The organism is Microbulbifer aggregans, from assembly GCF_001750105.1.
Lineage (GTDB): Bacteria > Pseudomonadota > Gammaproteobacteria > Pseudomonadales > Cellvibrionaceae > Microbulbifer > Microbulbifer aggregans.
On record NZ_CP014143.1, the window covers coordinates 2,125,736 to 2,356,421 of the forward strand.

The following is a 230,686-nucleotide window of genomic DNA, read 5'->3' on the forward strand; positions in this document are numbered from 1 at the left end:
TGCTGCTGGCCAAGCTGCAACCTGAGGGTTCCGTGGTTGTGCTGGAGGGGCAGCCGCCGTTCAGCCTGATGCTGGGCAATGCAGCGGCTACCGAAGTCCGCTTCCGTGGCCAAGTCATTCCCAGTGACCCCATCGGCGGCCGCCGTACCCGTCGCATGACAGTGGGCGAGTAAACCCCTCGCGGACGGTGTCATGCCGGCCGCTTTGTCATCCCCGGAACCCCAAGCTGCCTGTTCACTAGCTAGGATGGGCAGTCACGCGTGCGCTGATGCTGATTTGTGCGCTCGGCACCTTTATAATTCCCCCTCGATTTTTCACTCTGCGAAACCGTCAGGTCAGACCTATGCAATTTGAGTCACCCATCGTTCGCCGCGTATCCCGCCAGATTATGGTGGGCAATGTGCCTGTTGGTGGCGGGGCGCCCATTTCGGTGCAGAGCATGACCAACACCGAGACCTGTGATGTCGAGGCCACCGTTGGCCAGATTCGGCGTTTGCAGGATGCCGGGGCCGATATCGTGCGGGTCTCCGTACCCACCATGGAGGCGGCCGAAGCATTTGGTGAGATCAAGAAGCAGGTAGAGGTACCGCTGGTTGCGGATATCCACTTCGATTACCGCATCGCCCTGCGGGTGGCGGATCTGGGAGTGGACTGCCTGCGTATCAACCCGGGTAATATCGGCCGTGAGCACCGTATTCGCGCCGTGGTGGACAAGGCCCGGGACCTGAATATCCCGATCCGGATCGGCGTCAACGCGGGTTCACTGGAAAAAGACCTGCAGAAGAAATACGGCGAGCCGACCCCGGATGCCCTGGTGGAGTCCGCTCTGCGTCACGTCGAAATTCTGGATGGCCTGGACTTTCACAACTTCAAAGTCAGCGTAAAGGCCTCTGATATCTTCATGGCCACCGCGGCTTACCGGAAGCTGGCCCAGTTGATTGAGCAGCCCCTGCACTTGGGTATCACCGAGGCCGGGGGCCTGCGTTCGGGCACCGTGAAGTCCGCAATCGGCCTCGGTGCGCTACTGCTGGATGGCATCGGCGATACTCTGCGGGTCTCCCTCGCCGCCGATCCGGTGGAAGAGGTGAAGGTGGGCTGGGATCTACTCAAGAGCCTGCGCCTGCGCACCAAGGGGATCAACTTTATCGCTTGTCCCAGCTGCTCGCGTCAGAACTTCGACGTGGTGAAGACCATGAACGAGCTGGAGACGCGCCTCGAAGATGTGACCACGCCGCTGGATGTGGCGGTCATCGGTTGCATCGTCAATGGCCCGGGTGAGGCCAAAGAGGCGGATGTCGGTCTCGCCGGTGGCACACCCAGCCATGCGATTTATGTGGACGGTAAGCCCAGCCATAAGCTGAAAAATGACAACCTGGTGGATGACCTGGAGCGCCTGATTCGCGAAAAGGCTGCCGCCAAGGCGGAGCAAGAGGCGGATATCATCGCCAAGGCCTGACCATCCTCAGGAGGGGCGTTGGGTGCTGACGGGGCTTTTGCGGGACATGCCGTGAATCCGTCCCTGGAGGCTTGTCGACCGGGTCCCTCCGGCCGACAGTCCCGCAAAAACCCCAACAGCACCCATCAGAGTCTTGTCGGTGTCGACGCCCTTCAACCCGGAAACTGATTGAGTTAAGTAAGGACAAACCTTGAAACAGCTTCGCGCAATTCGCGGCATGAACGACCTGCTGCCGGGCCAGTCCCCGGTGTGGCAGTACGTGGAGAGTACGGTCAGTGAGCTTTTCGCCCGCTACGGCTACAGCGAGATCCGTATGCCCCTGCTGGAGGTCACCCAGCTTTTCAGCCGCGCCGTCGGTGAGGCCACCGACATCGTCGAGAAGGAGATGTACACCTTCGAGGACAAGAGTGGTGACAGCGTCACCCTGCGCCCCGAGGGCACTGCCGGTGCGGTGCGCGCAGTGATGCAGAACGGGCTGCTGGCGACCCCGCAGCGGCTCTGGTACTTCGGCCCCATGTTCCGCTACGAGCGCCCCCAAAAGGGCCGTCTGCGCCAGTTCCACCAGTTTGGTGTCGAGGTGTTCGGTATCGAGGGACCGGATGTCGATGCCGAGATCCTCATTATGACCGCGCGCCTGTGGAAGCAGCTGGGGATCGCCGAGCACGTCACCCTGCAGCTCAACTCGCTTGGCAACAGCGCCAGCCGTGCCGCTTACCGCGATGCGCTGGTGAGCTACCTGAGCGAGCGCAAGGATCAGCTTGACGAGGACAGCCAGCGCCGCCTGGAGCGTAACCCGCTGCGGATTCTCGACAGCAAAAACGCCCAGACCCAGGAACTGCTGGTCGATGCGCCCTGTCTACTGGATTTCCTGGACGAAGAGTCTGCAGCGCATTTCGCCAGCCTGCGTGAGATGCTGGACGCCGCCGGAGTCCAGTACACGATCAATCCGCGGCTGGTGCGTGGTCTGGATTACTACGGCAAGACCGTGTTCGAGTGGGTGACCGACAGTCTCGGAGCCCAAGGCACTGTCTGCGCCGGTGGCCGCTACGACGGCCTCGTCGAGCAGCTGGGTGGCAAGCCCACTCCGGCAGTGGGCTTCGGGCTCGGGGTCGAGCGCCTGGTACTGATGCTGGAAACCCTCGAAGCTCTGCCGGAAGGACTGGATCAACCGGTGGATGCGTACCTGGTGGCCGTCGGTGATGTACAATCGGCGGCTTTGGCTGCGGCGGAGAAAATCCGCGATGAGCTGCCCTGGTTGCGGTTACAGACCCATTGTGGCGGTGGCAGTTTCAAGAGCCAGATGAAAAAGGCCGACAAGAGCAACGCGGACTTTGCCCTCATCATTGGTGAGGACGAGGCGGCGGCAGGGCAGGTGACCGTAAAATTCCTGCGTGCCGAGCAGCCGCAGCAGACCGTTGCCGTGGCCGAATTGCCCGCGCTGCTGCAAGGCTAGCCGCGGAGCGACAGAAGACAGAAGTAAGTATCGGGAGTGGCCCAGGGCCGCTCCACGGGAAGTATCAAGAATTGACAGGAAAGGCGAATTGACCAATGGCTGATCATTTGACCGAAGAAGAACAATTAGAATCGTTGAAGCGCTGGTGGGCGGAAAACGGCCGTGGCATCGTCACCGGCGTGGTCCTGGCACTGGCCGGTTACTTTGGTTTCCAGTGGTGGCAGGGCGCCGAGCGCGACCAGGTCGAGGCTTCCTCTGACCTGTACCAGGGCTTTGTCGAAGCGGTAAGCGCGAACGAGGGCCAGCCGGACAACAAGCAGTTGACCACGGCGAAGAGCCTCGCCCAGCAGTTGAAAGAGGAGTACGCGAGCCGTATCTACGCCAGCCAGGCGGCACTGCGCCTTGCGGCTCTGGCGGCCGGCGATAACGATCTGGAGTCTGCCGAGAAGGAGCTGCAGTGGGTACTGGATAACAGCAAAGAGGAATCCCTCAAGCTGCTTGCCACTCGCCGCCTGGCCTCTGTACTCGCCGCGCGCGGCAAGCCCGATGAGGCTCTGAAGCTTCTGGAAGGCGATGTACCCGCAGCTTTTGCGGCCCTGTTCGCTGAGACCCGTGGCGATATCCTGCTGCAGAAAGGCGACGAAAGCGCGGCCCACGAGGCCTACCAGCAGGCCCTGGCCAAGCTGACGGCGGAGCAGGCGGGCGGTGCCCAGTTGCTGCGCCTGAAGGCCGAGGGTGTAGCGCCAGCAAAGACTGAGGCAAGTGCAGCGGAAGAGCCTGCACAGGAAGAGCCGGCACAGGAGAGTGACGAGCAATGAAAGCCATTTCACGCACCCTGACCAGAGCGGTCGTGGTGGCACTGGCGGCAGCGATCGCCGCCTGCGCTTCCAACGATGAGAAAAAAGAAGACACGGACCCCGTCGAGCTTGTGGATATCAATGCCACTGTGGAGCTGCGTGAAGTCTGGTCGGAAAACATCGGCGATATCGACACCAAACGTTACGCCATGCTGCAGCCCGCTATCGGTGCAGGCAGGATTGTTGCTGCCAGCAGTGACGGCGAGGTACAGGCACTGGACCGTGCCACCGGTCGCCGGCAGTGGAAAGTGGACCTCGACGTGCCCATCAGTGGCGGCGTCGGCGTTGGGCTCAACCTTGCTGTCGTATCCGATTACCGCGGCCGTGTAGTGGCTCTCGATCTGAACGATGGCAGTGAACTCTGGAGCCACCAGCTCACCAGTGAAGTGGTGGCGGCGCCGGCCGTCGGTGCCGGTGTGGTTGTTGTGCAGTCGGTGGACGGCAAGCTGGTTGGGCTCGATGCAACCGATGGCACCGAACGCTGGAGCCACAGCACGACGCTTCCGGTACTGACCCTGCGTGGCACGGCAGCGCCGGTGATCACCGCCGGCCTGGTATTCGCCGGTCTGGATAACGGCAAACTGATCGCCCTCGACGCCCGCGATGGTATTCCTCGCTGGGAGCAGCGGGTGGCCATTCCGCAGGGCTCCGCCGAACTGGAGCGCGTTGTGGATATCGACGGCTCCCCGGTGGTACGCGGCGACCTGGTGTTCGCCGCCAGCTATCAAGGGCGCGTCGTGGCCCTGTCCCGTGAGGACGGCCGGGGCCTGTGGGCCCGGGATGCCTCCACCCACCACAGCGTGGCCGTGGGTGCGGGCAATGTATACTTGAGCGATGCCGGTGGCAGCGTATATGCCTACAATGTGGGCAGTGGCCAGATCGTCTGGAGCAACAATGATCTGCTGCGCCGGGAGCTGAGCGGCCCTGCCTACTTCGGTGATGTGCTGGTCGTGGGCGATCTGGAAGGCTACCTACACGCCATCGACCCGACGACCGGCCAGATCATCGGCCGTGAGCAGATTGACGGCGATCCGGTACGGATTCCGATGGTTGTAGATGGCGACCTGCTCTTTGCCCTGTCTGATGACGGAGAGCTCGTTGCCCTGCGCCTCGAGCGTCGCCAATAAAATCGAAACGGGCGGAGCTGGCCTCCGCCCGCCGCGCCACTCATGCGCGGAGACGTTGTACCGCCCGCGCTTCGCGGGCGTTCGTGTTTATGGCAAATCCATTTTGCCCAGAGAAGACTGAGTTATGCTGCCAGTAATTGCCCTGGTCGGGCGTCCCAATGTGGGTAAATCCACCCTGTTCAACCGGCTCACCAAGAGCCGTGATGCCCTGGTGGCAAACTACGCCGGTCTTACCCGCGATCGCAAATACGGTGAAGCGGAGATCGACGGTAAGAAGATGATTCTCGTCGACACCGGTGGTATCACCGGCGGCGAGGAGGGCATCGACGCAGCCATGGCGCAGCAGTCCATGCAGGCGATCGAGGAAGCCGACTTCGTCCTGTTCCTGGTCGATTGCCGGGATGGCCTGACTCCGGCGGACGAGATGATTGCCGAGCAGCTGCGCAGTCGCTCCAAGCCGACCCTGCTGGTGGCCAACAAGGTGGATGGGGTGAATCCCGATATCGCCCTGGCACCGTTTTACGAGTTGGGTATCGGCGAGCTTTTCCCCACTACCGCTACTCATGGGCGCGGCGTTCGCTCCCTGATGCAACGCGTTGCAGACGGCCTGCCGGAGCAGGCTGCCGCAGAAGAAGAGGAGGACGAAGCCACCGGCATCAAGATCGCCATTGTCGGCCGTCCCAACGTGGGCAAGTCCACCCTGGTCAACCGTCTGCTGGGTGAAGAGCGAGTGGTGGTTTACGACCAGCCCGGTACGACCCGTGACAGTGTCTACATCAATTACGAACGCGACGACAAACCCTACACGCTGATCGATACCGCGGGTATCCGCCGGCGCAAGAACATCAAGGAATCGGTGGAGAAGTTTTCCATCGTGAAAACGCTGCAGGCGGTCGAGGACGCCAATGTGGTGGTGCTGGTGATTGATGCCAAAGAGGGCCTCGTCGACCAGGATATGCACCTGATGGGCAGTGTCATTCAGGCGGGCCGTGCACTCGTGGTGGCGCTGAACAAGTGGGATGGCCTTGACTCCGACCATCGCGATTTCGTGAAGACCGAGCTGGAGCGGCGCCTGCGCTTCGTCGACTTCGCGGATATCCACTTTATTTCCGCTTTGCACGGTACCGGTGTCGGTCACCTCTACGAGTCCATCGAAGCGGCTTACCAGTCTGCCACCGACAAGCTCTCCACCAACCACCTGACCCGTATCTTGCAGTGGGCGGTGAGTGAGCACCAACCGCCACTGGTGCACGGGCACCGCATCAAGTTACGCTATGCCCACGCCGGCGGCCAGAATCCACCGGTGATCGTGATTCACGGTAACCAGACTGAAAAAGTGCCGGCTCACTATGTGCGCTATCTGGAAAAGACATTCCGCAAGGCGCTGGAGCTGCACGGTACGCCGGTAAAAATCGAATTCCGCACTGGTGACAATCCCTACGCCGGGCGCAAGAACAAGCTGTCCGACCGGCAGAAGGCCAAGAAGCGCCGGTTGATGAAGTTCGTGAAGAAGAAAAAATAACGGTTGCAGCCCCTTCCCGGGGCCAACCAGCAGGCAAAAGGAGAACGCAATGCTGGACCTGAAAAACCCCTCGCTGCTGCGCACCCAGTCCTATGTGGACGGTCAGTGGATCGATGCCGATTCCGGAGCCACCCTCGACGTTACCAACCCGGCCACCGGCGAAGTGGTGGCCAGCATTGCCAGCCTCGGTGCGGCGGAGACCCGTCGCGCGATCGAAGCTGCCAACCGCGCCTGGCCGGCCTGGCGGGATGCCACCGTAAAGGAGCGGGCCAAGATCCTGCGCCGCTGGTATGACCTGATCATCGAAAATGCCGATGACCTGGCGAAGATCCTCACCGCCGAGCAGGGTAAGCCACTCGCGGAAGCGAAGACCGAGGTGGTTTACGGGGCCAACTACGTCGAGTGGTTTTCCGAGGAAGCCAAGCGGGTCTACGGTGATGTCATCGCGCCGCCGTCGAAGGACAAGCGAATCATTGTCATCAAGCAGTCCGTGGGTGTGACCTGCTCGGTAACCCCATGGAATTTCCCCAGCGCCATGATTGCCCGCAAGATGGCCCCGGCCCTCGCCGCCGGTTGTCCCTTTGTCAGCAAGCCCGCCTCCGAAACGCCGCTGTCGGCGCTGGCGCTGGCGGTACTGGCGGAAGAAGCGGGTATCCCGGCCGGTGTTTTCAACGTGGTGGTGGGTAAAAGCTCCCGCGAGATCGGCGCCGAGATGACGTCCAACCCGCTGGTACGCAAGTTCACCTTCACCGGTTCCACCGGGGTGGGCAAGCAGCTGCAGGCCCAGTGCGCGGAAACCATCAAGAAAACCTCCATGGAGCTCGGTGGCAACGCACCGTTTATCGTCTTCGATGACGCCGACCTCGATGAGGCGGTGAAGGGTGCCATCGTCTGTAAATACCGTAACGCTGGTCAGACCTGTGTGTGCGCCAACCGTATCTTTGTACAGGAGGGCGTCTACGATGCCTTCGCGAAGAAATTCGCCCAGGCGGTGCAGGGCATGAAAATGGGCAACGGCGCCGAAGAGGGCGTCGAGGTCGGCCCGATGATCAACACCAAGGCCGTGAAGGATGTGCACGCGCTGGTGGAGGATGCAGTTTCCAAGGGCGCCAAGGCACCGGTCGAGGGCGGTCCCAGTGAAATGGGAGCCTGCTTCTACGCGCCGACCATACTGACGGGCGTGACCGACGAGATGAAGATTTTCCGAGAGGAGATTTTTGGCCCGGTGGCGCCGCTGTACAAATTCTCCACCGAGGAGGAGGTGATCAAACTGGCCAACGACACCGAGTACGGTCTCGCTTCCTATTTCTATTCCCGCGATATCGGCCGTATCTGGCGCGTCAGCGAGGGTCTGGAATACGGCATGGTCGGCGTCAACGAGGGTATTATCTCCAATGAGATGGCGCCTTTCGGTGGTGTAAAGGAATCCGGTGTTGGCCGCGAGGGCTCCAAGTACGGTATCGACGATTACATCGAGATCAAGTACCTCTGCCTCGGTGGTATCGACAAGTAAAATTCTCAATTGATTCTCGATGAACATCGAGCCCATCGCGCGCGTGCACTCCTGCTTCGGCGAGAAGTTCGGGGTGCCGCGCCAGCCGCTGCTTGCCGATGCGAGCCGCGCCTCCATTGAACTGCTGCCGCCGCTGAACGTGGCGGAGGCCGTGGCCGGGCTGGAGGAAAACACCCATATCTGGGTGATCTTCCAGTTCCACCAGGCGGCCGGCCAGTGGTCTGCCAAGGTGCGCCCGCCGCGCCTCGGCGGCAACAAGAAACTCGGTGTGCTCGCCACCCGTTCCCCATTCCGCCCCAATAATATCGGCCTCTCCGTGGTGCGCCTGCTGGAAGTGCGCACTTCGCCAAAGGTAGAGTTGATTGTCGGTGGTGCAGATCTCGTCGACGGCACGCCGGTGCTGGATATCAAACCCTATGTGCCTTATGCGGATGCGCTCGGAGACGCACACAGTGCTTTTGCCGATAGGGCACCGGCAGCAGTTACGGTGGAGATCCCAGCGGTCGTGCGGGAAAAGGCTGCAGCCTATCAAGACGACTGGGGCACGGATCTGCCGCGCCTGATTGAGCAGGTGTTAGGGCAAGATCCCAAACCCGCCTACCAGAAGCCGGACCCGGACAGGGTTTATGGTATGAAACTCTGTGGCTTCGACCTGCGCTGGCGCTATATCAGTCAAGGACAGCTGAACGTAGTCTCACTCGATTAGCACTGACGTGGGGCGGCGTTTGCGATAAGGAAATATTGCAATGCGATACATGGCCCTGTTTTGGTTGGTTTTTGCTCCCGTAGCACTCTCTTCAGATGAAGAGGATCCGTCACAGTTTATTGCCGCATTTGCCGCTGATTTTAAGGGACACAAAGAAGCTGCAGCTTTCGATCAATATTTTGTGGGGGCCCCTGTTTTCTTTCTGGGGGAGCAACCGGGAATCTCCTCGGCGCCAGATTTCGCGCCAGGAATGGTTGAGCTTTTGCGTGAGACGTTGCACCTGGACCAATATCCGTTCGGAAAAGTCAAAGTGGAAAGCCAGAATATTGCGGATGATGGCACGGCGACATTGCTGGTAGTTTTTGAGCGTGAACGGTCGCGCGAACCATACGCGAAAGCCATCTGTAATATTTTCGCGTTAACAAAGACTCAGGGTGGGTGGAAAATCAGTTTCTGGCATCTCGTCACCACTTACCATCCGACACGATGTACATGGGCCTAGCCCGGTGCTGGAGTGCCTTTACCGGTTTTGATGGCGATCCAGGCCCGTAACGGGAACGTACTATCAATAGATAAAGACCGCCTGTCAGCAGTCTGTCCAGAGGGGGACAGTCCTTGGTGTTGTTGCAGAAAAATATTGTAAAAGCCATTTTGGCTCTTGTGTTGCTTTCAGCAACAACGTTCCTGGTAGCGCAGGAGTCCGCCAGTGGTGACCACGTGCGCGTCCGCTGGCTGGCACCGGAAACCTTTGCTGCGGGAGAACCCGCCACTATCGGTTTTTATTTCGAGGTGGATCCGGAATGGCATGTCTACTGGCGCAATGCCGGTGATTCCGGCGCGGCGCCGCGTTTCGATCTCTCCGTTACGGGTGCCCACGCTGGCGATATCCTCTGGCCTGTCCCCAAACGCCTGCCCATCGAACATCTCACCAACCTCGGTTACGAGGGCAATGTTGCCTACCTGTTGCCACTGACGCCTGAGCAAGACGCCGGACAGGTGGTTCTGGAAGCCAATCTGGAATGGCTGGTCTGTAAAATTGACTGCATTCCCGGCTTCGGCACCATGCGCCTCGAGCGCCCGGTGATGGCAAGCCAGGCCTGGGATGCTTCCGATCGGGACCTGGTGGCAGGATTTTTGGCCCGGGTCCCAAAACGACAGGCAGACAGCCCCTGGCGGGCAACGGCGCTATTGGAGGAAGGCGAGGAGGTTGTCCTTACCCTGCAGGGCGCGGGTGAAACACCGGAGGTTTTTCCGTTAGATGGCGCATTGCTGACGGCCGCCGAACCGGAAGTTCAACGTCGGGACGACAGTATCGTTTTCCGTTTTCAGCGCGTGCCCGGTGCAGCGCCGGCGCAAAGTGCCGGTTTTGTGGTGAGTGACGGAGCACAGGCCTGGTCTCTCGAGCAGGTGCCGTTTGGGCTGCGAGGGGAGTCCCCGGCGCAATCCCTCTGGCTGCTGGTGCTGGCGGCCTTTGCCGGCGGCGTGATTCTCAATCTGATGCCCTGTGTCTTTCCGGTACTGTCGATCAAGGTGTTCGGGCTGATCAATAGCGGCGCCGGTCACCGGATGCGCGAGGCGTTGTTATACGGCGCCGGTGTACTCGCGACTTTTGCCGCACTCGGCGCACTGTTACTGGCGCTGCGTGCCGGCGGAGCTGCAGTAGGCTGGGGTTTCCAGTTACAGTCGGCACCGGTAGTGCTGGCCCTGATCGCGCTGTTTTGGCTGATGGCGCTGTCCTTCAGTGGTCTGTTTGAATTCGGTCACCGATTGATGAATCTGGCCGGTAGCAGTCGTGGCGGCAGTTTCGCTACCGGTGTGCTGGCGGTGTTTGTCGCTGCACCCTGTACGGGCCCGTTTATGGGTGCGGCCCTGGGGGCGGCAGCGGTGCTGCCGGCACTTTCCGCGATGGCCATTTTCCTTGCGCTTGGGGTAGGGCTGGCCGCGCCGTTCCTGCTGCTCTGTGCCAGCCCACCGCTGCTGCGGCGGCTGCCGCAGCCGGGCCCCTGGATGGACAAACTGCGCCAGTTCCTGGCCTTCCCGCTCTATCTCACTGTGATCTGGCTGTTGTGGGTACTGGGGCGTCTGCTGGGCGAAGATGGATGGCTGATCGGCTCATTGCTGCTGGTGGCGCTGGTGTTTGCCATCTGGCTCGGCGGCACGATCAAAAGAGGAGGGCGTGCCGTCGGGTACCTATTTTCGGCGATCGCTCTGGTAATGGCTTTTTCCGCCCTGCAATTGCGCGAGGGCAAAGTGTCGGTGGCGGGAGAGGGTGCATGGCAGCCTTTCGAACCGGCTGCCATCGCCGCGGCGCGCGAGGAGGGGCGGGGAGTATTTATCGACTACACTGCCGCCTGGTGTATTACTTGCCAGGTGAATAAGAAACTGGTGCTGGACCTGCCCGAGATCCAGGAAATCTTCCAGCGCAATAATGTCTATCTGGTCAGGGCCGACTGGACTGATCACAATCCGGAAATCACCCGCGCGCTGGCGGCTCTGGGACGCAACTCCGTGCCGGTTTACGCCTGGTATGCCCCGGGTACCAGTCGCCCGGAACTGCTCCCTCAGATTCTGCAGGAGAGCATGATTACCGGACTTTTCGAGGATTCACCAAGTCAATCAAAAGAGGACGACACACAATGAAGATCTCCCACAATCTGAGTCGTTGGATGTTTTCGCTGTTGCTTGCAGTTCCGGCCATGGCCATGGCTGCTGCCGTACCGGGTGAAAAGGCGCCTGCTTTTTCCGAGGTGGATGCCGCAGGTAAGACGCATACGCTCGATGATTATGCCGGCAAGTGGCTGGTGATTGAGTGGTTCAACAAGGACTGCCCCTACGTCAAAAAGCATTACGGCAGCGGCAATATGCAGGCCCTGCAGGAAAAATATACCGGTGAGGGCATCCAGTGGCTGACGGTGATCTCCTCGGCCAAGGGCAAGCAGGGCTATCTGGAGCCGGCTGCGGCGCTGGAAGTTGCCAAGGGGCACAACCTGAATGCCAGCGCACCATTCCTGCTGGATACCGATGGAGATATGGGCCGCGCTTTCGGTGCCAAGACCACGCCGCACATGTTTATCATCAACCCAGAAGGCAAAGTGGTCTATGCCGGGGCTATCGATGATAACGATTCTGCCAACCCGGCGGTGATTCCGAAGTCCAACAACTATGTGGCAGCCGCTCTGGATGCGTCCATGAGTGGAGAGGCTATCCAGGTGGCTTCCTCCCGTGCCTACGGTTGTTCGGTGAAGTACTGATTAAAGGGTACGGGGAAGACATAGCGATGTCCCGCAAATGGCTGGGGGCCCTGCGTCAGACCGTGGTGTTTCTGGTGCTGGCGGCACTGATTGCCACCGGCGTCGGCCTCTACCAGCAGCGGGATATACCCCGGGACCGGCTGCCACCATTAGCGGGCAAAACCATTAGTGGTGATGCTGTCGATCTCGCTGCGCTCACTGAACAGGGACCGGTATTGGTGTATTTCTGGGCCACCTGGTGTGGATACTGTCGCATCGTATCGCCGATGGTGGATGAGCTCGCCGCAGATCATCAGGTGCTGAGCGTGGCACTGCAGTCTGGCGCTGATGCCGAGGTGGAGCAGTATCTGGCCGGCAAAGGCTGGTCCTTTGCGACGCTGAACGACCCCATGGGTACCCGGAGCGCTAACTGGGGTGTTCGGGTGACCCCGACGCTTGTGATTCTGAACAGCGCCGGTGAGGTCGCGTGGGTGACTTCTGGCACTACCTCCAAATGGGGGTTGCAGCTGCGCCTGGCATTGACGAACTGAGCGCAGTACGGCTCTGCCACCCATGCCGCGAACGGTTTGATCAACTTGAAACAGGCATATGGCTCTTCAGCAGTCAATCATCTCGGATGACAATGGGCGTCGTCAGCCCCCCGCACTGGAATCTGGCGGCGAGGCATTTCTCGTACCAAAGCGCTCGGAGCCCCATGTCTGTTCTCTCCCACTACCGCCATCATGATCTCGAGGGTATACGCGTAGGCCGTTTCAATCTGGGCGTAAATACCACCTTCATCGTCTACAGGCTTGGTGACACTGTGATTGATACGGGGCCGAGTAATCAGTGGCGATACGTGAAACCTTTCATCGAAGTGACACCGCTTCAGCAGCTGCTGCTCACACACCACCACGAAGACCACAGCGGTAATGCGGGCGCTATATACCAGGCTACAGGAATCCAGCCCCAGGCACCGGCGCTCACCATTGAGATCCTCAAACGGGGTTTCCGTATTCCTCCTATCCAGAGACTATTCTGGGGCGCCGCCGGGCGGGCCGAAGCCAAGCCCCTGCCGGAACAACTGACGATTGGTACTGACAAGGCGGAGGCCCTTTTTACCCCCGGGCATGCCAAAGATATGTGTTGCTACCTGTTGCCAGAGCGAGGCTGGCTGTTCAGTGCGGACCTGTATATCGCCAATTACCTCAAACTATTGCGCAGCGATGAAGATGTGGGAACGCTGATGGAAAGTATCCGCAGTGTATTGGCGCGGGATTTCGACACCATTCTCTGCCCCCATCGCGGGGTTGTGGAAAATGGTAAGAGCAGGTTGAGAGAGAAATATGATTACCTGCGCAACCTTGCTACAGAAGCACAGGAACTACAGCAACAGGGTATCAGCCTCGATGAGATGACGCGCCGCTTACTGGGTAAGGAAAGCCTGGTCGGCGTGCTGAGCCGCTACAACTTCAGTAAACGGAATCTGATTATCTCTTGTCTCGACGTGAACCTCGATGCAGTGGCGCTCCCACCTGGGACCTGAATGGCACTGACCAGCGCCCGGGGCTGCCCAGTTGTCGCAATGGTACTGTTCGCAGTCTGCCAATAAAGCCCTCCCGCTTCATGTTCCCCTTACTAGCCTATCTTTTAGGTCAATGGAAAGGTGCGCTAGGGAAGTGAATGTGCGATGGAATATGCGTTAGGCCCTCGACAGACCCTCATCATCGCCATATTGGTATTGTTTCTGGGCAAGTATTTGACGGCCAGAGCGGGAGTGCTGCGCCACTACAATATACCGGAGCCTGTCACAGGTGGTGTATTGGCATCCCTCTTCTTTTGCGTGGTTTATTTCGCCGCTGATCGTGTCTTCGTCTTCGATTTGAGGGAGCGGGATATCTTTCTTGTCGTTTTCTTTACTTGTATCGGGCTTTCATCCCGTATCAGTAGTCTGCTGGCTGGGGGACGCGCGTTATTGATACTGCTTTTTCTCGCCGTAGGGCTCCTGTTCCTGCAGAACCTGATGGGAGTGGCAGTGGTTTCATTGGCCGGGCTGGATCCGGTCGTGGGTGTTCTCGGCGGCAGTATCTCGCTCAGCGGTGGGCATGGGACGGCGATTGCATGGGCTTCTTTGCTGGAGGAATCCTATGGCATCGACGATGCCATGGAAATCGGTATCGCCTGCGCAACTTTCGGACTGATTCTCGGCGGAATCGTCGGAGGACCGATCGCCAACTTTCTGGTAACCCGGTACCAGCTGAAGTCCACGAGTCACGAGCACATCACTGTCGGTATTCCGCAGGGGAAGAAAGACGAAAAGATCAGCGTTGACTCGGTGCTGAATGCAATTCTGATGATCAGTATTGCGGTCGGGATCGGATTGCACCTGGACATGTTGTTGGAGCATTGGGGCATTAATATGCCCCTCTTTGTCAGCTGCCTCTTCGCCGGTATTCTGATGACGAACACGATTCCGCAGATATTCAAGCAGCTGCCGTGGCCCACGGGTACGCCCATTCTGGCTCTTATATCAGACCTGAGTCTGGGGCTGTTTCTGGCAATGTCGCTGATGAGCCTGCAACTGTGGACTCTTCTTGGGCTCGCTGGGCCGATAGTTTTTCTGCTCGCGGGACAGGTTCTCGCGATCACGCTTTACGTACTGTTTATCCTCTTTCCCATAATGGGTCGAAATTACGATGCTGCGGTCATGTCGGCGGGATTTGCCGGCCTTGGCCTGGGGGCAACTCCTACAGCATTGGCTAACATGACGGCCGTTACCGAGCGCCATGGGCCCTCGCCGCAGGCTTTTCTGGTAATACCTCTCATCGGGGCATTTTTTATCGATATTGCCAATGCCGTGGTGGTGAATGTCATGCTCAACCTTGTCTCATAGTACAGGAGCGTAGTACGGGGCAATCGACAGCAATCCATAGAAGTCCTTCAAACCTCTCTCTTCAGGAGCCGGACGGGGTGTCGCGGATCTGGAGATTCAGCGGCATATTCCCGTTCCCGCAGAGCCACATGAAGGCAGGAGGAATCAACCAAGAGCTTGAACCTCGGCCTCATCAAGCGCGAGTAGTTTGTTTATTTTCTTCCCCCCGAATGGATATTTTTTAACGTCACGAGTGATGGCTTTCACGAAGCAGTTCGTCACTTGCGCCGGACGCCTTTATGACACCGCTGTCAGTTTGATGTCATGAGATTCCCGCGTATCGATAGCGACGTAATTTCCCAGCACAAATGGAGAATCCTCCGCCACAGAGTCGTTTGCGTGATTCATTTCACGGTCTGTCATCCGCATCGCGAGAATATGACCGGTGTTAGTGCGTCCGTTCACTTTTGTGCTCTCCGCTAGTGCGTTGCTTTCCGGTTGGTGACGAGGCAATCGGGCGTGTTCTGTGGGTCCGTGTTGCGGGCATAGTGTTGTCACGTTTTTTGCAAGATAGAGAATTTGTGACGTTTCGTAACTTTCACCATCGCTTCAATAACATCCAATAAATTGGGAAAGTCTGTATGAAGACCATTACTCGAGTGCATACTCCGGCGCTACTTGCCCTGGCGATTGCTGCCGTTTCAAGCCCTGTATCGGCTCAGGACGAGATCATTGAGGAAGTCATTACGATTGGTACCCGTGTAGAGGGCCGCTCTGCCGCGGACTCCGCGGTACCCATCGACATCATTACCGGTGAGGACTTTGTTAACCAGGGCGATTCCGATCTGAACTCCCTGCTGCGTAATGTGGTTCCCTCGTACAATGTGAATACCCAACCGATCAGTGATGCGGCCAGTCTGGTACGGCCGGCTAATCTTCGCGGACTGGCGCCCGACCACACATTGGTGCTGGTCAATGGTAAGCGCCGCCACCGTGCCGCGGTGATCGCATGGTTGGGTAACGGGGTTTCCGATGGAGCGCAGGGGCCCGACATTTCCCAGATCCCGGCCATCGCCCTGCAGCAAGTGGAAGTGCTCCGCGATGGCGCTGCTGCGCAGTACGGTTCTGATGCCATTGCCGGGGTCATCAACTTCAAACTGAAAGATGCGCCTGATGGCGGCGCGCTGGAAGTGAAAGCGGGACAGTTCTACGAGGGAGATGGCACTCAATATACCGTGTCGGCCAATTACGGCATGCCATTCACTTCCCAAGGCTTTGCCAACGTCAGCTTCGAAGCCGGAGCCCAACAAGATACCGACCGCAGCATTCAGCGGAATGATGCCGCTGCGCTGGTCGCAGCAGGTAATACCGATGTGGCCAATCCTGCCCAGGTCTGGGGCCGCCCGGAAATCAAGGATGACTTCAAGAGTGTGGTGAATCTCGGTCTCGAACTTGGCGGTGGTAGAGAGTTTTATGCGTTCGGCAACTACGGCTCAAAACAGGTTGATGGCGGCTTCTATTTCCGTAACCCAGAAACCCGCAGTGCAGTATTTGCCGACGGTGACGGTAATCCGCTGATCGGTGATCTCGACCCCAGCAACGGTCTTGATAGTTGTGCCGGCTTCAGTCATGCCGATGCGCTGTCCAGCGCCGAGTGTTTCTCTTTCCAGGAAATTTTCCCGGGTGGCTTCACGCCGCGCTTCGGTGGTGAAGTGACAGACCTTGCCGGGGTAACCGGTGTACGGGGTGAGCTGGAGAATGGCTGGGCCTACGATGTGAGTGCGTCCCTCGGCTACAACGATGTAGACTTTTTCATCTACAACACCGTCAACGCTTCACTGGGTCCGCAGACGCCCACTGCGTTTAATCCCGGTGCGTACACCCAGTTGGAGAAAAACTTCAACATCGATATGGTCAAGGGCTATGAAGTGGGCCTCGCCTCTGAGCTCAGTGTCGCGACCGGTCTGGAATGGCGCGACGAAACCTTTGAAATCACCACGGGCGATCAGGCCTCCTACGAAATCGGCCCCCTGGCCGGCCAGGGCTTCAGTGCCGCTTCGAACGGCTTCCCGGGTTTTGGTCCCCTCGCGGGTGGCCAGTGGAGCCGCACCAACCGGGCTGCTTATGTTGATCTGGAGGCAGACGTAGTAGAAGGTTGGCTTCTGGGCCTGGCACTACGTTTCGAAGACTTTGATGATTTTGGTTCCACCACCAACGGCAAGTTGGCAACCAATATTGATGTCACGGACAACCTCGCTGTGCGCGGCTCCTGGAGCACGGGCTTCCGGGCTCCGACACCGGGTCAATCAAACGCGTTTAACGTTTCTACCGAATTCGACCTGGCGCTCAACGACCTGGTCAATAACGGCACGATTCCCTCCACAAACGCGGTGGCGAAACTGCGTGGGGGAGAACCCCTGGATCCGGAAGAGTCCACCAACTGGACCATCGGTGCCGTCTTCACTGTCGGTCCCATTGATGTGACCGTGGACTACTTCAATATCGAGGTAGAGGGCCGTATCGCGCCGTCGCAGCTGTACTCACTGACACAAGCAGAGGTGGATAGCCTCGTGGCTTCTGGCGTAACCAGTGCGGCTAACCTGCAAAACTTCCGCTTCTTCACCAATGACTTTGATACCACCACGACCGGTGTCGATATCGTGGCGACCTACAGCACGGATCTGATCGGTGACAATACCGACATCAGTCTTGCCTTCAACCAGACTGATACCTCTGTCGACAGCTTCACGCCCGAGACCATTGATGCGACCCGGATTCGGGAGCTGGAAGAGGGCCTGCCGGAAACCCGCTGGAACCTGTCGAGCAATACCACTATCGGTGATTGGCGGATGATGGCCAGAGTGAGCTCCTATGATGACTGGTTCGACTCGGAGGACGGCCAGGTCTATGGCGGTGAAATGATTGTGGATGCCGAGGTGGGTTATGCCTTTACGGAGAAAGCGTCCGTAATCCTGGGGGCCCAGAACCTGTTGGATCAGTTCCCGGAAGAGAATCCGGGCGCTGCCGATGGTGTGGGTAACCGCTACAGCCAGTTCTCGCCGTTCGGTTTCGAGGGCGGTTTCTACTACCTGCGGACCCGCTACGAGTTCTGATTACGGCCGGAAAACAAGAAACCCGCTGCTTGCAGCGGGTTTTTTTGTTGCACAATCAGAAATAGTTCACATATCCCAGAGCGAGTTGGTAGCCATCGACAGGGTGATGCGCTCCTTGTCCTGTATCTGCTTGAGGTCCTCGAATACCTCTTTCACCTCGGCAGATTCGATAGCGCCGTACACGGCCTGGTAGAGATCGGAGAAGTAGCGGTCCACTGCCCGTTGCATGGCATTGATTTCTTTGATCGTGGGTGGGTCGCTCAGCTCGAGACCATGAATAAAGTCCTTCACAGACTCCTCATGGGTGTACTGCAGCCAGGTTTTCATCACCTTGTGTTGGGCGACCTCACCATAATTGGCGAGGTTTTTTGCCATCCTTTCCTCATGCTCGATCATGTGCGTGAGGAGTAGTTGAGTGCGGTTATCGTCGGATTTTTCCATTAAATGACGGTAAAAATCGGCGATATCACGGTGAAATTTCTCGGCGTCCTTGAGTACTTCATACGCCTGTTTAAACGTCTTCATCGGCAGGCCTTTGAATAGTTGTGGTTTTTACGGCGCGAAAGCGGGTGATTTTTGTCCTGAAAATCATCATGCCCCTGTTATGTATATAGTGCATGTAGCCAATTGATCAAGGGCTGGGGGAAGACACCTAGCGCCAACAGGGTCACAGATAGCACCACCAGTAGCAGTTGTCCGGTCACCGGAACCTGCAGCCCGGTGCTGCCCGGCAGCGGAAGGCGGCTATCCCGCTGAAACAGTGTGAGCATGAGGCGCAGATAGTAAAAAAGCCCCAGAGCACTACCGACAATCACTGCGCTGAGGACGAGCCACAGTTCGCCCTCCACGCCCGCTGTAAATATATAAAATTTACCGATAAAGCCGATGGTCAGCGGGATGCCCGCCAGTGATAGCAGCATGGCGGCAAGGCAGGTTCCCAGCAGTGGTGAGCGCCAGAACATCCCGGTAAAACTCTCTCTCTGGAACAGATCTGCTTCAGCACCAGCTGGCGTCTCGGAACTGGCAACAGACTGGTCGCCCACCAGGCTAACGGCGGCGAAGGCGCCGAGAGTTGTAACGATATAGGCCACCAGGTAGTAGAGAGCGGCCTCGCCACCGAGTCCCTGTTCGCTAATCAGCAAGGCCACCATCAGGTAGCCGATATGGGCGATCGAAGAGTAAGCCAGCAATCGCTTCACATCTCCCTGCAGCAGCGCCAGCAGGTTGCCGCCGATGATGCTGGCTAACGCCAGTACCGTGAGCAGGGGGCCGGTAATTGGTGCCTCGTTCCAACCCGAGAGCGTCAGTAGTCGCAGTAACAGCGCCACGGCTGCCGCTTTACTCACGGTGGCGATCAGTGCCGTGACGGGTGTTGGTGCCCCCTGATAGACATCCGGAGTCCAGATGTGGAAGGGGACGAGGGAGAGTTTGAAGGCCGTGGACACCAGCACCAGTGTTATACCCGTCTGCACCAGCGCGGAACCGGCCCCATTCTCAGCCATCTTCGCCGCCACGGCGACAAACTCCATTGCGCCGGTGGCTCCGTAAACCAGTGCAATACCGAAAAGCCCCAGGGCACTGGCAAGCGCCGAGAGCATCAGGTACTTGATCGCGGATTCTATCCCCTGACGTTTTAGCTCGGGAGCGAAGGCACTGCCGGTGAGGGGAAAGCCGAGCAGTGGATAGAGCGACAGACTGATCAACTCCAGTGCCAGAAAGAGCATGGCGAAGTGGCTGGCGCAGACCAGTGTACAGGCGCCTAGCAGGCAGAGTAGCAGCAGGAGATAGAAGGCCTCGGGATGATTCCTGTCGGAAGGGCGCACCGCTCTGGCACAGAGGTAGCTGCGCCCCAGAACGGCGACAGCCACTGCGGCAAGCAGCAGTAACAAGCAAAGGAAAATAGCCTGCCGATCCACCAGCAACAGGGCGGTGGCCTGGATAGAGGTAATTCCGCTTTGCAGCTGACTGGCGACCAGCAGGCAGGCAGCGCCAGCCAGGAACAGTACGGTGAGAGTGGTGATCAGGGCTGCTGTGTGACTGCGAAAAAATGCCACCTGCAGCATGAGAAAGACAATGCCCCCGGTCAGGACCAGAAGCGGCAGAATTGCATAGAGTTCCGAGGCTGTCATGGCTTACCTCCCGCAATCGATGATCTCTGCGCGACGGTGGCTTCCCATCTGTCTGGTGGCAAGTGAGCCAGTGCTTTTTCAATAGAGGGGGAGACACTATCCATCAGCGGCTGTGGGCGCAGGCCGATGAAGAGCAGGGCGAGCGCCAGAGCCAGCAGCGTCAGCGCCTCGGGAGTGGAGATGTCTGTCGACCGCGCAGCGGTGCCTGTTACAGCCGGCGCAGCCACGCTGGAGCCATCGGCCTCTTCCGGTGAGGGTGGGCCGAACAGTGACCGCTGTACCATCACGAGTGCGTAGATGGCGGCGCCGATCATCCCAAGCGCAGCGATGATGGTCAGTACGGTATTGCGCGCAAAACTACCCAGCAGGACGAGGAACTCCGCCACGAAATTTCCGAGTCCCGGCAGACCGAGGGAAGCCACGGCAAAAAAGAGCACAAATCCCGACAAACGTGGAAAGGTTGTCCAGAGCCCGCCCATGCGATTCATGTCACGGGTATGCAGGCGATGCTGGAGGGCGCCGACCAACGCAAACAGGGCAGCGGTGCTCAAGCCATGGGCGAAGAGTTGCACCAGTGCGCCCTGCAAGGCGACGGTATTGAAGGCATAGATCCCCAGTAGCACGAAGCCCATATGGCTGACACTGGAATAGGCCACCAATCGCTTCATATCGCTCTGGGCAAAGGCGAGGGCAGCACCGTAGACGATACTGACGGCGCCCAGCGTCATCGCCACGGGGGCAAATGCCTGGGAGGCCTCGGGAAATAACGGCAGGGTAAAACGGATCAGCCCGTAGGCACCGGTCTTGAGCAGAACGGCGGCCAGCAGGATACTGGCGGCAGTGGGCGCCTGAGTGTGCGCGTCTGGCAGCCAGGTGTGGAAAGGAAGCGATGGCAGTTTTACCGCAAATGCGATAAAGAAACCGAGCATCAACCAATAAGCTTTTTCCGGTGCTATTGGGGTAGAGAGCAGTGCCTCATAATCAAAAGTGACATCACCGGTTGCCCGATAGTGGATAAAAGCGAGGGTGACAATCGACACCAGCATCAGCAGACTGCTGGCCTGGGTGAATATGAAAAATTTGATTGCCGCCGCGGTACGTCTCTCGTGGCCCCAAACTGCGATCAGCAGCAGCATGGGGATCAGCATGACTTCCCAGAAAAAGAAAAACAGGAACAGATCGACCGCGGTAAAAACGCCAACAATCCCTGCCAGTACCCAGAGGTAGTTCGCGTAGAAGAATCCACGACGATAATCCACCTGGTTCCAGGTCGAAAGAAGACCGAACAGGCCCATTGCCAGAGTCAGTGACACGAGCGCAAAGCTCAGCCCGTCCAGCGCCAGGCGGAAATGAATACCGAAACGGGGAATCCATGGCAAGGATACTTCATGCCACCAGCCGGCGGTATTACCGATGTCTTTCCCGCTGCCGGTGTAGGCGATCACCTCTCCCAATAAAAGTACGCCTGCGGCCAGCAACACCGCGAGTGTGAGCCAGCGTGCGCTGCCGGCATGCACGCGATCCGCTGCGAGAGTGAGCAGGCCACCCACAGCAAGCAGTGCAATCAGCAGAACGAGGATCACAGGATCACCACCAGGGCCAGAAACAGGGCGAGTCCGCCTGCAAGGGTGGCCAGGTACCAGCGCAACTGTCCGTTCTGGGACAGGCTGAGCAGGCCGTGCAACTGACGGCTGATAGCCCCGGTCAGGTTCCAGAGGCCGTCAATGATGTCATTGCGGTTCAGTTGTGCCAGCCAGCGAAACGGGCGAACCAGCAGCCACGAGTACAAAGTATCGAAGCCCCAGCCGTTGCGCCAGAAAGTGGCAGGTGCTGAATCGGACAACCATGCCCAGGGGTGACGGAACAGCATCCATGCCAGCAGGGCGCCGATGATCGGCGCCGCGATAGCGACAATGATTGTCCATAGAGGGGGGTGTGGAGGTTCACCGTTTTCGAATACGGCCTGAAGTTGTGGAACGAGCAGGCCGCCCACAAGAGCCAGCAGTGAGAGTGTCAGCAGCGGCAGTCGCATCACCCCGCGATTGGCGTCGTCACAATGTGCACTGGCGGTTCCGCAGGGACCAAAGAATACTTTCAGCAACAGGCGGGCTGTGTATGCCCCTGTAATTACCGCACCCAGTATTCCCGCCATCCAGAACAGGTTGAGGCCATGGCCGTTTTCCCACGCCCCGGCGAGGATAGCCTCCTTGCTGGAAAAGCCGGAGGTGAGTGGCAGCGCGGCGAGACAGGCGCAGCCCACGGCGAAAGTAAAGAATGTGAACGGCAGTTTGCGGTAGAGTCCACCCATCTTGTCCAGTGCCTGCTCATGGTGGAGGCTCAGGATGATCGAGCCGGCAGCGAGGAACAGCAACGCCTTGAAAAAAGCGTGGGTCATCAGATGGAAAATCGCAGCGGGCCAGGCCCCGACCCCAAGGGCGAGAAACATATAGCCCAGCTGACTGATGGTGGAGTAGGCGAGTACCCGCTTGATGTCGGCCTGCATCAGGGCGCTGCAGCCAGCCATTAGCAGTGTCAGTGCGCCCACGCTCGCCACGGCGGTCATCGCCAGGTCGGAAAGGGCAAACAGCGGGTGCAGCCGCGCAATCAGGTAAACCCCGGCGGTGACCATGGTCGCGGCATGGATCAGCGCACTCACCGGTGTGGGGCCGGCCATGGCGTCAGGCAGCCAGGTCTGTAGCGGCAGCTGGGCAGATTTTCCCACAGCGCCACCGAGCAACAGCAGTGCGGCGATGCTGACGACTGGTTCGCGCGGGGCCGCGGTGACCGCATCCAGCAATGGCCGGATCTGCAGGGTGCCGTACTCGCGGAACAGGAGAAAGAGACCGATGGCGAGCGCGGTGTCGCCGATACGGGTCACCAGGAAAGCCTTGATTGCTGCACGACCATTTTCCCTGTTGCGATACCAGAAGCCGATTAACAGGTAACTACACAGGCCCACGCCTTCCCAGCCCAGATAGAGCAACACCAGGTTATCGGCCAACACCAGTATCAGCATGGCTGCCACGAACAGGTTCAGATAGGCGAAGTAACGGCGGAAATCACCGTCACCGCGCATATAGCCAACGGAGTAGAGGTGGATCAGGAAACCGACCCCGGAAATCACGAGTAGCATGACCATGGTCAGCCAGTCAGCGTACAGGTCAAAACCCAGCTGCAGTGCGGCCACCTTTATCCAGGGGCCGGCAGCGAACACTTGTTCGCTCTCCGGGTGTCCCAGGAACTGATTGAAGAACAGCGTGGCACTGGCGACAGCGGCCAGCGCCACTGCGCCGACAGCGACCCACGCCACCGCTGTCTCTCGCGGCTGGCGGTGCAACAGCAACGCACTGCAGACCAGCAGCAGGAAACCCGACAATGGAAGCAGCGGTATCAGTGCCAGCAGACTTTGCATATCAGCCCCGCATCCCGCTCAGCTGATCGATATCCACCGTCTTGTGATGGCGATAGAAATGCAGGCTCAGGGCCAGGGCAATGGCGATCTCTGCCGCCGCCAGCGTAATGGCAAAGACGAACATCACCTGGCCGTCGGCATTGCCCCAGTGTGCACCTGCGACGACAAAGGCCAGGGCAGCGGCATTCGTGCAGACCTCCACACTCATCAGCATAAACAGGATGTTACGCCGCACCAGCAAGCCGAGCAGGCCGAGGCAAAACAGTGCCGATGCCAGCAGCAGTCCGTGTTGCAGCGCGATATCGGTGGTGCCGGTTGCGAATTCAATCGACATGCTTACCTCCGTCACGGTCCTCGCCCCTGTCAGAATGACGAGCCAGGTGAAAGGCGCCGACGAGGCCGGCGAGCAGCACCATCGACGCGAGTTCAACTGCGAGCAGGTAGTGGCCGAACAGCGCTGCTCCCACCTGTTTTGCGCCCACATAGTGCACGGCCCCGACCCGGCTGCCGTTTCCGCCAAGCAGTAGCAGAAGCAGTAAAAGCAGGATGGCGGAGAGCAGCGCGGGGCCAATCCAAACTGATGGCGCCAGCCACTCACGCTCCTGTTCTACCGTGGAGCTGCCCTGATTGAGCATCATGATCACGAACAGCATCAGCACCATGATCGCGCCTGCGTACACAATCACCTCCAGTGCCGCGGCAAACGGGGCACCATAAAGAACAAAGATCACGGCAATCGCCAACAGGGAGACGATCAGATGCAGCAGCGCATGTACTGCATTACGTGCGGTGATGACAAACCCGGTGGCGATAACCGCAATCGCCGCACTGAGATAAAAAAATATGGACATATGTTCGTCCCTGTCGCTTTCAGGTGTCGCTAGAGGTTAAGTCCGCGGATATTCACCGGTCTCTCCTCATTTTCGGCCTCACCTTTCCCCTTGCCACCCACTGCCTTACCGGCGACGCCATAAAAACTGTAGTCGTGATACTTGCCTGTACCGCTGATCAGAAGGTCTTCCTTTTCGTAAACCATGTTCTGGCGATCGTACTCACACATCTCAAAGTCTGGTGTCAGCTGGATGGCATAGGTGGGGCAGGCCTCTTCGCAGAGGCCGCACATGATGCAGCGGGAAAAGTTGATGCGGAAATACTCAGGATACCAGCGCCCCGTGTCGTCCTCGGCTTTCTGCAGGGAAATACAGTCCGGGGGGCAGGCCACCGCGCAGAGGTTGCAGGCCACACAGCGCTCTTTGCCATCCGGCTCGCGGGTGAGCACGATACGCCCGCGATAGCGCGGTGCCAGATAGGGCTTTTCATCCGGATACTCCACCGTGACGCGGGGTGTGAACAGGTGGCGAAATACCAGATACATACTGCGCAGTTGGCTGATCACTCTATCGTTACCTCCGTTACTGGAGCCACATTAGTATCCCCCCGGTTGCGAGTAGGTTGGCGAGAGCAAGCGGCAGCATGATTTTCCAGCCGAACTGCATCAGTTGGTCATAGCGGGGGCGTGGCAAGGCAGCCCGCAGCAACACAAATACACAGACGAGCAGGGCGGTTTTCAGACTGAACCAGAGCAAGGGCGGTAGCCAGGGGCCAAGCCAGCCGCCGAGAAACAGTGTCGTCATCAGCGCGGATATGAGGATGATCGACAGGTATTCGCCGACGAAGAACATGCCGAACTTCATGCTCGAGTACTCGGTGTGAAAGCCGGCAGTGAGCTCATGTTCTGCCTCCGGCAGGTCGAATGGCAAGCGGTGGCTCTCGGCGATACCGGCGATAAAGAAAATTACAAAACCGAGAAACTGCGGCAGGATAAACCAGCCATCGCTCTGTGCGATCACGATATCGCGCAGGTTGAAACTGCCCGCCAGCATAACCACGCCCATCAGGCTGAGTCCCATGAAAACCTCGTAGGAGACAGTCTGTGCCGCAGCCCGCAGACCACCGAGCAGGGCATATTTATTGTTAGAGGCATAGGCGCCCAGCACCACGCTGTAGACGGCGAGGGATGACATGGCGAGGACAAACAGTAGCCCCACGTGCAGATCCACAATGCCGATACCGGGCGCGAACGGCACAACCGCAAAGCCTAGTAGCATGGTGGCCATCACCAGGGTGGGTGCCAGAACGAACACCGGTCGGTCGGCAAAATGCGGGATAAAGTCTTCCTTGAAAAAAAGCTTGATCATGTCCGCTACCACCTGCAGTAGGCCAAAGGGCCCAACCCGATTGGGTCCGGGTCTGTCCTGCCAGAAACCCAGCAAGCGGCGCTCCACCCAGGTGAGCAGCGCCGCCATCAGCACCACCACGGTGAGAATGCCGAAGATGTTGGCCAGCTGTAACAGCACAGAGGAGTTCAAGCTTCATCGCCCTCCGTTTGCTGACTGCTGGCAGTCACCTTCCGGATTTCCACTTCGGCGGGTAACAGGGCCCCGACATCACCGTGCTTCGGAAAACCACAGGGGAGGCCAATGACCCCGGGAGAGATCTCAAAGTCTACCTGCGCGGTCAGCTGTAGTAGGTGGCCGTTCAGGCTGAGCTGCAGCAAATCACCATGGGAGATTCCGCGCGTTGCGGCTTCTGCCGGATGCAGCTTGGCGAAGGCAGGCGTCAATACACTGGCAATGCCTGCGGCAGAGTTACTCAGCTCACCACTGCCGAGCAGGCGGTACAGTGGGACAGCCAGTAGAGGTGTCATTTTCGCTTTGTCGACTAACAGGGTTCTGCTGGCATGCAGCTCCACCGATTGCCAGTGGGGCAGGGCGGCTGTTGTTCTTTGTAGCAACACCGCTGGGCCGCGACCGATACGTTGACCGTTGAGGCCGCGGAGAAATTTGTGAATCGACTGGTTGGAGCTCCACCCCGGAGCCCGGATTACCGCCTGCAGAGTTGTGGCGGCCGGGTTGTGCACACCCTCCATGGTAAAGCTGAGCGGCGCATCGATGTCCTCCGGTGGCGGCATCTCAGCGACATGCTCCCTGGCATTGATGGCTGTGCGCCCACTGGCGCGGTGGCTCTGGCGCGCTACCTTAAATTCGTCCAGTGCCGTGGCGGATAATTTCGGCAGGTCCGCAAACACCGGCAGGGTTGCGGCCAGTGCCCTGGTGACATCGTCGCAGTGCTGCCAGCTGCGTATTTGATCCGCGGCTTCACTGTGCAGGTTGCTGGCACTGACGGCATCGGCAAGCCACCGCCAGCTCTCCTGAATAAAGCCGACTCCCTCATAGACACAGTAGTGGCGCTGCGCGCTGCCACCACTATTGATCACGGTTCCCTGGCACTCGGCGGTTGCGGATGCCGGGAACACCAGGTGTGCGCGTCTCGTCGTGTCATTGAGGAGGTGGTCCAGGGCTATCACATTATCGGCAGCGGCCAGCAGTTCCTGTGCCTGATGTTGTCCGAGTCGGCGGAACAGATCGTTTTCCAGGATTACCAGCGTGACCGGTATGCCCCGCTGCCTGGTTTCCGTCACCGTCGAATGCAGCCGTTGCAGGTGCTGTTCGCCGGAATTCAACAAATTGAGTAGCCCCAGGCTGTTCATTTCCGGGCAGGCCAGGTAGGTATTGATCGCTCTCTCTTTTTTCTGCGCGAGTGCTGCAGCGATCAGGCCGGCAGTACGCAGGACTCCGGCATGCCTGGCACCACAACCGGCGATGATCAGCGGCCGTTTAGCCCCGATTAGCGCCCGTGCGGTTTCGACGGCTAGCTGAATAATGTCGCTGGTGAGTGGTGCGTTGCCTTTAGCGGACGGAGTTTCGTCCTGGATCCCGTTCGTGCGTATAGCGGTGAGCAGGACTTCCCCAAAGCTGACCAGTTCATCGGGAGTGCCGATTACCTGGTCGGAACAGCAGTCCGCCAGCGCGGGGATTTCTGAACCGGCGAAAACTATCGGCACTGCCGGAGCTGGCAGCTGGCGCAGGGCGGCATCCTGCCATTGTGGGATCTTCAATTCTGTCGCGCGAAGGCGACGGTGATTCAGGGCCGCCTGCCGGACTGCGAGGGCGATCCGCGGTGCGGTATTGTCGATATCCTCACCGAGGATCAGGATCGCATCCGCTTGCTCAATCTCGGGTGTCGTTGCACTGACAATGCGCTCGTCACACTGGATCGTGTCTACCAGCCGCAGCAATTGCAGATCAGTTATGTCGACCCCTGCGTAGAAGTGCTCGGCGCCGGTCAGGGTTCGCAGGACGAAATTGTTTTCCAGCGAGCTTCGCGGTGAGCCGATCCCGAGCAATAGGTGTTTGCCGGGCCCCTGATTCTCCAGGAATCGGGCGAAGGCCTCGACTCCATCAGCGGGGTGTATCTCGCGGTGGGACAGGACCCCATCACCGGCAGTGGAGCCGATCACGTCCACATTGTCCCGCTCCAGTACCCGGCTCAGGCGTGCGGGACTGTTGGCATACTCGTATCCGAAACGCCCCCGATCGCAGAGGAAGTAGCCGTTGATATCGCGGTTGTAGAGGTTGGTGACTCGACGCAGCCAGGGGTCGCCGGGCGCTGCGGGCTCACGTGCAGCGGGTGCGGTATTGCACCCGACGCCACAGTGCTCGCAGACCGACGGTGCCATCTGCTGATCCCACTTGCGCACATAGTGGCGGCTGAAGGTTTTGTCGGTGAATACCCCGGTGGGGCAGATCTCCACCAGATTGCCACTGAAGCCATTTAACAGGCGGCCATCTTCATGGCGGCCGAAATAGATCTGATTGTTACGCCCCAGTGCTTCCAGGTCGGTGCCGCCGGCGTAATCGCGGTAGTAACGGGTACAGCGGTAACAGGCAATGCAGCGGTTCATCTCATGATTGATAAACGGGCCCAGGTACTGGTTGTGATGGGTGCGCTTGGGTCCCCGGTAACGCCGCACGGTGTGGCCGGTCATTTCGGTCATGTCCTGCAGGTGGCACTCGCCGCCCTCTTCACAAACCGGGCAGTCGTGGGGGTGGTTGGTCATCAGGTTCTCGATAATGCCGCCGCGAAATTCCCGCGCCGCTTGTGCACTTACGCTGTAGCGGCCGCCGTCGCGAACCTCCGTCATGCAACTCATTACCAGCCGACCCTGCTGATCCTCCACGTCTTTGTACTCGATCACCGCGCACTGGCGACAGGCACCCACAGAGCCCATGGCCGGGTGCCAGCAGAAGTAGGGCAGGTCAATGCCCCGGGCGAGACAGAGGCCGAGCAGGTTCTGCCCGGCTTCTACCTCATAGTCTTCGCCGTCGACGGTAATAATTGGCATGTCGCTTTTATTCTTCCCTGATCGATTGCCCCGTTACATGTTTCAAGCACTCAGTGGAAAGGGCAGCTTCCACCCCGGATATGGTCGATGAAATCCTGTTCGAACAGTTTCAGCGCGCTCTGGATGGGCTCCGCCGCGCCTGGGGCCAGGGCACAGAAAGTATTGCCGGGGCCCATACGCGAGGTGTGTTGCCGCAGCAATTCAAGGTCATCGATTTCTCCCGCGCCGCTTTCTATCCGCTGCAGTATCTCCACCACCCAGGGCAAACCATCCCGACACGGTGTACACCAGCCGCAGGACTCACGGGCAAAAAAACGGGTCAGATTGAGTACCAGACCTACCGGGCAGGTGGCCTCGTCGAGTACGGTGATGGTGCCGGTGCCGAGCCGGCTTCCCGCCTTACCGATCGCGTCGTAGTCCATTGGCAGGTCGAGATGTTCGGGACCGAGGAAGTCGGTGGAACCACCGCCGGGCAGGAATCCCCGCAGGGTGAGCCCGGCTTTCAGGCCGCCCGCATGTTGTTCGATGATTTCACGCACTGTGGTGCCCATGGGCAGCTCCCACAGGCCGGGATTGTTCACTTTGCCACTGGCGCCGAAAAGTTTGGTGCCGGCGTCCTCGCCGTGCCCCAGCTTTCGATACCAGTCGGCGCCGTGAAGAAGTAGGTGCGGCAGATTGCATAAGGTCTCGACGTTGTTGACCACTGTGGGCCTGCCCCAAAGCCCACTGACCTGTGGGTAGGGCGGTTTGGCCCGCGGGATCGCGCGCTTGCCTTCCAGTGCGTTCAGCAGCGCAGTTTCTTCGCCACAGATATAGTTGCCACTGCTGCGATGCAGGTAAATCCTGAGGGTCTGATCCGCACCAGTGGTTTCTGGGGCAAGCAGGCCGGCGTCATTGAGTTCGGCAATGGCTGTTTCCAGACGCTGCGTGGCGAGGTGGTATTCACCGCGGATGAAGATATAGGCGCTGGTGGCACCGATGGCATGAGCCGCGATGGCCATACCCTCTAGCAGCAGGTGCGGATCCCGCTCCATGAGCAGGCGATCCTTGAAAGTACCCGGTTCCATCTCGTCGGCGTTGCAGACCAGATAGCGGATCGGGTGGGCCTGGCGATCCTTGGGGACGAAGCTCCACTTGAGGCCGGTATTGAAACCGGCACCGCCACGACCCCTGAGACCCGCCTTCTGTACCAGATCGATAAGATCTTCGGGAGGCATTTTCAGTGCGCGCAGCCAGCCGCGGTAGCCGTCGTTGTTGCGGTAGGCCTCGAGATCCGGTGCTGCGTCTTCTGCGCCGATGTTCTTAGTCAGTGGATTGGTCAGCATGCCGCCGTCTTTTTTCTGCCAATAAGGCGCGGAGTTTTTCCCCGCTCAGGTGCGTATGAAGCTCTCCGTTCATCAACAGTACCGGCGCGCGATCACAGGCGCCGAGACAGGGGTTTTCGAGCAGGGTGAAAATACCGTCAGTGCTGGTCTCGCCGGGCCCAATACCAAGCTCCTCGATGATGTCTGCTTGCAACTGCTCGCAACCGAGAATCCAGCAGCTGGAACTCTTGCACAGCTGGATCACCTCGGTTCCAGGCGGACTGCGGAACAGCAGTTGGTAATACGTGGCCAGGCCCTCCAGTTCTGCCTCTGCGATACCCAGGTAGGCGGATACCGCTCGCAGGCTTTCATCGGAGATCCAGCCACGTTTGCGCTGCACGATGCGCAGGGCTTCTAGCCCAGCCGCGCCGTCGCACTCGTAATGACTGCGCTCCTCGTCGATCTCGTTTATTTCCTCTGCAGACAACTGTGGGGCCTCCCCCTCCTGCCGTACGGGAATGCGGTGAAATTCTGGTAGCTGTTGTTCTTCCATTGTCTGCCCTTAGCGATCCACATCCGCCATCACGAAATCGATGCTGGCAATGATCGCGATCAGGTCTGCCACCATCAGTCCCCGGGATATTAACGGAATCATCTGCAAGTGGGGGAAGGAGGGGGTACGGATGCGGGCCCGGTAGGCACGGGTATCGCCATCACTGATCAGCTGGTAACTGTTGATGCCTTTGGTCGCTTCCACGGGTACACAGACTTCACCGGCTGGCATGACTGGCCCCCAGCTGGCATTGAGGAAGTGCTGGATCAGCGTTTCGATATCATGCATGGTGCGCGGACGGTCCGGGGGGGTTGTCAACGGATGCTCGGCCTTAACCGGCCCGCCGGGCATGTTATCCAGGCACTGCCGGATAATGCGCAGACTCTGGTGCATCTCCTCGACCCTCACCCAGCAGCGGTCGAAGCTGTCACCGCACGCCGCTGTGGGGATATCGAAATCAAACTGGTCATAGCCGCTGTAGGGCCGGCGCTTGCGCAGGTCCCACTCGAGACCGGTGGCGCGCAGACCGGGTCCAGTGACACCCCACTCGATCGCTTCTTCGGTGTTATAGACGCCGATACCCCGTGTACGCCGCTTTACTGTGCCGTTTTTCAGTACCATGCCCTCGTATTCACGCAGGCGCTTGGGCAAGTAATCGATAAACTCCCGGACTTTTTCTTCCCATCCCCGTGGCAGGTCCATGGCCACGCCGCCAATACGGAACCAGGAAGGGTGCATGCGTGCACCGGTAATGGCCTCGACGATACCGAACAGGCGCTCCCGATCCTCGAACATGTAAAACACCGGGGACATCTGTCCCACGTCCTGGGCGAAAGTGCCGTAAAAGACCAGGTGGCTCGACAAGCGAAAAAACTCGCACAGCATGACGCGGATGACCTGTGCCCGCGGCGGCACAGCAATACCTGCCAGCTGTTCCAGTGCCAGCACGTAGGGAAGGTTGTTCATGACCCCGCCCAGATAGTCCACTCGATCGGTGTAGGGGATGTAACTGTGCCATGATTGTCGCTCGGCCATTTTTTCGGCACCGCGGTGGTGATAGCCGATATCGGGCACCGCATCGACAAGGCGTTCGCCGTCCAATTGCAGGGCAACACGGAAAACCCCGTGCACGCTGGGGTGGTTGGGCCCGAGGTTCAGGAACATGTAATCGCTGGACTCACCGGTGCGGGCCATGCCCCATTCTTCCGGCTTGAACAGCAGTGCCTGTTGCTCGCGCTGTTCTTTTTCTTGGTCGAGGCTGAAGGGGGCTTTTTCCGTGGCTCGCGCGTGATGATCCTTGCGCAGCGGGTGTCCCTGCCAGGTCTCCGGCATCATGATACGGCGCAGATTCGGGTGCCCACTGAAGATGATCCCGAACAGGTCCCAGACTTCCCGCTCATACCAGTTGGCGCTGGGCCAGATGCCGGTAATGGAAGGAATGCGAAGGTCGGACTCTGCCAGTGGCACTTTGATGCGAATAAACAAGTCCCGTTCGAGAGAGAGCAGGTGGTAGACGAGGGTAAAGTCGCTCTCCGGTTGCCGGTCCTGGTTTTCACCGCGGTGGACTCGTAGCCGCTCATCGACCGCGCTCAGGTCGTAGAGCATGCGAAAGGGCAGGGTGATCTCCTGTTTCAGGGTAATCAGGATGGGTAGCAGCCCCGCGGACTCCACCCACAGTGTGGGTAGGTCGAGGCAGTCCGGTTGCAGCCAGTAACTCGGTGCGGTCTCCAGGCGGCGGAGATCGGCCAGGAACTGCTCAGCTGCCGCCCGGTAGGGTGACTGGAGTGACGTAGATTCGGCAATCACCTCTCTCATCACGCCCTCTCCGTTTATACCGAGTCCGGTGTGCGCAGCTGCTCGGCGCGCATGCGCTCATCCCGGTGGAGATCCCGCTGGCTTGCTCGAGGCACTTCCCGGATGCGCTGATCCTCTACGATCCAACTCAGTGCGCGGCGTTCTTCCGCCACGGACTTCTGCAACAGGGTCAGGCCCTGCATCAATGCTTCAGGCCGTGGCGGACAGCCGGGTACATAGACGTCCACTGGCAGAAAGCGGTCGACGCCCTGCACTACGCTGTAGATATCGTACATGCCACCGGAATTGGCACAGGAGCCCATGGAGATCACCCAGCGGGGCTCCATCATCTGTTCGTAGAGGCGCTGAATGACCGGCGCCATCTTCAGGAACACGGTGCCAGAGATCACAATCAGGTCGGCCTGACGCGGGGTCGCGCGGATCACCTCCGAGCCAAAGCGGGCCAGGTCATGGCGGCTGGTGAAGGCAGTGGCCATCTCCACATAACAGCAGGACAGGCCAAAGTTGAACGGCCACAGGGAATTCGCACGCCCCCAGGCCACCAGGTCCTCCAGCTTGGTCAGCAGAATATTGCGACGCACGTCGGATTCTGGCGTGTTCTCTTGTGTAGTCTCTCTCGCAATCAGTTCTGATTCGGGCGGTTGAGCCCGGGTCAGTGTCCAGCGCATGGTTGCTCCTCAGGGCGGCCGATGGCTTCGCGAATTTTTCAGGCTCAACTGTCGGCCACCCCAGTCGAGTGCTCCGAGGCGCCACAGGTAGATGAGTCCCACCAGCAGAATGCCAACGAATACGGTAGCCTCCACAAAGCCTGCCAATCCCGCCTCCCGGAACGCCACAGCCCAGGCAAACAGAAACACTGCCTCGAGATCGAAGATGATGAACAGGATTGCCACCACGTAGTAATTCACGGCAAACCGCAGGCGTGCGCTGCCCTGGGAGACGATGCCAGATTCATAAGGCTCATGGGTGGCAGGGTCTGAGCGGCGCTGACCGAGCAGGTGTGATAAACCCAGCATCAATCCGATCAACCCGGTGATCGCCAGTGCATAGACGATTAGCGGCCAGATTTCGCCGGAAGTCGCTGTTTCTGCCACTGTTTGCTCCAATGCCTGTGTTTTATCGGTGTCGGCTGATCTGGTTCTGACGTGATTGAAAGGTCAGGTTGAAGATTCTTTATTCAGAGGATGCCTGCGCACTTTTCATTCTTCTGGCATCGTAAGTGTTCAAGCTTTGCCGGGGTTGGATGGCAATGAAAAATTTCTAAGACAAAGCACTGCAGGGTATATAGAAGGGAAAAAGCGCAGCTGCCAGTGAACGGCGGTAGACTCCTTGTCGTGCGTGATATTGAGGTGGGTTGTCGGCGCGAGAACTTACGGGCGGCACATGAAACGTCGCTGCGAAGTGCCATTTCGGGTGATCTCAGGCATGACCGCGTTAGCCTATCTACTCGCTACTGAAAAGGTTTCGGGCTCAGAAAGAAACGGCATCAGCGCCGATTTTCATTCGCCGTCAACATAAAAGTATGCTTTGGTCGATAATTCGTCTGTGCAAGAGATAGAGGGAGTCTGTGATGCGAAGATTGATGACTGTTCTTCTCGCCATCGGGGCGTGTTTTTCATTGGCTGCAGACAATACCCTGAAAACGGATGCAGATACCATGTCCATGGTCCCGCCAGAGCTCATCGTGGGACCTTACCGGCATGTTCGGCCACAAGATGTCGGTGTGAGTATTGGGCCAGGCGTCATCGCGGCATTCCCAACGGCTACTTACCGCGGGTCCATGAAGGTTCGCTCCCCAACCACGATTGAAAATGTCGTTATCGAAGGGTGCTTGCGTATCGAAAGCGATAATGTGATTTTACGCAACGTGGTCATTCGATGTGATTCGTTCTATCCGGTCAAAGCTAGCGATCATTCGAATGCTCGCATCGAGTACAGTCTGGTGGAATGCTCCACGCCCACTAAAGTATTCCGCCTCTCCAATTATCGAAATTTCGTGGTCCATCGCACGGAAACCCGTGGCTGCGAGGACCTGTTCTTCCTCGGCGGTAACAACGATGGGCTTGAGGTTACCTACAACTACATGCATTCACTGACTCTGACCCCGAAATCTCACGCGGATGGGTTCCAGTTCGGCAAGGTACCGATGTCAGGCTCGGCTATCATCCGTGGCAACTATTTCTGGGCCAACGCCGAAGGCCCCAAGACCGATATCATATTTGCGGAGGGCGCTTCGCAGGTTCAGTTTCTCATCGAAGACAATTTCTTTCACGTTTGGGGCCTACGCACGATTCGTTGTGGTGGTGAGGGGGTCAGCTGCACCATACGCAACAATGTCTACGAACAGGCTTTCGAGAACATGAACTTGCTCCGTTACGGCAAGCTGCTCTTTAGTTATCTCAGGGGAGGCGGTGCCCATGCCGCATCCTGTAATCGCCTTGAAGACGGGTCCTTCGCGAGGGAGTATCAGAGCGGTACCGATCGTTTCTACGGCGTCCGTCACCAGGTCTCCGATTGTCCGGAGTGGCCATATTGATGTGATTTACTATCTAACCATATTTATGGTTGTGCAGCATTCTGGTCGAGTGTGATCCTGTTGCTTTAAGTTGGGGCTGAGAGAGAGCTTGCAGGATTCGATTGCGGTGCTTTAAACGCACTGGAGTCTATTGGATTATTTTTGGCTATGTATCTTTCTGCCTCATTCTGCAGTTTTCCTGTTTGCTGAAGAGGCTTGAATGGTTGATGATTGACGATTCAATTTTTCCCTTTCCTAATTTTTTATCTGTGTGGTTGCCAGGGGGTTGTCTGTTAATCAGGCTGGTTTTTCTGTTGGGGAAGTGATTACCTGGCAATGGTGTGACGTCTGTTAACAATGACTGATAGTCACTGGGATGCGTATAGCCGAGTCTTGGTTAGAAATGGTTGAGTAGGGGGCAAGATGGATGAGCGTGTAGATTTGAGACGGTATGGTCGGAGTGGACGTGTAAAGGGTTACCTGTGGCTGCTCCTTTCTGTTGCCGTTATTCTGTTGATACCGTTTATTGCGATGCAGGTGACCGAGGAAGTCCAGTGGGGCCCTGGTGATTTCCTGGTAATGGGGACTCTTTTGTTGGTGCTTGGCAGTCTGTGTATCTTTGTGCTGGGCAAGGTTGCATCCCGATGGCGTTTACCTGTTATTGGATTGTTTATTCTGACCTTTTTGTGGGTGTGGGCCGAGCTGGCTGTAGGGGTATTCACAGATCTGGGGCAGTGATTGCCGCTTTAGCCATCGCTGGATGGCCGCCGGCATTGCCGGCGTCAATCGTTATTAACTCCTTCAGAATAGCGGCAAAAGAAAAGGGGCTTGCGCCCCTTTTACTATCATTGAATCGACTGCAGTCAGCAGCGCTTACAGCTTGGAAATCTCCTCCAGCTGCTGTTGCAGGCGATCCTGCGCGCTTTGCATGTCCACCAGCTTGCCGCGCTCCTTCTCGACCACCGCCTCGGGGGCCTTGTCGACGAATTTCGGGTTTTTCAGTTTACCCTCTACCCGTGCCAGCTCCTTGGCCAGTTTGTCGATTTCTTTTTGCAGGCGTGCAGATTCGGCAGCGACGTCGATCAGCCCGGCCATGGGTACCAGCAGCTCCACGTCGCCGGCCAGCGCGGTGGCGGAGGCGGGGGCGGCCTCACCGGCGTTGAGCCAGGACACGGACTCGAGGCTCGCCAGCTTGATCATCAGCGCACGGGCGTTGTCCAAGTTCTGGCGGTCTTCGGCGCTGCCACCGCGCAGGATCAGAGGGATCTTGGTAGCCGGGGAGATTTTCATCTCACCGCGGATATTGCGCACGCCCTCAATCACCTGTTTGAGCGCCGCGATGGCGGCCTCGGCTTCAGTGTCGATGCGGTTCTCATCGGCTTCCGGGTAGGGCTGCAACATGATGGTATCGCCGCTCTGGCCCGCCAGATCTTTCACCCGTTGCCAGATCTCCTCGGTGATAAACGGCATCATCGGATGTGCTAGGCGCAGCACGGTCTCGAGAACGCGAATGAGGGTGCGACGGGTCCCTTTTTTCACTGCCTCGGAAGCGGATTCGTCCCACAGTACCGGCTTGGAAAGCTCCAGGTACCAGCTGCAGTATTCCGCCCAGACGAAATCGTACAGGGCCTGGGAGGCGAGGTCGAAGCGATAGCTGTCCATGGCTTCGCGCACGGCTTTCTCAGTGCGCTGCAACTGGGAGATGATCCAGCGGTCTGCCAGTGACAGTTCGAAGTCGCCGCTGCCGTCCTGGCCACAGTCGTGACCGTCGCAGTTCTGCAGTACGTAGCGGGAGGCGTTCCAGATTTTGTTGCAGAAATTGCGGAAGCCCTCGATGCGGCCCACATCGAATTTGATGTCGCGGCCGGTGGAGGCCAGCGAGTAATAGGTGTAGCGCAGGGCATCGGTACCGTAGGCAGCCAGGCCCTCGGGGAATTCCTTGCGGGTCTGCTTCTCGATCTTCTCGCGCAGGTGCGGCTGCATCATGCCGGAGGTGCGCTTCTGTACCAGACTCTCCAGGTCGATGCCGTCGATCAGGTCGATGGGGTCGAGCACGTTACCCTTGGACTTGGACATCTTCTGCCCGTGGCTGTCCCGCACCAGACCGTGTACGTATACGGTATGGAAGGGTACCTCCTTCTTGAAATAAAGGGTCAGCATCATCATGCGCGCGACCCAGAAGAAGATGATGTCGAAGCCGGTGACCAGCACCGAAGTCGGATGGAAAGTCTTCAGTTCTTCGGTGTCCTCGGGCCAGCCCAGGGTGCCGAAAGTCCAAAGGCCAGAAGAGAACCAGGTGTCGAGCACGTCCTCGTCCTGGCGCAGGGCGATATCGCCCAGGCTGTGCTTCTGGCGCACCTCTTCTTCGCTGCGACCGACGTAGACATTGCCGTTGTCGTCATACCAGGCCGGAATGCGGTGGCCCCACCACAGCTGGCGGGAAATACACCAGTCCTGGATATCGCGCATCCAGGAGAAGTACATGTTCTCGTAGTTCTTCGGCACGAAATTGACGCTGCCGTCTTCGACTGCCTTGATCGCCTCTTCGGCCAGCGGCTGGGTTTTTACGTACCACTGGTCGGTGAGCCACGGCTCGATGACGACACCGGAGCGGTCGCCGCGCGGAACCTTCAGAGTGTGCGGCTCCACTTTTTCCAACAGGCCGAGGGCATCCAGGTCGTCGACGATCTGCTGGCGTGCAGCAAAGCGTTCCATGCCACGGTACTTTTCCGGCACGTCGTTGTTCAGGTTCGCGTCCGCATCGAGGATGTTGATCATCTCGAGGTTGTGGCGCTGGCCCATCTCATAGTCGTTGAAGTCGTGGGCCGGGGTGATCTTCACGCAGCCGGTACCGAACTCGCGGTCGACGTAATCATCACCGATGATGGGGATCTCACGGTCGGCCAGCGGCAGCTTGATGGTCTTGCCGATCAGGTGCTGGTAGCGCTCATCTTCCGGATGTACGGCTACGGCGGTATCGCCCAGCATGGTTTCCGGGCGGGTGGTAGCGACGACCAGATGGCCGGAGCCATCCGCCAGCGGATAGCGGAAGTGCCACAGGTGACCCTGCTCTTCCTCGTTCAGTACTTCGAGATCAGAAATGGCCGTGTGCAGTTTCGGATCCCAGTTCACCAGACGCTTGCCGCGGTAGATCAGGTCGTCTTCGTACAGGCGGATAAAGACTTCCTGTACGGCCTTGTAGAAGCCGTCGTCCATGGTGAAGCGTTCACGGGACCAGTCGGGGCTGGCGCCCAGGCGGCGCAGCTGGCGGGTGATATTGCCACCGGACTGTTCCTTCCACTCCCACACCTTCTCGATGAACTTGTCGCGGCCCAGCTCGTGGCGATCGGTACCCTCGGCAGCCAGCAGGCGTTCCACCACCATCTGGGTGGCAATACCGGCGTGGTCGGTGCCCACCTGCCACAGGGTGTTGTCGCCCTGCATGCGGTGATAGCGGATCAGAGCATCCATGATGGATTCCTGGAAGCCGTGGCCCATGTGCAGGCTGCCGGTGACATTCGGCGGCGGAATCATGATGCAGTAGGGATCGGCCTGGGTATCGCCGCTGGGCTTGAAGTAGCCGCTCTCTTCCCAGGTTTTGTACCACTGCTGTTCAATGGCGTTGGGCTGGTATGTCTTGTCCATGCGGGTGGGGAAACCTTGTGTTGACTGACTGCGGGCGCCTGCATTGCGGCACGAAAGCGTGCGGGCAAGGCTGTCACTGCGCCGAAAAAGGCGGGAATTATACCGCCGCGGCAGGGGGCGGCAAAAGGGAGGTATTGGTTCGGGGGCGCCAATATTCTGACCTTGGCGACTGTGGACGGCGGGAACGTTGGGCGCGGCTGGAGTTAGCGCTTGGCCTCCAGCTCGTCCAGCATCAGTTCAATCCGCGCCCGTAGCTGGCGCTCGAGCTCCGGAAGCTGGCTTGCCACCAGTCGATCGATGAGTTTCTGGCGCCGCTGGGCGCTCTCCAGCTCGGCCGGGGAAGCCTGAGTGGGTTGGCCGGGTTGGGGGGACTGGGGTTCATCGTCCAGGTGGGAATCGATGGCCGCTCCACCCGCTACTTCCTGCTCCAGCTCTCGCAGGGCCTCGGCGACCGCAGCTTCCTCTTCCTGCTCACTCTCCGTGGTAGGGCTCGGGGAAAGCGCCGGTTCCGGCTGCAGGTCTTCCGCCTCTGCCGGTTGCTGAGTCGGCTCTGGATCCCGGGGTACCTTGCCGCCGGTCAGGCGGGCACGGATATGGGCCGGCAAAAACGGGTTTTCCGCTGACTTGGGCGCCGGGGGATCGAACAGATCCGTCTGCTGTTCCGCAGGCTTATGCTTGGCCGAGTTATCCACGGTGACCGCTTTCTCGGCAGCCGGAGAAGAGGGCAGGTCCTCCAGCGGGCGCAGCAGGGCGCGATCCGCCTCGTTTAGCTCAGGGCTGATATCTTCCGGTAACTCCTCGTCCACCGGAGAAAAGAGGACGGGAAGATCACTCTCGTCGAGCGGTTCCTGCACCGGCTGGTACGCGGGAGGGGCCTGGCGCGGGGAATAGGCCGGCGCTGGTTCTGCCACCTGGTCGAGGAGCGGGATATCTCCCAGATCATCGGTGCCCAGCAGATCGCGCAGGGAGCTGAGTTCGCTCAGCAGTTCATTGGAATTGCCCTGCTGTTGTCGGCGCTGTTTGTGCTTGTGCTTCTTGCCGGCCATCTGCTGCGTTCCGAGGGGGCGGAGTTAGTGATTACTGATGCGATGGGATTGTAACGGATATCCGCGGTCGCGAAAGTAGCCGTAACGCTGTCGTGAACGGGCAAGGGCGTCGGGCTGCTGGATGACGATCTCGGCGAGCCGTTCAAAGCGGCTGAACCAACCGGGTACTTCGCTGCAGAGGTTGATCAGGAGGCCATGATGGGGTCCTGGATCCTCGCCGCAGTTGATTTCCACTGCGGCCTGCTTGTCCGCCTGTTGTCGGTCGTGGGGGAGAAAAGTGTCCTCGCGAAAGGTCCACAGGAGCCTGTCCAGAGCCTCGGCCCGCTCCGCGTTATCCACGGCGACGAGAACCCGCAGTCCGGCCCGGTAGGCCTTCTCTGCCAGCCGGCAGGCAAAGTGGTCGCCGGATTCCGGGGTGTCGGAGGAGAGGATGTAGAAATCGATGCGGGTCATGGTGCTCTGTTTTGATGTGGACTGGCGGCAACGGACTGGATACCCGGGGCCTGGTGGTGGATTGCGGGACCGTTGCAGATGAAGGTGTCGACACTGCTGTGCCACCTTCAGAGCTGTAACGACAGCCTGTCCCGCAAACCGCCACCGGCGCCGTCAAAAGTCGGTGCCGGCGAAGGGCTTGCTTATTTATTGAGCAGGTATTGCATCAGCAGCGGTACCGGACGACCCGTAGCGCCTTTGTTGCCTCCGGAGTTCCACGCGCTGCCGGCGATATCCAGGTGGGCCCAGGTGTAATCCTCGGCAAACCGTGACAGGAAGCACGCCGCGGTAACCGAGCCGGCCTCGCGACCGCCGATATTCTGCATGTCGGCGAAATTGGAGTCGAGAGAGGACTGGTACTCGTCCCACAGGGGCATATGCCAGGCGCGGTCGCCGGTGCGCTCGCCGGCACTGAGCAGTGCCTGGGCCAGTTCATCCTTGTTGGCGTAGAGGCCGGTGGCGTGATTACCCAGTGCGATGACACAGGCGCCGGTGAGGGTGGCGACATCGATCACCACCTCTGGCTTGAACTTGGCTGCATAAGTGAGGGCGTCACAGAGCACCAAACGCCCTTCGGCATCGGTGTTGAGGATCTCGATGGTCTTGCCGGACATGGAGGTGACGATATCGCCGGGCTTGCTGGCGCGGCCGCTGGGCATATTCTCGGCGGCGGCCACCAGACAGACCACATTGATGGCCGGCTGTAGTTCTGCCAGTGCCGCCATCACGCCGAACACACTGGCGGCGCCGCACATATCGAACTTCATTTCGTCCATGGCCTGGCCAGGCTTGAGGCTGATACCGCCAGTATCAAAAGTGATGCCTTTGCCCACCAGCACGACCGGCTTCTCGCTGGCCTTGCCGCCCTTGTACTGCATGGCGATCAGTGCCGGCGGCTCGTCACTGCCCTTGGCCACACTCATGAAGGCACCCATACCGAGGGACTGCATTTTCTTGGCGTCGACGACCGAGGTGGTGATCTTTGCGTGTTTTTTCGCCAGCTCCTTGGCCTGATTGGCGAGATAGGTGGGGGTGCAGATATTGCCCGGCAGGTTGCCCAGTTCGCGTGCGACATTGCTGCCGGTGGCCTGGGCCGCACCCATGGCCACGCCGTCTTTGACTGCCTTCAGCTGCTTGCGGTCCGGAGCGTGCACCTGGAACTTGGCCAGTGGGTGGGGTTTCGCGTCACTGAGGCAGCGGGTGAATTTATAGGTGGCCAGGCCGGCCGCGAGAGCGAGCTGCTGCGCCTGCCAGGCGGTGTCTGCCTCGGTGACTTCGAGTTCTGTCAGATAGCTGAAGGCGTCCTTGAAGCCTTTTACAGCTTCTGCACTGGCCTTGGCCAGCTTGCGGAAGTCGGCCTGGCTGAGTATTCCTTCGCCGCTGCGCACCAGCAGGACGCGCTCCGCCGGGCCTTCGATCATGGACAGGAGTTGAGTGGCGCCGAGTCGGCTGCCCAGGTCATTGCGCTTCAGCAGCTTGCTGATGACACCGCCACAGGCCTCGTCCAGAGCGGTGCCGCTCGCGGTGAGGCGATTTTTTGCATCCACGGGAATGATGGTGCAGGCGGTGCGCTGTTTGCCAGCTTCGGAGACCTTGGCGGAGAACTGCATGATTCCTTTTCCTTCTCTGTTAACCCACTCTGAATCCGCGGGGATGTCTCGCGACCGAGACATCGGAAATAATTTTGGCGATAATGCGCGCACAAGTTTAACCCCTGGCGGCCGGGATTGCTGCAGGGGCCGGAAACTTGATCAAATTTGATCCAGACTCCCAGTCTCCGCTGTCACCAAGGAACGCATTTATCCTGTGATTATCTTCCGCTATCTCTGCCGCGAGCTGCTTTTCGCCACGCTGGCAGTCAGCGCTGTTTTGCTGCTGATGGTGATGAGCGGCCGTTTCGTGAAGTACCTGGCCGAAGCGGCGGCCGGGGACCTGTCCGCGGGTATCCTCTTTTCCCTGATGGGCTACCGCCTGCCGGGCTTTCTCGAGCTGGTGCTGCCGCTGGGCTTCTTCGTCGGCATCCTGCTCGCCTACGGGCGCCTCTATATCGAAAGCGAAATGACGGTCCTGCACGCCTGTGGCTTCAGTGAGCGGCGGCTGCTGACCTATACACTGGCCCCGGCACTGCTGGTGGCGCTGGTGGTGGCTGCCATGAGTCTGTATTTCACGCCCACCGGCGCGGAACGTTCCTCGGGCCTGCTGACCGCAGACAAGTCCCGCAATGAATTCGATCACCTGATACCGAAGAAATTTGTCTCGACCGAGGGTGACAGGGCCGTCTACTACGCCGATGCCCTGAGCGAGGACAAGTCGACGATGTACGACGTGTTTCTCGCCGAGCTGGGTTCCTCTCGTGCAGATACCGAGACGGATTACCAGATCGTGCATTTTGCCCGCGAGGGGGTGCAACAGATCGATGCAGAAACGGGGCTGCGGTACCTGGTGCTCAATGATGGCTACCGCTATGAGGGCGTACCGGGGCAGCGGGATTACCGGGTGATGAAATTCGACAGCTACGAGATCCTGCTGGATATTCCGCGCCTGCGCCAGAGCGCGAGCGATCGCATTGAGGCGGCTTCGACACTGGACTTGTTGCGCAGTGACGGGCGCGAGGAGCGGGCCTATCTGCATTGGCGATTCAGCCTGCCTGTACTGGTTCTGGTCGTGGCGGTGTTGGCGGTGCCACTCAGCCGCACCAATCCCCGCCAGGGGCGCTACGCCAAAATGATTCCCGCCATTCTCCTGTATATGGTGTACCTGGTCGTGCTGCAGGGGGTGCGTGGGGCCGTTGAGGACGGTGATATCGAAAACCCGGCCGCTATCTGGCTGGTCCATCCGCCATTCCTGATCCTGGGCCTGTTCCTGCTGGGTGGCCGCAACTGGGGGCGCCGACCCAAGAGCGCCCCTGCCGACAGCGGCCCGCCGGCAGATGGGGAGGTGAAGGATGCATAAGCTCGATATGTACATCGGCCGCACAGTGGCGCTCTCGGTGGGTGCGGTGCTGATGGTGATCCTGGGTCTCGACATCATCTTTGCCATCGTCGATGAGCTGGGCGAGATGGATGCGGGCTACCAGACGGCCCAGGCGATTCAGTACGTGATCTGGACCATCCCCGGGCGGATCTACGAACAGCTGGGCTTTTCCGCCCTGGTGGGCTGCATGGTGGGGCTGGGTACCCTGGCTGGCACCAGTGAGCTGACGGTCATGCGCGCTGCCGGTGTCTCCATCGGCCGGATTGCCTGGGCAGTGATGAAACCGGTGATCCTGTTGATTGCCATCGGCCTGGCGCTGGCGGAATTTGTGGTGCCACTCACCAACCAGACGGCGGAGAGCCGCAAGGCGATCGCCCTCGGTGACCTGGAGGATGCCGGCCTGGAGAGTGGCATGTGGATGCGCGATGGCGATGAGTTTATCCACTTCAATGCCGCGATATCAGGCGGCCGGCTGTACGGCATTACCCGTTATCACTTCGGGGGTGAACGTGAGCTGGAGTGGGTGGAGTTCGCTGAGCGGGCACAGTTTGCCGAAGACAAATGGATGCTGAACAACAGCCGCGCCACGCGCTTCTCCGAGGAGTTTGTGGAGAGCGATGCCCGCGAGCGTGGTATCTGGCAGACGGACATTTCGCCACAGCTGTTCTCGCTGGTGGTGCCGCTGCCGTCCGACCTTTCGCCCAGTAGCCTCTGGTCCTATGGCCGTTTCCTCGATCGCAAGGGCGAGGATGCCAGCCGCTACTGGCTGCAGTTCTGGAAGAAGTTGTTGCAGCCGCTCACCATTGCCAGCCTGGTCATGGTGGCAATCTCGTTCATCTTCGGTCCATTGCGCGAGGTGACTACCGGCCTACGGGTGTTTACCGGGGTGATCGTGGGCATTGTTTTCCAGACCCTGCAGGACATGCTCGGGCCTTCTTCACTGGTATTCGGCTTTCCGCCCTTCGTGGCGGTGTTGGTGCCCATTGCGCTGTGCTTTGCGGTGGGCTGGATGCTGTTACGGCGGGCGCGCTAGCCCGCCGATCGGTTGTTTTGTATCCGTTATTTCTTGCTGGGTTTGGGCAGCAGGCGAACCTGGGAGTTGGATGCCAGGTCGTGCCAGCTGGCGCGATCCTGACGTGTCCAGGCCCAGAAGTACCCTGCACCGAAGAGTACGAGTGAAATCGGCGCGACCAGTGCGCGGATCGTGCACTGCGTCCAGCTCAGCTGGACCCCCTCCGGGTTCGCCACCATCAGTCGCCAGGCGCGCATACCGATCGTCTGGCCGGCTCCCCGCCAGGACCAGAAATAATAGCCGGCGATCACCGCCAGCATACCCAGCTGTAACAGCGGCCCTCCGACACAGGGGGTGTAATCCAGCTCCCCTGGCTTGCACTCCAGTCCACCCACCGTCGAAGCGACCATCATTGCCAGGAATCCATAGACCATCAGCAGGCCGAGGACGATGAGTGCGTCGTAGACGAGGGCCGCCAGGCGTTTGCCGACACCGGCGTAAGGCAGTTCGGTAAAACTGGTGGGGTTCTGCTGTTGGGTCACGGTTTACTCCGCCTGAACTGATGCTATGGCGGCGGATTCTATCAGAGGCAGTGGGGCAGGGGGCGGTAGTGGGTTGTGAGTGGCTTGTGAGCGCAGAGGTTAGTCGTGCAGAGGTCGGACTTCCGTGTCCGCGGTTCGAATATCAGAATTCGTATTCGAAGGAGAACTTGAACTTGTCGTCGGAGAGGCGCACGTCGTAATCGAAGGCCTGGCCGATCTTGCCGTGGCCATCGGTATAGCGCAGCAGGCCGTTACTGCTGCTGCGGCGATTCTGTTCCCGCCAGGTACGCCATCCCATCTTGAGGATCTCGTTGACAGCTTTGCCACCGGTAGTGGGCTCGAACTCATCTGGGTTGGTATACATTTGCAGCCACTGGTAATTCAGCTGGCGCTGCACGTTGCCCATGGAGTTGTTGCGCAGGTTTTCAGCCGCCTCGAACAGGGCGGTATTGTCCATGCCGAAGGCGCTGTCGACGAAGAAGGCATTGTCTGCCTGCAGGTTCAAGGCGGTGTTGGAATCGGGAATGAACAGTTCGTCGGAAAGGCAGTGGGTGGAGACTGGCGACAAAAACAGGGCGAACACGTACGGGAGGTGTCGACTGGCACGAGGACGATGTCTGCAGAGTTCCATTGGATCTACCCCGGGGTGTTTACTTCTTCCTGCACGGCGGATTAACCGCCGCTGAATTTATTATGGTTCACCCGTTACGAACTGTTGTATCTCACATCCACCACGAACCGCGCAAGCCCGGAGTGTGGATTTCATATGAATTTTGGTCATTGCGTCACAGGCCGCGTGAGCGCTGGCCCCGTTTATTGTTGCCGAAAATTCGGGGGCTGCGACAAGCCCCGCGCCATTGTTTTTTATCACCCTCAGCCCGGCGCAAAAAACGTTGATATGCAAATTTAATCTAGGAGGCGCCAGTCGATGACTTTAGCGACTGGCGTGCCGTTCTACCCGGTGAATGAATGATGACAGCGTTGTCTTTTTTACTTGGGTGGCGCAGAATGGGGCAAACGTAGCGCTCATAACCAATAACAGTCAGAAGCTCCTATGAATCGTCTGCTCCCCGCTGTCGCCCTGTCCGTCCTGCTTGCCGCCTGTGGCAAGCCTGAGAATGTCCACACCCCGGTCACTCAGCGCATCGCCGACCACTTTTCCGTGAGCCAGGAGGTTCTGACCAACTTCCAGGGCGTCGATAAGGCGCTGCGGTCCGACTGCAAGCTGGCCGGCGGCAGTGGGGCCATCTGCTCCACCTATCGCATCTCACTGACCAACAACGGTGACGGGATCGGGGCGGGTGAGCGAGATTGGACGCTGTACTTTCACAGCATCCGGCGCACCTTCCGCCTGTTGAATCGGGACGACTTCACTCTCGAGCATGTGAAAGGGGATCTGCACCGGCTGAAGCCTAATGGACAATTTGCTGGAATCGCTGCCGGTGAAACGGTCGAGCTGGATTTCCTGGCCGAGAACTGGATGCAGTTCGAGTCCGACTTTATGCCGCGGCTGTTCGTGGTTGATGCGGACGGCGGGGCGCTGGTGATCGCCTCTACTGACAGCGACGGCATTGACGGGCTGGTGGAGCCGATCGGCAAGAACGATCCGGACAACTGGAAGCGCACCGCAGCAGACGCCAACATCCTGGCGAACGCCAGCAATCGCTATGCGGACTTTACCGCGGAAGAGAGCATGGCCGTTGAGTCCTGGCGGGAGCGGATCATTCCCAGCCCGCTCAAGACGGAGGTGCTTGGCGGGACGGTACAGATTGGGGCTGGAATTGCCGTGGACCCGGGCCCACTGAGCCCGGATAGCATCGCGGCGGTTCAGACACGCCTGCAAACACTAGGACTTTCCGCTGCGACTCGCGAGGGGGCCTATCTCGTTTCTGTCACCATCGAGCCGACGGCTTTTGCTGACCAGGTGAGCGGTGCCTACCGTCTCGAGACAACTGAAACGGGTGCCAGCGTGACGGGCTTCGACCAGGCGGGCGCTTTCTATGGCCTGCAGTCTCTGCTGGCTCTGGTCGACATCCGTGAACAGACCCTGGCCCAGGTCGCAGTTGACGATGCGCCGCGCTTCCAACATCGCGGTATGTTCCTGGACGTTGGGCGCAATTTCCATACCAAGGCCGTGGTACTGCGACTGTTGGATCAGATGGCGGCCTACAAGCTCAATCGCTTCCACTTCCATCTGTCTGATGACGAGGGCTGGCGGCTGGAGATCCCCGGTCTGCCCGAGCTGACTGAGGTGGGCGGGCGCCGCTGTTTCGACCTCAATGAAGATCGTTGCCTGCTGCCCCAACTGGGTTCCGGTCCCAAGGACGATAACAACGGCAGTGGCTACTTCTCCGTTGATGACTATGTCGAGATCCTGCGTTATGCCGCTGCCCGCCACATCGAAGTGGTGCCCGAGTTCGATATGCCGGCCCACGCCCGCGCCGCAGTGGTGGCGATGGAGGCCCGCTATCGCCGCCTGGCTGAAAGCGCGCCGGAGCAGGCCAGTGAGTTCCGGCTGATCGACTCTGAGGATGATACCGAGTACTTGTCGGTGCAGTTCTACAACGACAGCTACATCAACCCCTGTATCGACTCCACTTACCGCTTCGTGGGCAAGTTGATACGGGAAGTGCAGGCCATGCATGTCGCCGCTGGCGTACCGCTTGAGACCTGGCACTTTGGTGGTGACGAGGCAGTGAATATCCTCGCAAGCGGCAGCTTCGAGGATGCGCCCGGCAGTGATCCGGAAAAGGGCGATGTAGCGGCCTCCGCCCGCAAGCAACCCTGGAGCGGCTCGCCGCAATGCCAGAAGCTGGTGGCAGATGGCGATGTGGAATCCATGGATAAACTCGGTGAGCACTACGCCAAGCAGGTGAGTGCGCTGCTGGTCGACGCCGGCATTCCGACCATGGCGGCCTGGAATGACGGGGTCAAGCGGATCGACGAGGCCGCTGCGGAACTCGCCACCGCCGACAACTATGCCAATTCCTGGGGGCCGCTGTTCTGGGGTGGCGGCGATGAGAGCGTGCACCTGACCGAGTCCGGATTCGATGTGGTGCAGTCCCATTCCGACTTCCTCTACTTCGATATGCCTTACGAAGTGGATCCGAAGGAGAGCGGTTACTACTGGGCATCCCGCTATATCGATACCGAGAAGACCTTCAGCTACGCGCCACTCAATACCGCGCAGCTGGCCGAGGTCTCCACCGATCGCGATGGCAACGGTTGGTCTGCCACCTCACCGTCGATGGAATTCGCTGAACGGGTGCGGGGAATCCAGGGGCAGCTCTGGAGCGAGGTGGTACGCACCGATGCCCAGGTGGAGTACATGGTTTACCCCCGCCTGCTGGCCCTGGCTGAACGTGCCTGGCACCGGGCCTCCTGGGAACTGTCACCACAGGAAGGGCAGAAATTCTCGGCAGAGACGGATCTGGTAGACAAAGCCGCGCTGGCGCGTGACTGGGCCGAGTTTGCCGCCACTCTGGGCCGCAAGGAACTGCTGAAGCTGGATCGTGCCGGAGTGGGTTACCGCGTGCCGGTGCCGGGAGCAGTGCAACTGAATGGCGACCTGCATGCTGCCGTGCCTTTCCCGGGACTACCGGTAGAAGTATTTGATGGCGAGCGCTGGCAGTCTGTAGATAAGGCGGCAAGCTCCGCTCAGGTGCTGGCGGTGCGGGCCCGTAGCAGTGACGGCCAGCGAGCCGGCCGTGCGGTGGAGTTGCCGCCGATCACGCAGACGGCAGAGCGCTGAGTCATCGTCCCCGCATCGGCAGTCGGAGTGCAGGCCTGGCCACGGGAATGCGCCGGATCATGCGGGTCCGGCATGGAAAATGATGGAGGCGGGGGTTCCCGTCTCCGGATCCACAGGCTCGTCCAAACGGGACAGTGGCAGTCCCTTTTCCCCCAGCAGGGCGATCCAGTCGCCGAGGGTGCGAAAGTACCAGGGCGGGGCATCGCTGAATTCGTCGTTGAATCCCTTCCAGGTTCCACTCCTCCAGCCACTCCGGTAGTCGCCGTCGGCGCCCCAGCAAGGGTGCAATGTCTGTATCAGCAGATAGCCACCGGGCTCTAGCAGGTCGATGGCCGCGGCCAACACCCGTTCGACCGATGCCTCGCCGATCAGCGAGAAGTTGCACACCAGCAAGTCAAAACGCAGCGGGAAGCGGGCGCTCTCCATCTCTTCGTAGCGCATTTCCATAAACCGCTGCCCCAGGTCGCCTGACTTGTCCCGCGCAGCCGCCACCAGTTCCGGAACTCCATCTACGCCCCACGTTTCAATTCCCTCTGACGCCAGGGCGCGACAGAGCCAGCCCTCGCCACAGCCCACGTCGAGAGCCGTACGCGGTCGGTGCGTGAGGGCGGCGGCTACAATTGCTGCATCGGTTACTCGGATCCGGCTGCCGATCTCGGCGTTCTCGATGGCTCGCTGCCAGGGGGCGGCATTGCGCCGCCAGCTGTGTAGTACCTTTTCGTCGCTGAATTCGGAATCGGTCATGATTGGCGCTGCGCTCCGGTAGGAAATTTCATGGGGCGGGTGTAGTGTCCCAGTGTAACGAGGGAGAGGGAATAAAAGAGATAACGCTATGCCCCGTGAAATGATCTTTGATTACATCATTGTCGGTGGAGGCTCCGCCGGCTGTGTATTGGCCAATCGTTTGAGTGCCGACGAGAAGCACCGGGTATGCCTGCTGGAGGCAGGGCGAAGCGACCGCAGCCTGTTGATTCAGATGCCGGCCGGGATCAGCTACCTGGTACCGGGCAAGCGCTATAACCTCCACCATTACACTGACCCCCAGCCGGAGCTGAATGACCGCCGTCTATTCTGGCCCCGGGGGCGCACTCTGGGCGGCAGCAGCGCCATCAACGCGATGATCTATATCCGTGGCAACGGTGCTGACTACGATGCCTGGGAAGCCGCCGGCAGCCCAGGTTGGGGCTGGCGGGATCTGCTGCCATATTTCCTGCTGGCTGAGGGGAATGAGCGGGGTAGCGATGCCTACCACAGTGGCTTCGGACCGCTGGCGGTGTCAGACCTGAAGTGGCGCTCTGAGGCCGGCAACGCCTTTGTCCGCGCTGCGCAGGCGGCGGGTCATCGTCTGAATAGTGATTTCAACGGCAGCCAGCAGAGCGGCGTGGGCTTTTATCAGGTCACCCAGAAGCACGGCCGGCGATGCTCCTCGGCGCGGGCCTACCTCTACCCGGTGAAGAACCGCCCCAACCTCAGTGTTTTTACCAAAAGCCAGGTCGCGCGCCTGTTGTTTCGCGGCGACCGGGTTGTCGGCGTGGAAATGTTGAACGGCCACAGGGTGCTGGCCAACAAGGAAGTGATTCTCTGCGCAGGGGCTATCCAGTCGCCGCAACTGCTGATGCTCTCTGGAGTTGGTGATGAGAGTGCCCTGAAAAAACTCGGGATTGTGCCCCAGGCACACCTGCCGGGTGTCGGCCGCAATTTGCAGGATCATCTGGACATCACCCAGGTGGTGGAGGCGTCGGCTCCGGTGACCTTTTCCACATCCTTCGGGGCGATGCTGAAAAATGCGGCGCACCTGCCGGAATTCCTTTTCGCCAACCGTGGGCCGCTCACCAATAATGTGGCCGAGGCGGGCGGCTTTGCCAGCTCCAGCCTCGCCGGCGCTCACCCGGATATCCAGTTCCATTTCACTTCCGCACCGCTTTTCGAGCATGGACTGAAAAAAGAGCGGGGCTACGGCTACTCGTTGCACGCCTGTGCCTTGCGCCCGAAAAGCCGGGGGGAAATTACCCTGGTGAGCCGCAATCCAAAAGATCTCCCGAGGATTCAGCCCAATTATCTGGCCGAGTCGGAAGACCTGCAGGTTCTGGTAGAGGGGTTCGAGATGGCTCGCGAGATCCTCGAGCAGGAGGACCTCAAGCGTTACCAGAAACGGCTCTGGAGCCCGGGTAAGTCGTTGAGCAAGCGCAAGGCCATCGAGTCTTTTGTCCGCCAGCATGCGGAGACCATCTATCATCCGGTGGGGACCTGCAAAATGGGCCGTGATGACAACGCTGTGGTCGATGCGGAATTGCGGGTTCGCGGCGTGGATGGACTGCGGGTAGTGGACGCCTCCATAATGCCGACCCTCATTAGCGGCAACACCAATGCTCCGGTGATTGCCATCGCCGAAAAGGCGGCGGATCTGATCCTGAACAAGGAGAAGTCCGCGGCCGTCGATCTGGAAGCACTGGAACTGCAATGATCTGGCTATGCCCTATCTGTCATTCGCCCCTGGAATGCCGTGACGTCGATTGGCACTGTGGAAACGGCCATCTGTTCGATCGGGCCCGCGAGGGCTATGTGAACCTGTTGCCGGTACAGCACAAGCACTCCAGGGAGCCGGGTGATTCGGCTGACATGTTGCGCGCTCGCCGACGCTTCCTCGAGGCAGGACACTATCGCTCGCTGGCAGAGGCCATCACTGCATTGCTGCCATTTGAGTCCGGACGCCAACTGCTGGATGTCGGTTGTGGCGAAGGCTATTACACGCGCCAATTGCACGAGGCTGGCTGGCCTGCCGACGCTCTGGCGGGGGTGGATATCGCCAAGGCCGGTGTGCGCATGGCGGCCAAGAGCCAGCCGGGCAGTCAGTATGTCGTGGCGGGAAATTTTGATCTGCCCGTAGCGGAAGACAGTGTCGACCATATCCTGCGGGTATTTGCCCCCGGTGACGCGGCGGAGCTCAGTCGCGTGGTCAACCCCGGAGGTTCGATCGTCGATGTGGCGCCGGGGCCGGAGCACCTGTGGTCCCTCAAACAGGCCCTGTACCGGGAGCCTCGTGAACACGCACCGCCAAAACCGCTGGAGGGTTTTGTGCCCGAGGTGGAGCTGCGCTGCTGTTTCCTTTTCACTCTGGAGAGTACTGAGGAGATCGCCGATTTCCTGTCCATGACGCCCTTTGCCTGGAAAGGGGATGCCGAGGCGAGGGCAGAACTGGAGCAGCGGAAGCGGCTCAGGCTGGAAGCGGACTTTGTCGTGCGGCGCATGGTGAGCCGCAAGTAAGCCCCAACAAGAACAAATCAATAGACTGAGCTGGAATTACCCTGCCGATGGCCACGCCGAAAGATTACGGATTTATGCAGCGCGCCCTCGAATTGGCGGAGATCGCCGCCGAGCGGGGAGAAGTCCCGGTGGGTGCTGTGGTGGTACAGAATGGGGAGATTATCGGTGAGGGCAGCAATCGCCCCATCGGCAATTGCGACCCCAGTGCCCATGCCGAGATTGTCGCCCTGCGCCGGGCCGCCGACCATGCCGGCAATTATCGCCTGCCCGATGCCACCCTGTACGTGACCATTGAACCCTGTACCATGTGTTTCGGAGCAATGATTCACGCGCGAATCTCACGGCTGGTGTATGGTGCCACCGAGCCCCGTGCCGGCGTGGTGGAGAGTCAGCTGCAGTTGGGGCAGGCCGGATTCTTCAATCATCGCATTGCCGTCGAGGGCGGTGTCATGGCCGAAGAGGGAGGAGATCTTGTCAGAGACTTTTTCCAACGAAAGCGTTGAGATGGCGCTGGCATTCCTGATCAATTCGCTGCTGGTCGCCACAGTGGTGGTGATTCACCACGAAGCCCTGAATGGCTTGTTCCGAATCGGCCAGAAACTGACGGTGCACCGTAACCTGGCACTGCTGATCGGTGTTTTCGGGGCGCTCATCGCCCACATCACCGAGATCTGGCTTTTTGCCCTGGGTTACTTCTACATGGTGCATTCAGATGCCTTCGAGACATTGAAGGGTAATTTTGACGGCTCCCTGATTGATTGTGCCTATTTCTCCTTCACCACATACACCTCGCTGGGTTTCGGTGATATCGAGCCGCTGGGGCACCTGCGTTTCACCGCAGGGCTGGAGGCGCTGACCGGGCTGGTGATGATCACGTGGACAGCCTCGTTCATGTTCCTGAAGATGCAGAGATACTGGGTGCATCGGCAAGACGGTAATGGTTACTGAAGCGGGTCGCACCCGTGTCCCCCCTACCCAGTAAGTGATCAAAATAAATGCCCCGTCGCTGACGAACGGGGCTGATAAGGTTTGTAGTTGTAATGAACCCCGGTTTTATCAAGATGGCCCTGATCCTCGGGCTGCTCAGCTGTGTTGGCCCCTTTGCCATCGATATGTATCTGCCCGCGCTGCCGCAGATTGCGGCAAGCCTGGATGCCCCGGTGGAGCTGACCCAGTACACGCTGATGTCTTTTTTCATCGCCTTTGGTGTCAGTCAGCTTTTTTATGGTCCGGCGGCAGATATGTTCGGGCGCAAGCCCCCGCTCTATTTCGGTCTGGGATTATTTGCTGCGGCTTCAATCGGGTGCGCCCTGGCCACTTCCATCGAATGGCTGATCGCACTGCGATTCCTGCAGGGCGTTGGTGCTGCAGCGGGCATGTCCATCCCCCGTGCCGTCATCCGCGACTGCTATACCGGCACCCGGGCCACGCGTCTCATGACCACGGTGATGCTGGTGATTTCCATTTCCCCGATGCTGGCGCCGCTGGTGGGGAGCCTGGTGATCGCGCCGTTCGGCTGGCCGGCAGTGTTTATCTCGGTTGGCCTGGCGGCGCTGCTCGGGCTGGCCCTGGCGTTCTGGAGTCTTCCTGAAACACTACCGGAAAAGCACCGGGTGCCCTTCCGGTTTTCGGCGATGGTGCGCGCCTTTTACACCCTGTTTCGCGATCGCGGCTATATGGGCCTGACCGCGATTGGCGGGCTGGGCATGGCAAGCTTTTTTATCTTCCTCTCCACCTCGTCCTTTATCTATACCGGCCATTACGGGCTGACGCCGACCCAGTTCAGTCTGGCGTTCTCCCTCAATGCGGTCGGCTTCTTTATCGCCAGCCAGTTTGCCGCCACCCTGGGCGAGCGTTTCGGTCAGGTGATTGTGGTGCGGTGGGCAGTGGCCGGCTTTGCCGTCAGTGCTACTGCCATGTTCGTATTGTTTTCCCTTGGTGCGGACAGCTTCCCCTTGTTGATCTCCATGCTGATGCTGAGCAATGCGTTTCTTGGCTTAGTGGTTCCCACTACGATGGTGCTGTCACTGGAGGCCCACGGCCCTATCGCCGGTACCGCGGCGGCTCTTGGTGGTGCACTGCAGATGCTGCTCGGGGCCGTGGGAATTGTAATCGTCAGCCTGTTCTTCGAGGGGCAACCTGTCTCGCTGGTAGCGGGAATTGCGGTCTGCGCACTGCTGGCGCAGGGCCTGTCTATGATGACGTTGCGCTTTGAATCTCCCTTGGCGAGCGAAGGCTGAACCTGTCAGGCGGGCTCGAAAGGAATGGTCTGCTGCCCTCTGCAACGAACGATAAGGCGATGAGCCAATAGTCCGGAAGGTGTCATGACAACATTGCGGCGTGCCTGGCGCACTCAAAAGGCCGGCTCTATCAGTGATCTCAAACTGGTTGAAGAACCATTAGGTGCACTGGACCCAGAAAAAATCCGTATTGAGGTCAGATCTGTCGGCCTCAACTTTGCCGATATCTTTGCGCTAACCGGCCTCTATTCCGCCACGCCAAAAGGCAGTTTTGTTCCCGGTCTTGAGTTTTCCGGAGTGATCGTCGAGCTGGGTGCGTCGGTGGATACCGACCTGGCAGTGGGTGACTCTGTCTATGGCTGCACCCGCTTCGGTGGCTATGCGGATTGCGTGGATGTACCGCCGCAGCACTGCCGGAAAATGCCATCGGGCTGGCGGTTTGCCGAAGGGGCTGCATTCCCCGTGCAGAGCCTCACCGCTTATTACGCATTGAACGATCTAGGCGCTGTGAAGCCCGGTCAAAATGTTCTGGTCCACAGTGCCGCTGGTGGAGTTGGCCTTCAAGCCATGCGCATGTTGCGCCAGATGGGCGCAATCCCGATCGGCACTGTCGGTTCTGCTGGCAAGCGTCAATTTTTGCAGGAGCAGGGCTTCGACGAGGTTATCGTGCGCGGACCGGACTTTGCCTTGCAGTTAAAAACCACTCTCGCTGGCCGCCCCCTGCAAGCGGTGCTCGATGGCATTGGTGGCAAGGTACAGAAGCAGTCATTCGATGCGTTGGCGCCCACAGGCAGGTTGGTGGTGTTTGGGGCTGCCGAGTTTACCCCGGGCGACAAACCCAACTTGCTCAAGGCCGCCTGGCTCTATCTGAACCGGCCCCGATACGACGTGATGGATATGATCAGCAGTAACCGCTCGGTGCTGGCTTTCAATCTGATCTGGTTGTGGCAGGAGCAGGCTTTATTCGATGCGTTGTTGGATGGGTGTGCCGGACTCGGTCTCCCCGCGCCGCATGTGGGGCATGAGTTTGGGTTTGAGCAGGCGCATGAGGCGATTGAGTGTTTGCGCAGTGGTGGATCGGTGGGGAAGGTGGTTTTGAATGTTGGGGGAAGGTGACTCTAGCTTTGCAGCCTAGTGGATGCTCGTTGTTGATGCGCAGGGGCGCAATCGTTCGCACCATAGGAGCGGATCTCGCTGGCCTTCGTTCAATGAAGAATAATTGGAAGCCACCCATTAGCTGGCCCCTGTCAAATGGTAGCTTCCAATTATTAAGCGATTGCCGATCTATCAATCATCGCGGATATCAATAGCGCTCGTATCAAGCGATAAGAATGAAATATGTTTAGAGGAAACCTCCTAAATCGCGATGCCTGATGCGTTTTTCCCCCACTAGTGCACGATGCGCGCGGGTAATTGTTCGAGGATTTCTTCTACGGTGAGGTCGCAACCGCCGGGTTGCTGGCACTCAAACAAAAGCGTTTTGGTTTCCGTGTCAGTCGTAACAGACTCGGTAAACTTCATTTTGGCGAGCTGATGGCCCTGTTCTGACGCCTCAAGGAACAAGGCTTTGGCGCGCGCGGTGTCTGCTGCGACGCCGAGACCCTGCTCGTACATCCGGCCAAGCTGGAATAGGCCCTCGGCAGAATTTTGTTTGGCCGATTGCTCAAACCAGTGCAGTGCCTTGCCATAGTCGTGAACGGGTGAGCTGGTTTTCAGATGCAGAGATCCCAGCGTGTTCATGGACTCAACCCATCCACCTTCCGCCGCAGTCGTATATAACTCAATGGCCCGTGTGAGGTCTTTATCCACCCCTAACCCGCGTTCGTACAGTTGCCCCAGATTGTTTGCGGCTTGGCGATCTCCCCGTTCTGATGCGAGGCGGTATAGTTCAGCAGCGCGCACGTAATCTCTTGGCACACCGCGTCCGTTCGCATTGGCATAGCCGAGGTTGTTGATGCAGCCCAGGTGTCCGGCTTCGGCGCAGAGTGAGAACCAGCCGTAGGCGATGAAGCGATCGACCTCCACCGCCTTGCCCTTGTCATTGAAATGGCCAAGTGCAAACTGGGCCTCCGCGTGCCAGCGCAGTCCCGCTGCCTGATAGTCGAAAAACGCTTTTATGGCGCTTTTCGGCTGACTGTATCGCCCCCATTCAGCAATCGTGCCTCGCTCGTAGAGTGCGGCGGGGTAGCCCGCGGTCGCGGCCTTGTCCAGCTCTGCCAGCCCGGCCTCTATCTCTTCTTCCCCTTCGAGCAGGTAGCGCGCATAGACGAACTGCGCGGGCGCGTAACCCGCACGCGCGGCTTTCTTGATGCGCCGGATAAACTGCTCCTGATTTTCTTTATTGTTACTGTCTTTCCGGATAGCTTCGAGGGCAGCCATGGCGTGGAGGTACAGGGCTTTAGGGTGCTTCGAGGTTACTGCGCTCTGGAGATATGTTTTTGCCAGATCTGGGCGTGGCTCGGCAAAGCGGTTGGATGACAGGAGGATGGCCAGCTTGTATTCCGGCTCGCCGGGGGGGAGAGACGCGGCGGCGCTATCGAGCAACTGCTGCGCCAGGCCGGGATCTGCCTCTATGCCCAGCCCCAAGAGACTGATGTAGGCGAGAGTGACCTTGGCATCCTCGATACCGAGCTCCGAGGCCGTCACAAAAAGCTGTGCGCATTCGCTGCGGGTGAATTTGCTTGAGTGACTCTCTAGACAGATGTTGCCGAGGTCGATGTTGGCGCTGACGGAACCCATGGCGATGGCATCGAGGTATGCGATTTCGGCCTCGCCATAATTACCGCTAGCCTGGTGGACAATACCTTCAGCGTGGCGCGCGGCAAAGTCGGTTTCCGCCAGAGGCTGAATGATTGAGGTGAAATAGGCATCGCTCAGTCCGGCGAAAGGATACTGGCCGTTCAGAACCCGGTGAAGAAAGCGGCTGTTGTCGAAGTAAATCCGGGAAAACTGCCCGGAGTCACGGGCCCGAACGTTGTATACGCGATAGAGTCCGTTGCGAGAGGCCTGGAACTCGAACTTGCTGTCAATGATCTCGTAACCCGAAAGATTCAACAGCTCTTCAGCGTCTGCCCAGCTGGCAATTTCGTAAGCGTTGTAGAAGGCCTCACCGGAACTCTGGGAGAGAATGCCCGATACCACGAAGTTGAAAAGGTTTTGGTGGTGGGCAGCTTCCTGGCTACGCCCGGCAGATTCGAGGCACTCTACGGCAGCGACTCGTGGCATGAGCGCGACCAAGTTGTCGCCAGTCAAACGATCCCAATCCAGGTCTGTGCAAGCGATCTGACCCGACTCAACTTCCGACATCGTCTGTGCATAACGCTGTTGCGCGGCCACGGTCTCGAGTACCTGTGCAGAGTCCAAGTAGGCGTTCCAGAACTGTGCGAAAGTCACGCTGTCGGGGGCCGCGGCCACCTGTTCCGCCAGCGCACGAACTTTATTGTCATTAGGCGGCTGTGGCGCAGACGTTGCACAGGCTATAGCCAGTGAGGATAGGAACGGAAGAACGGCTCTTTTCATCGGCTGAGGTATCGGCATGGGCTTACTTACGGATGAGTGACTTGATCAGATTTTTCATTTCGCGGCTGCTACGCTGTTCACCGGAATCGCTGCCCTTGGCCCAGAAACGGTACTGCAGGGCCTCGTCCAGCTTATCGAGTTGTGCGAGATACTCGGGCAGATCGCGATGGTTGACGAACTCTGCCTTGGACTCAAACTCAAAGGCCACCGCCAGTGCGGAGTCCTCCAAAGATGCTTCCCGCGATAATCGGAACCAGGGGTTCTCAATGACGGTCGCTTTGGCAGGGTCCTGCCATAGCACTTCGCCCTGGATCTCTGCAAATATTTGGTGAGTCAGTCGCAATGGGTGGGGTAGCGCCAGGGGAGAATGGCGAATTCGCTCTTCAGGTTTGAACAGGTAGGAGGCGATACTGGAACCGTAGAGGGTAAAAATTCTTCTCGCCGAGATCAGCGGTGCGACCCGGTCAATCTGATATGCCTCCGTGACCACCATGCGATTTTGTTCCAGGTCGTCGGTGAAAGTTACATCGCCAGTCGATTGAACGCCGGGGTAGTATTGGGCAAGGAAGTTGGCATGGTTGCTGTTGACTTGCCGCTGATCCAGGCTGCGAAAATACTGCCGTGCCTGCTCGGCCTTGAGGCGGTTGAAAGTGGACTGGATGGTGAGGTTGGCTGTATTAGCGCCAGCGTCGATGGCAAAGCGTTCCTCAGTGGCTGCTGTCAGCGTGCTGCGATCGTCACTGGGGGTGGCTATGGTAACAAGGGTGCGACTGCCAGGACGCACCACCAGCGCCCGTTCATAATCAAAATGCCCCTTGTTACGGATGTCCGCCCCCTGAGCCGAGGCAGTGCCGTCAACCCAGTACTCGTGCCCATCAATCCGTATCAAGTTGATCACATGGTCGAAAGCGTTGGGCGAAGGCAGATCGTCATCAATTGCCTCGCGACGGGAAGCCGAGACCAGGGCCGGGTAGGATTCCACGCCCAGGTGGTCGAGCATGGCGGTCATCAGCAGGGCCTTGTCCTTACAGTCGCCATAGCGTTTGTTGAGAGTCTCCTGCGGGGTTCGTGGCAGGTGGGAATTGATTCCTAGCTCGATACCAAAGTACCGAATATCTTCCTGCACAAGGCGGACAGCGCGATTGACGGCACCCAGGACGCCCAGATCGGCTCGCCACTGGTCAAGCGAAGCTTTCATCGCGTCGGGTAAGGCGCGATCGATGTCGTACAGGCCCAGTGCCCAGTCACTTACTTCGCGCCAGTTGCTATAGCCGGTGTATTGGAAATAGTTCTGTGGCTCATGCCAATGGGGAAATTGGCTTTCCGCCGGGATCGCGGGTACGCGGTGGAGGTCGATCAAGTACTCGAAGCCGTGTTCGGTGTTTGCAGTTGCCACCGGTACCTCTGCGTTATTGAACCGATAGCGAATGGGCTTGTCGCTGATTACCCGCACGTGTCGTTGCCCGACTGCAGCTCCCCAATTCAGGGGCAGTGAACCGAAGTCGCTACGCTCGAAAATTGGATTGCTGCCGTCAACGGTATAGGCGTAAGTGATGATGTCACCGGGGCGGATATCCTCAAGGATATAGAGGGCGCGCCAACGTTCACTGTAGAGCTTGCTGTCAAGCTCTTCTTCGGTTTGGAATAGTTTGAAGGCTTCGACCTGCAGCCGGTTTGTCTTGACACCGTCCCGATAGATGCTGATCTCGTGCACGACAAGCTGCTCGTACGAGGGGTAAAACTCGAAGTTAAGCTCCGAGACTTCCTGAACGCCCTGCTGGTTGAGGGGCTCCATCACTAACTGTTGGTAGTACTGTTTCTGTGTGCCCCGGTGGAATACCTGGGAATTGGAAAGCTGGTAGCGCACTGCACCGCTGTGCACTTCATCGATGGGCGCTGCCGGTGGTGGTACCACCCAGGCGGGTGCGGGTCCAACGGTGACTTCTGGTGCCTTGGCCACTGCAATTGCGGGCAGAAGTAACGTTAAGGCCAAGAGCCGAGCCAGAGTCAGCATGGAGGTGAGAGCAATGTGGGACAAGGACAACCTCGTTTCTTTTTATTTTGTTATGGTTTGCGGCGTTTTGGTTGATTGAATGGATTCTTTTAATATACCCCAAGAGCTGGCTGGTGAATATGCGGCCATTTTCGCATGACGTTCAGCTTCATTCTTCCCGGTGTGTATCCTGCGACTCAAAACTCAAGATTGAACTAGTGGCCCACTCGCTTTCACTTTGTATTGCTTCCGTGATTAGTGCGTAACGAGTGAGCGAGCCGCGAATCAATTGGCTAATGTGTATTTATTTTGATCATGCTGCCGTTGCCTGCCTGTAGTAATTGGTTCTTGGCTCGCGGCAGGGTAGACTTTTCTGGCGCCACCACGAGAAAAAATCCCGTTTTGGCGGGCTTTTTTTCGGGTTTTACCTGGTAACAGCGGCCGAACTAATCGGACTGGCTGTGCCCATCTCTGTAGTGAGAGGTGTTGGTTAATGGCTTCGCCGGAAGTTTGAAGTCAAATTTAAATTGCTCGTTATATCAAGGTTCCTGGCTCCTTAACCAGGCCGGACTGATCAAGCCGACTGGGCCGGTTTGTCCCTGCAGTTGCCTGCAGCATCCCAGCCGTTTGCGGAGTTGTTCGAATCGAGTATTTGTTTTTGTAGGCACTCCGATATCAAATGGGGAGGCCTGCATGAGGTGGGCTGTTTCGAGCGTCGTATCCTGCCTGATTAACCCAAAAACTTTGGTTTTTCTGCCTGCGGGCCTCGCAGCTGCTCGCTGTTGTTTGCGCCATAGACGCAAATGGTCGGCAGCTTTGGTGGCTAAAGGAAAGGGAGTCGGAGAAGCAGGAGGTTCTGTGTTCTTCTATCGGCCGGACTAACCAAAAAAGCTTTGGCTTTTTTGGCCCTGCGGGCTTCGCAACCTGTGGTTGCTCGTTGTTGATTGCGCCTCTTCAGGAGAAGAGTCGCAATCGGTCGAACCGTGGTGCCGGTTCTCGCAGGCTGTCGTCCCTTAATTAAAAGGATCTGGATGGGGGAGGTTCCTGGGACTCTCTACCGGCCGGACTAACCAAAAAAGCTTTGGCTTTTTTGGCCCTGCGGGCTTCGCAACCTGCCGGTTGCTCGTTGTTGATTGCGCCGTGGGCGCAATCGGTCGAACCGGGGTGCCGATCTCACCGGCCTCTGGTACCAAACGAAAAAGGCCCGCAGTTGCGGGCCTTTCTGTTTGGTACCAGAGGCCGGACTCGAACCGGCACGGGTTTTACCCCGGGGGATTTTGAATCCCCTGTGTCTACCAATTTCACCACTCTGGCAGCGGCTCGAGGCGTGGTTTTGGGTGCCTCGGATAGGGGGGTGATTATAGCCATGGACCGGAGCCGGTCAACCGGATTTGGCGGTGGGCGGGGATTCCGTTAATCTTCGCGGCCTTCCCAACTGCCTAAACTGAAGCCATGCGTCGCCAGGATTTTCATTTCGACTTGCCCGATGAGCTGATAGCCCGCGCGCCCGCGAGTGAGCGCCGCGGCAGCCGCCTGTTGTGCCTGGATGGCCCCACCGGGGCTGTCGACCACCGGAAGTTCGCGGAATTGCCGGAGCTGGTGCAGTCCGGCGACCTGCTGGTGTTCAACGACACCCGGGTGATTCCGGCGCGGCTGTTCGGTCGCAAAGAGAGCGGCGGCAAGCTGGAGATTCTGGTGGAGCGGGTTCTGGACGAGGGCAGGGTGCTGGCCCATATCCGCTCCAGCAAGTCGCCGAAGCCCGGTACGCGCATTTTGCTGGAAGACGACAGCGAGCTGGAGATGGTGGCGCGCCACGATGCGCTGTTCGAGCTGGCTTTCCCTTCAGAGGGTGTCCTGCCAGTGCTGGAGCGCCTCGGCCATATGCCGCTGCCACCCTATATTGATCGCCCCGATGACGAGGCGGACCGCGAGCGTTACCAGACCGTGTACAGTCGCGAGGCCGGCGCGGTTGCTGCGCCGACTGCCGGCCTGCATTTCGACGATGAAATGCTCGATACCCTGCGCAATATGGGCGTGGAGACTGCTTTCGTGACGCTGCATGTGGGCGCGGGAACCTTCCAGCCAGTGCGGGTGGATGATATCCATGAGCACCAGATGCACAGTGAGGTGCTGAACGTACCGGAGTCTGTCTGTAAGGCGGTGGCGGACTGCCGCGCCCGCGGTGGCAAGGTGATTGCCGTGGGCACCACCAGTGTGCGGGCGCTGGAGAGCGCCGCAGCCAGTGGTGAACTGAAACCGACTGTTGGTGAGACAGATATCTTTATTTATCCGGGCTATCAGTTCCGGGTCGTGGATCGGCTGATCACCAATTTCCACCTGCCCGAGTCGACCCTGATGATGCTGGTAAGTGCCTTTGCCGGCTACGAGCAGACCATGAATGCCTACCGCGAGGCGGTGCGTGAGCGCTACCGCTTCTTCAGCTACGGCGATGCGATGCTGATCAGCCGCAATCCCAATGTCAGCGCCTGGTAATCGAGCGCCGATCCCCAACAGACCGAGGAGAGACCCTTGAGCCGCGAATGTTTCATGCAGTTTGAACTGGACACCAGCGACGGCAAGGCACGCCGCGGGCGGCTGCGTTTCCCCCGTGGGGTGGTGGAGACCCCGGCCTTTATGCCGGTGGGTACCTACGGCACCGTCAAAGGTATGTTGCCGCGGGATGTGGAGGCCATCGGTGCCCACATCATCCTCGGCAATACCTTCCACCTGATGCTACGCCCCGGCACCGAAGTGATCGAAGAGCATGGTGACCTTCACGATTTCATGCAGTGGCAGGGGCCCATCCTGACGGACTCCGGCGGTTTTCAGGTGTTCAGCCTGGGCAAGATGCGCAAGATCACCGAGGAAGGGGTCTCCTTCAAGTCGCCGGTGGACGGCAGCCCTGTATTTATGGATCCGGAAGAGTCGATGCGCGTTCAGCGTTCACTGGGCTCTGATATCGTGATGATCTTCGACGAGTGCACGCCTTATCCCGCTACTCCGGAGGAGGCCCGCAAGTCCATGGAGCTGTCCCTGCGCTGGGCCGACCGCTCGAAGAAGGCTCATGGCGACAGTCCGTCGGCGCTGTTCGGTATCGTGCAGGGGGGGATGTACCCGGAGCTGCGGGATGTCTCCCTGCGGGGGCTGACCGAGATCGGCTTTGACGGCTATGCCATCGGCGGCCTGTCGGTGGGGGAGCCCAAGGACGAGATGATCAAGGTGCTGGACCACCTGGCCCACAAGATGCCGGCGGACAAGCCCCGCTACCTGATGGGGGTGGGCAAGCCGGAGGATATCGTCGAGGCCGTGCGCCGCGGCGTGGACATGTTCGACTGCGTGATGCCGACCCGCAACGCCCGCAACGGCCACCTGTTCACCTTCGAGGGTGTGGTAAAGATCCGCAATGCCAAGCACCGCCACGATACGCGACCGCTGGAGGAGGACTGCGACTGCTACACGTGCGAACACTTCTCCCGCAGCTACCTGCATCACCTGGACCGCTGTGGCGAGATTCTCGGCTCGCAGCTCAATACCATCCACAACCTGCGCCACTACCAGCGCCTGATGCAGAACCTGCGGGATGCGATTGCTGCCGGTGAGCTGGAGACCTATGTAGCCGCCTTCTACGAGCGACTGGGCCGCGAGGTGCCGCCGCTGGACTGATGGAGCGGTGGTTTCCATTTGGCGACTCGGTCCCGGTCGGGCTGCGGGCTGTGGTGCCCCTGTCCCGGACCGTCCATTTGTACCCTCAGGCGATCCCCGTATAATCGGCCCCCACTTGGGGACGGCCGCGCCTTGCATTCTGCCTGAGGCGCCCGCATATCCTCCGACATTGCCAAGATTTACCGGCTCACAGGGCCGCATTACAACAATGAGAGCAGCATGAATCGCTACCCCTTCTGGAAATATCTCCTGATTCTCGCGGTGGTGGGCCTGGGCTTCCTCTACGCCGCCCCCAACCTCTACAAACCCGATCCGGCCGTACAGATCTCCGGTCAGTCCAGCGCCATGGTGGTGGGCGAGAATGTCCTCAACAAGGCACAGGAGGCCCTGGATGAGGCAGGCATCGAGTATTTCGGTGGTGAAGTGGGGGAAAAAGCCATTCTGCTGCGCCTCAGCTCCATCGAAGAGCAGCTGCCGGCCAAGCGCGCCATTCAGCAGGCCCTCGGCCACAGTGACTATGTTGTAGCCCTGAACCTGGCGTCCACCACGCCGGAATGGTTGGCCAATCTCGGCGCCAGCCCGATGAAGCTCGGCCTCGATCTGGCCGGTGGTGTGCACTTCCTGATGGAGGTGGATACCAACACCATCGTGCGCACCAACATGGACGGCTACCTCCAGGATGTGAAGGCCAAGCTGCGCGCAGCCAAGGCCCGCTACCGCAGTGTCGACCTGGTGGATGACCGCGAGATCGTGGCCCGCTTCCGAGATGAGGAACTGCGCAACCTGGGCATGTCCACCATGCGCAAGGAGTTTCCGCAGCTCCAGCTGACGGAATCAGGCAGTGGCAATAATCTGGAGATTCGCGCCACCCTCGCCGAGCAGGAAATCAAGCAGCTCGAGGATTACGCGGTTACCCAGAACCTCACCACCCTGCGCAACCGGGTGAACGAACTGGGCGTGGCTGAGCCCATCGTCCAGCGTCAGGGCCGCAACCGTATCGTGGTAGAGCTGCCGGGTGTACAGGACACCGCCGAAGCGAAACGCATCATCGGTAAGACTGCCAACCTGGAATACCGGATGGAGGCCAAGCCCGATGCGCTGGTTACCAACAAGGAATTCTTCGAGTACCGCAACGAGCAGCAGCGCCAGGCCTATGGTGGCGCCTGGCTCGAGCGCAAGGTGATCATCAAGGGCGATCGGGTGACCGATGCCCGTGTCGGTTACGACGAGAGCGGCTTCCCGCAGGTGAATATCACCCTGGATGCCCGCGGCGGCGAGCTGATGCACCGCGCGACCTGGAAGAACGTGGGTCGCCGCATGGGCACCCTGTTCATCGAGAGCCGCTTTGTTCCGGAAACCACCACCGATGACGAAGGTAACGAGGTGGTGGTGCAGCGCCGTACCGACGACAAGAAGATCATCAGTCTGGCAACGGTACAGAGCGCCCTGGGCCGCCAGTTCCGTATCACCGGCCTGGACAGCCCGGCCGAGGCTCAGGAACTGGCCCTGCTGCTCCGCGCCGGTGCCCTGGCTGCGCCAATGTATTTCGTGGAAGAGCGTGTAATCGGCCCATCTCTGGGCGCCGACAACATCAAGGTGGGTGTGACCTCCGTGCAGATCGGTCTGCTGGCGGTACTGGTCTGTATGCTGCTGTTCTACCGCGTATTTGGTCTGGCGGCGAATATTGCCCTGGCGGTGAACCTGATTCTGCTGGTGGCGGTAATGTCGATCCTCGGCGCCACCCTGACCCTGCCGGGTATCGCCGGTATCGTACTGACCGTCGGTATGGCGGTGGACGCCAACGTGCTGATCTTCTCGCGAATAAGGGAAGAGCTGCGTAACGGCATGCCACCTCAGTCGGCGATCAATGCCGGTTTCGACAATGCCTACAGCACCATTGTGGATGCGAATATCACCACGCTGATCGTGGCGGTGATCCTCTATGCCATCGGTTCCGGCCCGGTACAGGGATTCGCGGTCACCCTGTCCATCGGTATCCTGACCTCCATGTTCAGCGCCATCATGGGCACCCGGGCACTGATTAACCTGTTCTACGGCGGTCGCCGTGTGCAAAAACTCTGGATTTAAGGGCGTTGGCAATGAGTGAGACCAAAGTAGAAAACGGCAAGATCACCGAGTACATGGGCAAGCGCGTGTATGACTTCATGCGCTGGCGCAAGCCCGCGGCGGCAATCTCAATTATCCTGCTGCTCGCTTCTATCGCTGCGCTGACGATGAACGGCCTGAAGTTCGGCCTCGACTTCACCGGCGGCACCCAGATCGAAGTGGGTTACGAGCAGGCGCCGCGGATTGAGGACGTGCGCCAGCAGCTGGTAGACGCCGGCTACGAAGGTGCCTCCGTGGTGCGTTTCGGTTCTGACAGTGAGATCCTGATCAAGCTGCCGCCGGCGGTGGCAGAAGCACAGACGCAGATCAGTGCCCGAGACGAGAAAGCGACTCAGTCGATTGGCGACAAGCTGGTGGCAGAGCTGGATCAGGCTTCGCCGGGTGACGTGACCCTGCGCCGGGTGGAGATGGTCGGCCCACAGATCGGCGAAGAACTCCGTGACGATGGTGGCCTGGGCATGCTGTTTGCACTGGTGGTGGTGATGGCCTACGTGGCCCTGCGCTTCCAGTACAAGTTTTCCTTCGGCGCGGTGGCAGCACTGGCACACGATGTGATCATCGTGCTGGGCTTCTTCGCCCTGTTGAAGCTGGACTTCGACCTGACCGTACTGGCTGCGGTGCTGGCGGTAATCGGTTACTCCCTGAACGACACCATCGTGGTCGCCGACCGCATTCGCGAGAACTTCCGCAAGGTACGCAAGGCTGACCCTGAAGAGATCATCAATATCTCCATCAGTCAGACCCTCGGCCGTACTTTCATGACCTCATTCACCACCTTGCTGGTGCTGTGGGCTTTGCAGTTCTTCGGTGGTGAGCTGATCCACAACTTCTCGCTGGCACTGATCGTCGGTGTCGTGGTGGGTACTTACTCGTCGGTGTACGTGGCTGCCAACGTACTGATGGCAATGAATATCACCAAGGAAGACCTGATGCCGCCAGTGAAAGAGGGGGCAGAGTTGGAGGAGATGCCTTAAGGCATCTTCTTCGGAGAGAGGGGAGGTGGAGCGCGGTCCGGAACGACTGAATCCGGCTCGCGCAACTGACCTGAATCAGCTCCGGGGCTTTTTGCCCAGAGTGATGTGCTTCGGTCCGGAGGTGTTGGTCTGGCCGCTGACGCCTTTCGGAACCTGCTGGATTTCACCGCCGGAGGATAGGAAAGCCTGCACTTGTTCTTCGATACTTTCGCGGGTTTCTAAGGCGGTAGGTTGCTTGCGTTTGGATGCGCTGGAAGCTTTTTTGGCCACAATAATTATCCGGTTTTCTGCGTGAACTGGACATTCTACACCAAGTTGGATAAAAAATCACCTGCTTGCGTGCTGGCTACTCAGCCACACTGACTGCCCTCGATACTTACCCCCAATTACGTGCAGTTACGGTTAAGCGGAAATGGCCGTTAGAGCCGGCTCACATGCTGGACTGGATTGGTGCTGTTCCGGTCAAGGGCATCAATCGGCGATGCCCAAATGATTTCCCGCCCCTATCTCACCAAAAACTACCTCACCAAACACTACTGAAGATCCCATCCTGTCGCCCGGTCGAGTTGTCAGGAACGAGCTTCAAGTAGCCCGCTTCGACAGGCGCCACAGCCAGATGGAAAGGACCAGCAGAAGGATAAAGGCGAGGGCACTGGGCCACACCGGCACGGGAACACCCGACATTAATACTTCCGGTTGGGCCACCAGGCGCCACAGTTGTCCCAGCGCCATCAGGCCGAAGAGGATACTGGAGAGTTTCAGTCCGCCGCTTGGGGTGTTCATGGTTACCTCCTGTTGCAGACAGAATTCCCGGTTGCTAAAGGACTCTAGTGTGAGAGGGGCGTGGTTACCCACTCTCTTGCAACCAGGTTGCGCGACCCGACCTTTGCGGCAGGGCCACGCCCGAGCGGAAACCTTATGGGCAGGAGCCCAGCTGCCAGGTCACTCCGTCGTTGCTGTAGAGAGTGCTCAACCCCCAGGTTGATCCGGGCATCGGATCGTCACTGCCGTTGGCGAAATAGTCCGGAGAGAAGTAGTTGCCGGTGCTGTACGCGCGGCCTGCGGTCTTGTGATAGTAGTTGTAGGTGCTCTGTTCCTCACACCCGCTGGGCTGGCCGCTGTCGCCGCCACCTGTTCCATCGTCACTACCGTCACCGCTTCCGTCACCGCCGCTGCCCGAGCAGGCCTGGTTGGGGCCATAGCAGCTGCCGTCGTCGTCTTCCCAGCGGCACTGGCCCGTGCCCGTCGTCACCTCATCCAGGCGGAAAGGCTCTGTGCCGTATTCCAGGTAGCAGTTGGAATAGCCCACGGCATAGTCCAGGCGGCTGGCGGCGATATGGGTGTCCAGATCGGCGGTGACGCCTGCGTCGACAGTGAAGCTGACTGTGGCAGTGCTGCTGAGACCGGCGAGGTCGCGGGCCGTAACCGTGGCGGAGCCGGGCCCGCCGGGAAGGTTGCACTGCTCTGCTTCGAATGCCGTACCCATGACTGCAGCAGTGATGGTGCCGTTGCTGAATGCCACCGTTACCGCATCCAGGTTCTGGTTTTCATCCACCACGGTGCCGCTCACGGTCACACACTGGCCGCTGGTTGCAGCGCTGATACCGCTCAAAACCGGCGCGGTCTCCGGAGGTTCGGGGCCGACACGGGTCGTGCGGGCGAATGCCTGGCTCACCGCGCCCTGGTCATCCGTTGCAGTGACGATGACCTCGTACAGGTCATCTGCCAGGGCCGGGCTGGTCAGATTAAAAAAACCGCTCGAGTCGACGCCTCCCGAGGTCGAGGTCGTACCGGAATCGCCAGTGAAGGTGGCCTCTACTGAGGAGACGCTGCCCTCGGCATCCTCGGCGTTGCCGCTGACGAGGATGCGGTCACCACTCGCACTGATCTGCACGTTGCTGACCACTGGCGGCTGGTTGCGGTCGACCCTCTGATTGTTGTCGCGGAAGAAGCGGCCCAGGTAGCGCGCGTAGTTGATGCCATTGCCATTGATATAGCCGCCACTGGCGCCTTCGCCACCGGACCAGGCGTGGTCAACATTGTTGAACCACAGCATGGAGACGCGGCCGTCATCCCAGAGTGTTTCATCGGCGCTGCGGCTGCCCTCACTGACGGTGTTGGTGCCAGGTAGCTGGCTGACGCCATAGACGCCCGCCATGCCGTTGGCATTCTGCTCGTTGTAGCAGAGGTTGACCGTCGTATCGTCGTAGCCGTGTGCGATAGAGGCAATCTGGGTTTCGAACTGGCTCTTGTAACTCCCCGCGTAGGTATTACAGCGGCTGGTGACGTCTGCCTGTTCGCAGGGGCCCAGAGCACCGTTGGAGCTGGTGCCGATGCTGGGTCCGGCACTGATGCCCATGCCGGCGAAAACGTCAGGCGCCAGGCAGGCGGTGGTGTTGGCGAAAGCCGCCCCGGAAGAGAGTCCGGCGATATAAACCTGGTCCGGGTCGATATCACGACTGGCATCGCCGGAAAGGGTGTTGGCCAGGTTGATCAGGTTTTTGTAGTCACCGGCAGTGCGGGAGCGGATCCCCTCCCAGTACGACCAGCAGCTGAAGCCAGCTTTGTTCATGGCGTCTGGTACTGCCACCACCATGCCAAATTCTTCCGCCGCGTCTTCGAGGTTAGCGGTCAGGTAGTTGTTGATCGGTTGTGCACAGCCGTGCAACACGATCATCAGGGCCTTGCCGTCACCGATGTCAGAGCGGGTATCGGGGGTATAAATATTGACGTTGCTGAAGCCGCCGACGGCGACATTCTCCTGCCAGCTTCCGGCCTGGACGCCGGCGGCGCAAGTGAGTGCTACGGCAGTGGCAACACCGCGGAGCAGGCCGCGGCGGGGTTTCGGGATCATCATCGCATTCACCGTTATTGTTATCGGAATTGTGTTCGGTCTGTTGCCGAATGACTGCACCGATCAGCCTAGGAGGGGCCGGGGTGGGCGGGAATGCGACTTTGGTTGTACCCGACGGGTAAAGTTGGAGAAACCTGCGCCAGCTTGTGAAGTGCTTCACGCAGGTTTTGAGGAAGAAGCGTTAATCGTCAGTTTCGGTGCCGGTCTCAGCGGTAGTCGGCTGAGCCAGATTTGGCAGTGGCCAGCCGCCCAGCGCCTGCCAGCGGTTGACGATCAGGCAGAAGAGCTCGGCGGTTTTTTCTGCATCGTACTCGGCGGCGTGGGCGCTGCTGTTGTCGAATTCAATGCCTGCCACCTGACAGGCCTTCGCCAGCACGGTCTGGCCGTAGGCGAGCCCGGCGAGAGTGGCAGTGTCGAAACAGGAAAACGGATGAAAGGGGTTGCGCTTGATACCGCAACGCTCCACCGCCGCATTGACGAAACCGAGATCAAAGTGGGCGTTGTGAGCCACCAGCACGGCGCGGGTGCAGCTGTGCTTTTTCACTGCGGTGCGGATCTTGCGGAACAGTTCCGGCAGGGCGATTTCCTCGGGCCAGGCTTCGCGGTCCGGGGACTCCAGGTCAATACCGATGAAGTCGAGTGCAGATTGCTCGACATTGGCGCCCTCAAAAGGCTCGATGTGAAAGCTGTGGGTCTCAGACGGGAAGATCACCCCGTCTTCATCCATATCGAGAATGACGGCCGAGATCTCCAGCAGGGCATCCGTGCGCGCATTGAAGCCACCGCTCTCAAGGTCCACCACTACAGGCAGGAATCCTCGAAATCGCTGGGCCAGAAGGCTCTTGGGTCCGGTGGGTTCTTCGGCGGGGGTCACTTGGGGTCCTTGGTCGTCTGGATCTGCAGGAGTGTTTGGTGGCGCCCCGGTCAGTGCGGGCTCTCCCGTGACACGCCGTGAATACATCCCTGTAGGCTTTTCGGCGAGGTCCCTCTCGCCGAAAGTCACGCGAGTGCCCACACTGGCCGGGGCTTCGCATTTCGGTACGTCAATCTTAACGGATCATACCAGTCGCCAGTTCAGGGTTTCACCCGCGGCCAGCGGAATCAGTCGGTCTTCGCCCATGGCGAGGCTTTCCGGCAGGCGCCAGGGGTCGCGCGCCAGGGTAATGGTGTCCTCGTTGCGGGGCAGGCCGTAAAAGTCGGGGCCGAATTCGCTGGCGAACGCTTCCAGGCGATCCAGCTTGCCCGCCTGATCGAAGACTTCGGCGTACAGTTCGATGGCGCTGTAGGCGGTGTAACAGCCGGCACAGCCGCAGGCGTTCTCCTTCTTGTTCTGAGCATGGGGCGCAGAGTCTGTGCCGAGGAAGAACTTCGGGTTGCCGCTGGTGGCCGCCTCGATCAGGGCGGACTGGTGGTAGCCGCGCTTTAGGATCGGCAGGCAGTAGTAGTGCGGGCGGATGCCGCCGACCAGCATATGGTTGCGGTTGTACAGCAGGTGGTGCGCGGTAATGGTGGCGCCGACACCGTCGCGGGCCTTCTGCACGAACTCCGCAGCATGGGCGGTGGTAATGTGCTCGAGCACAATCTTCAGGGTTGGGAAGTCATCCACCACCCGGGACAGGATCTTCTCAATGAACACCTGTTCGCGGTCAAAGATGTCGATATCCGCAGTTGTCACCTCTCCGTGGAGCAACAGCTTCATGCCACACGCCTGCATGGCCTCCAGTGCGGGATAGATATTGGCGATATCAGTCACGCCGGAGTCGGAGTTGGTGGTCGCGCCGGCGGGATACAGCTTGGCGGCCACGACGCCGGCCTTGTGGGCCAGGCGCACGGTCTCTGCGTCGGTGCGATCGGTCAGGTAGATCACCATCAGCGGCTCGAACGGGTTGCCCTCAGGAATTTGCTCGCGAATGCGCAATTGATAGAAGAGGGCATCTTCGGCATCCACCACCGGCGGCACCAGGTTGGGCATCACGATGGCGCGGCGGAACTGCCGGGCCGCGTCGCCAACGGTGCGCTCCAGTGCGGCGCCGTCGCGCAGGTGGATGTGCCAGTCGTCAGGGGCGCGAAGGGTGATTTGCTCCATGGTCGAATCCGCAAATATCAGAGTGGGGGGGTGATTGGGGCGCAGATGCTAACCGAACACCGCGCAAATTGCGACGCGATACTTGTATGAAAAGTAGTCGCATCTGGCAGGAGACCAAGAGGCGCTAGTCGTTCGCCATCTGAAGCGCTACAATCGCGCCCCGAAAAAGGCAGCGCAACTGTCATAACTGGGCACATCTCCAACAATAATCTCCCCAGCAAAACCTTTCTATCACGGTTACCGGTGGTTGTCCGCCGGGGCTTTGCGATGGCGGTACATCCCGGCAGAGGATAACTATGAGCGATATCAAGAAGGTGGTACTGGCGTATTCCGGGGGGCTCGATACCTCCGTCATCGTGCGCTGGCTGCAGGATACCTACGGCTGCGAGGTGGTGACGTTCACCGCCGACATCGGCCAGGGGGAAGAAGTCGAGCCGGCTCGGGCCAAGGCCGAGGCGCTCGGGGTCAAGGAAATCTACATTGACGACCTTCGCGAGGAGTTCGTGCGCGACTTCGTCTTCCCGATGTTCCGTGCCAACACTATCTATGAGGGCGAGTACCTGCTGGGTACCTCCATCGCACGCCCGTTGATCGCCAAACGCCTGATCGAGATCGCCAACGAGACCGGCGCTGACGCCATTTCCCACGGTGCCACCGGCAAGGGCAACGACCAGGTTCGTTTCGAACTGGGCGCTTATGCGCTGATGCCGGGTATCCAGGTGATCGCACCCTGGCGCGAGTGGGACCTGAATTCCCGCGAGAAGCTGATGAAGTACTGCGAGGAGCACAGCATCCCCGTCGACTTCTCCTCCAGCAAGAAAAAATCCCCGTATTCCATGGATGCCAACCTGCTGCATATCTCCTATGAAGGCGGCATCCTGGAGGAGCCCTGGGCAGAAGCAGAAGAAGATATGTGGCGCTGGAGCGTCAGCCCGGAAGCCGCCCCCGATCAGCCGACCTACATCACCCTGCAGTTTGAAAAGGGCGACCCGGTGGCGATCGACGGTGAGCGTATGTCGCCGGCGACCCTGTTGGAGAAACTCAACAAGCTGGGCGGTGCCAATGGCATCGGCCGCCTGGATATCGTGGAAAACCGCTATGTGGGTATGAAGTCCCGCGGCTGCTACGAGACCCCCGGTGGCACCATCCTGCTGAAAGCCCACCGCGCTATCGAGTCCATTACTCTGGACCGTGAAGTGGCTCACCTGAAAGACGAGCTGATGCCCCGTTACGCGCAGCTGATTTATAACGGCTACTGGTGGTCCCCGGAGCGTCGCATGCTGCAGGCGGCAATCGACGATTCACAGTCAGTGGTCAACGGCGAGGTGCGCCTGAAGCTGTACAAGGGCAGCGTGACGGCCGTAGGCCGTCGCTCCGCCGATAGCCTGTTCGACGAGCGCATTGCGACGTTCGAGGATGATGCCGGCGCCTACGATCAAAAAGACGCCGAAGGGTTCATCAAACTGAACGCTCTGCGCCTGCGGATTGCTGCGGGCAAGGGCAGGGAATTGACCTAGATCAGTTTTGGCGGGCGAATGATGCGTTTAAATCATCGCCTGCCGTTCGGCCGCGTCTACTTTGAAGGGATGTAGCCGAAAAAAGGATGGCGGGCCCCCGCTCGTTTGCTGGAAACGAATCTCAAAAAAAGCAACGGAAGTAACACAATGACGACAACCGTGGCAAAGACCGGCCCCGTGCCGGACTATGACTACAAAATCGTGCGCCAGTTCACCATCATGTCGGTGGTCTGGGGTGTTTTCGGTATGGCAATGGGGGTGTTGATTGCCGCCCAGCTGGCGTGGCCGCAGCTGAACGACTTCTTCCAGCCGTTCAGCCATTTTGGCCGCCTGCGCCCGCTGCACACCAACGCAGTGATTTTTGCATTCGGTGGTAGCGTGCTGTTTGCTACCTCTTACTACGTGGTGCAGCGCACCTGTCAGACCCGCCTGTGGGGTGGCTGGTTGGTGCCGTTCACCTTCTGGGGCTGGCAGCTGGTGATCGTGCTTGCCGCCATTACGCTGCCGATGGGCCTGACTTCTGCCAAGGAATACGCCGAGCTGGAATGGCCGATCGATATCCTGATCGCGCTGATCTGGGTGGCATACGCCATGGTGTTCTTCGGTACCATTGCCAAACGCCGCACCTCCCACATCTACGTGGCGAACTGGTTTTTCGGCGCCTACATCATCACTATCGCCTGCTTGCACATCGTCAATAACCTGGCGGTACCGGCAGCTGCGTGGAAATCCTATTCCTACTTCGCCGGTACGGCGGACGCGATGATCCAGTGGTGGTACGGCCACAACGCGGTGGGCTTCTTCCTGACCGCGGCCTTCCTCGGCATCATGTACTACTTCGTGCCGAAGCAGGCGGGGCGTCCGGTTTATTCCTACCAGCTGTCCATCGTGCACTTCTGGGCGCTGATCTCCATCTATGTATGGGCCGGTGGTCACCACCTGCACTACTCCGCACTGCCTGACTGGACCCAGAGCCTGGCGATGATCATGTCCGTGATCCTGCTGGCACCGTCCTGGGGTGGCATGATCAACGGCATCATGACTCTCTCCGGTGCCTGGCACAAACTGCGCACCGACCCGACCCTGCGCTTCCTGGTGGTCTCCCTGTCCTTCTACGGTATGTCCACCTTTGAAGGTCCGATGATGTCCATCAAGACAGTAAACGCCCTGTCTCACAACACCGACTGGACTGTGGGCCATGTGCACTCCGGTGCCCTGGGCTGGGTAGCAATGATCTCCATCGGTGCTCTTTATCACCTGGTTCCGATCCTGTTCCACCGCAAGGAAATGTACAGCGTCAAACTGATCAACGCGCACTTCTGGCTGGCGACCGTTGGTACCGTCCTGTACATCGCCGCCATGTGGGTGAACGGTATTACCCAGGGCCTGATGTGGCGCGCGTTTAACGCCGACGGCACCCTGACTTACAGCTTTGTTGAGAGTGTGGTGGCGAGCTATCCGGGCTATGTGGTGCGCTTCATCGGTGGTGCCTTCTTCGTGCTGGGTATGCTGCTGATGGCGTACAACGTCTTCCGCACCATTACCGATAAGGAAAACGCCAAGCAGCAGGACAACACTGTTCCGCTGGCGCAGACGGCATAGGAGTTCAGATCGTGAAGAACCATGACATCGTAGAAAAAAATATCGGTCTGATGATCGTCTTGATCTGTGTCGCCATCAGTTTCGGCGCGCTGGTAGAGATCGTTCCCCAATTCTTCATCAAGGCTAACAAAGAGCCCATTGAGGGTCTGAAGCCCTGGCCGGCGGTAGTGCTGGAAGGTCGCGATATCTACATTCGCGAGGGTTGCCACGTGTGCCACACGCAGATGGTGCGTCCGCTGCGCGCGGAAGTGGAACGCTACGGCCACTACTCCATGTCCCAGGAGTATGTGTACGAGCATCCGTTCCTGTGGGGCTCCAAGCGTACCGGTCCGGACCTGGCCCGTGTTGGTGGTCGCTACTCCGACGAATGGCATCGCGCACACCTGTACAACCCGCGCAACGTGGTACCGGAATCCAACATGCCGGCTTTCCCGTGGCTGTTCGATAACGTCGTGACCGGTGAGCACACTGCCGACAAGATGCGGGCTCTGCGCCTTGCCGGTGTTCCGTACACCGACGAGGATATCGCCAAGGCCAGCCAGCCTTTCGTGGGTGGCAACGTAAAAGAGATCGATGCGCTGGTCGCCTATCTGCAGCAGCTGGGCGTGCTGGTTCAGCAGAAGCGCTAAGGGGTAATCGCTCTTGGATATCGACATTTTGCGTCAGATTGCGGTGGTCCTCGGCTCGGTCGCGTTTCTCGCGGTCTGCTGGTGGGCCTTCTCTCCGAAGCGCAAGAAGCGCTTCGAGGAGGATGCCAAGCTGCCGTTCGCGGACGAAGAGCAATCCATTCGCTCGGCCTACAGTGCCGACAAGAAAAAAACTGATGAAGACTCGGTGGAGAAAAATGGGCGAGGCGATCGTCCCGTAGATATTTCCACAGAGCACAAGAAGGGGCAGGACGAAAAATGACAACTTTCTGGAGTCTGTGGGTAATCGTTCTCACACTCGCCAACCTGGCGCTGGTGTGCTGGGTTCTGTTCGCCAACCGCAAGGTGGCGGTGGACGATCAGCAGGAGCCGGGCAACCAGACCACGGGTCACGTCTACGACGGTATCGAGGAGTATGACAACCCGCTGCCGCGCTGGTGGTTCCTGATGTTCGTTGGCTCACTGGTGTTCAGTGCCATCTACCTGGTGATTTACCCGGGCATGGGTAACTTCAAGGGCGTCAGTGGCTGGACCTCTGTTGGGGAGCTGAATCGCGACCAAGAGAAGGCGATGGAGAAGTTCGATGAGACTTTTGGCAAGTTTGCCGAGATGCCCATCGAGGAAATTGCCCAGAATCGTGATGCCCTGAAAATGGGTGCCCGTATCTTTGCCAACAACTGCTCGGTCTGTCATGGCGCTGACGGTGGCGGCAACTACGGTTTCCCGAACCTGACTGACAGTGACTGGCTGTACGGCGGCAGCCCGGAGAAGATTCTGGAAACCTTGTACAAGGGTCGCCAGGGCCTGATGCCGCCACAGGGGCCGATTATCGGTGAGGAAGGTGTGCGCAACACCGCCGAGTATGTTCTCTCCCTGAACGGCCTGGAGCACAACGCCGAAATGGCGGCCGCGGGCAAGAAGGTATTCGGTCAGGTGTGCATGGCCTGTCACGGTATGGACGCCAAGGGCAACCAGGCCCTGGGCGCACCAAACCTGACTGACAACATCTGGCTCTATGGCAGCAGCCGCGAGCAGATCCAGCACACGATCCGCGGTGGCCGCAGCAACCAGATGCCGGCTCAGGATGACAAGCTTCGCGATGACAAAATTCGACTGGTAGCTGCCTACGTTTACAGTCTGTCACGCCAGGAAGAAGTGGAGCAGTGATCCCTCACTGAGCCATGTAAAGTGGCCCCGCTCTAGCGGGGCCTGACAAGGAAGCGGGCGCGCAGGGACGAAAAACAAAAGCCTCATTGTTGCCAGACGAAGAGTGCTCCCCTGCACCCAGGGCCCGGAGCATAAGTGAGGTTTCTCGTGAGCGATCTGATTCCCACCCGCGAAGAGCAGGAAGGTGATGGCGAAGTGCGCTATCGCATGCTCTACGAATCCGAAGACAAGATTTACACCCGTCACATTCGCGGTCTTTACACGCGCATTCGCAAATATACGGGCCTGCCACTGCTGGCCGCCTTCTTCTTCATTCCCTGGATCAACATCGACGGCCACCAGGCTGTGCACTTCGATCTTCCGGAGCGCAAGTTCCACATTCTCTGGGCTACTTTCGGTCCTCAGGACGGCTTTCTGCTGGCCTGGATCCTGATCATGTCCGCTTTTGCCCTGTTTGCGGTGACGACCTGGCTGGGGCGTGTCTGGTGCGGATTCACCTGCCCGCAGACGGTGTGGACCATGATGTTTATGTGGGCCGAGCGGGTCTGTCAGGGGGACAGGGCCAAGCGGATGAAACTGGATGCGGCACCGATGAGTGCCGAGAAGGCTCTGCGCAAATCTGCGACTTATGCCATCTGGATCTTTATTGCCCTTGCCACCGCGCTGGCTTTTGTTGGCTATTTCTACGGTATCCGCGACCTGGTGGTGGATCTAGCCACCTTCGATGCCCATCCACAGGGGGTGTTCTGGGTCGGCTTCTTTACGCTCGCCACTTTCTTTAACGCCGGATTTATGCGCGAACAGGTGTGCAAGTACATGTGCCCGTACGCCCGTTTCCAGTCGGTGATGTACGACCGCGATACCCTCGCAGTCTACTACGATGCCCGTCGCGGTGAGACCCGCGGCCCGCGCAAGAAGGGGATCGACTACAAGTCCGAAGGCATGGGCGACTGTATCGACTGCTACTGGTGTGTCCAGGTCTGCCCGGTGGACATCGACATCCGTGACGGCATGCAGTACGAGTGCATCAACTGTGGTCTGTGTGTGGATGCCTGTAATAGCGTCATGGACAAGATGGCTTACCCGCGGGGCCTGATTCGCTTCACTTCCGAAGATGAGCTGGAGACCGGCAAGACCAATTACCTGCGGCCACGCCTGTTCGGGTACGCGTTTGTGCTCGTGGCCATGCTGGCGCTCTTCACCCATCAGGTGGCCACCCGGAGTCCGATCGAGGCGGAAGTCCTTCGCGATCGCGGGGCGCGCCTGTATCGCGAATATCGCGGCGATATCCAGAATGTCTATACCGTGAAGATCAACAACATGGATCAGGCCGCCCACGAGTTCAGAATCCGGGTGGAGGGCAAGCCAGGACACGAATATTCCCTTAGAATGCCCCGTCAGATCTATCTCGAGGCCGGGGAGATCTATGCAGTGCCGATCCGGGTCAGCGTGCCCAAGGAGCAGCTGCAGGACACCAAGCACGATATTGATATCATCGTCGAGGCGGTGGATAAGCCGGAGTTGACCGACCGGCACCAGACAGTATTCATCGGCCCCAAACAGTAATAACCCGCCGGCACAAGGGCGCAGCAGCGCGGTTGCCGGCGCTGGATTCCGCAGAGCGGGCGCGGGGCGCAGGGCTGCCAGCCGCCCGCCGTTTCACTGTGAGTAAACTCGTGAACGAACAATCACCAAAACCCTGGTATCGGGAAACCTGGCTGTGGCTGGTGCTCGCACCGCTGATTCTTGTCGTGCTGGTCTCCATGACCATGGTGTCCATCGCCTTCCGCCATGCAGACGACACGGTCAGCGACACCTATTACAAAGACAGCCGCATGTACCACTATACCGCCGGTCAGGATGAGCGGGCGCGGGAGCTGGGGCTCGCCGGTATCTTGCAGTTCAATCCTGATGAGCACCTCATCAGCCTGGACCTGACCGGTGCCATCGAGTACCCCGAGGCCCTGCTGCTGTCCCTCAGCCACCCGGTGGAGGAGGATCTTGATCACCACGTTCGCCTGACCCAGGTATCTGCGGGCCGCTACCAGGGTACCTTCGAGGGTGAACTGCATCACCGCTGGTATCTGCGCCTGATGCCGCAACTCGATCCCAAGCAGCATCTCGAGGCAGATTGGCGGCTCAAGGGCGAGATCAACTTCGAACTGGGGCAGGCCGCGCCGCTGAACCCAGCTGTGCAATGAACGAAACCAGCTGTTTCCACTGCGGCCTGCCGGTACCGGCGGGTAGTCAGCACTCGGTCGTGATCGACGGCGCCGAGCGTCCCATGTGTTGCCCGGGCTGCGAAGCTGTGGCGGGTGCCATCGTCGCCGGTGGCCTCGACAACTTTTACCGTTTCCGCGATACCCCGAATCAGCGCCCGGAAGGGGATGATCCCCGTGATACCCGCTGGGATGCCTTTGATCTGCCGGAACTGCAGCAACAGTTTGTCCGGGACTGGCAGGGCGGAGGTGACAGCGGGCTCAGAATGGCGAGTCTGCTGGTGGGCGGTATTACCTGTGCCGCCTGTGTCTGGCTGATCGAAAAGCATCTCGGCGCCCTGGACGGAGTGGACAGGGTCTCGGTCAATGCCAGTACTCAGCGGGCGCAGATTGTTTTCGACCCGGAAGTGGTGCAGCCCAGCCAGCTGTTTGCGGAACTGGCCCGTGTCGGGTACCGGCCGGCTGCTGCGACGGCGGCCAACAGCGAGGAGTTGATCCAGCAGGAGCGCCGCGCCGCGCTGCGCCGGCTGGGCGTCGCCGGTCTCGGCACCATGCAGGTGATGATGTTTGCCATCGCCCTCTACTTCGGTGAGGCCACCGGCATCGACGCGCAGCTTGAACGCTATTTCCGCTGGGTCTCCCTGTTGGTGGCGACCCCTGTGGTGCTCTACGCCGCGCGACCCTTCTTTTCCGCCGCCTGGCGCAGCCTGCGCAGCCGACATCTCAGCATGGATGTACCGGTCTCCCTGGCCATCGGTCTCGCCTACGCAGCAAGCTTTTATGCGACGGTTTTTGAAACCGGAGATGTGTACTTCGAGTCCATCTCCATGTTCACCTTTTTCCTGTTGCTTGGCCGTACGGTGGAAATGCGCGCGCGACACCGGGCGGGTCTCGCCAGTGGTGGGCTGGCACAGTTATTGCCCCTGACTGCGACCCGGCTCGAAGGGGGTGAAGCCCGCCCCGTACCTGTGGCAGCGCTGGCCGCGGGTGATTGCATCGTATTGCGGCCGGGCGATACGGTACCGGCGGACGGTGAGGTGATCGAAGGTTCCAGCGGTGTGGACGAGTCACTGCTGAATGGTGAATCCGCCCTGCAGCAGAAAACGGTCGGCAGCCGCGTCTACGCGGGCAGCGTCAACGGTGATTCGACCCTGGAGGTACGTGTCACCGCGGCTGGCCAGTCCACCCGTTTGTCCGCGATCGAGCGCCTGGTCGAGCAGGCGCAGCTGGAAAAACCCCAGCAGGTAGCCCTCGCCGACCGTATTGCCGGCGGGTTCGTGGCGGTGGTGTTGCTGGCCGCTGCAGCCGCTTTTGCGTTCTGGTGGCAAGTGGCACCGGAGCGGGCCTTCTGGATTGCGCTGTCTGTGCTGGTGGTGACCTGCCCCTGCGCACTATCCCTGGCGACACCTGCCGCCCTCGCCGCGGCGACCTTGCGGTTGCAGCAGCTGGGTCTGCTGGTGGCTGGCGGTCACCTGCTAGAGACGCTACCGCGGCTGACCCGGGTCGTGTTCGACAAGACCGGGACCCTGACCCGCGGCGAACCGCGAATCCTTGAGATCCAGCTCCTGCGAGATGGCTGGACGGAGCAGCGGGTCAGGGATGTCGCCGCGGCGCTGGAGTCCCGCAGCAACCACCCGCTCGCTCGCGCGTTCCGACCGTGGTTCAACAAGCTTCAGGCGCGGCATCTGGTGATTCACACCGGGTGTGGCATCGAGGGGCAAGTAGACGGTGTTGGCTATCGAATCGGGCGCCCGGATTTCGCCGTGACGGAGCCGGCGGAGCAGCCTGTAGGCGAGGGCCAGTGGCTGTTGCTGGGCGATGATAGTGGTGCCGTGGCCTGGATCGGCCTGGGGGACCAGTTGCGAGCTTCGGCCAGCGCGGCGATTTCCAGGCTCAGAACATCGGGATTGGCACTGGAGTTACTCAGTGGCGATCAGTCTGCGGAAGTGGCGCGCCTGGCGAAACTGGTCGGAGTGGATGAATATCGAGCCGGGGTTTCGCCGGAAGAAAAACTCGAGCGCCTGCGGTCGTTGCAGGCTGGCGGTGATCGTGTGCTGATGGTGGGGGACGGGCTCAATGACGTGCCGGTGCTCTCGGGCGCCGATGCGTCGGTTGCGATGCTCTCCGCCGCCGATCTGGCCCAGTCGCGGGCAGATGCGATTTTGCTGAATGGCGACCTGCGGGTGCTTCCTGACGCGCTGGAACTGGCCGCCAGATCACGGCGGATCATCCGCCAGAATCTGACCTGGGCTCTGGGATACAATGCGCTGGCTTTGCCGCTGGCAGTATGCGGGCTGGTGCCGCCCTGGGTGGCGGCGCTGGGGATGTCAGCCAGCTCCCTGATCGTGGTGCTCAATGCCCTGCGCCTCTCCCGCTGGACGTCGCGGCACCATGTTGCCGGCGACATTATCCCGATGGCGGCGCAAACAGCGAGGTAATCTGTGGACAGCCTGTATTTCCTGATACCCATTGCCATTATTTTCGTGACCATTGCCGTGAAGGTGTTCTTCTGGGCGGTTAACAATGGGCAGTATGACGATCTGGATACGGAGGGCCGGCGCATCCTGTTTGATGACGACGACCCGCGTCCATCTGCCGGCACTGCAAAGCCAGCCGTGAGCGAAAAGGTGGAGGATCGCCAGACTCCAGAGAATAAGAACCCGGAGACGGGGGAGGAGGACCGGTGAGCGATTGGGGTTTTGTCGCCGCGGCGTTGGCCATCGGGTTTTTCGGTAGCAGCCACTGTATCGGAATGTGTGGCGGTATCTCTTCGGCCCTGGGAATGGCTGTACCCGGTCAGAAGCCGGCCTGGGGGCAGCTGGTTTCCTACTCCGCCGGGCGCCTCGGCAGTTATGCCTTGATGGGGGCCATTGCCGGTGCACTGGGTGCGGCGGTACTGCCCACCCTGACCCCCTTGCGCATCGTCGCAGGGCTGATGCTGGTGGCCATGGCTCTCTACATCGCGGGGTGGTGGCGCGGGCTGGTGTGGCTGGAGCGCGGTGGATCGTACCTGTGGCGCTACATTCAGCCACTCAGCCGGCAACTGCTCCCGGTGCACTCCGCCCCGCGGGCGCTGGCGCTCGGGTCCATCTGGGGCTGGCTGCCATGCGGTCTCGTATACAGTGCCCTTACCTACGCCCTGGCACAGGGCGGCAGCGGCGAGGCGGCCCTGGCCATGTTTGCCTTCGGTCTGGGGACAGTGCCGGCTATGTTCGCCACCGGAGCCGCCGGTGCACGGGTGCGGGATCTGGTTCAGCGTCCGCGGGTGCGCCTGCTGATGGCCTTATTGATCCTGCTGTTTGGGCTCTGGACCCTCTGGGGTGCCCTTGGGCACGGCGGCCACTCCGGACACGCTGGGCACAATGCCCCGGCAGCGGAAGCTGTGGAAGAGGGCGGCCACCACCATCATCACTGATTGTTAGTGGTGGCGCTCGCGGTCAGGCTCACACCCGATCGATCATTTCGTCATGTCCCTCCGCCGATGCGCAGTGGGCACAGCAGTAAAATTTTCCCTCGGCCTCAGTGCCGTGCCCCAATATTCGGCAGCTGCAGTGGGAGCACCTGGGCGCCAGAGCCTGTATCGCGCACTCGAAGCTATCGAAGAAGTGTTCCTGATTGTCGATGGTAATCTGCATCGGCTTGTCGTACGCATTCCCGCACGTCTCACATTGTTGCATTGGTCCTTTCCTCGGAGTGTCTGTCCATGGTGCGATCGCACTTCCGCAAGCATAGGTGAAGACACCAAGCCGCCGGGCGCCTTGCTTGGCGGAAAGACAGGCGGCGCGGGTCCGCTCGCCAGGTGGAACTGGGCGCTACAATGTTGGAGTCAGTCACAAAGACAGAGGTCCGGCAATGAGCAGCGAATCCGACCGTTCTGCCTATGAGCAGAAAGCACGCGCCAAATTGAAAGAGTGGAACGCAGAAATCGACAAGCTGTCCGCAAAGGCGGAACAAGCCAGTGCAGACACAAAAATGAAATACCGGGACGAAATCGACAAGCTACAAACCAAGCGCGAGTCGATGAAGAAAAAGCTTGAGCAGCTGCACGGCAAGAGCGGCGATGCCTGGGATGAATTCAAGGACGGCGTCGAGGACGCCTGGACGGATATGAAGCGCTCGATCGAGCGGGCCAGGGACCGACTGAGATAAGTTTTACTGCAACCGGGCCCGAGAGGGGCCCGGATTCTCGGCCTCAGAGATCGATACGCAGAGACAGGTCAATGGCGCGCAGGTGCTTGGTGAGGCTGCCTGAAGAGATGTAATCCGCATCCAGTGCCGCAAGCTGCTGCAATCGATCGGCGTCGACGCTGCCGGAGATTTCGATTTTCGCTTTGCCTTTCGCCAGTGCCAGAGCCTCGCGGGTGTCGGCATCGCTGAACTCGTCCAGCATGATGACGTCCGCACCAGCGGCCAGGGCCTCGCGCAGTTCCTGCAGGTTTTCCACTTCGACTTCCACCAGTGCTTCTGGAGCAATGCCGCGCGCCTGCCGAATGGCTGTGTTGATGCCGCCGGCGGCCGCAATATGGTTCTCTTTGATCAGGAAGGCGTCATAGAGACCGATGCGGTGGTTGAAGCATCCACCGCACAGAACGGCATATTTCTGCGCAGTACGCAGCCCGGGAATGGTCTTGCGTGTATCGAGGATTTTCACTCCGGTACCGGCGGCAAGGGCCGCGAAGCGGGCTGCAGTGGTGGCGGTTCCCGACAGCGTCTGCAGGAGGTTGAGCGCGGTGCGCTCACCGGTCAGGATGGCCCGGGCATTGCCTTCCAGTTCGAAAAGCACACTCTCTGCGGTTACGGAATCGCCGTCCTCACAGTGCCAGCGCAGTTTCAGTTCCGGGTCCAGCTGCCGAAAGACCTCCTCAACCCATGCCCGGCCACAGACGGTGCAGTCCTCGCGGGTGATGACCCGCGCTCGGGCCTCGCGATCGGCTGGAATCAGCTGTGCGGTGATGTCGCCGCTGCCCACATCCTCGTCCAGCGCCTGGCGAACAGTGCGCTTCAGATCCTCGAGCAGGTTGGGGATATCTGTATGTTCCGGTTGCATCGATCGACCTCTTCTTGGAAGAGCGGCATCTTAGCAGAAATCGACCTGGCGAACGTGCTCATAGCGGCAACCGTGCTTTAGCCTCTCCTCTCGCACAGGGCTGTGAGCTGGGTCTCAAATACACTCTTAAGTCGTTGTCGTGCAGTGTCAAAATGGCGTTAGAATGCCGCTGACGCTCGAGCAGCCCACAAGCGAGAAAAGAGGCGGCCAAAAGCGAAGATCGCGGATATACCCAGCTATCGCGGTTAACACTACCAGGACAACGGAATGCCGTCGGGGGCATTCGGGGGACAAGGTGGAGAGTAAGGAGACGACCAATGTGATCTCCCTTTCGGGGAGATCTGGCGATCGCGCAGATGAAAAGGAGCAATGGCTCACTCGGGGCTCGTTGAGCCTGCCCGATACTGTTATCACCCTCAGGGGGAAGGCGAAAGACCTCCTGCTGGAGCGACTCAAACACCTGTTCAGCAAAGTCGATGACTCGCTGTTTTCAATGGCGGAGCGAGCCCATGGTCAGGAAGAGCAGGACGGACTCTTCCAGGCGCTCAGGCTGTTAAGGGTCGAACGGCGCAGTCTTGCCGCCCGCTTTGCGGCAAACATCGAGAATGACTTCCAGCTTCAGGAAACCACTGAAGAGGCTGAAGATCGCTTACTGTCTGAAAATCTTTCCCTGGTCCACAACGATGACCTGGAGCAGATGGTTGCTGTTGAGACCATGGTCACCAACGCCGAGAGAGACTTTGCCGAGCCCCTGGCCGAACTCACACTGCGACTCGACTCCCTCTATCCACTCAAAGTCTTCGAGAAAAATAATCCCCTGCGCCCGGAATCGGTCTGCGATGCGTTCGTAGAGGCTCTGCGTCCGCTGGAAATCCATATTCGCGCACGACTGACCGTGCTGAAGAAATTCGAGCAGGAAGTCATGGTGCGCCTGGGAGAGTTCTACGATGGCTGTAACCAGCTGCTTGTCGATCAGGGGGTTCTGCCGGACCTGAGTCAGCACCGGAGAGCGGCCCGCCGGGAGCAGGCGCGAGCAGGCCAGCCGGAGCCACAAGAAACCACGCCTTCGACAGCGGGCAACTCAGCGGGCCCTGTTGCACAGTCCGGTCAGGGCGGGGCTGGTGTATATGGCCAGGGCACACCCGTGGCTGCGGGCGCGGCAATGCAGCCACCCTCGGCCGGACAGTTTGCCCCCGGGCTACTGCCGCCCACCGCAGGTCTTGCGCCCATGCCGCCATCTGACCTTCTCGGTCATCTCGGCGAGTTGCAGAACTCGGCAACCATCGCCCACGGCTCGGGCGTTCAGTTACTGGATGTCAGTCAGCTTCTGCAACAGCGCCTGGTGGAGGCCAACCAGTCTGCGTCCCTTGCCAAAGTGGACAGTGACATTATCAAGCTGGTCGAGATGCTGTTTTCGTTCATCCTTGAAGACCGGAATCTGGCCGAGCCAATCAAGTCGCAGCTGGGGCGGCTACAGCTGCCTCTTCTCAAAGTGGGCATTGCCGACAAATCGCTGTTCTCCAAAGGCGGGCACCCCGCGCGTAAATTGCTCAATGCCCTTGCCGATGCCGCAACCGGTTGGCAGGCGGGAGAAAGCTACGAGCGAGATCCCCTCTACCGGGAGACCTCGGGGATTGTCGACCGGGTTCTGAATGAGTTCGATCAAGACGTCGGTCTCTTTTCCGAATTGCTGGCTTCATTTCAGGAGTTCATCGCGCGCGAGCGCAAGCGTGCTGAAATGCTCGAACGTCGTGTTGTCGACGAGGCGGACGGCAGGGCAAGAACTCAGGCTGCCAAAGCCCGTGTCGCGGCGGTTGTCGATGCTCTCGTTGCCGAGAGAGATCTGCCGCAGGTGGTACACGACTGGTTGAAAAAGGTGTGGAGTAATGTGCTATTCCTGACTTCGGTAAAAGAGGGAACCGAGTCAGAGGCCTGGAGCCGGGAGGTCCGCACCGCACGTGATCTGGTCTGGAGTGTCCATGCCCCCATGCCGGACAATCGGCAACAGCTTCTCGCGCTCTTGCCTGCGCTGCAGGAACGGCTGAAGGATGGGGTGAAGACTGTGTCCCTGAACCCATTCGAAGCCCGCCGACTGTTTGCCGATTTAAAGGAAATCTATCGTGAACGCTTTGCGCTCGCTCAGCGGCTGCTCGCTGAAACAGAGGTTTCGGAGCAGGTGCAGGTAGAGGAAGAGCCCAATGTTCCCGCTCAGGCAATTAGCCCGGTGGCCGAAAGCATTGAGAGTTCGGAGACTAGTGGTGTCGATGATAATGCGGTGCCCCAGCTCGAGGAGCTGGAGCAGGTCGCGGCAGACGCCGAGGTTTCGGTGTCCCTGCCGACCGAAGACGACGCTCAAGAAGTTGATGAAAATGATGCGCACTGGCAGATGACATTCCGGCTGGCACAGGGTAGCTGGTTTGAATTCAAGCGCACGGCAGATGAACAATTCCGTTGTCGCCTGGCAGCGGTGATCAAGGATATTGATCAGTTTATTTTCGTGAACCGCAATGGTGCGAAAGTTGCCGAATTCACCCGCCTGGAGTTGGCCCTCGCGTTGCGAGAGGTGAGGCTGATGCCCCTTGACGATGGCATGCTGTTTGAGCGGGCACTGCAGTCAGTGATTGGTAATGTACGCAAGAGTCGCGAGACGACAAATTAGCGGCTCTCGCCATGCCCTTTTGATGTCACGGAAAGGCAGGTTGTCATTGGCGCTCAACCTGCTTGTCAATTTGTGACATTTTCATATTTTCTGCCTGCCAATTCTGACTTTCCGCCAAATTGTGGAAAAATTTCGACTAAATGATGGTGTAAGTACCCGCCAACCTCTTGCTTGCTGACAGCATTTCCCGGATATTCTCATCTGCGCTTGTTAACTTTATAAATGCGACGCAGTTCAATTTTTGAACCTGCTCTTTATCAAGTTTCCGCTCGGGGCGGAGACGGTTAATAATCAGAGCGCTGGTTACCTTTTGATCAGTATATTCGATGCATCCGTTCAGGTCAGGACGACCGTCGGAGAAATCCTATTTCTCAGCGCCAGGGTGGCGAGCAGAGGCAATCATGGATACCAATGACTTCCCGCGCGTGGTCGCGTTTTCCGGAAAAAATGTCAATGACTCCGGAAGATCCCGTACTTCCCCTCTACCAAGTAAAGTCGCCAGCGTCCGCGACACCGCCAGTAGCTGGCTATTCGCGCGGGTAAAAGAAATATTCACAGCCGTGGATGACACCCTGTTTGCCACCGCTGAAAAAGTGCTTACCCAGGAAGAGCAGGACGGACTATTTCAGGCTCTGCGGGTATTACGGCTGGAGCGCAACCGGGTCACCGACCGCTTTATCAGTGGGGTTTCCCAGGCATTTGAAGACCTGAATGATCCGCACCGAGCGCGCGAGAACTCCGCTACGCGTGAAGCTGCCGCTGCCGATGGCAGTCTCTCTCTGGTCCAGAATGATGATCTGGAACAGCAGGTGGCCATCAAGACGATTATCGCCGCGGTAAAGCGGGATCACGCAAGCCCCATCGCAGAGCTGACCCTGCGTCTCGATACTCTGCTGCCGTCAAAGGTTTATGACGAGAACATGCCGCTTTCACCGGCGGTGGTTTGTGATGCCTTTATTCAGGCCCTGAGCCCGCTGGATATTCACCTGCGGGCGCGCCTCACCGTACTGAAGAAGTTCGAACAGTTACTGGGCCTGAAACTTGGAACCTTGTACAAGAACTGCAATGACCTCCTGATCGAAAAAGGCGTTCTGCCCGGCCTGAAAGATCCCCTGCTGCACCGCCGCACCAGGAGCGGGAATACCCCGCCGCCGGCACCGCAAGCCAGTGCACCCACAGCCCAGCCGGAACAGGGTGAGCTGGGGGAGCATGCTGTTCAAAACCCCTGGCAGGGCGGCATGGTGCCCGGTGCCGGTCCCGCCTCTGGATTTGGAGTGCCGGCTGCTGGTATGCCAGCTTCTGGCGCAGTCCCGGGCTTTTCTGCACCTTCCGGGGGAATGCCGGCCGCGGCAGGCCCCGCTGCGGGAGCTCAGGGTGGTGCGGGCTCCACCGCTGTGCCTTATGGCTCTGGAGGTATGGTAGGGGGCGCTGGCGTCCCCGGTGGTGCCGCCGGGCAGTCTGGCGGTGGTGCGGGCGGCTACGGCCTGATGCCCGCCTCCGCGGGTGTTGCCCCCATGGCAACTCCAGACCTGTTACAGCACCTGGGTGCGCTCCAGGTCAGCGTGCCCCTTCAGGCGGGCCCTACCGGTCAACTGCTGGATGTCAGTGGCCTGTTGCAGGATCGCCTGGTCGAGTCCAAACAGAAAGCCTCGCTGGAAGAACTCGACAGCGAAGTTATCCGCATGGTGGATATGCTGTTCTCCTTCATGCTGGAGGACCGCAATCTCGCCGAGCCCATCAAGGTTCAGCTCATTCGCCTCCAGCTGCCGCTGCTGAAACTGGCGGTAGCCGACAAGGCGTTCTTCAGTAAAGGCGGCCATCCGGCGCGGAAGTTGTTCAATGCCCTGGCAGATGCCGCCATTGGCTGGCAGCCTGGCGAAAACTTCCGCGAGGAGCCCTTCTACAAAGAGATCTCGCTGATCGTTGAGGAGGTGCTGGAGAAATTCGATCAGGACGAAGGCATATTCGTCCAGTTGCTGGAAGATTTTGAGGCCTTCGTCGATCGGGAGCGTCGTCGCGCCCGGGTGATGGAGCGCCGCTCAGTGGAGGAGGCGCAGGGTAGTGCCCGGGTGGAAGCAGCCAAGGCGCGCGTTGCCGCTGTCTTTGACGCGCTCACCGCCGAGCGCCGGCTGCCCAAGGTAGTACATGTCTGGCTGAACCGGGTCTGGAACAGCGTCCTCTTTCGCACCTGCCTTAAAGAGGGTACTGACAGTGATCAGTGGCGTCGCAATGTCCTGACCGCCCGTGACCTGGTCTGGAGCGTCGTAGCGCCGATGCCAGAAAGCAGTTTCAAGATGCAGCAGTTGCTGCCTGGGCTGCGCAAGCGTCTGGATGAGGGAGCGGCGTCCCTGTCACTGAATGCCGGGGACCGCCAGCGGCTGATGCAGGCGCTGGACCGGCTGTATCGCGAGCGACAGACGCTGGCCGATCGCGTGGAGTCCGAGCGCGAGCGCCGCACCCGCGAGCGCCTGGTGCAGGAACTGCGCCGCGAGGCTGACAGTATTCTTCGTATCCCCGATGTCGCTCCTCAGGAAACGGTCGAGGCCAAGGTGCAGCAGGGAGATATCGCGGCACCGGCAGCCGAAATTTCTGCGTTGGCAGAGGGCGAGCACGCCGACCCCACCGTGGAAGTGGATGTGCAGGAGCTGCTTGATGGCGACGCCGACCTGCCGCGGATGGAGACGCTGGAGCAGGTGGTGCAGGAAGCACCGCAGCGCAAAGAGGCAACCCTCAAGCCGCTGTCGGATTCTGATGAGCACTGGCGGCAGACCTACCACCTGAAAGACAGCTGGTTCATGCTGCACGAGGCTGACAAGGCTCCGGTGCGCTGTCGATTGGCGGCGATTATCCGCGATCTGGATCAGTTTATGTTCGTCAATCGCTCCGGAGCCCGGGTGGCGATTTACAGCCGTTTGCAGCTGGCTCACGCCTTGCGGGAAGAAAAGATGACACCACTGGAACAGGGGCCGCTGTTTGAGCGCGCCCTGCAGCATGTGGTTGGCAATATCGGCGACAGCAAGATCCCTGTCTCCGTCGGTGAGGATGCGGTGTCCGAGCAGGTTTCCGCTGAAGCGCCGGTGCCCGAAGAGGGCTGATTCTCTCGCCCTGCGGTTGGCGACTCCTTCCCCCTCTCCATACAATGGCTTTTTGTCGGCGCCCCTCCGGGGCGCCCGAAGAGGGCTGTTCCTGTCAATGAAGAACTACCGAGTGGAAAATGGCTGGCTGGACGGTGCACGTCGGGTTCCCAGCCCACACTGTAATGACCGTCCGGAAGGTGCTGAGGTCGACCTGCTGGTAATTCACAGTATCAGCTTGCCGCCGGGGCAATATGGAGGGAATTACATCGATGATTTCTTCCAGGGGCATCTCGATACCAGCGCTCACCCCTATTTTGAAGAGATCGGGGGCATGGAGGTTTCCGCGCATCTGCTGATCGATCGCGAGGGTGCTGTCACCCAATACGTGCCTTTTGATCGCCGCGCCTGGCACGCCGGCCAGTCGGAATTCTGTGGGCGTTGTAACTGCAACGACTTCTCTATAGGTATCGAGCTCGAGGGAATTGACACTGATACCTATACAGAAGCGCAGTACCGGGCACTTGCCGATGTTACCAGCGCGATCATGGAAGCCTACCCGGGGATCAGTACCGACACCATTACCGGACACTCCGATATCGCGCCGGGCCGCAAGCTGGATCCCGGCCCCGGTTTTGACTGGCAGCACTACCAACGAGAGCTCGAGCAGGTGCAGAAGGCCTGACGGTTGCCGCCGGCCGGTCATGAGGGTTTTTCCGCCGGCCGGCTAGCGGTATTCTGTAACCTGTCTTTTCCGATCGAGAATAACTATGGCCCTGCTCATTGTGTTGATCGCCCTGGCGCTGGTGCAGCTCTGGGGTTCTGGTGCACCGGTGCACCGGGATGGCTGGTTCCGCTGGTGGCGGCATCGCCTGATGGGATTCCCGGCCCTGCAGCAAAACCCGGGTTTGATGCTGATCGCAGCTGTTCTGCCGCCGGCGCTGCTGGGCGCGGTGATCATGGTCATGGCTGAGGCGCTGCTGGGCTGGCTCGGAATACTGTTCGCTGGCGTGCCCCTACTCCTCTACTGCCTCGGCCGCGGCAACTTCAACGAGATGATCTCCAATTACCTGCGTTACTGGTACCAAGGCGATCTGGCCGCGGCCCGCACGGCGGCCGCGCCCCTGTTGCCACCTCACGAGGAAGAGAGTGCATCCCCGCAGCAACTGCACGAGCAGGTATTTCGCGGCGCGGCCTATTGTGCGTTCGAGCGTCTGTTTGCAGTGCTCTTCTGGTTTATTTTGCTGGGTATCCCCGGCGCACTCCTGTTTCGGCTGAGTGCCCTCTATGCAGAAGAAGAGGGGACTGATAACAGTATGGCTGCCCGTTGGCTGTGGCTGCTCGAGTGGCTGCCGGTCCGGCTGATGGGCTTCAGTTTTGCCATCGTTGGCAACTTCGCGGGCTGCTACCGGGCCTGGCGCCAGTGCCTGACCTGCCGGGAACGGGGTACAGACGAAGTACTGGAAGCGTATCTTGAGGGTGCTCTGGGCGGTATTGACGCCAGTGAGTGCAGTGCCGGATTCGAAGTTGGGGAAGCCCAGCGGGCTTGTGGTGCGCAACTGGAGGGCCTGCAGGCGCTACTGTCGCGCTCACTGTTGCTGTGGATCACGGTGATGGCACTGGTAGTCCTCTTCGGCTACTAACTGGGCCCGGCACCGCTTGCGCAGGGTGAACTGGTACCTAATTTGGAATATTGTTCCAATTGATGGATTGACTTGCCTCCTGGCCGGCAAGATATTGCAGCCGCCAGCAGGCGGGTTGTCCGCGGACAACCGTTATTTCCTGTTGTAAATCGCTATAAAAACCAGAAACGCGGGATAGATTCATGGATGCAGCGACACTGGAGCCCAAGATGGCTACTGAACTTGATTCCAGCCAAGGTACCCATCTCAACGCACCGGCGCTGGTCGCCGGTCTGCGAACTTACTTTCGCAGTGGGACTACCGCTGAACTGAGCTGGCGGCGTCAGCAGCTCGCCCAGCTGCGCAAGATGCTGACGGAGAACGAGAAGCGCTTTCTCGACGCCCTGAAGAGCGACCTCAACAAGGCGCCCCAGGAAGGGTTCATGACCGAAATCTCGGCCGTTGTCGGAGATATCGATCACGCCCTCAAACACCTGAAGCGCTGGGTACGTCCCCGTGGTGTATCGACGCCCATCGTTGCGCAGCCGGGCAAGAGCTACATCCTGCCGGAACCCCTGGGTGTGGTTCTGATTATCGGTGCCTGGAACTATCCGCTGCAGCTGACTCTCTCTCCGCTGGTGCCGGCGATCGCCGCCGGCAACTGCGCCGTGGTCAAGCCATCGGAATTGTCACCGGCCACCTCCGCCCTGATTGCCGAGCTGTTACCCCGCTACCTCGACAGTGACGCCTTTGCCTGCGTCGAGGGCGCGGTCGACGAAACCACCGCGCTGCTGGAGCAGCGCTGGGATCATATTCTCTACACCGGTGGAGGCCATGTCGGGCGTATCGTCATGACGGCGGCGGCCAAACACCTGACGCCGGTTACCCTCGAGCTGGGCGGCAAGAGCCCCTGTATTGTCGCCGACGATGCCGATATCGAGGTCACCGCCCGTCGCATTGCCTGGGGCAAATTCACCAATGCCGGCCAGACCTGTATTGCACCGGATTACCTGTTGTGTACACGGGCCACCGCCGAGCGGCTGTTGCCGGCGATCGAAAAGTCCGTGCGCGACATGTTTGGCGAGAACCCGCGCGAGTCCTCCGATTACGGTCGTATCGTCAACGAACGGCATGCCCGCCGCCTGGCAGCCTATCTCGAAGACGGCGAGGTGTTGTGGGGGGGAGAGGTGGACCCGGAAAGCCGCTATGTGGCGCCGACACTGATCCGCAACGCCGGGCCCGAGACGCCAGTGATGCAGGAGGAAATTTTCGGCCCCATCCTGCCAGTGGTGGAGCTGGATGATTTCAGCCGCGTGGAAGAGTTTGTCAACGAGCGGGAAAAGCCGCTCGCCCTCTATGTGTTCACCCAGGACCAGGCCACCGCTGACCGGATTCTGCGTCGTTGCAGTTCGGGTAATGCCTGTGTGAACGACTGCATGATGTTCATGGCGGCGCATGACTTGCCCTTCGGCGGCGTGGGGCCCAGTGGCATGGGCGCCTACCACGGTGAGCACGGCTTCAAGACGTTCAGCCACTACAAAGCCGTGATGAAGCGCAAGAATATTCTCGACCTGAGTGTGCGCTACGCGCCATTCAGTACTTTCAAGTTCAAGCTGTTGCGCTGGCTGCGCTGAGTCCCCACCATTTATGTGCAAAGTCCGGCCGCTGCGGCCGGACTGGCGATATTGATCAATAAGGTTTGCCGCGCCCCATGCCCATCGAACAGCTCGACCTGCCCACCAGCGCAGAGGTGTTTTCCGCTGCCCAGACGATTGCCGGGCAGGTGCATACCACACCACTGATCCGGAGTACCCAGCTCGATACGCTGACCGGCGCCAATCTTCATTTCAAATGTGAGCACCTGCAGAAAGTGGGGGCGTTCAAAGCCCGTGGCGCCTGTAACGCCATGGCGCAGCTGCCCGCAGGCACGCACCTGGTTGCCACCCACTCCTCCGGTAACCACGGCGCTGCGTTGGCCTGGGCGGCCGCCCAGGCGGGAATCGAGTGCCGCGTAGTGATGCCAGAGACCGCGCCGATGGCGAAGCGCGTTGCAGTGGCCAGTTATGGGGCAGAGATCATTCTCTGTGGACCCAGTCTTGCGGATCGCGAGAGCGCACTTGCCAAGCTGGTCGCAGAAACCGGGGCGCACGTGGTGCCACCATTCGATGACCCGCGCATCATCGCCGGGCAGGGCACGGTGGCGCTCGAGATTATGCACCAGTGCCGTGACGCGGGCTTTACGCCAGATATCGTCATTGCACCGGTGGGCGGCGGCGGATTGTTGGCCGGCATCGGCCTCGCCATGAAGGCTCTGGATCCCGGCGCGACCGTGCTCGGTGCCGAGCCCGCCGGTGCTGACGACGCCCAGCGATCGCTACGCAGCGGTCAGCTAGTGACGAGCCAGCAGCCGGATACCATTGCCGATGGCCTTCGGACTACCCTGGGGCAGCGCAATTTCGCCGTGATTCGCGAGACCGTTCGCGATATCGTGACGGTTTCAGAGGCGGGTATCGTCGAGGCCATGGAGTTGCTCTGGACGCGCACCAAGCAGCTGGTGGAGCCCTCGGCGGCGGTCGGGTTGGCTGCCGTACTCGAGCACGGTGCCCGTTTTCGCAACAAGCAGGTCGCCATCGTGCTGACCGGCGGCAATATGGATCTGGACAGGGCCTGCGGCCTGTTCAACAGCAGGGAGAAGACCGCATGAATGTATTCGCATCTGCCCACCGCGGGCAAACTCTGGCGTCCGGCTGGGCTGCTAAACTGGTGGCACTCATAACACTGACGGTGATTGCCTCCATGTCCTCTGCCCAGGAATTTACCCTCACCTCCGACACTCTTAAAGCCGGCGAGCGGATGCCAATGGAGCATGTGTACAGCGGCTGCGGTGGTGAGAATATTTCCCCTGCGCTTAGTTGGAGCGGGGCACCGGAAGGTACCAAGAGCTTCGCCCTGATGGTCCATGACCCCGATGCACCCACTGGCAGCGGTTGGTGGCACTGGGTCGTGTTCAATATCCCCGCAGACCAGAACAGCCTGCCTGCCGGGGCCGGTGAACCCAAGAACGGCCTGATCCCGGAGGCGACCCAGGTGCGCAATGATTACGGCACGCCGGGTTATGGCGGCGCCTGCCCGCCCAAAGGGCACGGAGACCATCGCTACCAGTTCCGCCTTGTTGCGCTGGGCGTGGAGGAATTGCCTCTCGACGAAACCGCTACGCCCGCCAAGGTGGGTTTCAATGTGAATGCCAACAAGCTGGGGGAAGCCGAGCTGGAAGTGCTCTGGGGTCACTGAGTGCCGGCGCGATCAGCGCCAACCGCGCGCCCGACCGATAACCAATAAAAGGAACCGCACAGCGGCATGCAGGAACAGAAAATGACCTGGGGGCAGGCGTTAAAGGTCTACCTAAAGCCCCGTGTACTGACGATGTTCTTCCTCGGTTTTTCCGCCGGGTTGCCCCTGTTGCTGGTCTTTTCCACCATGACCGCCTGGCTGCGGGATTACGGTGTCAGTCGCACGGCGATTGGCTTCTTTGCCTGGGTCGGTATTACCTTTTCCATCAAGGTGCTCTGGGCACCGGTGATCGATTACCTGCGCCTGCCCGGTGTCACGCGCTGGCTCGGCAAGCGCCGCAGCTGGATGCTGGTGTCCCAGTTCGGGGTTGCCCTGGGCCTGCTCGGCATGGGCAGCCTGGATCCGACCATGGCACTGACCCAGGTGGCACTCCTGGCGGTGTGGGTGGCTTTCTGGTCTGCCTCCCAGGATGTGGTGATCGACGCCTATCGAATCGAGTCGGTGGACACGGACCTACAGGGCGCCATGGCCGCCAACTATGTCTTCGGCTACCGGGTGGCGCTGCTCGTCGCCGGGGCCGGCGCCCTCTACATCGCGGAGTATGCCAACTGGTCCGTCTCTTACATGGCTATGGCGGGCCTGATGGGCATCGGCGTGATCACCACCCTCTTGATCGCCGAACCCGACCACCAGAGTATTCTCGATCGAGCCGAGCACTTTCAGCATGAATGGGTCGACCGGATGCTGGGCAGCGGCGAGCACGGGCCGTTAAAAGAGTGGTTCGTGAAAGCGGTGGCCTGCCCCTTTATCGACTTCTTCCAGCGCAATGGCCGCTTCGCCCTGGTACTGCTGCTGTTTATCGGCATCTACCGCGTCAGTGATATCGCCATGGGGGTGATGGCCAATCCTTTCTACCTGGATTTGGGCTTCAGCAAGGCAGATATCGCCAATATCGGTAAGGTATTCGGATTTGTCTGTACCATCCTGGGATCCTTCCTCGGTGGGGTGCTGGTGGTGCGGTACGGGATCATGCGGCCGTTGATCCTCGGCGCGGCGATGGTGGCGGCCACCAACCTTCTGTTTGCGCAGCTGGCCCTGATCGGGCCGGATATCAAGTGGCTGGCCATCGTGATCAGTGCCGACAATATCAGTGCGGGGATTTCCAACGCGGTCTTTATCGCCTACCTGTCGAGTCTTACCAACCAGGCCTATACGGCCACCCAGTACGCGCTGTTCAGCTCACTGATGACGTTGCCGGGCAAGTTCATCAGCGGCTTCTCAGGCATTGTTGTGGATGCTCAGGGTTACGCGCAGTTCTTCATCTATGTGGCCATCCTTGGCACGCCCGCGGTACTGCTCGCCATATTCCTCTGGTGGCGGGACAGCCGCAAAAACGCCAACGCCGAGGCGGCCGCCAGTTAGTTACGGCTCGATTCAGGGCTGCCAGCGGAAGCGGCCCAGATCGATGCGTCCGCCGATAGCGATCACTCCTTCCCGTTCCAGCCTTTCCCGCTGCCTCTGGGCGGCGGGCTCCGGCAGTGAGATCCGGCCACTGGCATTGATGACGCGGTGCCAGGGCAGGGCGGTGTCCGCCGGCAACTGGCGCAGTGCCTGGCCGGCGCGCCGGGCCGCACGGGGATATCCGGCCATGGCCGCCAGGTCACCATAGGTGATCACTCGCCCGGCGGGAATCCTCGCCAGTACCTGGCAGATAGCGGTCAGCATCGGGCTGGTCGAATCCTTTGTGTCCGCTTTTGAATAGTTGGTCACTTCATTGCCCGCATTTTCCTGTCCAGCAGGAACTTTTTCTTAAAACAGTCGCCCCTGCAAGAGCTGGCGGGAGTGTGGCATCATTGCACCCCTATCGGGTTCGGCCACGTGGCCTGGCCCACACCGCGGTAAATAACTCCTTACAAACCAAGGTCCTCTAGTGCTTTCAGTTGTACGTTCCTTACTGTCTTTCAGTCTCTCAGGCCTGTTCCTCATCGCGTTGCCGGGCTATGCCGGCGTACTGACGCTGAACAATGGTGACCGCGTGTACGGCAACCTTGTGGTGGTCGAGCGGGATCATGTGGTCTGGAAGTCGGAAAACTTTGGCGAGATCCGGGTGGAGAAGTCCAAGGTGCTCTCCCTGGATACTGATGTCGATCTCAAGATCGCCGGTCGCGAGGGCCCCTGCGCACTTGCCGGACACCGCCGTGAGCAGTGGGAACTGTACTGCGAAGAGGGTGAGGGCTGGGTGATGGATTTCCCCGCGATCGACCGCGCCGAACCCTACGTGAACTTCGTTGGTAATCCGGTGGTTTTCCACGGCAATGTGAACGCCGGCGGGGTGTTCGAAAGCGGTAACCGCGAGCGGGAAGATCTGGATGTGAACGTCAATCTGGATGTGCGTAGCGGTGATTTTCACCACCTGATCAACGTGCTGTACCAGAACGACAGCGGCCCGGAAGTGGAATCGCTGGAGAAGTACCAGCTGGCCTACAACCTGCGCTGGATTTTCTCCGAGAAATGGTTCGCCGCAGCCAACACTGCCGCCGAGCGTGAAGAGGCTCGCAACCTGGATCTGGGTACCACCTACGGTCTCGGTCTCGGTTACCTGTTCTTTGATACCGACAAGGCCACCCTCTCACTGCAGGGCGGTGTGAGCAGCCTGCAGGAACAATTTATCGACGATGCCCTGAGTGAGAACCAGGATGACCGCTACGCCGCGGCGCGGACCGCGTTGAACTACCGCTACAAATTTGACCTGGGGCCGGAGATCTATCTCGATCACGAGCTCCTGCAGTCCGTCAATAACGGTGATGACTATCAGACCAATGCCAAGCTCGGCGTACGCACGCCACTGGTCAAGGGTATCCTGATGGAAATCGCCTACCACTGGCTGTACGACAACACGCCCTCACTGGAGAGCGAGAAAGAAGACACCAAGCTGACCGTTGGTGTCGGCTACCAGTGGTGACCTGAAAACAATAAGAGAGGCAGACCATGAATATTGCAGGAAAAGTTGTCGCCATCACCGGCGCTGGCCAGGGGCTGGGTCGCGCTATGGCCCTCTATCTGGCAGAGCGGGGCGCACGCCTGGCACTGCTGGATGTCAACGAGGAGGGGCTGCAGGAGTCTGTGGCCCAGTGTGAGGCCAAGGGCGCTGAAGCCCGCAGCTACAAAGTCAACGTTGCCAGTGAAGACGAAGTGGATACCGTGTTCGCCAAGGTGGCGGAAGATTTTGCTGGCCTTCATGCGCTGGTAAACAACGCCGGCATCATGCGCGACGGCATGCTACTGAAAGTCAAAGAGGGCAAGGTCACCGACCGCATGTCGCTGGCTCAGTGGCAGTCAGTGATCGACGTGAACCTGACCGGCGTCTTCCTGTGTGGTCGCGCCGCGGCAGCCATCATGGCCGAGAGCGGTGAGGGCGGCGTGATGGTGAATATCTCCAGCCTGTCTCGCGCCGGCAACATGGGGCAGACCAACTACTCCGCCAGCAAGGCCGGTGTGGCCACCATGACCGTGACCTGGGCCCGCGAACTGGCCCGCTACGGAATCCGCGTAGCCGGCATTGCGCCAGGCTTTATCGGTACCGATATGGTGGCGCAGATGCGCCCCGAGATTCTCGAGGGTCTGGTCAAACAGGTACCGCTGCGTCGTCTTGGCGAGCAGGATGAGATCGCCTCTACTGTGGCGTTCATTCTCGAGAACGACTACCTGACCGGCCGTGTGCTGGATATCGACGGCGGCGCGCGAATTTAACGCTGTCCCCGCGGTTGATCAAAAAAGGGCGAACCGGTCGGTTCGCCCTTTTTTATTTCCATTTCTAGCAACCCGGACCGGGCCTCTCCTCAGGACACTCTCGCCACACCCCCGGGCCGCCGGTCTGACAGCAGCCACTGCCAGAGCTGGATGTGCCGCGCGCGGAAAGCGCCGGCGCAGGACAGCAAATAGTAGCGCCACATACGGTAGAAGCGCTGGCCATATTGCCCGGCAAATCGCTCCCAGTGCTTTTCAAAATTCTCGTGCCAGGCCATCAGGGTCTTGTCGTAGTCGCTGCCGAAATTATGCAGGTCTTCGCACACCAGCAGCCTGTCCGCCGCATCGCCGATCTGGCCCGCCGAGGGCAGCTCCCCGTTGGGGAAAATGTATTTATCGATCCAGGGATCAGTGGAGGAGTGTCGTTGGTTCTTGCCGATGGTGTGCAGCAACAGCAGACCGTCGGGTTTGAGGCAGCGTTTCGCCACCTGCATGAACGTGCGGTGGTTCCTGTGTCCGACATGTTCGAACATGCCCACACTGGCTATGCGATCGAAGTGCTGATCCAGTTGGCGGTAGTCCCGCAGGTGCACGGTGACGGGCAGGTGGCCGAAGTGCTGTTCGATATAGGCGCATTGCTCCCGCGAGACGGTGACCCCCACGCACTCCACCCCGTAGTGCTCGGCCGCATAACTCACCAGGCTACCCCAGCCGCAGCCGATATCCAGCAGACGCATGCCGGGCTTCAGGCCCAGCTTGCGGCAGATCAGATCGAGCTTGGCCGTTTGTGCCTCTTCGAGGGTATCGGCGTCTTTCCAGTAGCCACAGCTGTAAGTGAGGCGGCTGTCCAGCAGGGTGCTGTAGAAGTCGTTGCCGAGGTCGTAGTGTCGCTCGCCGACCTCGAAGGCGCGGCGACGGCTCTGCCGGTTAACCAGATAGCTGCGAAGGATACGCAGGCCATTGCGCCAGGTACGGATATGGGGTGTGAGATCGGTGCGCAGCAGCCGGTAGAAGAACTGGTCCAGCGCCGGCACATCCCAGTCGCCGCGCATATAGGTCTCGCCGAGTCCCAGGCTCTGCCGGGTGACGATTTCATCCAATGCGCTGCGCCGGTGCAGGCGCATATCCCAGGGGCGGTCGCCGTTGATGCGGATATCCGCTTCCGCGAAGAGTTCATCCAGCAGGTGCTGGTCCCGGGGCGTGGTTGGTGCTGCCATTGATTGCTGTTGCTCACTTCCCATGGAAGCCTCCCTTGAGCACACGGTGATCGGGCTCTGGGGGCCTTCCACCGGTCGAAGTCCGTTTGCCAGGTCACTTCATTTAGTACAGCATTGCCCAAAATACCCACTTTCACCAAAATCGACAACCGGGACCCGTTTCATGCCCATACTGCTGTTGCTGTTTATCGCCGTTCCCATCCTTGAGATGTGGCTGCTGATCACCGTTGGCCGGGAAATCGGCGCACTGCCGACCATCGGGCTGGTGCTGCTCACCGCCGTGGTGGGGCTGGCGCTGCTGCGGCGGCAGGGGCTCTCCACCGTGTTGCGGGCCCAGCAGAAGATGCAGGTGGGGGAATTGCCGGCACGGGAGATGGCCGAGGGCATTTTCCTCGCTGTGGGTGGGGCCCTGTTGCTGACTCCCGGCTTCTTTACCGACGCCCTCGGCTTTGCCTGCCTGATTCCCGGTCTGCGGCAGCTGGTACTTGGGCGACTGTTGCGCCATGTGGTGGTCGTGCGTGGGACCGGTTATCCGCCCGGCGGCCAGTACGGCCCGCGCCGGAACCCCGGTCGCGAAAGCGACAGCGACATTATCGAAGGGGAGTACTCCCGTGACGACCGGCACCGTGTGCAGGATTCACGGGACCGCGACGGCAGCGACGAGCGCTGATTCCGCTTAATTTTTGAGCGTACCCGGGGCCGCCAGACCCTCGCGGCCCTAAATCCCCACCCTCTGCGCAGTTTTTTTACTTTTTCCTGTTGAAATCCCTTCCAGCGCCCATAGATAGGGTGCACGCAGAATTTTGCCCCGGCCCTGGTGACAGGGCAGGGCGATGAGACCGGCGGCCTCCGGGCCAAGGGTCCTCCATCTGGAAAACCTTAAGAAACGACTCAATGGAGAGCCTATCCATGAAAATTCGTCCTTTACACGACCGCGTCGTAGTACGCCGTAAGGAAGAAGAAGAGAAGACCGCAGGCGGCATCGTGCTGCCGGGCGCTGCCAAAGAAAAGCCCAATCAGGGTGAAGTGGTCGCCGTGGGCGAGGGCAAGCTGCTGGACAACGGCGACGTGCGCGCTCTGGCTGTAAAAGTAGGCGACACCGTGGTCTTTGGCCGCTATGCCGACAGCAACACCCTGAAGGTGGACGGCGAAGAGCTGATCATCATGAGCGAGAGCGATATCTACGGCGTGCTGGAAGGCTAAGCCCGGCGCTCACCCAAACGCACACACAGATTTGAGGAAAAGAAATCATGGCAGCAAAAGACGTTAAATTCGGTGACGACGCCCGCCAGAAGATGCTGGCCGGTGTAAACATCCTGGCAGACGCCGTTAAGACCACCCTGGGCCCGAAAGGCCGCAACGTGGTTCTGGACAAGTCCTTCGGCGCCCCGACCGTGACCAAAGACGGTGTTTCCGTAGCCAAGGAAATCGAGCTGAAAGACAAGTTCGAGAACATGGGTGCACAGATGGTTAAGGAAGTGGCTTCCAAAGCTTCCGACACCGCTGGTGACGGCACCACCACTGCTACCGTACTGGCCCAGGCCATCGTCACTGAAGGCCTGAAGTCCGTAGCGGCTGGCTTCAACCCGATGGACCTGAAGCGCGGTATCGACAAGGCAGTGACTGCTGCTGTCGACCACATCGCTACCCTGTCCACCCCCTGTGAGGACAACAAGTCCATCGCTCAGGTAGGCACCATCTCCGCCAACAGCGACGAGAGTGTCGGCACCATCATCGCCGAGGCGATGGAGAAAGTTGGCAAGGAAGGCGTGATCACCGTTGAGGAAGGTCAGTCCCTGCAGAACGAGCTGGACGTCGTTGAAGGTATGCAGTTTGACCGCGGCTACCTGTCCCCGTACTTCGTCACCAACCAGGAGAACATGACTGCCGAGCTGGACAGCCCGTTCATCCTGCTGGTGGACAAGAAGATCTCCAACATCCGCGACCTGCTGCCGCTGCTGGAGCAGGTAGCCAAGGCTTCCAAGCCGCTGCTGATCATCGCCGAAGACGTAGAAGGCGAAGCACTGGCCACCCTGGTTGTGAACAGCATGCGCGGTATCGTTAAGGTCGCTGCCGTCAAGGCGCCGGGCTTCGGCGACCGTCGCAAGGCCATGCTGCAGGATATCGCCATCCTGACCGGTGGTACTGTGATCTCCGAAGAAGTGGGCATGGAGCTGGAAAGCACTACCCTGGAGCACCTGGGTACTGCCAAGCGCGTTACCCTGTCCAAGGAAAACACTGTGATCGTTGACGGCGCTGGCGATGTCAAAGACATCGAAGCCCGCGTCAAGCAGATCCGTGCCCAGATCGAAGAGTCTTCCTCTGACTACGACAAAGAGAAGCTGCAGGAGCGCGTGGCCAAGCTGGCTGGCGGTGTTGCCGTGATCAAGGTTGGCGCTGCCACCGAAGTCGAAATGAAAGAGAAGAAGGCCCGCGTTGAAGACGCCCTGCACGCTACCCGCGCTGCGGTAGAAGAGGGCGTGGTACCGGGCGGTGGTACCGCTCTGGTTCGCGCTGTACAGGCTATCTCTGTAACCGGCGACAACGAAGACCAGAACCACGGTATCGCTGCTGCCATGCGCGCCATGGAAATGCCGCTGCGCCAGATCGTTGCCAACGCCGGTGACGAGTCCTCCGTTGTAGTGGACAAGGTCAAGCAGGGTTCCGGTAACTACGGCTACAACGCCGCTACCGGCGAGTACGGCGACATGCTGGAAATGGGTATCCTGGACCCGGCCAAGGTAACGCGCTCTGCACTGCAGGCGGCTGCCTCCATCGCTGGTCTGATGATCACCACCGAAGCTATGGTTGCGGACATCCCGGAAGACAAGCCGGCTGCTCCGGACATGGGCGGCATGGGTGGTATGGGCGGCATGGGCGGCATGATGTAAGCCGGCCTTTCCAGCCTATCCAAAAAAGCCCCGCATTCGCGGGGCTTTTTTTTTGACCGCTTTTCAGGGCGGATCGAACAGTAAAATCTGAGAACCGCGTTGCTCGGGTAACGTTGAAAACTCATCTCCCCGATGCACCGCTGGTGCAATTCACAGGTCAGATTCTCGCGTGGTCGGCTGGCGAGGAAAACTGGAAGCCGAGCAAGAATGATTCGCAGCGCAGGCCCTTTGGAGGCCAACTTTTTGCCCGGAAAGCACTGGAAACTTGTGCGCCGTCCAGGGGGCTCCCGTGGAAGTTTTGCAAGCTCCGGCGGCGGTAGCTACGCCCCGGGGACCGACCGGCGCGTCGTTGTTCTGGGATAGTCCACTGTGGTTTGTAATGTCGGTTCCACTCGTCTATCTACTGTATCTGGGTCAGGCTGGATTGATTCCGGGAGGCGCGCCCTCGTTGCATTCCCGGAACCTGACGACCCACATTTCCTTGTGTTTTGAGGCGCCGGGCTAGCGACAATAAAAGCCGGTGCTCTGAACCAGCGCGCTCACGTATCACAAATGGGGTGGCAGCCTTACCAATCTTCTGCCCCTGATATTGATATCGGGCAAATCAGGCGACTATGAATTCCTCCGACATTCAGGTACCGGGATACACTATTCACTCCGCTATCGGCCATGGTGGCATGGCATCGGTATTCCTCGCTACCCAGGAGTCACTGAACCGCAAAGTGGCCATCAAGGTGTTGCGCAATCGCGATGAAACCGGGGTGGGGGAGCGGTTCATTAACGAGGCGCGTTATATCGCCAGCCTCAACAGTCCCCACGTCATCACCATTTACGACATCTCGACACTGGAGAATGGCGACTGCTACATCGCGATGGAGTTTATTGCCTGTGGTGACCTGACAGAGAATTTTGAGAACGTTTCCGGCGTGGAGGCTGCACTCGAAGTTATCAGGCAGGTGGCGCTGGGACTGGTGGTAGTACACGACAGCGGCATCATTCACAGGGATGTAAAGCCAAAAAACATCCTGTTCCGCAAGGATGGTACGGCGGTGCTGACAGATTTCGGCATCGCCAAGGAGATCGATAACGCCTCAGATTTGACCCAGGCCGGATTCAGCCTGGGCAGCCCCTCCTACAGCAGCCCGGAGCAGGCGCAGTGTCATCCCATCGATCTGACCACCGATATCTACAGCCTGGGCGTCGTGCTGCTGGAGTTACTACTCGGTTACAACCCCTTCAAAGGCGACAGCCATACCGGCACCGCTCTGAATCATATTCAATTGCCAGTTCCCACACTGCCTGAAGAGTTCGATCACCTGACACCGCTGGTCCAGCGGATGCTGGCGAAAAGCCCGGAGGAACGCTACCCGTCCTGTCGGGAACTGCTTGCCGACATAGAGCGAATACTGGAAGCGGACGACGGTGCGCATCGTGCTGAGCCTGCAACGCTTTTCCCTCTTGCGCCGTTTCGTCGATTTCACCTGCCCCGGATACGGCGCTTACCTAGCTGGCCCGAATTAAAGTTTCGGCGGCCATGGTTTCGTTCATCGCTGTGGGCTTTCCCGGCAATCTCTACAAAGAACTTAAGAGGCGGCTTGGCTGCAATGGCTGGCAGCGTGGTGATTGCGGCTGTTTATTTCGGCGCTTTTTACCAGACTGAAACCGAGCGGGAGATCGAGCACTTGCTGCACCGGGCAGAGCAGAGCATGGAGGCCGGCCGCTATATGGCGCCCATCGCTGACAATGCCCATGAGCTCTACCGCCAGGTCCTGAAGCTGGAAAAGACCAACCTCAAAGCCATTTGGGGGGTGAAGACTGCGGAGCAAAAGCAAGTGGAGGCCTACCTGGTGCAAGCCGCACAAGCCCTGGGGGAGAGGCGCCTACAGCGGCCAGATGGAGACAATGCACTCCATTACTACCGCCAAGCCCTCGCTATCGATGCCAAAAATGCTCGGGCACGCACTGGGATCAGGGATGTGATACAGGAATACATCCGGTTGGCGCGTACCGAGATGAGCGAGAGTGATTACAGTGAGGCCAACTACTACGTGGATAGCGGACTGAATATTGCCCCCAATAATGCACTGCTGCTTTCACTCAGGGACGAACTGGAGAGAAGGCAGGAGCAGGTCCTGGTGCGGCAGCGGGAACAGCCGCAGCGACGGCCTGCGAAGACACGGGAAGAAACACCCACGGTGAGAACCTATATCCGCAGTGCACTCGACAAGTTGCGAGACAAGTTAGGTGGTAACTGATGGTGAATGTCTTCGAAACCCAGTCGGCTTTACTCGAGGACTACACCAGAAATCAAAAGCCTAACTATCAGAGCCAATAGGTGCTTTTCGTCGATTGGTAGGATGAAAAACAGGCAGCTCCTGTATCTAGTTAGCGATGGCCCCGAGCCCTCCGTAAAGCTGCGATTGTTCTCGGATCAGGTTTGGTGAGGCTGCCAGGCGGTCTATCGGGCTCTGCACACCCTTTTCACCGCGGTTTACCACATGTGTATAGATTTCCGTGGTGCTGATATCAGCGTGGCCTAGTAACTCCTGGATCGTCCTCAGGTCATAGCCTGCCTCCAGCAGATGCGTGGCAAAGCTATGCCGAAATGCGTGGGCGCGAGCGGGCTTATGGATCCCAGCTGCCCTCACAGCCCGGCGAATCTGCTTTGCGAGGGCGGTTGGGTGTAAATGATGCCGACGCACAACGCCCGTACGTGGGCAGGGACCGACCCGGGATGCTGGGAAAAGGAATTGCCAGGCAGTCTCGCGGGAGGCGCTGGGGTATTTGCGGGCCAGAGCGTCCGGCAGATAAACCTCACCATAGCCCTCTGCTATATCCTGGGCATGCAGAAGCGCTACACGCTCGATCTGTCGCTTCAGGTCTGGCACGACTCCCTGGGGCAGCATGGTCGTCCTGTCTTTATTGCCCTTGCCGGAGCGCACGAAGATATTGCTGCTGGCAAAATCGATATCCTTAACCCGCAGAGATAGCAGCTCCGCAGAGCGCAAGCCCGAGCCGTACAGCAATTGGACACGCAACCGCCCGACACCATTGAGCTGAGAAAGGATGGCGGCAATCTCGTCACGGCTATAAACCACCGGGAGGCGCCGCGGGCGCTTCGCCTCAGTAAAGGCCAGGCCGTCTAACGGTTTTTCCAGAAAACGGCCATACAAATAAACCATTGCATTGAGCACGATCCGTTGCGTCCCCACCGAGCAGTCGCGGTCTTCCGCGAGATGGGTGAGAAAATGCTCGACCTCCCGAATACCCATCTCATCGGGGTGCCGTTTACCGTGAAAAAGAATAAAGCGCCTGATCCAATGTATATAAGTGCGCTCAGTGGTATATGCCAACCCCGAGCCACGCATATGTTGACGCAGTTTGTCTAAAAAACGTACAGGTTTCGTGGGGAGTCTTTGTCTGATGTCATCCATAACGACACTCACGTAACTGTTTTTATATACAGTAGTTGCCATTGCCTAGGCCGTCAATGTCTAGAACAGAAGCCTATGGCTTGTGTTCACCGGATCGGATAGGCTAACTAACTGTTTTAAAGGGGTTTGGAATGAGTGAGCGAAGCCTGTTAGAAGCGGAGAACACAAGTTCATGGCTTCTTTTTGTGGTGGCCTACTTTTGGTGAGACTTCAAGGCTTTGATCTTAAAAGACTTTTCTAAAATGAATTGAAAAGCGCCTGGGAACAATAGGCCTTTGCAACAAAAGCCCTAGGCGTATGAATAAAACTGTTATGCTTCATTCAGAGAAAACAACATGAAAAGAATAATCTCAATAACTTTCACCATTTTGGCTGTTTCTGGCTGTAAAACCACGTCCGTAAAAAATGATGTAGATACAGCATTCCAAATAGCACACTTGGAATACTTAGGGAAAAAACTTTACGATGCTGTCCTTTCGGAAGATGGAAGCTCGCCCTACACAAGCAGAGAGCAAGATCTTTTAGAAATGTCTAAAGATCTTGTGTGTGAAGGAAAGTACAAGGCCGTATCTGTAGTAGATGAAAAGTTTGAAACTGAAAATATATATCTGGTACTAAGTCCAGAGAAGGACTCTGGTGTTCAATTTGGGCGTCACCTGAAGTTTCGGTTCAGGTTAGGCACAAATGATATTGTAGATGTATCTCCATCTACAAAAACCTGTTTATTGGTCCCTGCTGAGGGAGATAGCATTCCCTTCTCTACACACCTGGTTTCTAACGTGCCAACTGAATTCCATGTGTTTTTGAGTCTTTACCACGAAAAACCAATTTATGTCAGCACTTCTACCGGCCTCTGGAGTGTAGAAGCGGGTAAGGCCGCCTTGGTAAAGTAAAAGCATAACAATGCGCTGCAGGCCGACGTCTAACTTTTTGCACTTTATGCGCGGTCGCTACGCTCCTATTGTCGCGCATAAAGCGCACAAAGTTAGCCGCGCCTGAGCGCGGCGTTAGGCATACAGGAAAAATCGAGCGTAATTACATGTTGTATACAGAAGCATTTGCCAGATACAAAGCAAAATTGAAAAATGTGAATTGGTCCGTGTCCGCAGAAAACTCGGACGGCGAGCTAGTTATTAGCCTTTGGAAGCATAGATTTACAAAGCCAGAAGGCAATACCATCAAGTACTTTGACTTTGTCACAAGATGGAAAGGACCAGGAAGTAACGAGTTAAAAGCTAAGTTGCAAGAGGCACATGCAAATAAACAAGTTATTCGTCCTGTTATTGCAAGAACGAGTGATGTAAATGCGGTAGAAGCTGGTGTAGATGCTAGCACACTCAAAAATGAATTCTTCGTTCGTGAAGATTGGTTCGGCACGCTAACAAATTGGGACGGTGATAACTTCGAAATTACCTTCGTGCGTCGTAGTGCCTAACAAACAGCGGCAGAGCGACAGTCAACGCTACGCACCTTTTGTATTACTCGCTGGCGCTCAAACATTAACACAAAAGATGCTCCGCGCTGGCTGCGCCTGCGCTGGGCGTTAGGTTTTGCCCATGAACGTCCTGATCATCGCAATATCTGTATTTCTATATGTGCTTTTCGGTGTAATTTTTGGGTTTGCACTGAGTTCGCATAATGATGTATTGCTTGGGCGTAGACCAAACACAAAAAATAGGCTTGTTCTGTTTCTTGCCAGGCCGACGCAAAATATTAGAGGTATCGAAAGAGCAATTTTTGTAGTTGGTATGCTACTTTGGGTTCCTCTACTTGTAGGTATCATTGCAACACCTATAATTTTGGCGGCGAAGTATGCCAGTGAAATAGAAAAGGTGGTTTTCCTATTGCTCGTGCCTTGTGTTCTTATCGGCAAATTGTATGGTTCGTACAGGTGGCGTAAGCTCGTATGAACCTAACAAGGCGCTGCATCCGACAGCTTACTTTATGCACCTTTTGCGCGGTCGCTGTCGCTCATATTTTCGCGCAAAATGCGCATAAAGTAAGCTGCGGCTGAGTGCGACGTTAGGTGATCATGAGCACAGAAGGAATAGCCTTAGTCAGCTACATCTTATTTTTAATATCCAGTATCGCTGGATTGGTATTTGGATTTGCTGGAGTGTTCTACTTCTTTGAAGCGAATCGGAACATGAAGGAAAATCGAAAATGGGGTGCGGTTTTTCCATTTGCTGCATTTATGCCCTCTGTGTTCACGGAGCTAGGTAACAAAAAAAGAGTAAATGCTCTTAGGTGTATCGGTTGCTTTCTGCTGTGTGTAGCAGTTGCAGGCGGAGCGGGCGCATGGAATCATCATTTATCATGTTGTGGGAGTAGGGCGCAAAATCCCGTGCAGGCGTCTATCACCTAACAAACACAGGCAGTGAAGCTCCGGCCCTTCGGGCCTCCGCGGGACGTCTAACCTTATGCACGTTTCGCGCGGTCGCTACGCTCCAATTTTCGCGCAAAACGCGCATAAGGTAAGCCGCCCCTGCTGTGGGCGTTATAAGCCATGAAAAAGATACTGATGATAGCCGTATGCTTCCTCATAAGTTGTACCGCATCAATTTCCCAAGTACAGGAATTTAGTGGCTCTGTTAATCTTGGACCAGAGGCCATGTATTTTATCGAATTTTGCTCCGAGGAAAGGTGGTGGATTTCTGAATCTTCATTCACCGCTGAAGGATGGGAAAAAATCGAGCAGGCATTGAATGCGCAGCCTCGATGTAGCTTAGAAACTATGCCATGTGCACATCAATCAGTTAGTGTATTGGTCTCAGGAGTAATCTCAGAGCCAGGGCAGTACGGACACATGGAACAGTATCGAAGGAAAATCAATCTTGTCGCAATTAAACAAAGTCAGTAGTCAGCGCAAGGCTTATAACAATCACAGGCAGTTTGCGCCGGCCCCTGACGGGGCCTCTGCGGGACAGCCTACGCTACGCTTCGGCTGCCCCTGCTGTGGGCGTTAAATGCCCATAAAAAATAATGTGCAACTGTAAATTACAACTAGAACTAGTCGATATCAGTAACTCGCACACGGATTTCAAGTCCAAACTAGATCTGCTTGAAACTGGTGATTGGGTATTTCTTATGCAGTGCCCAGAGTGCGAGCAACTTTGGAAAGTTGATGAGTGGGACAAGTACCAGCAATCCTATGCCGTCAAAATTTCTGCTAAAGAGAGCTGGGAAGAATTCGATAGCACAGCTCTAATAAAAGCAAAAATCATAGAAAATCACGACGGCTTAACCAGCGCAGAGTGCTTATGGTCGGGCTGTACCGTTAAGCAAGTAAAAGGTAGCGCGTACTGTGTCAATCATCTGTGGAGTACGGGAGCCCGTGCCTGAAGCGTTTAACAAACGCAGGCAGCTTGCTCCAGCCCTTCGGGCCTCCGCGGGACGCCCAACGCTATGCACATTTTGTGCGGGTCGCTGCGCTCCCATATTCGCACAGAATGTGCATAGCATTGGTCGCCCCTGCTGCGGGCGTTAAGGCAATGAAAACTCAGCAACTGTGGAACTACATTACATTTTCGAGCTTGGCTATAGTCTTGCTAATTAGTGCGTACTTTCTACATCTGGAGAGAGACTTCATATCAGGCTATAGAGTTTTCAAAGGCTATATCGTAAATGATGAAGAGCTTTCAGGATTTTTCGAGTGTGGTGGGAAAGGAGGTGTTAGTTTCACTGACAAGGGGGAAACTGGTATCTACAAAGAATATTCCGCTCGCAAGGTGAAACTTCGCGAACCCATCTATGTAGAGGTTGTAGGTCGTATTACTGATGACGGGGGCCCGGGCTGGGGTACAGCTGGAGAGCCGTGGGATCAAAATCTAGAAATTCGCGAGCTGCAACGAATTAAAAGGTTACTGCCCGTAGCTTGCGGGGCTCGTCCGCCGATAGAGATAGAAACAACATATGAGGGTTAGCCTTAACAAGGCCAGGCAATTTGCTCCGGGCCTTTGGCCCTCCGCGGGACAGCTTACCTTGTGCACATTTTGCGCGGGTCGCTGCGCGCCCATTTTCGCGCAAAATGCGCACAAGGTAAGCTGCCCCTGCCGGCCGCGTTAAATGCCCATAAAAAATAATGTGCAACTGTAAATTACAACTAGAACTAGTCGATATCAGTAACTCGCACACGGATTTCAAGTCCAAACTAGATCTGCTTGAAACTGGTGATTGGGTATTTCTTATGCAGTGCCCAGAGTGCGAGCAACTTTGGAAAGTTGATGAGTGGGACAAGTACCAGCAATCCTATGCCGTCAAAATTTCTGCTAAAGAGAGCTGGGAAGAATTCGATAGCACAGCTCTAATAAAAGCAAAAATCATAGAAAATCACGACGGCTTAACCAGCGCAGAGTGCTTATGGTCGGGCTGTACCGTTAAGCAAGTAAAAGGTAGCGCGTACTGTGTCAATCATCTGTGGAGTACGGGAGCCCGTGCCTGAAGCGTTTAACAAACGCAGGCAGCTTGCTCCAGCCCTTCGGGCCTCCGCGGGACGCCCAACGCTATGCACATTTTGTGCGGGTCGCTGCGCTCCCATATTCGCACAGAATGTGCATAGCATTGGTCGCCCCTGCTGCGGGCGTTATGGTTAAGGCCAGGCTCATAGAGAGAATAATGAAAAATATACTGCTGGGGATTTTTGCTGCCTTTGCAAATCAGAGCTTTGCATGTGAAGAGTCTGACGCGGACATTTTTGTGCGAGATGTAAAGGTATATCAGCATCAGGGGCAAACTTGTACACCCTTTCAGATACTTCTCAATGAATTTATAGAGAATAAAAATCGATATATTGATTCTGCGTACTTAAATATTATTGATGAAAACAATAAAGTAGTAGCTGAAGTCGCCCCAGAGTTGGAGCGCCCAGGCTTCGGTAATGTGCTTCTATCTATGTGCGTCTCAAAGGAATACATAGAAAATTCTCGGGTATTTCTAAATGTAAAGCCGCGGCCATCGGTAAAATTAAACGGCGATGGGGTGATAACTACCGGAAGTGCTTTGTGTCTCGATACACGTGAGTTGGTACTTTCCAGGCTCGTAAAAGACGGTAGTGAGTAGGTGCTTCGTGCCAATTAACCATAACAATCACAGGCAGTTTGCTACAGCCCTCCGGGCTTCCGCGGGACGTCTTACTTTGTGCGCCTTTTACGCGGGTCGCTTCGCTCCCAGTTTTGCGCAAAATGCGCACAAAGTAAGCCGCCCCTGCTGTGGGCGTTATGTGTAAATGAGCATGGAAGAGATTTTCGAAAAATTGACTGAATACACGCTGGCTTTGAATGAAGGGCTGGAAACTACTAATCAAGCCAACGAGCGGCCGCTACTAACAAAGCATCTTGCGGCGGCAGCAGAAATGTTTGCGCTTCTTCACCAGTCAGGTAATGCAGAGTCAATCCATGATCTTGTTGCCACAGAGATTCGTGGTCATGGCTGGTCTTTTATTTCTGGCACCGCAGGTGAAAAAATCGCAAATAAATGGGTGGCATTCACAGATTCAATGGGTATGCCGCAGTGAAACACATAACAAGTTGCAGCACTAAAACCCCAGCTGCGCTGGGGTCGGACCTCCGTTTCGGCGCTTCGCGCCTACACTGCGGCCCGTGTGCAAGGCGTTAGCCTTATAGGAGAATCATGACATTTTCAGATTTGATGAGTATAGCTACGGCAGTAATCGGGTCTATTGGAGGTAGTGCACTCATTGTAATTGGCGCTAGCACTTGGCTTGGTAGGGTTTGGGCAGGACGCATTCTTGAACAAGATAGGCATAAATATGCTTCTGAACTTGAGCATATTAAGAATCAATTGGAGTCGGAGAGATCTAGGAACCAATTTATTTTCTCGTTGTACTTCGAGGGCCAGTTCAGAATTTACAATGATTTATGGTCGTCTCTAGTGGAGCTCCAGCATTGTGTAAAAAGCCTTTGGGAAAGCGCTTCTACCGCCAATGTACAGAAACTATCTAAGTCACTAAAAGAAGCAAAGCTCCAAGTTCAAAAAAGTGCACTTCTTATTGAGCCAGATCATTACATTGAAATAATTAATGCTCTAGAAGATTTTGAGAACTACCGAGTGGGAAAAGAAAAACTGGTCTCAATTAGGCGTGTATCTGACATTGAGCATTGGCAAATTGACCAAATAATACAAGATAACCTATGCAATAAAGATCGAATATCTCAGTTCTCTGAGGAAATCTTAAACAAGATGCGAGGCAGGCTGCGACTGGCCGAGCCTCAACAAGCAGCAGGCTAACAATTCGCTGCTGAGGGACAGCCTACTTTATGCACATTTTACGCGGCTCACTTCGCTCGTATTCTCGCATAAAATGTGCATAAAGCAGGCTGCCCCAGAGCTAGGCGTTAAATGTATATGGATAGATACGCGGTTTCTGCTCGATTAAGTCTGACCTCAATATTCGCAATGATTGCGTTTGTTGTGATATTGAACTTTTTACCGGGCGAACTATTTAAATACGCGCTGATGGACTTGTTTCTTGAAGTTTCAGGTATTCTTTTGACTACCAGTTTCACTCTACCAGGTCTTTATCTCTGGGTTACGGGGTTTAAAAGGTATGACGAAGCTTTGGGCGGGTTCGGGCCAAAGTTGGTACTGTATTTCGTTTTTACAATACCTTATGCGATCTACCTACAGTACCAGTATGAAAGCAGTGCAAAAAACATTTAACAAGGCAATGCAGCGGACTGCTGCGCAGCCGCGCTGATTGCGGCGTTAGCAATCAGGAGATAATAGTGATCGCATCAAAAAAAGAATATGAGACGGCATTATTGGGTGTTCGTGATAGCGGGCGACTTAGGGCTACAAAATTTTTGGAGATGATTCGCGCTCAGTACAAGAGCCCAGGCCACGCGATTACATCAACGAATCTGGCTATTGCTGCGGGCTATGAAAACTTTAACGCTGCAAACCTTCAATATGGCACTTTCGCAAAAGAAATAGCCTCGGGAATAAATTTTGTTCCTCCAAAATCAAAAAATGGAGATCCAAATTGGTATTTGACCATTTCAACGGTTAATGCTTCATCCGATAGTACTGTCGATGGCCATTATGAGTTTGTAATGCGTCCAGAGTTCAAAGAGGCCCTGGAGTCCATGGGGTGGGTCAAGTAATTGCTAACAAGGCCAGGCAGTTTGCTCCGGGCCTTCGGCCCTCCGCGGAACAGCTTACTTTGTGCACCTTTTGTGCGGGTCGCTGCGCTCCCATTTTCGCACAAAAGGTGCATAGCATTGGTCGCCCCTGCTGCGGGCGTTATGGCAATTAAGAATCTAGAATATGAATTATTTAGCTACATGTGTATTGCTCATTTTTTCAACATCAATCCATGCTCAATCAATCGAGAAAATAGAAGAAAAATTACTAAAATTATATGAAGCTCAAGCCAGAAAGGTTCTTCTAGCAGAGCGAAGTGATCTTAAGAATGAAGATTTGGTATTAGTATCTTCTACATTTCAGTATAAGAATTCTGATTCAGGACCTATTACCAATAAATTTCTTACTTTTGTAGACAAAACAACCGAAGAGATTAAAGTTGAAGAGCTTCCCAAAATTAATGAAGAAAGCTCTATTCGTGAAAGGCTGAAAGTGCTGCGTGCGATGTCTGCGGCCACGAAATCCGACAAAGATTTTGATGGCAATTACAATGAGTATGTTTACAAATCCTATGTGGTTTTTCTTGACATCGCAGAGGAACTAAAGCCAATTGCGGAAAGTAGTCATAGCCAGCAGCGTCGTGTCAAACCATAACAAGCACCGGCACAATCGCGCACTCCGTGCGCTGGACTCGCAACAAGTTGCTCGCCTGTGCGGCGGGCGTTATGCATCGGGAGATAAAGATGAAGTGCCCAAGTTGCTCAAATAAAATTGGCCTGTTCTCGAAGGAAGCGAACTCACTGGCAAAAAGTAAATCATGCCCAGAATGTGGCGCGGAGTTCGCGATTGGGTTCAACTGGAAGCTAGTAGCAATACTGTTTCTTCCTTTCTGGGCCGTGAAGGTGTTCGCGGATTCAGTATTCAGCGCAAGCGGTGCATTCGACCTTGCGATAGATTTTCTTCTGTTCCTTGGTTTTATGCTGCTAGTTATTGAAGCGAAGCCTCACGAAACTGATGCATAACAAGGCCGGGCAATATACTCCGGGACTTCGGCCCTCCGTGGGGCGGCGTTAGGGATTTCGGGATTTTGAGCAAAAGGAGATTGGTATGGCGAGTATGATTTATAAGACTCCAAAAGGGCGTATTACAAGAAAGGTCTTTTTATATTTTGGTGCGTTTCCGTTCTTTGGGATCATGTTAATTTCAATTTTTTTGGCCGCCGCTGTAGGATTGAGCGACAAAGAAATTTCCAGAATGTTGGTTTTCATGGTCTTGGTGTTTATCTATCCATGGGCGATGGTTTGCGTTAAGAGATTCCATGACGTTGGTTTTCCTGGCTGGGCCTTCGCGGCAATGCTGGTCCCATACTTAAACACTATCACGCTAATTTTCCTTGCTTGTTATCCAGGAGACAAAGGAGATAATAAATACGGCCCAGATCCAAAGAGGTCAAGGCTCGGAAAACCAGAAGAGGCATGATCCCTAACAATCACAGGCAGTACGCTACGGCCCCTCGGGTCTCCGCGGGACGTCTTACCTTGTGCACCTTTTGCGCAGGTCGCTACGCTCCCAGTTTTGCGCAAAAGGTGCACAGGGTAATCCGCCCCTGCTGTGGGCGTTATTTACTATCAGAATCACACAGTTGGAGGGATTCAATATGTTTTTGATAGATGGATTGATAGGGATCGCTTTTATAGTTGCTGTTCTACACTTGATCCTAACCATCAGCGGAATATCTAAACGCGCCGGAAAGCCAGCAGAGCACTATTTAGATATATCTTTGGCATGTCTGCTATTAATTCCTCTTATAACTGGCTACGCCTCGACATCAGAAAGAATCAGTGTGCTTTCTGCGAATATATTTATAACAATTTCTACAGCATCAGTGACAATCGGCGTCTTCCTACTTTCAAAAGGGTTAAGGAGGGCAACTTTCGAGTCGAGAAAGAGGGAAGCTACGGAGCGAGCGAGTGGCCAATAACAAGCTAATGAACTTGGCGTGCGAAGTCCGCGCGCCGGACGGTCTACGCTGCGCTTCCGTTGCCGATTACTAGAGCGTTATGTATCTTTTAGGTTTCAAGACCTGCTTTCATGATGGTGATATTGAAAGCAGGAGTTCATCCTTCACCAATTACATTTGAGAATACTATGAGCACAGGTACCGTAAAGTGGTTTGATTCTGACAAAGGCTATGGCTTTATCACTCCAGATGACGGCAGTAAAGATCTTTTCGTTCATCATTCGGAGATTCAGAGCGGTGGTGGTTACGCAAGCCTAAATGACGGACAGAAGGTCGAGTACGTAGTGGGGCAAGGTCAAAAAGGGCCATGTGCAACAAAGGTTGTGCCTCAATAGAGAGTGGCACATAACAAGCGTAAGCAGTTCACGCCGGCCCCTGGCGGGGCCTCTGTGGGACGCCTTACGCTTTGCTTCGGGCGTTATCTTTCGTTCCAATGAGCCTACCCAGTTTGCCATTATTTTATATAACCGCGTTGATTCTGGCTCTTCTATTGGCAGGAGTCGGATTGGCCGGAATTAAATGGATCAAAAATTACAAGGTTATTTCCTGCGTAATTTCCAGCATTGGGGTAGCCCTCCTCGCGATCCTGGTGCTGGTCTCAATCATGTATAGCTCCAACGCGTTCTCTTCGCTTAGAGCCTCGGAATTGGTCCTGATTGGACTGCCGTTACTGGTATACGCCGTTGCCCTCCTGTTCCTCGCAAGACTGGCAAACACTTCACTGGCCCTGACATGTCTTTTCGGCATGGGCGGCTTACTGGCGCTTTATCATCTGGGTGGTGCCGTTCTGATGTTATCTATATGTAGCTTTGATTCTCGAGGTTGCTGAGGTGCGAGCCAGTTCAGCTTATCCCAGCTATTGTTCGTGCTGATCCCAAATTGTCTAACTATTGACTGTCGCCCCTGCGTTAGGGTATCCACTAGATTTTACGAGCAGTATTTCTCTTAGCGGATGCATCGTTGATACTGTCCTTTGGATCCACTGGAGGGTAACAATGGCATGCTCAGATCGATCCCGTCGTAAGCCTTGATTGCGGGATGGCAATCGGCAAGGAGGCTCCATGCAAGCCAAAGTAGGGTTAATTACCAATGCGCTGGACTTTGTTGGTCCACCGGCCGTGGAAGCTCTGTTGGAGGACGGTTACCGGGTGATTGCCCAGGACCCGGCTTTTGCGGATGAGGGCAGGAGGGAGGAATACGTCGGACGGCACTCGGGCATAGTGCCGCTGGGGCCAATGAATCCCTATGATCTGATCACCCGGGTATGGGACGAAAGTGGCAGGTTGGATGTGCTGATCAGCAACGATACCTTTCCGGCCATTCACACACCGGTGGATGAGGCCAATATCGAAGACCTCTATGCGACCGTCGAAAACGTGATGGTGGCGCCGTTCAAGCTGATGCAGGCGGCGATTCCCAGATTGAAAGCGCAGGGTTTTGGTAACGTCATACTGGTGACCTCCTCGCGAACGGAGCTGCCCTTACCGGGCGGGGCGATACCGGATATGGCCCGCGCGGGGGCCAATGCCCTGGTGAAATCCTTGAGTATCGAGCTGGCACCGTTCGGTATCCCGGTAAATGCTATTGCCCCTAATTACCTGTACAGTGAGGCGTATTTTCCCCGGGCGAAGTTTATCGATGACCCTGCCGGCCAAGAGTTCATCCGGGAGGTTGTACCCGCGGGCAGGTTGGGTGAGCCGGAAGAGGTGGGTGAACTGGTGCGTTACCTGGCGAATATGAAAGGCTCCTTCCATACGGGGACAGTTATCAAGTTTGCCGGTGGCTGGCCCGCCGCCCCCAAGCGGCCCAATTAGGTGAAACGTGGGGTAAGTGTGCGTTTACTGTTTCTCTTTTTCCTGTTGCTCAGCGCGCCGCTCTCGGCGCAGACCCTCGAGGCATTCAGTTCTGATGGCTGCAGTGCTTTTCCGGATGGGACCCTGGCACAACAGGAGCTCTGGCTGAGCTGTTGCACCGATCATGACTATGCCTACTGGAAAGGCGGTACCTTCCAGGAGCGTGTAGAGGCTGATGAAGCACTCCGTCAGTGTGTGGCTTCGCTGGGTGAGCCCGAGATCGCGGTGCTCATGCTTGCCGGTGTGCGAGTAGGGGGCACGCCTTTCCTGCCGACGGAGTTTCGCTGGGGCTATGGCTGGCCCTTTCCCCGTGGCTACCGGGCGCTGAGCGAGGAGGAATCGCTACAGGTAGAGGCTCTCGCCCCCAAATAACGGGTCCGTGGATTTACTGTTTTTCGGTTACATCGCCTTCACGGGTCTCCGTGAGCCAGACCTGTCTGCAGCTCTGCGTCTGATTCCCTTCCATCTCCTGTCTGCTGCACTATCGTTGCCACTGTCCTTTTTCTTATTTGACGATCTCACATCTTACTCAGGGTGGGGCGCTCCAAGCTACATCAAGGAAAGAACAGCGTGAAAAAAGATGACAGGAATCGCACGACGACCGATGCCGGTATCCCCGTTGCCAGCGACGAGTACTCCCTGACAGTCGGGCCGGAAGGCCCGATCGTGCTGCACGATCATTACTTGATCGAGCAGATGGCGAACTTCAACCGCGAACGTATTCCCGAGCGCCAGCCCCATGCCAAGGGCTCCGGTGCTTTTGGCCACTTTGAAGTGACACAGGATGTGAGTGCCTTTACCAAGGCGGCTGTGTTTCAGCCCGGTACCAAGACAGATACGTTGATCCGCTTTTCCACTGTCGCCGGCGAGCGGGGCAGCCCGGATACCTGGCGGGATCCGCGGGGATTTGCCCTCAAGTTTTATACCTCCGAGGGCAACTACGACATGGTCGGCAACAACACGCCGGTCTTTTTCCTCCGGGATCCGATGAAATTCCAGCACTTTATCCGCTCGCAGAAACGCCGTGCGGACAGCGGCCTGCGGGATCACGACATGCAGTGGGATTTTTGGACACTGTCGCCGGAGTCGGCGCACCAGGTCACCTGGCTGATGGGTGACCGGGGCATTCCCAGGACCTATCGGCATATGAATGGCTATTCGAGCCACACCTATCTGTGGGTGAACAAGGACGGCGAGCGTTTCTGGGTCAAGTATCACTTCAAGACCGACCAGGGCATCGAGTGCCTGACCCAGGAAGAGGCGGACCGGATTGCGGGGGAGGATTCGGATGCCCACCGGCGCGACCTGTTCGATGCCATTGCGCGGGGAGACTACCCGAGCTGGACCCTCAAAGTGCAGATCATGCCGTTCGCCGAGGCGGAAAATTACCGCTTCCACCCCTTTGACCTGACCAAAGTCTGGCCTCACGACGACTATCCCCTGCAGGAAGTGGGGCGGCTGACGCTGGATCGTAATCCCACGGACTTCCATACCGAGATCGAGCAGGCCGCCTTCGAACCCAACAATACCGTGCCCGGTATCGGCTTCAGCCCGGACAAGATGTTGCTGGCGCGGGTCTTTGCCTACGCAGATGCGCACCGGGCAAGGATGGGCGTCAACTACAAGCAGATACCCGTCAATGCGCCCAAGTGCCCGGTGCACAGTTACAGCAAGGACGGAGCCATGCGGGTGCAGAATGTTGCTGATCCGGTTTACGCCCCGAATTCCAAGGGTGGCCCCAGCGCCGACCACACCTACACGGAAAAATGGTCGGCAAGTGGTGACTTTGTGCACGCGCCCTACAAACCGCATAAGGAGGACGATGACTTTGTCCAGCCAGGCATGCTGGTCCGGGATGTGATGGACGATGGAGCACGGGATCGCCTGGTGTCCAATGTGGTGGGGCACCTGAAGGCGGGGGTATCGGACGAGGTACTGGAACGCGCCTTTGATTATTGGCGCAAGGTCGACAAGGAATTGGGCGACCGCATCGAGCAGGGGGTGCGTAAAGGCTGAACGGGATAAGCAGGCCGACACCGCACGGGGCGGCCTGCCGAATGCGTCAGAATTCAGCCCTTACGAGCGACGTCCAGCTCACCCAGGGTGCGAGCGATATCCTCGGCGCTGGTGGCGGGCTTGATATCCCGGTCGATTTTCAGGATGCGTCCGTCTTTGCCGATGTAAATGGTGACGCGCTTGGCGACATTCATGACTGGCATCAGCACATCGTAGGCTTTCGCGGTTTCGCCGTCGGGGTCACTGAGTAGAGGGAAGTCCGCCTTCTGCTCCTCGGCGAACTTCTTGTTGGTCTCCAGCTCGTCGGTACTCGCCATGAAGTAGGCCACATCGTATTCGCGGATCAGGTGCCCGTTTTCTGCCAGTGACTTGCACTCAATGGTACAGCCCTTGGTGAAGGCCTTTGGATACCAGGCGATGACCACCGCCTTGTTTCCCTTGTAGTCAGACAGCTTGTGGGTCTTGCCGTCAGACCCCTGCAGGCTGAACTCGGGCGCCTGTTCACCGACTTCCAGTGCCGCGAGGGGCAGGCTGAGCAGGGTGGCGACGAAAAAGCCGATAAGTCTTGTCATGATTGATCCCATCGTTGTTTGTGTATGCGGGTAAGCGTCTTTAACAGAGGCTACTACTTACTGTCCGGTTATTTCCATAGACCGGAAGGGTTTCGACTATACGCGCCGGCAGGCGCTGCTGTTGTCTCGGTTCAGGTTTTACCATTTCCCGGAGTGGCTGTCCCCTGTGTCTGATACGCAATACCCGGTGACGCCGGATCAGCGTTATTTTGTCGTCCGCGGCAGGCTGTGGCGGCGGTCGAATCCGGCTTTGAGTAATGAACAGCGCGAGCGGCTGGTGCGTGAATTGATGCGCTGCCGTTCTGCGGTTGGGCGCGCCAAACGCAGCGGTGACTCTGAGGCGGAAAAAATCGCCCGCAGCGGTGTTCACGCGGCCAAGGTGGCGCTGGGCGAGCGGGGACCGGTCTGGTGGGACGACGGCGCACCGGACTACAACCGCTACCTGGTGAAGAATACGCCCTATCGGGACTGGTATACGCAGCTGCGTACCCATGAGGGTGAATAGGTAAGGGATTGGCGGGAATGCGTGCAGGCTATGATCTTGTGATGCGAGAGAAAATGGTCCGACTATGAGTCAATCCTCCTCCAAGCTTGGCATCAACGGCGCCTGGTCCATGGCTGTGGGAGGGATGATCGGTGGTGGCATTTTTGCCACGCTCGGCGTGGTCGTCACCATTTCCGGCTCTCTTACCTGGCTCAGCTTCCTGACCGCAGGGCTGATTGCCCTTGCCACCGGGTATAGCTATGTCCATCTGGCTTCCCATTACCACAAGGGCGGTGGTGCTTTCACATTTCTTCGGGAAGTCGGTGCGACAAACATCGCCGGCACGCTGTCCTGGGTGCTGCTGGTGGGCTATGTGCTCACGAATTCGGTTTACGCCTTCACGTTTGGTCAGTACCTGGGCTATGTGCTCGATATGGGCGCTTGGGTGCCCCGGGCCTCCGCGTTTGCGATCATGGTGTTGTTCATCGGTTTGAACCTGCGCGGCGTGGCGGAGGCGGGTGGCGTCGAAATTTTTCTGGTCTGGGTGAAGTTGATCGTGCTCGTTGGGCTGGCCACTTGGGGCCTTTCCCGGTGGCAACCGGAAATGCTGTCCCGCGGGGTTCCCGATGCCAGCCTGGCTGCAGCGCTGTTTGGTGCGGCGTCGGTTTTTATGGCCTACGAGGGTTTTCAGCTGCTGGCCTACGATTACGATGACATCCACCAGCCGGACAAAACCTTACCGCGATCGGTTTTATCGGCGATCGTGGTGGTGATCTTCGTTTATATCCTGGTAGCACTGGGGACGGCCATGCTGATTGGCGCCGATGGTGTGGTGCAGCATGAGGAGGTGGCGCTGGCTATTGCAGGGCGGGAAGTATTGGGCACCACCGGCGTGGTGATTGTCACCATTGCCGCAGCCTTCTCCACCGGCTCGGCGATTAACTCGACGCTGTTCGCGACTGCCCGTCTTGCCCATACCGTAGCCCGGGCCAATGAACTGCCAAAAGTCCTGACGCACCAGAATTCCGCCGGCATTCCGGACAGGGCAGTTCTTCTGCTGGGCTTTGCCGCGGCAATTCTCGCAGCACTCGGCACCCTCACGGCGCTGGTCGAGGCGGCGAGTCTCTCCTTCCTGGTAACGTTTGCTGTTGTCTGTGCGCTGGCTTTTCATAAGAAAACGGGCCGGCGCTGGATCACGGGCTTTGGCGCCGTTGCTGCGACGGCATCGGCACTCGCACTGGTAGTCCGACTTGTATCGGAGGATCCGCTCACCCTGTTGTTTTTTGCCGGGCTGGTTGTGGCCGCGGTGGTGATCAGGCCGCTGTGGCTACGAAGAGGGAAGGGCGACTCGTAGTTTTCTGTTTGCGCTAGTGGCCAAAGGCGATATAAACGGCGGATGTAAGCGAGGGCTCCCGCCCGGGTGCTGCTTAATGGAACGGGGAGGGTACGAGAATGGAAAAAATCGAGGACTTCATTGACCTGTTGAAGGTCCTGGTTCGCAGCCCCAGCGTGGTAGGGGCGGAGCATTCGTTCTTTCGGGTGTTGCAGCGTGAGCTCGAGGAGCGGGGCGCACAAGTAACCTGGTATGAGGGCGTGCTGGTGGCCCATGGCCAGCGGCCGAATTCCGCCATGTTCTCCGCCCATATCGACCGCCATGGCCTGATCTGCACCGGGCCCAACGAATTCCAGTATGCGGCGTTCGTGGCCGGTCGTCGCTCTGACCTGCTGGGCAACTCCGTGTCAGAAAAGCTGATGATGAAAATTGTCGACCGCTTTCACGGCGTGCCGGTGATGGCTTACGAACCCTGGTCGGGATCCTATCGCGGCGCTGGCATCATCGACAAGGCTTACGTCTGTGAATACCGCAACAACCTGATTTTTGAAGTGGACGGGCTGGAACACCTAGTGGCGGGTACGCCGGTGGCGTTTACCGATCGCTTGACCATTGAGGACGGTATTCTCAGCGCCCAGCTGGACAATGTCCTGACCGCCGCCCACCTGGTGCATCTGTTCGCGCTCGGTTTCCAGGGCACCGCGTTTTTTACCGCCCAGGAGGAGGCGGGCAGTAGCTGGCGCTACCTGCTCGAATGGTTCCGCCGTTTTAATGGTGCCACCGACCGGCTGGTGGTGGTGGATACCAGTCCTTACCCGGACCGCGAGACGGCGGACCGCCAGCAAGTGGTCCTGCGCCGTTGCGATGCCAATGCCGCGTTTCACCCGCAGACCACGGAGCAGCTCGAGGGTTTGTGCCGGCAAGAGGGGATCAGTTTCGCTTACAAGGATACCTACATCGAGGAGCTGAACCGCCAGGCCGAGGCAGTGGGTGGCGAGCCGCAGTCCCTTGGCAGTACCGAAATGGGGCGCATCGCGGCCTCGTCAGGAGGGTTTGTGCAGGGGACTACCTTGCAGATCCCCACCACCGGCTATCACACCATGGAAGAGTCCGCGAGCCTGGAGGCCAATACCGGTTTCAGCCGCCTGCTGACGCGCTTCTGTCGGGAGTCCGATGCGCTGTAAAGCGGGTGCAGCTCAGTGGGCGGCAGGCCGGTGTACTCGTGCAGTTGCAGTCGGTGGTTTTCGTTCATCCATGGCTTCGGTGTCCGGCTCAGGAACCGGCGGGCCGCTTCGGAAACCGAGCGGCCGCTTGTGGTCTAACCAGGCGGATTAACTGTCGTCTGGCTCTTCGGAAAGAATCTCGGCGGTATTCGGATCTACCTTCACTTTGACGGGCTTGCCCTCCTTGAAGGCCTCGATTTCCCAGCGTCCATCGTCGAGGGAAACCTCGACAATCGGCGTATAGCCTTGCTGCTCCAGCGTGGTCAGCACAGTGGAGAGTGCCATGGCGCCGGGTGGGGGTTTTTTATCGGCGGCTGCCAGTGGCGACAGGGTTGCGCCGGCAATGGCCAGCGCCAGTGCAATGGTGCGTTTCATACGGCTTCCCCTGGCTTGAATAGCGCCGGGGCCGACCGTGGGCCGGCCCCCTTTTCCAATGAAGTCCGCGTGCATTATGGGGCCTGGCTGTCGAGGCGCTGCTCCATCATGCTGCACCACTCCGCACTACCGCCATCCGGACCGTGGGCGCCGTCGCCGCCGGTGAGGCGGTCCATGGCGCGGAACCATTCGTCGGTGCCGACTTCCGGCAGCCCGTCGCTATACATTTCGGCGACTTTTGCGTCTACGCCGGGCATGGCGACGACTTTCTCATGGACCCACTGAAACCACTGCGGGGAGCAGGTCTCCACCTCGGTAGCAGAGCCCATGTCGGATGCACTCGATTGGTCCTGGCTGCCGGACTGGTCCTGGCCGTAGCCATTGTCAGGCATGGCGTCGTCGGTAGCCTCCCCGGGGGCGGTGCGTTCTTCCGCGGGTTCAGAGACTTCGATGTCTTCCTCCATGGTCTCCACTTCTGTGGGTTCTACGGTTTCAGTTCTCTCGCCGCAGCCGACAAGCCATAGCGGCATCAGCAGGGCGGTCAGGACAGCAAAGCGGTACATAGGGCACCTCTCGGTGATGAGTGAACGTTGCTCCCGGCAAAGATTGCCGAGGCGCGATATTTGCCCCTAAGCATAGGTGGAATTTCGCGACTGTGGGGATGATAGGGTCACGAGTTGGCAATGACCCGGAGGTTGACTTTGGGATTGATACAAATGAGAATCCTTCTCAAATTAATCAGGCAATCAGGGATTTTCGATGCTCTCCAGATCTCTATCCAAAGGCTTTTCCTGCATCGCTGTGGCTGCTGCCACTTTCGGGTTTGCACTGACCAGTGCGGCCGCCGAACAGGTGAATATCTACTCCTACCGCCAGCCCTTTCTTATCGAGCCCGTCCTCGACGCATTTACTGACGAGACCGGTATCGAGACCCGGGTGGTTTACGCCAGCAAGGGACTGGTAGAACGCCTGGAGCGTGAGGGCCGTAACAGCCCTGCCGACCTGGTACTGACCTCCAACACCAGCAACCTGATGCAGCTGGTCGACGAGGAGCTAACACAGCCCGTCGACAGTGAAGTGCTAGAAGAAAACATTCCCGCCCAGTTCCGTGATGAAGAGGGGAACTGGTTTGGTCTGACGACTCGCGCGCGACTGATCTATGCGTCCAAGGATCGGGTCAAACCGGGCGAAATCACTAGCTATGAAGAGCTGGCCGATCCGAAGTGGAAGGGGCGTATTTGCACCCGCAGCGGCAAGCACCCTTACAGTCTGTCGCTGATCGCCTCCATGATCGCCTACCACGGCGAAGCGAAAACCAAAGAGTGGCTGGAAGGGGTCAAGGCCAACCTGGCCCGCAAGCCCCAGGGCAATGACCGCGCCCAGGTGAAGGCCATCAGCGAGGGCGTCTGTGATCTGTCTCTCGGCAACAGCTACTACTTCGGCAAGATGATTACCAATGAGGAAGAGCCGGAGCAGATCGAGTGGGCCAAGTCTGTCAATCTGGTGTTCCCGAACCAGGATGACCGCGGCACGCATATGTTCATCTCCGGTGCGGCTGTGACCAAGCATGCCCCGAACCGCGACAACGCCGTAAAGCTGCTGGAGTTCCTGAGCGGTGAGCAGGCGCAGTACCTGTATGCGGAAAAGAACTTTGAATTCCCGGTGCGTCCGGGTGTAGAACGCTCAGAGCTGATTCAGGAAACCATGGGTGAGTTCAAGGAAGACGACCTGAGTCTTACCGAAATCGCCTCTTACGTGCCGGCGGCATCGAAGCTGGTGGATGAGGTCGCCTTCGATTTCTGATCGATTTGATCAGACTGCATAGAGAACTGCGTGTGGGCATTGAGCCTGCGCGCGGTGCTTGGGGGTCGATGGCGCGGCACTGCATACGGTGCCGCGCCTTCTGTGTTTTATGAGCAAGCAGGAATCTGCCATGGGGTCGTCGCCGTCCGGTCGCCGCTGGTTCTGGGTAGTGCTGATCGTCGCACTGCTGGTGGCACTGCCGGTGCTTTCGGTCTTTGCACTGGCCTTTTTCCCCGAGGAAAATATCTGGCCGCACCTGTGGGATACGGTGTTGTTCCACTATATCGGCGCGACTCTTACGCTCTCATTGGGTGTTGCCCTTTGCACCCTGGTCACCGGTGTTGCCGCGGCCTGGCTGGTCAGCATGTGCCGCTTCCCGGGGCGTCGCTTTTTTGAGTGGGGCCTATTGCTGCCGTTTGCGGTACCCGCCTACGTGATTGCCTATGTCTATACCGACCTGCTGGAATACGCGGGGCCGGTACAACAGTTTTTACGCGAAACTTTCGGCTGGCAGACATCCCGGGATTACTGGTTCCCCGAGATCCGCAGCATGGGCGGCGCTATCGCCATGCTCTCGCTGGTGCTTTACCCCTACGTCTATATGCTCGCCCGGGCGGCGTTTCTGGAACAGTGCGGCAGTATCCGCGCGGCCAGTCGTTCCCTGGGGTGTAGTCCGTGGCAGAGTTTCCTGCGGGTGTCCCTGCCGATGGCGCGACCGGCGGTTGCCGTGGGGTTGTCTCTGGTGTTGATGGAAACCCTGAACGATTTTGGCACCGTGGATTTCTTTGCGGTTCGCACACTGAGCGTGGGTATTTACGATACCTGGCTCAGCCGCGGAAATCTGGGCGGTGCCGCCCAGATCGCCTGCAGCACGCTGGTGTTTGTGGTGTTGCTGGTGACGCTCGAGCGTATGGCCAGGCGCCGACAGCGTCACTTCGTGCAGTCTCCGGGGGCGAAGCGGGATTACTACGTGCTCAGGGGCGGCCGTGCGCTGGCGGCGACAATTTTCTGTAGCCTGGTACTGCTGGGCGGTTTCGGAGTGCCGACGCTGGTGCTGTTGCAGTATGCACTGGGTAACTTTGCCAGCTACTGGACCGATGATTTTCTCTCCATTGCCGGCAACAGCTTTTTGCTGTCTTCAGTCGCGGCACTGGCGACAGCGCTGCTGGGCTTGCTGCTCGCTTACGGCAAGCGCCTCGCGTCGGGCAACACCGTGCGCGCATTGGTGGGCTTCTCCAAACTCGGCTATGCCATGCCCGGTGCAGTCATGGCCATCGGTGTGATTATTCCGCTGGCGGCCTTTGACAACACGCTGGATGATTTCGCCCGTCGGTACCTGGATACTTCCACTGGCCTGCTGCTCTCCGGCAGTGTGTTCGCGATTTTGTTTGCCTACACGGCTCGTTTCCTGGCGGTTTCGACCGGTGCCATCGAATCGAGTCTGGACAAAGTGACGCCATCCATGGATCGCGCCTCCCGCTCACTGGGGCGCAACAGCTGGCAGACGCTTTGGGCGGTGCACCTGCCGCTGGTGCGGGCAGGTATCCTCAGCGGTGCCATCGTGGTGTTTGTCGACTGTATGAAAGAGTTGCCGGCGACGCTGCTGTTGCGGCCGTTCGGTTTCGATACGCTGGCCACGTATGTATATCAGTTCGCCTCTGACGAAATGCTCGAGCGTTCGGCGCTGGGGGCGCTGATGATTGTGCTGGTGGGGCTGTTGCCGGTGATCCTGTTGAGCCGGGCCATGCGCGGGCGGGGGGATGACACGGAAGAGAAGCCGGCGGAAGTGGCGGAGCTGCCGACCACTGCCGCCATCGGCTGAGCGGCGGTTTCAGTCGGAAAAAACCAGCGGACTCTCAAGGCGCAGCGGCACCTCGTTGCCGGGCTCAAAACGGTAATCGGTGCTCAGTGTGGCCTCTATCTTGCGCCCGTTGGGCAGTCGGAAAGCGTAGAGGGCGCTGTTGCCGAGAAAGCTCTTGGAAAGCACCTGTACCGTGACGGCATTGGCGTGCTCGCCGGGAACCAGGTCCTCGCTCCGGGCAAATACCTCCACCGCCTTGCCGATGTGGCCGCTTTCCAGTCGAGCGGCCGGGCTGACGGCCACCCGGCCCAGTGCCGTTTCCACCCATCCCTCACTAATCCACTTTCCGCGCAGCAGGTTGCCCTCGGAAACGATGCGGGCCACGGCCGCGTTGGCAGGAGTGCGGTACAGGTTCTGCGGTGTATCCCACTGCTGTAAATGGGCGTTGGCAAGAATCCCCAGTTTGTCACCGGCCGCGAACGCCTCACTCCGGTCGTGGGTCACGATCAGTGCGGCGATGCCCTCTTCGCGCAGAATGTGGCGGACTTCCGTGGCGAGGCTGCGGCGCAACTCGGTATCCAGGTTGGAAAAGGGCTCGTCCATCAGCAGTAGCCGTGGTTTCGGAGCCAGCGCGCGAGCCAGGGCCACACGCTGCTGCTGGCCACCGGACAACTGATGCGGATATTGCTGTGCGTGCTGGGCAAGTTGCACGAGGGCGAGCAGCTCGCCGACCCGCGCCGTGCGTTCGACCCGGGGCAGGTCGCGCAGGCCGAAGCCGATGTTCTGCTCCACGGTGAGATGGGGAAAGAGCGCGTAATCCTGGAACACCACACCGATCTTGCGCTGCTCTGGTGGCATCACCCGGCGGTTATCGCTCAGGGGCTCGCCGCCGAGTGCGATCGAGCCCCTGGCCAGCGGCTGGAAGCCGGCAATGGCATGTAGCAGGGTTGTCTTGCCACAGCCACTGGGCCCCAGCAGGCAGGCGATTTCGCCCGCTTGCAGGTCAAAGGAAACCGATTCGAGAATCAGCTTTTCGCCGTAGCGACATTCGGCATCAATGACTTGGAGAAGCGGCTGCACGATGGACCCTGATGATGACTGGGTTGGGAATTATCGCTGCTCGTGGCGAGCGGGCAAAGTCTCGGTACGGTGAAAAGCACAACCCGGGCCGCGGCCCGGGATTGTTCTCAGAGGTTGCCGAGCACTTCCACCATGGCGCCGGTCAGCTGGCGCAGGTCTTCCTCGCTGGTGACATAGGGTGGCATGGCGTAGACCAGTTTCCCGAACGGGCGCAGCCAGACCCCGCGATCAATCAGGGCTTCCTGCACCTGCATCATGTTCACGGGTTGTTTCATCTCCACCACGCCAATGGCCCCGAGGGCACGCACGTCGGCCACATCATCCGCGTCTTTGAGCGGCGCCAGCTCTTGCCGCAGCTGCTGTTCGATGCGCGAGACGCGCTCCTGCCAGGGGCTGGAAAGCAGCAGTTCAATACTGGCGCTGGAGACGGCGCAGGCCAGCGGATTGCCCATAAAGGTGGGGCCGTGCATGAACACGCCCGCCTCGCCGCGGCAGATCCCGTCGGCGACCCGATCGGTGCACAGGGTCGCGGCCATGGTCATGGTGCCGCCGGTCAACGCCTTGCCAAGGGTGAGGATGTCCGGGCTGATACCGGCATGCTCGCAGGCGAACAGCTTGCCGCTGCGGCCGAAGCCGGTGGCAATCTCGTCGGCAATCAGCAGCAGGTCGTATTCATCGCAGAGCGCGCGCACGCGTTTCAGGTATTCCGGCGAGTAGAAACGCATGCCGCCGGCACCCTGCACGATGGGCTCCAGAATCACGGCGGCCAGCTGATTGCGGTTTTCTTCCACCAACTGGCGCAGTTCGGCCACGTCCTCGTCGCTACAGGGCTCGTCGAAGTTCGGCTTTGGCGCCGGCGCGAACAGGTGCTGGGTCAGGTGACTGGCAAACAGGTGGTGCATGCCGGTGACCGGGTCACAGGTGGCCATGGCGCCGAAGGTGTCGCCGTGATAACCGTTGCGCAGGGCCAGCAGGCGGTTTTTCTCCGGTCGGCCCTGGGACTGCCAGTACTGCAGGGCCATTTTGATGGAGACTTCCACCGATACCGAACCGGAGTCGGCCAGGAAAACCCGCTGCAGAGGCGCGGGGGTGATTTCCACCAGTTTCTTGCTGAGTTCAATGGCCGGCTCGTGGGTGAGGCCGCCGAACATCACGTGGGACATTTTCTCCATCTGTTCCCGCATGGCGCGGTTCAGTTCCGGCACGTTGTAACCGTGCAGGGTGCACCACCAGGAGGACATGCCGTCGATCAGGCTGCGACCGTCCTCCAGGTAAAGGCGCACGCCCTCGGCGCGGGCCACCGGGTAAACCGGGGGTGGATCAATGAGGGAAGAGTAGGGGTGCCAGATATGCTGGCGGTCGAAATCTAGATCCATGGTCCGTAATGCAATCAGGAAATTGGTCGTCACCCCGGCCAGTGCCGGGGTCCATTGTGTTCTCTCAATCTGGATGCCGGCCCGCGCCGGCATGACGACAGGAAGGTCGGTCAGGCCAGCTCGCGCAGTACCTTGAGCGGTGGCTCGCTCACCGAGCTGCGGCAGGCCAGGGTGCCGGCGGTACCCACCAGCAGTGCGCCCGCAATTGGCCCCGCAACCCATAGCAGCGGGTGCAAGGTGAAGGGCAGCTCGAACACTCGCTGCGACAGCACCGCCAGCGTGGTCTCTGCACCGGCGGCTGCCAGCAGGCCGGCGGCAACGCCGAGCAGGCCGAACTCGATCACCAGGCTTTGCAGCAGCAGGCGGCGGCGTCCGCCCAGTGTGCGGATAATTGCCGCTTCCTGCAAACGCTCGGCGATACTGGCACGTACGCCGGCAATCAGCACCAGCACACCGGCTACGAGCATCAGCGCCATCACCGACTCGATGGCCAGGGAGACCTGGCTGATGGTGTCGCGGATGCGCTCGATGATCTTGTCGAGCTCGATCACGGTGACGCTGGGGAAAGCGCGCACCAGATCGTTCACGAACAGTTTTTCCTCCGGCGGCAGGTGAAAACTGGTGATGTAGGTCGCGGGGAAATCCTCCAGGCTGCCGGGCGCGAACAGCATGTAGAAGTTCGGGCGCATGCTGTTCCAGTCCAGTGTGCGCAGGCTGGTGATGGTGGATTCCACTTCCAGTCCGCCGATGGAAAACTTCAGCTGGTCGCCCAGCTTCAGGTTGAGGCGTTCCGCCAGTTCTGCTTCCACCGAGACGCCTTTATCCGTATCCACACTCTCCCACCAGTCGCCGGCGACGATGCGGTTGTCGGGAGCGAGGTTTTCCGTCCAGCTCAGGTTCAGCTCCCGGCGCAGGGCGCCAGCCTGTTCCTTGCGCTCTTTTGCCGGTACATCGTTGATGGCGACCAGTCGGCCGCGCACCATCGGGTAGAGCTCAGTCGAGGTGACGCCGTTGTCGGTCAGAAGGCGCTCGACATTCTCTTTCTCATACGGGGCGATATTGATCAGGAAGTGATTGGGGGCATTGTCCGGCAGCTGCATGCGCCACTCATCAATGAGTGCAGTGCGCGCAAAGACCATCGCCAGCATGGCCAGCAGGCCGGTACCGAAGGCGGCAATCAGCAGGGTGTTGAAGGCGGCCCGGCGCTGCAGGCTGCCCAGCGCGATACGCCAGCTGCCGCCCAGCTTCGCCAGCCGGCCGCGCACCAGCAGTCGGTTGACCAGCGCACTGCCACCCACCAGCAGGGCCATGCCGGCAAACAGGGCCAGAGTGATCGGCAGGCTACCGGACAGCCACCAGATCAACAGCAGCATGGAGGTAGGGCCGAGCACCAGACCCAGCCACTCGCGCCGGTCAGGGTTGCTCCAGTCGCGGCGCAGGGTCTGCATGGGGTCGGTGCGGGCGAGACGGAACAGCGGTGGCAGGGCAAAGCCGAGCGCGCAGGCGAGGCCGGTCACCAGGCCCACCAGTAGCGGGTTCCAGCCGCTCGGGGGCGGGTCGACGGGGAAGAAATCCGCCATCAGGCTCACGGCCTGGGCCTGAATCAGGCTACCCAACAGCAGACCGGCAGCGGTGGCGATCAGTGCCAGTGCGGCCAGCTGGCCCAGATAGATGCCCAGCACCTTGCCGCGGCCGGCGCCGAGGCTTTTCATCACGGCCACGTAGCTGGTATGACGCAGGCTGTAACGACGCGCGGCGAGGCCCACGGCGACACTGGCCAACAGCACGGCGAGGCTGCCGGCCAGGAACAGGAAACGCTCGGCCCGGTCGAGGGCGGAAGCCACACGGGGCTGCCCCTCGCGCAGGTCGATCACCCGCTGGTGCTCGGTGAGACGGGGCTCCAGCCATTTGAAATAGTTGTTCAGGGCGACATCGTCACCGGCGAACAGGTAGCGGTACTGCACGCGGCTGCCGGGCTGCACGACATTGGTGGCTTGCAGGTCGTCCCGGTGCATCATCACCCGCGCGCCCATGGAAAACAGGTTGTCGCTGCGATCCGGTTCATGATCGAGCAGGCCGGTAACGGTGAAGTCGGATTCGCCGATCTGCAGGTTATCGCCGATCGAGAGCTCCAGCAGTGGCAGCAGGCGGGGTTCCATCCACACCTCACCCCGGGGTGGACCCTGTTGTACCACGCGGGGTTCGGCGTTGGCGCCGGGCCGCATCTCCAGGTGGCCCACCAGTGGGTAACCGTCGCTGACCGCCTTGATGGCGGCGAACTGGAACTGGTCACCGGCGGACAGCATGGAGGCGAACTGGACCGTCTGTGCCTGCTCGAGACCGCGGTCGGCCGCCTCGTCGAGCCAGGCCTGTTCGACGGGTTTACTGCTGTTCACCACCCGTTCGGCGGCGAGGAAGGTCTGGGACTGGATATACATGGCGCGGGTGAGGCGATCGCTGAAATGGGCGATGGCGGTCACACAGGTCACCGCCAGCACCAGCGCCGTGGCGATCAGGGCCAGCTCGCCGCCGCGCCAGTCGCGACCGAGCAGCTTCAGTGGCAGCAGGGGATTGGCGGAAGACATCAGGCAGACACCTCCGACAGGCTGCCGTCGTCGCGGCCGGCCGCCACGGCCACTTCACCGGCGGCCATGCGCAGGTGGGCCTGGCAGCGCTGGGCCAGCCGCTGCTCGTGGGTGACCAGTACCAGGGTGGTGTCGGATTCCGCGTTCAGCTGGAACAGCAGGTCGATGATCTTTTCGCCATTGCCGGCGTCGAGGCTGCCGGTGGGCTCGTCTGCAAACAGGATGCCGTCACTGCCACTGATACTGCAGAAGGCGCGGGCAATGGCGACCCGCTGTTGCTCACCGCCGGAGAGCTGGCGCGGATAGTGGTGCAGCCGGTGTTCAAGGCCGACACGCTTGAGGAACTCTTCGGCGCGCCCGGCGGCGTTGCGCTCGCCGCGCAGCTCACTCGGCAGCATGACATTCTCAAGGGCGGTGAGGCCTGGCAGCAGCTGGAAGGTCTGGAACACGAATCCCACCGAGCGGGCCCGCACGGCGGCCCGCTGTTCCTCATCCATTGCGGTGATCTCCTCGCCGGCCAGCCAGATACGCCCTTCGGTGGGTTTGTCGAGGCCGGCCAGCAGGCCCAGCAAGGTGGATTTGCCCGAGCCGGAGGCGCCGGTGATGGCGAGGCTCTCGCCGCGGGCCAGTTGCAAGGAGATGTTGTTCAGCAGGGTGAGGGGACCTTCATTGGTGGTCACCCGGTGGATCAGGTTCTCGGCCCGAAGCATGGCGGTCATCGAAACTCTTCCTTATTGTCGGCAATTGCGCAAAGCTGTGCGTATAAGCGGTTATACGCAAAAAGCAGTGGAGAGTATGACATGACGACAGATTTTTTCCGGCGCTTCGGCCTTCACCTCGGCCTGTGTTTGCTGCTGCTCGCCCCACTGGGCGTGGCCCGGGCCGGAACGCTGCTGGTGCTGGGAGACAGCATCAGTGCAGCCTACGGTTTGGAGCAGGCCGACGGCTGGGTGGAGTTGCTGCAGTCGCGGCTGGAGCAGGCCGGTGAAAAGGTAAAGGTTGTGAACGCCAGTGTCAGTGGCGAGACGACCTCTGGTGGTCTGGCGCGCCTGCCGCGCCTACTGAAGGAACATGAACCGCGCTGGATGATTCTGGAGCTCGGCGGCAACGACGGTCTGCGCGGCTATCCGCCGCAGGCGCTGCAGCGCAACCTGCAGCAGATGATTCGCCTGGCCCGGAATGAGGATGTGGAGGTGCTGCTACTGGGCATGCGCATGCCACCGAACTATGGCCGCGCCTATACGGAGGCCTTTGCCGGCGTCTACCCGAAGGTGGCGGAGGCTGAGGAGGTGCCCCTGGTGCCCTTCTTCCTGGAGCCCATCGCCCTCAAGGAAGGCGCCATGCAGACGGACGGCATCCACCCCACCGCGGAGGCGCAGCCGGCGCTGCTGGACCACGTCTGGCCCTGCGTGCAGCAGTTACTGGAGGATGGGGTGAACAGCGAGTCGTGTACTCCGTGATCGAAATGCGTACAATCGCGGCCTGATTTCCGGGGCAGAGTCGACCTGATTGGCGGCGCTGCCGGCGGTGACTCGTCGCGGGACACGCTGTGGATGCGTCCTCGCACGCTCTACACGGCCATCCATGGCCGTGTAAGGTCCCGCGACGAGCCCCCGCCACCAGCGCCTGCGCATATGGCGTCGATGCCCCGGACCTTGAGGTCTGTATTCAGAGAAGCACCATGTCCGAACTGGAAAATCGCCGCGAGCGGCTGGAATTCAACAAGCTGCAGAAGCGCCTGCGCCGCAATGTGGGCCGCGCCATCGCCGACTTCAACATGATTGAAGAGGGCGACAAGATCATGGTGTGCCTGTCCGGTGGCAAGGACAGTTACGCGATGCTGGATATCCTGCTGAACCTGCAGAAGACCGCACCGGTCAACTTCGAGCTGGTGGCGGTCAATATGGACCAGAAGCAGCCGGGTTTCCCGGAGCACATCCTGCCCGAATACCTGCAATCACTGGGGGTGCCGCACCACATCGTGGAAAAGGACACCTACTCGGTCGTGAAGGAAGTGGTGCCGGAAGGTAAGACCACCTGTGGCCTCTGCTCGCGCCTGCGGCGTGGAACCCTGTACGGCTTTGCCGAGGAAATCGGGGCCACCAAAGTGGCGCTGGGTCACCACAAGGACGATATCGTCGAGACCCTGTTCCTGAATATGTTTTACGGCGGCCGCCTGAAGGCGATGCCGCCGAAGCTGCGTGCCGACGACGGCCGCAATATCGTGATCCGCCCGCTGGCCTACTGCCGCGAGTCGGATCTGGTGAAGTTTGCGGAACACAAAGACTTCCCGATCATTCCCTGCAACCTGTGCGGCAGCCAGGAAAACCTGCAGCGTCAGGCGATCAAGAAGATGCTGCAGGAATGGGATCGGCAGTTCCCGGGGCGTAGCGAAAATATTTTTGCGGCACTCACGAGAGTATCCCCGTCACAGCTGGCGGACGGGGACCTTTACGACTTCGTGAACCTGGAGCTGGATCGTACTAAGCCAGCGGCTGCTGTGCGTGACGATCAGGCAATAGAGCGCCGGGTGAACTCCTGGGTGCCGGATGGCGACGAAGGGGAGGAGGCTCCCCTGTATATCGAGGCGCTGAATCTGTAGGGTCGGCACCGCTCACCAGCTGCGCGTAACTCTGCTCGAAGTCCCGTTGGGACGCTGCAGGGCCGTGATGGAAATGCTGGTGCCAGAGCCTCGCCATGGTGGGGACGTCATCCTCCGCCACCTTGTCGGCGTCCGCGGCCCGGTAGATTAGCCAGGCAATGGCCGTCGCATAGCGGAGGTTGGTGGTCAGCTCACTGTGCGGGTGATCCAGGAAGTCCCGCTGACTCGCCAGCCCGCGCACCTTGGAGGCGAGCGCGGGGTGCCCAATCAGGTAGTCATCCCAGATCTCGCGGTGGGTGTGCGGTTGAATTTGATAAATGCCAAGTCCATGGCGCCGGCCCTGCTTGAGATGAAAACCGAGCTGCGACTCCTGCGCGGCTGTACCCAGCAGCAGGTTTTCCATTCCCGCAGACCAGGCTCTCAGGTGCTTGAGGGTCGGACGAATGACCAGCAGTCGTAACTCGTCCAGACAGATGCCCATAGTGTTGTCAGTTCTCCGTGTCTCTTCCCAATATTTAGTTTGTGGATTGAGCTGGCGCCAGCTAATGGGTAGATTTACGCGCAATAAACACAAAAATTAATGGCGACGCCTATTCTCATTGCCATCTGTGCAAGGACTCGCTAACCGGGTTCGAGGCTGGGCCGGCCGCCAACAAAGCTGAAAGGGAGTTCCCATGTCCGGACAATGGCTCGTCGCGCTGACCTTTGTCGCCTATCTCGCGTTGATCCTCTTGATCGGCGTTTACGCCTATCTGCGCACCAAGAACGCCAGCGATTACTTCCTCGGCGGGCGCTCTCTGCCACCGGCGGTGGCGGCGCTGAGTGCCGGCGCGTCGGATATGAGCGGCTGGCTGTTGCTCGGCTTACCGGGTGCGGCTTATGCCAGCGGACTCTCCTCTGGCTGGATCGCCATCGGGCTCTTCTCCGGCATTGTGCTGAGTTGGACGGTGATGGCGCGACGCCTGCGTATCTACACCTATGAGCTGGACGACGCCCTGACGGTGCCCGCCTACCTGCACCGCCGTTTCAATATGGGGCATCCCTATCTGCGCACGCTGTGCGCGTTTTTCATCCTGCTGTTTTTCCTTTTCTACGTGGCCTCGGGCCTGATTGCCGGCGGCAAGCTGTTCGAGACCGTGTTTGGCTGGGATTACCGCTGGGCGGTAGTGATCGGTGCGGCGGCAGTGATCTCCTACACATTGTTTGGTGGCTTCCTGGCGGTCTCCTGGACGGACGTATTTCAGGGCCTGCTGATGAGCCTGGCGCTGGTGATCGTGCCGCTGGTGGTGATCATGGATGAGGGCGGCTTTTCCGCCAGCTGGGGCAAGTTGCAGCAGCAGGTGCCCGAGTTGATGCACTGGATGCGGGACAGCAGTGGGCAGACCCTGGGCATCGTGGCCATTCTCAGCTCCCTGGCCTGGGGGCTCGGCTACTTCGGCCAGCCCCATATCCTCGCCCGCTTCCAGGCGGTGCGCAGCGCTGATGATGTGCCGGTGGCCGCGTCGGTGGCTGCTGTCTGGTCACTGGCTGGTTTCCTCGGCGCCATGGCGGTGGGCCTGTTCGGGCACCTGGAGCTGGCCCAGGTCCTGGCGGACGGCGAGCGGGTATTCATGGCGCTGGTGGAGGCCCTGTTCCACCCGGTAGTGGCCGGGGTGCTGCTGGCGGCAATCCTGTCCGCCATCATGAGTACAGCGGACTCCCAGTTGCTGGTTTCCTCTGCGGCGCTGGCGGAAGATATCTACCACGTGTGGTTTGGCCGCAGCACCAGCCCCGAGGCGATGGTGAAAGTGGGGCGCTGGGCGGTGGTCGCGTTGTCCCTGGTCGCAGTCTGGGTCGCTATGGAGCCGGACTCCAAAGTGTTGGATGTGGTGGCCTATGCCTGGGCTGGACTCGGTGCGGCCTTTGGGCCGGCGACACTGATCAGCCTGTTCTGGTCGCGCATGACCGGTGCCGGCGCCATTGCCGGTGTGCTGGTAGGCGGCATGACGGTGCTGGTGTGGAAACAGCTCTCCGGCGGCATCTTCGATATCTACGAGTTGTTGCCGGGCTTTGTTTTCTCCGCAGCTGCTATCGTGATAGTTAGCGCAGTGACGAAATGTCCTGCCGAGGTGGCCCAGCGACACCGCGAAATCGTGGGCTGAGCTACCTGCTCAAGGCTGTGCGGGACGCATCGCCGCAGACCGGGCCGGCAATCGCCGGCCGGCGGTTACCTCGGCGGCAGAGCGTGGTCGCCGAGGGCGAAAAGGATTTCCATCCGCAGGAATTAACCACAACGCGGTTGGAGATACTGGGTGATAGAAGTTCATCTCGGTGATATCACTCGATTACAGGTCGATGTAATCGTCAATGCGGCCAATCGCCACCTGTCCGGTGGTGGTGGGGTCGACGGGGCCATCCACCGCGCGGCGGGGCCCGAACTGTCTGAGGCCTGCCGCGCGATCGGCGGTTGTCCGGTCGGTGAGGTCAGGGCCACACCGGCATTTTCCCTCCCTGCAAAACGCATCTACCACACGGTGGGCCCCGTGTGGCGAGGCGGTAATCTCGGCGAGCCAGAGCTGTTGTCCAGCTGCTATCGGCACTGCCTCTCCCTGGCGCGGCGCGAGGGAATGAAATCCATTGCCTTCCCGGCCATCAGTTGCGGGGTCTATGACTATCCGCCGGAACTGGCGGTGGAGATCGCCGTTGACCAGGTCCAGGATCACTTGGATCGGGAGGCGCCCCCAGAGCAGATTATTTTCTGCTGTTTCGACGCGCGGATGGCGGATCTCTATCGCCTCCAGTTGGAGGCGGTCGTGCGCCGCTGAAGCGCAGTTGATTCTTGTCCTCGCGTCCAACATTATTGGCGCACACTACGCACAATAAAAACACGCGAGGATGAGAGTATGCGCAGCGCGGAACAGTGGTTCTCGGAGTACGGCGAGAGCCACCAGAACCCTACCAATAAGGCGATCCACTGGATTGCGGTGCCGGTGATTTACGCTACGGTGGTGGGTTTGGTCTGGTCCATTCCCCAGCCGGCGTTTATGGCCGAGATTCCCTGGCTGAACTGGGCCGTGGTGGCGCTGGTGCCGGCACTGATGTTCTATGCCGTGATGTCCTTCTCCCTGGCGCTCGGTATGGTCGCTATCAGTGTTGTTTGCCTGTGGGGCTGGTCGGTCGTCGACCGGCTTGGGTTCAGCGTCTGGCAGGTGTCGCTATTACTCTTCGTGGTGATGTGGATCTTCCAGTTCATCGGCCACCATGTAGAGGGCAAGAAACCGTCCTTCTTCAAGGATGTGCAGTTCCTGCTGATCGGTCCGGCCTGGGTGATCGGCTTCCTTTACCGGAAACTGGGTATCCGTTACTGAGTTCTGGGGCAGTTGCCCGATATCAGCCCGGCTGTCCGGCCGGGCGCAACTCACCGGTTGTAATGCACCGGTACTTCCAGTGTTTCCTTCACCTGCTCCATCACCACATAGCTGGTGCATTCCTGTACTTCGGGCAGGGTGAGTAGTGTCTCACCGTAAAACTTCCGATAAGCGCTCATGTCTGCCACTCGCGCCTTGATCAGGTAATCGAAGTTGCCTGAGACCAGGTAACACTCCTGTACCTCCGGTAGCGCCGCCACCGCGTTGCGGAATTCCTCGAACGCATCCTGGGCGGATCGGTTCAGGCGGATCTGCACGAAGACCACCAGGGCCGCATCGAGAAACTCCGGGTTGATCAGGGCGGTATAGCCCTGGATAACGCCGTCACTTTCCAGCCTCCGTACCCGTTCTACACATGGCGTCGCAGTCAGGCCCACCTGGCGGGCCAGTTCGGCATAGCTGGTGCGTCCATTCTTCTGTAGAACGCGCAGGATGTTGCGGTCGATGGTGCTGAGTTCATTGGCGCGTTTGCGCATGGCGGGCTCCCAAGTGGTCGATTCGCTTAAAAAAGCATCTTTTTAACGGCATAGCCAGTGGAATCCACTGGTTATGAGAAAAATCTACCACAAATTCACTTGAAGGTCGGCCCTATACTAGCCGAAATCACAGAGGCAGGACGAAAAACCGGCCAGTGAAGCGCGGGCGTCCTTCAATTTTGAGGAGTAGAGAAAAATGTTGATTGGTGTACCAAAAGAGATCAAAAACCACGAGTACCGTATTGGCCTGACTCCGGCCAGCGTACGCGAGCTGATCAGCCACGGCCACGAGGTAATCGTGCAGAAAGACGGTGGCTCCGCCATCGGCTTTACCGATGAAATGTACGTTGAAGCGGGTGCCCGCATCATCGATACGCCGGAAGAAATCTTCGCCACTGCTGACATGATCGTCAAGGTGAAAGAGCCGCAGCCCCACGAGTGCGAGATGCTGCGCCCCGGCCAGATTCTTTACACCTACCTGCACCTGGCACCCGATCCCAAGCAGACCGAGCTGCTGGTGAAGTCCGGTGCAACCTGTATTGCCTACGAAACCGTGACCGACCGCTTTGGCGCGCTGCCGCTGCTGGCTCCGATGTCTGAAGTTGCCGGCCGTATGTCCGTACAGTGCGGCGCCCACCACCTGGAAAAAGCCCAGGGCGGCCTCGGCGTTCTGCTGGGCGGTGTTCCCGGCGTTGCTCCGGCCAAGGTGCTGATCATCGGTGGCGGTGTAGTGGGTACCAACGCAGCCAAGATGGCTCTGGGTATGGGCGCCGACGTGACCATCCTGGACCGCTCCCTGCCGCGTCTGCGTCAGCTGGACGATATCTTCGGCGGCGCTGTGCGCACCGAGTACTCCACCAACGACGCGATCGAGTCCCATGCTCTGGAATCCGACCTGGTGATCGGTGCTGTTCTGATTCCGGGTGCCGCAGCGCCGAAGCTGCTGACCCGCGACATCATCAGCCGCATGAAGAAGGGTGCCGTTGTTGTGGACGTGGCGATCGACCAGGGCGGTTGTTTCGAAACCTCCAAGGCGACCACTCACCAGGAGCCGACTTACGTCGTCGACGGTGTGGTGCACTACTGTGTTGCCAACATGCCGGGCGGTGTTGCCCGTACCTCCACCATGGCCCTGAACAACGCTACCCTGCCGTTCGCCGTTTCCCTCGCCAACAAAGGTGCCAAGCAGGCCCTGCTGGACGACGCCAATCTGCTGGAGGGCCTGAACGTTCACGCCGGCATGGTGACTTACCAGGCAGTGGCCGATGTACTGGGCTACGAGTTTGTAGATCCGAAGCTTGCCCTGCAGAAATCTGCAGTGCAGCAGGGTGAAGTGGCCTGATCGGCCGCTTTACCGCGCTTGATTGAGTAACGTGCTTATTCTTGTTTGAGCAGACTTTCTCCCCAGGGGCGCGAATGTGCCCCGCTCTGTGAGACCCGGTGGCGGGAGCCACCATTTTTGAGCCGCGTATTTACGCGGCTTTTTTATTTCTGCTTTTCTAGTGCTGCCGGGTGGGGGCGGAGAGACTGCGGGTCCCGGTCAGACCGCTGGGCGGTCTCCGGGGATTCTGGACATCAGCAGGTAGGCGATACCGATCATCACCGGTACCGAGGCGACGGCCAGCATGCCCTTGAGTGCATGACCGCTCGGGTCGGGGGTGAAGAAGCCCATCAAGGCGAGCCCAAGGGCAATGGCGACCCAGATAATGCCGGTGCGGACGTCGCGCTTGGGGTGAGCACCATAGATCCTCATCTGCTCTACCACCGACGCGGCCATCTGATTGTCTTTTTCCAGTGCGAGGCGAATGGTTTGCTGCACTTCCAGGTTGGCTTTCTGGCGGAAATGCAGAGCCATCCAGACCAGCAGGCCCACCAAAAGAAAAAATGCAAAGGGGATCAGTAGGGCGAGAGTGCCTTCATTCATGATTGTCGTGCTCCTGGTTTAAGTCGATGCCGGAAATCGGCGTTGCTTAATCAATAGATGCGCGACAGGGGGTGTTTGGATGCAGTGACGTCAGCGCCCCGGGAAAAGACGCCCGAGAAGCACTGGCAATGCCGTCTCGACCCGCAGGATTCGTGGCCCCAGGTGTACGCCCTCGAAACCCTTTTCCTGCAACTTTTCAACCTCGTAGGGAATAAAGCCCCCCTCGGGCCCGACTGCCAGGGTAACGGGCTCGTCCATATCCACCGGGCAGGGGCTGTCTGTGACCGGGTGCGCAACCAGGCGGCGGGAATCTGCGGCGATCTCGTCCAGCTCATCCTCGACAAAAGGCTTGAACCGCTTGCGCAGTTCGATGGTGGGCATGCGGGTGTCCACGGCCTGTTCGAGCCCGAGCAGGCACAGTTCGCGCAACTTCTCCGGTTGCAGCCAGGGGGACTGCCAGTAGGACTTCTCTACCCGATAAGCATTGACCAGATAGATTCTCTTGGCCCCGAGTGTGGTGACATGCTCGATGATGCGCTTGAGCATTTTCGGGCGGGGCAGGGCGAGTATGACTGTCAGAGGCAGTGGTGCGGGTGCGGACTGCTGCAGCGTGACCTCGAGTTCCACCCGGTTGTCATCGATATCCAGTACCCGTCCGCGACCGATGGCGCCGTCGAGCAGCCCAACCTTGAGCCTGTCACCGGGTGCTGCGCGGTGCACCTGCTGGATATGCGCATGTCGACGGCCGGTCAGCGTTACGCGGGTCGCTTCGGTGAAATCTTCGGGAAACAGAATAATAAGATTCAAAGCGCTGTTCTCAGGCTGCTGCCGTGCTGTTGTCCTGTTGCAGGGGCAGGTGTGACCTCTCGCTTTTCCCATGGGCTGGCGCAAGAGGCACAGTGGGAAAGCGTCCTGTCAGCGGGAAGCGCTGGCTTCCGCGCCCTTGCCCAGGCCTTCATAGGCGCGCACCCGCACAATGCGTCCCTTTTCCTCCTCGGCAATGGTTTCGGCGATGTACTGCGCCAGCTGCTCGACAGTGGTGTCACAGGTCACCAGTTCGCAGCGGCTGGCGGGCAGGGTGAGGGTAAACTTGCCCTGTCGGGCGGTATAGGCGAACCCGAGTTGATCTCCACCTTCACTGCCATGCAGATCCTCTCTGGTACCCAGGTAGATGTCCCGCCAGCGCTCGGCCCAGCGCTCCTCCCACTCCGGGTCTCGCGTCCCGTCGACAAAGATCTGTATCCGCGAGCGGTGGCCGTGGGCGATGCGCTGACAGTTGCCGTCGTGCTTTTTCAAGCCGTGGCTGTAGTGGTAATAGGGGTCGTCGATGTGCTCGCTGCAAAACTTCAGTTGGAGTTTTGCCACGCTGCCGGGAAAGGCACCGCTCAGCTGGGTAACGCACCAGGCGGCGGCACTCTCTTCAAAAATTTCCTCGGCTTCCACCAGGGCAAAAGCCTGCTCTGGCCCGCCCACAGTAATCTCGCCACCATCCTTGAGCTTCCAGGTGAGCGCCAGAGTATCTCCGCTTCGCTGTAGCTCCAGATGGGGGGATTGCACTGGCACCAGCAAGCGGTGATCCACCTCGTCGTCGAGCCAGTTGCGCAGGGTTTTCTTCACGATCCCGAAGTCACACACCATTCCCTGATCGTCCAGCGCCCCGTCGAGAGCGGCGCTTGCGAGCCAGGTCTCGCCCACCAGGCCGCGAGCGTGGTCCAGGTAGCTGAAATCTACATTGGTGAGGTTGTCGACAAACAGGTGCATGAACTGCCTTAGCGGTTGGAGTCAGGGAAAGGGTTAAAAACGCGGCCCATAGTATAACCGCTAACAGGGGTAGAACTCGCGCCTGCGAGTCTCTATAATCGCGCCCTCTTCGATGCTGATCGCACGTCGATATCGGTCGGAGTCTTAAGCCAAGCTTAAGTAGTGTAGTGGCGGCCCTTCCGGTCCCCTCGCAATGAACAGCTGTGAACCCCGCCAGGCCCGGAAGGGAGCAACGGTAGCAGTGACGTCATGTGCCGAGGGTGTGCTGGTTGGGCTGCCTCCATTTCTGCCCTCTGAAATTCCCATTCCCCACCATTCCCCCGCCATTGCCACAGCCCCGGGCTCATGCAGTATTTTTCTCCGCAGAAGCCGCTTCGCAGGGAATAATGTGCCGATGTTTCGTGCTGAACCGCCATCCGGTCCCGCGTAGTCTTGTCCCTATGCTATAAACGGCGTCACTTGTAACCGATTCCGATAAAGACAAAGAGGGAACCGATGAAGAAACTTGCTCTGGCGATTGCGGCCACAGTGGTTTTTGCCGGTTGTGATAGCGGCGAAACCGGAAAAGAGACTACCCAGCCGACAAATGCTGCGGCCCAGGTGAGCAGTGAGGCCGCCCAGGGTGCCCAGAACGGCGGCGATCTGACCGCGGCTGATGCCAAGGCGTTCCTGGAGGAAGCCCAGTCCCGCCTGGCCGAGATGGCGGAAGAGCTGAGCCATGCGAGCTGGCTGGCCTCCACCTACATCAATACCGACTCCCAGTATGTGGAGTCCCTCGCCTCCGAGCGTTTCACTTCCCTGGCCGTGGAGCTGGCTAACGAGGCGGCGCAGTTTGACGACCTGCAGTTGGATGCTGAAACCCGCCGCCAGCTGACCATGCTGAAGCAGGCACTGGTTCTGCCAGCGCCCAAGGACCCGAAACTCACCGCGGAACTGGCCCAGATCCAGTCCAAGCTGCAGGGCATGTACGGTTCCGGCAAGTACTGCACCGGCGAGGGTGATGCAGAGAAATGCTACAGCCTGACCGAGATGGGTCGCCTGATGGCCGAGAGCCGCGATCCGGAACAGCTTAAGGATCTGTGGGTTGGTTGGCGCAAGGTGTCCCCGCCGATGAAACCGCTTTACGAACGCCAGGTGGAGATCGCCAATGCCGGTGCGCAGGAGCTGGGCTATGACAACCTCAGTGTCATGTGGCGCTCCAAGTACGACATGGGTGCCGATGACTTTGCCGCGGACATGGACAACCAGTGGAACAAGGTGAAGCCTCTGTACAAGGCGCTCCACTGTCACGTGCGGGCCAAGCTCAACGAGCGCTATGGTGATGACGTGGTGCCGCCCAACGGCAAGATCCCCGCACACCTGCTCGGTAACATGTGGGCCCAGGAGTGGGGCAATGTCTATGACGTCGTCAAAGACGAGGATATGGAGGCGCCCTACGACCTCGATGCGCTGATCCAGGATTCTGGCATGAGCGAAAAGGATATGGTCAAGGTGGGTGAGAAGTTCTTCACCTCGCTTGGCTTCAAGCCGCTGCCCGAAACTTTCTGGGAGCGCTCCCAGTTCACCAAGCCCCGCGACCGCGATGTCGTCTGCCATGCCAGTGCCTGGAACCTGGACAGCAAGGATGATATCCGCATCAAGATGTGTATCCAGAAGACGGCCGATGATTTCATCACCGTGCACCACGAGCTGGGCCACAACTTTTACCAGCGCATCTACAAAGACCAGCCGTTCCTCTACCGCGAAGGCGCCAATGATGGTTTCCACGAGGCGGTGGGCGATGCCATTGCACTGTCCATTACGCCGAAGTACCTGAAGGAAATTGGCCTGATGGACGAGGTGCCCGGCAGCGACAAGGACATCGGCTTCCTGATGCGCCAGGCGCTGGACAAGATCGCCTTCCTGCCGTTCGGTCTGATGGTGGATAAGTGGCGCTGGCAGGTATTCGATGGCGAGGTACAGCCGGGCGACTACAACAAGGCCTGGTGGAAGCTGCGCGAAGATTACCAGGGCATCCAGGCCCCGGTAGCACGCACTGAGGCGGACTTTGATCCGGGTGCGAAATATCACATTCCTGGCAACACCCCGTACGCTCGTTACTTCCTGGCGCGTATTCAGCAGTTCCAGTTCCACCGCGCTCTGTGTGAAGCCGCCGGCGAGCAGGGACCGCTGCACCGCTGTTCCATCTACAACAACGAAGCGGCCGGCGAGAAACTGCGCGACATGCTGGCCATGGGCGCAAGCAAGCCGTGGCCGGATGCCATGGAAGCGATTACCGGTCAGCGTGAGCTGGATGCCTCTGCCATCATTGACTACTTCCAGCCCCTGATGGCGTACCTGGAAGAGCAGAACAAAGACCGCCAGTGCGGCTGGGAATAATCGCGCGCTGAGCGAGCATTGCTCGCTGCGCGATTATTCGCCTGGCCAGGGAAGGCCGGGCCGGAATTAGCCCCATGGAAGGCTGCTTGCGAAAAACTTCCCCGCGCGTACGGCGAGCACTGCTCACCGCGTGGCTGTTCTCAAGGAAAAAGGTCGCCCGGCCAAGGCAGGTTTTTGCTCCCTGCAAAACCTGCATTTCCGCCATCTGTGGCGGTCAGGCGCCGGGCCGGAATTAAATCCAGAGAAGACTGCCAGCGACAGGGCTTGTCTGTAGCGAAGGTTCGCCTTTTCTATGGAGCAAAACGCAAGTCAATAAAAAGGCCGGGCAGCTTTCGCTGCCCGGCCTTTTTGCTTTTGGCTCTGGGGCCGTTGGCAATCAGAATGTGTAGTTCACGGAAGCGCCAATCAGCCATGCCTCGATATTGGTGGTTTCACCATCGAAGTAAGTAGGTACCGGCAGTCGACCAAACTCCTGAACGGTTTCGTCGTCGCCCCACAGGTAGGCGAAGCCACCGTCGATGCTGAGGTGTTTGTCGAACTTGTAGGTACCACCGAAAGTGATCCACTGGCGATCGGTATCGGGGATCGACAGGGTGCGCCAGGTGACAGGCAGTCCTACACCGATAGTCTCTTCAACCTCTGTGATGCCATTTTGATTCAGGCCGTCCCGCGCTGCGCCTTCATCATAGGCGTAGCCGATGCGCCAGGTGACCTCTTCACAGGGGTAGTATTCCCCGGCGATGCTGTAGCGGAAGCCACTCTCAAAGTTCTCTTCCTTGACGAGCAGAGGATTGAAGGGCTCATCCTCCACGCCCAGGCGGGCTGAAGGAATGAATGCTTCCAGTCGCTCGAAGTCATCCCAGTCTGTCCACATAACGCCAGCTGCGATGCCCCACTGCTCGTCGAAACGATGGTAGAAACCCAGCTCCAGGGTATCGGGCAGATCCAGGGTCACGTCACCGCGGGCATTGTCGAATGGAGGGAATGCCGGCTGCAGGGCAGGAGGCAGGGCAACCGTTGGCAGGAAGTCTGAACTGACGTCGCCTTCCAGTTTCGGGTCAATCTCTGCGTGATAGGAGATACCAAAGCGGGTCTGGTCGTTGATTCTCCAGAGTGCACCAATAGCCCAGCTTACATCCCAGTCGTCAGCATCGTCATAGTCGAGGATTTTGCTGCCAGAAAGATCCGGGTTCAGCAGGAAATCGCGCGGCACCATGGTATTCAGCTTGGCATCCGCATAAACGAAGTTTACGGAAACACCAATGCTGAACTGATCATTGAAATCGTAGGCAACCGAAGGTGCGATATTTACCGTCAACAGCTCGGTCTGGTCGGCGATATTGGTCACAGGCCAGGTGGGATCGAAATCAGTTTCCAGGCCATAGGTGGTGTACATCGCCAGGCCCAGAGACCAGCAGGGATCCAGCGGTACCGCCACATAGCCGTTAGGTACGAATGCGTCGGTCGCATAGTCGTCGGCGGTATCGAAGATGCTTGCGCTGCCCAGACCGCCGGTACCATCGGGGAAGAAGTAGGTTGTGGTACCCGCCGCATCGATTTCAGGGTTGACGTAGATGAAGCCGCCGCTGAGGCTGATGCTGTCGAATAACGCAGAGCCGGCTGGATTCCGTCCGAGAATCGAGGCGTTGTCACCAATCGTATTCTCTGCCGCATAGGCTCGGCCGAGGCCGGTAGTACCAGATTCCTGAAGGTAGAAACCGGCAGCCATACTGCCGCTGGAAACGGTGCTGATGGCAACAGCCAGTGCTGCACGGCGCAATAAATTCTGTTTCATGAGGTCCCACTCTGTATTGCTGATGACTCTTTGCCGGCGCGCACGATCCGGAAGTTCGGAGGAAGCGCATCCGACCGGAAAGCTTTTTCACAAAGCTTCCAATTCTCGCAATGTATTCCTTGGTACAAAAAAAATACTAGCAGCGCGATACTGTCGCGTTGCCATACCTGAGGAAACGGGCGACTTTATAAAGAGAATGGGTCAAAAAATCTATCGCGGGGCGTGACTTTTTTTTGCCTTTTGGCGGGAAATTTGAAGTTTTTCAGGGCGTATTGATGCTTTTTCCATCGATGATCAATTCGGTCAAAGCGATTTGATAGGTTTCGCCATCTTCTTCCTGCTGTAGCTTTACCAGTGCGTAGTTCCAGCCAGGCGCAAACCAGATATTGGTTTCCCGATCGTCGTCTTCTCTTACCCGCTGGACTTTGACGGTCTCCACCTCCCCGAGCGGTGTCTTCAGCGTTTCTTTTCCGGCAATTTTGAAACGGTACTCACGCAACTTCTTGCCGTCGGTGACAACGTACTGAAGGTCTTTTTTTCCTGCCGCAACATCCAGCGCCAGTTGCAGCTGGTAACTGATTTTGTCCTGGATTTTCTCTGGCGCATTTTCCAGCGTGCGATCGGTGTTGGTGAGATTGACGACTCGTTTTTCGCCGGGCTCGAAGTTGAGTGAGGTATGGCGATTACGACCCAGCCCGGTGCGCCGATATTCATAGTGCAACGGTGAGAGTTGGCCGTTCTGTTTCAGGAAGCGTGAGTATTCATTGATGTCGGCGAAAAACGAGTCCGCCTGAAAGTCGAGCCGCCAATTGCCGGCCTTGCCGGACAGGGAGCGGGTGGCAGTGACTTCGAAGCTTCCGTAGCGGGCCTCGTAAACGGCGCGAAAGGGTTTCAGTTCCGTGGCGCTGACCAGTGGCGTCAGCAGAAGTGTGGCGAAAATTGAGACCAGTGTGGCAAGTCTGCGAAATGGCACTGTTGACCTCCAGATGTCCGGGCCGGGGATGCACCACTTTAGCATCCGGCTGCCGTTCCTGTCTGGAGTGGCGCCGGGGCCAAAGCCTGTAGAGGCTCTGACACCAGCGCAATCATTTAGTGCGATAAAGAGGTCAGGAGACCCGGCTGTCGATGCGATGGCCGGAGGCGGGCAGGGGGTGTCCGTCCAGTTCAGCCCGATCACATGCCATGCGCAATCGGCCTTCGGCGAACCACTCTACCGCCAGGGGGTAGATGATGTGCTCCTGCACCTGAACCCGCTGGGCCAGGGATTGGGCGGTGTCGCCGGACTCTACCGGCACCACGGCCTGGACGATGGGCGGGCCACCATCCAGTTCCTCGGTAACGAAATGCACCGTGGCACCGTGCTCACTGTCACCGGCATCCAGGGCGCGCTGGTGCGTGTGCAGGCCCTGGTATTTCGGCAGCAGTGAAGGATGGATGTTGATGAGTCGGCCACTGTAATGGCGCACAAAGCCGGGAGTCAGGATACGCATGAAACCTGCCAGTACTACCAGCTCCGGTTGGTAGCGATCGATGACCTCGATCAGCGCAGTGTCGAAGCCCTCGCGGTCCAGATATTCCCGGTGATTGACCACGGCGGTCTCGATGCCTGCGTCGTTGGCCCGGGCCAGTCCGTAGGCCTCCGGCTTGTTGCTGATGACAGCGCAGACTTCATAGGGGCACTGTTGTTCCGCAGCGCCATCGATGATGGCCTGCAGGTTGGTACCGCTGCCAGAAATCAGCACCACCACTCGGCAGCGGTTGTCATCATTGCGCACTGACATCAAAGCCCTGCCAGCTCCACCGCTTCATCGCCTGCATTGGCAGATTCGATACTGCCGACAATAAAGGCTTCCTCGCCCAGCTGGCGCAGGGTTTCCAGCGCCTTGTCAGCCTGCTCTTCGGGTACGCAGATCACCATGCCCACACCGCAGTTGAAGGTGCGGTACATTTCGCGGCCATCGATATTGCCGGCCTGCTGCAGCCAGCGGAATACCGGCGGCATCTCCCAGCTGGTCACATCGATCTTCGCTTTTGCGCCTTCGGGCAGCACCCGCGGCAGGTTCTCCAGCAGGCCGCCACCGGTGATGTGGCTGAGCGCATTGACCTGCACGGACTTGCCCAGTTCGAGCAGGTTTTTCACATAGATGCGGGTGGGCGCCATCAGCGCTTCGGCCAGAGTCTTGCCGCCCATATCCTGCTGCAGGTCCGCGCCACTGATTTCCAGTACTTTGCGGATCAGGGAGTAGCCGTTGGAGTGTGCGCCGCTGGATGCGAGGCCGATCAGCTTGTCGCCGGTTTTGACCTTGCTGCCGTCGATGATTTCGGATTTCTCCACCACGCCGACACAGAAGCCGGCCAGGTCGTAATCGTCACCCTCGTACATGCCGGGCATCTCGGCGGTTTCACCACCCACGAGAGCGCAGCCTGCCAGTTCGCAGCCGCGGCCGATGCCGGTCACCACCTGGGCGGCCACATCCACGTTCAGCTTGCCGGTGGCATAGTAATCGAGGAAGAACAGGGGTTCGGCACCCGCGACTACCAGGTCGTTGACGCACATGGCGACCAGGTCGATACCGATGGTGTCGTGAATACCCAGGTCCATGGCGAGGCGCAGTTTGGTGCCAACGCCATCGGTGCCGGATACCAGTACCGGTTCGCGGTACCCGGACGGCAGCTCGCAGAGGGCACCGAAACCGCCCAGCCCGCCCATGACTTCGGGGCGCTGGGTGCGCTTGGCCACGTGCTTGATGCGGTCGACCAGCGCATTGCCTGCGTCGATGTCGACACCGGCATCTTTGTAACTGAGGGACTGGGGTTTGGAATCGCTCATGATTCTTCCTGCAATGGGGGGATTCGAGAGGGCGCGTATTCTAGCTCGGAGTCGCTCGTGTAGCCACGCCCTGTGCCGATCTGCGGCTTTTCGACCGGATTTTCCCTGCCTTGGGCCCTAGGGAGCGCCGTCATTGATGTGCTGCAAACGCGGCAGGCGTCCCATTTGTGCGAACTCGGGGCTGGGAGAAAAAGCCGACACTGATACAATAGCCGCTCGGAGCCTGCCTGAGGTCTGGCTCCAGGGCCCTGAGCCGCATTGGACGACGACTCTGCGGAATGGCCCGTCAAGAATCACGATGTTTGGGAGAGATCCGATGCACAAGCTGCTCCGGCACGGGTTGGCGGCTCAATTGATAGCGCTGTTGCTCTGCGCCCTGGTAATGCCTGCACAGGCGCGGGTGGTGGCGGACCTCTACGAGGTCGTAGAGGCCGTACCCAGCCGCGGGACCACGGATCGCGCCGATGCCATCGGCCGGGGTCTGGAGCGGGTCTTTGTGCGGGTGACCGGGGACACAGCCATCGGCAGTGACCCGCAGCTGCGCCCCGAGCTCCGGCGGGCCGATCGGTTCCTGCAGAGCTATCGCTACGAAGTTGAAGACAACCAGCTTTACCTGCACCTCTCCTATGACCCGCAGGCTGTCTCTGAGCGTGTTCGCCGCCTGGAGCTGCCTTTGTGGCCCAATAATCGCCCCGGAACCCTGGTTTGGCTGGCGGCGGACACTCTGCAGGGTGGGCGCGCAGCGCTCAGCGAACAGGACGCTCCTGAACTCTATGCGGCGCTGGAGGGGATGGCGATCGACAGGGGGCTGCCGGTGGATTTCCCGGCCATGGATCCGGTAGATCGCAGTGCCATGCCGCTGGGTAACCTCTGGGCCCAGGATGAGCGGGCCGCCGAGCGCGCCGGTGTGCGCTATCGGCCGGATGCCACCCTTATGGGACGGGCGCTGGAGCTGTCTGCGGATCGCTGGCAGGCCAACTGGCTGCTGATCCACGGCGGCCGGGCCCATGCGTTCGATGCCACCGGCAGCTCGCTGGAGGAGGTCGCGCAGCAGGGAATCGATGGTGCGGCGAACCTTCTGGCCCAGCGCTACGCGGTGCGCACTGGTGGCCAAACCGGTCCACAGAATGCCCTGGTACTGGAGGTCTCCGGTATCAATGAGTTCGCCGATTACACCGGTGCTATCGCCTATTTGCAGGGGCTGGCCCAGGTGAGCAGTGCCGAATTGCTGGCGGCGGACAACGACCGCCTGCGTTTTTCCATTACTTCGACGGTCGGACTGGATCGCCTTCGCGATGCGCTGGCCCTTAACCGCAGGCTGAGTGCCGGTGCGGAAGAGGATCCGATCGATCTGACTGGTTACCGTGCACCTGTGGGTAGTGCGGAAAACCCCCTGCGTTACCGCTGGCACTGAGATGAGTAACAAACAAGGCGCGCCGCAGCAGTTACCCTTGGGGGTTTCCCTGCGCGACGACGCCACTTTCGATAATTTTTACCTCTCCGGGGAGGATGCCAATCGCCAGGTGGTCGAGGCTCTGCAGGCTTTTGCCTCGGGCCGGTCACCAGAGCAGGTGGTCTACCTTTGGGGGGAGCCGGGGAGTGGTGTCAGCCACCTGCTGCAGTCAGCCTGTCAGAGTGCTGAAGAAGCTGCCCGCAGCTTCCAGTACCTGCCGCTGACAGACCTGATGGCGATGGACCCCGGTGTGATGCTGGATGGTCTGGAACAGCTGGACCTGGTATGCATCGATGACCTGCACCAGATTGAAGGCCAGCCTCGCTGGCAGGAGGCGCTGTTCCACCTTTACAACCGTGTACGGGATAGTGGTGGTCAGTTGCTGTTGGGCGCCCGTAAACCACCGCGCGGTCTCGAGCTGACGCTTGCGGACCTGCATTCACGGCTGCAGTGGGGGCTCACTTTTCAGTTACAGGCGCTCACCGACAATGACAAGCTGGAGGCCCTGCGCCGGCGCAGCCGCCTGCGCGGCTTTGATCTGTCCGAGGATGTGGCCCAGTACATTCTGCACCGCGCCCCGCGTGACACCCGGGCGCTGTTCCAGTGCCTGGAAACCCTCGACCGGGCGTCGCTGATGGCCAAGCGCAAGATCACCATTCCCTTCGTCAAGGAAGTGCTCGGTATCTGAGTACTGTCCGGCAACCCGATTCTCAAAGTCGCAGTATCTGACGGTACTGCGCCACCTTCACCTTAAAGGGCGTGTGGTCATTGAGGTGCAGCCGCATGCAGTCCGCTGCATCCGGCTCCCCGTGCACCAGTTGGATCCGGGTCCCTTTTTCGAGCTTCGAATTCAGTAGCCACCGCGTCAGATCTTCGTAATCGCCATGGGCCGAGAGCCCGTCCAGCTTCTCCACCTGCGCCCGGCAGGGAATGTAGTCGCCGTGGATTTTCACCGAACTCGCCCCGGCGACCATCCTGGCTCCACGCGTGCCGCCCGCCTGAAAACCGACAAAAAGCACTGTCGTGCGATGGTTGGGCAGCAACCGCTTCATGTGATGCAGTATCCGGCCCCCGGTGGCCATGCCGCTGCCGGCGATGATGATGTGGGGGTAGGTGATCTGTTCCAGCGCTTTTGATTCCTCGACGTCCCGGGTGTAGGTGACCATCTGGCCCATTTCCCGGCACTGTGCTTCGGTGAGCCGGTGGAGTTCGGGGTAGCGCTGGTAAATATGCGATGCATCGATTGCCATCGGGCTGTCCAGAAAAACCGGCAGCTTGGGAATTTCACCAGCCTCCATGGCGGATACCAGCAAGTGCTGGATCATCTGGGCTCGGCCCACGGCAAAGCTCGGGATCAGCAGTACACCACCCCGTGACACGGCTTCGTTGACGACTCGGTTTAACTCGCTACGGACATCCAGATCCGGGTGACGGCGGTCACCGTAGGTGGATTCGAGCATTAACAGATCGAGAGGGGGCAGCGGTTCGGGAGGGTACATCACAACATCGTCGGGCCGTCCCACATCCCCGGAGAAGCCCACCCGCTTGCCATCGGCTGTGATGATGGCACTGCCGGCGCCGAGGATATGGCCGGCACCCTGGAGGTGGAAGTAGAGATCGCCAACCTGGCACTCTTCCCTGAACTCGATGGGCTGAAACAACTCGAGGCTCTGCTCCGCTGTTTCACCATCATAGAGGGGTTCCGGATGTTTGTGCTTGCTCAGCCGGTGTCGGGCGTAAAAGCGGGCATCTTCTTCCTGGATATGGCCGGCATCCGGCAACAGGATGGAGCAGAGGTCTTGTGTGGCGGGGTGACAGAAGACCGGCCCCCTGTAGCCCAGTTTGTACAACCGCGGGATATAGCCGGAGTGATCCAGGTGGGCGTGGGTCAGCAGGATGCCATCGATGGATTGAATATCGAAGTCGGGAGTCTGCCAGTTCCGTTCCCGCAACCACTTGTAGCCCTGATAGAGGCCGCAGTCCACGAGTAAGCGAGTGTTGTTGTGTTCTACCAGAAACTTGGAGCCGGTGACGGTCTCGGTGGCGCCCAGGAAAAGAATGTTCACTTTTTTGCGACTTCCTCAGAACGATTGGTGGGGTTCTCCAGCAGCTTCTTTATGGCAGGGGCCAGGACCGGGCTCAGGTCCAGACTGTTCCCCGTTCCCGGGATACTGTTACTCGCCAGCAGATGCCGGATGCCGGCCTCTCTGAGTTTCGCTTGTGCCCCTTCGGCGTAAAGCCCATGCACCGTCAGGCAGTCGATTTGCGTGAAACCCGCCGCCCTCAGTCTCTTCACTGACTCCAGTATCGTGTGCCCGCTGGAGATCACATCGTCAAGCAACACCGCGGTATGACCGGTGAACCTGGCGAGCCCGGCAAAGGTAATTTCTACCGTTCGATCTCCCAGGCGGCGTTTCTCCCCGACCGTAATCGGGCTGCCAGTATGCTCTGCTACCGTGCTGACCCACTGGCGGCTCTCAGCGTCCGGACCAACCAGGAGGCAGGGCTCATTCCGCCTGGCAACCCAGTCTGCGAGCACCGGAGCGGCGCTGACTGCGGTGGCTGGGATGGAATACACCTCATCCAGACGATGAATGCGGTGCAGATGCGGATCGGCGCAGGCAAGCCAGTCGAAATAGGCGGAAACGAGGCGTGCGAAACTGGGCGCCGTGACCGCTTCGCCGGGGTGGAAACGGCGGTCCTGGCGCATGTAACACAGGTAGGGGGCGACCAGGCCGACATCGGCGGCCCCCAGCTCCCGCAGAGTGTCGACCAGAAACAGCAGTGCCGGCACTTCCGGGTCGGGATTGGCGAGGTTTGCGAGTACGATGCAGCGCCTTCCCTTCACCGTGCTCAGGACTCGCAGGTAAGTCTCCCCATCCGGGAAACGACGCCGCTCCAGCGCTCCCGCTTCTGCCCCCAGGGCCTCACAGAGCGGCCTGAACAGGGGAAGGTCGGAATTCATGGCGATCAGGAGCGGTTTCACGGCTGGGGCCCAATATCAAACAGGTCGCGGTTCTGGTGGTAGTAATCTCTTGCGTAGGCCAGTTCCCCCGGCGTGTCGGCGTAAAGCGTGGCCAGTGGCTGGCCGGGTATGACGCTGTTCCCCACTTTGATGTGCAAGCGCAGTCCGGCGAGGGGCGAGCTGGGGGCGCCCGCCAGCTTGGCCAGCTGGGCGAGTCGCCGGTTGTCCATGCCCAGCAGCTTGCCGGTGCGCTGGGCTCGCAGGCGACAGTGATGGGGTGCTTCCTGCAGCGTCTTGAGTCCCCCCTGGGCGCTGCAGATTCGTTGAAACTGTTGCCACGCCTGTCCCGAGAGGAGTATTTCCCGGGCCTTGGGCAAGGCGGCGTCCAGAGTTTCACCGGATGCCATCGACAGCATGTTTGCAGCCAGAAACAGGGAGCGCTCCGCCAGATCCGGTGGCGCCTCGGGGCTATTGCGGAGTACGGAGAGCACATCGCGAGCCTCTTGATTGGGGCCAATACCGTAGCCAATGGCCTGCGTGCCATCGGTAATCACGCAACGGAGTTGCAGGCCCATCGCTTTGGCAACCTGACGAAATAAGCCGGCCAGTTCATTGGCCTCTTCCACTGAGCGCAGTTTGGCGGTGGGGCCGACTGGCATATCGATGAGTATGTGATTGGAGCCGGCGGCGACTTTCTTTGACAGCACAGAGGCTACCAGCTGACCGGGGCTATCCAGGTCCAGCGCCCGCTCGATGCGGATCAGCAGATCATCCACAGGACTGAGTCCAACCTCGCCGCCGGCAGCCAGGCAGGCGCCCGTTTGTTCCACCACATCCTGTAACTGCTCAAGGGACAGGTCGACCTCGGTGAGTTCCTCCATGGTGTCCGCGGTGCCCGCAGGCGAGGTGATGGCGCGGGAGGAGGTCTTGGGAATCATCAGCCCGGCGGCACTGGCGATAGAGATCACGATTGGTGTTGTCCGGTTGCCGGGCAGGCCGCCGATGCAGTGTTTATCGAATACCCGTTCGGCCCCGGACCAATGTAACTGGTTGCCGCTACTCACCATGGCCCGGGTCAAGGCGGTTACTTCCACAGATGAGAGATGACCGGCCGCGCTGGCGGTCAGGAAACTGGCGATTTCGATATCCGAATAAAGTCGTCGACTGATGTCGTGGACGATCGTCTTGATTTCGAGTGGGTTCAGTTCATGGCCGTAGATTTTTTTACGCAGGGCGCTGAGGGAGCGCACCAGCGGAGCGTGCCGTACGTGAACAGGTTGTTCCTCTCTCAGCTGCAGGAATTCCCAGGCGCTGTCGGAAAAGCCAATGGTGCCTTCAGCCAGCAGCTCGTTGCTCACAATATTGAGCGTGGCAATGAGACTGTGTTCTTTCGCCTGCACCTGCAGGCGGGTGTTGGCGCTAAACCCTTCCGCGCGGCAGATGGCACAGTCACTGCGCATGAAGATGATGGGCTCTTCATGGGTGTCGACACCCATCAGGTGTGCAGTGAGCGGGGGAATATGTCGCATCGATACCCGAAAGCCTGCAGCGCTCCTTGTTTGAGGATGAAATCCGTGTCTACCGCGTGTCCTAGCAGCCTCGACACCGCCATAATGAGAAGCTGTGGTTGCTCAAACAGAACTGGTTTGAGCGTAACATGATCATTCTGGCGTGCCTCGGGGAAAGGAGTTTAAACAGCATATGCAGAACTTCCGCAAAATACTCTTTGTCAGTCACGGTACCGTCGATGAGAGCGACGGCTTGATGCAGGCGTTGAGTGTCGCCAGAGTCAGTGGCGCCACATTGACTATTGTGGTGGTTTGCCCGCACCTGCCAGAGGGTTTTACCGACTATGAGGGGGCCTATAAGGACGGATTGATCGCGAGAGCCGGGCAGTCCCTGAAAAAGTCTCGGGAACTCCTCAGTATCGACGAAGGCCAGGTGGCAGCAGAAATTGAAGTGGATGCCGGCGATACCCCTGCCGAGAGAATCATCCAGCGCGTTTTGAAAGAAGATTACGACCTGGTTGTGAAAAATGTCGAGGGCCGCACGCATCGCAAGGGCTTCAAAGCCATGGATATGGAACTGCTGCGCAAATGTCCGTGCCCGGTCTGGTTGAGCCGGCGTATTGAACACCCCCGCGAAGAGGTGCAGGTGGTTGTGGCGGTGGATCCCGAGGATGAGCAACCCAGCGCCTACGACCTCGGCATTCGTTTATTGCGTCTGTCCCGTGCGCTGGCTGACAGCTGTAGCGGGACCCTGCATGTCGTGTCCTGCTGGGATTACGACGTCGATGAATACCTGCGCCACAACTACCCCATCAACATCTCCGATGAGGAGCTGGATCGGGCGCTGGAAAAGGCGGGCGCAAACCATCGTGGCAAGCTGGATGCGCTGATCCACGCCGCTGGCATCGAGGGCCCTATGGAGGTCCACCACGCAATCGCCCGACCGGATTCGTTTATTCCCCTGCTGATTGAAGAGAAGCAACTGGATATTCTGGTGATGGGTACGGTGGCCCGCACCGGCATCCCCGGATTCATTATGGGCAATACGGCGGAAAATATTCTGCAGCGTATTACCTGTTCGCTGCTGGCGCTGAAGCCCAGCGATTACACGTCACCGGTGAAAGCCTGAAGATCTGGAGCCAGGCACTTTACCGACAATAAAAAACGGGCCCTGCCGGGCCCGTTTTTTGTGGATCGAGTACCCATTTGCGATGGGCACGGTTCGAAGGTGAAGCCTGCAATTACTGCTGGGCCTTGACCTCCGCGACCCACTCATCCACCAGTTCCTCGAGGACGTCCAGCGGCACCGCGCCGTTGGCAAGGACCACATCGTGGAACGCGCGTATATCGAATTGATCGCCCAGGGCTTCCTTGGCCTTCTCACGCAGCTCGACAATTTTCAGCATGCCGATCTTGTAGGCAGTCGCCTGACCGGGCATGACGATATAGCGCTCGATGGCCTTCACCTGGTCACCTTTCGGGTTGGGGGTGTTTTCTCCCAGGTAATCGATGGCCTCTTCACGAGTCCACTTCTTGCTGTGGATGCCGGTATCGACAACCAGTCGCGCGGCGCGCCAGAGTTCCATCGCCAGACGGCCGAAATCGGAATAGGGGTCCTGATACAGACCGATCTCCTTCGGCACCAGTTCGGAGTAGAGGCCCCAGCCCTCGGTGTAGGCGGTGTAGCTGCCAAACTTGCGGAATTTCGGAATACCCTCCAGTTCCTGGGCAATGGACAGCTGCATGTGGTGGCCCGGAATGCCCTCGTGGTAGGCCAGCGCCTCCATCTGGTAGGTGGGCATGTCGCTGGTGTTATACAGGTTGGCGTAATAGATGCCGGGGCGCGAGCCGTCCGGTGCCGGACGCTGGTAGAACGCCTTCCCGGCGGACCTCTCGCGGAACGGCTCCACCGCCTTGACGACCAGGTCGGCCTTCGGCTTGGTGATAAACAGTTCGTCGAGTCGACCCTTCATATTGTCGATGATGGCTGTGGCTTCCTTCAGGTAGCGCTGCTTGCCTTCCTCGGTATTCGGGTAATAGAACTGCTCATCGGTCCGCATGAATTCGAAGAATTCCTGCAGGGAGCCCTCGAAACCGACTTTTTCCATGATCTCGCGCATCTCACCGTGGATACGCTCCACTTCCTCGAGACCCTTCTGGTGGATCTCGTCGGCGGTCATATCGGTGGTGGTGTAAACGCTGAGGCGATGGTTGTAGTAGTCGTCACCTTCGGGGAATTTCCACGCGCCGTCGTCAGTGGTGGCTTTTTTCTCCAGTTCACCCAGGTGGGCGATCAGCTCTTCGTAGGCGGGCTGGACGCTATCGACCATGGCAGTCTTGGCTTTTTCAATCAGGGCCTGTTTCTGCTCGTCGCTGATCTCCAGTTTTTCTACCTTGCCTTTGAAATCTTTCAGCAGGGTACTGTCTTTGCCATCGGTGTAGGGGGCACCGGTAATCAGGTTTTTGCCGTCACTGATCACATAGGGGAAAACAAACTTGGGCGGAATAATGCCCGCCTCGGCACGGTCATCCAGGTTGGCAATCAGCTGGTCAAAGTGTGCTGGCAGCGCATTGAGTCGAGCAATGTAGGCCTCTGCATCATCGACACTGTCAATTCTGTGCTGGTTGATCAGCAGGGAGGCCACACCGGTGTGCACGGCGTACATCTGGTTAACCGGATAGGTGTGCAGTCGCCACTTGAAGCCTTCAATATCCTGCTCTTTATTGCGGATCGCCAGTTTCAGGCTCAGAGCGGTGGACTCGTCCAGCTGGCTCGCGTCGATTTCCTTCAGTTCTGCCAGTTGGCGCTTGACGATTTCATGGGATTCTTCTTCGAATTCCGGGGAGAGGTTGTCCCACTTATCGTAATCTTCCTTCATGCCGAGGAAGGTCTTGAACGTCGGGCTGCGGTCGAGAAGCTCCTGGAAGTGATCCTCGAACAGCTGGTTGGCCTTGGCCACCATTTCCGGGTTCACCGAGGACTCCTGTGCAGATCCGGAAGTGGCTGCCTCTGCGCCGTCCGTCGTGGTCTCCGCGCTAATCTCGGTGTCCGGGCTCGGGGCCGGCTTTTCTTCAGCCCGGTCACAGCCGGTGATCACCAGTGCGCTGATGGCTGCGGCAATCAGGGTCTTGTTCAAGTGCATATTTGGCATTCCCGTCTGGTTGAAATCGTTATGGGATGGGGAAGTGCCGCCGGGAGTCCGGCGGCTCAAAAGCAAAAAGCGGGCATTGAGCCCGCTTTTCAGATCACAGGGATCAGGAGAAGTTCTGGTTCACGAAGTCCCAGTTCACCAGCTTCCAGAACGCTTCCATGTATTTCGGGCGAGCGTTGCGGTAGTCGATGTAGTAAGCGTGTTCCCAGACATCACAGGTCAGCAGCGGAGTCTGGTCGCTTTCGGTCAGCGGGGTAGCGGCGTTGGAGGTGTTGACGATCGCCACGGAGCCATCGCTCTTCTTGACCAGCCAGGTCCAGCCGGAGCCGAAGTTGTTGACTGCGCTGTTGGTAAACTCTTCTTTGAATTTCTCGAAAGAGCCGAAGGCCTTGTTGATGGCTTCTTCAACAGCGCCCGTGGGCTCACCACCGCCGTTGGGGCTCAGGCAGTTCCAGTAGAAGGTGTGGTTCCAGATCTGGGCTGCATTGTTGAACACGCCACCGGAGGAGGACTTGATCACTTCTTCCAGAGTCTTGTCGGCGTCAGCGGTGCCTTCCAGCAGGCCGTTCAGCTTGTCGACGTAGGTCTTGTGGTGCTTGCCGTAGTGATATTCCAGGGTCTCCTGGGAAATGTGCGGTTCCAGGGCGTCCATCGCGTAGGGAAGTTCGGGAAGAACGTGAGCCATGCTGTATTCCTTCTTCTGTCTGATAAGTCTGGATTTGTGGGTCTGGTCATTCTACACATCGGGTGTAGCAGATCTAACCCGGCGCACAAACTGCGCGCTTGCCCCCTCTATTGGGGGCAGATTTCCCAAAGGCAAGAGGGCAGAGGAATCTTATCGTCGAGGCGGTTACTTTTTCGTCAATTTTTGGTATAACTTGCCGCTGAATTCCACCAATCTACGCCCGAAGGGAAGCAATGGATTCCCGGGGCGTGACTATCAGGACTGTGTTTGTATGCAACGCAAAGAGCCGACTATAGGTGGCGGTGCGCCGTCCATCGAGCCGCAACTGGACAACAAGCCGATCGGCGGTGGCCCCCAGCGGCCGGCCCCGGCACCGCTGGAGCCTGAAGAGAGCCGTGGCGGTGTCTCCATGGTCGGTGTTTTCGCACTGATCCTGGCCCTCGCTGGTCTGGGTGCTTCCGGCTTTCTCTACAACCAGTGGCAGTTGAGCCGCGCGGCGCTGTCCGACGCCGAGAGCCGTATCGTGGAGCTGGAGAAGCGCTTCGAGATGTCCGACGAGGAGTCCACCGCTTCCGTCGAGGTGCTGAACGCCAAGGTCAAGGATAACGCCTCCGAGATCCGCAAGCTGTGGGGGGTTTCCTACGACACCAACCGCAAGAACATCGCGGCCAACAAGAGCGCAGCTGCTGAAGCCAAGAAAGAAGTTGCGGCCCTGTCCAGCAAGGTCAACGGCCTCAGCTCCAGCGTGAAGAAGATCGCTGCGGTCGAGAGTGCTCTGGCGGAGCTGAAGAAGGACAACACCTCCACCCAGCGCGAGATGACTGATAAGCTGGCCCGACTGGAGCGTCAGCTGTCTTCTGTGCGCAGTGACCTGACGGCCCGCGTTGGCGCCAATGAGGAAGCGGTGGAGTCCATTGACGCCTACCGCCGCTCTGTGAACAAGGACCTGGTGCAGCTGCGCGACGCCGTGCGCTCGCTGCAATCCGGTGCCAGCAATACCGCGTCCTCGCTTTAACCTGTCTTTCCGAGGCCGGGCGGTCACTTCGCCCGGCCCTCGTTCTTCCCGCACTACGCTCCTGACAGATCCCGCCATTTGGCCCACGGGCATCCCTCAAAGTGCATGCCCCCAACTGGCTGCTAATTCGTGTAAAATCGCCCGCCTGAGACGTTAACCGGAGCTGGCTATGACCACTATCCGTCAGGATGATCTGATCGACAGCGTTGCCGACGCGCTGCAATTCATTTCCTACTACCACCCGCAGGATTTCATCCAGGCCCTGAACAAGGCCTACGAGAAGGAAGCCAACCCGGCGGCCAAGGACGCCATGGCCCAGATCCTGATCAATTCCCGCATGTGCGCCCAGGGGCACCGTCCCATCTGTCAGGACACGGGCATCGTGACCGTGAAGCTGAAAGTGGGCATGAACGTGCAATGGGATGCGGACATGAGCGTGACCGACATGGTCAACGAAGGTGTGCGTCGCGCCTATAACAACCCGGACAATGTGCTCCGCGCCTCAATCCTAGAAGATCCGGATGGTGCCCGCAAAAACACCGGCGACAATACCCCGGCGGTGATTCACTACGAGATCGTTCCGGGTGACACCGTGGAGGTCTATGTGGCGGCCAAGGGTGGCGGTAGTGAGGCGAAGAGTAAATTCGCCATGCTGAACCCCTCCGATTCCGTGGTGGACTGGGTGCTGGAAATGGTGCCGAAGATGGGCGCTGGCTGGTGTCCGCCCGGCATGCTCGGCATCGGTGTCGGTGGCACCGCCGAGAAGGCCATGCTGCTGGCGAAGGAGTCCCTGCTGGATCCGATCGATATCCAGGAGCTGCAAGAGCGTGGCGCTGCCAATCGTGCCGAAGAACTGCGCCTGGAGCTGTACGACAAGGTCAACAAGCTGGGTATCGGTGCCCAGGGCCTGGGCGGCCTGACTACCGTGCTGGACGTGAAGGTCAAGGACTACCCGACCCATGCCGCCAACAAGGCAGTGGCGATCATTCCGAACTGCGCCGCCACCCGTCACACCCACTTCACGCTCGACGGCAGCGGTGCAGCGCACCAGACGCCGCCGAAGCTGGAAGACTGGCCAGAGATCACCCGCGAAGCCGGCGGCAACACCCGCCGTGTGAACCTGAATGAGGTGACCCGCGAAGACGTGCTCAGCTGGCAGCCGGGTGAGACGCTGCTGCTGAACGGCAAGATGCTGACCGGTCGTGATGCCGCTCACAAAAAGATGGTCGACATCCTGGCCAAGGGCGAAAAGCTGCCGGTAGACCTTCAGGGCCGCTTTATCTACTACGTGGGCCCGGTGGATCCGGTGCGTGAAGAGGTGGTTGGCCCGGCTGGTCCGACGACCGCAACCCGCATGGATAAATTCACCCGTACCATGCTGGAAGAGACCGGCCTGCTGGGCATGATCGGCAAAGCCGAGCGCGGCCCCACTGCCATCGATGCCATCCGCGACAATCAGGCCGTGTACCTGATGGCCGTGGGCGGTGCGGCTTACCTGGTGGCCCAGGCCATCAAGGACGCCAAAGTGGTTGCCTTCCCCGAGCTGGGAATGGAAGCCATCTACGAGTTCGATGTCCAGGATATGCCGGTCACCGTGGCCGTCGACAGCAAAGGCGAGTCGGTACACAACACCGGGCCGCTGATCTGGAAAGAAAAGATCGAAGAGGGTGCGGTTTAACTTCCTCTCCCTCCCTTAAAAAAGGCCGGGCTCCGTGAGGGGCCCGGCCTTTTTTTATTTCGGCTCGGTATGAGCGGGGGCGCCCGCGAATGAGTTGCGGGCTACCCGGTCGATCAATCCTCCTGTAATTCCGCCACCATCAACTCCCGAATCACCGGCACCGGCGCATTGCCGTAGCTGAGGAATTTTTCGTGGAAGGCTTTCAGATCGAAGTCATCCCCCAGTTTTTCCTTCATCTCCTCACGCAGCGCGAGGATGTCGGCGTAACCGGCGTAGTAGCTGGTCAGCTGTACCTGGCTCAGGGTAGCGCGGCGCCATTTGCCCATGGCCTCCGCTTTCTGCTGGAAGCCCTGGCGCACCATCAAGTCCAGCGCCCGTTGTTCGTCGATACCTTTCACCTGAATCTCGTAGTCGAGGATGGTGTTGATCACAACGCGCAACCGCCACTTGTAATACATCAGCCACAGCTCGGGAGAGAAGTCGCCGTAGCCGGCCTCGAGCATCATCTGCTCGGTGTATACGGCCCAGCCCTCAACCATGGCGCCATTGCCAAGAATGCTCTTGATCAAGCTGGGCGACTTGTTGGCGTAGATAAGCTGGGTGTAATGCCCGGGAATGGCCTCATGGATATTGAGGATCTGCATCAGGTACTTGTTGTATTCCTTGAGCAGGCTATCGGCGCGGTCATCACTGAATTCCTCAATGGGCATCACGTTGTAATACGTATTGGCACCTTTGTCGTAGGGGCCCGGCGCGTTGATGGAGGCTACTGAAAAGCCGCGCATATAGGGTGGCGTAGTGCGCACGACCAGGGGTTTGTCCTCGTCCAGAGTCAGTAGGTCTTTTTCCTTGACGAAGGCCACCAGTTCCGGAATCTGCTTCTCCACCTCAGCCTTGAAGGTCTCTTTGGTGGCATGGTGCTCGGACAGTTTCTCCAGCACCTGGCCAATTTTTTCCAGCCGGTCCTCTGGCGGCTGCTGATCAGGGAAGTACTTGGGCCAGAGTTCGCCGGCCAGTTCCTCCATCTTATCGTGCAGCTTGTCCTTTTCTGCCAGCGCCTTCTCGTAGAGCTCCTTGCCGGTCATGCCGATCTGAATTTCGTACTCGAACTTTTGCTCATACAGCTCCTCGCCGATCCGGAAATCCTTGTAGTCCTGACTCTCCTCCAGTTCGGCGTGTCGGGTCTGCAGATAAGTGATGTATTCCTGGATCGCCTTGCGCGCGTTCTCAAGCCGCTCCTGGAAAAGCTGTTTTTCCTCTTCGCTGAGCCCGCTACTCGCCAGCTTCTCCTCAGCTTCCTCGCCAAACACTTTCAGGGCGCCTTCATTTTGCTGGATTGCCAGGATGAGCTGGGGGGAAGCCGGTTTTTGCAGGGTTTTCTCCGCTGCGTCGTAGTAGGCGGGTACTTTCTGCAGGCGCTCACTGAATGTGCGCAGGCGCTCATCGAGGGGCGCGTATTCGGTGTTGAGGATCAGAGCGAATGGATGGGAAACGTTGTATTCGGCCGGGTTCCAGAGGTGGGACTGGAACTCGGTGAGTTGCCATTCGAGGCGGTTAAGGAAGTTCTGGATCAGGGCCAGGTCGCTTCTGTCATTGGCATCGAGGGTCTCGGTATCGATATTCGCGAACTGCTCGCGGTGACGGCGGGCGAACTCGAGCACCTGTTCCCGGTAGGCGTCATTCGGTATCTGTAGCTGGTCGGCCACCGCATAGTAGCCCTCGCGCACTGCCCAGGAAGGAAACAGCTGCCAGAGCTCTTCGATCATCTGCGCCGACTGGGCATCGAAACTCTGCTGCTGACTGCCATTGGTGGCTTCTCCAGTGGTTGCGGCGGGAACTTCAGTCGCGCTTTCTGCCTGAGCGGTATCCTTCCGAGTACCATCGTTTTCTGTGCGGTCACAGCCCGCAAGACTCAGGCTCAGCGCCAGAGCGGACATTGCCATAGTGGGTAGTGTGATTTTCATTGCATTCCTCGGTATTAAACACTTTCTGTGGCAGTTTTCTCTTTCCATCACCGCGCCGGCCGGGCCGTATTCAAGGCAAGGCCTTTGGTGTTTTTTAGCACTCTGTCCCATTAAAGCGCAGCCTAACCACATAAAATAGCCTTTTACACGGTGCGCTTGTTTCAGTCCCGGGGCGCGGTTAGAGTCATCCGCTGCTCACTCGAGTCCATAATAATTGAAACACTTCGAGGACTGATTCATGACTGAACTTGCCGAACAAAAATGTGAAGCCTGTCGCGCCGATGCGCCACTGGTATCTGACGAAGAGCTTGCTGAACTGCTGCGGGAAATTCCCGACTGGACCCCGATGGCCCGGGACGGCGTGATGCAGCTTGAACGTGTTTTCAAGTTCCGCAACTTCAAGCAGGCCCTGGCCTTTACCAACCGGGTTGGCGAAATCGCTGAAGAGGTCGGTCACCACCCGGCCCTTTTGACGGAGTGGGGCAAGGTGACGGTGACCTGGTGGAGTCATGAGGCCGGTGGCCTGCATAAGAATGACTTCATCATGGCGGCGCGCACAGACAAGCAACTGGAGGCGTAATAGCCGCTCGCTTCGGCAGCCGCCTCTATGTGGTTACTCCCGGCTTATGGAAGTCGGGAGTGACCTGAAGTAGGAGTTGGTAGAGCTGCCATGCTGAAAATGAAGCCAAGCTGCGAGCGTTGCAGCGCAGCACTCGGCCTGGGTGACCAGGCGTATATCTGTTCCTTTGAGTGCACCTTCTGCCCCACATGCGCGGAAGTGCTCTCCCGCAGCTGCCCCAATTGCCAGGGCAGCCTGGTTCCGCGTCCGCCGCGGACCCGCTCTCCTACCGAAGTTCCGAGCCAGGGTTTCAAGGCCAAGCTGGAGGAAATTCTCAATCGGTCTTGAGTCTCGGCATCAGGCTTTTTGCGCCCAGAGAAGGAACTCCCGATTGCCGTCACCGCCGAGAATCGGGCTCTCGATGTAGGCTTTTACGGACAGGTCGAGTTCTTCGCATAGGGCCACGATTTTTTCCCGCACCTGCCCATAGAGCTTCTCATCGCGCACAAGGCCACCCTTGCCAATATTCTCCGGGCCCACCTCGAACTGGGGTTTGACCAGGCTGAGCAGTTGCGCGCCTGGCCGCATCAGCGCTGGTAGGCGGGGCAGGATCAGCGTCTGCGATATAAACGACACATCCATTACCACGGCATCAAATCCCTCCTCGCTGTATGGGTATAGCTGCGCGGGCTCCAGGTAGCGGGCGTTCAGGCCCTCAAAGAGATGCATACGGGGGTGGCTGCGGAGTTTCGCTGCCAGCTGGTCGTGCCCGACATCGACGCCGACTACCAGCGCGGCGCCTCTTTGCAGCAGACAGTCGCTAAAACCGCCGGTTGAACAGCCCACATCCAGGGCCCGCCAGCCCTCGGGCTTGAGCCCGGTATGGTCCAGTACGGCTTCCAGTTTGATGCCGGCTCGGGAGACGTAGCGATCCTCTGGCAGGGGCTCGACGCGCAGTGGCTGGTCGGCGGTTACCCCCTGACCCGGTTTCTGCGCCGGCCGCCAGCTGGCGCCGTTATCCAGCCAGACCCGGCCCGCCTCAATCAGCTTCTTGGCATGGGTGCGGGAGTTGGCCAGTTGGCGTTCAACGAGGAGGATATCGAGGCGCATCGGCGGAGTTCGATCCTAAAAATATGGTGGAATTCGATGCTGCCATGCTAACCTCTGGGCCCACTTGTTAGAAGCAGTGAGCTGGATAGGAGGTTGGCAGCGGATGGCGAAAAGCGTTCTGGGCAAGTTCAGAATTCGCAAGGGCAGGGTGTTTGAAGCGCCCCTGGAGAGCGCTTTCGGGCGACTGGTCACGCCTTTTGAAGAGTTTATTCACCGGCAGAGCAGCAGTGGCATTCTGCTCATGATTTCGGCAATTGCTGCCCTGGTCATTGCCAATTCACCGCTGCAGGAGGCCTACAAGCACCTGCTACATATGCCCATCAGTGTCGGCGCCGGGGAGTGGAAACTGTCCCTCACCCTGCATCATTGGATCAACGACGCGCTGATGGCGATCTTCTTCTTCCTGGTTGGCCTGGAACTCAAGCGCGAGTTTCTCGTCGGGGAACTCTCCGAGCTGAAGCAGGCGGTGCTGCCCATCATGGCGGCTATGGGCGGTATGGTGATACCGGCACTGATCTACGCCGGGCTCAATGGCGACGGCGATGCGGCACGGGGCTGGGGTATTCCCATGGCCACCGATATCGCTTTTGCCGTCGGTTGTATTGCGCTACTGGGCAATCGTGTGCCGCGGGCGGTCGTGATGTTCCTGGTCGCCCTGGCCATTGTCGACGATCTGGGTGCGATTCTGGTGATTGCCATCTGGTACACCGAGAGCGTCAACATGGCTGCGCTGGCTGCTGCCGGTGTGCTGGTGGTGATTCTTTGGCTGCTGAAGGCGGCAGGCGTGCGCAGTTCCCCAGCCTATATATTTGTCGGCGTGCTGCTCTGGTATGAGTTCTACCTGAGTGGGATCCACGCGACCCTGGCCGGGGTGGTGACCGCCATGGCCATGCCGGCACGCCCTAAATACGACCCGGTGGCCTTCAGCACCTTTGTGAAGGACATCATTCGAAGTTTCGATCGCAGCTTCCGCCCTGGAGACAAGATCATCGCCAACGACGCCCTGCGCGCGCGGGTGATGGCGTTAGGCAATGGCGTCAAGCTGGCACAGTCACCGCTGCAGCGGATGGAGACTCGCCTGCATACGCCGGTGGCGTTCCTGGTGATCCCGATTTTCGCTCTGGCGAATGCGGGTATCCCGATCGACAGTTTTACCACCGGCACTGCGGTACTGAACCCGGTCACTCTGGGTGTAATCCTGGGATTGGTGTTCGGTAAGCTGATCGGTATTGTCGGTGCGACCTGGATCGGCTGGCGCCTCGGGCTGGGCAGCCTGCCCAAAGGGGCCACTTTCCACCATATCGTCGGTGTGGCGCTGTTGGGTGGTATCGGCTTCACCATGTCGATCTTTATCTCCGAGCTGGCTTTCGCTGGCAGTGAGGAACTGCTGATCCAGGCCAAGGCCGGTGTATTGCTGGCATCTCTGATCGCCGGTATCAGCGGCTTTATGATCCTGCGCAAGGCGCCTATCTCTGATGAGTACGCTGCCGTTGATTCCGATGAAAACCGAGAGGAAGAAGGCGCGGATACGGAAGAAAAGGGGGCCGCTGAAGGCGCGGCTTCTCCCGCCGGCAGCGGTGACCGGCAGGGCTGAGGAGGTTGTCCGGTCTGACCGGTAGTCGTCTCAGGCCCATCGAGAGGCCGGGTCAATCCCGGCCTTTTTTGTGTCCGCTGCTCCTGAAGTGAGTCAGGGCTTTCCGATTCACTCTGCGCGGGGTTCGAGCAGTTTGCCGATCAGGGCTCGCATCCGGTCGTAGTGACTGCCTTTCCAGTACACCCGGCCGCACTGGTTACACTGCCAGAACTGGTCAAAATGACGGCGAGTGTTATCTCGCAGCTGGTGAAGCACGGCATCCTTTGGCACTGACTCCAGATGGCCGTTACAGCGGGTGCAGCGGGAAAAGGGGTGCAGCACATTCTGCAGCTGGAACCGCTCTGCCACTTCCGCCAGTTGCTGCTTTGGGTTGGTGGCTCGCACCCAGTAGCCGCGTTGCAGGGCCCTGCGCCGGAACAGTGCCCGGTCGCGGCTAAGGAGGATGCGTTGTTGTTCGACGGAGACCCTGACGAGTTCGCCATCTTCGGAGTTTTCCGGCAACAGCGTATCGAAGCCCAGCAGGCGCAGGTAGCGTGCCAGGCGCCCAAGGTGGCAGTCCAGGACAAAGCGAGGCTCCCGCAGGGGAGCAGGGCGCAAGCGAGTCAGTGCCGAAATATCGAGGGACTCAAACACCGGGTAGACACTGACACGATCGCCATCACGCAGAAGGTAGTTGAAGTCCACCGATTTGCCGTTTACCAGAATCAGGTCCACCTCTGTATGCGGCACTCCCAGGTTTTCGATCGCGTCCTTGATCGATCCCGTTCTTGAATAGGCACGCACGATATCGCGCTGGCGCTGGTCTTTCGCCAGAAAGTCGTTCAGCTCCCGGTAGAATCGAAAAGAGACGCTGATGTCTGCACTTTGTTGTGGCACTGGCAGGTTTTCCTCCGCCCCGTCGCTGCCTGTTTCGGGTCGTGCCGTTGCGACATCCCGGCCTTGCACTGGATAATAGCGGCTGAAAAATAAACGGCGTGACCAATAACGATAAAAGCGGCGCTACCGATGATGAAAAAAAGACGCTGGGTTTCCGCATTAACGAGTCGCTCTGGCTTGATCTCCCTGTCCATACTGGTCTGTTGCTCGCTGGCCATTGTGTTGGCAATGAGGCCCCCGGCCATAGAGAATCCCAAGCCTTCCACGGCACTTCTCGAGCCTCTGAACAGTCCGCTGCATGGGGCTGCCAACCTCCTTTCCATCCAGCCGCATCTGGATGTCGCGGACTATGCGCAGGCCGGTCTTCTGCAGCGCAAGCTGTCCGGCTATCTGGACCAGGCCCGCAGTGCCGGATGGTTGAGCCCCCAAACAGTGGTCGTGTTCCCGGAGCATATTGGCACCTGGCTGGTTGCTGAGGGCGAGAGTGCGCTGGTCTTTGCGGCGGACACCACGACTGGCGCATTGGCCTGGGCGGCGCTCGGTAACCTGTCCGGATTCCTCTATCGGCTGGTCGGGGCAGAAGAGCAGGACCCGTTTGCGGCGTCGCTTTTTCGCACCAAGTCGGAGGCCATGGCCGACCAATATCAACAGATTTTTTCCGGGCTCGCGTCAGAATACGGTGTCACCGTGGTTGCCGGTTCGATTTTGCTCCCGGAGCCAGCTGTAAAGGATGAGCGGCTGGTTGTCGGCTTGGGCCCTTTGTACAACAGCAGCTTCGTCTTTTTTGCTGACGGTCGAGTGGCCGGTCCGGTGCGCAAGGTTTACCCCATCGACTCGGAATTGCCGTTTACCGAGCCCGCGCCCTTGGATGACAGCCTGCCCATCGTTGAGACACCGGCGGGCCGGCTGGGAGTGTTGATCTGTGCGGACAGCTGGTATCCCGATACCTGGGCACAGATACAGAGCGCGCAGCTGGTCGCCGTGCCTTCCTTTTCTTCACCGGACGGAATCTGGGAATCGCCCTGGGGTGGCTATAACGGTGCGCGGGCGCCAGATGATGTTGCCGATAGTGACGTCCAAAAGCTGACGGAGGCTGAGGCCTGGCGCAAGTACGCGCTGGGTGGGCGCGGCCGGCAGCTGCGCGCCGGCATCAACACTTTTCTGCGCGGCGATCTCTGGGATCTGGGCGATGATGGCCAGACCATGGCCGTGCTGGATGGTGAGCTGATCCTCGGCCAGCGCAAGGATATCGCCATTGTCTCCAGCCTCTGGCTCAACACTCATCATGAGGAGGTCTCCGCCCGTGACTAAGCAAAACAGTTATGCAGTGCCCCCGGATCTTTTGGATGTGGTGATCGTTGGCGCGGGCATCTCCGGCCTGCAGGCAGCGCGGTTGCTGCGGCCTAATTACCGTATCGCGGTACTGGAAGCCCGCGAGCGCGTTGGGGGCCGCCTTTGTAACCACCGCTTTGCCAATGGTGAAACGGTGGATATCGGCGGGCAGTGGGTGGGGCCGGGCCAGGAGCGGATGTACCGCCTGATCGAGGAACTCGGTTTCGAGACCTGGCCGCTATACGACAACGGCGACAACCTGCTCTGGGACCGGGCCCGGGGGCGACGCTACCAGGGCACCATCCCGCGTATTAACCCCGTGGCGCTGCTGGACCTGGGGCAGGCCATGGCGCGTTTTGAACGGATGGCCAGGAGCATTGACTGCTCCGCGCCGTGGACCCATCCGAAGGCGGCCGAGTGGGATCAGCAGACGCTGGCCAGCTGGCTGCAGCGCACCTGCAAAACTCGCCGTGCGCGGGAGCTGTTTGCCATCGGCATCGGCGCGGTGTTCGCCGCCGAGCCGGAGGAACTCTCCCTGTTGCATGCCCTGTTTTATGCGCGCTCCGGTAATTCATTGGAGACGCTACTCTCGGTAACCGGAGGTGCCCAGCAGGATCGTGTTCATGGAGGCACGGCAGGGCTCTGCACCCGTATGGCCAGAGAGCTGGGTGATGACCTGCACCTGAATGCTCCGGTAAATTCCATTGAACAGAATGCAGATGGAACATTGCTGGTGAGTTTTGAGGGCGGTGTCCTCCGTTGCCGGCGACTGATCCTGGCGCTGCCGCCCAACCAGGCGCTGCGGATTCAGTTTTCCCCGGCGCTGCCCGCCCGTCGTGACCAGTTGTGGCAGCGGATGCCCGCCGGCAGCTGTATCAAATGTGTCGCCCGTTATGATCGTCCTTTCTGGCGTGACGAGGGCTTGTCCGGCCAGGTGACCAGCGTCGAGGGCCCGGTGCGGGTGGTGTTCGACAATTCCGAGGCTGGCAAAGACTCCGGCCTGCTGATGGGTTTTCTCGAGGGAGAGGCCGCGCGGCATTACAGCGGTGTCGATCCCGAGGTGCGTCGACGCGATGTGCTCGACTGTTTCGCGCGCTATTTCGGTAAGCGGGCCCGCACGCCCCTTGAGTATGTCGACCGGGACTGGAGTAGTGAGCCCTGGACCAGGGGATGCTATGCCGCGTTGATGCCGCCCGGAGTCTGGACGCAGTACGGCGACGGCCTGCGCGATGCGGATGGTCCCATCCACTATGCGGGTACCGAGGCGGCCACGGAATGGTACGGCTATATGGAAGGTGCGCTGCAGGCCGCTGAGCGGGCAGTGCAGGAAGTGCGCCAGGCTCTGGCAGAGTGTGCTCCCGGGGCGCCGGCGATGAATCTTCAAGTGCGGGAGCTGCCCCGTGTGTGACACCCTGGTCTGGCGCGGGCAGGGGGAAACCTGGCTGGCCAAAAACAGTGACCGCGATCCCTACGAGGCACAGCGTGTCGAGGTGGTACCGGCCGTGCGCGGAGATCGCACTGCCAACCTCCGCTGTACCTGGATCGAAATTCCACAGGTGCCCGATCGGCACGCCTGCATCATCGGTCGGCCCGCGTGGATGTGGGGCGCGGAGATGGGGGTGAACGCGTGCGGGGTAGCGATCGGTAACGAGGCCATCTTTTCCCGCCGCGTGTTGAAAAGCGGCGCGGCGCTGCTGGGTATGGATCTGGTACGTCTCGGTCTCGAGCGCGCATCCACGGCGGAGGAGGCGCTGGATGTCATCATCGGCCTGCTGCAGGCCCATGGTCAGGGTGGCCCCGCAGGCTTCAGTCAGCGGGACTTCCGCTACGATAACAGTTTCCTGATCGCCGATTCTGGCAGTGCCTGGAAGCTGGAAACTGCCGGGCAGCAGTGGGCTGCTTCCCGGATCGACAGTTTCGACAGTATTTCCAACGCGCTCACGATCGACACAGGCGCCGACCGGATTCCCCCGGATCTTGTCGCGGTGCAGGCTGGGGGTGAAAGCTTCCGGCGGCGCTTCGACACCTGGCTGCGCCCGTTTTTTGGTGCCAGCCGCCGCCGCAGGGCCGCCAGTCTGAACGCGCTCGGTTCGCTGCCTGACAGTGGTGTCGGTTTCCGGGAGTTTGCGGCCATTCTGCGACAACACCGAAAGGCATGCCCCAGTGGCAACGGGGACCTGTGTATGCACGCCGCACCGGTGAATTCGCCGCTTGCCTTCCTGCGCCCCTCGCAGACCACCAATGCCATGATCGTGCAATTGAGCGAGCACGGGCCGCGAGTCAGTTTTACCGGCACCGCGGCGACCTGTAGCAGTCTGTTTATGCCCGTCGAATTTACCGGTGGGTGGCAGGTCTGCGCGCAGGATCGCTGGGAGCAGCACCGGGTTGCGATGGCCAGTGCAATTGAGCGCGGTTCCAGTGCCTCTCTACTGGGTGGAATTGAAGCCGCAGAGGCTGAGATTTTCGCTGCCATCGAGGCTGGCGAACTCTGCGAGGCGGAGACTCTCGCAATAACGCATTCCGCCGCACTTTTCGGTCTGCGTCTGCAGGGCAATACAGCGCCGGTAAACATTCAACATGAATTCAAACAGAAAAGAAGCACTGAGGAGACCTCATGACTCCAGCCAAGATAATGCGCGACCTTTGCATTGCGGCAATGACAATTTTGATGCTGTCAGGGTGCGGTCAGCGCGACTCGGACACAAAGTCCGATGTAACTACGGCCACCAATGAGTCGGCAGCGCAGCAACAGGCTGACTCGGGCAGCGGCAAGAAGGAAAGTGAGCAAGTGAAATCCATGGACCAGCTGGCCGAAGACTATGTGTTACTGGTGCTGTCACTCGGCAACCACGATGACAACTACGTCGATGCCTATTACGGTCCGGAGCAGCTGCGGGAAACCGCTAAACAGAATAAGGCGTCGCCCGCAGTGCTGGCGGATCAGGCGGCTGAACTGTCGGCCAAGCTGGAGGCGATGCCAGAGCCGGACAATGAAATGGACAGGTTGCGCCACCACTACCTGAAGACGCAGTTGCGCGCGGTAGCGGCTCATGCAGAGAGTCTCGCCGGCAACGGTAACCGGGATTTCGATCGCGAGGCGGAGCTGCTATACGACACCCAGCCCCCGAAACAGGAATTCTCCGAATTCGAACCCGCCCTCGCAGAGCTCGAGCAATTGCTGCCCGGAGAGGAGCCGTTGCACGAGCGGGTGCAGGCCTTCCGCAAACAGTTCGAAATTCCACCTGAAAAACTGGGGCCGGTATTTGAAGCGGCGATTGATGCCTGCAGGCAGCGCACGAAAAAATACATCGACCTGCCGTCAAACGAGGAATTCACCCTCGAGTATGTTACCGACAAGCCCTGGAGCGGCTACAACTGGTATCAGGGCGATGCCCACAGCCTGATCCAGATGAACACCGAGTTACCAGTCATGATCGACCGCGCGATTGACCTCGGCTGCCACGAGGGTTATCCCGGACATCACACCTACAACGCCTTACTGGAACAGAAGCTGGTAAAAGACCGCGGCTGGATCGAGTTCAGTGTCTACCCCCTGTTTAGTCCGCAGTCCCTGATCGCTGAAGGTAGCGCCAACTACGGGATCGAATTGGCTTTCCCCGATGAGCAAAAGACCCAGTTCGAACGGGAGACGCTCTATCCGCTGGCGGGCCTGGATCCCTCAAAGGCGGAAAAGTATGACCGCGTACTGGAGTTGATCGATACCGTCAGCTTCGCCGGTAACACCATCGCCCGGCAATATATCAACGGCGAGATCGAAGGCGATCAGGCAGTGGAACTGTTCGAGAAGTACACCCTGATGAGCCCGGAAAAGGCGCGCCAGCGTAAGCGCTTTGTGGATACTTACGGTGCCTACGTCATCAACTACAACTGGGGCAAGCAACTCGTGGCTGACTATGTGGAAGAGGGCGCGGGTAGTGAGGAGGAACGCTGGCAGCGCTTTGCCAAGCTGTTGTCGTCCCCCCGGTTGCCGTCTTCCCTGAACTGGTGAGCGCATCCCGGCAGTGAAAATGAGAGTCTGCTGAATTCCGGCGAGAAATGGCGAGTTCAGCAGCCCATCCGTGACCCATTTCCCTGACGGGTCACTATATCCCTCACACCACGGAAACTGGTCTGGCGCCGGGCCTTAGACCGGCTTCTGGCCAGGAGGCTGGAATTTGCTCGTGTCATCTGAAGTCATTTGAATTGGCACTTTCTGTCGCCGACGGAGTGTTTTTTGTACAATTGTTGCAAAAGTTGCTTTCGAACTACTCATGCTGATTTGTATGTATTTTAAACAAAATCATCCTAATGCATAATGTCATCACAAGATAAATGACATAAAAGGCCATGCTTTTGGTTAATTCGGGACGTTTTTGGCAGGTGCCAGTGCCTGTGGGAATTGTCCCTGACGACCGTCGGCTGGCCGCCTGGGGAGCCCCATTGAGGGGGGTTACTTTTGGTGCAGTCTGGAAGAAGAAAGAAATGCCGGGAACAAAGATCAGTTTGTCGCAGATGGAAGCCTTTTGTGCGGTGGCCAAGTATCGCAGCTTCAAAGAGGCCGCGTTGAGACTGGAGATCTCCCAGCCATCGCTGGTGAATAAGATGTCTCAGTTGGAAGAGTGCTACGGCGCCAAGCTTCTGGTCCGGCGCCGGGAAAACAACCGACTGACAAGTATCGGTGCCGCGTTGTTGCCATTGTTTCAGTCTGCCCTCAATGCAGTACGTGAATCTGAACACCTGATGTATTCCCACTCGAAGATGCAGTCGGGTGAGATTCGCATCGCGGCCGTGAGCCCGTATAAGGTGTCGCGGATTCTGAAGGTTTTCAACAGCCGTTACCCGAATATCAGAGTGAAAGCATCCTTCTCCTCCTCGGAAAATATCCAGCGTCTGCTGGAGCTGGGTGAAGTGGATGCAGCTTTTTATGTTCAAGCCGAGAAGCGGCCGGGCCAGCAGGCATTCCGATGCTATGAATACAGCCTGGTGGCGATTCTTCCCCGGGAGCACCCACTTGCCAGCAAAAGTGCGCTGGAGATCGGGGATTTTCACCAGCAGGCTTTCATCAGCAGGGAGGAGGGTTCCTTGACCCGATCGCTGTTTGAGGAAGCGCTGAGGGAACAGAGTGTTGTTGTGGACACGCGGTACGAGCTGGGCAGTAGAGAGTCCATCCGCGAGGCAGTAGGGCAGGGCCTCGGTATTTCCGTGGTGGCAGAAGATGAGCATGTGCCTCATCCGAACATTGTGGTGCGGCCCATTCGCAGTGATCGCCTGTCGATTGTCAGTAGCCTGGTGGTGCTGAACGAGCGAGTGTCGACTCCATTGACCCAGTCACTGATCCAGGTCGTGACCGCTCTTGCGCGTGAATTCGATCGTGAAACCGCGGACTGCGCTCTGGCGAGTTAAGCGAATAGCTCCTCAGAAGGCCCAATGATTTCACCAGTAAAAAAGGCGGCCCAACTGGGCCGCCTAAACCGATCATCCCTAATCAGGCGCTTCACTCACGGGATACTCGAACGCGCCTTTCCAATTTTTTTGCGGGACTAATGCTTATCGGGCACTACCGTCGCCGCCGTAGATCTTGCCATTGGAGCTTTTGCAGCCGTTGGTAGCAAGGTAGTCGTAGGCGTCCTTGGCCTGTACCAGACCCCAGCCGGTGTTGTAGTCATAGCCAGTTTCGGCCAGGTCGCTGGCGGAGGCACGCAGGGCCATGCGGATATCGTTGCCGCTACACTGCGGGAAGTGGCTCCAGACCAAGGCGGCAACACCGGAAACGTGCGGCGTCGCCATGGAGGTGCCGGACATGTAGTCGTAGTTTGCCAGCTGCTCGATGTTAATGCTGGTCTCCATGCCGATGTTGCTCATCAGCTCCTGACCATCAGCCTGGCTGATGCCAACGGCTACCAGTGCGCTGTCACCACCCAGGGTACCGGACAAGGTCCCCGGAACATTGTTGTAGACGATGGCGCCGACACCGCCGCCCGCTTCACAGTTCGCAACCTTTGCGCCAAAGGCGATTTCGCCGCGCTCGATCAGGCAGATCTTGCCGGCAACGTCTTCACAGGCGCTGGTGCCGACGCCGCAATCCGCCAGGGGTGCGTCGATGGAGCCGATCGTTGAACCCTGCATGGGAATTGCTTCATAGGCATTGCTTTCCTGGGAGACAACGCCAACACCGCTTTGGCCCATGCCCCGCGGTACGGTGGACAACGTGTTGACACCGGGGCCGGCGACTTCTACCTGCGAGGTGCGCTGCGAGAAGTTGGCGTGTTGCGCAGCGCTGTCGATCGCGGCTACGGACATCACGCTGTCGTATGAGGCCGGGTAGGAGTGGGTGGCATTGCCGTCGTTGCCGGCCGCGGCAATGATCAGCACACCTTCACGGGCCGCTGCATCCATTGCTTTTCTCTCGATCGGGTTTTCGAAGCTGCCGCCGAGGCTCATGGAAATGATGTCGGCATCCGCATCGACACAGTCGCTGACCGCACCGACCAGGCTGGAAGCGTAGGCGAAATTGCCAGCAGCGTTGAACACGCGGACGATATGCAGGTTCATGTTTTCGTCGGAGTTGACGCCGACGACGCCCTCGCCATTGCCGCCAACTGCGGCGATAGTTCCCGCTACGTGCGTGCCGTGGCTGTGATCGTCTTCATTCCAGGGGCCGGAAAGGCCCATTTCGCCGGTTACGTTGGCTGCTGGCAGGTCAGGATGGCCGTAGTCATAACCGGAGTCGATGATGCACACCTTGGTGCCACCGGCATAGTTCAGCTGGTCTGCCTGGGTCATGGCGATACCGTAGGGGGAAATTTCACCCACTGCGTTGCCTTGCAGCTTGCGCTTCGCATCCGGGTAGACCATGGAAATGCCGTCGACGGACTTGAGTTCTGCAAACTGCTCTTTGCTGACGGACAGGGCGATGCTGTCGAATTTGTCCAGCTCATGGTGAACCTTGATGCCCTTTTGCTCCAGGGCGGTTTTTACGGCCGCGCCTTGACCTGGCTTGTACTCAACAATGAGGCGCATGGAGTCGGAGGCCAGCGCCGGCAGGCTGATGGCGGCACTGATGGCTGCTGCGATAAGTGTGGTTTTCTTATTCATTACTAGACCTATTTATCCTTGGTTGGGCGCTCAGGCGTTGTCGTCGTCATTCTTGGTGCTTGGGCATTCCTTGGTCTGGATATTGCCGCTGATTACACCGCCGCTGGCGTAACCCTGGTAGGGGCCGCTGTCGAGGACGAACAGGTTGACCATACCGTGCATACCCCACGGAGAGTTGACGCCTTCACCCATGTCGGTCATACAGGCGATGCCCGTACCCTGGCCCGGCATCAGCGGATTGGAGGAGTCATAGTCAAAGTCCACCTGGTACATGCCCGGCTCACATGCCTGGATACACTGCATGTGGCGGTCAGCGTCGACATCCCCGGTGGGATCGCTAAGATCTTCACCGCAGAGGCCTGCGTGGGTGACGTTCGCCTTGAACTCAACCCCGCCTTGTTCTTCCCAGTCGATAGCGGTGCTATCGCGGAAGGTCATTTGCCCTTTAACCGGCTTTTCATCGCAGCGCTGCGCATTGATGGTGAAAACTGCTTTACCTTTGCCGCCCAGCGAGTGCATGGTGCCGCCGCCGGTGACAGTGCCGTCAATCCTTTCACAGCCGGCCAGCGCCAGAGCGCCGGACAACAGAATCGCGCTCTTCTTGAAGGGCGTTAACTTCATAGTCTTTCTCCAGAATTCCGTATTTATTGTTGATTGGTCACTGCGGTAACTCTGCAGCACCTGTGTATCGTGACGTAAAAAACTGATGGACCCACAGTCATAAATGCCCAAACTAAGCTTTGGAAAATCTGAATTAGGGTTGTGGTAGATTGTTTGGCTTTTAACTTGGTTCAGGCGGAAAAGGGCTCTGTGAGTCTCCTGCATTTCTCGAGGATAAGAGCTGGTGACGGACTGGGGAGATGGAGTTAATCTCTAATAGATTGGATGCTGTCGAGGTGTCCTGAGGTGGAGCAGTGCATGTTGATTCTCCGACCCTGATCCTTCAGGTTGACTCCAGTGCAAGAAGAGGTCATTGATGACCCCGCAATCTGCAAATTAGCGCTTTGGGTGCCGTTGCAATCATTGGTAAAATTGCGCACAAATTAGTCATGCCAGTATGGATCTTCTGGGTTTCCGTTTGTGTGTCTTTTCGACTTGTTTATTCTTGGTGGTCAGAATTCTGGTTAATTCAATAGCCCTGAATTATCTGGAATGCTGATTAGTAATTTGTGAACTAGCCTTTCTGCGGTAGGAAATGAGATTGGCAGAGAAGAAACCCGCAGCATTTTCACAGGGAAGTATTCGATAAGAGGTCATTGTTTCCTGTGTTGGTTAAGAGATTTTTTCTCCCCCTGATTTGCCTTCTGTTCTCATTGCAGGTGCAGGCAACTGAGCGGCTCACGATAGCCATGATTCCAGCGGAAGATTCTCGAGCGATGTTGGCGCAGTCAGCACCGTTGTTTGACGCGCTTGCGGAAAAGCTGGGTGTGCAGGTAAAAGGCTATGTGGCGGCTGATTACAACGGCGCTATTGAGGCGCTACGGGCGGGTCATGTAGACCTGGCATATCTCGGTCCATTTTCTTACGTCAAGGCGGCAGAGCTGGCTGAGGTGGAGGCCTTTGTTGTGGCGAAGAAGAGTGACTCGCCAGATACAGGCTATAAAAGCCAGATTATCGTGCAGGCGGATTCTGAGATTTTCGCAATCGAGGATCTAAAAGGGACGAATTTCGCCTTTGTTGCCCCTACCTCGACCTCCGGTTATATGTTTCCAATGGCGAAGCTCAAAGAATCGGGCCTCGAGCCGCGCCAGTTTTTTAAGAATGCCGTTTATTCGGGTTCGCATGACGCAAGTATCCTCGCCGTGAAGCATGGGCGTGTAGAAGCTGCGGCTGTTGCTGACAGAATACTCCAGTCAGCTTTGAGCAAAGGGCTGGTGGCGGAGAATGAGATACGGGTGATCTGGAGTTCAGACGCGATTCCCGAATCGCCGATGGTTTGGCGAAGGGATCTGCCAGAGAAAACCAGAGTGCGTATTAAGGAAGCATTTTTGAGTTTGCGCGGGGTACGCTTCGGTGATCAGGGCTTAGTGAACAGCTTTGAGCCAACGGAAGACTCGGCCTACGATGCTGTCCGCGAAGTATATCGGTCATCAAAAGGCTGAGTAGCTGACGGTCTATATCGATGTTGGAAGTTCGTAATTTGCACAAAGCTTACCGTGGAGGGGATGATGTCCTGCATGGTATTAACTTTGAAGTACAGCCGGGCGAGTTTGTCGTTGTTCTGGGGCAGTCTGGCGCGGGAAAATCAACTCTTCTTCGCTGTCTGAACTACCTCTGTTTACCCTCGGGTGGTGAAATACGGGTAAATGGAGTGCGTCATAATCCCGCTAGTAAATCCGGGCGGCAGGCCCAGCGGCGCCACTTCGCAATGGTTTTCCAGGATCACAATCTGCTTGGCCGCTTGAGCGTCTTGAAGAATGTGCTTGTGGGGCGAATGTCCCATATTCCTTTCTGGTCATGCTTGTTTCAGGTCTTTTCCCGTCGTGATGTAGCGCTAGCCCTTCAAGCAATTGAGACGGTCGGCCTCGCTGAAAAGGCCTATGAGCGGGCCGATAGCCTGAGTGGTGGTCAGCAGCAAAGAGTTGGGGTAGCCCGTGCGCTGGTGCAGCGTCCAGCCATGATGCTTGCTGACGAACCTGTGGCGAGTCTCGACCCACAATCCGCGCGACAAGTACTCAACTGTCTTCAGAATGCGTGTCGGCGGGAAAAAATTGCAGTGGTGTGTAATCTGCATCAGCTCGATTACGCGATGGAGTATGCCAGTAGGGTTATCGGCCTCGCGGGTGGAAAAGTTGTTTATGACGGTCCGCCAGAAAGCATGACACCACAGGTAGTCGAAGCCATTTATCCCGGCGTTGCTCAAAACAAGAGCGCAAGTATTCCGGAAACTGGTGCTGGTGGGGCTCTGTGCCGCAATATCCCCCTGGCTGGGGCGGTCTGAGCCAGCATGATGCGTTCCTATATTTTCGTGGCCAGTTGGCCGAAAAACCGCTTTGGTCTGTGGACCGCTTTAGCTTCCTTGCTGATTGCCGCGGTGTCATTGGTGTGGCTGGTCAATGGAACCGAAGTGAGCGTTGCAAGGCTTATAGACGGTCTGCCCTGGATCAAGGACTTTGTTTTACGGATGGCGCCGCCCAATATTGCTTATATTGGCGAGCGACTGGTGGAGCCTGCGATACAGAGTTTACAGATCGCTCTGATGGGCACCTTATTGGCGATTATCCTGGCCGTACCACTGAGTTTCCTGGCAGCCGAGAACCTGTCCCCAAATTCTCTGTTCTATCATTGCTCGCGGCAGGTATTGAATATCGCTCGCGGCATCAACGAGATCATTCTGGCGTTGATCTTCGTCGCAGCAGTGGGGCTTGGACCTTTTGCGGGGGTGCTGGCGCTCACCTTTCATGGCGCCGGTATGCTGGGTAAGTTCTTTGCCGAGGCCATCGAGGAAATCGATCAGGGTCCGATCGAGGCGATGCAGGCTGCCGGCTGCTCCAAGCCAAAGATCATCCTGTTTGCCGTTATCCCCCAGATCCTGCCTGCGTGGTTGGGAGTCATCCTTTATCGACTGGAAGCCAATATCCGGGTTTCCACAATCCTGGGTTTGGTTGGGGCAGGGGGCATTGGCTTCGAATTGATGACGACCATGAAGCTGTTCGAGTATGAAAATACCGCTGCCTGCGTGCTTGTCATTCTTGCGATGGTATTCGCTACCGACCTGATCTCGAGCAAGCTGCGCAAACTGGTGAGGTGAGCGCTGCTGTCGCCCGAAAGCTTTTACTGCAATTGTCAGGCGCTAAGTAATCCTTCTTACTCCCTTCCGTGGCTCCTTCTGGGGCTCACTCCCGCCGAGGCGACCTTGAACTCCTCCGCCAAGCGCTGGGCTTCCTGAGCTGGATGGGTGCTGTCTGTTATTTGATCAGCGGCGGGCGTTTTTGCTCCAGGTCGCGAACTGGCCATTTCAGCTCTGGGTCCGGGGCTCAACAAAAGGCCGACAGGCAGTGTACCATTCAGCCCAAATAGGCTTGGCTCAGGTAAGGAGAGCTTGTGAACGAATTCATTGTCGACGTCACGGCGGAAAACGCCCAGCAGGTACTGATCGACGAATCCATGAAGCGCCCGGTGCTGGTGGACTTCTGGGCCGACTGGTGTGAGCCGTGCAAGCAGCTGATGCCGGTGCTGGAGAAGCTGGCCAACGAATACCAGGGGCAGTTCCTGCTGGCCAAAGTCAATGCGGACACTGAGCAGATGTTGGCGGGGCAGCTGGGCGTGCGCAGCCTGCCCACGGTGATGGTGCTGAAAGAGGGCCAGCCGGTGGACGGCTTTGCCGGTGCTCAGCCGGAGAAGCAGATCCGTGAGATGCTGGACAAGTACCTGCCCAAGGCCTGGGAATTGCAATTCCAGCAGGCGCAGAAGCTGGTGGGCGAGGGCAAGCTGGACGAGGCCCTGCCGGTACTGCGCCAGGTTTACACCGACTCCGCTGAGCGGGCCGATGTGGCCAAGCAGTTGGCTGCGGTCCTGCTGGAACTGAACCGGGTGCCGGAAGCGGAGGAAGTCCTGGGCAAGATCCTGCTGGCAGACCAGGATGCGGATTACCAGCAACTGATGTCACAGCTGGAACTCAAGCAGCAGGCGGCGGAATCCCCGGAGATCAAGGCTCTCGAGCAGGCGCTGGCGAGCAATCCGGAAGACTGGGAATCCGGCTACAAGCTGGCCGTGCAATACAGCCAGAGCCATCGCCATGAAGAGGCGTTGGAACTGCTGCTGGATATCCTGCGCAGCGATATGAACTTTGCTGACGGCGCCGCCAAGCAGGCGTATCTGGATGTGGTCAAAAGCCTCGGTGCCGGAGATCCGCTGGCGGCGAAGTACCAGCGCAAGCTGATGACCCTGTTGTACTGAGGTGCTTTGCGCCGGCGAACGATCACAGGAGAGTCCCCGTGTACAAACTCTGCGTTTATATTCCGGAAAGCCACCTGGAAGAGGTCAAGCAGGCACTGTTTGGCACTGGTGCGGGCCGTATCGGTGATTACGACAGCTGTTGCTTTCAGGTGCCAGGCACCGGCCAGTTCCGTCCTCTCGAGGGCAGCCAGCCATTTATCGGGCAGACCGGTGAAGTAGAGCGGGTGTCCGAGTACCGCGTCGAGATGGTCTGTGCTGATCACTTGGTGGATGCCGCGCTGGCGGCGATGCGAGAGGCGCATCCCTATGAGGAGCCGGCTTTCGATCTCTGGAAGTTGGACGACCGCTGTAACTGATTGGTCTTTGTCGGTCAGGTGTTCCTCCGTTGCAACATGGAGGCATCCGGTCGACCTCCTGGGCAGACACAAATCAAATAACGCTAAAACAATATAAAAAGAAAAAGGGGGCGCTTTGCGAGCCTGTTCCATTCAGATTGGCCTTCTCCTGATGGCTCTGTTCACTGCCGGATGCCAGTACGCTCCGACTGCTACCGATGCCGCAGGTAAGCGGTCAAGTGATCCCCGACTGCTGAAGCTCTCTTACACGAGTGAGGTGGACAATAGTGGCCGGGAGTACTTCGTCTACCTGCCGCGGGGTTATGAAGACCGGCCAGAGCGTGAGTGGCCGGTGTTGCTGCATCTGCATGGCAATGGAGAGCGCGGTGATGGCCGCGACGAGCTCGATTTCACGCTGATTCATGGGCCCTTGTACGAGGCCTGGATCCAGAAGCGCGACCTGCCCTTTATCATCGTTGTCCCTCAATTACACATGTTCGGTATGGACAAAACGGTGAGTTACATCGCCAACCGCTCGCGGGACAGTATTCCCAAGCGCCTGGACAACGGTGTGCCGGAACGCAAATACATACAGCCCCGCGGCGAAATGGGGATCGGACAGCCGATCTCTGGCTGGGATGAGATTCCCCAAGGCCTTCCCTGGGGCTGGGATAAAGTCGAGACGGATTTACTGAACATGCTCGATCAGGTCGACGAGCTTTACCGGACTGACAATCGCCGGATCTACCTGACCGGGCTCAGCTACGGTGGCTTCGGCAGCTGGTATATGGCCAGTCGTCATCCGGAAAAGTTTGCCGCCGTGGCGCCGGTTGTGGGCTGGGGCCATCCGGACCTCATGGCGCCGATCGCTGAGAATAAAGTGCCGGTGTGGGTGTTTGCCGGCGGGCGGGACCGGACGGTGGAGAAGTCATACTTTTATGCCGGCGTGAACCGTCTCGAAGAGATGGGCGGTGAGGTGCGCTTCACCGTCCATGAGGACATGGCTCACGACGTCTGGCGCCGTGTTTACGAGGGCGAGGATTTCTACCAGTGGCTGTTGCAGCACAGCCTGGAAGAAGGCCAATCAGCCCCGTAGAAACTACAGCTTGCGGGAGATTACTCCGCGGTGGAGCGCGTATTGCCCACTACGGCGGTCACTGAAATAGTGTTTCAGCGTCTCCGTCATGATCGGAAAGGCGATCTCATCCCAGGGGATCTCATCTTCGCGGAATAGCTCCACCTCGAGAGACTCCGGCCCGGGGCCGAAGTTGGTGTCCGTGAGCTCGCCCCGATACATCAGGTAGACCTGATTGATATGGGGGATATCGTAAACCGTATAGAGGTCGTCCACGCGAATACTGGCCCGGGCTTCCTCCCAGGATTCCCGTAGCGCGCCTTCCTCACTGCTCTCCCCGTTTTCCATAAAGCCCGCAGGCAGGGTCCACAGGCCCAACCGGGGCTCAATGGCGCGCTTGCACAGCAACACCTGATCACCGAGATAGGGAAGTGACCCGACGATGACACGCGGGTTGATATAGTGAATGGCGCCGCACTCGCCGCACAAATGGCGGGGCCGGTCGTCGCCCTCGGGAATGGCAAAAGAAACGGACGCACTGCCGCAGTGACAACAAAATTTCATGGCGGCAGTATACCCCGGCCGCCCGCCGCCGTCAGTGCCGGCGGGCGCGAGAAAGTCGCGGGTGCCCTGTGTCGCCGACTAGTAGTCGATGGGATCCCGCTTGATAGGACAGGTCATACAGTGACCACCGCCGCGGCCGCGGCCCAGTTCCGCACCGACGATAGTCACAACCTCGACCCCCTCTTTGCGCAGGGCCGTGTTCGTAGTGGTGTTGCGGTCGTAGGCAAACACCACACCGGGTTTGGCGGCCACCAGGTTGTTGCCGCTGTCCCACTGCTGGCGTTCAGCGACATAGGCATCGCCTCCGGTTTCCACCACCCGCAGTTTCTTCAGGTTCAGGGCTTTGGCCACCACTTCGGTGAAGGGCTTGTTTTCCAGGGTGACATTGAGCCCGCCTTTGCTATCACCGGGGCGCATCACCACCGGGTGCACCTGATCCATGATTTCGGGATAGAGCGTGACCAGATCCCGGTCGGCGAAGGTGAATACTGTATCCAGGTGCATCGCCGAGCGCAGCTTCGGCATGGCCGCGACAATCACCTGTTGGGCGGCTTCCTTCTCGAACAGGGCGGTGGCCAGCTGGGAGATTCCCTGTCGTGAGGTACGCTCACTCATACCGATCAGGACGACGCCGTTGCCCACCGGCATCACATCGCCGCCCTCGACGGTAGCAAGTCCGAAGTTGGTATCCGGGTCGCCCCACCACACGCTGAACTTCTCTTCCGTAAAGCGCGGGTGAAACTTGTAGATGGCCGTGGTAAGGAAAGTCTCTTCTTTACGGGCAGGCCAGTAGAGTGGATTCAGGGAAACGCCGCCATAAATCCAGCAGGTGGTGTCCCGGGTATAGAGCGTATTGGGCAGTGGCGGAAGCAGGTATTCCGTGGCTCCGTGCGCTTCGCGGGCGAGTTCCACGAAGTGTGACTGGGAAAACTCTTCGGGCAGGTCCATGACCGAGACACCGCCGATCAGAAACTCCGCCAGTTTGCGCGGCTCCAGGCTCTCGAGATACGCGCGGGTGTCCTCCATCAGGCTCAGGCCAACATTGTTGGGGGTCACCTTCCGGTCCAGAAGCCACTTTTTGCCTTCGGGAATGGCAACGGTTTCTGCCAGCAGGTTGTGCATCTCCAGCACTTCGACATCGAAATCCCGCATCTTGGTAATGAAATCGAAGTGGTCCCGCTTGGCATTCTGTACCCAGAGGACATCATCAAACAGGAGGTCGTCACAATTGGTTGGCGTCAACCGCATATGGGCGAGGCTCGGGGCGCAGACCATCACGGTGTGTAGCTGGCCGACCTCCGAGTGCACTCCAAGTGTGGCTTCTGAATTTGTCTTGGCTTTGGCCATGGAAACAGACCTCCGTCAGAGTGTGATTGCACCGGTGGCAAGCCCGTAAATACCGACTAGCGCGCCGAGAATAACCAGGCCGAACAGCAAAAGCTCCGCTGTCTTGAAGGTGGAGAGCTTGAGTTCCCGTCTGGCGAGAATGAAAAGAATGGTGCCGGGGGCGAACAGAATGCAGGCCAACAGAACATACTCGAGACCGCCGGCGATGATCATAAAGATGGCGTAGATCGTCGCAATCAGGGCAAAGGTCAGTTCACGATTGCGCAGGCGTCGGGGATCGGACTCGTAGGTTTCATTGCTGTAAGCCAATTTGAATCCGTAGCTCGCGACCAGGAGATAGGGGATCAGTGTCATGGAGCTGGTCATCTCCAGAGTCAGGTCGAAGGCGTACTGGGCAAAGATGGTCAGGATCAGGAAGGTCTGTACCAGGCCATTGGTTAACCAGAGTGCTACCGATGGGACACCATTCTTGTTCTCGTGACCAAACACCTTGGGTACCAGGTCATATTTGGACGCGGTGAAAAGTGCTTCAGCGCAGAGCAGGGTCCACGCCAGGTAGGCACCCAGTACCGAAATAATCAGTCCCGCGCTGACAAACACCGCCCCCCAGGTGCCGACAACCGCTTGCAACACGCCGGCCATCGACGGCTGGCGCAGGTCGGCGATCTCGGGGCGCAGCATCACTCCGTAGGGCAATAGGGTCACCAGGATCATCAGGCACAGAACACCGAGGAAACCCATCACGGTAGCCCAGCCCACATCGGCGCGATTTTTGGCGTAACGGGAAAAGACGCTCGCGCCCTCCACACCGATAAACACAAAAACCGTAACCAGCATGGTCTTGCGGACCTGGCTCATCACGTCACTGAAGCTGTATTCACTGCCGCCCCAGAAGTTGGTCGCGAACAGGTCTTTCTGGAACGCAAACGCGACGATGACGATGAAAATAATAATGGGGATGATCTTCGCCACAGTGACGATCTTGTTGATGGACGCTGCCTGCTTTACACCCCGCAAGATCATGAAGTGGATCGACCATAGAATGACGGACGATACGGCGACGGCCGGAATCGTGTTGCCTTCACCAAATGCGGGAATTGCTGCTCCGAGTGTCGATTTGATGAGGACGAAATAGGTCGTGTTGCCGAGACAGCTGCCAGCCCAAAAACCAAAGGCCGCCATAAAGCCGATGTAATTGCCAAACCCCTCTTTGGCGTATGTGAAGATGCCTGCCTCGAGATGCGGCTTTCGCACCGCCAGGAACTGAAAGACAAAGGCCAGCATCAGCATGCCAGTGCCAGCAATGGCCCAGGCAATCAGGGCACCGAAGGGACCGGTGGCGTTGCCGAAGGTGGCTGGCAGGGAAAAGATACCCGCGCCCACCATGGAGCCGACCACCATGCCCATCATGGTGGTGCGCGTCAGGTTGTGCTCAGTTGCTGCAGACATATTGGTCCACTTTTGCGGGGTTTCTGAGGTCAGTCTAGACGCCTAAATAAACATCCGGAAAAGGAGTAGCGGTGACTCGTCGGCCGTTGAAATTAATCCTTATTGGGAGAAATACCGTTAGTTAGATGACAAGCACTCTAAATTTCAATTCGCTATAAAAATTGCTGTCTTTCCTCGACCATTGTCGGAACTGAAGGCTGCCGTTCACGGCAGGCTGAAGGCGCAGCCTGCCCCGCCATAGCGTCTGGAGGCGCGTCCTATAGTTAGGTGGTGAGTGCGTGTTTAGTTGTAGACATGGTGCGGTCGCCTATGGCGCGTTTTATCTTACCCCTGCTGGTGCTCGCGCTCGTAGCGGGTTGCTCGAGAAAGGAGGAAACTCAGGAGGCACCCCTGCCAGCGGTAGAGGTGCTGAGCGTCCGTGAGCACCAGGTAATCCCGCGCTTCGAATACGTTGGCCGGGTGGAAGCGACGGATGAGTTTGAAGTGCGCCCCAGGGTTGAGGGTTACATCGAGAGCCGCAACTTTGAGGAAGGACAGATCGTAGAGCAGGGCGAGTTGCTCTATGTGATTGACCCCAAGCCATTCAGGGCCGCGCTGTCCAACCAGCGCGCGAGGTTGGAGCAGGCGATGACCGCGCTTGAGGTGTCAGAGCGGAACTATCGCCGAGGTATGCAGCTTATCGATACCGGAGCGATCAGCCAGGTGTCGATGGATGAACTCAAGGGGACATTCGAAAAGGCCCAATCAGAGGTGGAGGCAGTGCGGGCGGATGTAGAGAACGCCCAGCTGAACCTGTCTTTTACCAGAATTACCGCGCCCTGGACCGGCATGATCGGTCGCACCAAGTTCCCCGAGGGGTCCCTGGTCGGGCCCCAGAGTGAACCACTGACGACGGTGGTGAGGCTGGACCCGGTATTTGTGCGGTTTGAGGTGCCTGAGTACCGGTTATTTGCCGTGCAAATGGAGGCGGAGCAGCGCCGTGAGCAGGGCCGGGCAGAAGTTCGGCGGGATATTCATATCAAGCAACCTGATGGGGAGATGTATCCCTACGCGGGCATGATCGTGTTTGTCGACAACCAGATCGACCCGACAACGGGCTCGCTCACAGTCAGGGCGCGTTTCCCGAACCCGGACAGGTTGCTGGTGCAGGGGCAGTTCGCACGGGTGGTTATCCGGGTATTCCGGGGGAAGGATGCCGTGAAACCCCTGATCCCGCAGGCGGCGGTCATGGAGGACATGCAGGGGCGTTTTGTCTTCGTCATTGAAGAGGGGGATATCCCAGAGAAGCGTTACCTCGAGTTGGGGCAGAGAGAGGGGGAGCTGTGGGCGGTTGAAAAGGGCATTGCGGTCGGCGAACAGGTGGTCGTCAGCGGCTTGCAGAGAGTGATCTTGGGCAAGCCGGTAGAGGCTCAGGAGGCAAGCTATGACCCTTATGAGCGCCTGAAAGTCATTGAACCGCCACCGAAGCAACAGATCCCTGCCGAAATGGAGCGACGCAGGCGACAGGGGATCGGTAATCTACCGGAAGACGAGGTCATGGATGACTACTATGACACCAAATGACCTAAGCCGGACACAGATCTGCGGGCTCGCTCATGATTAGCGCGTTCTGCATTCGCCGGCCCCGCTTTGCGTTTGTTATCTCCATCCTGATCACCCTGGCGGGGCTCCTGTCACTACCACTGCTGCCAGTGGCGCAATTTCCGGATATCGCCCCACCAACGATCTCGGTGCAGACCACCTACTCCGGTGCCAGTGCAGATGTAATGCGCGACAGTGTTGCTGTCCCCATCGAGTCTGCGGTCAATGGCGTGGAGGGCATGAAGTACATGTCCTCGACCAGCACGAATGACGGCACCTATAACCTGCAAGTGGTTTTTGAAAGCGGTTTCGATGAGGACATCGCGCAGGTCAACGTGCAGAACCGGGTGCAGGAGGCGACACCGCAGCTTCCAACCGAAGTCATGCGCAATGGGGTCATTGTTCGCAAGAAGTCCACGGACATTCTGTTAATCATCAACCTGCTGGCCGACGACGATGCGATGGCCACGATGGATGGCCTGTTCCTCGCAAACTACGGTGAGATCTTTATCAAGGATGAGCTGGCACGAATTGATGGCGTCAGCGAGGTGAACATTCTCGGAGCGCAGGATTATGCCATGCGGATCTGGCTCAACCCGGACCGGATGGCTTCCCTGGATGTAACGGCCGGCGATGTGATCGCTGCCATCCAGATGCAAAATGTGCAGGTGGCGGCGGGAAAAATAGGTGCGGCGCCCATCAGGGAGGATCAGCAATTCGAGTACAGCCTGCTGGTGCAGGGCAGGCTTGAGAATGTCGAGGAATTCGAAAACATCAGCATCCGCGCACGGCCGGATGGTGGCATTGTGCGGATGGGAGATGTCGCCAGGATTGAACTGGGCAGCAGGCTGTACAGCGCGTTCGGCCTGCTTGACGGAAAGCCGTCTGCGGTGATGGCAATCTATCAGCTCCCCGACGCCAACGCCGTGGAAGTGGCCGAAAATATCCGCATTCGTGTGGAAGAGCTGTCAGAGCGCTTTCCTGAGGGGCTCAAAGCGGAGATCCTGTATGACACCACCGACTTTGTGCGTGCCTCGATAGCCGAAGTAGTCGAGACATTGCTGATTGCGGTTGCGTTGGTCGTTGCGGTGGTGTTCCTTTTTCTTCAGGACTGGCGAGCCTCGTTGATTCCCGCTATTGCTATCCCAGTGTCCCTCATCGGCACATTTGCCCTGATGCTGGCGCTGGGCATGACCATCAATACCGTCACGCTTTTTGCCCTGATTTTGGCGATCGGTATCGTGGTCGATGATGCGGTGATTGTGGTGGAGAATACCCAGCGCTTGATCACCGAAGGGTTATCAACCGTTGATGCTGCACTGCAATCCATGCGCGAGGTGACCGGTCCTGTTATAGCAACCACCGCCGTTTTGCTGGCGGTCTTTGTCCCGGTCATGCTGATGCCGGGGCTCACCGGTAAGATGTATCAGCAATTTGCGATCACCATTTCGATTGCGGTACTGATCTCCAGTATCAATGCGTTGACATTGAGCCCGGCACTCTGCTCATTGCTCTTGCGGAGAGCGAAGGATGAGGATTCTGGAGAGCTGAAGACAGGAGGTATTTTTGGGTTTTTCAACCGCTTCCTGCATGTGGCCACCAGTTTCTATATGTCAATCGTGCGTTTCTTCGTGAAGGTGCCTTTGTTGGGGTTAGCCACCATTGTTGGTATTGGTCTTTTTTGTGCGTGGCTCTTCTCCACAGTTCCGACAGGGTTCGTGCCTGACGAGGACAAGGGCTTCTTCATGATGAATATCCAGTTGCCAGAAGGGGCATCGCTCGAGCGAACGACGACGGTTGTCGAAACCATCACAAGCCAGGTACTGGAGCAGGATGGGGTTGGCCATGTCATGGCTGTGCCTGGATTTAACCTGCTTTCCAACAGTATTGCGTCCAATTCAGCCCTGGCAATTGTGATCCTGGAGCCATGGGATGAACGCACCGATCCAGAGCTATTCCAGATGCCTGTAATGGCGCGGGTTCAGCAACTGGCTGGCGGTATACCCGAGGCGAGAATTCAGGCTTTCCCTGTACCTGCTCTGCCGGGTCTTGGTGCGATCGGTGGCTTTACCTTTGTTGTCGAGGATTTGCAGGGTGGCAGTGTCGTCCAGCTGGCGGATGTAACGCACAACCTGATTTACGAGGCCAATCAGAGGCCCGAGATTGCTGCTGCATTTACCACCTTCCAGTCTTCCACACCGCAGCTCCGTATGACCATGGACAAGGACCGAATTCATGTGATGGATCTGCAGCTGACGGATGTGTACACCACGCTGCAGGCCTTCCTTGGAGGAATCTATGTCAATGACTTTAATCGCTACGGGAAAGTGTTCAGGGTGATCGTGCAGGCGGACGCACAGTTTCGCGACAGCGAGGAGGTTCTGAGCGGATTCTTTGTTCGCAATAGCAGTGGTGGTTTGGTACCGGTCAGTTCAGTGAGCCGAATTGAGCCGGTGGTCGCGCCACTGACTATTGACCGTTACAACCTTTACAATAGCATCACCATCAATGGCAATGCTGCTCCCGGATTTTCCAGCGGTGACGCCATGAATGCGATGGAGGAGGTCGGTGGGCGCTTACCACAGGGCTATGGCTTTGAGTGGACCGGGTCGAGCCTGGAAGAGATCGAGGCGGGAAACATGGCCCCGATCCTGTTTGGTCTTGCGGTGATCTTTGCCTACCTGTTTCTGGTGGCCCAGTATGAAAGCTGGGCCATTCCTGTGGCGGTCCTTCTTGCGATTCCGATAGCCCTGGCCGGCGGGTTACTGGCAACCCTCATCATGGGACGGGACAGCAATCTGTATGCGCAAATTGGCCTGGTGTTGTTGATTGCAATGGCTGCAAAAACGGCGATCCTGATGGTGGAGTTTGCCGTTTTGCAGCGTGACCAGGGCAAGTCGATCGAAGAGGCTGCCCTCGAGGCCACCCGCTTGCGTTTTCGCGCGGTAGTGATGACCGCACTCTCGTTTGTGCTCGGTATTTTCCCATTAGTTATCGCCACCGGCGCCGGCGCTGTGAGCCGTGTTTCACTTGGTTTGATGGTCTTTGGCGGTATGTTGGCGGCAACCCTGTTCTCGACTTTCCTTGTGCCCATCTTTTACTCGCTTATTCAGCGGCTCAGGGAATTCGTCAAAGGCAGGAAAGGAAACTCGTCTGCTGCCGAACTGTCATAACGCAGAGTTTGGATTTGCGCTGGTAGATTACTTGGGTGTGGTTCTCGGGTTCCACTAGCGTATAGTGGTAGTTAAAGCTTTCTTGAGAGCGCCGGTTGACTGGCTTGCTGATTAGGTTCGATGCTCGAAGTCATTGAGAAAAAGATTCAACAATTAAGGCCAAAGTTGGAGTCCAGAGTACCCTCCGGCAATGAACTCCATGGTCATGCAGCGGTATTGCTGGCGTTGACTAACCAGCCTGACCCGGAGGTCATTTTGACGCTGCGCGCCGAACACCTGAGTTCGCATTCCGGTGAGGTTTCACTGCCCGGCGGACGCTGGGAAGAGGGTGATCCCTCGCTGGAATTTACCGCCCTGCGTGAGACGGAAGAGGAGATTGGGGTGCCCCCCGAGGCTGTCAGGATTCTCGGCCCGTTGTGGAAACGGAGTACCCGCTGGGAGGTGGAAGTCACTCCGTGGGTGGGTATCGTTTCGCCGGATGTGCCGATGACGCCAAACCCGGGTGAGCTGGATGCCATCTTTCGTGTGCCGTTGTCGTTCTTCCTGGCCGATCCCCGCATCCGCACCGACCGTATCACCATCGATCAGCGGGCTATCTATCTACCTGCGTATCAGTTCGACGAGTACGAAATCTGGGGGTTTACCGCCGGTATCCTGACCGAGTTCCTGACCCGGATTCTCGGGGCGCGAATCGAGCACAGTGACGATGTGCCCCTGCGGGCACTGAGCTAACGGGATTCCGGAATCGCCCTGAAAGCGCCGATTCAGTGTTAGACGGGCTTCACTGAATAGTTCGCCTCCCTTGACGCCTTCAATGCCGGTCAGTGCGGGGACTATAATGCCCCGCACTTTTCCGTGAGCGATACCATGCCGAGACCGAAGTCCGATGTCCCCCTGAGCGAGGTGCACTGGGGAGCACTCAAAACCCTTTTCCCTTACCTATTGGAATTTCGCCGTGCGGTCTTCCTGGCGCTGTTGTGCCTGGTGGGCGCCAAACTCGCGAGTGTCGGATTGCCGTTTTTACTCAAGCATATCGTCGATGATCTTGATGCGGCGGGTGGCGCTGCCGCTGCGGTTGCGCTGCCGCTGGGCTTGCTGCTCGCATACGGAGCAGTGCGTTTCTCCAGCGTCCTGTTTGGCGAGCTGCGGGATACTATTTTTGGCCGCGTGACGGAGCGGGCGCAGCGGCGGATTGGACTCGAGGTATTTGAACACCTCCACAAACTGGATCTGGATTTCCACCTAAATCGCCGGACCGGCGGGCTCTCCAGGGATATCGAGCGCGGCAATGCCGGCATCGGTTTTCTGATGCGCTTTATGGTGTTCAATATCGTACCCACGCTGCTGGAGATCGGCATGGTAGCGGGCCTGTTGTGGTGGAATTACAGCGGCGTCTTTGCTCTGCTGGTTCTCGGTGCCGTGGTGATCTATATCGGCTTTTCTGTGGTCGCGACGGAATGGCGTACCCGCTTTGTGCGCGAGCTGAACCAGGCCGAGAGCCAGAGCAGCAGCCGGGCGGTAGACAGCCTCCTGAACTACGAGACGGTCAAGTACTTCGGCAACGAGCATTACGAGGCGGGTCATTACGATCGGGAACTGGCGTTCTGGGAGCAGGCGCGGCGGAAAAACCGATTGTCGCTGTTCGGCCTCAATGCCGGGCAGGCGCTGATTATCGCCAGCGCCATGAGTGGAGCCATGATCCTGGCCGCGATGGGTGTGATCGCTGGTGATATGACCATCGGCGACTTCGTTCTTATCAATGCCTTTATGATGCAGATCTTTATTCCGCTGAACTTTCTCGGTTTCGTCTACCGGGAGATGAAAGGCTCATTGGCCAACATCGAAAAGATGTTCGCACTGCTGCGGGTGGAGCCAGCGATCGGTGACCGGGGCGATGCGCCGGATCTGGAGGTAGGCGAGGGGCGGATTGTTTTCGAGGATGTGCATTTTGCCTACCGTACAGATCGTGAAATCTTGAAGGGCATCAGCTTCGCGGTCGAGCCACAGCAGAAAGTCGCCATTGTCGGTGCCAGCGGGGCCGGCAAGTCGACCCTGTTCAAGCTGCTGTTCCGTTTCTACGACCCCACGGCTGGGCGTATTACGATCGATGGTCAGGATATCTCTTCGGTGAGCCAGTCCTCCCTGCGGGCCGCGATTGGTGTGGTGCCTCAGGACGCAGTGCTGTTCAACCAGTCCATTCTCGAAAACGTGCGTTACGGTCGAGTCGATGCCAGCGATGAGGAGGTGATGGAGGCGATCCGACACGCTCAACTGGCGGACTTCGTGCGGGAGCTGCCAGAAGGCGTGAACACCCTGGTGGGTGAGCGGGGGCTGAAGCTGTCCGGTGGCGAAAAGCAGCGGGTGGCAATTGCGCGGGCGCTGCTCAAACACCCGCCCATCATGGTTTTCGACGAAGCCACCTCTTCCCTGGACAGCCGCTCAGAGCGGGGCATTCTCGGGGCCCTGCGTGAGGTAGCCGCTGAACAGACTACCCTGGTGATCGCCCACCGACTCTCAACGGTTGTGGATGCGGATGTGATTCTGGTGCTCGACCGGGGGACAGTGGTGGAGCGGGGCTCTCATGGGGAGCTATTGGCTGAGAACGGCCACTATGCCGCACTGTGGCGGCTGCAGCAGGAGGAGAGACAGAATCCCGCCTACAGCAACGCCGCGGGTGACTGAGGGGCAGCCCTCCGCCCTCGCCCCCGACCTGCCACTGTCTTGATTAAAATCTGGTGCCGCCTTAATGTGGCGCCGGACCAATGAACATAACAGGCAGGATTTCTATGAAAACCGCTAAGATCACCGCTGCGCTGCTGGCGCTGGCATTGGTGAGCGCCTGCTCACCCCGCGATGAGCAGCAGTCCCGTACAGCAGAAGAGGCTCCGGCTGCCAAGGCCGAGATGCAGGAAGAGGCCTCTACCGAACAGACCGAGAGCAGTTCCCGTTTTGATATCTATGTGCCGGTAGAGTTGAATGCGGATCTCTCCGACCTTTCCGACGACCAGCGACAGCTGATTGCCAAGCTGATCGATGCCAGTGAAATCATGGATCGCCTGTTCTGGCTGCAGTCTTACGGCCCGGCGGATCAACTGCTGCCGAAGATCGAGGATCCGGCCAAGCGCAAATTTGCCGACATCAACTATGGCCCCTGGGATCGTCTCAACAACAACGAGGCCTTTGTCGAGGGGTATGGACCCAAGCCTCTGGGTGCCCAGTTCTACCCGGAAGACATGACCAAGGCCGAGTTCGAGGCCTGGGAGCAGCCGGGCAAAGACGGCCTTTACTCCCTGGTGCGCCGCGATGATCAGGGCAACCTGAAGCTGGTGTCTTATAGCGAGGCTTACAAAGCAGAGCTCGAAAAGGCTGCAACCATCCTGCGCGAGGCGGCCGAGCTTGCCGAGGACGAGCAGTTTGCCAACTACCTGACCATGCGTGCCGAAGCACTGGTGACCGATAACTTCCGTCCCAGCGACATGGCATGGATGGACATGAAGGACAATGAGATTGACGTAGTGATCGGCCCCATCGAGAACTATGAAGATCAGCTGTTCGCCTACCGTACCGCCTATGAATCCTACGTACTGCTGAAGGACATGGAGTGGAGCGAGAAGCTGGCCAAGTTCGCAGCGTTCCTGCCCGAGCTGCAGAAAGGTCTGCCAGTGGACGAAAAGTACAAGTCCGAGGTGCCGGGCACCGACTCTGACCTGAATGCCTACGATGTGCTCTACTATGCCGGTCACAGCAATGCGGGCTCCAAAACCATCGCCATCAACCTCCCCAATGATGAGGAAGTACAGCTGGCCAAGGGTACCCGTCGCCTGCAGTTGAAAAACGCCATGCGCGCCAAGTTCGACAAGATCCTGGTGCCGATCAGCGAGGTTCTGATCGCCGAGGATCAGCGTAAGCACATTACTTTCCCGGCGTTCTTCTCCAACACCATGTTCCATGAAGTGGCACACGGCCTGGGTATCAAGAAAACCGTGACCGATGGCGCGAATGTCCGTCAGGCCCTGAAGGAAACTTCCTCTGCGCTGGAAGAGGGCAAGGCAGATATCCTTGGCTTGTACATGGTGACCCGCCTGCACGAGAAAGGGGAGCTGGAAGAGGGTGAGTTGATGGATAACTACGTCACCTTCCTGGCCAGTATCTTCCGTAGCGTGCGTTTCGGTGCCGCCAGTGCCCACGGCAAGGCCAATATGATGCGCTTCAACTACTTCAAGGAGCAGGGCGCCTTCAGCCGCGATCCGGAGACCGGTCACTACAGTGTCGACTTCGACAAGATGCAAGAGGCCATGACAAGCCTTTCCAACCTGATCCTGACCATCCAGGGTGATGGTGACTATGAAAAGTCCAAGCAATTGCTGGAAGGCAAGGGCGTGGTTGGTGCAGAACTGCAGGCGGATCTCGATCGTCTGGCAGCCGCCGACATCCCGGTGGATGTAACCTTCATTCAGGGCAAAGAGGTATTGGGGCTGTAATCATTCGCTCCGACTTCCGACCTGAATAAAAAAACCCGGCCTCGGCCGGGTTTTTTTATTTTTGGCGGAACTCCGCAATCACTCTGCCAAAACACAGACCCAAGCCCTCACTCTCAATGGATCTCTCCGATCCGTGGCCCATGCGGACAAAAAAGCCCCGGCATTAGCCGGGGCATACTCAGGTGACGCACATCGTTTTTCTAGAGGGGGGCCAGACAAGCCATGTAAACATCCAGTTGGTTCACCTCCAGCAGCAGGCTGTCGAGGCTGAGGCGGACCCGATTAAAGTCCTGCTCTGCGGCGATCACAATCACTCGCTGATCCGTCGCCCCGTCGACCTTGAACGCCACCAGTGAGCTGCCGGTGGAGCTGTCACCAGTCGGCGTGTCGTCAAGCCAGGTGCTGATGGTGATGGTTTCCAGTAGCAGCAGATCGAGCAGGGTAGCGGGCTTCTCCACCAGGAAGCCGACCATATGGCGTCCCGAAAGCACTGATGTTTTGGTCACATCGATAAAGGCAGAGCCTCCAGCGCCGGCAGTCACCTCGAGGCGAGCCGCATCCGTAATCACGCTATTGGTGACCCGGCCCGGGCTGGTCACGGAGCAGCCGCTACAGGGTTCAATGACGCCCTTGTCGAGGAAAGACTCGCTGGTGGTAATCGGCTGGAAATCACCGATGGACTCACAGCTCGCTGCCTGATCATTGTCACAGGCATCACCGACACCGTCATTATCGAAGTCATCCTGATCCGGGTTGGGCGTCTGCGGGCAGTTGTCGACGTCGTTGTCGATGCCGTCGCCGTCCGAATCGGGATCGCAAGCATCACCGATACCGTCACCGTCTCCATCGAGCTGAGTCGGGTTCGGAATTGACGGGCAGTTGTCATCGCCGTCATCGACACCGTCGCCGTCTGAGTCCAGGTCGCAGGCGTCGCCGAGACCGTCACCATCAATGTCTCCCTGACCGGGGTTGGGGACCAGTGGACAGTTGTCGGTGTCGTCATCGGTACCGTCGCCATCCAGATCGTCGTCGCAGGCGTCGCCGATGCCGTCACCATCGCTGTCGGTCTGATCTTCATTGGCAGTCATCGGACAGTTGTCGCTGCCGTTGTCGGTTCCATCACCATCGGCATCGCTGTCACAGACATCGCCGGTACCGTCGCCATCAACGTCGGACTGATCCGCATTGGGCACAGCTGGACAGTTGTCCTCTCCATCGTCCAGGCCATCGTTGTCGCTATCGCTGTCCGTGTCACAGGCATCGCCGATACCGTCAGTGTCCTGATCGGCCTGATCCGGGTTAGCAACGCTCGGACAGTTGTCGCTGTCGTTATCCCAGTCATCTCCATCACGGTCCGAATCACAGACATCGCCGGTGCCGTCAACGTCGATATCCGACTGATCCGCATTGGCTGTCGCTGGGCAGTTGTCCGCATCGTCCTCAACGCCGTCGTTGTCGTCGTCAGAGTCACAGGCATCACCGATGCTATCGCCGTCCAGATCTTCCTGCCCGGGATTAGCGACTGACGGGCAGTTGTCCACGTCATCGTCGAGGCCGTCGCCGTCCTCATCCGCGTCGCAGGCATCGCCGAATTCGTCGCCATCCAGGTTGGCCTGATCACCGTTTGCGATGGTTGGACAGTTATCAGTGCCGTCATCGACACCGTCGTTGTCATCGTCCTCGTCACAGGCATTACCGAGACCGTCGTTGTCGGTGTCCGCCTGGGAGGGGTTGGCCGTTGTGGGGCAGTTGTCGGCGTCGTTATTGTCACCGTCGCCATCGAGGTCGTTGTCACAGACATCACCGATGCCGTCACTGTCCAGATCCGCCTGGTCACTATTGGCGTCGTTGGGGCAGTTGTCGGCCTCGTCCGGGATACTGTCGTCGTCGCTGTCGGTATTGTCGTCGCAGGCATCGCCGAAGCCGTCGCCATCGGTATCGGCCTGGTCGGCATTGGCGGTCAGCGGGCAGTTATCGGTGCCGTTATCGGTACCGTCTCCGTCGCGGTCGGTGTCACAGGCATCGCCGATGCCATCGCCATCCTGATCGGCCTGATCCGCGTTGGCATCGACAGGACAGTTGTCGACGGTATCGCCAACGTCGTCGCCGTCATCATCATCGTCGCAGGCGTTGCCAAGGCCGTCGCCGTCAGTGTCCAGCTGATCTGAATTGTCGGTGGTGGGACAGTTGTCTGTGTCGTTGCCGGCTCCGTCACCGTCGGTGTCAGTGTCGCAGGCATCGCCGATACCGTCATTGTCCAGATCGGCCTGGTCGGGGTTGGCGATCAGGGGGCAGTTGTCGTTCTCGTTGCCCACGCCATCGTCGTCAGAGTCGGTAAGCGGATCACAGGCGTCGCCGATACCGTCGTTGTCGGCATCTTCCTGTCCCGGGTTCGGGACATTCGGGCAGTTGTCGTGCGGGTTGTTGTCGACGCCGTCGCCATCGCGATCGCTATCACAGGCATCGCCGGTGCCGTCACCATCCAGATCTTCCTGGCCGGCATTCGCGTCGGTGGGGCAATTGTCGGTATTGTCGTCGACCCCGTCGCCGTCGTCATCACTGTCGCAGGCGTCGCCGGTACCGTCGCTGTCAGTATCTAACTGGTCGGGGTTTTCTACAGCGGGGCAGTTGTCATCGCCATCGTCGAGGCCGTCATTGTCGGTGTCGCTGTCGGCATCGCAGGCATCACCTATGCCATCGTTGTCCTGATCTAGCTGATCCGGGTTGGCGACGTCCGGGCAGTTATCGTTGCTGTCGGTATGGTCGTCACCGTCGCGATCGTTATCACAGGCATCGCCAATACCATCGCCATCCAGGTCGCTCTGCTCATTGTTCGGTACTGCCGGGCAGTTGTCGGCATCATTGTCGACGTCATCCCCATCCAGGTCCTCGTCGCAGGCGTCGCCGATACCATCGCCGTCCGCATCCGTCTGGTCTTCATTCGGTACGACCGGGCAGTTGTCACTTTCGTCGTCGGTGCCGTCGTTGTCATCATCGGCATCGCAGGCATCGCCGTTCCCGTCGCCATCTAGGTCTTCCTGATCAGGATTGGGAGCGGCGGCGCAATTGTCTGACTCATCGGGGACATTGTCACCGTCTGTGTCAGTATCACAGGCATCCCCGGTTCCATCTCCATCCAGGTCCTCCTGATCTGGGTTTGCGGTGCTGGGGCAGTTGTCACTGCTGTCCGTGATGTTGTCACCATCTGTGTCGGTGACAGTCAGGGATTGTGTGTCGGTGGTCGAGGTCCGCTTGCCTGATTTTACGTCAGCACTGCAGGCGGCCAGGTGAGTGAGCAGAATCACTAAAACGGCGAGCAACAAACGCTTCATGGAAATCTCCGGAGAACAAAAGTCCTTTTTGTTATCTTCCTGAGGTTGGAGATGCATCGGAGATAGGGGGCAACTATGGCCTGTGCGCCGACACTGGGTTCTCTCCTGAATCCCAAAGCCGGTAGCCACCTGTTGACGGTTCCTACAACGTTACTTCCCTGTAACCTCGGGGCATTGCCGGGCGGCGTAACTACCCCTTACTTCTTATCTATTGATATTGCGGAACTTGTTAAAGCTTTTATCCGTGAAGCGTTTCTAATCCAAATTTTGAACCAAGTCTAAGATTTGGCGCCATTCTGATCGAATTTGTCGCCACCTTCCTAATTCTGTAGGTAAAGCTTGCTCTTTTCCTCAAGAACTACCTCTTAACTCTGTCAGTTCCGAATATGACTAGTGGGCGCACTCAGGCGCCGTTAGACTGGCGACAGCCAAGAGGGGGGAGTATGAGACTGGATCCTGAAACCTGTGCCCGGGCCCGGCTGGCCCGGGACAGGCGATTTGACGGACGCTTTTTTGTCGCGGTGCGCACCACCGGGATATTCTGCCGGCCGGTCTGTCCTGCCCGCCTGCCGCTGGAGCGCAATGTCACCTATTACCCGACGGCCGCTGAGGCCGCACAGGCCGGCTTTCGCCCCTGTCTCCGTTGTCGGCCCGATGCCGCGCCCGGCAGCCCTGCATGGGGGCTCGTTTCCACCACGGTGCGGAGGGCGCTCCAGCTGATGCGGAGCGAGCGGGAGGCGGCGTCGATGGAGACCCTGGCTGAACGCCTTGGGGTGAGCAGCCGTTATCTCCGCCGTTTGTTTTCAGAGCATCTTGGCGCGAGCCCCCAGGCGATCTGGCAGGCGGAGAGGGCGTTGTTTGCTTTTGGACTGTTGCGGGATACCAGTCTGCCGGTTGCCGACATTGCATTTGCGGCGGGATTCGGCAGCCTGCGCCGGTTTAATGCTGTATTCAAACAGATCTACCAGCGCACGCCGACGGAGGTGCGCAAAGGCAGTGTCAGCGTGTCATCCGGCACCAGTGATGGCACCCTGCGGCTGTTTTTGCACTATCGCCCACCGCTTCAGTGGGAACGCCTGCTCGCTTTCCTGGGCCAGCGGGCCCTGCCCGGGGTGGAGCAGGTGATCGATGGTGTCTACCAGCGAAGCTTCTCCCTCGATGGCAGTCGGGGTGTGCTGCGGGTCGGGCATGAGTTTTCTGCGCACCGCTTGGTGGTCGAAGTGCAGGGCCAGGTGGGGACTTCCCTGTACCAGATCAGCCAGCGCTTGCGCCGACTGTTCGATCTGGACGCGGATACGGACGAGATCGAGAAGGTGCTGGGTTGCGACCCCCTGCTGGCGGAGCAGATTCGCCGCAGCCCCGGCATTCGCCTGCCGGGTGCATGGGATCCGTTTGAGTATGCCCTGCGGGCGATCCTGGGCCAGCAGATTTCGGTGGCAGCGGCCACGACCATTGCCGGTCGGCTGGTGGATCGCTATGGAGGCTCGTTTCGTGATGACGTCGGCAATGTGCACAAACTGTTTCCAACAGCTACCCAGCTTGCCGGGGCGGATTTCAGCGGGCTCGGCCTGACCCGCAAGCGGGCCGAAACCCTGCGCAGCTTTGTCGAGGCGACGCTGGCCGGGCGTGTGAATTTCGACCTGCCGGACCTGGAGGACTGGTGTGAGCAGGTGACGGTTCTCCCCGGTATTGGTGACTGGACGGCCCAGTACATCGCCATGCGCGGACTATCCATGCCCGACGCCTTCCCCGCCTCGGACCTGGGAATACTGAAAGCGCTTGGTGGAGGACCGGACAAGGCTCGCCCAAAGGAAGCGCTGGCGCGCGCCGAGGCCTGGCGGCCCTGGCGTGCCTATGGGGCGCTGCTGCTGTGGCAGTCCCTGCAAGCGGAGAATTGAACATGATTGCTTACGAAGTTTATGAGACCGAACTGGGCCAGGTTGTGATTGCTGCGGATGAGGTGGGGGTCACCGTGCTGCGATTCCTGACTGAGGGAGGTTCGTGGAAGGTGTCTGAGGGGTGGGAGAGAGGACAGTCGGAGCTGACCGATCTCGCCGCGTCCCAGCTGGCAGAGTACCTGGCGGGGAAGCGTCGCACCTTCGAGCTGCCCCTGAATCCAAACGGTACGGAATTCCAGCAGCGGGTGTGGCAGGCCTTGCTGTCCATTCCCTATGGGGAGACCCGCAGCTACCGCGAGCAGGCTGAGGCTCTCGGCAATGTGAAAGCCATCCGCGCGGTGGCGCGGGCCAATGGCGCCAACCCGATTGCCATCGTGATCCCCTGCCATCGTGTTATCGGGGCTGACGGGACCCTGACCGGCTATGCGGGCGGGTTGGACATGAAGGCCCGGCTACTGAGCCTTGAGGGGGCGCGGTTCGTGGACCAACCCAGCCTCATCTGATCCCGCTGACTGCGCCGACCGGGATGGCGCTGGTCATGACTGCCTGCGACCGGGATAATAGGGCGCTTGAGCCGCGCAACGGATCCGGAGGTCAGATGCTGTACAGACTGGGAACAGAAGAGCCAACGCTGGAGGGTGAGGGGCACTACATCGCGCCCGGGGCCCATGTGATCGGCAATGTGCGGATGCTCAGTCACAGCTCCGTTTGGTTCAACGCGGTCGTTCGTGGAGACTGTGACCAGATCACGATTGGCGAGTACAGCAATGTGCAGGACGGGGCCGTTCTGCACACCGACCCGGGAGTCCCGCTGAATATTGGCACCGGTGTAACCATCGGTCATAAGGTGATGTTGCACGGCTGCACCGTCGGCGACTACAGCCTGATCGGCATCAACGCGGTTGTACTGAACGGCGCGAAGATCGGCAAGTGCTGCATCATCGGCGCCAATGCACTGGTCACAGAAAATACCGAGATCCCCGACTATTCCATGGTACTTGGCAGTCCGGGTAAAGTGGTGAAGACGCTGGACGAGTCCATGTTCGAACTGCTGAAAGCCAGCAGTGACCACTATGCCGGCAATGGCAAACGCTTTGCTGAAGAACTAGTAGCGATTACCGAATCCTGATGGCCGAGAAAGTTTTATCCCAGGTTGTTGTGGCTGAGCGGCCAGTGCGTTCCCCCTGCATTTCCGTCTGTGCCCTGAATGAGAAAGACATCTGTGAGGGTTGTTTTCGTTCCGGAATGGAAATCAGCCGCTGGGGCACCATGAGCAATGATGAGCGCCGGCAGGTATTGAAAAGTTGTACCGAGCGGGCGCGCTCCATGGGCCGGATCTGGTAATCCGGCCGCGACAGAAGTACGAGATTTTTTCTGCACACAGGCCGGGCGAGGTGTACCTCGTGCGGCGCACCCGGCAATGCACCGGGTGACATCAACGTAATAAGAAATATGACCCAACTCTTTGTCCACTTACGAGTCCATTCCGAATACTCCCTGATTGACGGCCTGGTGCGGATCAAGCCGCTCGTAGCCCGTGCGGCCGAGCTGGAAATGCCGGCACTCGCGATCACTGACCAGACCAATTTCTACGGCCAGGTGAAGTTCTACAAGGCGTGTATGGGGGCCGGTATCAAACCGCTCACCGGCGCGGATTTCTGGCTCAGTGAGGGCGGCGAGGAAAACCCCACGCTGATTACCCTCTATGCAATGAACAAGGAGGGTTACCGCAACGTTACCGAGCTGATTTCCCGCGCCTGGATGGAGGGGCAGTACCACGGTAACGCCTATATCCGACGCGAGTGGTTGCCGGAATATGCCGAAGGTGTGTTGGCGCTGTCCGGCGCCAAGTATGGTGATGTGGGGCGGGCGCTGGTCGCAGGCCGTAAAGCCCAGGCACAGGAACTGGCCCAGGAGTGGGCGCGGATCTTTCCTGACCGCTACTACCTGGAGCTGCAGCGCACCGGTCGCCCCGGTGATGAAGAGTACCTGCACGCGGCTGTAGAGCTGGCTGGGCAGCTGCAATTGCCGGTGGTGGCTACCAATGATGTGCGCTTCCTCGAGGAGAGCGAGTTCGAGGCCCATGAGGTGCGGGTCTGTATCCACGACGGCCGTGCGCTCGATGATCCCCGCCGGGAGCGCAAGTATTCCCCCGACCAGTATCTGCGTACCCCTGAGGAAATGCAGGAGCTGTTCAGCGATATTCCCGAGGCGCTGGAGAATACGGTGGAAATTGCCCGCCGCTGCTCGGCCCCAATCCAGCTGGGCAAGTACTTCCTGCCGGAATTCCCGATCCCGGAGGGGATGACCGAGGACCAGTTTTTCGAGAAGGTATCTTTTGAAGGCCTGGATCGCCGCCTCGACAAAATTCTCGATAAGTCCGCTCCGGACTACGCCCAGCGTCGCAAGGTCTACGAGGACCGGCTGCGCTTCGAACTGGATATCATTATCCAGATGGGGTTCCCGGGCTACTTCCTGATCGTGATGGACTTCATCCAGTGGGCCAAGGACCACGATATCCCGGTAGGTCCGGGACGGGGTTCTGGTGCCGGCTCGCTGGTGGCCTATTCGCTCGATATTACCGACCTCGACCCGCTGCAGTACGACCTGCTGTTCGAACGTTTCCTTAACCCGGAACGGGTTTCCATGCCCGACTTCGATGTCGACTTCTGTATGGAGAAGCGCGACCGGGTGATCGGTTATGTGGCGGACAACTATGGCCGCGATGCGGTGAGCCAGATCATTACCTTCGGTACCATGGCCGCCAAGGCGGTGGTGCGGGACGTAGCACGGGTGCAGGGCAAGTCCTATGGCCTGGCCGACAAGCTGTCGAAGATGATTCCCCCGGACCCGGGCATGACCCTGGCCAAAGCCTTCGAGCAGGAGGAGATCCTGCGGGAGTTCCTCGAAACTGACGAGGAGGGCCAGGAAATCTGGGAGATGGCCCAGCAGCTGGAGGGTGTGGCCCGTAACGTGGGTAAGCACGCCGGCGGCGTGGTGATCGCCCCCACCAAGTTGACTGACTTTGCACCGCTCTACTGTGATGAGACGGGTGCCGGTCTGGTGACCCAGTTCGACAAGAACGATGTGGAAGATGCGGGCCTGGTGAAGTTCGACTTCCTCGGTCTGCGTACGCTTACCATCATCGACTGGGCCAAGGTGATGGTGGACGAACAGCGTGCTCGTGAAGGCAAGGAGCCGCTGGTCATCGAGACGCTGCCGCTGGACGATCCCGAAACCTACAAGATGATCAAGCGGGCCGAGACCACCGCCGTATTCCAGCTGGAATCCCGCGGTATGAAGGACCTGATCAAGCGCCTGCAGCCGGACAACCTCGAGGATATGATCGCCCTGGTGGCCCTGTTCCGTCCCGGCCCGCTGCAGTCAGGCATGGTGGACGACTTCATCAACCGGAAACATGGTCGCGCCCAGGTCGCCTATCCGGATGCCAAATACCAGCACGAGAAGCTCAAGCCGATCCTGGAGCCTACCTACGGGGTAATCGTCTACCAGGAGCAGGTGATGCAGATCGCCCAGGAGCTCGCGGGCTACACCCTCGGCGGCGCCGATATGCTGCGTCGTGCCATGGGTAAGAAAAAGCCCGAGGAGATGGCCAAGCAGCGGGAGATCTTCGCCAGTGGTGCGAAAGAGCAGGGCGTTGACCCTGACTTGGCCATGAAGATCTTTGACCTGGTGGAAAAGTTTGCCGGCTACGGCTTCAACAAGTCCCACTCCGCCGCCTACGCTCTGGTTTCTTACCAGACGGCGTGGCTTAAAGCGCACTACCCGGCACAATTCATGGCCGCCACTATGTCCTCGGACATGGACAAGACCGACAAGGTGGTGACCTTTATCGAGGAGTGCCGGGCCATGGACCTGGTACTGGTACCGCCGGACGTCAATCTCGGCACCTACCAGTTCTCTGTGGACGTGGACAATCGCATCATCTATGGCCTGGGTGCCATCAAGGGCCTGGGCGAGGGCCCGATCGAGAACATTATCGCGGTGCGCCAGGAAGGCGGGCCGTTTACCGACCTGTTCGACTTCTGTTCCCGCGTCGATCCGCGCAAGGTGAACAAGCGCGCCCTGGAAGCACTGGTGCGCTCGGGAGCCCTGGACAGCATCGGTCCGTCGGCAGAAGGGATGGACGGGCTCAACTACTCCCGTGCGGTGATGTTCAATGCACTGGATGAAGCAGTGAAAGCTGCCGAGCAGCAATCGCGCAACGCCAGTGCCGGCATGATGGACCTGTTCGGAGAGGTGGTGCCGTCGGCTTCCGATGGCGATGTCTATGCGGATTTCCGCCGCGCACGCCCGTGGAGTATTCGCGAGCGCCTCGAGGGCGAGAAAAACACCCTCGGCCTGTACCTTACCGGCCACCCGATCGACGAATACGAGGACGAGCTGCAGCACCTGGTGAAGGCCCGCATCGCCGACCTCAAACCCGGCGGCCGCGAGGGCCAGAAGGTGGCCGGACTGGTAGTGGCCATGCGGGTGATGAAGACCAAGCGCGGCGATTCCATGGCCATCGTGACCCTGGACGACCGCAGTGGCCGCATCGAAGCGGCGGTCTTCAGTGAGGCCTTCGGCGAGCACCGCGAGAAGCTGGTGAAGGATGCGCTGCTGGTGCTGGATGGCCCCATCTCCCACGACGATTACAGCGGCGGCCTGAAGATGACCGTCAACAGTGTCTCGACGCTGGATGAGCTGCGTCAGGGCAGTGTGGCGGGAGTCCGCCTGCGGCTCGACAGCGCCAGCGCTCCGGCGGGTCTCGGTAAGCGTCTCGCCGCCTGCCTGAAGCCCTACACTAATGGTCCGGACAGCAATTGCGGCGTGTGCATGGAGGTGGCTCGCAGTGATGCCCGTGGCCTCTATCGCCTGCCGGCGGAGTGGCAGGTGGAGCCGAATGACCAGTTGGTGCAGTCGCTGAGGGAATTGCTTGGTCGCGACCGGGTCATTTTGGACTACAAGGAGCGGCGATAATTACCCCCAGGGTCGACTGGCTGGTTCTCGAAGAGTAAGCTATGCCGCCATTGATGGCCCTCCGGGATGACCAGAGTTAAAAGGCGCGTATTGCATGAATTTCAATTTTCTCGAGTTTGAACAGCCGATCGCCGAGCTGGAGAGCAAGATCAAAGAGCTGCAGCATGTGGGCGACGACAACGAGCTGAATATCGCCGATGAAGTTGCCCGGCTGCGGGAAAAGAGTAAGAACCTCACCGAGTCCATCTACAGTGACCTGACCCCCTGGCAGGTGGTACAGGTGGCGCGCCATCCGCAGCGCCCCTACTCCAAGGACTATATCCAGCGCATGTTTACTGACTGGGATGAGCTCCACGGTGATCGCCATTTCGGCGATGACAAGGCCATCATCTCCGGTATCGCACGCCTGGACGGCAAGCCGGTAGCGGTGATCGGTGAGGAGAAGGGGCGTAGCGTCAACGACAAGGTGGCGCGCAATTTCGGTATGCCGAAGCCCGAAGGCTACCGTAAGGCCCTGCGGATCATGGAGATGGCCGAGCGCTTTGGCCTGCCGGTATTGACCCTGATCGATACCCCAGGGGCTTACCCCGGTATCGACAGTGAGGAGCGCGGCATCAGTGAGGCCATCGCCCAGAACCTGGCGGTGATGTCACGTCTGCGTACGCCCATCATCTGCACCGTGATCGGTGAAGGCTCTTCTGGCGGCGCGCTGGCGATCGGTGTCGGCGACCAGCTCAACATGCTGCAGTATTCCACTTACTTTGTGATCTCCCCGGAAGGCTGCGCCAACATCATCTGGAAGACCGTTGAAAAGGCCCCACTGGCGGCTGAGGCCATGGGGGTGACCTCTACGGTGCTCGAGGAATTGGGCATTGTGGATGAGACCATCGAAGAGCCGCTAGGCGGCGCCCACCGGGATCCGGAGGCGATGGCCGGGCGTCTTCAGGAGCGCCTGTCCGAGCAGCTGGACCAGCTGCGCAGGGTTCCCATTGATGAGCTGCTCGAGAAGCGCTACCAGCGCCTGATGAGCTACGGCAATATCACTTCCTGATCGCTTCCTGCAGCGAGATAAAAAAAGGCCGCAACACTCGCTGTGTTGCGGCCTTTTTTGTGTCTGGACTGCGGGGCGAGAGATTGTGATCAGGCTTTGTCCGAGGCCAGGGCCAGTGCGACCGTCTCCGGGCCCAGGTTGATACCACCGGACAGGCTCATCACGGTTTTGTACACTTTCACTTTGTGCTCCCGGGCGACCTGTTCCAGTGCGGCAAAGCCCGGTACTTTGTCCAGGTCCTGCAGCTTGCCGGCGATGCTAACCACAATGGATGGCATCAGCAGCTCGCCTGCGCGGATCTTGTCGATCGCCAGTTGAAACAGCGACTGGGTGCAGTTCTCAAATCCGCGAATGGTGTCTGTCACGGTCGAGCCGGAATGATGAATGGATAGGATCGGGTGCAGCTTCAGCATACGGGCCGCCATGGCCTTGAACCAGCTGATGCTGTTCTCATTCTTGCTCCGCGCCCGCTCGCGCACGTAATAGACGTCCTTGATCGCCGCATAGCCATGGATGTTGCGACGAAATTCCTCAGCCCGCTTTTTGATCTCGCCAGCCTCAAGGCCACGCTGGATCAGTGACAGGGTATACAGAGCCAGCAGTCCCTGGCCGCTGAACAGGGTGTGAGAGTCCACGGCGTGGACATTCACCTCGTCGTTGGCGCTGGTTGCGGTGAGATTCTTTACCGCAACCTCGGCATTGGCGAAGGTCGGACTGTTGGTGCCGTTGATGGTCTGGACGATGATGTCCTTGCGCCCTTTCCTGACCAGCTCCTTGATGATGCTCTCGATCTCGCCGGTGGGGGCCGGACCGGTGAGGATCTGATGGGAGCGGTCTACCAGGGAAAGGGTATAAAAGTGGGCCATCTGGGCGGGGTTGCGCTGATCACCAAAGGTGTCCTTGCCAACACTGACGGTGTGGGGCAACACGGGGATGGAGAATTTGCGCAGAAATTCATCCGGCAGATCGCAACCGGAATCTACAACGAGCTGGACCATGGGTAACTCTGTACGTCAATTATTCTGAGATTTGGCGCACAATTTATCACTTGACGGCAGGCTGCGGTAGAGAAATTAGTACACCCGTATGAGTTTTTTGATCTTGTGGCCGAGAGCGCTCGCTGCCAGCGAGGGGCGTGTTCGACGCTCACTCCAGCGCGCCGGGCAGACGACGTCTGTAGAGCCGGCAACCCACCCTAGCTGTGCAGGTTGCCGAGGCTGTTGGGTGAAAGGTCGTCAGCCGTGCATATGTTCCAGTTCGCGGCCATTGGTCTCATGTACCATCCGGATCACAAAGATCACCGACAGGCAGGCAAACAACATATAGATGCCGTAGGCCGCAGCGAGGCCGATGGCGTGCAGCATCAGGGGGAAGCTCATGGTAATGATGAAGTTGGCTCCCCATTGGGCGAGGCCTGCGACTGCCAGGCCTGAGCCACGCATGCGATTGGGGAACATCTCCCCGAGCATGACCCACATGACCGGGCCCCATGAGGCGTTAAAGAAGAAAACGTAAACGTTGGCGGAAACCAGGGCGATGAGGCCCATGGCGTCGGAGAGCAGCAGGCGTCCGCTGGTGTCGATCTCGGCCGTGCTGAAGGACAGGCAGACCAGGGCCAGGGACACCGACATGCCGACAGAGCCCGCCAGCAACAACGGCCTGCGACCGATCCTGTCGATCAGGCCAATGGTGATCAGGCAGGCTGCGATGCTGATACCACCGGAGATGATGTTGATCATCAGCGCGTCCGACTCGGAAAAACCTACTGACTGCCAGAGTACGGCTCCATAGTAGAAGACCACATTGATCCCCACCAGTTGCTGCAGGACTGCCAGCCCGAGGCCGACCCAGACGATGCGGCGGACCTTACCCACACCATCGAGCAAATCCCGCAGGTGGGGGCGTTGATCCCGGACAGTGGTGGACTCCAGTTCAGCCAGCTTGCTGGCAACCTCCTGCTGGTCCCGGAGCAGGCGCGTCAGTACCTCCCGCGATTTTTCCAGCTGACCAGAGATTGCCAGGTAGCGGGGGCTCTCGGGGATCCATAGCAGGGTCAGGAGAAACAAGGCCGCGGGGATCATTTCCACCCAGAACATCCAGCGCCAGGCAGTCAGCCCCAGCCACCATTCACTGGTCGCCGAGCCGGCGGTGTGTGCGAGCAGGTAGTTGCTCACGAAAGCCGCAAAGAGGCCGGAGATGATGGCAATCTGCTGGATTGTTGCCAGCCGCCCCCGCCAGGCCGCCGGTGCCACTTCACTGATGTACGCCGGAGACAGCACGCTGGCGGCACCGACCGCGAGGCCACCCAGAATCCGGTAGCCGACGAACTCCAGTGAGGATGTGGCAATTCCGGAGCCCCAGGCGCTGACCAGGAAGAAAGCCGCGGTGAGCAGCAGGACGGGCTTGCGCCCCCAGAAGTCGGCGATGCGCCCGGCGAAGAAGGCACCGGCCGCACAGCCGAGCAGCATGGAAGCTACGTTGAATCCAGTGCCGGCACTGTTCGAGTTGAAGGCCTGTTGCAGGCCTTCGACAGTACCGTTGATCACACCACTGTCGAAACCGAACAGAAAGCCGCCAATGGTGGCAATGGTACAGATCAGTACGATAAAAAGTCGGGGGTGGTCCGCTTCACTTATCAGGCGGTCATGGGTCGCTTCCATCACGCTAGTCTCTGGTTATTATTTTTCGGGATTGTCGCACCCTTCGGGACGCTGCGCGCAATGGACAGGGCACCCCGCGCCACGGCGGCCCAATTTTGCGGCAGAGCGGGTGCCATGCAGAAATTCGATGGCACAGATCCAAACTCTGGAATTCTTTTATGGCCGGTGCCGGGATACCTTCATTTCCACATTTGCGACAGGATGATCTGAACATGAAAAAGCTTTTCAGCGCGGTAGCGATGCTCGTTTCGCTACTGGTGGCATTGCCCTCCCTGGCTCAGGAAGGCGAGTCACGCGTACTGATGGTGTTGACAAGCCACGATGCCATGGGCGGTTCGGGAGAGGCGACCGGTTTCTGGATGGCGGAGTTGACCCATCCCTACTTTGCCCTCAGGGAGGCGGGTATTGCGGTGGATATCGTCAGTATCAGAGGTGGTAAGGCCCCGGTCGACCCTCGAAGCCTGGAGGAAGATGACGATGACAACCGGCGCTTCCTGGAGCACGCGCAGACCCGTAAGCTGATCGAGAATACGCGCCCGCTAAGTGCCGTTGACCCGGCCCGATACGCGGCGGTGATCTTCGTCGGCGGTCACGGGACAATGTGGGATTTTCCCGATCAGGCTGATGTGAATCGGGTGGCTGCAGCCATCTATCAGGAGGAGGGGATAGTGGCCGCTGTCTGCCACGGACCGGCGGCGCTGGTCGGGGTGACCCTCGATGACGGCAGCAGGCTGGTCGCCGGGCGCAAGGTGACGGGATTCACCAATAGCGAGGAGCGAGCGGTGGGTCTCGACGATGTGGTGCCGTTTATGCTCGAGGATGCCCTCGGGGAGGCCGGTGCCAGCTTTCAGGGTGCGGCCGACTGGCAGAGCAATGTGGTCGTGGATGGCCGACTGATTACTGGCCAGAATCCGGCATCGGCCAGGGCTCTGGGTGAGCAGGTCGCCCAGGCAGTGCAGGGAGACTGATCTCTCTTTCTTCGTAGCCTCTTCTGGCTATTCCACTATCAGGCTGTCGGCCAATGGCTGAGCCGACAGTCTGGGGTAAACTGTTCCCGTTTGTCGGCGCGATTGTCGTGACGCTCTCGATCCGCGAGCGCGATTGCAGGCTTTGCTCCGGCTGCTCCCACTTCAACGCTCCCGTCGGAGCAGGGCATGGCAACTTTGGGCGACAGCAGTTTCACTCTTCAGGATTCTCTGCGGGTATTTCTCGCGCGCTTCCCTTGTCGTGGGCGCCGCTGGGTGGCCCTGAGTGGCGGCCTTGACTCCACGGTGCTGCTTCATCTGCTGTCTGTGGAGGGGGAACCGGTGTCGGCGGTGCATGTGCACCACGGGCTCTCGCCCAATGCGGATGACTGGTCGGAGCACTGTGCCGAGCTGGCGGATTCCCTCGGTATCCCCCTTTATACAAAGCAGGTAGAGGTCGATACCAGAGCTGGGGTCGAGGCGGGGGCCCGCGATGCCCGCTACCAGGTGTTTCAGCAGTTACTGGAGCCCGGCGACCAGCTGTTGCTGGCTCACCATGGGGATGACCAGGTTGAGACGTTCTTTTTGCGTGTGTTACGGGGCGCCGGCCCTCAGGGGCTCAGCGGAATGCGCAATTGCCGGCCACTGGGGGCGGGGCTGCTGTTGAGGCCGCTGTTAAATGTTTCCCGCAGCGAGCTCGAAGCCTATGCCCGGGAGCATGAGATCACCTGGATCGAGGATGAGAGCAACAGCGACCCGCGCTTTGACCGCAATTATCTGCGGTCGCGGGTGCTGCCCCTGCTCAGTGATCGCTGGCCTCTCCGTCAGCGGGTCCAGCGAGCGGCGCAGAACCTCCAGGAGAGCGCACTTCTGTTGCAAGAGCTGGCCGATCTGGATCTTGGGGCTTGCCGTCGTCGCGCGGAGCGACTTGGCGAGTCTATCGCGCTCGATCCGTTCCTTGCCCTCAGCCCGGAACGGCGACGTAACCTGCTGCGCTGCTGGGCAGAGGCCAGCGGTGGCACCTGGCCGAGCGCTCAGCAGTTGGCGGAGCTCGAGCAGCAGCTGGCCAGTGCCGAGGCGGATCGATTGCCGGCCGTGCCGCTGGGGCGGCTGATCGCCCGGCGGTTTCGCGACCGGCTCTTTCTGACGCCGACATTACCGGAGGTACCAGAGGGCTTTGCCGCATCCTGGAGCGGCCGGCATTCGCTGCAGTTGCCCGGGGAAGGATGCATGGGCCCGCTACCAGACTGGCCCACTGCGGAATACACGGTCAGTTTTCGCCGCGGTGGGGAGCGGGCGCGTCCCCTGGAGCGCCAGCATTCGCAAACCCTCAAGAAGCTTCTACAGGAGTACGGCCTGGAACCGTGGCTCCGCGACCGCGTTCCGCTAATCTTTGAGGGGGAACGGTTGCTCGCGGTGGGTGACCTGTTCCTCTGTGATGGGTGGATTGGCACGACCCCGGAGACTCTCCCGGATTGGCGCCCGCTGGCGTTTTTCGATTGAGACAAAAGCCCGGTTCTGGTAGTCTGGCGTCCCATCTCAAGGCAGCGGGAGACGCCTCCAGCGTCTGGCCGTGCCGGCCCCGCAAACCCGATCTCATCGGGCATTCAACTGACCAAGGTTTTGCATGACGCGCTATATATTTGTCACTGGTGGCGTGGTTTCCTCGTTGGGGAAAGGAATCGCCTCCGCTTCCCTGGCCGCCATTCTCGAGGCCCGTGGCCTCAAGGTCACCATCCTGAAACTGGATCCCTATATCAACGTGGATCCGGGCACCATGAGTCCCTTCCAGCACGGCGAGGTCTACGTGACCGAAGATGGCGCCGAGACGGATCTGGACCTGGGCCACTACGAGCGCTTCATCCGCACACGCATGTCCAAGCGCAACAACTTCACCACCGGCCGGGTGTACGAGACCGTGCTGCGCAAGGAGCGCCGCGGTGACTACCTGGGTGGTACGGTGCAGGTCATTCCGCATATCACTGACGAGATCAAGCGTCGCGTGATCGAGGGTGGTCGCGATATGGATGTTGCCATCGTCGAAATCGGTGGCACCGTGGGTGATATCGAGTCCCAGCCGTTCCTGGAATCCGTGCGCCAGCTGCGCGTGGAACTGGGCCTGAACCGTGCCCTGCTGATTCACCTCAGCTATGTGCCGTACCTGGCCACTGCCGGTGAAACCAAGACCAAGCCGACCCAGCACTCCGTGAAAGAGCTGCGCTCCATCGGCCTGCAGCCGGATATTCTTCTGTGCCGCTCCGAGCGCGAGATCGATGAGGACTCCCGGCGCAAAATCGCCCTGTTCACCAACGTGGAAGAGCGTGCAGTGGTACCGCTGCCCGACGCGAAAACGATCTACGGTGTTCCCCGCCTGCTGCACACCTATGGTCTCGACGATATCGTCGTGGACAAGCTCCAGCTGGAATGCGCGGCCCCGGACCTGTCCGAGTGGGACGCCGTGGTGGACGGCAAGTTGAACCCCGAGCACGAAGTGAAAATTGCCATGGTTGGCAAATACATGGAGCTGCTCGATGCCTACAAATCCCTGATTGAATCCCTGACCCACGCGGGCATCAAGCACCGCTGCAAGGTGGATATCAACTTCATCAATGCCGAAGACGTCGAATCCGAGGGTGGACTGGAGCTGATCAAGGATGCCGACGCAATCCTGGTACCCGGTGGGTTTGGTGAGCGAGGACTCGAAGGTAAGCTGGAATCTGTCCGCTATGCCCGTGAGAACAATATTCCGTTCCTGGGTATCTGTCTCGGTCTGCAATCCGTGGTTATCGAGTACGCACGTAACGTACTAGGGCTCAAGGATGCCAACAGCACCGAGTTTGATATCAACACCTCCAATCCAGTGATCGGCCTGATCACCGAGTGGATCGACAGCGAAGGCAAGGTCGAGAAGCGCGATGAGCATTCAGACCTGGGCGGTACCATGCGTCTGGGTGGCCAGGAATGCCGTCTGGCCAAGGACAGCAAGGCTCGTGACATTTACGGCGCTGATGTGATCGTAGAGCGTCACCGTCACCGCTATGAAGTGAACAACAATTACGTTGATCGCCTGCAGAAGGCCGGCCTCAAGATCGGTGGCTGGTCTGCGGACGATACTCTGGTGGAAATGGTGGAGCTGCCCGAGCACCCCTGGTTCGTGGCGTGCCAGTTCCATCCGGAGTTCACGTCCACTCCACGCGATGGTCACCCGCTGTTCGAGAGCTTTGTGGCTGCCGCCATGAAGCAGCACGAAAAGAACGAAAAGTAAGAGCAGGGCAAGTACACACAGGAACCTGCCTGCAGGTGAATTGATACCCGGCCTGATCGTTAAGGTTCGGCCGGGTAAAGGGAAAGCGAATGATGAAAACCATTGAAGTCGGAAAAATCCAGGTTGCCAACGACAAGCCGTTCGTGCTGTTCGGTGGCATGAATGTGCTGGAATCACGCGATATTGCCATGCAGGTGGCCGAGCACTACGTCAAGGTGACGGAAAAGCTCGGTATTCCCTATGTGTTCAAGGCCTCCTTTGACAAGGCCAACCGCTCCTCTATTCATTCATATCGTGGACCCGGCATGGAAGAGGGGCTGAAGATTTTTGAAGAGGTCAAAAAGACCTTTGGCGTGCCCCTGATTACCGATGTGCATGAAGTCGACCAGGCCGCTCCGGTTGCCGAAGTGGTGGACGTGATTCAGCTGCCGGCTTTCCTTGCCCGCCAGACCGACCTGGTCAAGGCCATGGCGGCCACCAATGCGGTGATCAATGTCAAGAAACCCCAGTTCATGAGCCCACCACAGGTAAAAAACGTGGTGGAAAAGTTCGCTGAGGGTGGTAACGAAAAGATCATTCTGTGTGAGCGTGGCAGCTGCTTTGGCTACGACAACCTGGTGGTCGACATGCTGGGCTTTCGCACCATGATCGATGCTTCCGGTGGTGCACCGGTCATTTTTGACGTAACCCATTCACTGCAGATGCGCGACCCGTCCGGCGCAGCCTCCGGCGGTCGCCGCGGCCAGGTCACCGAACTCGGTCGTGCGGGCCTCGCGATTGGCCTCGCCGGACTGTTCCTCGAGGCGCACCCGAACCCCGACAAGGCACTCTGCGACGGCCCCAGCGCGCTGCCGCTGGAAAAGCTGGAGCCTTTCCTGGCGCAGATGAAAGCTGTCGATGACCTGATCAAGGGTTTCGAGCCGCTGGATACCAAATAACAGCCGTACCGCCTCAGTACGAGGTACGAATCTGCTGAGAACGCGGCGCCGCCAACGAAGGGGTTGCCGCGTAAAAATAAAAACTTCTCGACGACCCGATTCACAACAATTATCAACATGGAGCCCCGTTAATGAGCAAGATTGTTGCCGTAAAAGCCTATGAAGTGATGGATTCCCGCGGAAACCCCACTGTAGAAGCCGATGTCATTCTGGAGTGCGGCGCGGTTGGTTCCGCCTGTGCACCATCTGGCGCTTCCACCGGCTCCCGTGAGGCGCTGGAACTTCGCGATGGCGACAAGAGCCGTTACCTGGGCAAGGGTGTGCTGAAGGCCGTTGAAAACATCAACACCACCATTGCCGATCTTCTCAAAGGTATGGACGCTGCTGACCAGCGTGCGCTCGACAAGGCGATGATCGATGCCGACGGCACCGAGAACAAATCCAAGCTGGGCGCGAATGCGATTCTGGCTGTTTCTCTGGCTGCTGCAAAAGCAGCTGCCGTTTCCAAAAACATCCCGCTGTATCAGCATATCGCCGAGGTAAACGGCACCGCTGGTGAATACACCATGCCGGTACCGATGATGAATATCCTCAATGGCGGTGAACACGCCGACAACAATGTGGATATCCAGGAGTTTATGATCCAGCCGGTCAAGGCCCCGACCTTTGCCGAGGCGCTGCGTCAGGGCGCTGAGATCTTTCACTCCCTGAAAAAAGTGCTTTCCTCCCAGGGCTTGAATACTGCCGTTGGTGACGAAGGTGGTTTTGCTCCGAACCTGCCTTCCAATGAAGCTGCCCTGCAGGTGATTGCGGAAGCCGTAGAAAAAGCTGGTTACAAGCTGGGTGAGGACATCACCCTGGCGCTGGACTGTGCCTCCTCCGAGTTCTACAAGAATGGCAAGTACGACCTTTCCGGTGAAGGCAAGCAGTTCGATAGTGAAGGCTTCGCTGATTACCTGGCCAAGCTGTCGGCAAACTACCCGATCCTGTCCATCGAAGATGGCATGGACGAGAGCGACTGGGACGGCTGGAAGATCCTCACCGACAAGATTGGTGACAAAGTGCAGCTGGTTGGTGATGACCTGTTCGTGACCAACACCAAGATCCTGAAAGAGGGGATCGAGAAAGGGGTAGGTAATTCCATCCTGATCAAATTCAACCAGATCGGTTCCCTGACCGAGACCCTGGAAGCGATCAAGATGGCCAAGGATGCCGGTTACACCGCGGTGATTTCCCATCGTTCCGGTGAAACCGAAGATACCACCATCGCCGATCTCGCCGTGGCGACTGCCGCTGGCCAGATCAAGACCGGCTCTCTGTGCCGCTCCGACCGTGTGGCGAAGTACAACCGCCTGCTGCGCATTGAGGCGGAGTTGGACGGCGCTGCCCCGTATCGCGGCCGCGCTGAATTCAAGTAAGTGCGGGGCGGAGCAGGGCGGCTTGTGAATAGCTGGTCTCCCATGGCTCCGCCGATCTCCCCGTGCTGCGCGCTAACTGGGTTACGCCGATGAAATGGCTGCTGGCAATACTGACCATCCTGCTCGTGACATTCCAGTACCGCCTGTGGGTGGGGGAAGGCAGTCTTGCGGAGGTCTCCCGGCTCAAGCGTGAGCTGGCGGAGCAGCGCGAAAAGAATACGGTACTGACCCGGGCCAACCGACAGCTGTTGCGGGAAGTGCGCAGTCTCAAGGAAGGTACTGACGGTGTCGAGGCCAAAGCGCGCTACGACCTCGGACTGATCCGGGAAGGCGAGACCCTGTTTATCTTTATGCAACCGGAAGAGGAAAAAGCCGAGTGATTTCCGGCTATTGGGTGATCGTGCCCGCCGCCGGGGCCGGTCGCCGCATGGGCGCGGACCGCCCCAAACAGTATCTGCCGCTTCTCGGCCGTCCGATACTTTCCCTGACTTTACGCAACATTCTTACCTGGCCCGGAGTTGCTGGAGTTGTCGTGGCGATCTCTCCGACCGATAGCGATTTTGAGCATCTCCCCGAGTCGCGGGACAGCCGTGTACAGCAGGTGCATGGCGGAGCTGAGCGGGCCGATTCCGTGCTGGCAGCACTGAATTTTCTCGCATCGAAAGTAGCTCCTGACACCCAGGTTCTGGTGCACGATGCAGCGCGACCCTGTGTTGCAGTGGAGGATATCGAGGCGCTGCTGGCTGCGGAGGCATCTTCTGCGCTGCTGGCAAAACCGGCAAGCGACACCGTCAAGCTGGCGCGCGTGGGTAACGAGGATGTTACCTCGGTCAAGAAGACTCTGGACCGATCCCGAATCTGGCTTGCGCAAACCCCTCAGCGGGCGCCCCTGGGTGAATTGCATCGGGCGCTGCGAGAAGCGCTGGAGCGCGGTGATCCGGTCACGGATGAGGCCAGCGCGCTGGAATTTGCCGGGAAATCGCCTCAACTGGTCAAAGGCCGCAGCGACAATTTCAAAGTGACACACCCGGAAGACATCCCGTTGGCGGAGGCGGTTCTGCGCCTGAGGTTTGCGGCGGTAGAGGGCAATCGTTGATGAGTATGCGAATCGGGCAGGGCTTTGATGTCCATGCATTTTGTGAGGGTGACCATGTCATCCTGGGCGGGGTCAAAATTCCGCATGGCCAGGGGCTGAAAGCCCACTCGGATGGCGATGTTCTGCTGCACGCCCTTGCCGACGCCTTATTGGGGGCGCTGGCCCTCGGCGATATTGGCCACCATTTCCCTGACAATGACCCGGTTTATTCGGGTGCAGACAGTCGACAACTGCTGCGCCATGTCTTGGGGCTCATCCGTGCGCGGGGCTATCGTCTGGTCAATGCGGATTGCACACTGATTGCCCAGGCGCCGAAGATGGCGCCCCATATCCAGGACATGCGCGCCAATATTGCGGCAGACTGCGATCTTGATATCGATGCGGTGAGCGTCAAGGCCACGACCACTGAGCGGCTCGGATTCACCGGCCGAGGCGAGGGAATTGCCGCTCAGGCAACTGTGCTACTGGCGGTCCACCGTGGGAACTCGGATTCGTGACAATGCCCAATACAACCGGTAACTGGAATCTCGACTGGCCCCGGGCGCTGGGCGGAGTGGCGATAGAAGCGGATTTCCGTGTTTCGCCGGAAGACTTCATTGTCGACGAACTGGCCGCACCGACAGCTGATGATGACGGCGAACATGTCTACCTGAAAATTCGCAAGCGCGGTGCCAATACCAACTGGGTTGCGCAACAGCTGGCGAAGGCAGCAGGGGTCAGGGTTGGTGATATTGGTTTTTACGGCCTGAAGGATCGCCATGCGGTGACCACCCAGTGGTTCAGCGTCTGGCTTGGGCAGAAAGGCGCGCCCGACTGGACGCAGCTGAACTCCGATGAGATTGCTGTACTCGAGGTATTGCGTGGCCCGCGCAAGTTGCGTCGGGGCGAACATGTGGGCAACCGGTTTGTTATCACCCTGCGCAATGTTCGCGGGGATCGTGAACGGGCCGCCTCGATACTGGAGTGTCTTGGGGACGGTGTTCCCAATTACTTCGGCGAGCAGCGGTTTGGCCGCAACGGTGGCAACCTGGATCTGGCGTTGCAGATTGCCGAGGACAATGCCCGCGTAAAACGCAGCGACCGCGCCTTTGCCATGTCGGCAGCGCGAAGCTGGCTTTTTAACCAGGTTCTGGCTAAACGTGTGGCCCTCGACTGCTGGCGTGAACCCGTGCCGGGTGAGCCACTGGCAGAACCCTCCGGGCCATTGTGGGGCAGGGGACGTAACCCCGCCACGGCAGAACTGGGAGAACTTGAATCTTCGGTAACGGGTGAATGGGCCAGTTTGTCTGACTGGCTGGAGCACTGTGGCCTGCAGCAGGAGCGACGCAGCCTGATACTCAAGCCCGAGGGTTATGGTTTCGAATGGCAGGCGGACAGCCTGCAGCTGACTTTCGCTCTGCCCCCCGGTGCATTTGCCACCGCGGTGCTCCGGGAGCTATCGGCGCTGGTCAATGAGAGTGGCGCCAACATAAAATAGAGCAACAAAAATAACCGGCCCTGGCGCCGGCACTGCGGTGGCCGTGGGCGGCTACCGGGACTTGATAGGGGTAATATGGATCGCTTGAAACGTGAGGGGCTGGGGATGACCTCCCAGCGAACCCGCAACCGGCTGATTCAGCGACTGCGGGAAGAGGGAATCAGTAACGAGGCCGTGCTCGATGTGATGGCTTCCACTCCCCGTCATCTTTTTCTGGACGAAGCCCTGGCAATCCGCGCTTACGAGGATACCTCCCTGCCCATCGGCTACGGCCAGACCATCTCGCAGCCCTATATCGTTGCCCGTATGACGGAACTGCTTCTGAGCCGGGCCAAGTCCCTGCACCGGGTCTTGGAGGTGGGAACAGGCTCGGGCTATCAGGCTGCTATTCTGGCTCGCCTCGTGGATCGCCTGTATTCCGTCGAGCGCATCGGGCCGTTGCTGGAGAAAGCCCGCCAGCGTTTTCGGGAACTGGGGCTTTACAATGTGGAGACGAGCATCAGCAGTGGTGGTTTTGGCTGGCCGGAGAAAGGCCCTTACGATGCCATTCTGGCAGCTGCTGCACCCGCCTCTGTCCCTTCTGACTTAAAGGAGCAGCTCGGTCCGGATGGCGTGCTTGTCATTCCGGTGGGAAATGAGCGTCAGTTCCTCACCATCATCACCCGGCGCGGCGATAGCCAGCAGTTCGATGTAGAGAGGCTGGAGCCGGTGCACTTCGTGCCCCTGCTCGGCGGTGTAGTTCGATGAGCTTGGGTAAGAGTCGCCTCTGGGGAGTTGTCGCGCGGGGAATGGCCATGGGCGCGGCCGATGTCGTTCCCGGTGTGTCAGGTGGCACCATCGCTTTTATTACCGGTATTTACCAGGAGCTACTGGATTCCATCAGCCGGGTCGGCCCCCATGCGCTGACCGTGTTGCGACGGCACGGCCCGCTGGTTGCGTGGCAATACATCAATGGCAGTTTCCTGTTATCGCTCTTTACCGGAATCCTGATCAGTGTGGTGAGCCTGGCTCGTCTGATCGGTTATCTGCTGGATACCTATCCCGTCGTGGTCTGGGGCTTTTTCTTTGGCCTCGTACTCGCGTCGGTGATACCCATTCTGCGGCGGGTGCCGCGTTGGAACACCGGTGCGGTGATTTATCTAATCTTGGGCGTACTGGTGGCAATCGGCGTCAGTGAACTGCGGCCTGCCCAGGTTCCAGCAACACCCCTGACCCTGTTCCTCTCTGGCGGGCTGGCCATCTGCGCCATGATCCTGCCGGGTATCTCTGGTTCTTTTATCCTACTGATGATCGGCATCTACCCCCACGTGTTGACTGCGGTGCACGAGCTGCAGTTGGTGAAGCTGTTGTCTTTCGCTGCCGGCGCAGTGACTGGCCTGATGTTGTTCAGCCGCCTGCTTTCCTGGTTGATGCACCATTATGTGGCGCGGACCCTGGCTTTTCTGGGCGGCATTCTCCTCGGGAGCCTCAAAATTATCTGGCCCTGGAAGCTGCCCAGCGATGAAGTGGCAGCAATGGGTGACAAAATGGCGCCATTGATGTCCAACACCTCGCCCTGGACCTTTGCCGAGGTCACGGGGGAGAGCAGTTACCTGCTAGCGGCCGGCGCAGCTGCGCTGATGGCGGTTTTGATTGTACTGGCGGTGGATTTCTGGGGGCACAGGCGTGGAGCGCACCATTGAAGGGCGCCAGAAGCCTTGTTGCCACATTTCAGCCTGTGTAAGTTCGGATCTGGGAAATTCCCCACCGTGAAATGTCCGGCCTTAAGCGAATTTTTTTAGACACTTTTTCCATAAATGCGACCCCTTGATGTAAAAAGAGAATAATGAAATGTCGTCCCATTCAACAAATATGCGACTCCGGGTGGCGGGACTTTAGTCCCGTTTTCAGTCAGGCTTGCCTGTATATGTTAAAAATATTAATCGTAAGCCTGTTAAGCTTTTTCGTCGCGTCCTGTACCAGCCACCCGGCCCCGACACACTCGCTCGGACAGCCCCCAAGTGACAGGATCAGGCATCACACCGTCAGTAGCGGTGAAACGCTGTACTCGATTGCATGGCGCTACGGCCAGGATTTCAAGCATCTGGCAGCGATCAATGGCATCGCTCCGCCATACAGTATTTTCCCGGGACAGCGCCTCCGCCTCGAGGGGCAAGCACTGGTATCAGCTCCCCGGCCTGCTTCCGCTCCGGTTCGAAAAAGTGCCCCTGCACCAAAGCCTGTTGCGCAGAAATCACCCGCGAAAATCAAAAAATCTTCACCGGCGACGGTTGCCCGGAAAACCGTGAAACCGGCTTCCGGTTCGCAAGTGGGTTGGCGTTGGCCTGCACGCGGCCCCCTCATCAGCACCTTCCGTCCCAAGGACCCCTTGCGGAAGGGTGTTGATATCGCAGGGCAAAAGGGGGACTCTGTATTGGCAGCAGCCAATGGCACCGTGATCTACGCGGGAAGTGCGCTGAGAGGTTACGGGAAACTGCTGATCGTTAAGCACAATGAGGAGTACCTCAGTGCTTACGCCCACAATCACAAATTGCTTGTGAAAGAGGGCAGCGAAGTCAAAGCGGGGCAGAGGATCGCGGAACTGGGTTCAAGTGGTACAGACCGCAATAAGCTCCACTTCGAAATTCGCCGTAACGGTCAGCCAGTTGACCCTCTTGCCTATCTACCGCGCAACCCCTGAGGCGCCAAAGGCCCTGTAAATAAAAATGGATTTTTATTTTTACCACTTGAGGTAGTCACCGGATTCGTGACCCTCCCAAGGTCGGCAGAGCAGGGCTAGAGCCTTCAGTCAGGCGCAACCGCGACTGACTCGATAACCCCTCCCTGTAACAAATTGCCCTGGCAGTTTGCTTTCTCTCCGCCGAATCTTGCGGTCGCCGAAAACGGAGGCTGTCGCACTGACAGCGGCCCACGCAGCGGTATTGCTGTGGTGCGACTGAGATTGGCAAATTTACAAGGAGTTGGGGAAATGGAAGCACATCGTCGCGACCAGCTGGCAGCTGGACAGGCAGACCTTCCTCCAGAGTTGGCAGCTAACGAAAGCAAGACTCGCGGAAAGAAATCGGCAAAGTCACTGACAGAGGACAAAACAAGCGGTCGATCCCGGAAGACCGCAGCAAAAAAAAACTCCGAACCCACCCCCCTCAAGGCTCGGGCGCGCAGGTCAGATGGTGAGACTTACCTGCAGAAGAACCTTGATGCTACACAGCTTTACCTGAACGAAATCGGCTTTTCCCCACTCCTCACTGCTGAGGAAGAGGTCTACTACGCCCGCAAGGCACTGCGTGGTGACGCGGCAGCCCGCAAGCGGATGATCGAAAGTAACCTGCGCCTGGTAGTCAAGATTGCGCGGCGTTATGTGAGCCGGGGCCTGGCCCTACTGGACCTGATTGAGGAAGGAAACCTCGGCCTTATCCGTGCCGTTGAGAAGTTTGATCCGGAGCGCGGATTCCGCTTCTCTACCTACGCTACGTGGTGGATCCGCCAGACTATCGAGCGGGCCATCATGAATCAGACCCGTACTATTCGCCTTCCCATTCACGTGGTGAAGGAGCTCAACGTCTATCTGCGTGCATCCCGCGAACTGGCACAGAAGCTGGATCACGAGCCGTCGGCAGAGGAAATTGCCAATCTGCTGGAAAAACCTGTTGAGGACGTCGAGCGTATGCTCGGGCTGAACGAGCGGGTGACCTCTGTAGACACGCCAATCGGCCCTTCCTCCGAGAAGACCCTGGTCGACACCATCCCGGACCAGCAGGAATCGGATCCGGCAGAGCTACTGCAGGATACGGACTTGTTTGAAAGCATCAACCGGTGGCTCGGTGAGCTGCCGGATAAGCAGTGTGAAGTGGTCTCGCGTCGCTTCGGCCTGCGAGGCTACGAGGCCAGTACCCTGGAGGAGGTTGGTCGGGAAATCGGTTTGACCCGGGAACGGGTGCGCCAGATACAGGTGGACGCATTGAAGCGCCTGCGTGAAGTCATGGAGAAGCAGGGTCTCGACGGAATGTCACTGTTTGCCAATCTGTAACAGCTAAGATTCAGTCATGATGTGAAAAGCCGCGGGGTCGAAGACCTCGCGGCTTTTTTATTGATCACCACGCTTTGGTGATTACTTCTGTACCCACCTGCCGAGGTTATCCTGGTAGAACTCTCCCGGCTTGAGTCGGGCCTCCAGCTTCTCTGCAGCGCGGGCAGCCACCTGGGCGATGTCGATGCCATTGCGTTTGGCGATGGCGGCGTACTCGCGCTTGCGCTTGCCGTTGACCTCTGCGACCAGGCGCTCCAGTTCCGCTGAAGACTGGTCCACGACAGCGATATAGCCACTATTTGCTTCGCCTACCAGCCCTTGTGAGCGGGCCTCGTCCAGAGTGATAGCCATGGCCGGCAGAGCAATGACCAGGCCGATGATGAGTAGAAGTTGTTTGGTAAGCCTCTTCATGATGCCTCCTTAGAAAATTCCTTCTTTATCCTCAAACAGATTGTCCAGCTCCCGATCTACTTTGACGCGGATCTCGTGTTCAATCTTCACGTTCAGGTTCACTGTAATAGGCTCGCTAGGGGCCTGTACTGCCACCGTCGGCGTACAGGCCGCGGTAAACAGCGCGGCCATCAGCAGAAGGGGGAGCAGTCTGGTGCCGGTCATGAGTCACTCCTGAGTGTCAACGCCATGCTATGTTATCCGGCCTAGCTTAACCCAAACTGAACTCGTTGGCTGTGAATCATCACTCGAGATTCTTCTGCAGCGCCTCACTCAGGTCCCGGCTTGCCTGCAGGGATCGCAGCATTGATGGAACGTTATTTTCAAGGTTGAGGTTGATGATCAGGTCGCGATCCTTGGCCACTGAATCGCTGCGCCCGACCAACTTCAACTGCAATTGCATGTCCCCGCTTGGAGGGTAGTTCAGGGTTCCACCGAGGGTGCGGAAGCTGTAGTCCTCCAGAGCACCGGAAAGCATCTTGAGTTGGGGGTTTCCCGCCAGCATCGCCGGCGAAAAAGCGCCGTAATAGCGTAGTCTTCCGCCCGGCGGTCGCGCCTCTACCTTGCCGGCCTCCACTGTGATTCCATCCGGACCGGTAATGACCGGTATCTGCAAGTCGAGCGTGCCAGATGCGGCAAAGTTCTCCGCTTCCATTTCCTTTTCGAGGGCGCGCAGGGAAATGCCGCTGGCAGACAGGAGGCTGCGCCGCGGCTGATCGTCCAGGTTCCAGGTCAAGGATTCCGAGTTGATTTCTCCTTCAAGGAGCTTGGCGGACAGGGAGGAGAGAACGATATCCCGTTGCTCTGTGATACTGAGATCAAAGTGGATATCTTTGATGCCTATTCCCACATCAACAGCGTCTATTGATACCGGCTGCGGGTCGGCTGTCACCCAGTTGTCGCCTGCACGAAGAAGCCGTAGGGAGGTGTTGATCCCTGTTGCAAAGCTCTTGTCATAGACTCCCGCAACTCCATCGAGACTGAGCTGCACCTGGTCCTTAGCGTCAGCAGGCCAGGACATGTGCGCAGTAGCACTTAGGGCGCCCGCCACCAGATCCACGGGAAGCCCAGTGATAGATTTGCTCAGAGGCTCTTCTTCGCTAAACGAGATCCGCGGCAGCTCGAGCTTTGCAGACCCAGAGGTGGTTTCCAGATTATGGGACCAGTTGCTCTGAGCCCGGATATCCCCAGTAGAAATCTGGCCCGTACCGCGTAACAGAGTATCTGTCAGCGAGAGCTCTCCGGTTCCGTTAAAGTTCACCTCCCCGCCATCTTCCCATCGCACACTGGCCTCTGCGATGTCGTATTGGGCATGGAACTCCAGTTTGTCTTCCAGCCGGGTGAGTTTGATCGGTGCAATGGCCACAGTGCCGCCGAGCTCAATTGCTGGATCGGCTGTTTTCACTGATTCCGCCGTCACTTGCGGAGCGCTTTCACAGTGAATTTTCTTATCCATGTTCAAGCAACGACCTGCGGATGCTGTGACGAGTAGCCCAGTTGCTTGAACAGGGCCGCTGGTCACGCTTGTCGCTTTCGCGAAGAAATCCGAAACTCGAATTTCGTTTTGTTGCTTTCCAGCAGTGAAAGTCAGTGAGGATGACAACACTAAGTCATTCACCGTAACACCCGAATCTTTGAAGGTCAGCTGGGGGGAATTGGCCTGGATGGCTGTGGCACACTCCGTGGTTCCGGCAAAGTCACAGGTGGCTTCGCTCAGTTGGAAGTTCACAGCCGGTTCGCCCTTCTTCTCTTGAAGTGTGCCTTGAATATCAGTAGCTGAAAGCCGCAGATTTCCTGGCCAGCCTTCGGTGGACAGTGTCAGTGGCGCTTCAACTTTTAATGTGGCGAGGGCTTGTTGCCAGCCGACCCTGCTCCACGGGGCCTGGGTTTGCGGGTCTGTTACCGCACCAACACGCAGTTCACTGCCGGGCTTGATCGTCAGGTTCGCGTTCTCAAGCCAGAGTTGCTCATTGCCACGGACAGGCGTGTTCTCTTTCATCCCCGGTAACACCGCGCTTGCCTCGAAAAATATTTCGCCCCCGGCTTCCTCGATGATTGCGAGTCCCGGGCTCCCTTCCCAGGGACCGTTTTCTAACAGTGGGAGAAGCGCCTCTGGCGAGAGAGATCCGGAGGCGTTGAGTACGGCTTGGTCGCCCTCAATCTGGGCGCGAACCTTCGACGAGAGTAGTGGCAAGTCGGCAGCACCTGTCACAGATGCCTCCACATTCGCCTCACCGCTTAATTGCGCCAGCTGAAGAGGGCGCAGTGACAGCACTTCCGTGGAAAGCGGTGTGGTAGTTGCAAGTTTGAGTGTCAGGGGCAGGAAGTCGGTTTCGAAGCTCACCAGAGCATCCTGGCTCGAGAACTCAAGCCAGAAAGCCTCATACTCCGAAAACGCCAACAGGTTGTCTGGTAATCGTCCGCGCCCCTTGAGCAGCAGCTCCCCCTCTGATGCCGCTATTGGCAGAGGAACCTCTTTCCGCTGCAGCCAGTGCAACCTGGAAATCGTGGAAGCCGCAATTTCCCAGCGATTGCCCTGGGATTTATTGGCGGAGATGATGAGTACCTGGGAGGCAGGTTCATTGTCCAGGTTCAGCTTGGCGCGTAGCTGCAGCTCTTTGTCCTCGGGCAGAATAGTCACCTCCGAGCGCAGACTACTGGACTCATAATTGCCGAGCAGAGTTGTGGAGTCAGGCACGCGTTGGAGAGACACCGTGGCCGGTATTTGACGGCCACCCATGGAGTCCGGCCATTGCAGTTGCTTGATCTCAAGGCGGGCGGGAAGCAGGGCGAGAGCTTTGATTATCTCACTCAGATAGAGCTCGTTGTCCTCCTGCCCGGCTGCATAAGCTGTTTCCCCTGATTCCGTAGTCGCGGTTCCTGCAGGCGGCATGTTTGGCCCGGGCAAGCTCGTGGGGGAGGTGGGCTCCGGCGCCTGCTCAGGGAGTGAGAGCCTGGCCTCAGCCACAGTCAATTCGCTGTTATTGATGGCGCCAAAAAACCTGAGTGGGTGAGCGAGCCTTAACCCCCTCAGGTCGGCCGCGGCGCCCTGGGTTGTGGAAAGCCTGAGGCGATCCAGGTGTATGTCTCCGCCGTAAACCGTGAGACCACTCAGCGCCTCCACTTGGACAGCATCCTGAACCCAATTGATGAGTGCCAGTGCGACCGTATCGCGGTCGCGCCACAGCCACCAGGCTGCCGCCAGTAATAGCAGCAGAACGACAATGGTGACTCGGGATAGCTTGGGCAAGGAGTTCTCCTGTCGGGCTTGCGGTCAGCATCGATATGTGGAGACTGAAACGCTTTCCCTGCCGCACTTCCTTCACTAGTTGATGCCTCGGCAGGGCGTCAGTTACCGGTTCCAGTGTAACCGGCCGCGGAGAAAACCTTAATGAAATACATGATAAGAAGCTTGAAGACGATAAAGAGCCTGCACGGCCTGATGGCTTTGGTGGCCTTTCCCCTTGCCCTGTATGGCACTACTGCGGGCGCATACGATCGCGTGGTGGGAGAGGGGTTCGCCAGCCGCTCCCAGGTGCTGGCAACCAATGGAATGGCCGCCACCAGTCAGCCACTGGCGACACAGATTGCGCTGGATATCCTCAAGCAGGGCGGCTCGGCGGTGGACGCGGCCATTGCCGCCAACGCCGCACAGGGCCTAATGGAACCCACGGGTTGCGGCATTGGCGGCGACCTGTTCGCCATTGTCTGGGATGCGAAGGAGGAAAAACTCTTCGGGTTGAATGCCAGTGGTCGCTCACCCAAGTCGCTGCCGTTCTCTTATTTTTCTGAAAATAACCTGGATCGAATCCCCTCCCATGGACCTCTGCCGGTATCGGTGCCCGGGGCCGTGGACGGCTGGTATGAATTACATGGGAAATTCGGGCGCCTGCCCATGTCGAAAATCCTTCAACCCGCCATCGACTATGCGGAAAGCGGATTTCCAGTAACCCAACTTGTTGCCTATTACTGGGGCCGTTCGGTGCCGCGACTGCAGGAGTTTCCGGGCTTTCGTGAAACATTCATGCCCGATGGGCGCGCGCCGGTGGAGGGGGAGATCTTTCGTAATCCCCGACTGGCCAAGACCTACAAACGGATTGCCAAGGGTGGGCGAGACGCTTTTTACAAAGGGGATATGGCGCGGGAAATCGCCGCTTATATGAAGGCCAATGGTGGGTTCCTGTCCTATGAGGATCTGGCATCTCACAACTCCGAGTGGGTACAACCCGTATCGACTAACTACCGTGGCTATGATGTCTGGGAGTTACCGCCCAATGGCCAGGGCATTGCCGCACTGCAGATCCTCAATATTCTCGAGGCTTATGACCTGGCCAAGATGGGTCGCACGAGCTCTGAATATGTGCACCTCTTTGCCGAGGCCAAGAAGCTTGCGTTCGAGGACAGGGCAAAGTGGTATGCGGACCCGGCTTTCAACAAAATCCCGGTCAGGGAGCTCATTTCCAAGCAATACGCTGCAGAGCGACGCAAGCTGATTGACCCGAGCCGATCCGGCAAGCGCTATGACGCCGGTCATCCGGCCCTGCGACATGGGGACACCATTTACCTGACCGTGGCGGATGAAGAGGGCAATATGGTCTCGCTGATCCAGAGTAATTACCGTGGTATGGGGTCTGGCATGACGCCTGGTGAACTGGGCTTTATCCTCCAGGATCGCGGTGAAATGTTCAGCCTTGAGGAGGGACACTTCAACCAGTACCAGCCGGGTAAGCGTCCTTTCCACACCATCATCCCCGCCTTTGTCACCAAAGATGGTGCGCCCTACATGAGCTTTGGCGTGATGGGCGGTGCGACCCAGCCGCAGATGCATGCACAGATTGTGATTAATATGGTGGACTTCGGCATGAATTTGCAGGAAGCGGGAGATGCGCCACGTATTCTGCACAGCGGATCCAGCCAGCCCACTGACGAGGTGATGGAAGACGGCGGCTATCTCAGCCTCGAAGACGGCTTCCCGATGGAGACCCGGCGTAAGCTGGTGCAAATGGGCCACTAGGTGCGCTTCGAAAGTGGTCCCTACGGGGGCTATCAGGCGATTATGCGCACGGCAGATGGTGTATACCATGGCGCCTCCGAGAGCCGGAAGGATGGGCACGCCGCCGGTTACTAATTCCCCTTGGCAGTGCCTGCCATATCCTTATAGTAATCACCCCGCCCAGCTGGTGGGGTACTTTGAATTTCCCAGGAGCGAGTCAATACCATGAGAGATGCCCAGCCCCGCACCGTCTACCTGAAAGACTACCGAAAGCCGGATTATCTGGTGGATAGTACGCGGCTGCGTTTTGAACTGGAGCCAAATTCCACCGTAGTGACGTCCAGCCTGGAAATTCGTCGCAACCCGGCGGCGGGAGAGGGCCTACCGCCATTGCGACTCGATGGTGTCAACCTGGAGCTGGTATCGGTGGGGATCGATGGCGTTGCTCTCGGTGTCGATGAGTACACCTGTCACGATGAGGGACTGATCATCCCCGTTCATCGCGGTGCATTCACCCTGGAAATATGTAACCGCATCGATCCGGAGGGTAATACCTCGCTGGAGGGCCTGTACCTGTCCAATGGCATGTACTGCACCCAGTGTGAGGCCGAGGGCTTCCGCAAGATTACCTATTATCCCGACCGCCCCGATGTGATGTCCAAGTTCACCACTACCATTGTCGCTCCGCGGGATTATCCGGTGTTGCTGTCCAACGGCAATGAAATTGCGCGGGGGGAGATCGAGGGCGATCGCCATTTCGTCACCTGGGAGGATCCATTTGCCAAACCGGCCTATCTGTTTGCCCTGGTGGCCGGGCGACTGGAAAAGGTGGAGGATCAGTTCACCACCATGAGTGGCCGGAAAGTGACGCTGCAGATATTTACCGAGCCCAAGAATATCGGCAAGTGCGAGCATGCCATGCACTCTCTCAAGGCGGCCATGCGCTGGGACGAGGAAGTGTACGGCCGGGAATATGACCTGGATATCTTCATGATCGTTGCCGTTGATCATTTCAATATGGGGGCGATGGAAAACAAAGGGCTCAATATTTTCAATTCAGCCTGTGTGCTGGCGAGCCCGGAGACCGCTACGGATGCTGCCTTCCAGCGTATCGAATCCATTGTCGCCCACGAGTATTTTCACAATTGGTCCGGCAACCGGGTGACATGCAGGGACTGGTTCCAGTTGAGCCTGAAAGAGGGGTTCACGGTATTTCGCGATGCGGAGTTTTCTGCGGACATGAACTCCCGCGCGGTCAAACGCATCGAGGATGTGTCGATGTTGCGCACGACACAGTTTGCCGAGGATGCCGGCCCCATGTCGCATCCGGTACGCCCTGACTCGTATATGGAAATTTCCAACTTCTACACCCTGACGGTATACGAGAAAGGTGCAGAGGTAGTGCGCATGATTCATACCCTGTTGGGAGAGGAAGGGTTTCGCCGTGGCAGCGATCTGTACTTCGAGCGTCACGATGGCTGTGCGGTAACCTGCGAGGACTTTGTCGCAGCAATGGAGGACGCGAATGGTGTCGACCTGAAGCAATTCCGGCGCTGGTACAGCCAGGCGGGAACCCCTCTGCTGGAGATCAGTGATGACTACGATTCAGCCGGCGAGCGCTACACCCTTAGTGTGCGTCAGTCGTGCCCCGCAACACCCGGGCAGCCTGAAAAAAAGCCATTCCATATTCCGTTGAAGTTGGGACTCCTGGCAGGCGATGGCAGCGAACTGGCGCTGGATACAGACGGCACGCGCGAAACCGTGTTGGAGATCACCGAAGCAGAGCAGGCATTTGTTTTCGAGGGTATTCCCGAGCGGCCGCTGCCATCGCTGTTAAGAGGTTTCTCTGCGCCGGTGAGGGTCCGTTATGACTACACGCCAGCGCAACTGCGATTACTGATGCGCGCAGACAGTGATGCCTTCAACCGGTGGGATGCCGGTCAGCGCCTAGCGTTCAGGGCACTGGCCCAGCTGCAGCAGGATTTCCGCGCTGGGGTTGAGCTGCAGCTACAGCCTGAGTTGATGGAGGCCTACCGCAGTATTCTGCAGCAGGAGGATCTCGATCCGGCTCTGGTGGCAGAGATGCTGACTCTTCCCAGTGCCCAGACTCTGGCGGAAGAGGCGGAAGTCATTGATGCAGAGGCGATCATCGCTGCGCGAAATTTCGCCGAGCAGAACCTGGCTGAAGCCTTGTTTGAAGACCTGCTAGAGACTTTCCGGCGACTCGATCATGACAAGCCCTACCGTCCGCTGGCCGATGATATTGCCGAACGGCGTCTGAAAAATACCGCACTGGCCTATCTCTGCGTCACTGAGAAAGAGGAGGCGTTGCAACTCGCTGATACCCAGTTCGCCTCGGCAACCAATATGACTGATAGCGCCGCGGCTCTGGCAGCGCTGGTCAACCGGGGCGACGATCAGCGCGCACAGGCGGCGCTGCAAAGTTTCTATGAGCGCTGGAAGGAGGATGATCAGGTAGTGGAGCTGTGGCTAGCCGTGCAGAGCAGCAGTCCAAAGCGCGGCTCCCTGGAAGCGGTTCGTGCACTGATGGCGCATCCCGCCTTTGAACTGACTAATCCCAATCGTGTGCGTTCGGTTATTGGGGCGTTTTCCAACCGCAACTTCCTCCAGTTCCACCAGCCCGATGGCAGTGGTTTCCGGTTCCTGGCGGAGCAGGTGATCGCATTGGATAAGCTGAATCCACAGATTGCCGCGCGGCTGGTCACGCCGATCACGCGCTGGAAAAAATACTGCCAGGGTCAGCAGGAGATGATGCATGCAGCCTTGCAGTCCGTGATGGATTCGGGGCAGCTTTCTGCCGATCTCTATGAGGTGGTAAGCAAGAGTCTCAAGGCGGACTGAGGCCCTGGTCCTGCCGGGACTAGCGGATGTTGCTGTCCCGGCACCGCCCCAGACGGACCAGGCGCAGCCGGCGCTTCTCGAGGGAGAGCTCGGTGATTGACGTATAGTCGGGCCGGAACTGGCGAATTCGGGAGTCGCCCCGCACTTCTGCGACGACTGAATTGATCACCATAAAGTGACAAAAAATTGCGGTATCTTCTTCCAGGCCCCGCAGATAATCCATGATGGCCAGGCGCCATTCCAGCTGGTGAGGATCCAGCTGGTGCCATTCCTTGTCCAGTAACCCGCGAATCCAGGTGCCGCGCTCGGACGAGGGCAGTTCCAATGGAGAGGGTATTTCGGTTACCACAGGTTCGATGGTTACCTGCCGTTGCCAGGTTGCAGCCAGAGGTTCTGCCGTTTGTCGCGCACGCCGCATGGGGCTGCTGATCAGGGAGACCGGTGTTTCAGTTGCCAGGTTTTCCGCCAGCTGGCGGGACTGCTCTTCGCCAAGCGGAGTCAGCATCGGATCGGTGATTGATGGTTTTTTCAGTGCCTCGCCGTGGCGAATCAACAGAATGCGTGGCATGAGTAAAGTTGTTCCTCATCTGAACCGGTGGGTTGCCTGTTTCGACTAGTAGGTAGCGATTGATTATCTCGTTCGCATTTCCGGATGGCGAGTGCGGATTCTATTTACTGGCCTATTCAGTATAGCCGGCGCGATAGTCGTTTCTTACGCGCAGCGGATAGTGAGATCGAACTCGTTTCTGTACTGCCTGATAAAGGGGAGGAAGCAAGAAAAGGCGAGGGGCCAGTGAAGGGAGGCGCGGAAGCAAGTGGATAGCGGGATGTTCTGCCCGGGGAAGCCCCGGGCAGTCTATGGCGGTTGCCGTCTAGAGTGCTGCGGCCAGGCGTGACCCCTGGTCGATGGCGCGCTTGGCATCCAGTTCGGCGGCTTCGTCGGCACCGCCAATCAGATGCGAGCGGATCCCCATTTTCTCCAGCTCGGTGTGGAGTGAACGCTCCGGCTCCTGTCCAGCGCAGACAATGATGTTGTCCACCTCGAGCAGGCGTGACTCGTCGCCAATCTGCAGGTGCAGACCGCAGTCATCGATCTTTTCGTACTGGGCGCCGGCGATCATCTCTACCTGGCGGTGCTTGAGGCTGGTGCGATGAATCCAGCCGGTAGTCTTGCCGAGGCCGGCCCCCACTTTGCTGGCCTTGCGCTGCAGCAGGTAGACCTGTCTCGGCGAGGAGACAGCTTCAGGTTTCTGCAGACCCGCCCGGTGCTCGAGCTCGATGTCCACACCCCACTCACGGAAAAACTCATCGCGGTCGCTTGCCAGCAGCTGGTCGCGGTGATCGTGCTCGTGGGTGAGGTACTCCGCCACATCAAAGCCGATACCACCAGCGCCGATGATTGCGACACGCTGGCCCACTGCTTTCTTGTGCTTCAGAACGTCCAGGTA

The 230,686-nt window shown here is 58.8% G+C and carries 197 protein-coding genes, 1 tRNA gene and 1 other RNA gene (2 of these 199 cut by a window edge); 129 read left to right on the forward strand and 70 right to left on the reverse strand.

Annotated elements, in window-relative coordinates:
* The 15 genes from AUP74_RS09155 to AUP74_RS09225 form a co-directional block, all read left to right on the forward strand.
* A protein-coding gene (locus tag AUP74_RS09155; RefSeq protein WP_069947311.1) for a helix-turn-helix domain-containing protein crosses the window boundary here: on the forward strand, window positions 1–173 show its 3' portion. The gene continues 934 nt to the left of window position 1, outside the view; the window shows 173 of its 1,107 coding nt (coding positions 935–1,107); its start codon lies off the left edge, out of view; its stop codon occupies window positions 171–173.
* A gap of 170 nt (window positions 174–343) precedes the next feature.
* Window positions 344–1,456, forward strand: a complete 1,113-nt coding sequence (ispG, locus tag AUP74_RS09160; protein ID WP_069947312.1) for a flavodoxin-dependent (E)-4-hydroxy-3-methylbut-2-enyl-diphosphate synthase — start codon at window positions 344–346, stop codon at window positions 1,454–1,456.
* A 190-nt stretch (window positions 1,457–1,646) separates the two neighbouring features.
* Window positions 1,647–2,909, forward strand: a complete 1,263-nt coding sequence (gene hisS, locus AUP74_RS09165) for a histidine--tRNA ligase (protein ID WP_083260898.1) — start codon at window positions 1,647–1,649, stop codon at window positions 2,907–2,909.
* A gap of 95 nt (window positions 2,910–3,004) precedes the next feature.
* A complete protein-coding gene (locus AUP74_RS09170; RefSeq protein WP_069947314.1) occupies window positions 3,005–3,727 on the forward strand; it encodes a YfgM family protein in 723 nt (240 codons plus the stop codon).
* Window positions 3,724–4,893 carry an outer membrane protein assembly factor BamB gene (gene bamB / locus AUP74_RS09175; RefSeq protein ID WP_069947315.1) on the forward strand — a complete coding sequence of 390 codons (1,170 nt, stop codon included), beginning with the start codon at window positions 3,724–3,726 and terminating at the stop codon, window positions 4,891–4,893. The genes AUP74_RS09170 and bamB overlap by 4 nt, the downstream gene beginning before the upstream one ends.
* A gap of 124 nt (window positions 4,894–5,017) precedes the next feature.
* Window positions 5,018–6,415 (forward strand): ribosome biogenesis GTPase Der, encoded by a 1,398-nt coding sequence (der, locus tag AUP74_RS09180; RefSeq protein WP_069947316.1) that lies wholly within the window; start codon window positions 5,018–5,020, stop codon window positions 6,413–6,415.
* A gap of 49 nt (window positions 6,416–6,464) precedes the next feature.
* Window positions 6,465–7,928, forward strand: a complete 1,464-nt coding sequence (locus AUP74_RS09185) for an NAD-dependent succinate-semialdehyde dehydrogenase (RefSeq protein ID WP_069947317.1) — start codon at window positions 6,465–6,467, stop codon at window positions 7,926–7,928.
* Window positions 7,929–7,947: 19 nt separating this feature from the next.
* Window positions 7,948–8,634: a tRNA (N6-threonylcarbamoyladenosine(37)-N6)-methyltransferase TrmO gene (tsaA, locus tag AUP74_RS09190; protein ID WP_069947318.1), complete on the forward strand. Its 687-nt coding sequence runs from the start codon at window positions 7,948–7,950 to the stop codon at window positions 8,632–8,634.
* Window positions 8,635–8,674: 40 nt separating this feature from the next.
* Window positions 8,675–9,136 (forward strand): hypothetical protein, encoded by a 462-nt coding sequence (locus AUP74_RS09195; protein ID WP_069947319.1) that lies wholly within the window; start codon window positions 8,675–8,677, stop codon window positions 9,134–9,136.
* A 116-nt stretch (window positions 9,137–9,252) separates the two neighbouring features.
* The gene (locus AUP74_RS09200; protein WP_069948797.1) at window positions 9,253–11,274 is read left to right on the forward strand and encodes a protein-disulfide reductase DsbD family protein; all 2,022 of its coding nucleotides are present in this window, start codon (window positions 9,253–9,255) and stop codon (window positions 11,272–11,274) included.
* Window positions 11,271–11,885, forward strand: coding sequence for a thioredoxin family protein (locus tag AUP74_RS09205; RefSeq protein WP_069947320.1), 615 nt, complete (start codon window positions 11,271–11,273; stop codon window positions 11,883–11,885). The genes AUP74_RS09200 and AUP74_RS09205 overlap by 4 nt, the downstream gene beginning before the upstream one ends.
* 26 nt (window positions 11,886–11,911) lie before the next feature.
* A complete protein-coding gene (locus AUP74_RS09210; RefSeq protein WP_069947321.1) occupies window positions 11,912–12,415 on the forward strand; it encodes a protein disulfide oxidoreductase in 504 nt (167 codons plus the stop codon).
* Between the two features lie 164 nt (window positions 12,416–12,579).
* Window positions 12,580–13,410: an MBL fold metallo-hydrolase gene (locus tag AUP74_RS09215; RefSeq protein WP_069947322.1), complete on the forward strand. Its 831-nt coding sequence runs from the start codon at window positions 12,580–12,582 to the stop codon at window positions 13,408–13,410.
* 144 nt (window positions 13,411–13,554) lie between these two features.
* A complete protein-coding gene (gene gltS / locus AUP74_RS09220; RefSeq protein ID WP_069947323.1) occupies window positions 13,555–14,757 on the forward strand; it encodes a sodium/glutamate symporter in 1,203 nt (400 codons plus the stop codon).
* Window positions 14,758–15,377: 620 nt separating this feature from the next.
* Window positions 15,378–17,849 carry a TonB-dependent receptor plug domain-containing protein gene (locus AUP74_RS09225; RefSeq protein ID WP_069947324.1) on the forward strand — a complete coding sequence of 824 codons (2,472 nt, stop codon included), beginning with the start codon at window positions 15,378–15,380 and terminating at the stop codon, window positions 17,847–17,849.
* 66 nt (window positions 17,850–17,915) lie between these two features.
* Here the strand turns inward: AUP74_RS09225 and AUP74_RS09230 are convergent, their stop codons facing one another.
* From AUP74_RS09230 to ndhC, 14 genes are all read right to left on the reverse strand, one after another.
* Window positions 17,916–18,374 (reverse strand): hypothetical protein, encoded by a 459-nt coding sequence (locus AUP74_RS09230; RefSeq protein ID WP_069947325.1) that lies wholly within the window; start codon window positions 18,372–18,374, stop codon window positions 17,916–17,918.
* Between the two features lie 77 nt (window positions 18,375–18,451).
* The gene (locus AUP74_RS09235; protein ID WP_069947326.1) at window positions 18,452–19,978 is read right to left on the reverse strand and encodes an NADH-quinone oxidoreductase subunit N; all 1,527 of its coding nucleotides are present in this window, start codon (window positions 19,976–19,978) and stop codon (window positions 18,452–18,454) included.
* Window positions 19,975–21,561: a complex I subunit 4 family protein gene (locus AUP74_RS09240; RefSeq protein WP_069947327.1), complete on the reverse strand. Its 1,587-nt coding sequence runs from the start codon at window positions 21,559–21,561 to the stop codon at window positions 19,975–19,977. Before AUP74_RS09240 ends, AUP74_RS09235 begins: the two co-directional genes overlap by 4 nt.
* Window positions 21,558–23,390, reverse strand: coding sequence for an NADH-quinone oxidoreductase subunit L (gene nuoL, locus AUP74_RS09245; protein WP_069947328.1), 1,833 nt, complete (start codon window positions 23,388–23,390; stop codon window positions 21,558–21,560). Before nuoL ends, AUP74_RS09240 begins: the two co-directional genes overlap by 4 nt.
* Before the next feature lies 1 nt (window position 23,391).
* Window positions 23,392–23,724 (reverse strand): NADH-quinone oxidoreductase subunit NuoK, encoded by a 333-nt coding sequence (gene nuoK, locus AUP74_RS09250; RefSeq protein ID WP_069947329.1) that lies wholly within the window; start codon window positions 23,722–23,724, stop codon window positions 23,392–23,394.
* On the reverse strand, window positions 23,714–24,241 hold the full coding sequence (gene nuoJ / locus AUP74_RS09255) for an NADH-quinone oxidoreductase subunit J (RefSeq protein ID WP_069947330.1): 528 nt from the start codon (window positions 24,239–24,241) through the stop codon (window positions 23,714–23,716). The genes nuoK and nuoJ overlap by 11 nt, the downstream gene beginning before the upstream one ends.
* Window positions 24,242–24,270: 29 nt before the next feature.
* Window positions 24,271–24,786 carry an NADH-quinone oxidoreductase subunit NuoI gene (nuoI, locus tag AUP74_RS09260; RefSeq protein ID WP_069947331.1) on the reverse strand — a complete coding sequence of 172 codons (516 nt, stop codon included), beginning with the start codon at window positions 24,784–24,786 and terminating at the stop codon, window positions 24,271–24,273.
* A gap of 16 nt (window positions 24,787–24,802) precedes the next feature.
* Window positions 24,803–25,759: an NADH-quinone oxidoreductase subunit NuoH gene (gene nuoH, locus AUP74_RS09265; protein WP_083260899.1), complete on the reverse strand. Its 957-nt coding sequence runs from the start codon at window positions 25,757–25,759 to the stop codon at window positions 24,803–24,805.
* Window positions 25,756–28,635: an NADH-quinone oxidoreductase subunit NuoG gene (gene nuoG / locus AUP74_RS09270; RefSeq protein ID WP_069947332.1), complete on the reverse strand. Its 2,880-nt coding sequence runs from the start codon at window positions 28,633–28,635 to the stop codon at window positions 25,756–25,758. Before nuoG ends, nuoH begins: the two co-directional genes overlap by 4 nt.
* Window positions 28,636–28,685: 50 nt before the next feature.
* Entirely contained in the window at window positions 28,686–29,960 is a 1,275-nt protein-coding gene (gene nuoF / locus AUP74_RS09275) for an NADH-quinone oxidoreductase subunit NuoF (RefSeq protein WP_069947333.1), read from the reverse strand.
* Window positions 29,938–30,492, reverse strand: coding sequence for an NADH-quinone oxidoreductase subunit NuoE (gene nuoE, locus AUP74_RS09280; protein WP_083260900.1), 555 nt, complete (start codon window positions 30,490–30,492; stop codon window positions 29,938–29,940). Before nuoE ends, nuoF begins: the two co-directional genes overlap by 23 nt.
* A 9-nt stretch (window positions 30,493–30,501) precedes the next feature.
* Complete coding sequence (gene nuoC, locus AUP74_RS09285) at window positions 30,502–32,307, reverse strand: NADH-quinone oxidoreductase subunit C/D (protein WP_083260901.1); 1,806 nt, start codon at window positions 32,305–32,307, stop codon at window positions 30,502–30,504.
* A 14-nt stretch (window positions 32,308–32,321) separates the two neighbouring features.
* The gene (locus AUP74_RS09290; protein ID WP_069947334.1) at window positions 32,322–32,975 is read right to left on the reverse strand and encodes an NADH-quinone oxidoreductase subunit B; all 654 of its coding nucleotides are present in this window, start codon (window positions 32,973–32,975) and stop codon (window positions 32,322–32,324) included.
* 9 nt (window positions 32,976–32,984) lie between these two features.
* Complete coding sequence (ndhC, locus tag AUP74_RS09295; protein WP_069947335.1) at window positions 32,985–33,401, reverse strand: NADH-quinone oxidoreductase subunit A; 417 nt, start codon at window positions 33,399–33,401, stop codon at window positions 32,985–32,987.
* A 737-nt stretch (window positions 33,402–34,138) separates the two neighbouring features.
* Here ndhC and AUP74_RS09300 point away from each other — a divergent pair.
* Window positions 34,139–34,843 carry a hypothetical protein gene (locus AUP74_RS09300; RefSeq protein ID WP_145924358.1) on the forward strand — a complete coding sequence of 235 codons (705 nt, stop codon included), beginning with the start codon at window positions 34,139–34,141 and terminating at the stop codon, window positions 34,841–34,843.
* A gap of 402 nt (window positions 34,844–35,245) precedes the next feature.
* Window positions 35,246–35,560, forward strand: coding sequence for a hypothetical protein (locus AUP74_RS09305; RefSeq protein WP_193427330.1), 315 nt, complete (start codon window positions 35,246–35,248; stop codon window positions 35,558–35,560).
* Between the two features lie 135 nt (window positions 35,561–35,695).
* Here AUP74_RS09305 and AUP74_RS09310 read toward each other — a convergent pair whose 3' ends face one another.
* The 4 genes from AUP74_RS09310 to AUP74_RS09325 all read right to left on the reverse strand — a co-directional run bounded on the left by AUP74_RS09310 (window position 35,696) and on the right by AUP74_RS09325 (window position 41,615).
* A complete protein-coding gene (locus tag AUP74_RS09310) occupies window positions 35,696–38,467 on the reverse strand; it encodes a valine--tRNA ligase (RefSeq protein ID WP_069947337.1) in 2,772 nt (923 codons plus the stop codon).
* A gap of 203 nt (window positions 38,468–38,670) precedes the next feature.
* Window positions 38,671–39,513, reverse strand: a complete 843-nt coding sequence (locus AUP74_RS09315) for a hypothetical protein (protein WP_069947338.1) — start codon at window positions 39,511–39,513, stop codon at window positions 38,671–38,673.
* Between the two features lie 24 nt (window positions 39,514–39,537).
* On the reverse strand, window positions 39,538–39,966 hold the full coding sequence (locus tag AUP74_RS09320) for a DNA polymerase III subunit chi (RefSeq protein ID WP_069947339.1): 429 nt from the start codon (window positions 39,964–39,966) through the stop codon (window positions 39,538–39,540).
* 182 nt (window positions 39,967–40,148) lie between these two features.
* Window positions 40,149–41,615 carry a leucyl aminopeptidase gene (locus AUP74_RS09325; protein ID WP_069947340.1) on the reverse strand — a complete coding sequence of 489 codons (1,467 nt, stop codon included), beginning with the start codon at window positions 41,613–41,615 and terminating at the stop codon, window positions 40,149–40,151.
* A gap of 196 nt (window positions 41,616–41,811) precedes the next feature.
* On the opposite strand from AUP74_RS09325, the gene lptF reads away from it, so the two are divergent.
* Window positions 41,812–42,957: an LPS export ABC transporter permease LptF gene (lptF, locus tag AUP74_RS09330; RefSeq protein ID WP_069947341.1), complete on the forward strand. Its 1,146-nt coding sequence runs from the start codon at window positions 41,812–41,814 to the stop codon at window positions 42,955–42,957.
* A complete protein-coding gene (gene lptG, locus AUP74_RS09335; RefSeq protein WP_069947342.1) occupies window positions 42,950–44,011 on the forward strand; it encodes an LPS export ABC transporter permease LptG in 1,062 nt (353 codons plus the stop codon). The genes lptF and lptG overlap by 8 nt, the downstream gene beginning before the upstream one ends.
* A gap of 26 nt (window positions 44,012–44,037) precedes the next feature.
* Here lptG and AUP74_RS09340 read toward each other — a convergent pair whose 3' ends face one another.
* On the reverse strand, window positions 44,038–44,532 hold the full coding sequence (locus tag AUP74_RS09340) for an RDD family protein (protein ID WP_069947343.1): 495 nt from the start codon (window positions 44,530–44,532) through the stop codon (window positions 44,038–44,040).
* 142 nt (window positions 44,533–44,674) lie between these two features.
* Complete coding sequence (locus AUP74_RS09345) at window positions 44,675–45,163, reverse strand: hypothetical protein (RefSeq protein WP_069947344.1); 489 nt, start codon at window positions 45,161–45,163, stop codon at window positions 44,675–44,677.
* A gap of 423 nt (window positions 45,164–45,586) precedes the next feature.
* On the opposite strand from AUP74_RS09345, the gene AUP74_RS09350 reads away from it, so the two are divergent.
* Window positions 45,587–48,283, forward strand: coding sequence for a family 20 glycosylhydrolase (locus tag AUP74_RS09350; protein WP_069947345.1), 2,697 nt, complete (start codon window positions 45,587–45,589; stop codon window positions 48,281–48,283).
* Between the two features lie 57 nt (window positions 48,284–48,340).
* Here the strand turns inward: AUP74_RS09350 and AUP74_RS09355 are convergent, their stop codons facing one another.
* Entirely contained in the window at window positions 48,341–49,027 is a 687-nt protein-coding gene (locus AUP74_RS09355) for a class I SAM-dependent methyltransferase (RefSeq protein WP_069947346.1), read from the reverse strand.
* An 88-nt stretch (window positions 49,028–49,115) separates the two neighbouring features.
* Between AUP74_RS09355 and AUP74_RS09360 the strand changes: the two genes are divergently transcribed.
* The 6 genes from AUP74_RS09360 to AUP74_RS09385 all read left to right on the forward strand — a co-directional run bounded on the left by AUP74_RS09360 (window position 49,116) and on the right by AUP74_RS09385 (window position 54,903).
* A complete protein-coding gene (locus tag AUP74_RS09360) occupies window positions 49,116–50,747 on the forward strand; it encodes a GMC family oxidoreductase (protein ID WP_069947347.1) in 1,632 nt (543 codons plus the stop codon).
* Entirely contained in the window at window positions 50,744–51,547 is an 804-nt protein-coding gene (locus AUP74_RS09365) for a putative RNA methyltransferase (protein ID WP_069947348.1), read from the forward strand. Before AUP74_RS09360 ends, AUP74_RS09365 begins: the two co-directional genes overlap by 4 nt.
* Window positions 51,548–51,594: 47 nt before the next feature.
* Entirely contained in the window at window positions 51,595–52,050 is a 456-nt protein-coding gene (tadA, locus tag AUP74_RS09370) for a tRNA adenosine(34) deaminase TadA (protein WP_069947349.1), read from the forward strand.
* Complete coding sequence (locus AUP74_RS09375) at window positions 52,019–52,495, forward strand: potassium channel family protein (RefSeq protein WP_226999747.1); 477 nt, start codon at window positions 52,019–52,021, stop codon at window positions 52,493–52,495. Before tadA ends, AUP74_RS09375 begins: the two co-directional genes overlap by 32 nt.
* 92 nt (window positions 52,496–52,587) lie before the next feature.
* A complete protein-coding gene (locus AUP74_RS09380) occupies window positions 52,588–53,787 on the forward strand; it encodes a multidrug effflux MFS transporter (protein WP_069947351.1) in 1,200 nt (399 codons plus the stop codon).
* Between the two features lie 84 nt (window positions 53,788–53,871).
* Window positions 53,872–54,903, forward strand: coding sequence for a zinc-binding dehydrogenase (locus AUP74_RS09385; RefSeq protein ID WP_069947352.1), 1,032 nt, complete (start codon window positions 53,872–53,874; stop codon window positions 54,901–54,903).
* 273 nt (window positions 54,904–55,176) lie between these two features.
* Here the strand turns inward: AUP74_RS09385 and AUP74_RS09390 are convergent, their stop codons facing one another.
* The 3 genes from AUP74_RS09390 to AUP74_RS09400 all read right to left on the reverse strand — a co-directional run bounded on the left by AUP74_RS09390 (window position 55,177) and on the right by AUP74_RS09400 (window position 60,613).
* Window positions 55,177–57,306: a tetratricopeptide repeat protein gene (locus tag AUP74_RS09390; protein WP_158514559.1), complete on the reverse strand. Its 2,130-nt coding sequence runs from the start codon at window positions 57,304–57,306 to the stop codon at window positions 55,177–55,179.
* 22 nt (window positions 57,307–57,328) lie between these two features.
* Window positions 57,329–59,266: a DUF3857 domain-containing transglutaminase family protein gene (locus AUP74_RS09395; protein ID WP_069947354.1), complete on the reverse strand. Its 1,938-nt coding sequence runs from the start codon at window positions 59,264–59,266 to the stop codon at window positions 57,329–57,331.
* A 1,260-nt stretch (window positions 59,267–60,526) separates the two neighbouring features.
* Window positions 60,527–60,613, reverse strand: a tRNA-Leu gene (locus AUP74_RS09400).
* A 138-nt stretch (window positions 60,614–60,751) separates the two neighbouring features.
* Between AUP74_RS09400 and queA the strand changes: the two genes are divergently transcribed.
* From queA to secF, 4 genes are all read left to right on the forward strand, one after another.
* Window positions 60,752–61,792, forward strand: coding sequence for a tRNA preQ1(34) S-adenosylmethionine ribosyltransferase-isomerase QueA (queA, locus tag AUP74_RS09405; RefSeq protein WP_069947355.1), 1,041 nt, complete (start codon window positions 60,752–60,754; stop codon window positions 61,790–61,792).
* A gap of 54 nt (window positions 61,793–61,846) precedes the next feature.
* On the forward strand, window positions 61,847–62,962 hold the full coding sequence (tgt, locus tag AUP74_RS09410) for a tRNA guanosine(34) transglycosylase Tgt (RefSeq protein ID WP_069947356.1): 1,116 nt from the start codon (window positions 61,847–61,849) through the stop codon (window positions 62,960–62,962).
* A 219-nt stretch (window positions 62,963–63,181) separates the two neighbouring features.
* Complete coding sequence (secD, locus tag AUP74_RS09415) at window positions 63,182–65,050, forward strand: protein translocase subunit SecD (protein WP_069947357.1); 1,869 nt, start codon at window positions 63,182–63,184, stop codon at window positions 65,048–65,050.
* Window positions 65,051–65,061: 11 nt separating this feature from the next.
* Entirely contained in the window at window positions 65,062–66,063 is a 1,002-nt protein-coding gene (secF, locus tag AUP74_RS09420) for a protein translocase subunit SecF (protein WP_069947358.1), read from the forward strand.
* 75 nt (window positions 66,064–66,138) lie between these two features.
* On the opposite strand, the gene AUP74_RS09425 is transcribed toward secF, so the two are convergent.
* The 5 genes from AUP74_RS09425 to pyrC form a co-directional block, all read right to left on the reverse strand.
* A complete protein-coding gene (locus AUP74_RS09425) occupies window positions 66,139–66,333 on the reverse strand; it encodes a hypothetical protein (RefSeq protein ID WP_069947359.1) in 195 nt (64 codons plus the stop codon).
* Window positions 66,334–66,645: 312 nt separating this feature from the next.
* Entirely contained in the window at window positions 66,646–66,846 is a 201-nt protein-coding gene (locus tag AUP74_RS09430) for a hypothetical protein (protein ID WP_069947360.1), read from the reverse strand.
* Window positions 66,847–66,979: 133 nt separating this feature from the next.
* Complete coding sequence (locus tag AUP74_RS09435) at window positions 66,980–68,920, reverse strand: extracellular catalytic domain type 1 short-chain-length polyhydroxyalkanoate depolymerase (protein WP_069947361.1); 1,941 nt, start codon at window positions 68,918–68,920, stop codon at window positions 66,980–66,982.
* Window positions 68,921–69,098: 178 nt separating this feature from the next.
* Window positions 69,099–69,791 (reverse strand): ribonuclease T, encoded by a 693-nt coding sequence (rnt, locus tag AUP74_RS09440; protein ID WP_069947362.1) that lies wholly within the window; start codon window positions 69,789–69,791, stop codon window positions 69,099–69,101.
* Between the two features lie 183 nt (window positions 69,792–69,974).
* Window positions 69,975–71,003, reverse strand: a complete 1,029-nt coding sequence (gene pyrC, locus AUP74_RS09445) for a dihydroorotase (protein WP_069947363.1) — start codon at window positions 71,001–71,003, stop codon at window positions 69,975–69,977.
* Window positions 71,004–71,299: 296 nt separating this feature from the next.
* Here pyrC and AUP74_RS09450 point away from each other — a divergent pair, with 296 nt between their 5' ends.
* From AUP74_RS09450 to AUP74_RS09505, 11 genes are all read left to right on the forward strand, one after another.
* A complete protein-coding gene (locus AUP74_RS09450; RefSeq protein WP_069947364.1) occupies window positions 71,300–72,520 on the forward strand; it encodes an argininosuccinate synthase in 1,221 nt (406 codons plus the stop codon).
* A gap of 147 nt (window positions 72,521–72,667) precedes the next feature.
* On the forward strand, window positions 72,668–74,122 hold the full coding sequence (ccoN, locus tag AUP74_RS09455; protein WP_069947365.1) for a cytochrome-c oxidase, cbb3-type subunit I: 1,455 nt from the start codon (window positions 72,668–72,670) through the stop codon (window positions 74,120–74,122).
* A gap of 11 nt (window positions 74,123–74,133) precedes the next feature.
* Window positions 74,134–74,751 carry a cytochrome-c oxidase, cbb3-type subunit II gene (gene ccoO / locus AUP74_RS09460; protein WP_069947366.1) on the forward strand — a complete coding sequence of 206 codons (618 nt, stop codon included), beginning with the start codon at window positions 74,134–74,136 and terminating at the stop codon, window positions 74,749–74,751.
* Window positions 74,752–74,764: 13 nt separating this feature from the next.
* Window positions 74,765–75,031 (forward strand): CcoQ/FixQ family Cbb3-type cytochrome c oxidase assembly chaperone, encoded by a 267-nt coding sequence (locus AUP74_RS09465; RefSeq protein ID WP_069947367.1) that lies wholly within the window; start codon window positions 74,765–74,767, stop codon window positions 75,029–75,031.
* Complete coding sequence (gene ccoP / locus AUP74_RS09470) at window positions 75,028–75,936, forward strand: cytochrome-c oxidase, cbb3-type subunit III (protein ID WP_193427332.1); 909 nt, start codon at window positions 75,028–75,030, stop codon at window positions 75,934–75,936. Before AUP74_RS09465 ends, ccoP begins: the two co-directional genes overlap by 4 nt.
* Before the next feature lie 147 nt (window positions 75,937–76,083).
* A complete protein-coding gene (gene ccoG / locus AUP74_RS09475; RefSeq protein WP_069947368.1) occupies window positions 76,084–77,502 on the forward strand; it encodes a cytochrome c oxidase accessory protein CcoG in 1,419 nt (472 codons plus the stop codon).
* Between the two features lie 110 nt (window positions 77,503–77,612).
* On the forward strand, window positions 77,613–78,137 hold the full coding sequence (locus tag AUP74_RS09480; protein WP_069948803.1) for a FixH family protein: 525 nt from the start codon (window positions 77,613–77,615) through the stop codon (window positions 78,135–78,137).
* Window positions 78,134–80,593, forward strand: a complete 2,460-nt coding sequence (locus AUP74_RS09485) for a heavy metal translocating P-type ATPase (protein WP_069947369.1) — start codon at window positions 78,134–78,136, stop codon at window positions 80,591–80,593. Before AUP74_RS09480 ends, AUP74_RS09485 begins: the two co-directional genes overlap by 4 nt.
* A gap of 3 nt (window positions 80,594–80,596) precedes the next feature.
* Window positions 80,597–80,842 (forward strand): cbb3-type cytochrome oxidase assembly protein CcoS, encoded by a 246-nt coding sequence (ccoS, locus tag AUP74_RS09490; protein ID WP_069947370.1) that lies wholly within the window; start codon window positions 80,597–80,599, stop codon window positions 80,840–80,842.
* Window positions 80,839–81,570: a sulfite exporter TauE/SafE family protein gene (locus AUP74_RS09495; RefSeq protein WP_069947371.1), complete on the forward strand. Its 732-nt coding sequence runs from the start codon at window positions 80,839–80,841 to the stop codon at window positions 81,568–81,570. Before ccoS ends, AUP74_RS09495 begins: the two co-directional genes overlap by 4 nt.
* 437 nt (window positions 81,571–82,007) lie before the next feature.
* Window positions 82,008–82,304, forward strand: a complete 297-nt coding sequence (locus tag AUP74_RS09505) for a sll1863 family stress response protein (RefSeq protein ID WP_069947373.1) — start codon at window positions 82,008–82,010, stop codon at window positions 82,302–82,304.
* 43 nt (window positions 82,305–82,347) lie between these two features.
* Here the strand turns inward: AUP74_RS09505 and nadC are convergent, their stop codons facing one another.
* On the reverse strand, window positions 82,348–83,202 hold the full coding sequence (gene nadC, locus AUP74_RS09510; RefSeq protein ID WP_069947374.1) for a carboxylating nicotinate-nucleotide diphosphorylase: 855 nt from the start codon (window positions 83,200–83,202) through the stop codon (window positions 82,348–82,350).
* A 295-nt stretch (window positions 83,203–83,497) separates the two neighbouring features.
* Between nadC and AUP74_RS09515 the strand changes: the two genes are divergently transcribed.
* The 8 genes from AUP74_RS09515 to AUP74_RS09550 all read left to right on the forward strand — a co-directional run bounded on the left by AUP74_RS09515 (window position 83,498) and on the right by AUP74_RS09550 (window position 95,270).
* Entirely contained in the window at window positions 83,498–85,861 is a 2,364-nt protein-coding gene (locus AUP74_RS09515) for a DUF1631 domain-containing protein (RefSeq protein WP_069947375.1), read from the forward strand.
* A gap of 401 nt (window positions 85,862–86,262) precedes the next feature.
* Window positions 86,263–88,956: a DUF1631 family protein gene (locus AUP74_RS09520; RefSeq protein ID WP_069947376.1), complete on the forward strand. Its 2,694-nt coding sequence runs from the start codon at window positions 86,263–86,265 to the stop codon at window positions 88,954–88,956.
* Between the two features lie 97 nt (window positions 88,957–89,053).
* Window positions 89,054–89,620 (forward strand): 1,6-anhydro-N-acetylmuramyl-L-alanine amidase AmpD, encoded by a 567-nt coding sequence (gene ampD, locus AUP74_RS09525; RefSeq protein WP_069947377.1) that lies wholly within the window; start codon window positions 89,054–89,056, stop codon window positions 89,618–89,620.
* A gap of 85 nt (window positions 89,621–89,705) precedes the next feature.
* Window positions 89,706–90,578, forward strand: a complete 873-nt coding sequence (ampE, locus tag AUP74_RS09530) for a regulatory signaling modulator protein AmpE (RefSeq protein WP_069947378.1) — start codon at window positions 89,706–89,708, stop codon at window positions 90,576–90,578.
* A 209-nt stretch (window positions 90,579–90,787) separates the two neighbouring features.
* Complete coding sequence (locus tag AUP74_RS09535) at window positions 90,788–92,191, forward strand: aldehyde dehydrogenase family protein (protein WP_069948804.1); 1,404 nt, start codon at window positions 90,788–90,790, stop codon at window positions 92,189–92,191.
* Between the two features lie 77 nt (window positions 92,192–92,268).
* A complete protein-coding gene (locus tag AUP74_RS09540) occupies window positions 92,269–93,261 on the forward strand; it encodes a threonine ammonia-lyase (protein ID WP_069947379.1) in 993 nt (330 codons plus the stop codon).
* On the forward strand, window positions 93,258–93,848 hold the full coding sequence (locus AUP74_RS09545) for a YbhB/YbcL family Raf kinase inhibitor-like protein (protein WP_083260908.1): 591 nt from the start codon (window positions 93,258–93,260) through the stop codon (window positions 93,846–93,848). The genes AUP74_RS09540 and AUP74_RS09545 overlap by 4 nt, the downstream gene beginning before the upstream one ends.
* Window positions 93,849–93,914: 66 nt before the next feature.
* The gene (locus tag AUP74_RS09550; protein WP_069947380.1) at window positions 93,915–95,270 is read left to right on the forward strand and encodes an AmpG family muropeptide MFS transporter; all 1,356 of its coding nucleotides are present in this window, start codon (window positions 93,915–93,917) and stop codon (window positions 95,268–95,270) included.
* Window positions 95,271–95,282: 12 nt separating this feature from the next.
* On the opposite strand, the gene AUP74_RS09555 is transcribed toward AUP74_RS09550, so the two are convergent.
* On the reverse strand, window positions 95,283–95,618 hold the full coding sequence (locus tag AUP74_RS09555) for an MGMT family protein (protein WP_069947381.1): 336 nt from the start codon (window positions 95,616–95,618) through the stop codon (window positions 95,283–95,285).
* Between the two features lie 160 nt (window positions 95,619–95,778).
* On the opposite strand from AUP74_RS09555, the gene AUP74_RS09560 reads away from it, so the two are divergent.
* Together AUP74_RS09560 and AUP74_RS09565 are read left to right on the forward strand one after the other, a co-directional pair.
* Window positions 95,779–96,810 carry a DUF481 domain-containing protein gene (locus AUP74_RS09560; RefSeq protein ID WP_069947382.1) on the forward strand — a complete coding sequence of 344 codons (1,032 nt, stop codon included), beginning with the start codon at window positions 95,779–95,781 and terminating at the stop codon, window positions 96,808–96,810.
* Between the two features lie 26 nt (window positions 96,811–96,836).
* A complete protein-coding gene (locus AUP74_RS09565; protein WP_069947383.1) occupies window positions 96,837–97,598 on the forward strand; it encodes an SDR family oxidoreductase in 762 nt (253 codons plus the stop codon).
* A gap of 89 nt (window positions 97,599–97,687) precedes the next feature.
* On the opposite strand, the gene cfa is transcribed toward AUP74_RS09565, so the two are convergent.
* The gene (cfa, locus tag AUP74_RS09570; RefSeq protein ID WP_083260909.1) at window positions 97,688–98,836 is read right to left on the reverse strand and encodes a cyclopropane fatty acyl phospholipid synthase; all 1,149 of its coding nucleotides are present in this window, start codon (window positions 98,834–98,836) and stop codon (window positions 97,688–97,690) included.
* A 139-nt stretch (window positions 98,837–98,975) separates the two neighbouring features.
* Here cfa and AUP74_RS09575 point away from each other — a divergent pair, with 139 nt between their 5' ends.
* The 4 genes from AUP74_RS09575 to AUP74_RS09590 all read left to right on the forward strand — a co-directional run bounded on the left by AUP74_RS09575 (window position 98,976) and on the right by AUP74_RS09590 (window position 103,958).
* Window positions 98,976–99,482, forward strand: a complete 507-nt coding sequence (locus tag AUP74_RS09575) for an FxsA family protein (RefSeq protein ID WP_069947385.1) — start codon at window positions 98,976–98,978, stop codon at window positions 99,480–99,482.
* 239 nt (window positions 99,483–99,721) lie between these two features.
* The gene (locus AUP74_RS09580; protein ID WP_069948806.1) at window positions 99,722–100,015 is read left to right on the forward strand and encodes a co-chaperone GroES; all 294 of its coding nucleotides are present in this window, start codon (window positions 99,722–99,724) and stop codon (window positions 100,013–100,015) included.
* Between the two features lie 47 nt (window positions 100,016–100,062).
* Window positions 100,063–101,703: a chaperonin GroEL gene (gene groL / locus AUP74_RS09585; protein ID WP_069947386.1), complete on the forward strand. Its 1,641-nt coding sequence runs from the start codon at window positions 100,063–100,065 to the stop codon at window positions 101,701–101,703.
* 614 nt (window positions 101,704–102,317) lie between these two features.
* Window positions 102,318–103,958, forward strand: a complete 1,641-nt coding sequence (locus AUP74_RS09590) for a protein kinase domain-containing protein (protein ID WP_069947387.1) — start codon at window positions 102,318–102,320, stop codon at window positions 103,956–103,958.
* Window positions 103,959–104,084: 126 nt separating this feature from the next.
* Here AUP74_RS09590 and AUP74_RS09595 read toward each other — a convergent pair whose 3' ends face one another.
* Window positions 104,085–105,137, reverse strand: coding sequence for an integron integrase (locus AUP74_RS09595; protein ID WP_069947388.1), 1,053 nt, complete (start codon window positions 105,135–105,137; stop codon window positions 104,085–104,087).
* Between the two features lie 335 nt (window positions 105,138–105,472).
* Here AUP74_RS09595 and AUP74_RS17205 point away from each other — a divergent pair, with 335 nt between their 5' ends.
* The 16 genes from AUP74_RS17205 to AUP74_RS09675 all read left to right on the forward strand — a co-directional run bounded on the left by AUP74_RS17205 (window position 105,473) and on the right by AUP74_RS09675 (window position 118,127).
* Entirely contained in the window at window positions 105,473–106,030 is a 558-nt protein-coding gene (locus AUP74_RS17205) for a hypothetical protein (protein WP_145924359.1), read from the forward strand.
* A gap of 146 nt (window positions 106,031–106,176) precedes the next feature.
* Window positions 106,177–106,572 carry a hypothetical protein gene (locus AUP74_RS09600; protein ID WP_069947389.1) on the forward strand — a complete coding sequence of 132 codons (396 nt, stop codon included), beginning with the start codon at window positions 106,177–106,179 and terminating at the stop codon, window positions 106,570–106,572.
* A gap of 121 nt (window positions 106,573–106,693) precedes the next feature.
* Window positions 106,694–107,047, forward strand: coding sequence for a hypothetical protein (locus AUP74_RS17210; RefSeq protein WP_145924360.1), 354 nt, complete (start codon window positions 106,694–106,696; stop codon window positions 107,045–107,047).
* A 1,581-nt stretch (window positions 107,048–108,628) separates the two neighbouring features.
* Complete coding sequence (locus AUP74_RS09610; RefSeq protein ID WP_145924361.1) at window positions 108,629–109,060, forward strand: hypothetical protein; 432 nt, start codon at window positions 108,629–108,631, stop codon at window positions 109,058–109,060.
* A 691-nt stretch (window positions 109,061–109,751) separates the two neighbouring features.
* Window positions 109,752–110,195, forward strand: a complete 444-nt coding sequence (locus tag AUP74_RS09620; protein ID WP_145924362.1) for a hypothetical protein — start codon at window positions 109,752–109,754, stop codon at window positions 110,193–110,195.
* 172 nt (window positions 110,196–110,367) lie between these two features.
* Entirely contained in the window at window positions 110,368–110,649 is a 282-nt protein-coding gene (locus AUP74_RS09625; protein ID WP_145924363.1) for a hypothetical protein, read from the forward strand.
* Between the two features lie 116 nt (window positions 110,650–110,765).
* Window positions 110,766–111,383, forward strand: coding sequence for a hypothetical protein (locus AUP74_RS09630; protein WP_069947394.1), 618 nt, complete (start codon window positions 110,766–110,768; stop codon window positions 111,381–111,383).
* 497 nt (window positions 111,384–111,880) lie between these two features.
* Entirely contained in the window at window positions 111,881–112,258 is a 378-nt protein-coding gene (locus tag AUP74_RS09640) for a hypothetical protein (RefSeq protein ID WP_069947395.1), read from the forward strand.
* A gap of 163 nt (window positions 112,259–112,421) precedes the next feature.
* Window positions 112,422–112,892, forward strand: coding sequence for a hypothetical protein (locus AUP74_RS09645; protein WP_145924364.1), 471 nt, complete (start codon window positions 112,422–112,424; stop codon window positions 112,890–112,892).
* Between the two features lie 26 nt (window positions 112,893–112,918).
* Window positions 112,919–113,260 (forward strand): hypothetical protein, encoded by a 342-nt coding sequence (locus tag AUP74_RS09650; RefSeq protein WP_226999748.1) that lies wholly within the window; start codon window positions 112,919–112,921, stop codon window positions 113,258–113,260.
* A gap of 85 nt (window positions 113,261–113,345) precedes the next feature.
* Window positions 113,346–113,717, forward strand: a complete 372-nt coding sequence (locus AUP74_RS09655; protein ID WP_069947398.1) for a DUF805 domain-containing protein — start codon at window positions 113,346–113,348, stop codon at window positions 113,715–113,717.
* Window positions 113,718–114,386: 669 nt separating this feature from the next.
* A complete protein-coding gene (locus AUP74_RS17050; RefSeq protein ID WP_083260910.1) occupies window positions 114,387–114,593 on the forward strand; it encodes a cold-shock protein in 207 nt (68 codons plus the stop codon).
* A gap of 170 nt (window positions 114,594–114,763) precedes the next feature.
* A complete protein-coding gene (locus AUP74_RS09660) occupies window positions 114,764–115,087 on the forward strand; it encodes a hypothetical protein (protein WP_069947399.1) in 324 nt (107 codons plus the stop codon).
* Between the two features lie 232 nt (window positions 115,088–115,319).
* Complete coding sequence (locus tag AUP74_RS09665; protein WP_069947400.1) at window positions 115,320–116,072, forward strand: SDR family oxidoreductase; 753 nt, start codon at window positions 115,320–115,322, stop codon at window positions 116,070–116,072.
* A gap of 18 nt (window positions 116,073–116,090) precedes the next feature.
* The gene (locus AUP74_RS09670) at window positions 116,091–116,483 is read left to right on the forward strand and encodes a hypothetical protein (protein ID WP_069948807.1); all 393 of its coding nucleotides are present in this window, start codon (window positions 116,091–116,093) and stop codon (window positions 116,481–116,483) included.
* Window positions 116,484–116,681: 198 nt separating this feature from the next.
* Entirely contained in the window at window positions 116,682–118,127 is a 1,446-nt protein-coding gene (locus AUP74_RS09675; RefSeq protein ID WP_069947401.1) for a catalase, read from the forward strand.
* A 53-nt stretch (window positions 118,128–118,180) separates the two neighbouring features.
* Here AUP74_RS09675 and AUP74_RS09680 read toward each other — a convergent pair whose 3' ends face one another.
* Window positions 118,181–118,699 (reverse strand): peroxiredoxin, encoded by a 519-nt coding sequence (locus AUP74_RS09680; RefSeq protein WP_069948808.1) that lies wholly within the window; start codon window positions 118,697–118,699, stop codon window positions 118,181–118,183.
* Between the two features lie 166 nt (window positions 118,700–118,865).
* On the opposite strand from AUP74_RS09680, the gene AUP74_RS09685 reads away from it, so the two are divergent.
* The 3 genes from AUP74_RS09685 (at window position 118,866) to AUP74_RS09695 (ending at window position 121,700) form a co-directional block, all read left to right on the forward strand.
* The gene (locus AUP74_RS09685) at window positions 118,866–119,204 is read left to right on the forward strand and encodes a hypothetical protein (RefSeq protein WP_083260911.1); all 339 of its coding nucleotides are present in this window, start codon (window positions 118,866–118,868) and stop codon (window positions 119,202–119,204) included.
* A 64-nt stretch (window positions 119,205–119,268) separates the two neighbouring features.
* On the forward strand, window positions 119,269–120,537 hold the full coding sequence (locus AUP74_RS09690) for an APC family permease (RefSeq protein WP_069947403.1): 1,269 nt from the start codon (window positions 119,269–119,271) through the stop codon (window positions 120,535–120,537).
* 98 nt (window positions 120,538–120,635) lie between these two features.
* Window positions 120,636–121,700, forward strand: coding sequence for a peptidase M42 (locus AUP74_RS09695; protein WP_069947404.1), 1,065 nt, complete (start codon window positions 120,636–120,638; stop codon window positions 121,698–121,700).
* A gap of 147 nt (window positions 121,701–121,847) precedes the next feature.
* Here AUP74_RS09695 and AUP74_RS09700 read toward each other — a convergent pair whose 3' ends face one another.
* Together AUP74_RS09700 and AUP74_RS09705 are read right to left on the reverse strand one after the other, a co-directional pair.
* On the reverse strand, window positions 121,848–122,114 hold the full coding sequence (locus tag AUP74_RS09700; RefSeq protein WP_069947405.1) for a PepSY domain-containing protein: 267 nt from the start codon (window positions 122,112–122,114) through the stop codon (window positions 121,848–121,850).
* 74 nt (window positions 122,115–122,188) lie between these two features.
* Window positions 122,189–122,677, reverse strand: a complete 489-nt coding sequence (locus AUP74_RS09705; RefSeq protein WP_069947406.1) for a hypothetical protein — start codon at window positions 122,675–122,677, stop codon at window positions 122,189–122,191.
* 196 nt (window positions 122,678–122,873) lie between these two features.
* On the opposite strand from AUP74_RS09705, the gene AUP74_RS09710 reads away from it, so the two are divergent.
* Window positions 122,874–123,917: a Fe(3+) ABC transporter substrate-binding protein gene (locus AUP74_RS09710; protein WP_083260912.1), complete on the forward strand. Its 1,044-nt coding sequence runs from the start codon at window positions 122,874–122,876 to the stop codon at window positions 123,915–123,917.
* Window positions 123,918–124,026: 109 nt separating this feature from the next.
* On the forward strand, window positions 124,027–125,739 hold the full coding sequence (locus tag AUP74_RS09715; RefSeq protein ID WP_083261112.1) for an ABC transporter permease: 1,713 nt from the start codon (window positions 124,027–124,029) through the stop codon (window positions 125,737–125,739).
* Between the two features lie 9 nt (window positions 125,740–125,748).
* Here the strand turns inward: AUP74_RS09715 and AUP74_RS09720 are convergent, their stop codons facing one another.
* The 4 genes from AUP74_RS09720 to AUP74_RS09735 all read right to left on the reverse strand — a co-directional run bounded on the left by AUP74_RS09720 (window position 125,749) and on the right by AUP74_RS09735 (window position 131,478).
* Window positions 125,749–126,798: an ABC transporter ATP-binding protein gene (locus tag AUP74_RS09720; protein WP_226999749.1), complete on the reverse strand. Its 1,050-nt coding sequence runs from the start codon at window positions 126,796–126,798 to the stop codon at window positions 125,749–125,751.
* A gap of 107 nt (window positions 126,799–126,905) precedes the next feature.
* Entirely contained in the window at window positions 126,906–128,174 is a 1,269-nt protein-coding gene (gene bioA, locus AUP74_RS09725; protein ID WP_069948810.1) for an adenosylmethionine--8-amino-7-oxononanoate transaminase, read from the reverse strand.
* A gap of 110 nt (window positions 128,175–128,284) precedes the next feature.
* Window positions 128,285–130,759, reverse strand: coding sequence for an ABC transporter permease (locus AUP74_RS09730; protein WP_226999750.1), 2,475 nt, complete (start codon window positions 130,757–130,759; stop codon window positions 128,285–128,287).
* Window positions 130,759–131,478: an ABC transporter ATP-binding protein gene (locus AUP74_RS09735; protein WP_069947408.1), complete on the reverse strand. Its 720-nt coding sequence runs from the start codon at window positions 131,476–131,478 to the stop codon at window positions 130,759–130,761. Before AUP74_RS09735 ends, AUP74_RS09730 begins: the two co-directional genes overlap by 1 nt.
* A gap of 81 nt (window positions 131,479–131,559) precedes the next feature.
* Here AUP74_RS09735 and AUP74_RS09740 point away from each other — a divergent pair, with 81 nt between their 5' ends.
* Both AUP74_RS09740 and ttcA read left to right on the forward strand, forming a co-directional pair.
* Entirely contained in the window at window positions 131,560–132,219 is a 660-nt protein-coding gene (locus AUP74_RS09740) for an arylesterase (protein ID WP_083260913.1), read from the forward strand.
* Window positions 132,220–132,440: 221 nt separating this feature from the next.
* Window positions 132,441–133,361, forward strand: a complete 921-nt coding sequence (ttcA, locus tag AUP74_RS09745; RefSeq protein ID WP_069947409.1) for a tRNA 2-thiocytidine(32) synthetase TtcA — start codon at window positions 132,441–132,443, stop codon at window positions 133,359–133,361.
* Here the strand turns inward: ttcA and AUP74_RS17055 are convergent.
* Window positions 133,243–133,842 (reverse strand): hypothetical protein, encoded by a 600-nt coding sequence (locus AUP74_RS17055; RefSeq protein ID WP_193427333.1) that lies wholly within the window; start codon window positions 133,840–133,842, stop codon window positions 133,243–133,245. The two genes, ttcA and AUP74_RS17055, sit on opposite strands and share 119 nt — an antisense overlap.
* Before the next feature lie 193 nt (window positions 133,843–134,035).
* On the opposite strand from AUP74_RS17055, the gene putP reads away from it, so the two are divergent.
* The 3 genes from putP (at window position 134,036) to AUP74_RS09765 (ending at window position 136,708) form a co-directional block, all read left to right on the forward strand.
* Window positions 134,036–135,502, forward strand: coding sequence for a sodium/proline symporter PutP (gene putP, locus AUP74_RS09755; protein WP_069947411.1), 1,467 nt, complete (start codon window positions 134,036–134,038; stop codon window positions 135,500–135,502).
* Window positions 135,503–135,652: 150 nt separating this feature from the next.
* The gene (locus AUP74_RS09760; protein ID WP_069947412.1) at window positions 135,653–136,165 is read left to right on the forward strand and encodes an O-acetyl-ADP-ribose deacetylase; all 513 of its coding nucleotides are present in this window, start codon (window positions 135,653–135,655) and stop codon (window positions 136,163–136,165) included.
* 78 nt (window positions 136,166–136,243) lie between these two features.
* Window positions 136,244–136,708, forward strand: coding sequence for an Mpo1 family 2-hydroxy fatty acid dioxygenase (locus AUP74_RS09765; RefSeq protein WP_069947413.1), 465 nt, complete (start codon window positions 136,244–136,246; stop codon window positions 136,706–136,708).
* 50 nt (window positions 136,709–136,758) lie between these two features.
* Here AUP74_RS09765 and AUP74_RS09770 read toward each other — a convergent pair whose 3' ends face one another.
* Complete coding sequence (locus tag AUP74_RS09770; protein ID WP_069947414.1) at window positions 136,759–137,244, reverse strand: Lrp/AsnC ligand binding domain-containing protein; 486 nt, start codon at window positions 137,242–137,244, stop codon at window positions 136,759–136,761.
* Window positions 137,245–137,440: 196 nt separating this feature from the next.
* Between AUP74_RS09770 and ald the strand changes: the two genes are divergently transcribed.
* Window positions 137,441–138,586, forward strand: coding sequence for an alanine dehydrogenase (gene ald / locus AUP74_RS09775; protein WP_069947415.1), 1,146 nt, complete (start codon window positions 137,441–137,443; stop codon window positions 138,584–138,586).
* Between the two features lie 198 nt (window positions 138,587–138,784).
* On the opposite strand, the gene AUP74_RS09780 is transcribed toward ald, so the two are convergent.
* The 3 genes from AUP74_RS09780 to AUP74_RS09790 form a co-directional block, all read right to left on the reverse strand.
* Window positions 138,785–139,168, reverse strand: a complete 384-nt coding sequence (locus AUP74_RS09780; protein ID WP_069947416.1) for a DUF6249 domain-containing protein — start codon at window positions 139,166–139,168, stop codon at window positions 138,785–138,787.
* A gap of 90 nt (window positions 139,169–139,258) precedes the next feature.
* Entirely contained in the window at window positions 139,259–139,975 is a 717-nt protein-coding gene (locus AUP74_RS09785; RefSeq protein WP_069947417.1) for a 16S rRNA (uracil(1498)-N(3))-methyltransferase, read from the reverse strand.
* 108 nt (window positions 139,976–140,083) lie between these two features.
* Entirely contained in the window at window positions 140,084–140,929 is an 846-nt protein-coding gene (locus AUP74_RS09790; RefSeq protein WP_069947418.1) for a 6-carboxytetrahydropterin synthase, read from the reverse strand.
* A gap of 177 nt (window positions 140,930–141,106) precedes the next feature.
* On the opposite strand from AUP74_RS09790, the gene ffs reads away from it, so the two are divergent.
* Window positions 141,107–141,203: signal recognition particle sRNA small type (gene ffs, locus AUP74_RS09795), an RNA gene on the forward strand.
* 221 nt (window positions 141,204–141,424) lie between these two features.
* The gene (locus AUP74_RS09800) at window positions 141,425–143,308 is read left to right on the forward strand and encodes a M2 family metallopeptidase (RefSeq protein WP_069947419.1); all 1,884 of its coding nucleotides are present in this window, start codon (window positions 141,425–141,427) and stop codon (window positions 143,306–143,308) included.
* Window positions 143,309–143,684: 376 nt separating this feature from the next.
* Here the strand turns inward: AUP74_RS09800 and AUP74_RS09805 are convergent, their stop codons facing one another.
* The 4 genes from AUP74_RS09805 to purM all read right to left on the reverse strand — a co-directional run bounded on the left by AUP74_RS09805 (window position 143,685) and on the right by purM (window position 147,933).
* On the reverse strand, window positions 143,685–145,103 hold the full coding sequence (locus tag AUP74_RS09805) for an OmpP1/FadL family transporter (RefSeq protein WP_069947420.1): 1,419 nt from the start codon (window positions 145,101–145,103) through the stop codon (window positions 143,685–143,687).
* 262 nt (window positions 145,104–145,365) lie between these two features.
* Window positions 145,366–146,076 (reverse strand): DUF3108 domain-containing protein, encoded by a 711-nt coding sequence (locus AUP74_RS09810; RefSeq protein ID WP_226999751.1) that lies wholly within the window; start codon window positions 146,074–146,076, stop codon window positions 145,366–145,368.
* Between the two features lie 133 nt (window positions 146,077–146,209).
* On the reverse strand, window positions 146,210–146,884 hold the full coding sequence (gene purN / locus AUP74_RS09815; protein WP_069947421.1) for a phosphoribosylglycinamide formyltransferase: 675 nt from the start codon (window positions 146,882–146,884) through the stop codon (window positions 146,210–146,212).
* On the reverse strand, window positions 146,884–147,933 hold the full coding sequence (gene purM, locus AUP74_RS09820; protein WP_069947422.1) for a phosphoribosylformylglycinamidine cyclo-ligase: 1,050 nt from the start codon (window positions 147,931–147,933) through the stop codon (window positions 146,884–146,886). The genes purN and purM overlap by 1 nt, the downstream gene beginning before the upstream one ends.
* A 316-nt stretch (window positions 147,934–148,249) precedes the next feature.
* Between purM and AUP74_RS09825 the strand changes: the two genes are divergently transcribed.
* Together AUP74_RS09825 and hda are read left to right on the forward strand one after the other, a co-directional pair.
* Window positions 148,250–149,347 carry a DUF2066 domain-containing protein gene (locus AUP74_RS09825; protein ID WP_069947423.1) on the forward strand — a complete coding sequence of 366 codons (1,098 nt, stop codon included), beginning with the start codon at window positions 148,250–148,252 and terminating at the stop codon, window positions 149,345–149,347.
* Window position 149,348: 1 nt separating this feature from the next.
* A complete protein-coding gene (gene hda, locus AUP74_RS09830) occupies window positions 149,349–150,074 on the forward strand; it encodes a DnaA regulatory inactivator Hda (protein WP_069947424.1) in 726 nt (241 codons plus the stop codon).
* Between the two features lie 22 nt (window positions 150,075–150,096).
* Here the strand turns inward: hda and AUP74_RS09835 are convergent, their stop codons facing one another.
* The 3 genes from AUP74_RS09835 to AUP74_RS09845 are packed head-to-tail and all read right to left on the reverse strand — an operon-like array spanning window position 150,097 to window position 153,880.
* Window positions 150,097–151,452 (reverse strand): MBL fold metallo-hydrolase RNA specificity domain-containing protein, encoded by a 1,356-nt coding sequence (locus tag AUP74_RS09835; protein WP_069947425.1) that lies wholly within the window; start codon window positions 151,450–151,452, stop codon window positions 150,097–150,099.
* Entirely contained in the window at window positions 151,449–152,372 is a 924-nt protein-coding gene (locus AUP74_RS09840) for a ribose-phosphate diphosphokinase (protein ID WP_069947426.1), read from the reverse strand. The genes AUP74_RS09835 and AUP74_RS09840 overlap by 4 nt, the downstream gene beginning before the upstream one ends.
* Window positions 152,369–153,880, reverse strand: a complete 1,512-nt coding sequence (locus AUP74_RS09845) for a thymidine phosphorylase family protein (RefSeq protein WP_069947427.1) — start codon at window positions 153,878–153,880, stop codon at window positions 152,369–152,371. Before AUP74_RS09845 ends, AUP74_RS09840 begins: the two co-directional genes overlap by 4 nt.
* Before the next feature lie 172 nt (window positions 153,881–154,052).
* Between AUP74_RS09845 and AUP74_RS09850 the strand changes: the two genes are divergently transcribed.
* Window positions 154,053–154,988, forward strand: a complete 936-nt coding sequence (locus AUP74_RS09850) for a universal stress protein (RefSeq protein WP_069947428.1) — start codon at window positions 154,053–154,055, stop codon at window positions 154,986–154,988.
* Window positions 154,989–155,100: 112 nt separating this feature from the next.
* On the opposite strand, the gene AUP74_RS09855 is transcribed toward AUP74_RS09850, so the two are convergent.
* Both AUP74_RS09855 and AUP74_RS09860 read right to left on the reverse strand, forming a co-directional pair.
* Window positions 155,101–157,002: a DUF885 domain-containing protein gene (locus AUP74_RS09855; RefSeq protein ID WP_226999752.1), complete on the reverse strand. Its 1,902-nt coding sequence runs from the start codon at window positions 157,000–157,002 to the stop codon at window positions 155,101–155,103.
* A gap of 112 nt (window positions 157,003–157,114) precedes the next feature.
* Entirely contained in the window at window positions 157,115–157,696 is a 582-nt protein-coding gene (locus AUP74_RS09860) for a superoxide dismutase (RefSeq protein ID WP_069947429.1), read from the reverse strand.
* A gap of 271 nt (window positions 157,697–157,967) precedes the next feature.
* Here AUP74_RS09860 and AUP74_RS09865 point away from each other — a divergent pair, with 271 nt between their 5' ends.
* Together AUP74_RS09865 and AUP74_RS09870 are read left to right on the forward strand one after the other, a co-directional pair.
* Window positions 157,968–158,711, forward strand: a complete 744-nt coding sequence (locus AUP74_RS09865; RefSeq protein ID WP_069947430.1) for a hypothetical protein — start codon at window positions 157,968–157,970, stop codon at window positions 158,709–158,711.
* A 169-nt stretch (window positions 158,712–158,880) separates the two neighbouring features.
* On the forward strand, window positions 158,881–160,389 hold the full coding sequence (locus AUP74_RS09870) for a fumarate hydratase (protein ID WP_069947431.1): 1,509 nt from the start codon (window positions 158,881–158,883) through the stop codon (window positions 160,387–160,389).
* Between the two features lie 113 nt (window positions 160,390–160,502).
* Here the strand turns inward: AUP74_RS09870 and AUP74_RS09875 are convergent, their stop codons facing one another.
* Window positions 160,503–162,353: a DUF885 domain-containing protein gene (locus tag AUP74_RS09875; RefSeq protein WP_069947432.1), complete on the reverse strand. Its 1,851-nt coding sequence runs from the start codon at window positions 162,351–162,353 to the stop codon at window positions 160,503–160,505.
* Between the two features lie 238 nt (window positions 162,354–162,591).
* Between AUP74_RS09875 and AUP74_RS09880 the strand changes: the two genes are divergently transcribed.
* Both AUP74_RS09880 and AUP74_RS09885 read left to right on the forward strand, forming a co-directional pair.
* Complete coding sequence (locus AUP74_RS09880; protein WP_069947433.1) at window positions 162,592–162,933, forward strand: 4a-hydroxytetrahydrobiopterin dehydratase; 342 nt, start codon at window positions 162,592–162,594, stop codon at window positions 162,931–162,933.
* A 90-nt stretch (window positions 162,934–163,023) separates the two neighbouring features.
* On the forward strand, window positions 163,024–163,260 hold the full coding sequence (locus AUP74_RS09885; RefSeq protein ID WP_069947434.1) for a DUF1272 domain-containing protein: 237 nt from the start codon (window positions 163,024–163,026) through the stop codon (window positions 163,258–163,260).
* 9 nt (window positions 163,261–163,269) lie between these two features.
* Here the strand turns inward: AUP74_RS09885 and AUP74_RS09890 are convergent, their stop codons facing one another.
* Window positions 163,270–164,022 carry a TlyA family RNA methyltransferase gene (locus tag AUP74_RS09890; RefSeq protein ID WP_069947435.1) on the reverse strand — a complete coding sequence of 251 codons (753 nt, stop codon included), beginning with the start codon at window positions 164,020–164,022 and terminating at the stop codon, window positions 163,270–163,272.
* A 103-nt stretch (window positions 164,023–164,125) separates the two neighbouring features.
* On the opposite strand from AUP74_RS09890, the gene nhaA reads away from it, so the two are divergent.
* Entirely contained in the window at window positions 164,126–165,616 is a 1,491-nt protein-coding gene (gene nhaA, locus AUP74_RS09895; RefSeq protein WP_083260914.1) for a Na+/H+ antiporter NhaA, read from the forward strand.
* A 108-nt stretch (window positions 165,617–165,724) separates the two neighbouring features.
* Here the strand turns inward: nhaA and AUP74_RS09900 are convergent, their stop codons facing one another.
* The gene (locus AUP74_RS09900; protein ID WP_226999753.1) at window positions 165,725–166,492 is read right to left on the reverse strand and encodes a Mut7-C RNAse domain-containing protein; all 768 of its coding nucleotides are present in this window, start codon (window positions 166,490–166,492) and stop codon (window positions 165,725–165,727) included.
* A 129-nt stretch (window positions 166,493–166,621) separates the two neighbouring features.
* On the opposite strand from AUP74_RS09900, the gene AUP74_RS09905 reads away from it, so the two are divergent.
* From AUP74_RS09905 to AUP74_RS09925, 5 genes are all read left to right on the forward strand, one after another.
* Window positions 166,622–167,803, forward strand: a complete 1,182-nt coding sequence (locus AUP74_RS09905) for a carbon-nitrogen hydrolase family protein (protein ID WP_083260915.1) — start codon at window positions 166,622–166,624, stop codon at window positions 167,801–167,803.
* Entirely contained in the window at window positions 167,796–169,232 is a 1,437-nt protein-coding gene (locus tag AUP74_RS09910) for a flavin monoamine oxidase family protein (protein WP_226999754.1), read from the forward strand. The genes AUP74_RS09905 and AUP74_RS09910 overlap by 8 nt, the downstream gene beginning before the upstream one ends.
* On the forward strand, window positions 169,225–170,442 hold the full coding sequence (locus AUP74_RS09915; RefSeq protein ID WP_069947438.1) for a peptidase C69 family protein: 1,218 nt from the start codon (window positions 169,225–169,227) through the stop codon (window positions 170,440–170,442). The genes AUP74_RS09910 and AUP74_RS09915 overlap by 8 nt, the downstream gene beginning before the upstream one ends.
* Complete coding sequence (locus AUP74_RS09920) at window positions 170,439–171,833, forward strand: hypothetical protein (RefSeq protein ID WP_145924368.1); 1,395 nt, start codon at window positions 170,439–170,441, stop codon at window positions 171,831–171,833. The genes AUP74_RS09915 and AUP74_RS09920 overlap by 4 nt, the downstream gene beginning before the upstream one ends.
* A gap of 473 nt (window positions 171,834–172,306) precedes the next feature.
* Window positions 172,307–173,227 carry a LysR family transcriptional regulator gene (locus tag AUP74_RS09925; protein WP_069947439.1) on the forward strand — a complete coding sequence of 307 codons (921 nt, stop codon included), beginning with the start codon at window positions 172,307–172,309 and terminating at the stop codon, window positions 173,225–173,227.
* A gap of 144 nt (window positions 173,228–173,371) precedes the next feature.
* Here AUP74_RS09925 and AUP74_RS09930 read toward each other — a convergent pair whose 3' ends face one another.
* Together AUP74_RS09930 and AUP74_RS09935 are read right to left on the reverse strand one after the other, a co-directional pair.
* Window positions 173,372–174,919 carry a S8 family serine peptidase gene (locus AUP74_RS09930; RefSeq protein ID WP_069947440.1) on the reverse strand — a complete coding sequence of 516 codons (1,548 nt, stop codon included), beginning with the start codon at window positions 174,917–174,919 and terminating at the stop codon, window positions 173,372–173,374.
* A gap of 30 nt (window positions 174,920–174,949) precedes the next feature.
* Window positions 174,950–175,540 (reverse strand): hypothetical protein, encoded by a 591-nt coding sequence (locus AUP74_RS09935; protein ID WP_069947441.1) that lies wholly within the window; start codon window positions 175,538–175,540, stop codon window positions 174,950–174,952.
* Window positions 175,541–176,184: 644 nt separating this feature from the next.
* Between AUP74_RS09935 and AUP74_RS09940 the strand changes: the two genes are divergently transcribed.
* From AUP74_RS09940 to AUP74_RS09965, 6 genes are all read left to right on the forward strand, one after another.
* Entirely contained in the window at window positions 176,185–177,021 is an 837-nt protein-coding gene (locus AUP74_RS09940) for a phosphate/phosphite/phosphonate ABC transporter substrate-binding protein (RefSeq protein WP_226999755.1), read from the forward strand.
* Between the two features lie 20 nt (window positions 177,022–177,041).
* Window positions 177,042–177,860, forward strand: a complete 819-nt coding sequence (phnC, locus tag AUP74_RS17060) for a phosphonate ABC transporter ATP-binding protein (RefSeq protein ID WP_083260917.1) — start codon at window positions 177,042–177,044, stop codon at window positions 177,858–177,860.
* 6 nt (window positions 177,861–177,866) lie between these two features.
* Window positions 177,867–178,670 carry a phosphonate ABC transporter, permease protein PhnE gene (gene phnE, locus AUP74_RS09950; RefSeq protein ID WP_069947443.1) on the forward strand — a complete coding sequence of 268 codons (804 nt, stop codon included), beginning with the start codon at window positions 177,867–177,869 and terminating at the stop codon, window positions 178,668–178,670.
* A gap of 293 nt (window positions 178,671–178,963) precedes the next feature.
* A complete protein-coding gene (gene trxA, locus AUP74_RS09955) occupies window positions 178,964–179,818 on the forward strand; it encodes a thioredoxin (RefSeq protein ID WP_069947444.1) in 855 nt (284 codons plus the stop codon).
* A gap of 38 nt (window positions 179,819–179,856) precedes the next feature.
* Window positions 179,857–180,174 (forward strand): YqfO family protein, encoded by a 318-nt coding sequence (locus AUP74_RS09960; protein ID WP_069947445.1) that lies wholly within the window; start codon window positions 179,857–179,859, stop codon window positions 180,172–180,174.
* Between the two features lie 115 nt (window positions 180,175–180,289).
* Window positions 180,290–181,249, forward strand: coding sequence for a carboxylesterase family protein (locus AUP74_RS09965; protein ID WP_226999756.1), 960 nt, complete (start codon window positions 180,290–180,292; stop codon window positions 181,247–181,249).
* A gap of 3 nt (window positions 181,250–181,252) precedes the next feature.
* Here AUP74_RS09965 and AUP74_RS09970 read toward each other — a convergent pair whose 3' ends face one another.
* The 3 genes from AUP74_RS09970 to AUP74_RS09980 form a co-directional block, all read right to left on the reverse strand.
* Complete coding sequence (locus tag AUP74_RS09970; protein ID WP_069947446.1) at window positions 181,253–181,792, reverse strand: NUDIX hydrolase; 540 nt, start codon at window positions 181,790–181,792, stop codon at window positions 181,253–181,255.
* Between the two features lie 78 nt (window positions 181,793–181,870).
* Window positions 181,871–183,139 carry an arginine deiminase gene (arcA, locus tag AUP74_RS09975; protein WP_069947447.1) on the reverse strand — a complete coding sequence of 423 codons (1,269 nt, stop codon included), beginning with the start codon at window positions 183,137–183,139 and terminating at the stop codon, window positions 181,871–181,873.
* A 15-nt stretch (window positions 183,140–183,154) separates the two neighbouring features.
* Window positions 183,155–184,588, reverse strand: a complete 1,434-nt coding sequence (locus tag AUP74_RS09980; RefSeq protein ID WP_069947448.1) for a basic amino acid/polyamine antiporter — start codon at window positions 184,586–184,588, stop codon at window positions 183,155–183,157.
* Between the two features lie 309 nt (window positions 184,589–184,897).
* Here AUP74_RS09980 and AUP74_RS09985 point away from each other — a divergent pair, with 309 nt between their 5' ends.
* The 5 genes from AUP74_RS09985 to AUP74_RS10005 all read left to right on the forward strand — a co-directional run bounded on the left by AUP74_RS09985 (window position 184,898) and on the right by AUP74_RS10005 (window position 193,823).
* Window positions 184,898–186,151 carry an efflux RND transporter periplasmic adaptor subunit gene (locus tag AUP74_RS09985; protein ID WP_069947449.1) on the forward strand — a complete coding sequence of 418 codons (1,254 nt, stop codon included), beginning with the start codon at window positions 184,898–184,900 and terminating at the stop codon, window positions 186,149–186,151.
* Window positions 186,152–186,183: 32 nt separating this feature from the next.
* Window positions 186,184–189,342 carry an efflux RND transporter permease subunit gene (locus AUP74_RS09990; RefSeq protein ID WP_069947450.1) on the forward strand — a complete coding sequence of 1,053 codons (3,159 nt, stop codon included), beginning with the start codon at window positions 186,184–186,186 and terminating at the stop codon, window positions 189,340–189,342.
* 120 nt (window positions 189,343–189,462) lie between these two features.
* Entirely contained in the window at window positions 189,463–190,074 is a 612-nt protein-coding gene (locus AUP74_RS09995; RefSeq protein ID WP_069947451.1) for an NUDIX hydrolase, read from the forward strand.
* A gap of 135 nt (window positions 190,075–190,209) precedes the next feature.
* Complete coding sequence (locus AUP74_RS10000; RefSeq protein ID WP_069947452.1) at window positions 190,210–192,024, forward strand: ABCB family ABC transporter ATP-binding protein/permease; 1,815 nt, start codon at window positions 190,210–190,212, stop codon at window positions 192,022–192,024.
* A 104-nt stretch (window positions 192,025–192,128) separates the two neighbouring features.
* Window positions 192,129–193,823: a dipeptidyl-peptidase 3 family protein gene (locus AUP74_RS10005; protein WP_069947453.1), complete on the forward strand. Its 1,695-nt coding sequence runs from the start codon at window positions 192,129–192,131 to the stop codon at window positions 193,821–193,823.
* Between the two features lie 200 nt (window positions 193,824–194,023).
* Here AUP74_RS10005 and AUP74_RS10010 read toward each other — a convergent pair whose 3' ends face one another.
* Entirely contained in the window at window positions 194,024–197,155 is a 3,132-nt protein-coding gene (locus AUP74_RS10010; RefSeq protein ID WP_069947454.1) for a thrombospondin type 3 repeat-containing protein, read from the reverse strand.
* A gap of 443 nt (window positions 197,156–197,598) precedes the next feature.
* Between AUP74_RS10010 and AUP74_RS10015 the strand changes: the two genes are divergently transcribed.
* The 6 genes from AUP74_RS10015 (at window position 197,599) to AUP74_RS10040 (ending at window position 205,087) form a co-directional block, all read left to right on the forward strand.
* Window positions 197,599–199,053, forward strand: a complete 1,455-nt coding sequence (locus tag AUP74_RS10015) for a DNA-3-methyladenine glycosylase 2 family protein (RefSeq protein ID WP_069947455.1) — start codon at window positions 197,599–197,601, stop codon at window positions 199,051–199,053.
* A gap of 2 nt (window positions 199,054–199,055) precedes the next feature.
* Window positions 199,056–199,556, forward strand: coding sequence for a methylated-DNA--[protein]-cysteine S-methyltransferase (locus AUP74_RS10020; protein WP_158514560.1), 501 nt, complete (start codon window positions 199,056–199,058; stop codon window positions 199,554–199,556).
* A 95-nt stretch (window positions 199,557–199,651) separates the two neighbouring features.
* Window positions 199,652–200,182, forward strand: a complete 531-nt coding sequence (locus AUP74_RS10025) for a gamma carbonic anhydrase family protein (RefSeq protein WP_069947456.1) — start codon at window positions 199,652–199,654, stop codon at window positions 200,180–200,182.
* Entirely contained in the window at window positions 200,182–200,397 is a 216-nt protein-coding gene (locus AUP74_RS10030; protein WP_069947457.1) for a DUF1289 domain-containing protein, read from the forward strand. Before AUP74_RS10025 ends, AUP74_RS10030 begins: the two co-directional genes overlap by 1 nt.
* Window positions 200,398–200,505: 108 nt before the next feature.
* Complete coding sequence (dnaE, locus tag AUP74_RS10035; RefSeq protein WP_069947458.1) at window positions 200,506–204,036, forward strand: DNA polymerase III subunit alpha; 3,531 nt, start codon at window positions 200,506–200,508, stop codon at window positions 204,034–204,036.
* A gap of 94 nt (window positions 204,037–204,130) precedes the next feature.
* On the forward strand, window positions 204,131–205,087 hold the full coding sequence (locus tag AUP74_RS10040; protein ID WP_069947459.1) for an acetyl-CoA carboxylase carboxyltransferase subunit alpha: 957 nt from the start codon (window positions 204,131–204,133) through the stop codon (window positions 205,085–205,087).
* A gap of 89 nt (window positions 205,088–205,176) precedes the next feature.
* Here AUP74_RS10040 and AUP74_RS10045 read toward each other — a convergent pair whose 3' ends face one another.
* Both AUP74_RS10045 and AUP74_RS10050 read right to left on the reverse strand, forming a co-directional pair.
* Window positions 205,177–206,085: a DegV family protein gene (locus AUP74_RS10045; RefSeq protein WP_069947460.1), complete on the reverse strand. Its 909-nt coding sequence runs from the start codon at window positions 206,083–206,085 to the stop codon at window positions 205,177–205,179.
* Window positions 206,086–206,322: 237 nt separating this feature from the next.
* Window positions 206,323–207,747 carry a sugar porter family MFS transporter gene (locus AUP74_RS10050; RefSeq protein ID WP_193427366.1) on the reverse strand — a complete coding sequence of 475 codons (1,425 nt, stop codon included), beginning with the start codon at window positions 207,745–207,747 and terminating at the stop codon, window positions 206,323–206,325.
* Window positions 207,748–207,959: 212 nt separating this feature from the next.
* Here AUP74_RS10050 and AUP74_RS10055 point away from each other — a divergent pair, with 212 nt between their 5' ends.
* From AUP74_RS10055 to rpoS, 13 genes are all read left to right on the forward strand, one after another.
* Complete coding sequence (locus AUP74_RS10055) at window positions 207,960–208,715, forward strand: type 1 glutamine amidotransferase domain-containing protein (protein ID WP_083261117.1); 756 nt, start codon at window positions 207,960–207,962, stop codon at window positions 208,713–208,715.
* 186 nt (window positions 208,716–208,901) lie between these two features.
* Window positions 208,902–210,215 carry a tRNA lysidine(34) synthetase TilS gene (tilS, locus tag AUP74_RS10060; RefSeq protein ID WP_083260919.1) on the forward strand — a complete coding sequence of 438 codons (1,314 nt, stop codon included), beginning with the start codon at window positions 208,902–208,904 and terminating at the stop codon, window positions 210,213–210,215.
* A 124-nt stretch (window positions 210,216–210,339) separates the two neighbouring features.
* Complete coding sequence (locus AUP74_RS10065; RefSeq protein WP_069947461.1) at window positions 210,340–211,977, forward strand: CTP synthase; 1,638 nt, start codon at window positions 210,340–210,342, stop codon at window positions 211,975–211,977.
* Between the two features lie 92 nt (window positions 211,978–212,069).
* Entirely contained in the window at window positions 212,070–212,915 is an 846-nt protein-coding gene (kdsA, locus tag AUP74_RS10070; RefSeq protein ID WP_069948823.1) for a 3-deoxy-8-phosphooctulonate synthase, read from the forward strand.
* Between the two features lie 131 nt (window positions 212,916–213,046).
* On the forward strand, window positions 213,047–214,333 hold the full coding sequence (gene eno / locus AUP74_RS10075; RefSeq protein ID WP_069947462.1) for a phosphopyruvate hydratase: 1,287 nt from the start codon (window positions 213,047–213,049) through the stop codon (window positions 214,331–214,333).
* Window positions 214,334–214,422: 89 nt separating this feature from the next.
* Window positions 214,423–214,713, forward strand: a complete 291-nt coding sequence (locus AUP74_RS10080; RefSeq protein WP_069947463.1) for a septum formation initiator family protein — start codon at window positions 214,423–214,425, stop codon at window positions 214,711–214,713.
* Window positions 214,710–215,429, forward strand: coding sequence for a 2-C-methyl-D-erythritol 4-phosphate cytidylyltransferase (gene ispD / locus AUP74_RS10085; RefSeq protein ID WP_069947464.1), 720 nt, complete (start codon window positions 214,710–214,712; stop codon window positions 215,427–215,429). The genes AUP74_RS10080 and ispD overlap by 4 nt, the downstream gene beginning before the upstream one ends.
* Before the next feature lie 5 nt (window positions 215,430–215,434).
* Window positions 215,435–215,926: a 2-C-methyl-D-erythritol 2,4-cyclodiphosphate synthase gene (gene ispF, locus AUP74_RS10090; RefSeq protein ID WP_069948824.1), complete on the forward strand. Its 492-nt coding sequence runs from the start codon at window positions 215,435–215,437 to the stop codon at window positions 215,924–215,926.
* Window positions 215,927–215,928: 2 nt separating this feature from the next.
* Entirely contained in the window at window positions 215,929–216,906 is a 978-nt protein-coding gene (gene truD, locus AUP74_RS10095; protein WP_069947465.1) for a tRNA pseudouridine(13) synthase TruD, read from the forward strand.
* A 75-nt stretch (window positions 216,907–216,981) separates the two neighbouring features.
* Window positions 216,982–217,653 carry a protein-L-isoaspartate(D-aspartate) O-methyltransferase gene (locus AUP74_RS10100; protein ID WP_193427335.1) on the forward strand — a complete coding sequence of 224 codons (672 nt, stop codon included), beginning with the start codon at window positions 216,982–216,984 and terminating at the stop codon, window positions 217,651–217,653.
* A complete protein-coding gene (locus AUP74_RS10105; protein WP_069947466.1) occupies window positions 217,650–218,588 on the forward strand; it encodes a DUF368 domain-containing protein in 939 nt (312 codons plus the stop codon). Before AUP74_RS10100 ends, AUP74_RS10105 begins: the two co-directional genes overlap by 4 nt.
* 224 nt (window positions 218,589–218,812) lie before the next feature.
* A complete protein-coding gene (locus AUP74_RS10110) occupies window positions 218,813–219,586 on the forward strand; it encodes a peptidoglycan DD-metalloendopeptidase family protein (protein WP_069948826.1) in 774 nt (257 codons plus the stop codon).
* A gap of 288 nt (window positions 219,587–219,874) precedes the next feature.
* The gene (gene rpoS, locus AUP74_RS10115; RefSeq protein ID WP_069947467.1) at window positions 219,875–220,933 is read left to right on the forward strand and encodes an RNA polymerase sigma factor RpoS; all 1,059 of its coding nucleotides are present in this window, start codon (window positions 219,875–219,877) and stop codon (window positions 220,931–220,933) included.
* An 81-nt stretch (window positions 220,934–221,014) separates the two neighbouring features.
* Here rpoS and AUP74_RS10120 read toward each other — a convergent pair whose 3' ends face one another.
* From AUP74_RS10120 to AUP74_RS10130, 3 genes are all read right to left on the reverse strand, one after another.
* Entirely contained in the window at window positions 221,015–221,344 is a 330-nt protein-coding gene (locus tag AUP74_RS10120) for a YdbL family probable chaperone protein (protein ID WP_069947468.1), read from the reverse strand.
* Window positions 221,345–221,353: 9 nt separating this feature from the next.
* Window positions 221,354–221,548: a YnbE family lipoprotein gene (locus AUP74_RS10125; protein ID WP_069947469.1), complete on the reverse strand. Its 195-nt coding sequence runs from the start codon at window positions 221,546–221,548 to the stop codon at window positions 221,354–221,356.
* 79 nt (window positions 221,549–221,627) lie between these two features.
* Window positions 221,628–224,633 carry an intermembrane phospholipid transport protein YdbH family protein gene (locus AUP74_RS10130; protein WP_069947470.1) on the reverse strand — a complete coding sequence of 1,002 codons (3,006 nt, stop codon included), beginning with the start codon at window positions 224,631–224,633 and terminating at the stop codon, window positions 221,628–221,630.
* A gap of 162 nt (window positions 224,634–224,795) precedes the next feature.
* Here AUP74_RS10130 and ggt point away from each other — a divergent pair, with 162 nt between their 5' ends.
* Complete coding sequence (ggt, locus tag AUP74_RS10135; RefSeq protein ID WP_226999757.1) at window positions 224,796–226,397, forward strand: gamma-glutamyltransferase; 1,602 nt, start codon at window positions 224,796–224,798, stop codon at window positions 226,395–226,397.
* A 204-nt stretch (window positions 226,398–226,601) separates the two neighbouring features.
* Window positions 226,602–229,238: an aminopeptidase N gene (gene pepN / locus AUP74_RS10140; RefSeq protein WP_069947471.1), complete on the forward strand. Its 2,637-nt coding sequence runs from the start codon at window positions 226,602–226,604 to the stop codon at window positions 229,236–229,238.
* 19 nt (window positions 229,239–229,257) lie between these two features.
* Here the strand turns inward: pepN and AUP74_RS10145 are convergent, their stop codons facing one another.
* Complete coding sequence (locus AUP74_RS10145; protein ID WP_069947472.1) at window positions 229,258–229,806, reverse strand: histidine phosphatase family protein; 549 nt, start codon at window positions 229,804–229,806, stop codon at window positions 229,258–229,260.
* 304 nt (window positions 229,807–230,110) lie between these two features.
* Window positions 230,111–230,686, reverse strand: partial view of an NADPH-dependent 2,4-dienoyl-CoA reductase gene (locus AUP74_RS10150; RefSeq protein WP_069947473.1) — the end only. It continues 1,455 nt past the right edge of the window; only the last 576 of its 2,031 coding nucleotides appear in the window; the start codon falls outside the window, past its right edge — the gene reads right to left on this strand; its stop codon occupies window positions 230,111–230,113.

Bases quoted from the DNA above. Each gene is read 5' to 3' on its own strand.
- AUP74_RS09980 (WP_069947448.1), bottom strand. From the start codon at position 184,588: ATGTCTGCAGCAACTGAGCACAACCTGACGCGCACCACCATGATGGGC.
- dnaE (WP_069947458.1), top strand. From the start codon at position 200,506: ATGACCCAACTCTTTGTCCACTTACGAGTCCATTCCGAATACTCCCTG.
- groL (WP_069947386.1), top strand. From the start codon at position 100,063: ATGGCAGCAAAAGACGTTAAATTCGGTGACGACGCCCGCCAGAAGATG.
- nuoG (WP_069947332.1), bottom strand. From the start codon at position 28,635: ATGCCAATTATTACCGTCGACGGCGAAGACTATGAGGTAGAAGCCGGG.
- tadA (WP_069947349.1), top strand. From the start codon at position 51,595: ATGGCCACGCCGAAAGATTACGGATTTATGCAGCGCGCCCTCGAATTG.
- nuoE (WP_083260900.1), bottom strand. From the start codon at position 30,492: ATGGAAGAACAACAGCTACCAGAATTTCACCGCATTCCCGTACGGCAG.
- AUP74_RS09435 (WP_069947361.1), bottom strand. From the start codon at position 68,920: ATGATGATCCCGAAACCCCGCCGCGGCCTGCTCCGCGGTGTTGCCACT.
- AUP74_RS10030 (WP_069947457.1), top strand. From the start codon at position 200,182: ATGGCCGAGAAAGTTTTATCCCAGGTTGTTGTGGCTGAGCGGCCAGTG.
- der (WP_069947316.1), top strand. From the start codon at position 5,018: ATGCTGCCAGTAATTGCCCTGGTCGGGCGTCCCAATGTGGGTAAATCC.
- AUP74_RS09655 (WP_069947398.1), top strand. From the start codon at position 113,346: ATGGCGAGTATGATTTATAAGACTCCAAAAGGGCGTATTACAAGAAAG.
- AUP74_RS09325 (WP_069947340.1), bottom strand. From the start codon at position 41,615: ATGCAGTTCTCCGCCAAGGTCTCCGAAGCTGGCAAACAGCGCACCGCC.
- AUP74_RS09690 (WP_069947403.1), top strand. From the start codon at position 119,269: ATGAGTCAATCCTCCTCCAAGCTTGGCATCAACGGCGCCTGGTCCATG.
- phnE (WP_069947443.1), top strand. From the start codon at position 177,867: ATGATGCGTTCCTATATTTTCGTGGCCAGTTGGCCGAAAAACCGCTTT.
- AUP74_RS09365 (WP_069947348.1), top strand. From the start codon at position 50,744: ATGATCTGGCTATGCCCTATCTGTCATTCGCCCCTGGAATGCCGTGAC.
- putP (WP_069947411.1), top strand. From the start codon at position 134,036: ATGTCCGGACAATGGCTCGTCGCGCTGACCTTTGTCGCCTATCTCGCG.
- AUP74_RS10010 (WP_069947454.1), bottom strand. From the start codon at position 197,155: ATGAAGCGTTTGTTGCTCGCCGTTTTAGTGATTCTGCTCACTCACCTG.
- AUP74_RS09230 (WP_069947325.1), bottom strand. From the start codon at position 18,374: ATGAAGACGTTTAAACAGGCGTATGAAGTACTCAAGGACGCCGAGAAA.
- AUP74_RS09380 (WP_069947351.1), top strand. From the start codon at position 52,588: ATGAACCCCGGTTTTATCAAGATGGCCCTGATCCTCGGGCTGCTCAGC.
- AUP74_RS09310 (WP_069947337.1), bottom strand. From the start codon at position 38,467: ATGGACAAGACATACCAGCCCAACGCCATTGAACAGCAGTGGTACAAA.
- AUP74_RS10005 (WP_069947453.1), top strand. From the start codon at position 192,129: ATGAAAACCGCTAAGATCACCGCTGCGCTGCTGGCGCTGGCATTGGTG.
- AUP74_RS09645 (WP_145924364.1), top strand. From the start codon at position 112,422: ATGAATTATTTAGCTACATGTGTATTGCTCATTTTTTCAACATCAATC.
- AUP74_RS10055 (WP_083261117.1), top strand. From the start codon at position 207,960: ATGAAAAAGCTTTTCAGCGCGGTAGCGATGCTCGTTTCGCTACTGGTG.
- AUP74_RS09225 (WP_069947324.1), top strand. From the start codon at position 15,378: ATGAAGACCATTACTCGAGTGCATACTCCGGCGCTACTTGCCCTGGCG.
- AUP74_RS09870 (WP_069947431.1), top strand. From the start codon at position 158,881: ATGACCACTATCCGTCAGGATGATCTGATCGACAGCGTTGCCGACGCG.
- AUP74_RS09880 (WP_069947433.1), top strand. From the start codon at position 162,592: ATGACTGAACTTGCCGAACAAAAATGTGAAGCCTGTCGCGCCGATGCG.
- AUP74_RS09360 (WP_069947347.1), top strand. From the start codon at position 49,116: ATGCCCCGTGAAATGATCTTTGATTACATCATTGTCGGTGGAGGCTCC.
- AUP74_RS09185 (WP_069947317.1), top strand. From the start codon at position 6,465: ATGCTGGACCTGAAAAACCCCTCGCTGCTGCGCACCCAGTCCTATGTG.
- AUP74_RS09205 (WP_069947320.1), top strand. From the start codon at position 11,271: ATGAAGATCTCCCACAATCTGAGTCGTTGGATGTTTTCGCTGTTGCTT.
- AUP74_RS09930 (WP_069947440.1), bottom strand. From the start codon at position 174,919: ATGAATAAGAAAACCACACTTATCGCAGCAGCCATCAGTGCCGCCATC.
- AUP74_RS09695 (WP_069947404.1), top strand. From the start codon at position 120,636: ATGGAAAAAATCGAGGACTTCATTGACCTGTTGAAGGTCCTGGTTCGC.
- AUP74_RS09430 (WP_069947360.1), bottom strand. From the start codon at position 66,846: ATGAACACCCCAAGCGGCGGACTGAAACTCTCCAGTATCCTCTTCGGC.
- AUP74_RS17055 (WP_193427333.1), bottom strand. From the start codon at position 133,842: ATGGGCATCTGTCTGGACGAGTTACGACTGCTGGTCATTCGTCCGACC.
- secD (WP_069947357.1), top strand. From the start codon at position 63,182: ATGAATCGCTACCCCTTCTGGAAATATCTCCTGATTCTCGCGGTGGTG.
- AUP74_RS09625 (WP_145924363.1), top strand. From the start codon at position 110,368: ATGGAAGAGATTTTCGAAAAATTGACTGAATACACGCTGGCTTTGAAT.
- nhaA (WP_083260914.1), top strand. From the start codon at position 164,126: ATGGCGAAAAGCGTTCTGGGCAAGTTCAGAATTCGCAAGGGCAGGGTG.
- tsaA (WP_069947318.1), top strand. From the start codon at position 7,948: ATGAACATCGAGCCCATCGCGCGCGTGCACTCCTGCTTCGGCGAGAAG.
- ispG (WP_069947312.1), top strand. From the start codon at position 344: ATGCAATTTGAGTCACCCATCGTTCGCCGCGTATCCCGCCAGATTATG.
- AUP74_RS09860 (WP_069947429.1), bottom strand. From the start codon at position 157,696: ATGGCTCACGTTCTTCCCGAACTTCCCTACGCGATGGACGCCCTGGAA.
- nuoF (WP_069947333.1), bottom strand. From the start codon at position 29,960: ATGCTGACCAATCCACTGACTAAGAACATCGGCGCAGAAGACGCAGCA.
- nuoK (WP_069947329.1), bottom strand. From the start codon at position 23,724: ATGTCGATTGAATTCGCAACCGGCACCACCGATATCGCGCTGCAACAC.
- AUP74_RS09505 (WP_069947373.1), top strand. From the start codon at position 82,008: ATGAGCAGCGAATCCGACCGTTCTGCCTATGAGCAGAAAGCACGCGCC.
- ccoP (WP_193427332.1), top strand. From the start codon at position 75,028: ATGACAACTTTCTGGAGTCTGTGGGTAATCGTTCTCACACTCGCCAAC.
- AUP74_RS10080 (WP_069947463.1), top strand. From the start codon at position 214,423: ATGAAATGGCTGCTGGCAATACTGACCATCCTGCTCGTGACATTCCAG.
- pepN (WP_069947471.1), top strand. From the start codon at position 226,602: ATGAGAGATGCCCAGCCCCGCACCGTCTACCTGAAAGACTACCGAAAG.
- tgt (WP_069947356.1), top strand. From the start codon at position 61,847: ATGCAGTTTGAACTGGACACCAGCGACGGCAAGGCACGCCGCGGGCGG.
- AUP74_RS09215 (WP_069947322.1), top strand. From the start codon at position 12,580: ATGTCTGTTCTCTCCCACTACCGCCATCATGATCTCGAGGGTATACGC.
- AUP74_RS17050 (WP_083260910.1), top strand. From the start codon at position 114,387: ATGAGCACAGGTACCGTAAAGTGGTTTGATTCTGACAAAGGCTATGGC.
- AUP74_RS09890 (WP_069947435.1), bottom strand. From the start codon at position 164,022: ATGCGCCTCGATATCCTCCTCGTTGAACGCCAACTGGCCAACTCCCGC.
- AUP74_RS09765 (WP_069947413.1), top strand. From the start codon at position 136,244: ATGCGCAGCGCGGAACAGTGGTTCTCGGAGTACGGCGAGAGCCACCAG.
- AUP74_RS09450 (WP_069947364.1), top strand. From the start codon at position 71,300: ATGAGCGATATCAAGAAGGTGGTACTGGCGTATTCCGGGGGGCTCGAT.
- AUP74_RS09355 (WP_069947346.1), bottom strand. From the start codon at position 49,027: ATGACCGATTCCGAATTCAGCGACGAAAAGGTACTACACAGCTGGCGG.
- AUP74_RS10040 (WP_069947459.1), top strand. From the start codon at position 204,131: ATGAATTTCAATTTTCTCGAGTTTGAACAGCCGATCGCCGAGCTGGAG.
- AUP74_RS10120 (WP_069947468.1), bottom strand. From the start codon at position 221,344: ATGAAGAGGCTTACCAAACAACTTCTACTCATCATCGGCCTGGTCATT.
- AUP74_RS10000 (WP_069947452.1), top strand. From the start codon at position 190,210: ATGCCGAGACCGAAGTCCGATGTCCCCCTGAGCGAGGTGCACTGGGGA.
- AUP74_RS09345 (WP_069947344.1), bottom strand. From the start codon at position 45,163: ATGGAACTCTGCAGACATCGTCCTCGTGCCAGTCGACACCTCCCGTAC.
- AUP74_RS09600 (WP_069947389.1), top strand. From the start codon at position 106,177: ATGTTGTATACAGAAGCATTTGCCAGATACAAAGCAAAATTGAAAAAT.
- AUP74_RS09545 (WP_083260908.1), top strand. From the start codon at position 93,258: ATGAATGTATTCGCATCTGCCCACCGCGGGCAAACTCTGGCGTCCGGC.
- AUP74_RS10065 (WP_069947461.1), top strand. From the start codon at position 210,340: ATGACGCGCTATATATTTGTCACTGGTGGCGTGGTTTCCTCGTTGGGG.
- nadC (WP_069947374.1), bottom strand. From the start codon at position 83,202: ATGCAACCGGAACATACAGATATCCCCAACCTGCTCGAGGATCTGAAG.
- AUP74_RS09855 (WP_226999752.1), bottom strand. From the start codon at position 157,002: ATGCACTTGAACAAGACCCTGATTGCCGCAGCCATCAGCGCACTGGTG.
- AUP74_RS09620 (WP_145924362.1), top strand. From the start codon at position 109,752: ATGAAAAATATACTGCTGGGGATTTTTGCTGCCTTTGCAAATCAGAGC.
- AUP74_RS09315 (WP_069947338.1), bottom strand. From the start codon at position 39,513: ATGGCCGGCAAGAAGCACAAGCACAAACAGCGCCGACAACAGCAGGGC.
- AUP74_RS09665 (WP_069947400.1), top strand. From the start codon at position 115,320: ATGCAAGCCAAAGTAGGGTTAATTACCAATGCGCTGGACTTTGTTGGT.
- truD (WP_069947465.1), top strand. From the start codon at position 215,929: ATGCCCAATACAACCGGTAACTGGAATCTCGACTGGCCCCGGGCGCTG.
- AUP74_RS10125 (WP_069947469.1), bottom strand. From the start codon at position 221,548: ATGACCGGCACCAGACTGCTCCCCCTTCTGCTGATGGCCGCGCTGTTT.
- nuoL (WP_069947328.1), bottom strand. From the start codon at position 23,390: ATGCAAAGTCTGCTGGCACTGATACCGCTGCTTCCATTGTCGGGTTTC.
- AUP74_RS10105 (WP_069947466.1), top strand. From the start codon at position 217,650: ATGAGCTTGGGTAAGAGTCGCCTCTGGGGAGTTGTCGCGCGGGGAATG.
- bioA (WP_069948810.1), bottom strand. From the start codon at position 128,174: ATGGATCTAGATTTCGACCGCCAGCATATCTGGCACCCCTACTCTTCC.
- AUP74_RS09990 (WP_069947450.1), top strand. From the start codon at position 186,184: ATGATTAGCGCGTTCTGCATTCGCCGGCCCCGCTTTGCGTTTGTTATC.
- bamB (WP_069947315.1), top strand. From the start codon at position 3,724: ATGAAAGCCATTTCACGCACCCTGACCAGAGCGGTCGTGGTGGCACTG.
- AUP74_RS09580 (WP_069948806.1), top strand. From the start codon at position 99,722: ATGAAAATTCGTCCTTTACACGACCGCGTCGTAGTACGCCGTAAGGAA.
- gltS (WP_069947323.1), top strand. From the start codon at position 13,555: ATGGAATATGCGTTAGGCCCTCGACAGACCCTCATCATCGCCATATTG.
- ispF (WP_069948824.1), top strand. From the start codon at position 215,435: ATGCGAATCGGGCAGGGCTTTGATGTCCATGCATTTTGTGAGGGTGAC.
- AUP74_RS10110 (WP_069948826.1), top strand. From the start codon at position 218,813: ATGTTAAAAATATTAATCGTAAGCCTGTTAAGCTTTTTCGTCGCGTCC.
- AUP74_RS09595 (WP_069947388.1), bottom strand. From the start codon at position 105,137: ATGGATGACATCAGACAAAGACTCCCCACGAAACCTGTACGTTTTTTA.
- AUP74_RS09715 (WP_083261112.1), top strand. From the start codon at position 124,027: ATGAGCAAGCAGGAATCTGCCATGGGGTCGTCGCCGTCCGGTCGCCGC.
- AUP74_RS09780 (WP_069947416.1), bottom strand. From the start codon at position 139,168: ATGAATGAAGGCACTCTCGCCCTACTGATCCCCTTTGCATTTTTTCTT.
- ccoN (WP_069947365.1), top strand. From the start codon at position 72,668: ATGACGACAACCGTGGCAAAGACCGGCCCCGTGCCGGACTATGACTAC.
- AUP74_RS09735 (WP_069947408.1), bottom strand. From the start codon at position 131,478: ATGACCGCCATGCTTCGGGCCGAGAACCTGATCCACCGGGTGACCACC.
- eno (WP_069947462.1), top strand. From the start codon at position 213,047: ATGAGCAAGATTGTTGCCGTAAAAGCCTATGAAGTGATGGATTCCCGC.
- AUP74_RS10045 (WP_069947460.1), bottom strand. From the start codon at position 206,085: ATGGTCCAGCTCGTTGTAGATTCCGGTTGCGATCTGCCGGATGAATTT.
- AUP74_RS09935 (WP_069947441.1), bottom strand. From the start codon at position 175,540: ATGAAGTTAACGCCCTTCAAGAAGAGCGCGATTCTGTTGTCCGGCGCT.
- AUP74_RS09350 (WP_069947345.1), top strand. From the start codon at position 45,587: ATGAATCGTCTGCTCCCCGCTGTCGCCCTGTCCGTCCTGCTTGCCGCC.
- AUP74_RS09235 (WP_069947326.1), bottom strand. From the start codon at position 19,978: ATGACAGCCTCGGAACTCTATGCAATTCTGCCGCTTCTGGTCCTGACC.
- AUP74_RS17205 (WP_145924359.1), top strand. From the start codon at position 105,473: ATGAAAAGAATAATCTCAATAACTTTCACCATTTTGGCTGTTTCTGGC.
- AUP74_RS09875 (WP_069947432.1), bottom strand. From the start codon at position 162,353: ATGAAAATCACACTACCCACTATGGCAATGTCCGCTCTGGCGCTGAGC.
- ampD (WP_069947377.1), top strand. From the start codon at position 89,054: ATGAAGAACTACCGAGTGGAAAATGGCTGGCTGGACGGTGCACGTCGG.
- arcA (WP_069947447.1), bottom strand. From the start codon at position 183,139: ATGGCCAAAGCCAAGACAAATTCAGAAGCCACACTTGGAGTGCACTCG.
- AUP74_RS09925 (WP_069947439.1), top strand. From the start codon at position 172,307: ATGCCGGGAACAAAGATCAGTTTGTCGCAGATGGAAGCCTTTTGTGCG.
- AUP74_RS09610 (WP_145924361.1), top strand. From the start codon at position 108,629: ATGAAAACTCAGCAACTGTGGAACTACATTACATTTTCGAGCTTGGCT.
- AUP74_RS10015 (WP_069947455.1), top strand. From the start codon at position 197,599: ATGAGACTGGATCCTGAAACCTGTGCCCGGGCCCGGCTGGCCCGGGAC.
- AUP74_RS10145 (WP_069947472.1), bottom strand. From the start codon at position 229,806: ATGCCACGCATTCTGTTGATTCGCCACGGCGAGGCACTGAAAAAACCA.
- AUP74_RS09850 (WP_069947428.1), top strand. From the start codon at position 154,053: ATGCAGAACTTCCGCAAAATACTCTTTGTCAGTCACGGTACCGTCGAT.
- AUP74_RS09800 (WP_069947419.1), top strand. From the start codon at position 141,425: ATGAAGAAACTTGCTCTGGCGATTGCGGCCACAGTGGTTTTTGCCGGT.
- AUP74_RS09540 (WP_069947379.1), top strand. From the start codon at position 92,269: ATGCCCATCGAACAGCTCGACCTGCCCACCAGCGCAGAGGTGTTTTCC.
- ald (WP_069947415.1), top strand. From the start codon at position 137,441: ATGTTGATTGGTGTACCAAAAGAGATCAAAAACCACGAGTACCGTATT.
- AUP74_RS09970 (WP_069947446.1), bottom strand. From the start codon at position 181,792: ATGAAATTTTGTTGTCACTGCGGCAGTGCGTCCGTTTCTTTTGCCATT.
- AUP74_RS09845 (WP_069947427.1), bottom strand. From the start codon at position 153,880: ATGCGACATATTCCCCCGCTCACTGCACACCTGATGGGTGTCGACACC.
- AUP74_RS17210 (WP_145924360.1), top strand. From the start codon at position 106,694: ATGAACGTCCTGATCATCGCAATATCTGTATTTCTATATGTGCTTTTC.
- AUP74_RS09920 (WP_145924368.1), top strand. From the start codon at position 170,439: ATGACTCCAGCCAAGATAATGCGCGACCTTTGCATTGCGGCAATGACA.
- AUP74_RS09790 (WP_069947418.1), bottom strand. From the start codon at position 140,929: ATGCACCTGTTTGTCGACAACCTCACCAATGTAGATTTCAGCTACCTG.
- AUP74_RS10020 (WP_158514560.1), top strand. From the start codon at position 199,056: ATGATTGCTTACGAAGTTTATGAGACCGAACTGGGCCAGGTTGTGATT.
- AUP74_RS09290 (WP_069947334.1), bottom strand. From the start codon at position 32,975: ATGCGCTGGACACTGACCCGGGCTCAACCGCCCGAATCAGAACTGATT.
- AUP74_RS09740 (WP_083260913.1), top strand. From the start codon at position 131,560: ATGACGACAGATTTTTTCCGGCGCTTCGGCCTTCACCTCGGCCTGTGT.
- AUP74_RS09710 (WP_083260912.1), top strand. From the start codon at position 122,874: ATGCTCTCCAGATCTCTATCCAAAGGCTTTTCCTGCATCGCTGTGGCT.
- AUP74_RS09770 (WP_069947414.1), bottom strand. From the start codon at position 137,244: ATGCGCAAACGCGCCAATGAACTCAGCACCATCGACCGCAACATCCTG.
- AUP74_RS09575 (WP_069947385.1), top strand. From the start codon at position 98,976: ATGCCCATACTGCTGTTGCTGTTTATCGCCGTTCCCATCCTTGAGATG.
- AUP74_RS09865 (WP_069947430.1), top strand. From the start codon at position 157,968: ATGCAACGCAAAGAGCCGACTATAGGTGGCGGTGCGCCGTCCATCGAG.
- AUP74_RS09485 (WP_069947369.1), top strand. From the start codon at position 78,134: ATGAACGAAACCAGCTGTTTCCACTGCGGCCTGCCGGTACCGGCGGGT.
- AUP74_RS09630 (WP_069947394.1), top strand. From the start codon at position 110,766: ATGACATTTTCAGATTTGATGAGTATAGCTACGGCAGTAATCGGGTCT.
- pyrC (WP_069947363.1), bottom strand. From the start codon at position 71,003: ATGGAGCAAATCACCCTTCGCGCCCCTGACGACTGGCACATCCACCTG.
- AUP74_RS09590 (WP_069947387.1), top strand. From the start codon at position 102,318: ATGAATTCCTCCGACATTCAGGTACCGGGATACACTATTCACTCCGCT.
- AUP74_RS09535 (WP_069948804.1), top strand. From the start codon at position 90,788: ATGGCTACTGAACTTGATTCCAGCCAAGGTACCCATCTCAACGCACCG.
- purN (WP_069947421.1), bottom strand. From the start codon at position 146,884: ATGTCAGTGCGCAATGATGACAACCGCTGCCGAGTGGTGGTGCTGATT.
- AUP74_RS09210 (WP_069947321.1), top strand. From the start codon at position 11,912: ATGTCCCGCAAATGGCTGGGGGCCCTGCGTCAGACCGTGGTGTTTCTG.
- AUP74_RS09825 (WP_069947423.1), top strand. From the start codon at position 148,250: ATGCACAAGCTGCTCCGGCACGGGTTGGCGGCTCAATTGATAGCGCTG.
- AUP74_RS09390 (WP_158514559.1), bottom strand. From the start codon at position 57,306: ATGAAAAGAGCCGTTCTTCCGTTCCTATCCTCACTGGCTATAGCCTGT.
- AUP74_RS09520 (WP_069947376.1), top strand. From the start codon at position 86,263: ATGGATACCAATGACTTCCCGCGCGTGGTCGCGTTTTCCGGAAAAAAT.
- AUP74_RS09385 (WP_069947352.1), top strand. From the start codon at position 53,872: ATGACAACATTGCGGCGTGCCTGGCGCACTCAAAAGGCCGGCTCTATC.
- purM (WP_069947422.1), bottom strand. From the start codon at position 147,933: ATGAGCGATTCCAAACCCCAGTCCCTCAGTTACAAAGATGCCGGTGTC.
- lptG (WP_069947342.1), top strand. From the start codon at position 42,950: ATGCATAAGCTCGATATGTACATCGGCCGCACAGTGGCGCTCTCGGTG.
- AUP74_RS09565 (WP_069947383.1), top strand. From the start codon at position 96,837: ATGAATATTGCAGGAAAAGTTGTCGCCATCACCGGCGCTGGCCAGGGG.
- AUP74_RS09885 (WP_069947434.1), top strand. From the start codon at position 163,024: ATGCTGAAAATGAAGCCAAGCTGCGAGCGTTGCAGCGCAGCACTCGGC.
- queA (WP_069947355.1), top strand. From the start codon at position 60,752: ATGCGTCGCCAGGATTTTCATTTCGACTTGCCCGATGAGCTGATAGCC.
- nuoC (WP_083260901.1), bottom strand. From the start codon at position 32,307: ATGAGAGAGGTGATTGCCGAATCTACGTCACTCCAGTCACCCTACCGG.
- AUP74_RS10025 (WP_069947456.1), top strand. From the start codon at position 199,652: ATGCTGTACAGACTGGGAACAGAAGAGCCAACGCTGGAGGGTGAGGGG.
- phnC (WP_083260917.1), top strand. From the start codon at position 177,042: ATGTTGGAAGTTCGTAATTTGCACAAAGCTTACCGTGGAGGGGATGAT.
- ampE (WP_069947378.1), top strand. From the start codon at position 89,706: ATGGCCCTGCTCATTGTGTTGATCGCCCTGGCGCTGGTGCAGCTCTGG.
- AUP74_RS09705 (WP_069947406.1), bottom strand. From the start codon at position 122,677: ATGTACCGCTTTGCTGTCCTGACCGCCCTGCTGATGCCGCTATGGCTT.
- AUP74_RS09550 (WP_069947380.1), top strand. From the start codon at position 93,915: ATGCAGGAACAGAAAATGACCTGGGGGCAGGCGTTAAAGGTCTACCTA.
- AUP74_RS09985 (WP_069947449.1), top strand. From the start codon at position 184,898: ATGGCGCGTTTTATCTTACCCCTGCTGGTGCTCGCGCTCGTAGCGGGT.
- secF (WP_069947358.1), top strand. From the start codon at position 65,062: ATGAGTGAGACCAAAGTAGAAAACGGCAAGATCACCGAGTACATGGGC.
- AUP74_RS09195 (WP_069947319.1), top strand. From the start codon at position 8,675: ATGCGATACATGGCCCTGTTTTGGTTGGTTTTTGCTCCCGTAGCACTC.
- AUP74_RS09170 (WP_069947314.1), top strand. From the start codon at position 3,005: ATGGCTGATCATTTGACCGAAGAAGAACAATTAGAATCGTTGAAGCGC.
- tilS (WP_083260919.1), top strand. From the start codon at position 208,902: ATGGCAACTTTGGGCGACAGCAGTTTCACTCTTCAGGATTCTCTGCGG.
- AUP74_RS10100 (WP_193427335.1), top strand. From the start codon at position 216,982: ATGGATCGCTTGAAACGTGAGGGGCTGGGGATGACCTCCCAGCGAACC.
- AUP74_RS09305 (WP_193427330.1), top strand. From the start codon at position 35,246: ATGGATGAGCGTGTAGATTTGAGACGGTATGGTCGGAGTGGACGTGTA.
- AUP74_RS09680 (WP_069948808.1), bottom strand. From the start codon at position 118,699: ATGACAAGACTTATCGGCTTTTTCGTCGCCACCCTGCTCAGCCTGCCC.
- nuoJ (WP_069947330.1), bottom strand. From the start codon at position 24,241: ATGTCCATATTTTTTTATCTCAGTGCGGCGATTGCGGTTATCGCCACC.
- ttcA (WP_069947409.1), top strand. From the start codon at position 132,441: ATGTCCGAACTGGAAAATCGCCGCGAGCGGCTGGAATTCAACAAGCTG.
- AUP74_RS09995 (WP_069947451.1), top strand. From the start codon at position 189,463: ATGCTCGAAGTCATTGAGAAAAAGATTCAACAATTAAGGCCAAAGTTG.
- AUP74_RS10050 (WP_193427366.1), bottom strand. From the start codon at position 207,747: ATGGAAGCGACCCATGACCGCCTGATAAGTGAAGCGGACCACCCCCGA.
- AUP74_RS09320 (WP_069947339.1), bottom strand. From the start codon at position 39,966: ATGACCCGCATCGATTTCTACATCCTCTCCTCCGACACCCCGGAATCC.
- kdsA (WP_069948823.1), top strand. From the start codon at position 212,070: ATGAAAACCATTGAAGTCGGAAAAATCCAGGTTGCCAACGACAAGCCG.
- hda (WP_069947424.1), top strand. From the start codon at position 149,349: ATGAGTAACAAACAAGGCGCGCCGCAGCAGTTACCCTTGGGGGTTTCC.
- rpoS (WP_069947467.1), top strand. From the start codon at position 219,875: ATGGAAGCACATCGTCGCGACCAGCTGGCAGCTGGACAGGCAGACCTT.
- cfa (WP_083260909.1), bottom strand. From the start codon at position 98,836: ATGGGAAGTGAGCAACAGCAATCAATGGCAGCACCAACCACGCCCCGG.
- AUP74_RS09730 (WP_226999750.1), bottom strand. From the start codon at position 130,759: ATGTCTTCCGCCAATCCCCTGCTGCCACTGAAGCTGCTCGGTCGCGAC.
- AUP74_RS09905 (WP_083260915.1), top strand. From the start codon at position 166,622: ATGATGAAAAAAAGACGCTGGGTTTCCGCATTAACGAGTCGCTCTGGC.
- AUP74_RS09805 (WP_069947420.1), bottom strand. From the start codon at position 145,103: ATGAAACAGAATTTATTGCGCCGTGCAGCACTGGCTGTTGCCATCAGC.
- AUP74_RS09700 (WP_069947405.1), bottom strand. From the start codon at position 122,114: ATGAAACGCACCATTGCACTGGCGCTGGCCATTGCCGGCGCAACCCTG.